Source organism: Brucella grignonensis, from assembly GCF_002252505.1.
Lineage (GTDB): Bacteria > Pseudomonadota > Alphaproteobacteria > Rhizobiales > Rhizobiaceae > Brucella > Brucella grignonensis.
The window spans coordinates 461,373-689,689 of the sequence record NZ_NNRL01000163.1 but is presented as its reverse complement, the minus strand read 5'-3'; the positions used below and the strand labels follow the sequence as shown (position 1 = coordinate 689,689).

Here is a 228,317-nt window from a genome sequence, read left to right as displayed (position 1 = left end):
TATGATCTGTTTCTCGATCCCGACAAACAATATTCCTGCGCTTATTTTGAAACGCCCAAAGCGACGCTTGCTGAAGCGCAGCTCGCCAAGAAACGTCATATTGCAGCGAAACTTCTCGTTAATGAAGACGACAAGATATTGGATATCGGCTGCGGATGGGGCGGCATGGGGCTCTATCTCGCCCGCTATCTCAAGGCCAATGTAACAGGCGTCACTTTGTCGGAAGAACAGCACGCCATCGCCAATAAACGCGCTGTCGAAGAAGGCCTTGCAGATCGCGCAAAGTTTCAGCTCACTGACTATCGCAATATCGATGATCAGTTCGACCGGCTCGTTTCAGTTGGCATGTTTGAGCATGTGGGTGTTGGGCACTTCGCCGAATATTTCCAGCACGCGGCACGTTTGCTGAAAAAAGACGGCGTTTTTCTGCTTCATGCAATCGGCCGCGCGGACGGCCCCGGCGCCACCAATCCGTTCATCCGCAAACATATTTTCCCCGGCGGCTATATTCCGGCGCTTTCCGAAGTACTGCCACATATCGAAAAAGCCGGACTTTATGTCACCGACATAGAAATCCTACGGCTTCATTATGCGGAAACGCTCAAAGAATGGCGGCTTGCCTTCATGGCCCGGCGCGAGGAAGCCAAGGCACTTTATGACGAGCGCTTCTGTCGCATGTGGGAGTTTTATCTGGCAGCATCGGAAAGTGCTTTCCGCTGGCAGAACATGATGGTCTTCCACATCCAGATTGCCCACAAGCAGGAAGCTGTGCCGCTAACACGCAATTACATCGAGGCGGAAGAAAAGCGATTAAAGCGGCTCGACAGTGCACCCAAAGGGGCCAACAGTGAAACGCAGGCACCGAGCCAGCGTGTAAAGGCGTGAGAAAAATCTGCGCAAAGAGAAAGGGCTGTCTGGATAATTCCGACAGCCCTTTTTCAGTTTAGTTACTGTGCCTTGGGTACGTCCGCTTCCCACTTGTCCCAATGGGTCGCGATTTCATCGACCACTGGAGACCCAACCAGATAGATGTTCCTGACCGTTTCAGCAAAACCGCCAGCAGTTTCGCCCGGCGCTGGATCAAGATGCTGCAACGTTGTTTCATTCGGGTTACCCTGATCGAAATTTACCGCACCGCGCAGACTGAGAATGCGGTCTGTGCCGAACTGACGCTTGATGACGAGCGTGATCGAAGCCGCTTCCATTTCCGTGATCAGATAGTCGTCAGCGCCATAGAGCTTTGCGATATACTGCGCTTCCTTCGACAGGCCGGGACCATGGAAGAAAGTGTCGCCCGTCATATGGGTGCCCTCTTTCAAGGACGGTGCGGCCTGTGCAGCCTTATCCGGGTAACGCATCCGGTAGGCTTGTGCTTCTTTCGAATCCTCAAGCTTCACGTCTTTGCCAAGGCGCATCGCGGCCGCAACCAGATCAGGATTAAGCTTGAAGACGCGATAATCCTCATAGCCTTTACGTGGCATAAATACCGGCTCACCGGCCTTGCCTTCCTCTGGCATCCAACGATGTCCGAGATCATAATCAACAAGCCAAGTCGCCCAGCTCACATCGCCGATGGTTCCACGCGAAGGCGGCGTACCTGCTACGCCCGACAGAACATAATAACTCTTCGAGAAGTCAAAAGCCGGGTCGAGCAGAATGGCCTGCATACTGGCCGATGAGTTGACTTTACCCATACCAAGAACCGAACCGCAAACGCCATCGTCATTGCAATAGACCGGCTTCAAAGCGCCCTTCACTTCAATAGGCTTGGCGTCTTTCCAATAGCGTTCATACCAGTTCTGAAACTCGCCAGCGCGATCTCCACTATTCTGGCCGATCTCGAACATTGCGGCGATGAAAACCTTGACCTTGATCGGCTCAGACGCCGCCGCGGGAAAAGACAGAAATGACAAAGAGGCGATGGCCGTCAGCCACGCCGATATGAAACGAGAACGCATGAACGAATTCCTCTGAAGCTTGTTTCGGGTTTCGTAGCAGCCGCCATTCTGCATCACAACGGTCGTCAAGTCCCGGTGCAAAAGTTTAAACCGCAAACTGTGGATGCCTGTGAATCATGGTATAGCTTATCACTCCCGGCAGGAATCACCTTGAGGCTGCGTTGCGTTTGGCTTCACTTCAGGTCTAGCTGGGAAGATCAGAGACAGGACCAGAGAATCATGGCGGAAGCGGCGGTACGCAAACTTGATGATGCGCGCGAGCAAAAAGATGCGCTTTATCGTGAAGCACCCCACAATATTGAAGCGGAACAGGCACTCCTCGGTGCTATTCTGATCAACAACGACGCTTTTTACCGGGTTTCGGACTTCCTGAAGCCAACCCATTTCTTCGAGCCTTTGCATCGTCGTATCTACGAAATTTCCACAGATCTTATCCGGGTCGGCAAGATGGCCAATCCGGTCACCATGAAGACCTTCCTGCCCAATGAAGGCAAGATCGGTGATCTGACTGTATTCCAGTATGTTGCGCGCCTTGCGACAGAAGCTGTCACCATCATCAATGCCGAAGATTATGGCCGCGCGATCTATGATCTTGCGACGCGACGCGCACTCATCGGCATTGGCGAAGACATGGTCAATGTCGCCTATGATGCGCCAGTCGACAACGCGCCGCAGGAACAGATCGAAGACGCCGAGCGTCGTCTGTTTGAGCTTGCTGAAACCGGGCGTTATGACGGTGGCTTTCAGGCATTCAAAGACGCGGTCACAACCGCCGTCGACATGGCAAACGCCGCTTTCATGCGCGATGGTCATCTGTCGGGTGTTTCCACCGGCATTCATACGCTCGATGGCAAGATGGGCGGCTTGCAGCCTTCCGACTTGATCATCCTCGCCGGTCGTCCGGGTATGGGTAAGACTTCGCTTGCCACCAACATCGCTTTCAACATCGCCAATGCTTATGAAGCCGAACAGCAGGCTGATGGCACGATGAAAGCCAAGAATGGTGGTGTTGTTGGCTTCTTCTCGCTCGAAATGTCGGCGGAGCAGCTCGCAACACGTATCATTTCCGAGCAGACGGAAGTCTCCTCCTCAAAAATCCGTCGTGGTGACATCACCGAGACCGACTTCGAAAAGCTCGTTGCTTGCTCGCAGGTGATGCAGAAAATCCCGCTCTATATCGACCAGACGGGTGGTATCTCGATTGCACAGCTTGCAGCGCGTGCGCGCCGCTTGAAGCGCCAGCGCGGTCTTGACGTACTCGTCATCGACTACGTTCAGCTGATGACCGGCTCGTCCAAGGCTTCGGCACAGAACCGTGTGCAGGAAATCACAGAAATCACCACTGGCTTGAAGGCGCTTGGCAAGGAACTCAATGTTCCGATCATTGCGCTATCACAGCTCTCCCGTCAGGTGGAAAGCCGTGAAGACAAACGCCCGCAGCTCTCCGATCTTCGTGAATCGGGTTCGATCGAGCAGGACGCCGACGTGGTGCTGTTCGTTTTCCGCGAAGAATATTACGTCAAGAACCTCGAACCGCGCGACGAATTCGATCCTAAATACGAAGAATGGAAACAGCACTTCGAAAAAGTGCGCGGCACTGCCGACGTGATCGTTGCCAAGCAGCGTCACGGACCAACCGGCACCGTCAAGCTTGCTTTCCAGGCCGAGTTTACGCGATTTGCAGATCTGGCCGAGGGGTCTTATATCCCGGAGCAGTATGAATAAAATCACGATCACGACGGAGCGTGCCTGATGGCCAAGGCACGCGTTCAGTTCATTTGCCAGAATTGCGGCGCGGTTCACACCCGCTGGGCGGGTAAGTGCGACTCCTGCGGCGAGTGGAACACGCTTGTCGAAGAAGGCACCAATAGCGGTATCGGCTCCGGTCCCGGCTCCATGCTTTCCAAACGCAAGGGTCGGGCTGTTACTTTGACTTCACTTTCAGGCGAAATCGAAGACGCACCACGCATCATCTCCGGTATCAGCGAACTCGACCGTGTTACAGGCGGCGGGTTCGTGCGTGGTTCCGCAGTCTTGATCGGTGGCGATCCGGGTATCGGCAAATCGACACTGTTGACGCAAGCAGCTGCAGCTCTTTCCAATCGCGGTCACCGCATCGTCTATGTATCGGGCGAAGAAGCAGTTGCACAGATACGTCTGCGCGCGCAAAGACTTGGCGTGGCATCCAGCGCAGTCGAGCTTGCCGCTGAAACCAATGTCGAAGATATTCTTGCCACCGTTTCCGACGGCAAGCGGCCCGATCTGGTCATTATCGATTCCATCCAGACGCTGTGGACCGACATGGCAGACTCTGCCCCCGGAACAGTTACACAGGTGCGATCCTCTGCGCAGGCGATGATCCGCTATGCCAAGCAGACGGGTGCGGCGGTCGTTCTCGTTGGTCACGTGACCAAGGAGGGCCAGATTGCCGGGCCACGCGTTGTCGAACACATGGTCGATGGCGTTCTCTATTTTGAGGGCGAAGGCGGGCATCAGTACCGAATCTTGCGCACCGTCAAAAACCGTTTCGGCCCAACCGATGAAATCGGTGTGTTTGAAATGTCAGATGGCGGCTTGCGGGAAGTTTCGAACCCTTCCGAACTTTTCCTCGGCGAGCGTAATGCAAAATCGCCGGGCGCAGCCGTTTTTGCCGGAATGGAGGGCACGCGCCCGGTTCTGGTTGAAATACAGGCACTTGTGTCCCCCTCCTCGCTCGGCACACCGCGCCGCGCCGTTGTGGGCTGGGACGGAAGCCGTCTTGCCATGATTTTGGCCGTGCTCGAATCACATTGCGGCGTGCGTTTTGGCCAACACGATGTCTATCTCAATGTCGCTGGCGGCTATCGTATCAGCGAGCCTGCTGCCGATATTGCAGTGGCTGCGGCGCTTGTTTCGTCCATTGCCGGTATTGCCCTCCCGCCAGATAGTGTTTATTTCGGCGAAATCAGCCTTTCTGGCGCTGTTCGTGCGGTATCACATGCAGTACAGAGGCTGAAGGAAGCAGAAAAACTCGGCTTCCGACAAGCAGTTGTGCCCGGCGGAAGTAGCGAGCTTTGGAAAGATCGCAACTTCGGGCTTATGGAAACGACCGCGTTACCTGATCTTGTTGTACGCATTGCGGCATCGGGTCCGGGCAAGAAATAACCCCCATCTGCAAACATCAGGTTGCAGATCATTGAATTTAATGGGATTTAACGGCGGAAGATTTCGTCAACTTTCCAATGTTATGCTCCCGCAAGTTTGACTGCCCCGCAGGTGCTCGAATGCAAAAAGCCACGCTGCGTATAAATTAAGGACAGGCCAGAATGCCGATTACGTTACTTGATGGAATTCTACTCGGAATAACGCTGGTTTCGGCCGTTCTTGCGATGGTCCGCGGTTTTTCTCGCGAAGTGCTCTCGCTGGTTTCCTGGGCAGCAGCGGCCGCAGCGGCATATTTGTTCTATATGCCAGTGCTGCCTTTCCTTCAGCCCTATATCAACAACGAAACTATCGCAAAGATAGCAGCCGCTGGCGCAGTTTTCCTTGTGGTTCTGATCGTTGTTTCGCTTATCACCATGAAGATTGCCGATTTCATCATCGACAGCCGCATCGGTGCCCTTGACCGCACGCTCGGCTTTTTGTTTGGTGCAGCACGTGGTGTTCTTCTTGTTGTTGTTGCTATGCTGTTCTTCAACTGGCTTGTTCCAACCAACCAGCCTGCATGGGTCAACAATGCGAAATCCAAGCCAATGCTTGATTCCTTCGGTCAGCAGTTGATCGATCTCCTGCCGGCTGATCCAGAATCGGCAATTAAAAAATTCAAGCCCGGACAGGAAACCCCGGCCCCGGCTAGCGGCCAGACAGGAGATCAAACCGAGCAGCCTGTACCGGACGATACACCGGCTGCAAACTGATCTCGAATACGCCTTTTTGAAACCGGCAGCATAAAGCTGTCGGTTTCATCTGTTTTTAGTCAAAGTCTTACACTAGAGCATTTCCTGTTTTTCTTGAATCATTGGAAATGCTCTATCTCTTTGTCTTTTCGCATTATCCGACGCAAAACCGCTTCGCACTTTTGCTGGAAATGCTCTATATCAGCGGCTGAAACGCACAGCATGCAAGGGATCGCTTTTAAAACGCGGCCTTTTCCTGTAAATGTTGCTTTTAGTAACCGCAATCGAAAGGCCTTGCGGACAATGTTCCAACAATCGCATGACGAAAGCTCCTTTATGCTGGACGATGATACGTTGCATGAAGAGTGCGGTGTATTTGGCATTCTTGGCCACGAGGACGCCGCAGCACTGACTGCTCTGGGCTTGCACGCTCTTCAGCATCGCGGACAGGAAGCCGCTGGTATTGTGTCTTACCACAACCGTCGCTTTCATTCTGAGCGGCACATGGGGCTGGTGGGTGACCACTTCACCGATGCCTCCACGCTGAACCGTTTGCCCGGCGATCGCGCCATTGGCCATGTACGTTATTCCACAACTGGTGAAACGATTCTGCGCAATGTGCAGCCATTGTTCGCGGAGCTGGAAGTTGGCGGCATCGCAATTGCGCATAACGGCAACTTCACCAACGGCATTACACTGCGCAAGCAGTTGATCGCCTCTGGTGCAATCTTTCAGGCGACATCCGACACCGAAGTCGTGCTGCACATGATTGCGCGCTCGCGTCAGGCTTCGTCAAGCGCACGCTTTGTCGATGCGATCCGTCAGGTCGAAGGCGGTTACGCCATGCTGGCGTTGACCCGCACCAAGCTGATTGCGGCTCGTGATGCAATCGGCATTCGTCCTCTCGTCATGGGCGAACTCGACGGCAAGCCAATCTTCTGCTCGGAAACCTGTGCTCTTGATATCATCGGCGCGAAGTATATTCGCGACGTCGAAAACGGCGAAGTCATCATCTGCGAAATCCAGAAAGATGGCTCAATCACCACCGAATGCATCAAGGCAGACAATCCACAGCCTGAACGCCTTTGCCTGTTCGAGTATGTCTATTTTGCACGCCCGGATTCGGTCGTTGGTGGACGCAGCGTCTATGTCGCGCGCAAGAACATGGGCATGAATCTCGCAGCCGAAGCCGGCGTCGAGGCCGATGTGGTTGTGCCCGTACCCGATGGCGGCACGCCTGCCGCACTGGGCTTTGCACAGGCCAGCGGTATTCCTTTCGAATACGGCATCATTCGTAACCACTATGTTGGCCGTACTTTTATTGAGCCGACACAGCAGATCCGCGCCCTTGGTGTGAAGCTCAAGCATTCCGCCAACCGTGCGATGATCGAAGGTAAGCGCGTCGTTCTGGTGGATGATTCCATTGTGCGCGGCACCACTTCGGTCAAGATCGTGCAGATGATCCGCGATGCCGGAGCAAAGGAAGTGCATATCCGCGTTGCAAGCCCGATGATCTTTCATCCGGACTTCTACGGTATCGATACGCCAGACCGTGAAAAACTGCTTGCAAACCAGCATGACAGCCTTGAATCCATGTGCCGTTATATCGGTGCGGATTCGCTGGCATTCCTTTCGATTGACGGTCTTTACAAGGCCGTCGGCGGACAGCCGCGTGATCCAAAGGCACCTGCCTTCACCGATCACTATTTCACGGGTGAATATCCAACCCGTCTTTTAGATCAGGAAGGCGAAAGCAACGTTCATACGTTGTCCCTGCTCGCCAGCAACGGCTGATCACGCATCTTTCACGCAGGCGGCCCCAAAGGCCGCCTCGCTTTTATTGCAAATCTCATGACTGAAATTGGGGACTGGAATGAGCATCGACCTTACAGGCCGTCTGGCTTTGGTAACGGGCGCATCGCGCGGCATTGGCTATTTTCTTTCACTTGAACTGGCAAAACGCGGCGCACATGTGATCGCTGTTGCGCGCACCGTTGGGGGACTGGAAGAACTCGACGACGATATTCGCAAGCTTGGCGGCAGCTCTACGCTCGTGCCGCTTGACATTACCGACATGGAAGCAATTGACCGTCTTGGCGGCTCTATTTATGAGCGCTGGGGCAAACTCGATATCATGGTTGCGAATGCCGGCGTTCTTGGTACGATTTCCCCCATCGGCCATGTTGAAGCCAAGACCTTCGAAAAAGTCATGAATGTCAATGTTACCAGCGTATGGCGCCTGATCCGCACAACTGACCCACTGCTGCGTGCGTCTGATGCAGGACGTGCAATCCTGCTCTCATCAGGTGTCGCCCATTCCTGCCGCGCTTTCTGGGGCCCATATGCCGCTTCCAAGGCTGCAGTCGAAGTGATGGCGCGGAGCTGGGCAGAAGAAACCAAGCAGATGAAACTCAACATCAACTCGGTCAATCCTGGCGCGACCCGCACTGCCATGCGTGCACAGGCAATGCCGGGCGAAGACCCCGAAACTCTGCCAACGCCGCAGTCGGTCGCTGAAAAAATCGTCAAACTAGCCGATCCGAACCTTGATGTTACCGGCAAGCTGTTTGACGTCCGTCAGGACCGCTTCCTCGATTATCACATGCCGTCCTGATTTTTTGCTTTTTTCCGGCCTTGTGCAACATCAAGGCCGGATTTATCCGTTCTAAATATTCCGCTCCTGCCGACCTTTCCGGCCCATTTTTAAAGCGGACCTTCCCCCCTCACCAGACAAGACTGCTCCTTCGCGCGCTTATGCACGCGCATACTCCCATTTTACTGGAGGACCAATGTCTCACGACTATCAGCGCTTTATCATTATCAGTGGCGGACCCGGATCAGGCAAAAGCACACTGATTGATGCACTCGAAAAGCAAGGCTTCTCCCGCACAGTGGAAGCTGGTCGCGCTATCATTCAGGATCAGGCCGCAATCGGCGGCACAAGGCTGCCATGGGCTGACCGCTCCCTCTTTGCCGAGCTTATGCTGTCGTGGGAAATGCGCTCGCACAAAGCTGCACAAGCACTTGACGATCCGGTGTTTTTTGACCGTGGCGTGCCGGATGTGATCGGTTATCTGAAGCTCTGCAAACTGCCTGTACCGCCACATATGTATGAGGCTGCTAAAGTGATTCAATATAACAGAACAGTGTTTCTGGCTCCGCCGTGGCCGGAAATTTTCGGACAGGATGCCGAACGCAAACAGGACTTCGATGAAGCCCTACGCACATTCGAGGCTATGGAGCAGATCTATAGAGAGCTCGGATATGAAATCACGCTCCTGCCGAAATTATCGGTTCAGGAGCGTGTGCATTTCATCAGCAGTAACTTGCGATCAGACTTCCTCTGACGGCTCACTTTCAAGAGCAGCCTTGCGATCCGCTGCCTCACGGCGGTTCCATGCGACCACACTAAGCGGTAGGAACGCGACATAGGCCAAAGCGGTCAGCGCCAGCGTGTGCCAGGTAAAGCTCATCAGGAAAGCCACGTAAATGACAACCATCAGAATGAGCGGCATGACGATATCACGGCGCACGAGGCTACCGGCAGACTTCCCATTATAAACCGGAAGACGGCTCACCAACAGGAAAGCAATTGCAACCGTGTAGATTGCAACGCCGAAAGCCAGCCCCTTGCCCGGGGTTAGCCCGAGAAAGCCCAGATAGACCGGCAATAGTACCAACATGGCTCCAGCGGGTGCCGGAACACCGATAAAATAATTGTTCTGCCAGGCAGGGCGGTTCGGGTCTTCAAGCATCACATTGAAGCGGGCCAGGCGCAGGCAGCAGGCAATCGCATAGAGAAGTGCCGCGATCCAACCGAAAGAACGTGCCTGATCAAGCACATAGACATAGAGTACCAATGCAGGGGCAACGCCAAAATTGACGATGTCGGCCAGTGAATCCATCTGCTCGCCAAACTTGGACGAGCCCTTCATCATGCGGGCGACGCGACCGTCGATACCATCGAGAAAGGCGGCAATCAGCACCATCGCCACGGCAAGTTCAAAGCGATGTTCAAAGGCCAGACGAATGCCCGTCAGGCCCGCGCAAATAGCAAGAACTGTGATGACATTCGGAACTACGATACGCAGAGGGATCTGCGAAAGTCTTGGGCCGCGGGATGAATCCACACGGCCATTAGGCTCAAAGGGTGGGAACGGTGTTTCCATCGGCTCAGGCGATCCGCACCACAGGTTCGGCGCGTTCACTACCGAATTCAGCAAGAACGGTCTCGCCAGCTATAGCCGTCTGCCCGACAGCGACACGAACCGATACACCAGCTGGCAGATAAACATCAACGCGTGAGCCAAAACGGATCAGGCCGAAGCGTTCACCGACGATAAGATTATCGCTTTCACGCGACCAGCAGACAATACGGCGTGCGACCAAACCTGCGATCTGCACAACACCGACCTTGCCATTCGCACTATCGATCAAAACGGAATTGCGCTCGTTTTCGGTGCTCGCTTTGTCGAGTTCCGCATTGAGGAACTTACCCGGACGATGAAAAATCTTCTCGATGCGGCCACGGACTGGTGCGCGATTGATGTGAACAGAAAACACATTCATGAAAACCGAAACGCGCATCAAAGGTTCGGCACCAAGATCCAGTTCCGCAGGCGGGATTGCCGGACCGACAAAAGAAACCTTGCCATCAGCCGGGCTGATGACGAGATCGTCAGCGATCGGCGTAACCCGCTCCGGGTCACGGTAGAAATAGATGCACCAGATGGTGAGAACGAGACCGATCCAGAACAGCGGGTTCCACAGCCAGCCCAGAATAAGCGAGACCACGAAAAAGCCCGCGATAAACGGATAACCTTCACGATGGATCGGCACGAAAGTGTTACGAATAGTATCAGACAGGCTCATCGCTTTTCCTTCTGGAGCGCAGCATGTCTAACGATGCGTCTTGCGCTCTAGTGATTTTATATGCGCATCGCCTTGCCGAAAATCTCCCCTGATTAACGGCACGATGCGACAGCTTGGCCCGGTTTTAACTCATCCTGCTTAAAATCGAAACGTATTTCGCAATTTATTCACGACTGTCAGGGTTCGTGAAGACACCCTGATAGTCATCTGGTTACTCAGCCGCAGGAGTACCGCGAATGACCACACCCATATCGTCACTTTCGCGGACCTGACGCAGGCGTTCTTCTGCCTCATCAGCTTCACGCTGACGGTTCCACATCGAAGCGTAGAGGCCATCTTGCTTGAGCAACGCCCGGTGGGTGCCACGCTCGGCAATCAGACCATCTTTGAGCACAATGATTTCATCTGCACCGATTACAGTCGAGAGGCGGTGAGCGATGACGAGCGTTGTGCGGCCACGGCTGACGATATCGAGCGCCGACTGGATTTCCTGTTCTGTCGCCGTATCAAGTGCCGATGTCGCCTCATCGAGAATGAGGATTGGCGGCGCCTTCAGGATCGTGCGAGCAATCGCCACGCGCTGCTTTTCACCACCTGAAAGCTTCAGACCGCGCTCGCCGACCATCGCCTGATAGCCATCCGGCAAATGCTTGATGAAGCCGGAAATCTGCGCCATTTCGGCAGCCTTTTCCACTTCCTCGTCTGTCGCATCGGTGCGTCCATAACGGATGTTATATGCAATGGTGTCGTTAAACAGCACTGTGTCCTGCGGCACCATGCCGATCACTTTGCGCAGGCTCTCCTGCGTCACATCACGCACATCCTGCCCGTCAATTGTAACGGAACCAGACTGCACATCATAAAAACGGAACAGAAGGCGAGAGATAGTCGACTTACCCGCACCCGACGGGCCGACAATCGCCACCGTCTTGCCCGCCGGCACTTCAAAGCTGATGCCTTTGAGAATTGGGCGGTTGGAGTCATAGGCAAAATGCACATCATCAAAACGGATCGCGGCCTTGTCGACCTTGAGCGATTTGGCGTCCGGTTTGTCCTGCACTTCCTGCTGCACATCGAGAAGGTCAAACATCTGTTCAATATCGGTCAGGCCCTGACGGATTTCGCGATAGATAAAGCCAATGAAATTGAGCGGAATGGAAAGCTGCATCAGCATGGCGTTGATGAAGACGAAGTCACCCAACGACTGTGTCCCAGCCTGCACTTCGCGCGCCGACATCACCATGACAATCGCCATACCGACACCAAAGATCACAGCCTGGCCAAAGTTCAACCAGCCAAGCGACGTCCAGGTTTGGGTTGCGGCCTTTTCATAGCGCGCCATGGACGCATCGAAGCGCTTGGCTTCCATGCTCTCGTTGCCGAAATATTTGACGGTTTCAAAATTGAGCAGCGAGTCGATGGCCTTGGTGTTGGCATCGGTATCAGAGTCATTCATCTCGCGACGAATGTTGATACGCCAGTCACTCGCCTTGATCGTGAACCACGTATAAGCCCAGACGGTTGCGGCAACGACCAGAAGATAGGAAAAGCCGTAAGCAAAGGCGAAAATCACCGCTGTCAGTGCAAATTCGAGAATGGTCGGCAGCGTGTTGAGGATCGTGAAACGGACAATCGTTTCAATGCCCTTGGTACCGCGCTCGATGACGCGCGAAAGTCCGCCGGTGCGCCGCTCCAGATGGAAACGCAGCGAAAGCTGATGCATGTGCACGAAGGTTTTATAGGCAAGCTGGCGCACAGCATATTGGCCGACGCTGGCAAACAGCGCATCACGAAGCTGGTTCAAACCTGCCTGAACAATCTTGGCGGCATTATAGGCCAGCACCAGCATGACCGCGCCGGTCAGAATAAGCGGAATGTAACCCGGCGCATCAAGCTGACCGTTCAGCGCATTCGTTACCCATTTGAAGAAATAGGGAACAAGAATCAGAACGATCTTCGAAATCACCAGATAGAACGTTGCCCATACCACACGCATTCGGAGATCAGGCCGTTCCGTTGGCCACATATAGGGCCAAAGATTTCGCAATGTTTTGAACGTCTCGCCGGAATCGGCAGAAACAGTTTTGGGGGAGCTCATGACGTTTCTTTCAAATCAGACAGTTGTTTCGCAGCAGCCACCACGAAAGGCTGCGAGATGCGAACGAATGATGGTCAATTGCTGCCAGTTGACGCTGTAGCGCGAGGTCTGGCGGTCGGGCTGATAGTCAATAAGGCCCGCCTGTACGAGAACTTTGAGATGCTGCGACACGGTGGACTGGGCAAGATCGAGACGCCCGACAATATCCTTGCAGCAGCAGGCATCTTCAAGAATCAGCTGCCGGAGAATGTGAATACGAACGGGGTGACCGAGCGCTGCATAAATGCGCGCCGCAAGATCATCATCCACGCCCGGAAGAACATCGGGCATCGTCTCAAGAGAAATCTTCATCGTAAATCGACGATATACGATTATGCTACAAAAAGCAATGTAACGCAGCGTCCTTTCTAAAGGACACTGCGTTCACAAAACAGATATTGCTGTTTTGCGTCAGTTCGAGGAATCTTGCAGGCGACGCTGCACTTCGTCATCACCCAGCGGTTGCTGTGGCATGACAAAGACCTGCCCAGGCAAAATCAAATCCGGATTACGGATCTGGTCGCGATTGGCAAGATAGATGGTCGTGTAGCGTGTACCCTTACCGTAAGTGCGCTTGGAAATGGTCCAGAGATTATCACCCTTGCGAATAATCACCGAGCCTTCCACCTTCTGTAAGGGCACACTCGTGGAAGCATCCTCTGCGCCACCATTCTGGCCGCTTGTTTCGGAAGCTATCGCCGAAACATTCTCACCGGCTTCGCGACGGAAAGGTACGCGCGCGGTTGCAATCACCCGTCCGGTACTATCCACCAGATCGGCGCGGATGATATAATCACCAACCGCAAGAGGCTTCTGGCTTTGCACCAGAAAACGACCTTCTGAAGAAATTGCGCTTGTGCCAAGCATAATATCATTGGCGTTCACAACAACGCTGCTGCCCGTTTTGGAACCCTTGGCGTTGCCAGCAACAAAAACCTTATCACCTTCGATTTCCACGGCCTCAATAGCAATCGGCGCATCCGGATCGGGTTTCACCTGAGGCGCTTGTTCCGTCGTCGTTGTGCCCGCTTCTGGTGAAGATATCACCTGCTGTGCAGGAGCTTCCGGTTTGGTGATCAGGCGGCTTGCCTGACCCGGCTCTTCAACAAGAGCCAGAACCTGACCAGTGCTGCTATCTGGCACGGACACAATGGCCGTTTGCGCCGATGTGGCAACATTGCCATCTGCCCCGCCTGCGCGTAGCACCAACTGGTGATCGCCCGGCTTAAGCGGCTCATCAAGAACAATAGCGAAATCACCATTCTCACCGGCCTTGGTCATTCCTAATACCTTTGAGCCAGAAATGACTTCGACAGCGGCATTGGCCGCAGCCTGACCTGCAATTACGACGGAGCCATCAGGTTCAACACGCAAAATGTCGAACGCCGGCACCTTAGCCTCTTTCGGAGCTTCTTTGGGCGTCTCTGGGGCGGCCTGCGCAGTGGCCGGTTCCGGCATTGCTTCGGCAGGCTTCTGCTGCCCCTGCACAGCCGCAGGAACCTGCGCGTCAACTGGTTTTTGCGTGCTGCCCGTTTCGGGAGCTGTCGTTGTCACACCTGAACCCGACGATGCGCCCTGCTCTTTTAGAGAATTCCAATAATAGGCGCCCCCGCCTAAAACGAGAACGAGAAGAACACCGATAACCCCATATCTGTAGTTTTGCATTTCGGCCCGGAACCCACATGAGATAAATTAATCAATGGGTTTACCGCCTTTTGCTTTGACCTACAAGAAATCAGAGCAGAATTACGCAAGTTATGGGGCCATTATTGCAGAAAAATTACTGTTCAACACAGCTGATTGGCTTTTCCTGCTCAGGATCGTCCATCAGATTATATAAATCTGCGGTTTCACCCTTGGTCCACCAGATGTAAATGCCACCTGCATATTTGGCGCCCGAGCCGGAAATTACGTTGGAAGCCACCACGGTCTGGTCTTCCATTTCCAGTTCAGCGAGAGAAATATCACCGGCATTATAGTAAGTGGCAGAGACATTGTTATCGCCACAAGTGTAGAGGACGGAGTTGGTCGTCACCTCGATATCGTCGGGCAACGTGATATTGATTTCACCTGCCGACGCGCTGGAAGCAGCCAGCGAAAGACCAAGCAATAAAATCCATTTGCCCATGAACAACTCAACTCCCTGTCAAAATTCCACCGCTCAAGAGATATAGCTATGCTCGAAAATGTCCAGCTAGAGCATTCCGGTTTAAATGGAATCATTCGAAATGCTCTATCTTTTTGTTTTTACGCATGTCTCCATCCCAAAACCGGTTTCCGCTTTTGGGAGACATGCTCTAAACCGACCAATTCATTCACGCCAAAGCTTGACGCTGAAACGGCAAAAGCGCACAAGAAAATCATGTCTGAGATTCGATCCATCTGTGTTTATTGCGGCTCGTCCACGGGCCTGAACCCCATCTATCGCGAAGCGGGCGTCACGCTCGGCCGGTCCATTGCTGAACACGGCCTGCGCCTTGTTTATGGCGGTGGCACGCGTGGCATCATGGGCGCGGTTGCGCAAGGCGTGATGGAAGCTGGCGGCGAAGTCACCGGCATCATTCCGACCTTCCTGCTCGACAAGGAAGCGAGCCTTGAAAAGGCCGAACAGCTCACCGAACTTATCGTCGTGGGTGACATGCATGAGCGCAAACACCTCATGTTCCAGAAGTCGGATGCGTTCGTCACCCTTCCCGGTGGCATCGGCACGGTTGAGGAAATCGTGGAAATGATGACCTGGGGGCAGCTCGGCAAGCATCGCAAGCCTATGGTGTTCGCTAACATTAACAACTTCTGGCAGCCTATGCTTTCGCTCCTTGAGCACATGACGACCGAAGGCTTCCTGCACACCGCACATCAGGTAAAGCCGCTGGTCATCGACAAGGCGGAAGACATCGTTCCCGCCATCATCGCTGCCAATGGCAAGGCACATGAAGGTGACCAGAAGATCATCGAAAAGATGTGATTGCGGCTTTCGCCCAAAACACAAAACCGAGTAACAAGGGCGGAGTGATCCGCCCTTAATTTTTATCCGGGAGAGCTTGATGAAGACGATCGGACTCATAGGCGGGATGAGCTGGGAAAGCTCGCAGGAATATTATCGCATTATCAATCAGGAAATCCGCGCACGTCTCGGCGGCACGCATTCGGCCAAGAGCCTGATGTGGTCGATGGATTTTGGCGAAATCGAGCAGCTTCAGCATGAAGGCAAATGGGACGAGCTGACCAGACTTATGATCGAAGCCGCGCAGAACCTTGAAAAAGGCGGCGCAGATTTCATCCTGATCTGCACCAACACCATGCATAAAATGGCCGCTGACGTCGAAAACGCCACATCGATCCCGCTTGTGCACATCGCCGACCCGACGGCGGAGAAGATCAAGGCCGCAGGCTTGTCCAAAGTCGGATTGCTTGGCACTGCCTTCACAATGGAGCAGGATTTCTACAAAGGTCGCCTCGCAGCCAAACACGGGCTTGACGTACTGACGCCCGATGATGCCGACCGCAAAATCGTGCATGACATCATCTATCACGAGCTGGTCGTCGGCGAAGTACGCGATGCTTCGCGCGAAAAATACCGCGCTGTCATCAATCGTCTGGTTGAGCGCGGGGCTAGAGCCATCATTCTCGGCTGCACCGAAATCATGCTACTCATCGGCCAGCAGGACAGCCCCGTGCCGGTGTTTGACACCACAAGGTTGCATGCAGAGGCGGCGGTGGATGCCGCTCTTTCCCCAAAATCCTGAGAAAGCCTCTCCTTTTCCTCTACAGAAATGGCTTATTTTCTTAAACTTCAACGCCATTCGCTTGCGTCGCACGGGTGGACATGCGTATATTCAACCACCTGGTTGACTATTTTTCACAATGCAGTATATTCAACCTCACGGGTGAATAATGAACGATGATGCTCTGTCACATATTCTCAAAGCTGTGGGGGATGTTACCCGACGGCATATCTTGACGCTTCTCATTCAGGAGGGTGCGTCAAGAGTGACTGCACTCGCCGCTCATTTCGACATGTCGCTCAACTCGGTCTCCAAACACATCAAGGTGCTGGAGGAGGCTGGGCTGGTCACCCGCAAGACTTTAGGACGCGAGCATTTCATTGCCGCTGAGCTTGAGCCCGTGCGGGAAGTGGAAGCATGGTTCGCGGAACTCAAGTCTGTCTGGGAACTGCGCCTAATGGCGCTGGAAGATGTACTCGTTTCGAAGGAACAGGAAAATGAGTGAGCTTGAACTGACAATCAATCGCAGGATCGCCGCTCCCCGGGAGAAAGTTTTCAACGCATGGCTCTCGCCCATGATGCTGGCGAAATTCATGCGTGCATCAAGCGACAGCACCGGACCGTCCGATGTCAGCACGGATGCGGTGAAAGGCGGACGCTTTTCCATCGTCATGCACATGGTCGACCGCGACGTACCGCATTCGGGCACTTATCTGGAAATTGATCCACATTCGCGCTTGGCATTTACATGGAATTCGCCCCATTCGCTAGACGACAGCGTGGTGACGATAGACCTCAAGGAGGTCGACCCGAATACCACCGACATTACGCTGAAACAGGTCAAATTCCGCAGCCCTGAAGCGCGAGACGGTCACATCAAGGGTTGGACTACCATTCTGACGAACTTCGACGGACTGGCCAACTGACACTGCCGATGGAAATAGAAAATGCCGGGCTTAATCGCCCGGCTTTTATCCAACTCTACTTCTTCACCAGCATCACAACCGCTTCGACGTGTGATGACCAGAGGAACTGGTCAATCGGCGTGACACGCGTGACGCGATAGCCACCCTTCACCAGAATGGCAAGGTCGCGGGCGAGCGTCACCGGATTGCACGAGATCGCGACAATCTTCTCCACCTTGGATTTTGCCAGTTCAAGCGCCTGTTCTTCGGCACCCGCACGTGGCGGATCAAAAACAACCGCATTGTAAGGCAGCAATTCCTTCGGCATCAGCGGACGGCGGAACAGATCGCGCCGTTCGACCGAAACAGGCTTTAAGCCCTGCACATGGCGCACCCCACGATCAAGAGCTGCAAGAGCCGGTGCATCGTTCTCAATCGCGTGGACTGCACTCTTTTCAGCAATACGCAGTGCAAATGTACCGACACCGCAGAAGAGGTCTGCAACGCGTTTTGATTTGCCAAGATGCGAAAGGACAAGCGACACCATTGCCTCTTCAGCTTCCACCGTTGCCTGCAGGAAGCAACCGGGAGGAACCGGAACTGGCACATTGCCGAAATGAATGATCGGCTTTTTCGGCTCGACGATGATCTCGCCTTCATGCGAAAGACGTGCAAAGCCCTTTGTCATCACAAGTGCTGTGAGTGCGCGGCGCTGCTCATCGCTCAGCTTCCCGCAGCCGCTTGCTGCGAGATCAAGTCCGGATGCCGTAACCGTCGCAGCCAATTTAAACGGCTTGGAACCGGGAGCAATCAGTGCCCCCACTTCGCGCAGATCATCAAGCCGCGCAATGATTTCCGGCACGGTGACAGCGCATTCAACGATATCGATAATCTCATGGCTCTGGTGGCGGTTGAAGCCTAATAGCACGCCTTTTTCCGTTTTGCGGGCAGCAAAGGTCGCACGGCGGCGCGAGCGTGGCTGACAGGCGACCAGCGGGTCCACTTCAACATCGAGCCCTTTGCTTTTAAGCGCTGAAACGACCAGCTCACGCTTCCACAATCGATAGGGCTCATCCTGCCAATGCTGCAACGCACAGCCGCCGCAATCTTCAAAATGCTGGCAAGCCGGATCCTGCCGCTCAGGTGACGTTTCGAGAAGCGCCATAACCGTCGCACGGTTCTTGTCGCGCGCAACATTGGCCACCTCACCCGGCAGTGTGAAAGGCACATAAATCTGGCCATCGGGAAGGTTGGCGACGCCATCGCCGCCCGCACCCATCGAGCGGATTGTCACTTGGGTCGTCATTGATCTTTCTTTCCTGCCAGGAGATATTCACGATTGCCATCGCTGCCTTCGATGGGCGACGGGCAGAGGCCGAGCGCGCGCCAGCCGGGCAGCGTCTCAAGCCATGATTTCAGTTCTTCTGCTATGCGCTCGCCATCTTTCGGATCGCGCAAAATGCCGCCCTTGCCAATGGCCTCGCGGCCCGCTTCAAATTGCGGCTTTACGAGAAGCGCGCAGATAGCACCTTTTTGCGCAAAGGCCAATGCCGGAGGCAATGCGAGTTTCAACGAAATGAAACTCACATCCGAAACCACGCAATCGATTTCGCGTCCATCCAGATGGATAAGTTCCAGCGCACGGGCGTTGAGCCCTTCCTTGTTGGTGACACGAGGATCGGTGCGCAAGCTTTCATGCAACTGGTCGTGGCCGACATCAATGGCAAGAACGTGGTTGGCACCGCGTTCCAGAAGCACCTGTGTAAAGCCGCCGGTCGATGCGCCGATATCAAGAGCCGTCAAACCCTTCACATCGAGGCCAAAGTGATCAAGTGCTGCAATGAGCTTCAATGCGCCGCGAGAAACATAGGCGCTTGCCGGATCATCCACGGCGATCTTTGCCGTACGCAGAACCGTTTGGCCCGCCTTGGTGACGGGCTTGCCATCCACCGTGACCGTGCCGCGTTGGATCGCATCGCGTGCACGTGAGCGCGTCGCAAACAAACCACACTCGACCAGAAACTGATCGAGCCGCAAGCTCTTATCGGACAAAATATCAGGCACGGAAGGACGCAGTTATTGCTTCGCGCCCCAAGGCGGCAAAGACGGTGTGCACGATGCCTGCACGGTCGAGACCAGCATTGGCATACATGACTTCCGGCTTGGCATGATCCTGATAGATATCAGGTAATGTCAGCACACGAACCTTGAGGCCACGATCCAGCAGACCATCGGTCGCAAGGAACTGCAGAACATGGGCGGCAAAGCCACCGACAGCGCCTTCTTCAACAGTCACCAGCACTTCATGTTCGCGTGCCAGACGGCGGATGAGGTCATGGTCCAGCGGCTTGGCAAAACGCGCATCAGCAACGGTTGTAGAAAGCCCTGCGGCACCCAGCTCATCAGCGGCGCTCAGGCATTCCTGCAGGCGCGTACCGAAGGAAAGGAGTGCAACCTTGGTGCCTTCACGAACGATACGGCCCTTGCCGATTTCAAGTGCCGTACCGCGCTCCGGCAATTCGACGCCGACGCCATCGCCACGCGGATAGCGGAAAGAGATCGGGCCTTCATCGTAGTCTGCAGCCGTGCGCACCATATGGCGCAGCTCGGCCTCATCCGATGCAGCCATCACCACGAAACCCGGCAACGCTGCGAGAAAGCCTGTGTCGAATGAACCTGCATGGGTTGGGCCATCGGCTCCAACCAGTCCGGCACGGTCGATGGGGAAACGCACGGGCAAATTCTGGATCGACACATCGTGCACGACCTGATCGTAGCCACGCTGCAGGAAGGTCGAGTAAATGGCGCAGAACGGCTTGAAGCCCTCGCTGGCAAGACCGGCGGCAAAAGTGACTGCGTGCTGCTCCGCAATGCCGACATCAAACGTGCGGTTGGGGAAGACTTCGCCAAATAGGTCAAGGCCCGTCCCTGTTGGCATCGCAGCCGTGATCGCCACGATCTTGTCGTCGTGACGCGCTTCCTCGATCAGACTTGTGCCGAAAATCTTGGTATAGCTTGGCGCATTTGCAGGCGGCTTCGACTGCTTGCCGGTAATCACGTCAAACTTGTTGACGCCATGATACTTGTCGGCGGCGGCTTCCGCGGGCGCATAGCCCTTGCCCTTTTGCGTGACCACATGGATCAGCACAGGACCTTCCTGTGCGTCGCGAACATTTTTCAGGATCGGTAACAGATGGTCGAGATTATGCCCATCGATAGGACCGACATAATAAAAACCCAACTCTTCAAACATCGTACCGCCGGTAAAGAAGGCACGTGTAAATTCTTCCGATTTGCGGGCTTTATCCTGCAGGAACTTCGGCAGTTTCCTGGCAACCTGCTTGGCAGCTTCGCGCACGCTGCGATAGGTCTTGCCGGAAACAAGGCGCGCCAGATAGGCGCTCATGGCGCCGGTCGGTGGCGCAATCGACATGTCGTTGTCGTTGAGAATGACGATGAGGCGCGCATCGAGCGCACCGGCATTGTTCATCGCCTCATAGGCCATACCAGCCGACATCGAGCCGTCGCCAATGACGGCGATCACATTGCGCTTTTCGCCTGAGAGATCAGAGGCGACCGCCATGCCAAGGCCAGCGGAAATCGATGTCGATGAATGCGCGGCACCAAATGGATCATATTCGCTTTCAGCGCGCTTGGTGAAGCCCGAAAGCCCGCCTTCCTGACGCAATGTGCGAATACGATCACGGCGACCAGTCAGAATCTTGTGCGGATATGTCTGATGTCCAACGTCCCAGATGATGCGGTCATGCGGTGTGTCGAAGACGTGATGCAACGCGACCGTCAGTTCAACCACACCCAAACCTGCACCCAGATGCCCACCTGTTGTGGAAACGGCATCGATCATCTCGGCGCGCAATTCCTGCGCAAGCTGCGGCAGATCGGCCTCCGGCAATGCACGCAAAGCGTCCGGCGTCGGCGCTTTATCGAGCAATGGGGTTATGGGTCGGGACATTAAAACAACCTGTTTCTGGTTCGATTTTGATTTGTCGGTATAGCAGCAGCCTGCTCAGATCAAGCGGGCCAAAGCTCACATTGCGCGCAGCGAGACATCGTGTCCTATACGATGCACATGCAAAATCATTCAGGCAAAGGTACGAATTCGTTTTCGTCACCAGGCACGATATCAAAGCGACCCGTGCGCCATTCTTCTTTTGCCTGCTCAATGCGTTCTTTGGAAGACGATACAAAATTCCACCAGATGTAACGCTTGGAGCCAAGCGCCGCACCACCAAAAAGCATGAAATGTGCACCTTCCGGCCCTGCTTGCACGACAATATCATCGCCCGGACGAAATGCCAGCAGACGGTCAGGCGGGAACACCTCGCCACCAATGCCAACATTGCCACGCAGCGTGTAAATTGCGCGTTCTTCCGTGGTCGGCGGAATATGGAAACGCCCACCCGGCAGCACTTCAATATCCGCATAGAGCGTTTCAGCGTGCTGAATGACTGGCGAGTTAACACCATGCATCGAACCGATGATAAGACGCCCCTTGAACTCACGATCCTCCATCAGCGGCAGATCTGGCGCATTGGTGTGGAAGAATTCCGGATTGATTTCTTCAAGCTGCTCTGGAAGAGCGAGCCATGTCTGCACGCCGGAAATTGATAGCGGGCCGCTACGCTCTTCTTCAGGCGAGCGTTCGGAATGGACAATTCCCTTCCCCGCCGTCATCAGGTTTACATCGCCGGGTTGGATCACCATTTCGGTGCCAAGGCTGTCGCGATGCCGGATGTGACCGTCGAAAAGATAGGTCACGGTCGAAAGTCCGATATGAGGATGCGGACGCACATCAAGCGCATCACCATCACGCAGAACCGCCGGCCCCATTCGATCAAAAAAGATGAACGGTCCGACAAGACGACGGCGAACCGTGGGAAGCGCACGCCGCACCTCCAGCCCACCAATATCGCTCGTCCGCGGGATCACCAGCGTTTCGATGGCATCCACAGTGGTCTTGTCGCCGAGAACCGGATCAGGACATGGAAAGAAACTCATCGGGCTACCACCAAATTAAAGCGCACCGGCAAGCTGTTTGCCGGTGCGTGATGCGCACAGCGGTCCGAACCAACTTCACATGTCAGAACCACTGTCGCCACTTGCTTTACGCATTATCCGACGCAAAACCGCTTCGCACTTTTGCTGAAAATGCTCTTAAAAAAGTAGAGCTGTATCAGCGATTGTGCAACAGCCGCGACAATTCGTTCGTGTCAGGCACCTGACCGTTGGCCGTCAGCTTATCGACCAGACCCGGAAGAACCTGCGAAAGCTGATTGAGCAATTCCTGCTGATCAATGCCGGCATGTGCCGCAATTTCGCTCAAGGTCTTCTGACCAAGTGCATCACCAAGCTGGCCCGGTTCGATCTGATGATTGGTGCCTTGCCCGACCCAGGAATCCACTTTATCACCAAGGCCAGCCTGCTTTAACTGGTCAAGAAGGCCGCCAAGACCACCGCCGAGCGAACCGGGAGCCGTTGGAGCTGAAGCCGCACCACCACTTGCAAGCGCTCCACCAAGCAAACCACCAAGACCACCCAGGATGCCGCCGAGCAGACCGCCACCGCTATCTGCCTGCTGAGACGCAGATTGATCCGGGATGGAGGCCGGTTGTTCAGGTTCCTCGCTATGCCCTTTCAGCATCTTGCCGACCAGAAGCGCACCGAGTGCAATCAGAACCGGCTTGGCAAGGCTGCCGCCGGGGATCGGCGAATTATTGGAATTGTCGTCATAGCTTCCCATCACGCGATACTCCCTGTTGGACGCTGTGATTTTCTCACACGCAATAAGTTAAGGTGAAATAAGTTTCCTCTTTTGACAAGCATTATACCTTGCCAAATCGAAACTATTGTGAAAATTTTCTAACTGCCTGATGCAAAACCTTATTTGCGTAATAGGAGATATTAGATGTCTGTTATAAGCTGGATTATTCTAGGTCTGATTGCCGGCTTCATCGGCAGCAAGATCGTCAATAAAAGCGGACAAGGACTGTTTTTCGACATTGCGCTGGGCATTGTCGGGGCAATCGTTGGCGGCGTTCTTTCTTCATCTCTTTTCGGTCGTGGCGTCACTGGCGCCTTCGATCCAATCAGTCTGATTATCGCCATTATCGGTTCAATTATAGTTTTGTGGGCTTACCACAAGATCACCGGCAAACGTTCCATCGGCTGAAAAAACCAATTATAACTGCTGGCTCCGGTTCGCGCCGGAGCCTTTTCATATCTTGTCTTCTGAAAGTGCCACTTTTTAATGATGAGCTTCATTGAGCCCTACATCACCGCCTACGGCGCGCTGGCACTTTTCATTATTGTCTATTTTGAATCTTTCGGCGCACCGCTTCCCGGTGAAAGTGCCCTCATTGCAAGTTCGCTTCTGGCATTGCATGGCACACTGAATATCGAAATGGTCATTCTGGCTGTATTTGTTGGCGCGGTCTTGGGTGACTGCACCGGCTATGCCATTGGGCGCTTTGGCGGAAGAGCGCTCATCCTTCGCTACGGAAATTATGTAAAACTCACGCCTGAACGGCTCGATAAATTCGAGAGGATGTTTGAAAGCAAAGGCATTTACGTGGTCGCAACTGCGCGCTTCGTAGTCCTGCTCAGACAATTGAACGGCATTGTCGCCGGGTCCATGAAAATGAACCCGCTGCATTTTTTATGCGCCAATGTGGTGGGTGCTGCCGGGTGGACGCTTGTGTGGGGACTTGGCCCCTATCTTCTGAGCGGCGTGCTTGCGCCCTACGCCGCCCAACTCAAGGCAATGTTTTAATTATTCAGCGTCGAGCGGCTCAGTGCCAGCAGGCTGACCATCGCGGCCAATGCGGATTTTCTCAACCTTGTCTTCAGCTGATTTCAGCAGCGTGTCGCAATGCTTCTTTAGCGCTTCGCCGCGCTCATAGATGCGAATGGATTCCTCCAGCGGCACGTCGCCCCGCTCCAGATCATCGACGATCTTCTCAAGCTGCTTCAAGGCATCCTCGAAGCTCATAACTGCAATGTCGGTGTTGGACGGTTCGGTTACCATGGTTTATCCTTTCAACAGCCGCGTAATATGAGAAGACGCGGACTGCGACAAGCCCTCAAGATCATATCCACCTTCAAGCACACTCACCAGTCGGTGATTGCAGAACCGTTCAGCACGTTCCATGAGCTTGCCCGTCGCCCAATCGAAATCTGCTGCATCGAGATTGATCTCGGCCAGCGGATCGCGGAAATGCGCGTCGAAGCCAGCTGAAATAAGGACCAAATCGGGCCGGAAGTTGTCCAAAGCGGGCAATACACGACTATTAAATGCCTCGCGAAATTCTCGGCTGCCGGTATTGGGTGAAAGCGGTGCATTGACGATGTTCCCCACACCCACCTCGTCTTTCCGGCCTGTGCCGGGAAAGAGCGGAAACTGATGCGTCGAGCAGTAGAGAACGCTCGGATCGTCTTTGAAAATATCCTGTGTACCATTGCCGTGATGCACGTCCCAATCGACGATTGCAACGCGCTCTGCACCGTGATTGCGCTGTGCATGACGGGCGGCGATGGCAACATTGTTGAAAAGGCAAAAGCCCATGGCTGTAGAAAGTTCGGCGTGATGGCCGGGAGGACGCGACGCGACAAACACGTTGTCCGCCTGCCCGGAAAAAACATCATCGACAGCAGCGTTGGCTGCACCAATCGCCAGAAGGGCAGCTTCCCAGCTTTTCGGGCTCACATAGGTATCGACACCAAGTTTATTGATCGGCTGCGGTGCCTCTTCGTTGTCGATAAGGTCCGGTATCTCATTACGGATCGTTTCGACATAGCTTTCAGGATGCGCGAGCAAAATGGCCTCTTGCGAAGCAGCCCGCGCTTCCACACGATCAAGACGGTAAAAATCCGGCCCTTCCAGCTCGCTCATCAATGCACGAATGCGGTCGGGCCGCTCGGGATGTCCGGGCGGCACGTGATGTTCAAGATAGGTCGGATGCCAGTAAAGCCGTGTGGTCATGGCGCTCCTGTAGCATCTTTAACAGACAGCACGGTGTCAGATGATTTCCGTGCGCGATATGTTGATGCCAAAACCCTCGAGCCCGACATAGTGACGTTCCCGCGATGCCAAAAGCACGATCGAAGTGATGCCAAGATCTTTCAAAATCTGTGCACCCAGACCGATCTGGCGCCATTCTTCCTCGCGGGCAACGGCTTCCGCATGGGCTTCATGTTCTGCCAGCAAAGCTTCACGCGCACGGGCATCGCGGTGATCAGCACGCACACCGACCGAGCCTTCACGCAGATAAACCAGAACGCCGCGGCCTTCCTTGCCCATACGCTTCATAATCTCGTCGAGATTGTTGCCACCTTTGCCGAAAACATCGCTCAGCACATCTTCGCGATGCAAACGGACAGGCACATTCTCACCATCACGAATATCACCAAAGACCACCGCCACATGCTGCATTGGCTCCCATGGGAGTTCGTAAGTATAGGCATGGGCCGCGCCAGCACAGGTGCCGATTGTAGCGTCACCGACCCGCTTGACCAGCGTTTCCTTACGCTGGCGATAAGCGATGAGGTCCGCGACCGTTACGCGATGCAGCTCGTGCTTTTCTGCAAATGCTGTCACGTCAGGACCACGCATAACGGTGCCGTCATCATTGATGAGTTCGCAGATGACACCGATGGGTGGCAGGTTTGCAAGCTTGCAGAGATCGACTGCCGCTTCGGTATGGCCGGAGCGCATCAGCACACCGCCTTCTCTCGCGATAAGCGGGAAAATATGGCCGGGGCGTACGAAATCGCCAGCGCCAGCATTGGGGTTCGCCAGATTGCGTACCGTGAGCGTGCGGTCGTCAGCTGAAATGCCGGTCGTCGTACCGTGACGGTAATCAACGGTAACGGTGAAAGCCGTCGTATGCGCGGATTCGTTTTCTGCAACCATTGGCGCAAGATTGAGTCGCTTGGCCTCTTCACGTGGCATCGGCGTGCACACGATGCCTGACGTATAGCGCACGATAAAGGCCATTTTTTCCGGCGTGCAGTGAACGGCGGCAACGATCAGATCGCCTTCGTTCTCGCGTCCGTCATCATCCATGACCACAACAATTTCGCCACGCTCGAAAGCGCGCAGCGCATCAACGACCTGTTTCTGATTATAGCTCATTTCAGCCTCAATGGTTGTACCACAGCTTCAGTCGAAAACCGGCCCTCAGTTCCTGAAACTGAACTCACTTACACGCATTATCCTACGCAAAACCGCTTCACACTTTTGCTGGAAATGCTCATGTCTCTACGCATTATCCTACACAAAACCGCTTCACACTTTTGCTGGAAATGCTTTACACGCGCCCCGTCTGACCGCGATGACGCAAATAATGATCAGCAATTGCGCAGGCGACCATCGCTTCGCCAATCGGCACTGCGCGAATACCCACGCAAGGATCATGACGCCCCTTGGTCATCACGTCCACTTCCTTGCCGTCCTTATCAATGGATTTGCGCGGCGTGAGGATCGACGAGGTTGGTTTCACCGCGAAGCGCGCCACAACTGGTGCGCCGGTTGCAATGCCACCCAGAATGCCGCCCGCATGATTGGACAGGAACATCGGCTGACCGTCATTGCCGATCCGCATTTCATCGGCGTTTTCTTCACCGGTCAGGCGCGCAGCTTCAAAACCATTGCCGATTTCAACGCCTTTGACAGCATTGATAGACATCAAAAGGCTTGCGATATCCTGATCGAGCTTACCATAAATCGGCGCTCCAATGCCCGCAGGCACACCTTCGGCCACAATCTCGATGACTGCTCCAACCGATGATCCGCTCTTGCGAATGCCATCGAGATAGTCCGCGAACAGCTCGACCGAACCGGCATCCGGCGAGAAGAAAGGATTGTTGTCCACTTCCGACCAGTTCCAGCGGCGACGGTCGATACCGTGCACGCCCATGGCCACCAGCGCACCCTTGACTTCAAGCCCGGGCACAATCTTGCGGGCGATGGCGCCGGCTGCAACACGCGCTGCCGTTTCGCGTGCGGACGAACGTCCGCCGCCGCGATAGTCGCGAATGCCATATTTGACGTCGTAGGTATAATCGGCATGGCCCGGACGATACTGGCGGGCAATCTCGCCATAATCCTTCGACCGCTGATCGGTGTTTTCGATCATCATCGAAATCGGCGTGCCGGTCGTAGTCATGGTCACGCCGTCATCGCCCAGAATTACACCGGACAACACGCGCACCTGGTCCGGCTCGCGGCGCTGCGTCGTGTATTTTGACTGACCGGGCTTGCGCTTGTCGAGATAGGCTTGGATTTCAGCTTCCGTGAACGTGATACCCGGAGGGCATCCATCCACCACACAACCAAGCGCCAGACCATGGCTTTCGCCCCAGGTTGTTACGCGGAAGAGATGACCAAAACTGTTATGAGACATTGCTAAGCCCGATTAAGGAATGCGCCTTTTCAGGCAGGATACGGGCTGGTTTTATTGGCCTTTTCAGCCATGGTCAAATTATAGCTCTGAATAGGCGCATTGAGATCGCAAAATTTCCTTCGGATCATCCACATGCCGCATTCTTTTTGACACATTCCACCGACTAAAATGGGGTCAATAATCACGTTGCGCCACCCATTTTCTACCCGTACAGTCAGACTATACAACCAGAGGAAAGTGATCGCGCAAAATGCAATTCGTGTCGAATCAGTCAGCTGACGGTCGGGCACTCAAAAAGAGGATGACACCCATGCAGTATATTGTGGGACTGATCTTCATCATTGCCTCGCTCTTCTCGACCGTCGCCATGGCGGACGATGTCGAGGGCAAGATCACTGGCATCAATAAAGACAAAGAAACGATTACGCTGGATGATGGCAAGACTTATAAACTGCCCGGCGAGTTTGATTATTCCGCCATCTCCAAAGGCATGAAAGTTATCATCCTCTATGATGAAGCTGATGATACCCGCTTCATTACCGACATTCAGGAAGCGCCTTAGATATCATTTCACTTCGAGCACCGTGCCCGTGTCGTACTGGCGAACAAAATCGACGCGGGCTCCGTTCCAATGATAGCTGTAATGTCGTCCCTGAACGGGAATCGTTATAACATTCGGCCAGAAAACCCCGATACAGAACCCGCCGCGCATCCGCACACTTGGCCATAGCAGCCCATGGCTCCCCTGAGCGCGCAGTTCTCGCCCCTCGACATGTGAAGCCGTATAATCAACCGGATCAAGCACGTCCGGGACCTTGCTCACATCATCGAGTTCGCGACCGACACTCCCAATCAGCACCCGAAAGTCTGAAGTCCAGCCAGGTTCTTCATTGGTCGCGCGCATGAATTTTTCATAATGGTGGATGGTTTCAGCAACTGCCACATTTTCCTGGTCCGCCGCGTAATAGATACCATAGCTTCCGTCGCTAAAGCGGCCGGGACGCTGCCTGGAGCAATGCACGAATGGTGCCATTACATAGGAAGCGCCCTGCCCCGCTACTCGCCGATCGGCAGGCACCTTGCCGAGATCACCTATCTCGAAACGAATACGCGGATTGGTTTTCTCTTCAACTGAAGCCAAGGCCTCCCAATCGCGGGGGTCGGCAATATCTTCAAACAGATCAATGGGGGGATAGATGGAGCGGATGATGCGATAGGTCTGCGGCCAGTGAACCGGGCGCTTTACGGCCAGCCCACTTACCATGCACCGCGCTCCGCATTCAGCCAGTCGCGGAGGGCAGCGAGATCAGAGATTTCACCACGCAGCATGAGATCAAGCGCCGAAAGCCCACCAAAGGCGGCATTGGGTTTCCTGATCCAGGCATAACCGCGCGCAGCATCTCGAAACAGATAACGCAGACCTTTATGAATGCCCATGAGATGCGCCATCCGCATCCGCAGATCGCGATCGATGCGGCCTATAGTGCCTTCTTTCCAACGCGCCCAGGTGCGCGGGGACATATCGCCCAAAAGCGTGCAGGCCTCAGCATCCGACAGCTTCCAAACCTTAAGCAAATTGACTGTGGTCCGTGCAAGTGCACCCGCTTCCTCGTCGGTGATCACGCTTGTCAGACCGCCTACAGGCGTTATGCTGATTGGCTGAAGTTCCATCGCTCATCATCCTTATGGCAGAAATATAGCATATTTTTGCCAAATGACAATAAAGGCGCTTTACGACCTACGACCCTATGCCTTCCGAAGCCATCCGCTGCGGATGACACGAGCCCATTCCGGCCTGCCCGCTTGTTCGGCCAGCGAAGCCATACGTGTCGTATCATAGGGAATACTGCGGAACGTGACCTGCCAGCCCAACGCACTGCTTTCGATTATGGCATAAGAGGCATTCGGCGTTCCGGTTTGGACAATATGCGGCACCGGCTGGTCATCATCATAGCCCGGGCAGCCCACACTTCCGGGATTGACGATCTGGCGACCGTCACTCAAACGCACCACGCGCGGCGTGTGCGTGTGACCACAGAGGATAAGCGAGGCAGCAATATCTTCTGCTTCCGCTTCAATTTCATCACGTCCGCGCAGAACAACATCGCCAGTGACGGTGACCGTTTCCAGCCAGTAAGTGATATCGCTCGTCGGTGTACCATGGCAGATGAAAATTCGCCCATCCGCCAGTGTCAGCGTCGCGGGCAAATTCCGCAGCCATGCAAGGTGCTGCTCTTCGATTTGCTCAAAAGCAACGCGATCCGAAGGCCCCATCTCGGCGACAGGCTTTTCCACCAACCAGCGGTCATGATTGCCACGAATGGAGATCATCTCGCGTGCCATCAGTATATCTGCGGTTTCGCGAGCCGCGAGCGGCCCGCTCAGATGGTCACCAAGATTAATGATAGTCTCAATGCGCAGGGCATCTATATCAGTGAGCACAGCCGCCAGCGCATCGCTGTTGCCGTGAATATCTGCAATAACCGCAAAGCGCTTGAAGGGCATGTTTTTCTCGCAAGATGAAGCTTTTCAGCGCGGTATAACGACACCGCCTCATAGACCTGAAAAGCTATCCGGCTTTTTAAACCCACTCAAGCTTGCCGTTTTCAAACTTCAGAATTTTATCCTGTGGAATGGAGAGGTTTGCGGCGGCGTGGCCGTCCATATCGCCGTAGAGATAGAACAGGGTGCGGATGCAGCCGCCATGCGTCACGCAAACGGTTGGCCATTCCACAGCTTCAACCCAGCGACCAATCCGCTGTGAAAGCCGCATATAGCTTTCTGCAGTTTCGCCCGGCGGGATGAAATTCCATTTGTCGCGGGCGCGGGCTTCGACGAGATCGATGCTCTCCTTGGCAATGTCTTCCATCATGAAGCCTTGCCAGTCGCCAAAATTCACTTCCATCAATTGCGGATCGGTGCGGAAGTCGTAAGGGTCGAGCCCCATGCGTAAACGAATACGTTCCATCGTCTCGCGCGTGCGGCGCAGCGGGCTTGCCACGAAATCGTAACCTGCCCCATTGCCGATCAGTGATTTCAGCATATCCCCGTTACGATCGGCCTGCGTGCGACCATGGGCATTGATATCAATATCGAGTTGCCCCTGAATGCGCTGCGAAACATTCCAGTCGGTCTCGCCGTGACGCGAAAAGTAGATGATCTCCCGAGCCAAAAGCCTACCTCTATCTGCCGCTTGATTTCATCGTATGACGCGCAGTTTTGCGCATGTGCTCTTTACTCGATAGCCTTCCTGCACCGGAAAGACATAAGAAAAATCCCGAAAAGTCGGTCAACTTTTCGGGATTTTGTATTATCCGTCTCAGTCCTTGACGACCGAAATATCCGGCGCATCGACCGCCTTCATGCCAATGACATGATAGCCGCTGTCGGCATGGTGCACTTCGCCGGTAACCGAGCGAGACAGGTCGGAGAGGAAGTAGAGGCCAACATCGCCCACTTCATCGATGGTCACGGTACGGCGCAGCGGCGCGTTATATTCGTTCCACTTGAGAATATAACGGAAGTCGCCAATGCCGGATGCGGCAAGCGTCTTGATCGGGCCAGCTGAAATCGCGTTGACGCGAATATTCTGTGGTCCAAGATCGACAGCGAGATATTTTACGCTTGCTTCAAGTGCTGCCTTTGCAACGCCCATGACGTTGTAGTTCGGCATAACTTTTTCAGCACCGTAATAGGTCAGCGTCAAAATAGAACCGCCATCAGCCATCAGCTTTTCTGCACGGCGCGAAATGGCCGTAAGCGAATAGACTGAAATCAGCATCGTGTTCTGGAAATTGGCTTCGCTTGTATCGACGTAACGGCCAGTCAGTTCGTCCTTGTCGGAGAAACCGATGGCGTGCACGACGAAGTCGAGCTTGCCCCACTTCTTCTCAAGCGCTTCAAAAACAGCATCAATGCTTGCGCCGTCAGCGACATCGCAATGTCCAGCAACGAAAGCGTCCAATTCTTCAGCCAGTGGCTCAACGCGTTTCTTCAACGCATCACCCTGATAGGTGAACGCGAGTTCCGCACCAGCTTCACGAGCGGCCTTGGCAATACCCCAGGCGATGGAACGGTTGTTGGCTACGCCCAGAATCAATCCGCGCTTGCCCTGCAACAAACCTGACTTTGCGGTCATTAAGGGTCCTCATTGAAATATAATCAACTAGATGCCCTATCGCACAGGCTTGCACAGGCTTCAAGCAATTGCGCGTAAAAAGCCGGGTATTGTGATTTTATCGCACAGCACAGTTGTGCGCGTGCATCGGCTACAGCGGGGGAAAGCGTCACCAAGCGACGTTCCCCGGGCTGAATGCAGCAACGGCTCTCAGCGCAGATTCGGTTGATTCCGGCATTTGTCCGGTGCTTGTAAGCAAGGGACGCAAATGTCGGAATCAAACCACTAATTGACCTGGAGCATTTCCAGCAAAGTGCGAAGCGGTTTTGCGTCGGACAATGCGAAAAAACAAAGAGATTGAGCATTTCCAATGATTCAAGAAAAACAGGAAATGCTCTAGTCAGCGTTAGTCAGCTTTGCGCTGGCGCAAAAACTCTTCCAGCTCTGCGTCGCCGCCTTCCGGCAGCATGATACGGACATGGACATAAAGATCGCCATGACCACCGGCCTTGAGCGGCAAACCTTTGCCTTTCAGGCGCAGTACCTTGTCGGAACTGGACCATGCCGGAACTTTGACGGCTATGCGGCCGTTGAGTGTATCAACTTCCGCTTTTCCTCCAAGAACCGCGTCGGCAAGCTCGACAGGAAGATCAACGTGAACATCGCGGCCTTCAAGCTTGAAGCGCGTGCTTGGCTTGAAGTGAATCGTCACCAGAGCATCGCCGGGCGTACCGCCGACAATGTGTTCGCCTTGCCCTTTAAGCCGGATGGTCTGACCGTCCTCAACAAACTGCGGAAGCTTGATCTTCAGATGCTTGCCGTTCGGAAACACGGCTTCGACCTTGTCGGCCCCCGCTGCCTGCTCAAGCGTAATGTTGATAGACGCGGCGAGATCACTGCCCTTCACAGGTCCACGCTGCTGACGTGCACCACCACGGGCACCGCCGCCAAAGGCACCACCGAACAGATCGTTCAATATGTCTTCCGCGCCACCGAAGCCGCCCTGTTGCCCACCACCGGCACCGCGAAAATCAAAATGGCTGTTGCCGCCACGCTGGCGGAAGCCACCGAATGGATCACCACCGGCACCACCAAAACCACCGCCCTGCCCGCCAAAGCCCTGAAAGGCTGGCTTGCCTTCGGCGTCGATTTCGCCGCGATCAAATTGGCCACGTTTGTCTTTGTCGCCAACGATCTCGTAGGCTTGATTTACTTCCGCAAAACGCTCTTGCGCCTTCGGGTCATCCTGGTTCTGATCCGGATGGTGCTTCTTGGCCAACTTGCGAAAAGCCGATTTTATTTCCTCGGGCTTCGCCGTTTTGGCGACGCCCAGCACGCTATAGGGATCGCGCATAAAGTCCTCATTCAGGAAAAATGACTGTAATCTCAGTCGTTAGACTCAGTTTGCCATAATATGCGCACTAAGCGCAGAAACTTCCAGAGTTATAGAGGATTGTTTCCCAGAAAGCTGAGAGCCCTTCCAGCTAAGATTGAGCCGTTGGAATCCTTTTATCTCTTTATTTTGCGCGTTTCGGAACGCAAAACCGGTTCCCGCTTTTGCTGAAAATGCTTTAAATTGGTGCGAATGATGTCAGGGTCCACTGGCCACCGCGCTGCATGCAGGTCTCACCGCGATAAATAGAAACACCATCAAAGGCTTCGCGCGAAGTTTCAAATTGGCGGCACAGACCATCGCCAGATTTTGTCTCTGCAACCGTCGTGATTGTACCCTGACTGCCGGTATCTGGATTAGCCCACGGAACAGGTTTCTTGCCCCATTGGGTGAAATCGAGCGCCGATACGATGCCCTTGATAGTCGACTGGTCGGAGAGCTTGCCTGTATCCGTCTCAGTTTTCTGCGCGGGTTTCACCGAGCCGGTAATCATTGAAGAATCAGGCACCGCTTTTTCAATACTCACTCCGCCCATGGCGCAGCCAGCCAACGACATAACAACCATAGCAAGAGCTACATGGCGCAGAAGTGCCATACCAGAAACTGTAGAGTCGTCATATTTTTCGCGGCGAGCGGATAGAGCAGCCAACGGTCTTCCCTTATAATACATCCTAAAGATGTAGGAATTATGGGGGATATGGAGTTAACAAGCGGTTCGCGGGCAAGGTAAACAAATCAATATCAAAGAACAACGGTATAAAATTGGTAGGCACAGCTTCTGTCGTTCAAAGTTTGTGAGCAGCCAAAGCGCGTTTTTGGATCGAATGCTCTAATCTGCCGCAACAACCAGGCATGGACAAAGCTTACGAATTGGACGAGGTTCCCAATCGCAAACAAGTGAACATGCTTTCCAATCGAACTGCGAAACAGAAAATATGACCAGCGCCACCGAAGATTTCACCCAGAGTTCAGAACCGTTCAATCTCTTCGCGGAGTGGCTCAACGATGCAACCAAAAGCGAATTGAACGATCCAAATGCATTGGCTCTGGCGACTGTCGATCCGGACGGCATGCCCAATGTGCGGATGGTATTGCTCAAGGATTTCGATGAGCACGGCTTCGTCTTCTACACCAATTATGAAAGCACGAAGGGACAGGAAATCCTGTCTGCCGAGAAGGCTGCAATGTGCTTTCATTGGAAATCACTACGCCGTCAGGTGCGTGTTCGCGGCCCTGTTGAAAAGGTCAGTGACGCCGAAGCCGACGCTTATTATGCCTCACGTCCGCGTGGTAGCCGCATCGGTGCCTGGGCATCCAAACAGTCGCGACCGCTTGAAAGCCGCTTTGCACTGGAAAAGGCTGTTGCCGAATATACGGCCCGATATGCCATTGGCGAAATTCCTCGCCCAGCTCACTGGTCCGGTTTCCGCATTCGTCCAACTTCCATCGAGTTCTGGCATGACCGTCCCTTCCGTCTGCATGACCGCGTGTTGTTTACGCGGCCCACGCCGGATGGTGACTGGAATAAGGACAGGCTCTATCCGTAGTTGAATGTAAATAAGGCCACCGTTTTGGTGGCCTTTTTATATCTTCTAGACCAGCGGTTTGACCGCCACCCAAAGACTTCCCAGCACAAGGCCCAGAAAGATAATCAGCCCGACAATGTTGTTCGACTTGAACAACCTCAGACACTGATCCGGATTATCAATATCGAGCACAATGATCTGGCGATAAAGATGTGCACCTGCTGCGAGCAGACCCGCCAGCGCAGGCATTGGCACCTGAGCCACTGCGAAAGCCGCCGCGAAAAACCCGATCGCCCCACCATAAAGCACCATGAGCGCTGTCTTGGTATGTTTTCCGAAGAGGCGTGCCGTCGAGCCAACGCCGACCAGCGCATCATCTTCCTTGTCCTGATGGGCATAAATCGTGTCATAGCCGATCACCCACAGGATCGAACCAATATAAAGCAGCACAGGCGGAAGCGCGAGCGAACCTTCTACCGCTGCCCAGCCCATCAGTGCACCCCAGGAGAAGGCAAGTCCAAGCACCACCTGCGGCAGGTTGGTAAAACGCTTCATGAAAGGATAGGCCGCGACGATCAGCAGTGAGCCGACCCCAAGCCCGATCGAGAACCAGTTGAACTGCAACACAACAGCCAGCCCGACCAGGGCCTGCAAGACCAGAAACAATTTGGCCTGTTTGCGCGTCACTTGCCCAGACGGCAGCGGTCGCGACCGGGTACGGTCAACTTTGTCGTCAATATCCTGATCGGCAAGGTCATTATAGGTGCAACCTGCACCGCGCATAGCGACGGATCCAATAAAGAATAACACAAGATGCCAGAGTGATGGCATGACCGCCCATGCACCGTCGCCCGGCTGTGCACCAGCGCCTGCGACAAGCGCCGCCGACCACCAGCATGGCCACAATAGAAGCTGCCAGCCGATAGGCCGATCCCAACGCGCAAGCTGTGCATAGGGCCAGAGCCATGGTGGCAGAATACGGTAGACCCAATGGCCAGATGGTGCGTCCTTTACCCGTCCGCGAGCTTCCCGCGACTGGACATCCGAATGTGCCTCTAAATGCTGCATAATTGCCTGCTTTCCTGAAACTGCGACGGCCTCTCCCGTTTTTTATCGAAAAATTGCGGCGCTGCCCTTGCTCGCACACGCGATGGGCAATAGAGACCCGAAGTAACTACAGCATCGGCTGAAAAATCGGAATCGATTTTTGGAAAACGCGATGCGTAGATTAAATAAGGTAGAGCGTCCGTATTTAGTGCCCAAGAGGGCGCACGGCGCTCTAAGTAATTATTTACGTATCTCACGCGCAGGGAGCAAGGCATGAAAGTTCTGTTGATCGGTTCAGGTGGCCGCGAACACGCACTGGCATGGAAACTTGCCGCATCTGCAAAGCTCGAAAAGCTCTATTGCGCTCCCGGCAACCCCGGCATTGCTGAATATGCAGAGCTCGTAGCACTTGATGTGACCGACCACGCAGCCGTCATCGCCTTTGCGAAGGAAAAAGCCATTGATCTTGTCGTCGTAGGTCCAGAAGCACCACTCGTTGCGGGCCTCGCCGACGATCTCACTGCAGCCGACATCCGCGTCTTCGGACCATCAAAGCTTGCAGCCCAGCTTGAAGGCTCCAAAGGCTTCACCAAAGACCTTTGTGCCCGCTTTGATATTCCGACTGGCGCTTATGGTCGCTTCAACAATGCGCCAAAAGCAAAAGCCTATGTTCGCGAAATGGGCGCCCCCATCGTTGTCAAAGCCGATGGCCTTGCTGCTGGCAAGGGCGTGGTGGTTGCCATGACACTTGATGAAGCACTCGACGCCGTCGATGCATGCTTTGAAGGTGCATTCGGCTCTGCCGGTGCCGAAGTAGTCGTAGAAGAGTTTCTTGATGGCGAGGAAGCCAGCTTTTTCTGCATTTGCGATGGCAAGACTGCGCTACCGCTCGGCTCAGCACAGGACCACAAGCGCGTCGGCGATGGCGATACGGGTGTAAACACTGGCGGCATGGGAGCCTATGCCCCTGCCCCTGTGATGACGCCCGAAATCGTTGAACGCACCATGCGCGAGCTGATCGAGCCGACCATGCGCGGCATGGCAGAAATCGGTGCATCTTTCTCGGGCGTGCTGTTCCTTGGCCTTATGATCGGCAAGGATGGACCCAAGCTTATTGAATACAACACCCGCTTCGGTGATCCCGAATGCCAGGTACTGATGATGCGCCTTGAAAGCGACCTGCTCGACCTCATCAACGCAGCGGTTGACGGCAAACTCGATCAAGTTTCGCTTGAATGGAAAGACCAGCCAGCACTTACGGTCGTCATGGCTGCAGAAGGTTATCCAACCAACGTGAAAAAAGGCAGCGTCATTCGCGGCCTCGATAAGCTTGAAGGCATAGAAGGCCTGAAAGTTTTCCACGCTGGTACGGCAGAGAAAGACGGCAAGCTCATTGCCAGCGGCGGACGCGTGCTTAACGTTACAGCTATTGCCGAAACGGTCGCTGAAGCACAGGCCAATGCCTATGGTGCGGTCAAAAAAATCGATTGGCCAGAAGGTTTTTATCGCTCGGATATCGGCTGGAGAGCTGTCGAACGGGAACAATCAGGCAAGTAATAACTCAGGCAATATGGACGCGGTTACGTCCTGCCTTCTTGGCCTGGTAGAGCGCTGCATCGGCACGACGCATCGTCTCATAGAACCCCTCGTCACCCACTTGTTCAGCTACACCAAAGCTTGCAGTGGGGCCCCAGTCCGGCGCCTTTCCCACGAAACGCATTTCAGACAATGCTTGGCGCAGACTTTGCGCCAGAGATTCAGCAGCCGCCATATCGCTATCCGGAATGAAGACAACAAATTCTTCTCCACCCATACGCGCAGCCACAGCTGATCGCGGCAGTCGTGTTTTGAGCAATTTGCCAAAGGCTGCAATCACGCGGTCGCCGCCATCATGCCCGTAGGTGTCATTGACGCGTTTAAAGAAATCCAAATCGCTCATAATCACCGAGTAATGAATGCGCGCGCCCTTACGCACCAGTACTCGGGAAACATGGCGATCAAAACCGCGACGATTATAAATCTGAGAAAGCTCATCGACTTCTGATTGCTCGCTGGCCTCCCCCACCATGTGTGAAACCGTGCTCAACAGCAGCAATAGCCCGCGCGCAACCTGCACGAAAACGCCAATAGAAAGCGAGACGAGCACGTGTAGCATGTTGGCTTCGATCTCGGGCCGCATATCTGATCCCGGCCAAGCGATGAGAAATGCTTTCGACAGATAATGGAGGCAACTGAAGATCGCGAGGGCCATCATCAGCTTGTCAACCAGCCGCGGCATTCCAGAGCGATAGATCACCCTGATCATGAGGAGCTGAACAAGGCAGAGTGGCAATTGATAAAGAAAACGATGCAGAAACGATGTGCGTGGCAGATCGTAAATCAGAACATTACAAACAATGGCAGCAAGAAAGAATCCGCCAATGAGCTTCCAATCAGTCTTTTGCCTGTAGATGCTTTGCAAGCCAATAATTATTGCGAGAAAGGTTGCTATCAGAAGTGCGAATGAAACAGGCACAAGCAGCTGTGGATTGGTTGCAAGCGGAATCCAGTATCCGAAGATTGCGACAAGCGCGGAGGATATAGACGCGAGCGTGAACCAGCGAGGGGCAGAGTAATTCCGTTCCTGAATAGAAACGAAAGCGAAAGTCAGGATAAAGACGCATGAAACCGTCAAATGAACAGTCAGAAAGTACGGTACGAGCGTCATACAATGGTCCCTATGAACATGCTGAAATTCTAATATAAGACCAAGAAAATTTCGTAAACGTCGAAATTCCTATATACCGTTATTCTCGTTGCGGTTTACAAATCGACATGGTTTGAGCTCGCAAAATTTTATAGTTGTAACGTTCCTTCATAATATTCAGGTTAAAATAATTTATATTCACAATAGTAATTTTATGGTTTTTGGAAAAGCGCCTTGTAAAATCCGAGAATGGCACATATATAATGACCATCGATTTTGTTTTCGAATGTTTCGGCGCGCTTTCGCCACCCGGTATTTCTTTCAAATTCGTGAAATTCGGCGATGGATTTTGATCCATTATATTTTAACCGTGCGATTTGAAAGGAATTCAACATGGCAAACGGAACAGTAAAATTCTTTAATACAACCAAGGGCTTCGGCTTCATTCAGCCTGATGACGGCGGCGTAGACGTGTTCGTACACATCTCGGCTGTAGAACGCTCGGGCATGAGCACTCTCAACGAAGGCCAGAAGGTCAGCTTTGAAGTTGTTGCTGACCGCCGTTCGGGCAAGAATGCAGCAGAAAACCTGCGCGCACTCTAATGCTTGTTCGAGCAGGGCTTTTAAAAGCTTTGCTCGAATGATTATTGTGCAAAGAAATTTGTCTCCAGTCTTTGACCACGGATGTACTGGCACTGATTGTTGAGACTTATGAAGGTCGGGTCCATGCCCGGCCTTTTTATTTTTACCGCTGTCTTTTGCTAAGTCTCCAAGATCTCCATTGAACACTTACAAGAGAGAGTGAAGGCTTTGCTTGGTTAGGGGCTGTGGGGGAGTTAGGTTTCATAACAAAATGAAAACCTGATCGAAGATATCCTCTTCAAATCCGCTTCTTTGAGAAGAGATGCGAAAAAGGCGACGACCGATAAAGTCGCCAAAGCCATTTTGCAGAACGAATGCGAGGCCGCGGATGAAAAGGCCGCTCGGCTGCGCGCTGCACGTCTCAACCACTACCAAGCTGAATAATGCCACAACCATTCCTCAAACTATCGATAACTTCCTCGTGTGAATATTGACGTTTACGTAATAAGCCGATAGCTCTTACTCATGACCAGCCATCAGGCTGAATGAATTGCTGCCAATCAACGGCAAGTCGGAGCCTTTTGAGGAAGAGGTTTTTAGGAGGAAAAATGTATCGCGCGCCGGTTTCTGAAATTTCACATACGCTGATGAAGGTCGCGGGCCTTGAAAAGGCGATTGAAGACAACCGTTTCCCCGAATTTTCCGCCGATCTGGCGGAAGCCATTCTGGAAGAAGCAGGCAAGTTTGCCGCCGAGCGCGTCGAGCCGCTTCGCATTACCGGCGACAAGCATGGTGCGACCGTCAAGGACGGCATCGTCACCACGGCACCCGGCTGGAAAGAGCTTTATCGCGACTGGATTGATGGTGGCTGGAACTCGCTAACCGGAACCCCCGAATATGGTGGACAAGGTCTCCCGACCATGATGTCGGTCGCCGTCAGCGAAATGTGGAACTCCGGGACACTTGCTTTTGCTATCGCTCCCACGCTCACAATGGGCGCGGTTGAAGCCTTGGAAAAGCACGCTTCGAAAGAGTTGAAAGACACTTATCTCGAAAAGCTCATTACCGGCGAGTGGATGGGCACTATGAACCTGACGGAGCCGCAAGCGGGCTCCGATCTGGGCGCTTTGCGAGCACGAGCGGAGCGCAGCGACGATGGCAGCTATCGCATCTTTGGCCAAAAGATTTTCATCACCTATGGCGAACACGACCTAACCGACAATATCGTGCATCTGGTTCTGGCCCGCCTGCCCGATGCGCCTGCGGGAACCAAGGGCATATCGCTGTTCCTCGTACCGAAATTCCTGGTCAATGCGGATGGTTCGCTCGGGCGGCGCAATGATCTGTTCTGCTCTGGCCTTGAGCACAAGATGGGCATCCACGCGTCGCCCACTTGCACCATGATCTATGGTGATGGATTTGTGAAAGGCGAGGAAACAGGCGCTGTTGGCTATCTGATCGGCGAAGAAAATCGTGGTCTCGCCTGCATGTTCACCATGATGAACAATGCCCGTCTGTTGGTGGGCATTCAGGGTGTCGGCGTTGCAGAAGCCGCGTATCAGCAGGCACTTCATTATGCCAAGGAACGTAAACAGGGCCGCGCCATCGGCGCTGATCCAAAAGCTGGCATGAGCCCGATCATCGAACATCCGGATGTGCAGCGCATGTTGCTCACCATGAAGGCACTGACACAAGTTGCCCGCTCCATTACCTATTCCTGTGCTCATGCTATCGATATGAGCCACGCGACGGCGGGTGCGGACGCGCAATTCTGGTCGGATCGTGCAGGTCTTCTCACGCCTTTGGCCAAAAGTTTTGCAACCGATGTCGGTGTGGATGTGGCATCGCTTGGCGTGCAGATCCATGGCGGCATGGGCTTTATTGAAGAAACCGGTGCCGCACAATTGCTGCGCGATGCACGTATTACCCCGATCTATGAAGGCACCAACGGCATTCAGGCCATTGACCTGGTGTTGCGCAAATTGCCGCTTGGTAATGGGGAGCATATCAAGGGTTTCTTCGCAGAATTGCAGGAAGAAGCGGACAAGGCCAAGGCCTCCAACCGTCGTGAGCTTGGTGAAACAGGATCGCGTCTGTCCACTGCCATCAGTGAGGCCCGTGAAGCCACTGAATGGTTGCAGAAAGCAGCAAGCGAAGGCCGGACAGAGGAAGCGTTGGCTGGTGCCACGCCTTACCAGCGTCTGCTGTCGCTGGCCGCTGGCGGTGCTTATCTGGCGCGTGCAGCCCTTAACAGTGACGATGCAGGCCGTGCTGCCCTTTGCCGCTTCTTTGCCGAAAACATGCTGGCCGAAGTCAGCTCGTTGAAGGATACGGTCATCACCGGCGCATCCAGCCTCGCTGCGGCCAAATCTGCATTGGAGGCCTGATCATGAGCGAGCATGTTCTGATCGAACGCAATGGCCCGGTGCAGATCATCCGGCTTAACCGCGCTGATAAGAAGAATGCCATTACGCGTGCCATGTATGCCACCATGGCCAAGGCGCTTATTGATGGCGATGCAGACGACGCCGTGCGCGTACATGTGTTTCTCGGTGTTCCGGGTGCTTTTTCGTCCGGCAACGATATGCAAGATTTCATGGCTGCGGCTTCTGGCGGCAGCATGGGTAATGATATTCTGGATTTTCTTGGCGCTCTTTCAGGCGCGAAAAAGCCAATTGTCTCGGGCGTCGATGGCTTGGCCATTGGGATCGGCACAACAATTCATCTTCATTGCGATCTGACATTTGCCACCAGCCACGCGCTGTTCCGCACGCCATTTGTTGATCTTGGACTTGTACCGGAAGCGGCATCCAGCCTGCTTGCCCCACCATTAATGGGCCATCAGAAGGCATTCGCCCTTCTGGCGCTGGGCCATGGCTTTGATGCGCAGGCAGCCCTTGAGGCAGGCATTGTCTATAAGGTCGTCGAAAGCAGCGAGCTTGAAGCAGAAGTACTGAAAGCTGCTGAGGAAATAGCGGCCAAGCCTCCGCAAGCCATGCAGATTGCACGCAGCCTGATGCGGATGCCTGCTGAACCCGTTGCTGACCGCATTGCACGGGAAGCAAAGCATTTTTCCGAACGGCTTACCTCGAACGAAGCGCGCGAAGCCGTGATGGCGTTTCTTAGTCGTAAAAAGTAATCTGAACAAAAAATTACCCGGATGGGGTTACCATCCGGGTGGCTTGCTGGAGGTCAGCCAAGTTGGTTGCTCCGGCATCGGGGACTTTGATATCTGGAAAGGTCCTTCATCTTTCCAGACGACCACCGAGTGGTGCGTTATCCTTTAGATAGTGTAGAAATCCGACGAGAACGTGTTCACACGTGAATGTGATGACTGCCTTAGAGCATTTCCTGTTTTTCTTGAATCATTGGAAATGCTCTATCTCTTTGTTTTTTTCGCATTATCCGACGCAAAACCGCTTCGCACTTTTGCTGCAAATGCTCTAGTTTCATTTCAATTTCTGGCGATAATTTCACGGCCTTCAATGACCATGCGAACCCCCAGCGAACCGGTCTTGCGACGAGCAAGGAAGCGTGGGCGACGGCGGCGCGGTTCCTGTCCCTGACGGCGCGCCTGTGGCTCTCCCGTGCGAACCGGACCAGTGCTTTCATAAAGCGGACGAGCAACACCATCTTCTTCCACCAGCATCATTGGCAGGCTGAAGGCTGCTGCCCATGCACGCCAGTCAGCAGCAACATCGGTCAGATCATGAGCAACCAGCAGTGGCACGGAAAGCTGCGGATCTTCGTGCATCAGCTCGAGCGTTACGGTGATTTCACCAAACTCATCTTCCACAGCACGGGCAGCTACGCCAACAAACGCATTAATCGGCAGTGCGATCGACATGGGCAGGCCGCTCGAAGGCAGGATCTGGCGGATGACTGCACCACGTTCACTGATAGTGAAGGTTACATCTGCGTCGCAATCCTCTGCCGCATAGGTCACGACCTGCGGAAGATGAAACGGATCGAGCCGAAGTTCCTGGCCTGCCCATTCTGGCTTCTTAAGTCCGCTGCTCATCATTTTGACGCCTCTGTCTATCTCTGCCTGTTTTTATTTTTTGAGAGCCAGTTATTCCGGCTTCTCTTTTTGAGCGATGGTTCGCTCTTGTTGATTTGGAGAATAGACCGCGATTATTACCGATGCGCTTAACGCGTTAGGTTAACTTTTCCCTGCTTTTTCATTTGGTTACCGCTTTACAACCAGGTGTAAGAAGTCAGTAATTCTTGCTAATTTGCGTTTACATAAATGAAAAGGCGGGCAGTTGCCTGCCCGCCTTAATTTCATCTTATTTGCTGCGATTACAGCACTTTACCCGGGTTCATGATGCCCAACGGGTCGAAGGATTTCTTAATACGGCGCATCAATTCAAGCGCGACATCCTGCTTGAAGAAGGCAAGTTCCTCACGCTTCAAGACGCCAATGCCATGCTCGGCGGAGATCGACCCTGTATAAGATGCGACAATTGTGTGGATGCGGTGATTAAGGTCGTGCCAGCGATCAAGGAAAGCCTGCTTGTCGGCACCGACTGGCTGCGACACATTATAGTGCAGATTGCCATCGCCAATATGGCCGAAGCAAACGATGCGCGAACCCGGAATCATCTCAAGCGTCGCTGCATTAGCTTCTGCAATGAATTCGGGGATTCTCGCGACAGGCACCGAAATATCGTGCTTGATCGAGCCGCCTTCCGGCTTCTGCGCCCAGGACATTTCCTCACGCATTTTCCAGAACATCTGCGCCTGCGCCACGCTTTCGGCAATCGCCGCATCCTGAATGATGTCGTTCTCGAAAGCTTCAGTCAGAATGGTTTCAAGCGTCGTACGGGCATCGTCTTCCGAACGGCTCGAGGAAATATCAACCAGCACATACCAGTCATGCGGGCTTTCCAGTGGATCACGAACGCCATCGACATGCGCAATCGTGAACTCGACGCCCACACGCGGCATCAGTTCAAATCCGGTCAGTGACGGACCTGCGTGTTCGGTCGCAAGCTGGAACAGGCGCAGCACGTCTTCCGGGCTACGAAGACCGGCATAGGCTACACCCTTACCCTTTGGCTGCGGGTAAATCTTCAGAACCGCTGCAGTGATGATCCCAAGCGTGCCTTCGGAACCGACGAACAGATCCTTCAGGTCATAGCCCGTATTGTCCTTCTTCACATAGCGCAGATCGTTGAGGATTTCGCCGCTTGGCAGAACCACTTCAAGACCGAGGCAAAGCTCGCGCATATTGCCATAGGCAAGAACGGCAGTGCCGCCTGCATTGGAACCGAGATTGCCGCCAACTTGACAGGAACCTTCGGCACCAAGCGACAGCGGAAACAGACGGCCCACTTTCTGTGCTTCATCCTGCAGATTTTTCAGGATCACACCGGCTTCCACTGTCACCAAATTGCCAACCGGGTCGACCGAGCGCACCTTGTTCATGCGGCCAAGCGACAACACAACAGTGGTGTTGCTTTCATCCGGCGTCTGACCACCGACAAGACCGGTATTGCCGCCCTGCGGAACGATCGGCGTTTTGGTTTCCGAAGCAAGCGTCATAATTGCGGAAACTTCTTCCACCGAAGCCGGGCGCAGAACCAGCGGCGAGCGGCCCTGATAGAGATCGCGCTGCTCGATCATAAACGGTGCGATGTCTTCCGGCGCGGTCAGCGCATTCTTTTCGCCAACGATGGCTGCGAAACGTTCGATCAGGGCGGTGTCGAGCATGTGCTTCTCTTAAGTCTCTGGGGAATTAGCGCGGCGCGGCCGCGCGTTTAAGACGATCATTGATGGCCTCACCGAGACCGTCAACAGGAATGGGTTCAACAGCGATGGTACGCGCACCGTGTGCATCGAGCTGACGCATGAAATCAAACAGATTGCTGGCCGCTTCGCGCAAATCACCCGATACGCTGAGGTTCAGCACTGCGACCGCCTTGTCGGCATCGGCTACGCGCAAAGGTCCAAAAGCCAGAAGCGCCTCGCCCTGCTCAACATTTTCAGCATTCAACCGCACGGCAGCATTGGGCGCATAATGCGATTCCATCATGCCGGGAGCCTGAATGGCTGCATTATGCTCGGCACGCTCGAGCTTCAAACCTAACAGCGCTTCAATCTCTTCTGCGGCCAGACCGCCGGGACGCAGCAAACGCACACGCTCACCTTCGACCTTGATGATGGTGGATTCAACACCCACGCCACAAGGACCGGCATCGAGGATCATATCGATCTTGCTGCCCAGATCATCGGCCACAGCCTTGGCCGAAGTCGGGCTGATGCGACCCGATGTATTAGCGCTTGGTGCGGCAACAGGACTGTCGAGCTGGTTGATGACATCGCGAACCCGCCCGGTGGGCATACGAATGGCGAGCGTATCAAGCCCCGCGGTCACCAGCGGATGAATTGGGCGCATCGTGTCTTGCTTCGCTTTAAGCGGTAGAACAAGTGTCAACGGCCCCGGCCAGAAAGCCTTCGCGAGCTTGCGTGAGATAGGGTCAAAAGTCACATAACGCTCGGCCATGGCAATACTATCGACATGCGCAATCAGCGGATTGAACTGCGGGCGACCTTTGGCGGCGAAAATACCAGCCACGCCTTCGCCATGCGCTGCGTCAGCCGCAAGACCATAGACCGTCTCTGTAGGAATCGCGACAAGGCCGCCACTGGTGAGCACAGCCACCGCGCGTAAAACAGCTTTATCGTCAAATTCCAGAATATCGGCCAAGGTCATTCTCCTGCCGCTGTAGCTACACAACACATGGGCTTAGAGCAAGGGACTCATATGCGCAGTTCATGCAAGATAGGAATGAGGTACAAAAAGAAAGGGCGCTAGAAAGCGCCCTTTTTGTCTTAACCGGCGATCTTCGAGAAATCGGCCACCTTGCTGGTGGCAGTGCGGATTTGTTCAAGCAGTGCAAGGCGATTGGCGCGGACATTTTCGTCCTCATCATTGACCAATACCTTCTCAAAGAAGGTATCGACCGGACCGCGCAGCTTGGCCAGTGCCAGCATTGCACCACCGAAATCTTCGCGGGCAATAGCTTCTTCGGCTTCCTGAGCTGCGAGGGTTACCGCCGCATAAAGCGCCTTTTCCTCATCAAGCTTCAAGAGAGCCGCATCGACGCTTTGGGCGACCTTGGTGCCCTTCTTTTCTTCCGCAGCCAGAATATTGGCCGCGCGCTTGGTGCCAGCCAGAAGGTTCTTGCCATCTTCTTCATTGATGAAGACGATCAAGGCTTCCAGACGACGGGCAACCAGCAGAAGATTGTCGGCATCCGAAGTCAAAACCGCATCAATTGCGTCGTGGCGTGCGCCGTCTTCTTTCAAGTGAACCTTGAAACGGTCATGCAGGAACGACAGCAGGTCAGCCAACAGCGGCTCAGCATTGGCTTCGATTTCAGCACGCGCTTGCGTTTCGAGATTGCGCAATGCGTTATCGACGTCCTGTTCGCCATCAACATCGCCAGATTTTTCATCTGCGAGCTTGGCTTCAAACTCACGCAGTTTGCGCTGAACCTGGCCCTCTTTCAGCGCGGCATAAGCCGAGCGCAGAAGCGGCAAGAGCGGGAACTTCCAATCTTGTGACAGAACCAGACGGATCACACCAAGAGCTGCACGGCGCAGAGCAAACGGGTCTTTCGATCCAGTCGGCTTTTCATCAATCGCCCAGAAGCCAACCAGCGTGTCGAGCTTGTCAGCCAAAGCGACAGCAACGGCAACCGGATTCTTCGGTACGAAATCAGACGGGCCTTGCGGCTTGTAATGTTCTTCGAGAGCCGTAGCAACGGATTCGTCCTCGCCCTGAAGAAGCGCATATTTGCGACCCATTGCGCCCTGAAGTTCAGGGAACTCGCCGACAACTTCCGTGGTCAGATCGGCTTTAGCCAGAACTGCCGCACGCGCTGCAAGCTTCGGATCGGCACCGACGAGCGGCGCAATCTGACTTGCCAGTTCGCGAATGCGTTCAACGCGAGCGCCTTGCGTGCCAAGCTTGGCATGGAAGGTCACATTGAGTGCATCCAAACGCGCCATGCGCTGATCAAGCGGCTTCTTCAAATCAAGGTCGAACTTTTCGCCAGATGCCAAAAGCTTGTCGAGGTCCGGCAGATCGTGCTGATCGGTGTGCCAGAAATAGAGCGCATCGGAGAGACGTGCGCGCACAACCTTGCCATTGCCGTAAGCGATTTCCGTTCCGCCATCGCGTGCTGCGATGTTGGATACCAGAATGAACTTGTTCGACAGCGCTTCCGTTTCACCCTGCTTGCGGGTGACAAAGCATTTCTGGTTCACGCGGATTGTCAGCTGAATGACTTCCGGCGGGATCGCCAGAAACTCTTCCTCAAACTCACCCATCAGCACCACAGGCCATTCGACCAGACCAGAAACCTCTTCGAGGAGACCCGCATCTTCGACCAGTTCCAGACCGGAGGCGAAAGCCAGGTTATTCGCGTCCTGCGAGATGATTTCCTTGCGGCGCTCGGCGTCGAGCACAACGAAAGCCTTTTCGAGCTTATCGACGTAATCCTCGAAACGGCGCACTTTGATCGCCTGACCATCGCTTAAGAAGCGATGACCATAGGTGACATTGCCCGACTTGATGCCGTCAACATCAAAGTCAACCACAACGGTTTCTTCGGTTTCAGGACCAAAGGTGCAGAGGATCGATTGCAGCGGACGTACCCAGCGCAACGCGCCCGGCTTGGATGACGCCGCACCCCAGCGCATGGACTTCGGCCATGGGAAATTGCGGATTGTCTGCGGTACGAGTTCCGCGATGACTTCTTCCGCAGCACGGCCCGGCTTGGTCAGGTGAGCGACGTAAAAATCGCCCTTCTTTGGATCGGAATGCACATGTGCCTGAGAAACATCGGTCAGGCCGACTTTCTTCAAAAAGCCAACAATCGCCTGTTCGGGTGCGGTGACGGATGGCCCCTTCACATCTTCATGCACGTCTTTTGAGCGCACAGTCAGGCCGCGAATATCGAGCGTCAGACGGCGCGGAGTCCAATAGGCCGTCGTAGCCTCATAGGTCAGACCGGCTTCCACCAGACCATCGGTGATCATCTTCTTGAAATCGCCCGCAGCCTTGCGCTGCATACGAGCCGGGATTTCCTCGGAGAAAAGTTCGAGCAATAAATCAGGCATTACACAGCCTCGTTCTTAAGGTTGAAGCCGCCGGCGTCGGTGAGCAAAAATGCTTCGCCGCACTGACGCGCGAGATTGCGCACGCGCAGAATATAGCTCTGGCGTTCAGTAACCGAGATCACGCCACGCGCATCCATCAGGTTGAAGACGTGAGATGCCTTGATGCACTGGTCATAGGCAGGAAATACGCATTTATGCAGCGAGCCTTCGCCCGCGCTGCCCGCCTTCAGGATGGCTTCGCATTCGCGCTCTGCATCGATGAAGTGCTGATGCAGAACGTCGGTATTCGCCATTTCGAAATTGTAGCGGGAATATTCCTGCTCGGCCTGCAGGAAAACATCACCATAGGTAAGTTTTTCTTCGCCTTCCAGACCATTGAAGTTGAGGTCATAAACATTGTCCACACCCTGCACATACATGGCGAGGCGCTCCAGACCATAGGTCAATTCACCCGCAACCGGCGAGCATTCAATGCCGCAGACCTGCTGGAAATAAGTGAACTGCGACACTTCCATGCCGTCACACCAGCATTCCCAGCCAAGACCCCATGCGCCGAGCGTTGGGCTTTCCCAGTCGTCTTCCACAAAGCGCACATCATGCAGGGTCGGATCAAGACCGATAGCGCGCAGCGAACCGAGATAAAGATCCTGAAGGTTCGGCGGCGATGGCTTGATGATCACCTGATACTGGTAATAGTGCTGCAAGCGGTTTGGATTTTCGCCATAGCGACCATCCTTTGGGCGGCGCGATGGCTGCACATAGGCAGCTTTCCAAGGCTTTGGCCCGAGCGAACGCAAAGTCGTCGCCGGATGGAATGTACCCGCCCCCACTTCCATGTCGTAAGGCTGCAAAATAGCGCAACCATGTTCCGCCCAATAGTTATGGAGCGTCAGGATCAGGCCCTGAAAGGAACGGGTGGGATGCATATGTGCTGGCAACGTACTGGACACGGGGTCAGGCCTTGTTATTGAAATGATGGCCCGGTCTAATTTGTCCGTCACGCAGGGTCAAGCATGCGAGCCATTGCGCGCGGTAAAATCAACGCGCAATGGATGGTTTGTGCCTGGTCTGCGTTAGTTTGCAGCAGGTTTTTCTGTTTCAGGCTTAGCGTCGCCCGGCTTGGCAGCATCAGCTTGCGCAGGATTGGCTGGATCAGCAAGGCCCGACTTCAGCTTTTCCTCGATCTTGGCGAGTTCTTCCGGCTCCGGCTTTCCGGCAATGGCATGGTTCCACTGGAACGTCGCCTCAAGCTGACGATCCGCACGCCAGTAAGCGTCACCAAGATGGTCATTGATCGTCGGATCTTCCGGACGCAGCTTAACGGCTTTTTCAAGCTCCACGACGGCTTCCGGATAACGACCAAGCTGATAATAAGCCCAGCCGAGTGAATCGACGATATAGCCATCCTGTGGGCGCAACTCGACAGCCTTCTTGATCATCAGCAGCGCCTCATCGAGGTTTTCACCGCGATCAACCCATGAATAGCCAAGATAATTCAGCACCTGTGGCTGGTCAGGATAAAGCTCCAATGCCTTCTTGAAATTCGGCTCGGCCTGATCCCATTCCTTCAGCCGTTCATGCGCGATGCCGCGCTGATAGAACACTGGCCAATCCTTGCGTTCCGGCGATTTGATCTGCTCGACCGCCGCATCGTAGATTTTTGCGGCATCGGCAAAATTCTTGTCCTGCGCATAGACACCACCAAGCGCCAGATAGGTGCGCAGATCGGTCTTGTCGCGGTCGAGCAAGGTTTTCAACTGCTCAATCGCTTCGCCTGTCTTCTCATTTTCAGCAAGATTAAGCGCCCGCTGCATTTCTGCATCGCGTCTGTAAGGCGATTTTTCAGGAACGCGGGCATAATATTCGACGGCCCTTTCAGGCTGACGCAGCTTCGCCGAAATATCGCCAAGTTGATAAAGCGTGGCGTCATTATCAGGGCGCAATGGCAGTGACATTTGCAGATAAAGCTTGGCAAAAGCTTCCGCACCACCACGGTTGATCGCAGTACCAAGCGTATAAAGCACCTCGCCCACGCCCTGCTGCGGCGTCTCGATCAGGCGAGGATATTTCTGTCCAGCCTCTATCTTTTCACGCATCTCGGTAATGGTCATGCGACCGTTCAGAAGCTCTTCGGCATCTTTCAGAATCTTGATCGCGCCATCCTTGTCACCCTGACGCAGCTTGAAGGAGGCATAGGCCATCACAATGCGTTCATAGGTATCAGGTGCAGCACTGCCGCCCGGACGGTCGTCAATCGCCTGCTGGTAATAGTTACGTGCATCCTGCTTGTCACCAGCGATGTCGGCAATCAGCGCCGCATTATAAATGCGGAACAGGCCATACCATTCAGGGCCGTTGATCTTCACGACGTCTGCAAGCGCACGCTTTGGATTACCCTGCCCGACCTTAACCCATGCGCCCATGAGGCTGGTCGCAAGCTGATCCATATCGGATTGGATCGACAGCATCAGGAGTGGGCCAGTCTTGCGATACTGCTTCCTGGAAATGGCGTCGATTGCCAGAGCAACACGCGAAAAGCGTTCAATCTCAGGCTGATTCTTCAGCTCTTCCGCAAGCGGTAAAGCATCCTTGAAACGGCCTTCCGTAAGCAGCGCCAACAGCAGGTTCTGCTTAATGATGTCATTTCCCGGATCAAACGCCATGGCCTGACGATAGAAGTCTACAGCCGCGCCAATATTGTTGTCGGCTTCTGCCGTACGGGCTGCAAGATAGGCACCTGCAAACGAACCGGCACGCACTTGCGACACAGGATCTGGATTGGTTTTAGCCGTTGCCGCATTTGCTGGCAGCGCTACTCCCGCTAGAGCCAAGAGAAGCAATCCGTAAAGCGGACGACGTTTCAATCCCTGCCGCATAAAGCCCAGTCCTCTTTCCAATTCCGCATAAGTTCCCCTATTCAGAGGCACCTCAAGCATGGCCTTTTTGGGGTACACGTGCAAGAAAAGCATCCGTGATAGATGCTTTGTTGTTGTTTAATCCTGATCTCAATTAACGCGGCTGATGCAGAAATCGATCACTTCGATCAACGCATCTTTCTCAGGTGTTGCCTTGAGCGGCGCTAAGGCATCACGGGCGATTTCGCCGAAATGCCGCGCGCGCTGTACCGTATCGGCAATCGCACCGTGCTTCATCATCAGACCAATAGCCTTTTCAAGTGAAGCGTCGTCGCTGGCACCCTCTTCAATCGCGTGCTTCCAGAATGCACGCTCTTCATCGCTACCCCGACGATAGCTTAGGATAACCGGCAAGGTGATCTTGCCTTCACGGAAGTCGTCGCCTGTGTTCTTACCAAGATCGGCAGCCGAGCCCCCATAATCCAGCGCATCGTCAACGAGCTGGAAGGCGAGGCCGAGATTGAGACCGTAGTCGCGCAGCGCTGCACGATCCGAGCGCTGTGCCTGAGCAATGATCGGACCGACTTCAGCAGCGGCTGAGAAAAGAGCGGCAGTCTTTGCCTTGATCACAGCGAGATATTCGTCTTCGGTGGTTTCCATGTTCTTGGCTGCAGCAAGCTGCATCACTTCGCCTTCGGCGATAACCGAAGCGGAGGTTGCAAGAACATCGAGTGCATCAAGCGAACCAACGTCCACCATCATCTTAAAGGCCTGACCGAGCAGGAAATCGCCAACCAGAACACTGGCCTGATTGCCCCAGATCATGCGCGCCGTGCTTTTGCCGCGGCGCAAATCGCTTTCGTCAACCACATCATCATGCAGAAGCGTTGCCGTATGCATGAATTCAACTGAGGTTGCGAGACGGACATGACCGTCGCCTTCATAGCCAAACATGCGGGCTGCCGCGAGCGTCATCATAGGACGCAGGCGCTTGCCACCAGATGAAATGAGATGGTTAGCCACTTCCGGGATCATTTCGACATCGGAACCTGCACGGGACAAGATCATTTCATTCACGCGGCCCATATCGGCCTTCGTGAGATCGACCAGAGGCTGAACCGATCCTTCCTGCTTCTTTTTCCCGTCGAGATTCAAAACCACACCCAATGTCGTTACTCCTAGCTGCTGACCACACTATGTGTGCGGATCAGAATGCTCAAGACGCTTAAAAGCCCCTGCACGCTCAAGCTTTTCATTCAGTGCCTGTTCACCATTGAAGGAAGCAGTTGTCAATGCGGTCTATTGATTACACATTGTCGAAATGATCGAACTTATGCGCACAAATGATTCCGTACTGCTGTCCGTCGCTGAAGCGCTGATGAAAGAAGCAGGCATCATCTATTTCATCGCCGACACGAATATGAGCATTCTCGAAGGTTCGCTTGGCGTTATACCGAGACGGTTTCTTGTCGAAGAAGACAGGCTGGATGAAGCCCGGCACTATCTCATCGACGCAGGCTTGGAACACGAATTAAAAGACCATGGCAAATAACATTTCCGAGCACCAGCCTGACACGGTCGATGAAACACTCGATGTGTTTCATCGTGGTGCATTTCATCTCGTACAGCCTGCCATAAAAGGGCATCGCTCCGGCGTGGACGCGATGATTCTCGCAAGCAGCGTCCCCCAACGTTTTTCAGGTCAGCTTGCTGATCTTGGTAGTGGTGCAGGTGCTGCCGGGCTGGCTGTGGCTGCCCGTTGCAAGCATGCGCACGTCACACTTATCGAACGTTCAGGCTTCATGCTGAACTTTGCGCATAAAAGCGTCAGCCATCCACTGAATGCAGCCTTGCTTGATCGCGTCGATATTCTCGAAGCCGATGTCTCGCTGACTGGAAAAACACGCGCTGCTGCAGGTCTCATCGACCATAGTTTCGACTTTGTCATCATGAACCCACCTTTCAACGAGGCCAGTGACCGTTCCACGCCTGACCCCGTAAAGGCCGAAGCGCATGTCATGCCTGAAGGCATGTTTGACCAGTGGTTGCGCACCGCATCGGCAATCCTTCGGCCGGGAGGTAGCGTTTCAATCATTGCACGCCCGGGTTCACTCGCCTCAATATTGGAAGCACTAAAGGGGCGATTTGGTGGGGTGAAAATCATCCCAGTACTGCCGCGTCCCGACGGTGCGGCCATCCGCATTGTAATTATGGGCATTCGCGGCAGCCGTGCAGGACTTTCGCTGATGCCGGCACTCATCCTTCATGGCGAAGCAGGCAATGATTTTACGGAGCGTGCAACTGCCATCAATAACGGGCAGACGTCGCTGCTTCATGAAAGCAAATAAATGTTGCTGATCGTTGGAACCATACGCCTGCCAGTCGAAAACATTGGTGATGCGCGGCCCGTAATGCAGCGCATGATCCAAGCAAGTCGTGCGGAAAGTGGTTGCATTGAGTATTCTTATGCTCAGGACATTCTTGATCCCAGCCTCGTCCATGTAAAAGAACTCTGGCAGGACCGGGTTTCACTGGACAAACATTTCACTTCTGGCCACATAGAAGACTGGCGTTCCGAGTGGCCACGACTGGGCATAACGGATCGTAATCTCATGCTCTACGAAGTAGAAGCTCCGGAAATAACCTGAAAAGAAATCAATGACGCCCAATCCGAAGCCCGTTCGTCCCGTTTCCATCATGCGCCGCTTTCTTGATAGTGAATCGGCCGGTGGCATCGTCCTTATGTTCGCAGCCGCCCTTGCGCTCATCGTTGCGAATTCGCCTTTCTCAAAGGCTTATTTCGACGCTTTGCATTTCTACATTGGACCGCTCAGTCTTGCGCATTGGATCAATGATGCGCTGATGGCCATTTTCTTTCTGCTGGTCGGGCTTGAGATCAAGCGTGAATTTCTCGATGGCCAGCTCGCCAGTTGGCCCAATCGCATGCTGCCGGGGATTGCCGCTGCGGGCGGCGTTATTCTGCCTGCCCTGATCTTTGTCGCATTCAACTATGGCGACCCTGAAAAAGTGCACGGCTGGGCCGTACCATCTGCCACCGACATCGCATTTGCACTCGGCGTTTTATCGCTGCTGGGTTCGCGTGTGCCGTCAAGCCTCAAGGTCTTTCTGGCAACGCTTGCAATCCTCGATGATCTGGCGGCTGTTGTCATCATCGCTATTTTCTATACTGCCGAAATTTCCATGCCTTATCTTGGTGCGGCATTTGCAACGGCTGCGGTGATGTTTGCAATGAACCGACTTGGTGTAGCCAAGTTGCTGCCTTACCTCATTGGTGCTGTCGTGCTGTGGTTTTTCGTGCTCAATTCCGGCGTCCATGCGACGGTTGCGGGGGTTGTGGCAGCACTGATGGTCCCACTTAAACCCGCCAAGGCCAAACCAGACGATATGAGTTCGCCACTCCATATCCTCGAACATGCGCTGGCAAAGCCGGTTGCCTTCATCATTGTGCCCATCTTTGGTTTCGCAAATGCCGGTATTTCCTTTGCGGGAATGAGTCCTTCCATCATCGTCGATACACTGCCGCTTGGCATCATGCTTGGTCTGTTTGTCGGCAAGCAGATCGGTGTATTTGGTGCGGCCTGGATTGCGATCAAATCCGGGCTGGCACAAAAGCCGATGGGCGCAAGCTGGGCTCAGCTCTATGGCGTCGCCATTTTGTGCGGCATCGGCTTCACGATGAGTATCTTCATCGGCCTTCTGTCATTCCCGTCGGAACTGTTACAAGCAGAAACGAAAATCGGTGTACTCACCGGCTCCGCCTTGTCAGCCATATGCGGCTATGTGCTGCTTGGAATGCTGGCAAAGCCCAAAAAATAATACGCAATGAATGCCCGGAACAATTTTCCGGGCATTTCTCTTTGTATTTCCGAGATTGATTTCTACATTTGGACTAAGAAAATTTTTCAACTGGAGTTTGATTTGTCCGGAATATTGACCCGTTTCATTCCGCGTCGTTTTCGCAAAAAAGAAATTGAGATCCCCGTTGTGCGTCTGCATGGAGCCATCATGACTGGCGGCTCGTCTTTCCGGCCAGCACTTTCGCTTGCCACTGCAGCAGGTGTTCTGGAAAAGGCATTTACCGACAAGGAAGCGCCAGCGGTTGCTATCTCGGTCAATTCGCCTGGCGGCTCGCCCGTGCAGTCGCGCCTGATTTATCGCCGTATCCGCGACCTGGCAGACGAACATCAAAAGCGCGTCTTCATTTTTGTCGAAGATGCTGCCGCATCGGGCGGTTATATGATTGCGCTTGCAGGTGACGAAATCATTGCAGACCCCTCTTCGATCGTCGGCTCCATCGGTGTTGTTTCCGCATCCTTCGGTTTCCCGGAACTGCTCAAAAAGATCGGCGTTGAACGTCGCGTTTATACTGCCGGGCAAAACAAGGTTTCGCTCGATCCGTTCCAGCCGGAGAAAAAGACTGATATTGATCGCCTGAAAAAACTGCAGCTTGAAATTCACGAGACCTTTATCGACATGGTGAAGGAGCGTCGCGGCAGTAAGCTTGTCGAGGATTCCGATCTTTTCACCGGACTTTTCTGGACCGGGATCAAGGCAAAAGAGCTGGGCCTCATTGATGGGCTTGGCGATATGCGCAGCTTTTTGCGCAAAACCTATGGGGACAAGGTGAAGCTCAAACTCATTGAGCCGAAGCGCGGATTGCTTGGACGCAAGGCACCGGGTGTCGAAATGAGCCTCGGTCTGGGGCTTGACCCAGCCAGCATTGCCGCCAATCTTGGTGAGGGTTTACTGTCGGTTGCCGAAGAAAAAGCACTCTGGGCGCGATATGGGCTTTGAATTCCATGGTTTCACCATGATATGATGCATAATTGGGTGGATCAGTGTTATGCTATTCGCCAAGACTTTTCCCTGCGTGATCCCGAAATAGCATTTTCGGGATCTTGTGCAAGCCTGAGGACTAGAGGCCATGCCCCAGCTTATCTTTCTGCTGTTGATCATCGCTGCCGCCTGGTACGGCTATCGTTCCTTCAAACGCGAAGCGGTACGCGTTACCCAGCGTGTACGCCGGGCAGAAAAAGAAGCGCAAAATCGCGCTCATGGCACGCTCGTTCAAGATCCGAAAACCGGCGAATATTACGTCAAAAAAGACTAGAGTACCGTGCGCTCTAATGAGCGCAAAAAGGCTGTGCTAACCATTTAGATTATTGCTTTTCCTGAATGTATCATTCTGCTGAGGCTGCCACTCTGGTTCGTCATCCTGTTCATCATGTGGCACCGGCCAAGATTAATCTCGCACTGCATGTGACAGGCCGCAGGGATGATGGTTATCATCTGCTCGACATGCTGGTGGTGTTCGCGGACTATGGTGATCGCGTCAGTGTGGAAGTCGCCGACCATGACAGTTTCACCATCGACGGACGTTTTGCTTACGGCATACCGCTTGATAGTGGCAATCTGGTCCTCAGGGCCCGTGATGCTTTAAAGCAATATACGGGTCGCAATCTCGCGCCCGTCACCATTCATCTTGAAAAGAATCTGCCTGTGGCTTCCGGCATCGGCGGTGGCTCAAGTGACGCCGCAGCCACACTGCTGGCTCTCAATGAGATCTGGCAGCTTGGCCTCGACTTAGACACACTGGCAGAACTCGGCCTCAAACTCGGCGCCGATATTCCCATGTGTTTGCATGGTGCAGCTATTGGCACGCCGCTTGTTGCGCGCGGTATTGGCGAGCAGCTAACCCATGTCAAGCAGATGCCAGCCCTTCCGCTGTTGCTTGTCAATGATGGCACAGCCGTTGCGACACCCGACGTCTTCCAGGCATTAACAAAGCGCGACAACCCTTCCCTCCCGTCGCCTTCAGAAAGCGACATAGAAACAATCTGCACCTATCTCGGCTCAACCCGCAATGACCTCCTGCCTGCAGCCCTGACACTTGCTCCACAAATCGACAATAAGCTCGATCTGTTGCGCATGCAGGGTGCGCTTTTTGCGCAGATGTCAGGCTCGGGTGCGACCTGCTTTGCCATCTTCAATGACCAGCAGGGTGCGGACGATGCGGCTTCTAAAATTCGGGCGCAACAGCCTGACTGGTTTGTGGTTTCCACCCAAACAACGGCATCTTCATTCTGACGTCAGATGGCCATTTTCGACCCCATACTGTTCACATATACTTGAATAAATATCGTGCCATTGACCTATTTAGCCATTTCTATGGCTTATTGTCTACTGATATGAATACAATGCGTGAACCATTTGCTGTCTAGGCGCCGCCGATGGAAAGGCCTATCTCTTGCTCATCGAAACGACGAACACACCGTCGCTTCCCAAAAAAAAACACGGAGATAGAAAATGAAAAAGTTTGCTCTTGCTGCCGTAGCCGTTGCCTTTAGCGCCGGTGCCGCTTTCGCTGAAAACCCACATGTTGGCGAACCTGCCGATCTTTATGCAAATGACCGCACACCTGTTGCTACCCAGCAGGTTGATAACACCGCAACCGCTTCCATTGGCCAGTCTTCTTTCCAGGATGGCTCCGCTCATCGCTTCGGTGATGCATCGCCATCGAGCTTCCAGAACTAAGCCCGGCGTAAGCGGGTAAAATACAAAAAGGCGAAGCCTCTTCAGGCTCCGCCTTTTGTTGTTTGTGGGGGCGTAATGATTGGAGACAACCGAATAGGCTTCAACTGGCGCGGCAAATCTTCCAGTTCAAACCCCGTTGTTGGGAAAGATTTGAATGCATTGAGCCTCACGAGCAAACCAGAACTCAAAGATGGCTGGCGTGCAAAGAGTTTGCCAAGCAATCCCAAACGCACCTCGTGCTGCAAAGTAAATCTGGCCGGAAGCCGACTTTCTCCAATGTGGCGACGCACAGCTTCTTCCCAGCCATCTGCCAATATCGCCCCGGGCTGCAAAATCAACAGCCACTCCGTTCGTAAGGCACCAAGTGCTTCGGTCAGCTCATCCCCATTATAAAGGGTGCAGCCTGCACCATCTGCAACCAGCCTTGTCTCATCCGTCGAGCCTTGATCGACGACAACAACGCGGCGCAAAAGCCCTTCGACCACTACTGGCACCAAAGCCGAGAACGTGTTCGCCAAAAGCTTTTCAGAATTTCGAGTGACAATCAGAACGGAAAGCATGATCCGTTCTATATCAAGACCCTGTGATCGAAAAGCTGCCTTCTTATATGTTCTTGATTTGTTCCTTTCTTTGCGATAGGAATAGATTCACCAACAAGAGAGTCGGTTATGGAAATCATCCAGCAGGCAGATAAAGCAGCATTCGGAACAGGGCGCGCAGAACACGCCAATGCGCTTGTGAGCGAAGCAGGCCTGCGCATTGACCATTCACGACGGCGCGGGCGCGGTGCAGGCATCAATTCCACCGGGCGATTTGAACCCACGACACGACATGAATTTGACGATGGCTGGGAGACGCTTGAAGACCTTCCACCCTTCAAGACAGATGTTCAGGTCGAAAAGCCGCGAACCATCATCACACGCAATGATTCGCCTGACATCAGTTTTGATCGATCCATCAATCCCTATCGCGGTTGCGAACATGGCTGCATCTATTGCTTTGCACGGCCAACACATAGCTATATGGGGCTCTCTGCGGGACTTGATTTCGAAGCCCGGCTTTTTGCCAAGCCAGATGCACCCCGCTTGCTTGAACGTGAGCTAGCGAAGCCCGGTTACCAGCCAAAGACTATCGCCATCGGTACCAATACCGATCCTTATCAGCCAATCGAGAAAAAATGGCGCATCATGCGCGAGATTCTCGAAGTGCTGGAAACTGCCAATCATCCGGTCGGCATTGTCACCAAATCGGCACTGGTTGTGCGCGACATTGATATTTTAAGCCGCATGGCAGAAAAAGGCCTAGCAAAGGTCGCGCTTTCAGTCACGACACTTGATGCCAATCTTGCCCGCACGATGGAGCCACGTGCCTCAACCCCGACAATGCGTTTGCAGGCTATTCGCAAGCTAACCGATGCTGGTATTCCGACCAATGTAATGATGGGCCCGATTATTCCCGGCATCAACGATCATGAAATTGAGCGCATTCTGGATGCAGCTTACGCACAAGGCGCACGTGAAGCAGGCTATGTCCTCTTGCGTCTGCCGTTGGAAGTAGCGCCTTTATTCAAAGACTGGCTCTTGCGCAACTACCCCGACCGTTATCGCCATGTGATGTCGCTTGTGCGCTCCATGCGTGATGGCAAGGATTATGATGCGGAATGGGGCAAGCGTATGCGTGGCACTGGGCCCTATGCCTGGCAGATCGGTCGCCGCTTTGAGATCGCTGCTCGCAAGCTCGGCTTCAATTCCAAACGACTTCATCTTCGGACAGATTTGTTTGAACCGGTCGAAAAGGGCGGCAAGCAGCTTTCGCTTTTCTAAGCTTACGTGCTCACCGTCTTGAACGTGAGCAATTTGCATGGGTTACGCGTTGCGTATTCAATCCCCGTCTGATGTCCATTTCAGACGGATGGTCCTTGCTTTTACGCCACCTTCCTCGGCAGGGACCTTGCGGAGAACCAGAAGCAATGCGAGCATTGCCGCCAAATGAAACGCTTGTCTTCTGATTCTCCGCTCCTTTTCGACATCCCGCTCGCACCAGACTTCTCAGAAGAGAAGAAATATCTGGCCCGCGGACTTTTTCATATTGCAGGCATCGACGAAGCAGGTCGTGGGCCGCTAGCCGGCCCTGTAGTGGCAGCAGCTGTGGTGCTGGATCCCCATGATTTACCTGAAGGACTGGATGACTCCAAGCGACTTAAGGCTGCCAAGCGCGACGCCCTATATGAGATCGTTCTTGCCAAGGCATTGACCGTCTCAGTCGCAAGCTTAAGTGCGCGCAGTATTGATGCCAGCGACATTCGAAAGGCCGCGCTTGAGGCCATGCGTCGCTCATTTATGGGGCTTACCCTCAAACCTTGCCATGCGTTGATTGATGGACGCGATGTACCGCCCGGCTTGACCTGCCCCGGCTCTGCTTTGGTGAAAGGCGATCAGCGCTCCATTTCCATCGCTGCCGCCTCCATCGTGGCTAAGGTCACGCGTGATCGCATGATGGTCCGGGCAGGCAATGCCCATCCTCCCTACGGACTGGAAGTTCATGCGGGTTACGGAACCGCCAGGCATCGGACGGCCATTGAGACAGACGGCCCTGTGCCCGGTATTCATCGCTACACATTCTCACCGATCAAAGGACGCTTTTCCTGCTGACACTTCGGTCTGAACCGAAGCATGTGCGAGCAACGGACTGCTAGAGAGCAGTACAACCGCTTAAACGTGCAGGAAAAGATGAGCCATAAAACCAATATCGTCGTCGAACTAGGATTGCTGTTGTTACTGGCCGCTCTTTGGGGTGCATCCTACAGCTTCATTAAAATCGGCGTGACTACGATCCCACCTATTACCCTCATCGCCGCCAGAACCTTGATCGCAGGATTGATATTAATTGTCATAATCAGGCTGCGCGGCTTGAAGCTGCCAACCGACGCGCTGACCTGGAAATACTTTCTGTTTCAGGCCTGCCTGAATAGCGTTGTACCATTCACGGCAATCGCATGGGCAGAACAGACGACGGAAGCAGGCCTTGCTGCGATCCTCAATTCAACAACGCCGATCTTTACATTCCTCATCACGCTTCTCATCACACGCCACGAAGCTTTAACCTGCCGCAGGCTATTGGGCGTTGCAGCAGGTCTTGCAGGCACCTGCCTCATTGTCGGTGTGCAGGCGCTTGCCGGATTGGGCAATGAACTATGGGCGCAGCTCGCAATCATCGCTGCCACCATCTGCTATGCAGGTGCAGCCATCTTTGGCCGAAATTTTAAGGGCCTTGATCCGATGCTTCCCGCAGCAGGGTCTCTCATCAGCGGTGCGATCATTCTGATCCCGTTGAGCCTCATCATCGACCGACCGTGGACCATGACACCCAGCGTTAACTCTTTATACTCATTGCTCGGCCTTGCTGTCTTTTCAACAGCGGCTGCTTTCACAATCTACTTCCGGCTTATCCAGACATTGGGTTCAGTCGGCACCACCGCGCAGGCCTATCTCCGCGTTCCCATTGGCGTCAGCATCGGTGTCATCTTCCTTGGAGAACGACTGACATCAACCGCATGGTTGGGATTGGCATTCGTTGTTGTAGGCGTATTCGCGATAACATTACCAACGAGGCAGATACCGTAGAGACTTGGCAGGCCTCCCAATCGGACAAACAAAAACGCCGCCCCTTTCGAGGCGGCGTTTCCAGAATTCGATAATAACTGAGCTTAGTTCAGATTGGTCTTAACCTGACCGAGCGCATCCTTGAACAGGCTGCCCGCAACCTTGGCATCAACCTTATCAGCAACGATCTTGCCAGCAGCGGCGACAGCCAGATCAACAGCCGAAGCACGGACTGCATTGATTGCATCGGTTTCAGCGGTTGCAATCTTCTGCTCAGCAAGTTTGTTGCGACGAACAACATATTCTTCTGTCGCACGCTTGGCATCTTCGAGAAGAGCTTTTGCTTCGCGCTCTGCAGCAGCGACGATATCGCCAGCTTCTTTTTCCGCTTCCTTACGCTTGCGATGATATTCAGCAAGAAGCTGCTGAGCTTCTTCGCGCAGGGTGCGGGCTTCTTCGAGTTCCTTCTTGATATTTTCGGCGCGCTCATCAAGCGAGCGACCGATCATGCCAGGAACCTTCAGGTAAACAATCAGTGCAATGAAGAGAAGAAGAGCAATAAATGCCCAAAATGTTGCGTCCATTTTCGTCTCCTCAGGCGTTTGCGGTTTTAACTGCTGCGGTCACGTCGGCCTTATCGGCCTTGGTTCCCAAAAGCTGTTCTACAATCGCAGACGTGGTTTCTTCGGCGATCGTACCGACATCGCTCATGGCCTTGGCCTTGATTGCGGCGATACGTTCTTCAGCTTCAGTCAGCTTGCTTTCCAGAGCAGCTTCCGCAGTCGCACGTTCCGCGTCTGCTTCGCCCTTGCCCTTTTCGCGAGCAGCTTCGGCAATCGAAGCAGCCTTGGTGCGCGCAGCGGCCAGCTCCTGCTCGTAAGCAGCAATGGCGTTGTCTGCATCCTGCTTGAGGCGGGCAGCCTGCTCGAGATCCTGTGCGATACGGTCACGACGGTTTTCGATCACACCGCCGATACGTGGCAGAACCACGCGGGACAGGAACAGATAGAAAAGACCGAAAGTGATCGCCAGCCACAGAAGCTGCGATGCGTAATGGGTGGAATCAAACGGCGGGAATACGCCGCTGCCGTGTCCGGCATCGTGCGCGACCCCGGTTTCGGTGTGCACAGCATCGGCTGCGCCGTGCTCACCAGCAGCTGGTGCCGGTTGCGATTCGGTGGCGGTTTGGGCAAACGCCGTGGACACGAACATCCAGATTTCCCCTTCAATCCAGCATGTTCTTCCCCGGAAAAAACTCCGGATTCATAGAAACATGCTCACTTAGACGTCATATGCAAAGGCCAGCCGCGCTGCATTTCAAGATACAGATCGCGGCAGGCCAGTTTCTTGCGACTGTTGATTAAACAGCGAAGAGGAGCAGAAGCGCGATGAGCAGCGAGAAGATGCCCAGAGCTTCCGTCACAGCGAAACCGAACACGAGACGGCCGAACTGGCTGTCAGCAGCGGATGGGTTACGCAGAGCGCCCGAGAGATAGCTACCGAAAATGTTGCCGAGGCCGAGAGCCGTACCGGCCATACCGAAACAGGCGAGACCGGCGCCGATGTACTTTGCTGCTTCCGCTTCCATGTTAAAGCTCCTTCTGGATTGCAAATTAGTGCGGATTTCTGTTCTGGCGGAAACCCGCCGGCTAGAACCTCAAAGCGCATCACTTTAATTGTATCGATGCGAAGCGCTTTAAATGTTTTCATAACGCATGTTGTTGTCGGAAAACCGGTAAACCACTTTTCCGCAACATGCTTTAGTGACCCGGATGTACTGCGTCGTTGATGTACATGCAGGTAAGGACTGTGAAGACGTAGGCCTGGAGGAATGCAACCAGGAACTCAAGCGCGGTGATCGCGACCGTCATGATGAGAGGCAGGATCGCGCCGCCAACACCAAGCGCACCAAGAGAGCTCAGCGAGACAACGAAGCCTGCGAAAACCTTGAGTGTGATGTGGCCTGCCAGCATGTTCGCGAAAAGACGAACAGAAAGGCTGATTGGGCGCGAAAGGAACGAGATGATTTCAATGGCTACAACCAGCGGCACAATAATGCCCGGGACGCCGCTTGGTACGAACAGCTTGAGGAAGCCGAGACCATGCTTATAGAAACCGTAAATAATGACCGTACCGATAACCAGCAAAGCAAGTGCAAAGGTTACGATGATCTGGCTGGTGACCGTGTAGAAATAAGGGAACAGGCCGATGAAGTTTGCGACCAGTACGAACATGAACAGCGAGAAAACAAAGGGGAAGAACTTCATACCCTTTGAACCAGCCGAATCCCTCAAGCTCGACGCCACAAATTCATAGGCCATTTCCGAAACCGACTGCAAACGACTTGGAATCAGTCCACGGCTCGATGACGTGAAGTAAAGGAAGCCTGATGCGAGTACGACGGTTGCGACCATGAAGGCCGAAACATTGGTAAACGAGAGGTCCACACCACCGACGTCGATCGGAATCAACCGGGATACCTGGAACTGATGGATCGGATCGTTGGCCAACTTAACCTCGTCTGTCGTTCCTGCCCTAAGGCGTTTCAGTCGCGAACCAGAGGTTCGCTTGAGCGTTTCAGTCTCGGGCGAAACGCCCGCTTATCTTAAAGTGTCTATACGCGAACATTTTCGTGATGTCCGCGAAGACTTATTCCTTATCGCTCTTTTCCACGCTAGACTTATTATTGCCTTGATGAGCAACATAACCTGCGGAACGGAGCACGTTGAGGGTGCCAGCACCGAAGCCCAGAAGGAGAAAAATTATCAACCCCCATGGCGACGTGCCTGCGTAGCGATCAAGAGCCCAACCAATTACCGCACCAACCACGATACCAGCAATAAACTCGCTGGAGAGTTTCATGGCCTGCGCGACGGAACTGGATGTTTCCGACCGCTCATCCTCGGAAGCTGGTGGTTTAAGCACACCCTTTTTGGCCAGTTCGACCTCAAGGCGGTTCAAACGCTGATCCAGCCCCCCGGAAACAGTTTTGCGGTCCACATCCCTGCCGACACCGGATGATTTTCCGGGCTCAGTGCCGCTCGTCATTGGCAGCTCCTTTTGCAAGAAATGCGGGCCTTAAAAGCCCATTTCCAAGTTGCGCGCAACATATTGACACACCGCGCGCTAGTCAAGGCGGTCAAGCAGTTGCTTCAAAAGGTTTTTTCTCTAGGAAATGCAATGATTTAGCCGATGGTGCGACTCATTTTCCGCCCAAAGTCGGAGTTCGTGCAGCAATTCGGCTTCAAAATTGGAATCGAAATGGGCGAAGCTCAGCACATAGATTCACCAATGTGCATCTGTTTCAAGCGGCGTTCGAGACAAATAAATGTGTCTGAAAGTGATTTCGTAGCCAGCCATCTGAACAGACGACAGCGATCAGCTCCAGCCGCCGCCATAGGTGCGATAAAACACATGAAGACCGATCTTGGTCATCTTTTTCATGGTCGGCGCCCAGAACGGACTGACATAGGTCGCGTGATAATGAGTGGAGGAACCAACCTCCGGTAGCCAGATCTGACCGGCAGTGACTGTTTTGGCGACCTGTTGCGCCATGCGCCATTGTGGCATCTCGGTTACACGATGCTTTTGACCGTCGCAGGCAAAAGAAAATTGGCACGCGTTGAGCCAGTTGCGATTCTGATAAACGACATCACAGATGGTTCCCGGATAAGACGGATTGCGAACGCGATTGAGCACGACCTGCGCTACAGCCACCTGCCCTTTGACGGTTTCGCCACGCGCTTCATAGTAGACTGCCTCTGCGAGACACTTCTGCTCCTTCGATCCAAACGATTCTGCAGGCAAAGGCGTCGCTGCCCACGCATGGTCCTGACCGCTAATTGGCGGCACAAAGCGACCGCTATCTGCTTCCGGCGTCAGGATGTTCTCGAAGGGTGAAGTTTTGCCGTAGTCGGGCTTAGAAGGCGCATAGCCCAACGCGAGAACGTCGGGCTCATTATTGTTGACTAGCTTTGCCAGCTGCACAGGCATATCCTGTCTGGGTTTGGGTGGTTTGACCGCGTGGAACGCCATCGCGATCTCAACCTCCTTTCCTTCAATGCTGGATTTTGAGAAGGCCATACGCGCATCGATCTTTTCGCGTGGCGCTGTGATCATGCTGATTTTCTCAAACATGCTACCCGCGTTGAAAGCCCGCGCCGGAGCCTTAGGCTTAACAGAAACGATACGGTCGGTCTTGTCCGTACGATTGATGCGGTTCTCATCGGGATTGGGATCATCGACACCAAGCTTGGCTCTCTTCTGGCCACCGGAAAGGGCCACACGGCCAATGCCCGGCACCTGAATGCCTGTTGCGGCAATACTGCCCGTTACAGTTGTTGCATCGACAAAAGGCATTTCCGCCTGATGGAGCGAACCCACCGGGGCCTTGGCGACAAAGGCTGTCCAGCGATGACCTGCCACGTCTGCGGTCGGCACAAGGCTTGCCATGTCCTGAAAGGCGATTGCATTGGAGTTGAACAAATAGGCGATCGCAGCCAGCATGAGCGGCACGAAGCGATGCGGCTTACGCACAACCTGACGCGGCTTTGCACGAACAGCGTAATAGCGACCATCCTCCGGGCAATAGCCCTTTACCGGATAATGCCATACCGGCTCGGCAGCGGCCTTTGACCGGCCAAACAGCGCTCGTATGGAACCAAAACGCACCGCAAACTCCACTCGCAACGATTACTTAACTATGGCGAATAATGGAGTATTAACCTTGATGGATGGTTAACGGTATTTTGTTTACCCTTTGAAAATATTGATTAATTTTGAATTAACACAATTCGCGGAGGTTTGTTTTCATTTGCTTTTTTAGCGCTCTCAATAGCAAATGCATTCAGGCAAGCGCGCGCCGGGTTTATCTGGAATGCAAAAGGAATTTAAGATGATCGGCAAAAAGATATTGAGTGCACTGGCGGCGGTACTGATCAGCCTCCCCTTTCTGATTTCAAATCTTAATGCAGAAACCTTTGATCGCGTGGTAATCATTGCCGATACGCCCAAAATCACTCGTTGGGCCGTCATTCATCAAGAGCCCGATCCCAAGTACAACGATCCCTATTATCATTTGGAGGCGTTCGAGCATAAGAATGGTGCGCAGCCTTGGGTGTTCAAGCGGCTTGCACATCAGATGGTGATCACCAGCGAAGCGCTCGAGAAGAGCCGCAACAAGAAACGCGCCGGCACATATGCCTACAAGGATGTCGAGTTCTGGATCACATATAAAATGTGGCGCGATAATCCGGAAATCCGTGCGCAAACGCCCATTTGTGAAACGAGCATCAAAGACTGCCTTGAACGCGCCACAGACCAAAAATAAGCGACCAATATGATCAGGAAAATTCTTTTCGCCGTCGTTCTCATCGCTGTCGGCTTGTTTGGCTACACCAAGGTCATGGCGCGCATCGGTTCAGGCGAGCCGCCACAATCTCTCCCTGCAGAACAACAAGCAGACGCCATAAAGGTCTATAAAGGTGAGCGTCGGATGACGCTGCTTCGTGACGGTGTCGTGATCGGCACGTATCGAATTGCACTCGGCAGCAATGGCGATGGGGGACATAAGAGCCGCGAGGGCGACCAGAAAACGCCTGAGGGCGCATATATCATAGACTGGCGCAATCCGCGTTCAATGGCCCATTTGAGCCTACATGTTTCCTACCCGAATGTGGACGACCAGAATGCCGCCGATGCGAAAGGTTATTCGCCCGGCGGCAACATCATGATCCACGGCCTGCCAAACGGCTGGGGTCTACTTGCGCCCGTGCATCATCTCTGGGACTGGACGGATGGCTGTATCGGTGTAACCAATGCTCAAATGCGTGAAATCTGGTCGAAGGTGCCGAACGGCACCCCTATCGTTATCGAACCCTAATTCAGCTTCACAGCCCAGCGCTCGATGTCGGCACTTTGACCGATCAGTGCCAGACCATTAGCAATCGAATCAAACTGGTTCGAGCTTGTAACCATTGCATCCGGGAAACGCTTCTCAAAAGCCTCGCGGATGGCAGGCACGAAGGATGTGCCGCCCGTCAGGAAGACACGATCGATACCCGCAAAAGTAAGCCCGGCATTCTCCACAGCCTGTTCTACCGATTGCTCGATATTCGCCACGTCATCGGCAATCCAGTTGTCAAAATCATTGCGAGTGATATCGGACCTGATCTCGAAATCATCCGCTTTGAAATGAAGCTCAGATATTCTTTCCGATGACAGACGCACTTTGAGATTTGAAACGGCACGATAAATTTCATAGCCGTAGTCGTTCTCGATCAGGTTGATGAAATGCTCGAGAGGTTCAGGATCGACAGCATTCTTCGCAAGATCGGTGAGTGCGCGAATGGTTGAAGGCGAGTTCATGAGGAACAGCGTGTTCCACCGTGCGAAGTTCGCATAATAATGACGCGGTATCGGCAGACGTTTGCCGAAAGATTTATATTCGCCATTTTTACCCAGAAGCGGGGAAACCGCATTGTCGATAATGCGATAATCGAATGTGTCGCCTGCAATGCCAAGACCAGTCTGGCTCAACGGTGTGAAGCTTAGCCCCTGCGCGCCCACTTCAAATCGTACAATCGAAAAATCGCTCGTACCGCCGCCAAAATCGGCCACAAGAACAGTCGATTCGGCCTTCAGCTCCTGTGCGTAGAAATATGCCGCCGCCACAGGCTCATAGACATAGTGGATGTCCGTAAAGCCAAAAGCGCGAAATGCCTTTTCATAACGCTGCATGGCCAGCTCCTCGTCCGGCGAAGCCCCGGCAAAAATAACCGGGCGACCGATAACAACACGATTGCCCTTCGGGGGCAAACGATCACCAAGGCGGGCTGCAACTGACTCCAGAAAAGTCTCGAGAATGTCCTCAAACTTGAAGCGCTTGCCGTAAACCGGCGTGTCGGTAAAGGATTTTTGGGCCGCAAACGTCTTGAAGGATTGCAACATACGGGTTGAGTGCGGCGCATTGACGAACGCGTCCATGGCCCATGGACCACTTTCCGACGTGCGTTCGCCGGTTTCGCGATCCTGCCAGAAGCAAAGGATCGAGCGATAGCCAGTAATGTCGACCCCATCTTTCGGCACGCTGAGCACTGCTGTCGTACCATCAGGTGACGCCAGAGACAGAACCGTATTGGTGGTGCCAAAGTCGATGCCCAAGGTCACACCATTAAATTGGCGCTTGCTCTGGCCTTGCTCAGCCTTCGTCATAATCTGCCTCTGAAGTTGCGGAAATTGCTGGGGGAATTTTGAGAGGCAGGCCATTTACCAGCCGAAATGGTTTAGCTCAACCCGCCAAAGGGAAAATAAGCAAGACATATTGCCCGATAATATATCAGAGGACGCTTATTCTCTAATTCCCGCAGAGCCCTAGTTTCTAGCTATCGACACCACAAGTCGACCAGCAACAGGGAACAATCTCATGAGCACAAAGCCAACTATCGTACTCGCGCATGGTTTTTGGGGAGGAGCGGCCCATTGGAGCAAAGTCATCCTCGCGCTTTCCAGAATGGGATACGACAAGGTCAGAGCTGTCGAAATGCCGCTAACCTCGCTCGCAGAAGATGCGGAACGTTTGCGCAAGATGACAGCGCAGCAGGAAGGTCCGGTGCTTCTGGTCGGCCATTCCTATGGCGGTGCGGTCATCACTCAGGCAGGTGATCTGCCGAATGTGGTGGGGTTGGTTTACATTGCTGCCTTTGCACCGGATGCAGGCGAAAGCCCCGGCGGTATCAGTCAGGAACATCCGCCTGCGGCATTCCCCAATCTGGCGCCTGACAGCGATGGATATCTCTGGATCAAATACGATAAATTTCACGAAAGCTTCTGCCAGGATCTGAGCGCCGACGAAGCTCTGGTCATGGCAATCACGCAGAAAGCGCCCATCGCCAATACATTTGGCGACACGATCACCGCACCCGCATGGAAGAAAAAACCGGTCTGGTATCAGATATCGAGCCAGGACCATATGATCGCGCCCGAAAACCAGAAGCGAATGGCCGAACGCATGAAGCCGCGCAAGACCATCACACTGGATGCAAGCCATGCCTCGCTTGCCTCAAGACCCGACGAGGTCGCCGGATTGATCGCCGAAGCTGCAAACAGCAGCTCGTAAAAATCGAAAAGCAAAAAGCCCGGATTGTTCCGGGCTTTTCTCTGTGTGGCGTTTATTTCTTTTTCTTCGCGCGTTTCTCAATCCGCGCTCAATGGTGCTTACCGCAACTCAACGCCTCTTTCGGTCCGGCGTTCTTTCAAAATTTCAATCCGCCGCTCAGCCAATTTGACTGCGAGCATGCCACACGATCCAGCGTAAAAGTGCTTAATCATAAAAATCAGATCATTTGACACCCAATTATACAACTGTGCATGGTCAGCATCGTATAGCGCTTTTATCGCAGGAGAAAAATATTTCGTAAATTTAGGATTCTCTAAATCCATGTTCCATTGATGTGCCGTTGCATTCCGAATTGACCTAATTCGGTCACAAATCATCAGCTCATCACGTGAGATGAGACCTAAGACAAAGCAGCATTTTGATCTTCCGGAAAAGGTCCCTAATGAACTGTGAGCATCCTCCCAAATTAAATTCCGAGAACTTGAATGATCCACCAAAAATGCTTCTAAAAGTCTTCCAAGTAATTCTTCAATCATAGAAGCCCAAACAAGAACGATTCCTCGGGGAGTTCCTTGAGCATTTTCAGTATTAGCCTGAAGTAAGAATTTCTCGATTTCAGGCCAACCATATATTAGAAAAGGAATCTCGCCTTCTGCGTCCACCGTTGTAGGTACAATTCGAGTTGGATCAGGCTGATAATTCTCAACTGTACCAAAGTCTCCTCTGATACATCGATCATAAATTTCCTGTCCATGTGCCTCAACGTCACGTGGACTCGCAGTAAAAGGCACTTCGACCTTCAAATGTTCAAATTTAACGATGCAATCGATGAGATTTTTATCATTGTTTGCCCAACGAGGCTCGCGAACGGACGTATACTTAAACACAATTCCTCACCGGTAATTCTTTACAATCATTTACCTCATATCAAAAAGCCCGGATTGCTCCGGGCTTTTCTCTATCTCTTTTTCTTCGCGCGGCCTGCGAACGGATTGTCCGAAGTACGCAATGAAAGCCTTATCGGCACGCCCGGCATATCGAAGGTTTCGCGCAGGCCGTTGATAAGATAGCGCACATAGGATTGCGGCATCGCATCAGGACGCGAGCAGGAAACCACAAAGCCCGGCGGCCGAGTTTTGATCTGCGTCATGTACTTGACCTTGAGACGACGTCCCGAAACTGCCGGTGGCGGCTGATGCGCAATAACGCCTTCAAGCCAGCGGTTCAGGCGACCTGTCGAGATACGACGGTTCCAGATTTCATGCGTCTTGACGACGTTTTCCATGAGCTTATCCAGCCCCTGGCCACGCTCGCCGGAAATCGGTACAGCGCGAAGGCCACGCACCTGTGGCAGAAGCCGTGCGGTCTTCTCGTAGAGATCTTCGAGAACCAACTGGCGATCTTCGATCAGATCCCATTTGTTGAACGCGATAACCGGTGCACGGCCTTCGCGAATGATCAGATCGGCAATCTGCAAATCCTGCTTTTCAAACGGGATCGTTGCATCAAGCACGATGATTACAACCTCAGCAAAGCGAATCGCACGCAGACCATCGGCAACAGAAAGCTTTTCGAGCTTTTCCTGCACGCGCGACTTGCGGCGCAGACCGGCCGTATCGAACAGCTTGATCTTGCGGCCACGCCACTCCCAGTCAACAGAAATCGAGTCGCGCGTGATACCGGCTTCAGGTCCCGTCAGGAGACGGTCCTCACCGAGCATCGTATTGATCATGGTGGACTTGCCTGCATTCGGGCGTCCAACAATGGCAATGCGCAACGGCTTGGTTGCATCGTATTCCGGTATGATTTCTTCATCCGGGTCTTCGATATCATCGCCGATCAGTTCACCGACTGCCTTTGGTGTGAAGACTTCATCGGCTGCTTCTTCTGCGCGCTCATCAGCAAAGACACGTTCTTCGCCTAAGAGTTCAACAATCGCATCGCGCAGGTCGGGCATACCCTGACCATGCTCAGCAGAGATCGGGCAAGGCTCACCCAAACCAAGCTGGAAAGCATCATAAAGACCCGACTGCGCACCGCGTGCTTCCGATTTGTTTGCCACCAGAACAACCGGACGGTTTGAACGGCGAACAAGTTCGGCAAAGGTTGCATCGGTCGGCGTGATGCCAGCCTTGGCATCGATCACGAACAGGATCGCATCCGCTTCCTGAATGGCAGCCTCAGTCTGCGCGCGCATACGCGCTTCCAGACTGTCATTGGCAGCTTCTTCAAGACCAGCCGTGTCGATAACCTGAAACTTCAGATCGTAGAGCTTTGCATCATGGATGCGCCGGTCGCGCGTAACGCCCGGCAAGTCATCGACCAGCGCCAGCTTGCGGCCGACGAGGCGATTAAACAGTGTGGACTTGCCGACATTGGGACGCCCGACGATGGCGAGAGTGAAACCCATAGGTTCGTATTACTCCGAAGATAGGCGCGGATTAGCCTTGGGCTTCTGGCACAGTGATGCCAGCGCCGCGCATGAGATCTAGCATTGTGTTGGCGCGCTGGCGGATATTCGCCGGCGCCAGATTGTCATTGGCAATCTGCTGATAGAGCTTGGCAGCATCGTCGAAACGCTCTGCCTTCCATGCAGCAAGACCCAGCGCTTCGCGAGCGCCGGAACGCATTGGATTGCCATCTGCCGAAAGCGTTTCAACGCGCTTTGCGACATCATCATAAGAACCAGAATCAACGAGCAGATAAGCCGCACGCAGACGAGCGACATCCCGCATTGGCGCAGGCACAGCATTATCGGCAGAAACAGCGTCAAAGGCTGCAACAGCTGCCGTCACATCACCCTTTTCTGCCTGAACGGAGGCTGCACGCAAACGCGCCAGAACCGGATAAGAGCCGTAACCGGTCTTTTCCAGATCATCGAGCGCAGCAATAGCTTCATCGTTCTTGCCCGACGAGGCCAGATCGAGTGCTGCCAGGAACTTGTCACCGGAAGCGGAGGCTTTGCTGTCAGTCCAATGCTGATAGCCAACCCAGGCGGCCGTACCGATAACAACTGCAACCGCACTGCCGATCAAGATGGGGCCGAAGTTTTTCCAAACCTGCTTTGCCCGTTCCGAACGGAGTTCCTCGTTTACCTCGCGAATGAAACTGTCGTCTGCCATGGACCTGCCATCTTTAGTGGAGTGCGACGCTTGTGGAGCCGCGCTCTAAAACTCGTTGATATTAATTTATCTATTCCGGCGCTTTTAGTCGGATTTCGCGCCATATGTAAGACCTGTCAGCGAAATAAGCTGCAAGTGGACTGAATTTGACGCTTGAGACCCGACTGACGCAAATGCCGCTTCAAATGTCAAACTCGAAAAATCCGCTTGTTTCATATAGTTGCTGGTGGTCTTTTTGATTCCGACATTTGCACTGTACCGGTTATCAAGGGATACAAATGTCGGAATCAGACCGCTAGAGCAAGAAACAATGTGCATTTGCGTCGGAGCTTTGCCATATTTTGTGACTAACAGGCAATTTTTCCAGCCAGATTGCGTTCATTCCCCCATGCGCCTCATCACTCCCGCCACCATCATTGCTGCAGCACTTGCTGCAAGTCCCGTCGTGGCTCAGACGACGAAGCCACAATATGTACTGATCTCGTTTGACGGTGCGCATGACAACAAACTTTGGACGCGTTCGCGGGAGCTGGCGAAAAATAACAATGCCCATTTCACCTATTTTCTGTCCTGCGTCTTTCTGATGGAAAAGAAAGACCGCCGTGATTATCAGCCCCCGCGCAAGCGTGCGGGTGCATCCAATGTCGGCTTTGCACTGAGTCATGATGAAGTCGCGGCACGTCTTGGCAATATCTGGCAGGCACATCTGGAAGGCAACGAGATCGCAAGCCACGGCTGCGGTCATTTTGATGGCACCAGCTGGTCAACCGCAGACTGGGACAAGGAAATCAAGGAATTCCGTCGTATCACGGCAGACGCCTACAAAAATAATGGCATCGAAGGCGAACCGGAAGGCTGGCAAGATCTGGCCCGCAAGGGCATCAACGGCTTCCGCGCGCCTTATCTCGCAGCATCCAAGCCCGTGCAGGATGCGTTGAAAGCCAACGGCTTCCGCTATCAGGCATCGTCCATCACACGTGGACCGGAACTGCCACAGATAAATGGCCAGTTCGCATCCTTTGGCCTGCCGCTTATTCCTGAAGGGCCATCCCAGCGCGCTATCGTCGGCATGGACTATAATCTCTATGTCCGCCACTCGAAGGGCAAGGAGCTACCGGCCCAATCAGCGGAGTTTGAGGAACGCACCTACAAGGCGTTTCGCGCTGCTTTCGACAAGCAATATGCCGGTGAGCGCATCCCGCTACAGCTCGGCTTTCATTTTGTACTGATGAATGACGGCGCCTATTGGCGCGCTATGGAACGCCTGGTATCGGAAATTTGCAACAAGCCGGACGTTAAGTGCACAACATATAATGATTATCTCAACGGCACCGGCGCACACTCCGATGGTCTGGGCGGCAGTGCCGCTCAGAGCAGAGCACAGGCTTTATGACATGAGGCCCAGATTTTCCTGATCCAGTACAGGCGCCGACGGTCCATCAATAGCTGCCTCAAAACCACGCAAGCGCTTGTAGATTGAAAGCAGCTCAATAATCGTCGTCCATGAGTTGACGAGATATTGGAACGAGGTCCGCACCTGCTCGAAAACATTGGAAATCTGGCTCATCAAACCAAGCGTCAGCTTACCCGCGACAATAGAGGGAATGAGGATCAGGAGCGGAAAGATATTATCCGCCTGCAGATAGAAAATACGTGCGACGTTGAAATAGACATAGTGGAAATAGAGCCGGAAATAATTGTGGCGAACATTGGTGAAAAGCTCGCGCATGGTGACAGGTTCTGCGCGATCGGCATGATCCTCGCCATAAACCAGCTCCTTACGATAGGCGGCTTCCACCCGCTGATTGTTGAATTCCAGACCCGGTAACTTTATACCAACAAGCGCCAGAAAACCTGTCCCGAATAGAGCCCAGACAATCGCGGCCCAGACCAGCGCGTGCGGAATCACACCAATTATTGGAAGTTCGCTGACTATTTCGGAGAAGGAGAATAATACCGGCAAAAAGGCAATCAATGTCATAACCGATTTTACAAGGCTGACACCCAGCTGCTCAAGCGTGGTGGAAAAGCGCATTGTGTCTTCCTGTACACGTTGCGCCGCACCTTCGATATGGCGCAATTTCTGCCAATGCAGCATGTAATAATCGTTCATGGCTGTACGCCAGCGAAAAATATAATGACTGACGAAGAACATGCTCAAGACGCCGATGGTAATGGCCAAAAAGGCAATCCCGGCAAAATCCAGTGCGCCCCAGTAAAAATCAGCAGCGGATACAGCACCCGGCGTACTCAACCCCTTCTGCACCATGTCGTAGAATGGGCCATACCAGGCATTGATCGCGACGCTGACCTGAACACTGAAATAGGTCGTAAACAGGATGAGAGCCGAACCAAGGATCGACCAGCGCTGCCATGGATGCGGGGAGAAGCAAGCCCAAAGAGCGTAAAACGCCAGCGCCACCACTGCGAAATAGATATAGAACCATAGGAACGGCGCAGACCAGAAGATGCTCGCGCCAATGATGGGGGCCGCATCGGGCGCAGCAGATGGGAAGCCGACCATACCACCCAGTTTCGCGCCGCCTTCATACCAGCCAAGAACAGCGAGAATGGTCCAGAGAAGTGCAGACGAAAAGAAGAGTTTGGGACGCGGGAAGAACGATACGAACATGGAAACAGATCCAACACAAGCAATGTTGACAGTATGAAATGCTTGTCCTGTATCCTTTACCAGTTAAATTTTTGTAAGGCTTCCCGTCACTTGGCGACCTTGCCAGCCGCAAGACCTATGGCAGCCGTGCCCAGCAATGCAAAAGCGGCAATCAGACTTGGCAGGGTAAACGAGCCGGAATATTGCGCCATAAAGCCGGCAACCAATGGCCCTGCAATCTGGCCAATGCTGAAGCAGACCGTCATGCGACCAAGTGCCCGCTTCGGCGAATGGGGTGCGAGAACACGCGCAGCCTGAAGGCCGAAGGCGGTTAGCGCCATGAAAGTCAAACCCAACAATGCACCGCCAATCAGAGGGCCAAAAGGTGCGGGCAGAACCACACTTGCGGCAACGCCAATCGCTTCCAATACGGCAGTCAGAGCAAAAGCAGAAAACAGTCCGAATTTTCTGATCGCAGGCGACCACAGCCAGATTGAAGGTGCAGCACACAATCCGGTTATGATCCAGACTGCCGCTTCCATCAGTGGCCCGCCCTCATTGGAGCGCACGATAGCAATGATGAATGTCGCCGTAATCACATAACCAAAGCCAAAAATGCCATAAGCCAGTGCAATTGCATTGAACGCGAAACTGTTTGGCAAAGCCGGTTCACGCTTGCCATTCGCGCCACCGACCGGGCCTTCCTTCACGAGATAGGCCACAAGAGCGGCCAAGACTACGCTCAGAACAGCCGCGCCCACCCAGTCTGCTTTCCAGCCAAGGCCGGAAAGCCGAATGGCAGCCACCATTACTGCGGAAATTGCAATACCCGCACCTACGCCACCGAAATGCAGTGCACCGAGCCCTGCCCGCTCCGCTGCCGTGATATGGCTCAACACGATTGCGGTTGCGAGAATCATGGTGACGGCACTGATGAAACCTGCTGCAAACCGGATGATTGAGAACAGCCACACGCCATCGACCAGTGCCATGAGCGCACAAAGCACCGCACTGATGATCAGCCCCGCAAGCACGCTCATGCGCTCAATACCGGCAGACCAGCCATAGCCACCAACAACAGCCCCGAGCAGATAACCGACATAATTGGCCGATGCGATGAAACCGGCATCCGCTGCATCGAAACCCACATCCGCCATCATGCCTGGCAGGATTGGCGTATAAATGAAGCGACCGATCCCCATTACCACGATCATGGCGAGGAAGCCGCCAAAGGCATAACGGAGTGCAATCTGGTGCGGGTATGTCTGGGAGAATATCTTGTTCATGGAGGGGAAAATACGCTTCACGCGAAGGCATACAATTGAATTTTTCTGATGGGATCAATCACTCGAATTCAGTTCAGCTCTTCAGCATCACCGGCATCAAATGCAGAAATCACACAGATGGGCTATCGGTATATGGCTTTGGCGGGCGCACCGGCACACTGTCAGGCTGGGCCGAATGCAGGAAATGCAGCAGTGTTTCATTCACCGATTGCAGACGGAAAGCCGTATCGCGCCAACTGAAATCGATATCCTGCGGCACAGCTGTCAAACGCTCCGGCACTTCCCCTTCATCCAGATTGCAATTGTAGATTACCGATTGCAACGACTGTGCAATCCATTCTGGCGGTGGGGCTTCCTTCTTGCGCAATGCATTGCCGAGCGCTTCGCCAAACAACAGTGCCGATGCATAAAGACGAATGCCACGACGATCATAGCGACCTGCCATTTCGCTGACCTCACGCGCGACAAGGCGCCCGCGGAGCGACCAGCGCGCATTGGATCGTGCCAAAGCAATCCCATCGCCCAGCGCATTGACTGCACGTTGTGCCTGCGTGAACTGATTTATGGCACTTTGTGCATGAACAACGTCTTGCTTTTCAAGCGCGACCGCTGACTGTTTCAGGCCTTTTAGAATATTATCGACCAGCCCCCGCACAGCTCTGTCGATAAGCCTCACCGGATCAGGTGTCACCAATATCTGGCTGAACAAAAGCCCGACGCCTGCGCCCACCAACACATCGATGAGGCGCGTCATACCAGCGACCTGTGGCCCCATAGCCAGAACCAGAATGGCGGAAACGCCGGATTGAATGGCGATTGCAGGTGCCAAGCCGAAAGTCGTTGCAAGCACCATGGCTATACAGGTGACAACACTCATATGCAGAACCGGAATTGTCTCCGGTAGAAGTAACGATAATTCCCCTATCACAACACCCGTTGTGACGCCGGTCATGACACCGACCGCCTGCTTGCCATGGTTGGGGAGATTGGGTGCCAAGCAGATAACTGCTGTCACCATTGCAAAGACAGGCCGTGGCTGGCCGAGCATCCACTGACAAACCAGCCACGCGACCGCACCGGCAACAGAGGCAATCAGCGCATCCCGCCAACTGACCGACCATTGCTGGAAAACCTTGTCTATCCGCTTATGCATGGTTTGGCCTGCCCGCTATCGTCATGTGAAGACATACTATCTAAGGCAAACCTAGAGATGCTCAAGCTTTGAAAAACGCCTCGTATTGATCTGGTTTGAAACCGACGGTTAGCTTTCCGTCCTTATCGAGTACTGGGCGTTTGACCATGGAAGGCTGCGCAAGCATCAGCGCGCGCGCCTTCGCAGCATCGATATTCTGACGTTCATCTTCAGGCAGCTTGCGAAAAGTTGTGCCCGCACGATTGAGCAGCTTTTCCCACTCAATGTCTTTCAGAAGCCGATCAAGTGTCGCGGCATCGAGGCCTTCCTTCTTGTAGTCGTGGAAGGCGTATTCGATGCCATGATCTTCAAGCCAGGTGCGTGCCTTCTTCATGGTGTCACAGTTTTTGATACCGTAGATGGTCACGCTCATTTCCGACTCCTTTGATCTCGTGTCGCGATCAAAATCTATCAACCGAAACGTTGCAACCCTTTATCGTGCATCGTGAAATATAATGCCCAGCGTATGACGCTTACCTGAGCGCAAGCGGCTGACTCCATGGCGCATCTTGACGCGATAATCGCCACGCGTGCCACGCATCGGTCGATCATTGACCGCAAAAACAACCGCATCTCCCTGTTGCAGGGACACGACCTCGGCCCTGCTCTGCATACGCGGACGCTGTTCCGTTAGTACAAACTCACCGCCGGTAAAATCCTCGCCCGGCTGAGACAGCAGGACTGCCACCTGAAGCGGGAAAGCGAGATCGCCGTAAAGATCCTGATGCAGGCAATTATAGTCACCTTCGACATATTGCAGGATCAGTGGTGTCGGACGTGTCTGCCCTACCGCATGGCAGATTGCGAGATATTCATCATGGCTTATCGGATATTCCACTCCACTTCCCAGACGTTCGCTCCAGCGAGTGGCGATGGGACTTAGCCGTGCATATAGCGCCTTGCGGGATGCGCTGATGATCTCAGGCAACGGATTGGCAAAATATTTGTACTCACCGCGCCCAAAACCATGCCTTGCCATCGTGATTGTCGAGCGAAACGCATCAGAAGCGTCATAAAGACCGACAATCTCGTTGCATTGCTCTTTAGAGAAGAGTTGCCCTAACGTTGCGGTGCCGAACTGGTCCAGTTCATCGGTGACTTTTTGCCAGTCGTAAGAGGCCAGCTTCTCCTTCATGACTGGCGCTCTCTTTCGAGCAAATCACGCTTGCGTTCAACACCCCAGCGATAACCGGACAGGCCGCCATCATTGCGCACCACGCGATGGCAGGGAACCGCAACTGCAATCTTGTTGGCGCCACAGGCTTGTGCCACCGCACGCGTTGATTTGGGCAGACCGATCGTTTGGGCAAGTTCGCTATAGCTTACTGTTTTGCCAAGCGGAATCTCGCGCAAGGCCTGCCACACGCGCTGCTGAAAAGCTGTGCCTCTCAAATCAAGCGGCAGATCGAACCCAATGCCGGGATTTTCGACAAAGCCGATGACCTGCGCGATGTGATCCTCGAAATCGCGGTCCGCTCCCACAAGCTGCGCTTTCGGAAAGCGCTTTTCCAGATCGGCAATCAGCTCCTGTGGATCGTCGCCCATCAGAATGGCACAGACCCCCTTCCCGCTTTCGGCTACCAAAACAGCACCGAGGGCGGATTGTCCGATGGCAAAGCGGATGGTTTCGTTTTCACCGCCGGACTTGTAGGCCTTCGGCTTCATGCCGAGGATTTTGTCCGAAGCCTCATAGAAACGGCTGGAGGAATTATAACCTGCCTCGTAGATCGCGTCCGTTACGCGACTGTCATTGGCTTTGAGGGCTGCGCGCATTCTTCCTGCACGATGTGCATCGGCATAGGCCTTCGGCGTCAGACCAGTAAAGCTTTTAAAGATGCGATGGAAATGTGCTGGGCTGGCTCCGGCAACGCGTGCCATCTCTTCGAGTGCCGGAACTTCATCGGCATTTTCGATGAAGCGGCAGGCGGCGGAAACCATATCCGCATAACGCGCAGTATTTTGTGTCTCCAGCGTTGCATCGACATGCGGCTTGCACCGCATGCAAGGGCGAAAGCCAGCGTGCTCCGCATCGTTGCAAGTGATAAAAAACTGAACATTTTCGCGTTTACCACGCCGCGATGGGCATGACGGGCGGCAATAAACGCCCGTTGTGCGTACAGCGTAAACGAATTCGCCATCTGATGCCTTGTCGCGCGCCAGCACTTGTCTCCAGCGGCCTTCATCAGTGTCATTGCTGCTTGTTGGCATGAGTGTCATCAGGTTCATGTCCGTTGTCCTTCTTACTATGAAGGAAATCTAACCTCAGACAAGACCGACAACACTCCGCTGCTTGCTTTCAAATTTTTGAAACGTTTTTTAGGCCTTGCGCGCTTCCTTGATAGCGTCGATCAGGCTCTGCTCATTCATCACGCCACCATAAAGTTTCGTGCCGATAACAAACGATGGCGTGCCGCCAAAATTGAAGGCTTCGCCCTGTTCCATGTTGCGTGCGAGTATACCGTTGATCCGAGCAGCATCGGCTTTGTAAGCAGCTTCAAGCTTTTTCGGATCAAGACCAGCTTTCTTAAGTGCTGCATCCGTCTGGTCCTTGGTCAGACGACCGGGCGTCAACATCATGGCTTCCATCGCCTTGACGTAATTTCCAGATTTCTCTGCTGCCAGCACCAGTCGCGCCGGATAGGCAGAATTGTCACCAAAGATAATCCAGTCTTTCAACACCAGCCGCACCTTGCCGTCATTTTCGACAACGCGCATCAGTTCAGCGTGGCCCTTTTTGCAATAAGGGCACTGATAGTCGAAATATTCAACGATAGTGACATCGCCATTGGGATTACCGAGAACCGGGATTTCCTTGTCATAAAGAACATCGGCAACGGTCGGCACACGCTGAGCGAAGCTCTCGCCGCCAGAAATGGCTATTGTTGCGGCACCGGCTGCAGTTGCTGCCAGCATCTGACGACGATTGATCATTAGCTTTCTCCTCCAGAAGATTGGGCCCTTGATTGGGATTTATCCAGAACGACGACACGGCTTCCACTGGAAACACGCTTGTGAAGGTCGAGAATGTCCTGGTTGAAAAGACGGATGCAGCCTGACGATGCGGCTTTGCCGACCGACCATGGCTCATTGGTGCCGTGGATGCGATAGAGCGTATCTTTGCCATCACGATAGAGATAGAGGGCCCGCGCGCCGAGCGGATTGCGGATGCCACCTTCCAGCCCCTTGGCATATTTCGCATAGTGATCAGGATTGCGCTTGATCATGTTCTGCGTCGGCGTCCAACGCGGCCACTGCGCTTTGTAGGCAACCTTTGCTTCACCACTAAAAGTCATACCTGCACGACCAACGCCCACGGAGTAGCGCATGGCCTTATCGCCGGGCTGCACAAGATAAAGGTAGCGTGCATAGGGATCGACAACGATGGTTCCGACCGGATGGCTGGTCTTGTAGCTGACCTGCTTACGCAGATTACGTTCGGCGATTTTGCTCAGATCAAGGGCTGCAATGTGATTACCGCCATCGGTAACCGCACCATACATCACTTCATATTCGCTCTTTGCCGTCTGAACTTCCGGTTCCGGCAATGACTGAGCGACCGGTGCAACAGCCACTGGCTGTGGTGCAACAACGGCCGATTCTGGCATGGTCACTGCAATCGGTTTGTCCGATGATGTGGTCGTGCAAGCTGCAATGGCCAGCGGCAGAAGGCTGACCAATATCAGTCGCGCCAAGGACACGCTTGCATTTCCTCTTTGATACTGTGTCGTCAATTTCCCCAACCCCAATGTCCCCATGCCATGTTCAATTTAGAGCGCATTTCGATCTGATAAAATCAGATCGGCGCTCTAACCTTTCGTTTTGACGCGCGTCTTGTTCCGAAAACCGGTTTCCACTTTTCGGGACGCGCTCTCATAAGCCTTGTTTCTGACCGGCCTTTAGAAGCCCGACAGAACGTTCAATAGTTGCCGACGATACATCGCCGACCAATCTTGTCCCTTCAGGCTCTTTGCTGGCATTGTTGAAGAAAATCATGGTTGGCGGACCTGCTACTTTAAGCTTTGCCATGAGATCGGCATTGCCCGCATTAAGGTCCGAGACATCCGCCTTGATAAGCTGATATCCGCCAAGCGCTTTCTTCACGCCTGCATCCGGCAGGACGCGCCGCTCCACAGTAGAGCAGCTGACGCACCAATCTGCCGTGAAATAGACCAGCGTCGGCTTGTCGCCGTGCGCCGCATCCAGCTTTTCCTGAAGGGCAGAAACCGTATCGACCGGCGCGAATCGCAGCTCGGCCAAATTATGGTTAACGTCACGATTAACCAATGCCGCCAGCGGTTGCAATGGATCACGGCCACCCGACGCCACGCCGAGCATCAAAATGACGCCATAGACAAAGGCCGTCGTGCCGATGGTGCGGGCGACAACACTGCTCCCCGGTATCTTGAGAAAGGCAAAGCTCGCAACGCCAAACAGCAGCAAGGCCCAAAGCACCATATCCACGCCCGAAGGCAACAAAGGTGCGGCCATAAAAATAGCGGTTGCCAGAAAGCCAAAGCCAAAGACCTGCTTGAACATTTCCATCCAGGCTCCGGCACGTGGGAGTGTGCCTGCACCGAGCGTTGCGAAAGCAATCAGCGGCAGACCCTTGCCAATACCAAGTGCGAACAAGGCGCTGGCTCCGAGAGTAACATTGGCGGTTTGTGCGATATAAAGCAGTGCGCCAGCCAGAGGTGCCGTAACACAAGGGCCGACGATCAGCACCGATGAAAAGCCGAGAACTGCGGCGGAGCGTTTTGAACCGGTACGCTGCCCGGTTCTCGCTGAAACTGCGCTCACCCAAGAGGATGGCAGCTGTATTTGGAAAAGGCCAAACATCGACAGGGCAAGCAACGTGAATATTCCGGCAAGCGCCAGCGCCATCCATTTGGATTGCAGCACCATTTGCAGGTTCTGGCCTGACCAGCCTGCAATAGCGCCGATGACTGCAAAGCCTAGCGCCAGGCTGACGACGTAAGTACTGGACAGAACGAAGCCGCGCTTTGCAGTGAGTTTTTCACCTTCTCGCGCCAGAGTTCCAGCGACAATCGGATAGATCGGAAACACACAAGGGGTGAAAGCCAGCAGTACGCCGAAAGCAAGAAATGCCGCAATCACCAGTGCTGCCCCCCCCTGATCAAGGAGGTTTTCAATCATGCCTTTTTCAGGAGCGAGTGCGAAAGCTTTGCCTTGGTCATTCGGAGTTGACGCGGCCGTAAATGGAGAGCCTTGCGAAAAAGCCTTACCCATCTGACTGCTGACTGCGAGCGTCACCGGATCAATGGTACGGGTTTCAGGGCGATAGCAGATTCCATCTTCCTGACACCCTTGATAGGTCAGCTGAATCGGCTCGCTACCCACCGGAACACTGGCGCTTGTGCGGGTATAATAGACTTCGAGGCGTCCGAAATTCGGGTCATCTTTTGCAATGCCAGGCTGCGTATCGACGACGAGTGCTTCGCCTTTTGCATCTTTTGCTTCGATATGATCGCGATAGAGATAGTAGCCGTCGGAAATCTGCCAGTTCAGCAGGAGCCGGTTGTCGCCATCCTTCGCTACACTTAAACCAAAAGCATCATCGACCGGCAGCGGGCTTGCAGCCAGCACAGGTGAAAGAGCAAACATGAGAAAAGCGGCGAGTATCGCGAAAAGGCGCATTCGGGTTATTCCGGGTAATTTGATTCGTGCAAAATAGTTTAGGTTGTAAAAAGCAAATGCTGTCGTCACCTTAAGACAGCCTTAAGCTGACAAAGCGAAAAGCTGCCTACAGACAAAACCGGGCGAAAACAGGAAGACACATGCGCATTCTGGTGGTTGAAGACGATGCAATCCTGCTCGACGGGCTTTCCGTGGGTCTGGGATTGGCCGGCTTTACCGTCGACGCTGTTGCAAGCTGTGGTGATGCAGAAGCAGCCCTTGCTGCCCAGAATTACAATGCGGTCGTGCTCGACCTGATGCTTCCAGACGGCTCAGGTCTGGACATATTGAAATCAATGCGGCAGGCACGGGATGAAACACCGGTCCTCTTGCTGACCGCACGCGATCAGGTGCCCGAACGCATTGCAGGTCTTGATGCGGGGGCTGACGACTATGTCGGCAAACCTTTCGATCTTCATGAACTTGCGGCGCGTGTTCGAGCCATCGCACGGCGCGGCTCAGGTCGCGCCAGTGCTACACTTGAATGGCAAGGCGTAGAACTTGATCCGGCTGAAATGTCGGTACAGTTCAAGGGCGAGCCGCTTCGCCTGACACGTCGTGAATTTTCGATATTGCGTACTTTGATGGAACGCCCGACAGCGACGGTTTCCAAGTCATCGCTCGAAGAAGCGCTTTATGGCTGGCAGGAAGAAGTCGAAAGCAACGCAGTCGAAGTGCATATCCATCACCTGCGCTCCAAGCTTGGTTCAGGCTTTATCGAGACTGTGCGCGGTGTCGGTTACAGGCTCGCGGGAGCCCAGGCATGAACTCCATTCGCAGTCGCCTGACCGGTATATTGATCGGCATCACCTGTCTTGTCTGGCTGTTCGCCGTTATCTGGATTCATGTGAGCACCCAATCGCGACTTGAAAAAGTGCTGGATGCGCGCCTCATGGAAGCCGCCCGCATGGTCAATTCGCTTTTGATTGAGCGGCGCGTTGAGGTTAATCCCGATGGCGACGGCGGACAGCTTTCACTCAAGCCGATGGATGATTTTCCCCACTATGACCGCCAGCTTTTCTGCCAGATCTGGGCAATCGACGGGAGGCTTGTTGGGCGGTCTGAAAGCGCTCCGGGCGAACGCCTGACCGATGTGGCCAATGGCTTTTCAGATACAGTTGTCGCTGGCGACCGCTGGCGGGTGTTTGCGGTTGAAAATACAAAGCTCGGACTGCGTGTCATGGTGGGCGATAGCCTTTCAGTGCGTGAGCGGCTTGTGCAAAACGTGGTGACAGGCGTCGTACTACCGGCACTGCTTCTGCTGCCGATCCTTGCTAGTATGATCTGGCTATGCGTGCGGCGTGGCCTCAACCCATTGAGCAATCTTGCTGCAATCTTATCCAAACGGGATGCAAGAGACTTACGACCGCTCCGAGAAGAGAAACTTCCATCCGAAATTGCCCCAGCGGTTTCGGCACTCAATGGGCTTTTCCATCGGGTGGAAGAAGCGCGGGAACGCGAACGTAATTTCGCAATCTTTGCCGCACATGAACTGAAAACCCCGCTTGCAGGTCTCAAGACGCAGGCACAGATTGCAGAGAGTGCAAAAGACGACACCATGCGCATCAATGCCGTTCGTCAGATTGCAGCTGGCGTGGATCGCACCAGCCGTCTGGTCAACCAGTTGCTTGATCTGGCAGCGCTTGAAACAGGCGACGAAATGGAGCCACCCGCGCCCGAACCCGCTTGCCAGCTGCTCGTCTCGATCTCGACAGATATGCGGATGCTTGCAGCGCATCGTGGCGTGAAGATCGAGCTACCTGAAAACCTGCCGCTCGTTACGATGCAATATCCGCATCTCTTTACGCTCGCCATGCGCAATCTGATCGAGAACGCCGTCAACCACTCGCCAGAAGGCGGTTCGGTACGGTGCAGCCTCCAACAGGATGGCGAGCATCTCATCTTTACTGTTGAGGACGACGGTCCCGGCATACCGGCAGAGGAAATGGTCCACGTGACCGAGCGCTTCTATCGCGGTGCAAACAGAAGCGAGAACGGCAGCGGTCTTGGCCTTCCGATCGTACAGATGGCAGCAACACGTATGGGCGGTGAAGTGCAATTGCATAACCGTGCAGAAGGTGGCTTGCGCGCCCTTCTCGTTATTCCAACACAAGCCGCGACATAGTGATCAGTATTCATGGTGAATGTACCCATTTCGATAAGGATAGGGATAACCATGCCCATTTCTACATTCCCGAACAGGAACGAATACTCGATATTGCACCCGATGATATCGGCGTTGGCGAACCGCCTGCCCCCCCCGTTGGCAACAAGATCAGCAAAGTGTATATTTTAATCCATCGGGTCAAGGTATCGGATAGGCTCTGACTTCCTCAAAACTCCCAATTCGTCGCATGTCCGATTAGCGCTCTTTGATTTAGATCAATGACACGGCATTCTAGGATGCCGATAGAGGGATATCGTTATAGTTGTCTTTTTGGACGGCTTCTGACTTGCGCTGCGAGGGGATTAGATGAACTACGCCGCTGGAACAGTCCTTTCTGGCCTGGGAGCACTTTTTGCCGTGCTTCTGGCCGGATTTTCTCATGATGAGTTGTTCAGAACCCATATGTGGATTCTGTTCGCTACACTCGCCATCTTCACCATTTTGCTGATGCGTAACGCCGATTATGGCCTGACGCCAAAGAAGGTTGACCAGTCCACTTATATGGACGGACCGATCCGCTATGGTGTCATCGCAACAGTATTCTGGGGCGTTGTCGGCTTTCTGGTCGGCGTTGTTATCGCAGCCCAGCTCGCCTTTCCGGATCTCAATCTGGAACCTTACCTGAACTTTGGCCGCCTGCGTCCGCTGCACACCTCAGCGGTTGTTTTTGCGTTTGGCGGAAATATCCTGATCGCGTCATCGTTCTATGTCGTGCAGCGCACCTGCCGCGCCCGCCTCATCGGCGGCGATCTCGCATGGTTCGTGTTCTGGGGCTATCAGCTCTTCATCGTGATGGCCGCGACCGGCTATCTGCTCGGCATCACGCAGAGCCGTGAATATGCAGAACCGGAATGGTATGTCGACATCTGGCTCACCATCGTCTGGGTCGCCTATCTGGTCGTCTTCCTCGGCACGATCCTGAAACGCAAGGAGCCGCATATCTATGTGGCAAACTGGTTCTACCTGTCCTTCATCATTACCATCGCCATGTTGCACATCATCAACAATCTGGCGATTCCGGTCTCCTTCCTCGGGGTGAAGAGCTATTCGGCCTTCGCAGGCGTACAGGATGCCGTAACGCAGTGGTGGTATGGCCATAACGCGGTCGCGTTCTTCCTGACCGTGCCATTCCTTGCGATGATGTATTACTTCGTGCCCAAGCAGGCAGAACGCCCGGTTTACTCCTACCGTCTGTCGATCGTGCACTTCTGGTCGATCATTTTCCTCTATATCTGGGCTGGTCCACACCATCTGCATTATACCGCTGTTCCCGATTGGGCGCAGACGCTTGGCATGGTGTTCTCGATCATGCTGTGGATGCCTTCATGGGGTGGCATGATCAACGGTCTGATGACGCTTTCGGGCGCATGGGACAAGGTTCGTACCGATCCGATCATCCGTCTGATGGTTGCAGCTATCGCCTTCTACGGCATGGCAACCTTCGAAGGTCCGATGCTATCGATCAAGGCAGTCAACTCGCTGTCCCACTACACAGACTGGACCATTGGTCACGTCCATGCTGGTGCACTGGGCTGGAACGGCATGATCACCTTTGCTGCGGTCTATTACCTCACACCAAAGCTGTGGAACCGCGAACGCCTCTATTCGATCCGCATGGTCAACTGGCATTTCTGGCTCGCAACACTCGGCATCGTGCTCTATGCCGCCGCCATGTGGGTTGCCGGCATTCAGCAGGGCCTGATGTGGCGCGAATACGACGATCAGGGCTTCCTCGTCTATTCTTTCGCGGAAACCGTGCTCGCAATGTTCCCTTACTACGTCATCCGTACAGCAGGCGGTGTGCTTTACCTCACAGGTGGACTGGTGATGGCATGGAACGTCTACCAGACCATTCGCGGCGACTTGCGCAAAGAAGCCCCAATGGGCGGTGCCCGGCCTGCTGCTGGCGTCACAATGCAGCCTGCCGAATAAGGAGTGTGATTTATGTCTATTCTGAAAAAACACTCCAAGCTGGAGAGAAACGCAACACTGCTGCTGATCGCCTCGCTCGCTGTGGTTACGGTCGGTGGTATCGTTGAAATCGCCCCGCTGTTCTATCTCGAAAACACCATCGAGAAGGTGGAAGGGATGCGTCCCTATTCACCGCTGGAACTGGCGGGCCGTGACATCTACGTGCGTGAAGGCTGCTATCTCTGCCACAGCCAGATGATCCGTCCGTTCCGTGACGAAGTGGAACGCTATGGACATTACAGTCTGGCGGCGGAATCCATGTACGATCATTCGTTCCAGTGGGGTTCCAAGCGTACAGGTCCAGACCTTGCGCGCGTCGGTGGACGTTACTCCAACGAATGGCATGTGCAGCACCTCATCCGTCCGCGTGACGTGGTGCCGGAATCGGTCATGCCGAGCTACGCCTTCCTGAAGGATCGCCCGCTCGATGCCAACAACATCGCAGCCAACCTGAAGGCCAATGTGGCCGTCGGCGTTCCTTACACGCAGGAAATGGTCGACAACGCGCTTGCTGATCTGAAGGCGCAGGCCGATCCAAACGCCGATGCATCCAGCGTCCAAGCCCGTTATCCGAAGGCACGGGTTGGCGATTTTGACGGTAACCCGCAGGTCGTTTCGGAGATGGACGCGCTGATCGCCTATCTTCAGATGCTCGGCACCCTCGTTGACTTCTCGACCTACGATCAGTCCCCCAAAGCGAGATAAAGCGGAGATTTAGCGATGGATTATAATACCCTACGCACTTTCGCCGATAGCTGGGGCCTGCTCGCCATGGCGCTCTTCTTTGTCTTTGTCATTCTCTTTGCCTTCCGCCCCGGAAGCAAAATGAAAGCCGATGAAGCGAAGGAAATTCCATTCAAGGACGACAAAAATGACTGACAAACAGATAGATGAAGTCAGTGGTGTAGAGACCACGGGCCACGAATGGGATGGCATTCGGGAACTCGACAATCCTATGCCACGCTGGTGGCTCTGGACTTTCTACGCGACCATCGTTTGGGCACTTGCTTATGTCATTGCCTATCCTGCATGGCCGCTGATCTCCAATTCAACGGCAGGCCTGATCGGTTGGTCGAGCCGCGGCGATTTCTGGAAAGAAAATGCCGAGATTACTGCCAGTCGTCAGGGCATTATCGACCAGATCAAAGCCAAGGATGTGCATGAGATTCTGGCCGACGAAAACTTGCGCCAATATGCGATTGCCGGTGGCGCCGCTGCCTTCCGTGTCAATTGCGTGCAGTGCCACGGCTCTGGCGCACAGGGCGCACTCGGCTATCCAAACCTTAATGATGATGACTGGCTGTGGGGTGGTTCGGTCGACGACATCCTGACGACCATTCGCCATGGGGTGCGTTCACCTGATGACAGTGAAACGCGCGTTTCGGAAATGCCCGGTTTTGCCGATGTTCTCGAACCCGCGCAGGTTCGCGATGTTGCCGCCTATGTGGTCAGCCTTTCCGGCACGCCACATGATCCGGCCATGGTTCCAGAAGGCCAGAAGGTTTTTGCTGAAAATTGTGCCGTTTGCCACGGCGCAGATGCAAAAGGCTTGCGTGAGTTTGGTGCGCCAAATCTCACCGATGCCATCTGGTTCTATGGCTCTGGTGAAGACGCCATTGCGCGTCAGGTCGCACGTCCAAAACACGGCGTAATGCCTGCTTGGGAAACTCGCCTCGGCGATGCGACCGTCAAGCAGCTTGCAATTTTCGTCCACTCGCTCGGCGGTGGTGAATAACGACTACTGGCCCCTTTCCGGGGCCAGTTAAAATAAAGGGCAGCTCCAGTTGAACGGCAAATCGGGGCTGCACTCATGTCACTGCATCGGAACGGACGGCGAATAACCACCCCGCTCTCAATTGTTGCAAGTGCGGTCTACCGGCAAGCCAGCTTCTGTCTGTCCGGCATCGTGCTTCAGGAGCAAGGCAAATGTCAGATGATGTCGAACGCATAGACGTTCAGGCAGTCAATTCCCCCAAGACCCGCCCCCCAATGAGTGGGAAGTCGCTTTATGCAGCGCGGGTGAAGATTTTTCCGAAGCGCGTGCAGGGCGAGTTCCGGCGCTTCAAATGGATTGTCATGCTCATTACGCTGGGCATCTACTATCTGACGCCCTGGCTGCGCTGGGATCGCGGTCCCTATGCACCCGATCAGGCGGTGCTTATCGATCTTGCCAATCGCCGCTTCTATTTCTTCTTCGTCGAAATCTGGCCACAGGAATTTTACTACGTCGCGGGCCTGCTCATCATGGCGGGCCTCGGCCTGTTTCTCGTGACCTCGGTCGCGGGCCGCGCCTGGTGCGGCTATACATGTCCGCAGACCGTCTGGGTCGATCTCTATCTGGTCGTTGAACGCGCCATTGAAGGCGATCGCAATGCGCGCATGAAGCTCGACAAGGGGCCATGGACTTTCGACAAGATCTGGAAGCGGGTGACAAAACATTCCATCTGGATCGTCATCGGTGTCCTGACCGGCGGCGCATGGATTTTCTATTTCGCCGACGCGCCGAAGCTGCTTATGGATTTCGTGACAGGTCAAGCCGCACCCGTCGCCTATTTCACCGTCGCCATCCTCACCGCTACCACCTATGTTTTCGGCGGGTTGATGCGCGAGCAGGTCTGCACCTATATGTGCCCGTGGCCACGCATTCAGGCTGCGATGCTGGACGAAAATTCGCTCACCGTCACCTATAATGACTGGCGCGGCGAGCCACGCTCACGCCATTCCAAGAAGGCGATTGCCGCAGGCGAAACCGTGGGCGATTGCGTCGATTGCAATGCCTGTGTCGCCGCCTGCCCGATGGGTATCGACATTCGCGACGGCCAGCAGCTGGAATGCATCACCTGTGCGCTTTGCATCGATGCCTGCAATTCTGTGATGGACAAGATCGACAAGCCGCGCGGTCTCATCTCCTATGCGACGCTTGCCGATTACGACTCCAACATGGCGCTCGCGACCAATAATGGCACCGCGCCCATTGATCCGGCACGCGTCTATAAAGCGCCGAACAGCTTCTCGGACAAGGTGCAGAACCTGTCGTGGAAGAAGGTGCTACGCCCGCGCAGCATGTTTTACTTCGCTATATGGGCTCTGATTGGTCTGACGCTCGTCATCTCGCTGTCAACACGTCAGCGCATCGGCATCAACGTGTTGCATGATCGCACGCCGCAATATGTGCTTCTGTCGGACGGATCGATCCGCAATGGCTACACGGTCAAGCTGCTCAACATGATCCCGACGCCGCGCACCTTCCGTCTTTCCATCGAAGGTCTGCCGGGGGCAGCACTGACGGTGCAAGACGAAACAGCGGATGCAGACGGCAATTATGATGTTCCGGTGGAGCCGGACCGTCTGAAGACATTGCGTGTCTTCGTCACCATGCCGCATGATGCGATTACCGATCATCGTAAGGACTATGAAATCGAAGTGCGCGACGCGAACGGCGCGGAACACGCACGCTACAAGGCAACGTTCATGGCACCGGAGGGCAGATAATGTCGATCAAGTCGAAACCCTCAGGCACGTTTACCGGCTGGCATATGCTGGGCATCATGCTCGCTTTCTTCGGTGTCATTATCGCCGTCAATCTGACCATGGCCTATAATGCCATCCATAGCTGGAGCGGGCTGGTGGTGAAGAACACCTATGTCGCCAGTCAGGAATTCAACGACAAGGCACAGACCGGCAAGGAGCAGGCCGCGCTGCAATGGCAATCAAAGCCGTTCTTTGCTGAGGGCGTATTTACGTGGCGTCTCACCGATCGAGATGGCAAGGCTGTTGGCCTGACCGGTGGCACGGTTGAGTTCAAGCGCCCGGTCGGCGATGTACACGACACCAAGGTCACGCTGACAGTCCGCGAGCCCGGCATGCTGACCGCTCCGCTGGAACTGGGCGAAGGCGCGTGGATCATGGAAGTGAATGCCGATGCCGGTCTTGAAGACCCTTATCGCCATATCGTCCGCGTTCTTGTGAAGGACGGGAGGATACTATGAGCTGCTGCGTCGAGAATGCACAGATAGCGACCGTCGTTCAGGCCGTCTCTGTAGATGAAATGCAGGTCGCAAGCCGTGCGCTTGGAGACGGCTTTCGCCAGCTCGACCTGTCGGTTCCCGGTGTTCATTGCGGCCTGTGCATCAAGAATATCGAGGAGACGCTCGGCAAGATCGCGGGCGTTGCCTATGTCCGCGTCAACCTGACGGCGCGCCGCGTGACCTTACGCTGGAAAGATGGCGAGACGCCGCCAGATGTGGTCGATCCGCTGCGCAGGCTTGGTTATGAAGCGCATATCTTCGATATGGCGCAGGACAAGGACCCCACCTTCACGCGGCTTTTGATTGCGCTTGGCGTCGCGGCCTTTGCTTCGAGCAATGTCATGCTTCTGTCTGTCGCGGTCTGGTCGGGTGCGGATGCCGCGACACGCGACATGTTTCACTGGATTTCCGGCCTCATCGCCCTGCCGACGCTGATTTATTCAGGTCGCATTTTCTATGTTTCCGCCTGGAATGCGTTGCGCACACGACGCGTGAACATGGATGTGCCGATTGCACTCGCAATCACGCTTGCCTTCGGCATGAGTGTTTATGAGACGATGAACCATGGCCAGCACGCTTATTTCGATGCATCGGTGACCTTGCTGTTCTTCCTGCTGATCGGCCGCACGCTCGACTACATGATGCGTGCCCGTGCACGCTCTGCCGTGCGCGGTCTGGCGCAGCTCGGCAGCCGCGGTGCTGTGGTGATCGGCGAGAATGACGAACGCAATTACCTGCCGGTCAACGAAATCCGCCCCGGAATGCGCATCATCCTTGCCGCTGGTGAGCGCGTACCTGTCGATGCCAAAGTGGAAGAAGGCCGCTCAGAACTCGATTGCGCCATTGCATCGGGTGAAAGCGATGCGGTCCCGGTCGGCCCCGGCTCGGATATCCGCGCAGGCACACTTAATCTTTCCACGCCGCTTATCATCCGCGCGACGGCGGAAGCCAAGGATTCCTTCCTCGCCGAAATGGTGCGGCTGATGGATATCGCCGAAGGCGGGCGTGCCTATTACCGTCGTCTTGCCGACCGCGCTTCCGAACTCTACGTGCCGATGGTCCATACCATTGCCTTTGCGGCATTTGTCGGCTGGATGATCTATACCGGCGGCGACTGGTATCGCTCGATCTATATCGCGATCTGTACCCTCATCATTACCTGCCCTTGCGCGCTCGCCCTTGCAGTGCCGATTGTGCAGGTGGTTGCAGCTCGTCGCCTGTTTGAAAACGGCATCATGATCAAGGACGGCTCCGCCATGGAACGGATGGCCGAGATCGACACTGCCATTTTCGACAAGACCGGCACATTGACCCTCGGTCAGCCGAGACTGATTAATGCCGATGCGATTGATCCCCACAATCTGGAGATCGCTGCGGAGCTGTCGCTTTATTCGCGCCATCCTTTGTCGCGCGCGCTTGCGTTGTTTTCGGGCGCAAAACCGATGACTGCCTTTACCCGTATCGAGGAAGTGCCGGGCGCAGGCATCGAAGCGGAACTGAATGGCTCCATCTATCGGCTTGGCAAGCGGGACTGGGCGGATGGTACCGCTGCCATGCCTCATGCAGATGGCCCCGAAACCTGTCTTTCCATTGATGGCAAGCTGGTTGAAACCTTCCGCTTTGAAGATCAGCCGCGCGAAGACGCTGCCGGAGCCATCGCCACACTGAAGCGCAACGGCCTGAAGCTTGGTATCATTTCGGGCGACAGGCTGCCCGCCGTGCAAAAGCTTGCGGGCTATCTCGGCGTCGATAATTTTAAAGCCGAAGTGCTGCCCGCCGATAAGTCGGAGCTGGTGCAGAAGCTGTCGAGCGAAGGCAGCAAGGTTTTAATGGTCGGCGACGGATTGAACGATGCTCCGGCCCTTGTCGCCGCCCATGTTTCCATGGCCCCGGCGACGGCAGCCGACATTGGCCGCAATGCAGCGGATTTCGTCTTCCTGCGTGAAAGCCTGTCGGCAGTACCGCTTGCCTTTGCCGTCTCGAAGGAAGCGGGCCGGTTGATCAGCCAGAATTTTGCGCTTTCCATCGGTTATAATATTATAGCCGTGCCGATTGCGATTTTCGGCTACGTCACCCCGCTGGTGGCTGCACTTTCGATGTCGCTGTCGTCCATCGTGGTCGTCAGCAACGCATTGCGGTTGCGGGCCGGAAAACAAAAGCAACAGACGCAGAAGACCATCGCGCCTGTTGCTATCATCAAGGAAGCGCACAAATGAGCGGACTTCTCTTTCTCATTCCCATCGCGCTGTTTCTGGGCCTGCTTGGCCTTGTCGCCTTTCTCTGGTCGTTGAAGAACGGCCAGTATGACGATCTGGATGGGGCGGCCAGTCGCATCCTGTTGGACGACGAGTCTAAGCCACTATCAAAATAGCTCTGAGATCATTGACATTCGTGCCGGTTGGCCCCGGTACGAACAGATCGCCGATGGCATCGAATGCTGTCCATGCATCATTGGCGTTGAGCCGCGCCGCGCCATCCTCGCCCGCTTTCTGCAGACGCAAAACAGTGGAGCCATCGGCAAAGGCTCCTGCATTGTCCTCCGATCCGTCAATGCCATCCGTGTCGGCGGCCAGCGCATGGATATTGTCATAACCATCAATATCGAGGGCAAAAGACAGCAGGAACTCGCTGTTGCGTCCACCCTTGCCGCCCTTGCCGCGAATGGTGACGGTCGTCTCACCGCCTGACAGAATGACCACTGGCTTCCTGAACGGGCGGTCACGGTCGGCCACCTCGCGGGCAATCGCCGCATGAACATGCGCCACTTCCCGCGCCTCGCCTTCCATCGCATCGGAGAGGATCACCGCTTCGACGCCATGACGCGCGGCTTCTTTCACTGCCGCTTCCAGCGAAACGGCAGCGGAAGCAATGACGCGTACTTCGTTCTTCGCAAAAACCTTGTCATCCGGCTTTGGCGCGTGAGCCTTCTCGCTCTTGATGTGCGCAAGCACAGCATCGGGCAGTTCCAGTCTATAGCGTTCGATGATCTTCAAAGCCTCATCGCGGTTTGTCTCGTCCGGCACAGTTGGGCCGGAAGCCACGAAGGCCGGATTATCGCCCGGAATATCCGAGACAACGAGCGAAAAGACCTTTGCCGGATGTGCCGCTGCGGCGAGCCTGCCACCCTTGATCGTCGACAGATGTTTGCGGACCGCATTCATCGCCGAAATCGGCGCACCGGACGCAAGCAGGATTTTGTTGACGGCGATTTCGTCCTCAAGCGTCAACCCGTCCGGCGGCGAGGGCAACAAGGCAGACCCACCACCGGAAACAAGCGCCACCACGAGGTCATCTTCGGTGAGGTTGGACACCGCATCGAACAGTCGCTTCGAGGCTTGAAGTCCCGCAGCATCGGGAACCGGATGCGCCGCTTCGATGATTTCGATACGCTCGCAGGGCACGCCATAACCATAGCGCGTGACCACAATACCCTCGATTGGCGCGTCCTCGCCCTCATGCCGCTCAGCCCAGGCACGCTCGAAAGCCGCCGCCATCTGCGCCGAGCCCTTACCCGCACCGATAACAATCGTGCGCCCCTTCGGCTTGGCCGGAAGATTGGCACGGATCACCAGTTCAGGATCGGCAGCCGCAACAGCGGCATCGAAAAGGTTGGTCAGAAATTTCTTCGGATCGGCAATCGTGGTCATGAGTTTCCCGGTCTTGATTATCGTTTGACGGCACTATTCCGCGCTACACGTATAAAATCAATGGAGCCGGCCACTTCCTCCAAGCAGCCAGCTCCACCCCTCTCCCTCCAGAGAAGTCAGGTCTGTTTTAGCACCACAGTTGCAAACTCGTCAGGCCGTGGCGAAAAGAGTGATTTTCGAGCAACGGAGCGCAAAAAATTGCTCTTTGCAGTCCGGCATCACGAGGAATGCAGCTGTAGTGTCAGGCGACGTCGTGGTTCGCCATCCGTTCCAGAGCACGCACCAGACCCGAATGGTCGAGACCATCATCGCCATGCGCCGCGCAGGAATTGAACAGTTCCTGTGCCGCGGCAGTGTTCGGCAGCGAAACACCGAGCGCCTTTGCGCCTTGCAGCGCAAGGTTCAAGTCCTTCTGGTGCAGCGAAATGCGGAAGCCCGGATCGAAAGTACGCTTGATCATGCGTTCGCCATGCACTTCGAGAATGCGGGACGATGCAAAGCCACCCATCAGGGCTTCGCGCACCTTTGCCGGGTCTGCGCCTGCCTTGGAAGCGAAAACCAGCGCTTCGGCAACAGCCTCGATGTTGAGTGCGACGATGATCTGGTTTGCAACCTTGGTTGTCTGGCCATCGCCGCAATCGCCGACGAGCGTGATGTTCTTGCCCATGAGTTTCAGGAGTGGCAGAGCGCGGTCGAACGATTCCTGCGAGCCGCCAGCCATGATGGAGAGGCTGGCATTCTTCGCGCCGACCTCACCGCCCGAAACCGGTGCATCGACATATTCGCCACCTGTCGCACGGACCTTCTTCGCAAACTCTTTCGTCTCGATGGGGGAAATCGAGCTCATGTCGATGAGCAACTTGCCTTTGCCAAGACCACCGATCGCGCCACCCTCGCCGAAGATAACTTCGGCCACCTGTGGCGTGTCCGGCAGCATGAGGATAATGGTGTCGCACTCTTCGGCAACAGCCTTCGGCGTTTCCAGAATTTGCAGACCGTTATCGATCAGCTCCTGGCGCGGTGGAGGATTGAACCGGGAGGTGAAGAGCTGATGTCCCGCATCCTGCAAATGACGCGCCATCGGCGTACCCATGATCCCCAGTCCGATGAAGCCTATCTTGGCCATGTCGCTTACTCCCTAATCAAATTTATGCGGTCAGCCGTTCTTTATGCGGTCAGCCGTTCGGCTTCATGGTTCTTGAACCAGCCGAGGCCTTCTTCAGTGGTGGTCTTCGGCTTGTATTCGCAGCCGATCCAGCCCTTATATCCGGCGTTTTTCAGTGCTTCGAACACGTTCGGATAGTTGATCTCACCGGTGCCCGGCTCATTGCGGCCCGGATTATCGGCAAGCTGAACATGGGCAATCAGCGGCTTGTAACGTTCATACGTTGCAACCAGCTCGCCGCGTGTCCGCTGCTGATGGTAGAGATCGTACTGGATGAACAGGTTGTTGCTGCCCACTTCGTCGATGATCGAAACCGCCTGCTCCACCGTGTTGAGATAGAAGCCCGGAATGTCATAGTGGTTGATCGGCTCGATCAGCAGGCGAATGCCATGCTTGCCCAGTTCCTTTGCCGCCAGACGCAGATTGCTGACAAAAGTGGCGCGCAAAACGTCCGGATCGACACCTTGCGGGGCAATGCCGGAAAGGCAGTTGACCTGCGAACAGTTGAGCGTCGTGGCATAATCGATGGCATCGGCCACACCGCGCCGGAAATCATCGACGCGATCCGGCAGAACCGCAATGCCACGCTCGCCGCCAGCCCAATTGCCCGCAGGCAGATTGTGCAGGACCTGCGCCAGATTATGCTTGGTCAACGCCGCCTTCAGCTCATGCCGGTTGAACTCGTAAGGGAAGAGATATTCCACCCCGGTAAAACCGGCCTTTGCGGCCAGTGCGAAGCGGTCCATGAAAGGCACTTCATTGAAGAGCATTGTGAGATTGGCTGCAAATCTCGGCATTTTCGCCTCCTTATAATTCTCTATTTGCGCAATTGCGGACAAAACCGGGAATTGCTCTTAATCCAAAAGCGCTGCGATAGCGGTCGGCGCATCTTCGCCACGTTCGGCCAGTTCCTCGAATTCGACAACCTGATCGATGTCGACACCCATGGAAATATTGGTAACGCGTTCCAGAATGAATTCCAGAACCACCGGCACCTGATGCTCCGCCATAAGCGCTTTTGCCTGTTCAAAACTTTCGGCAAACTGGTTGGGGCTGCGAACGCGGATCGCCTTGCAGCCGAGGCCTTCGGCGACAGCCACGTGATCGACGCCATAGCCCTTTTCCGCGTCGCCATTGGCATTGATGTTGTCGAAGGCGAGGCTCACCTCGAAATCCATGTTGAAGCCGCGCTGCGCCTGGCGGATGAGGCCGAGATAGGAATTGTTCACGACCACATGAATGTAGGGCAGCTTGTGCTGTGCGCCGACCGCCAGTTCCTCGATCATGAACTGGAAATCATAGTCGCCGGAAAGCGCAACAATCGGACGGTCAGGATCGGCAGCACGCACGCCGAGCGCTGCTGGCAGCGTCCAGCCGAGCGGACCGGCCTGACCGCAATTGATCCAGTTGCGTGGGCGATAGACATGCAGGAACTGCGCGCCCGCAATCTGGCTGAGGCCGATGGTCGTGACATAGCAGGTATCGCGACCGAATGCCTTGTTCATCTCTTCATAAACGCGCTGCGGCTTGAGCGGCGTCTGGTCGAAATGTGTCTTGCGCAGCATGGTGCGCTTGCGTTCGCCACATTCCTTGGCCCAGTCCGACCAGTCGCGCAGCTTGCCTGCAGACTTCCATTCGGTCGCAACGTCCAGCAGCAGCTTCAGCGCCTTGCCTGCGTCGGAGACGATACCGAAGTCCGGTGCAAAGACACGACCGATCTGCGTCGGTTCAATGTCGATATGGATGAACTTGCGATCTTTCTTGTAGGTGTCGACATTACCCGTATGACGGTTTGCCCACCGGTTGCCGATGCCGATGACGACATCGGAGGCCAGCAAATTGGCATTGCCATAGCGGTGCGAGGTCTGCAGACCGCACATGCCTGCCATCAGGCGATGGTCGTCGGGAATGACACCCCAGCCCATCAGGGTCGGGATGACCGGAATGCCAGTGATTTCGGCGAACTCAACCAAAAGATCGGACGCATCGGCATTGATGATGCCACCACCAGCGACGATCAGCGGACGTTCCGCCTCGTTCAGCATGGCGAGCGCCTTTTCGGCCTGTGCCCGCGTGGCAGCAGGCTTGTAGGCTTCCATCGGCTGGTAAGTGTCAATGTCGAATTCGATTTCGGCAAGCTGGACATCAATCGGCAGGTCGATCAGAACCGGGCCGGGACGACCCGACTTCATGATGTGAAACGCCTTCTGGAAAACAAAAGGCACCAATGCCGGCTCCATAACCGTGACCGCCCACTTGGTGACAGGGGCTGCGATCTTGGCGATATCGACCGCCTGAAAGTCTTCCTTGTCCAGACGCGCACGTGGCGCCTGACCCGTGATGCAGAGGATCGGGATCGAGTCAGCCGAAGCCGAATAGAGACCCGTGATCATATCCGTTCCGGCGGGCCCGGAGGTGCCGATGCAGACGCCAAGATTGCCATGCTTTGCGCGGGTATAGCCCTCGGCCATATGCGAAGCACCTTCGACATGACGCGCCAGTATGTGGCGGATCGAACCGCGCGCTTTCATCGCCGAATAAAATGGATTGATCGCTGCGCCCGGTACACCGAAAGCACAATTGATCCCTTCTCTTTCCAGCACAAGCACGGCTGCATCGACTGCACGCATTCTGGCCATGACGGCTCCCTCCTCAAGCGGCGTCCGTTCCTGTGGAACGGCTATTACCGCTTTGTTTCTTTTTCTCACGCATTTCCAGACGCAAACGACTTACGCACTTTTGCTGGAAATGCTCTGTGGAATTAATCTCCATTTACAAAAGCTAATATCAAAAAATGGAAATGCATACCATTATATGGAAATAAAGATTTTCAACGGAATGGAGATAATCCGCCGATGCCTTTCCGAGTAGCAATGGATGCGATAGTGGTAATTCGTGAGTTTAGAGCGTGGTTCGATCTGATTGAATCAGATCACGCTCTAACTGTTTGTTTTGACGCGCATCTTGTCCGAAAACCGTTTCACACTTTTCGGGATGCGCTCTAAGGCGGGATTCGGAGAACGATGATGGAACAGGCAAAGGTAAAGCGGGGCCGCAAGGCGGCAGAAAACGCCGTGCCCTCGTCTGTGCAGGTGCTGGACCGAAGCCTGAAGCTGCTGGCATTAATCGCCGAAAATGACGGTTCGACACTGACCGACCTTGCCGATGAAAGCGGTATGGCGCCTTCAACCGTGCACCGCCTTCTGTCGTCGCTGGCAAATCATGGTATGGTTTCCCACGATCTGGAAAGCGGAGACTGGACCATCGGCGTCAAGGCTTTCGAAATCGGTAATGCCTTTCGCCGGTTCCGCAAGCTCGGCATTCTGGCGCGGCCTTATCTCAAGACATTGATGGAAACGAGCGGCGAAACCGCCAATATCGGCGTCGAGGACAGCGGCGACGTCGTGTTCATCTCGCAGATCGAAAGCCATGCGCCGATGCGTGCCTTTTTCCGGCCCGGGCGGCGTGGGCCTATCCATGCATCCGGCATCGGCAAGGCCATATTGTCCACCTGGTCGGACAAGGAAATCGCGCACGCTCTTTCGGGGCGCACGCTTGAACATTTCACGCAGCGCACACTCGACAACCTGCCAGCGCTCTTGAAAGACATTCAGGCAACCCGCACCCGCGGCTGGTCGGTTGATGATGAAGAACATACGCTCGGCATGTGCTGCATCGCCGCTCCCATCTTCAATGAATATGGCGAGGCGATTGCTGGTATTTCCGTTTCCGGCCCTGCGGTGCGCCTGCCGAAAAAGAGGCTCGAGGAGTTCGGGCCGCTGATCCGCTCCACCGCCGACGAGCTTACCCGTGCCATGGGCGGCAAACGCCCGGAAGAGTTTTAACAAAAAGACCCGCAGCGGACCGCTCCGCCACGGGTCATCCTCCTCCAAGGATTGGAGTAATCAGGCCAGTTCGGCCTTGAGCGGCTTGCCAGCCACATAGGTTTCGACGATGGCGCGGTCATCGCCCAGCGTCTGCAACAGGAACAGTTCCTGCTCCAGCGTCGCGCCAGCCGCCATGCGAAGCCGCATCGGCGATGTGGCCGATGAATCCAGCACCACGATATCGGCTTCCGTGCCCTCGTCGAGCGTACCGATCTTGTCTTCCATCGACAGCGCGCGGGCATTGCCCAGCGTCATCATGTAGAATGACTGGAACGGGTTCAGACGCTGTTCGCGCAGCTGCAGGACTTTGTAACCCTCGTCCATAGTGCGCAGCATGGAGAAACTCGTGCCACCACCAACATCGGTCGCCACCGCCATGCGCACGCCCGATGCTTTCAAGCGGTCGCGATCGAAAAGACCCGAGCCGAGAAACATATTGGAAGTCGGGCAGAAGACGGCAATCGAGCCGGTTTCCGCCATGACGCGCACTTCGCGCGGCTCCAGATGGATCGAATGGCCAAGCAGGGTCTTGTCACCCAACAGGCCGTAATGCTCGTAAATGCCGAGATAGTCCGGTGCATCGGGATAAAGCGACTTGGTAAAAGAGATTTCGTCGTGATTTTCCGAAAGATGCGTCTGGATGTAGCTGCCGGGATGCTCGCGAACAAGCGCCTGGCTTGCTTCGAGCTGCTCCGGCGTGGACGTAATGGCAAAGCGCGGGGTGATCACATAATCGAGGCGCCCTTTGCCCTGCCAGCGTGCGATCAGCGCCTTCGTATCGTCATAGCCGGATTTCGCCGTGTCGCAGAGTGCTGGCGGCGCATTGCGATCCATCATGACCTTGCCGCCGAGCATGCGCATGTTGCGATGTTGTGAGGCGCGGAAATAGGCATCGACGCTCTGTGGATGTACCGAGCAGTAAGCAACCGCCGTGGTGGTGCCGTGGCGGATCAGCTCGTCAAGAAAGCGCTCCGCAATGAATTCGGCATGCTGCTCATCGGCAAATTTCTGTTCAGCGACGAACGTATAGGTGTTGAGCCACTCCAGCAGATTGGCTGCATAAGAAGCGACCACCTGCGTCTGCGGATAATGGATATGCGTATCGATGAAACCGGGCAGAATCAGGTGCGGGCGATGGTCGGCGACGTTGACGTCGTTGCCTGCCATGCTGCTTACTTCAGCATAGTCCCCGACGCGCTGAATGCGGCCATCTTCGACAAGAACAGCGCCGTCTTCGATATAGCGGTAAGCGGCATTGTCATCGAGGCTCTGCGGTTCGTCACGAAAGGTCAGCACGCGGCCGCGGATCAGAAGCTTGGTCATTTTAGTCGTGGTCCTTATTTCGTGCCTTGCGTGGCGGACTGGTACCAGGAGGCAAGAAGCTGGCGCTCTTCCTCGCTCACGCCGGTGACATTGGCGGGCGGCATGGCATGTGAGCGACCTGCCTGCAAATAGATTTCACGCGCATGCGCGGCAATATCCCGGTCGGTATCCAGCACGACGCCCTTCGGTGGCGCAATGATGCCTTCCCAGCCCGGCTCCTTGGCGTGGCACATGGCGCAGCGCCCCAGAACGGTATCCCGCACTTTTTCAAAGTGCGGGTCCGAGATGAAAGACTGCTGCAATGCCGAAACCTTCTGCTCTTCCGGCTCACCGGTCAGAACCTTCGGCACTGTCGAGAGCCAGATGATGATGATGAACAGGATCACCGTTACCAGCCAGGTCCAGGTCGGGCTGCCCTTGCGGGCATGCTGTGTGTTGAACCAGTGGCGGATCGTGACGCCCATCAGGAACACCAGCGAGGCGATGATCCAGTTGAATTGCGTCCCGAAAGCCAGCGGATAGTGGTTCGACAGCATCAGAAACAGAACAGGCAGCGTCAGATAGTTGTTATGCGTCGAACGCTGCTTGGCGATCTTGCCGTATTTCGGGTCCGGCTTGCGGCCTGCGATCAGATCCGCCACCACGATCTTCTGGTTCGGGATGATGATCATGAACACGTTGGCGGACATGATCGTTGCCGTGAAAGCACCGAGATGCAGGAAGGCCGCACGTCCTGTAAACAGGTGCGTATAACCCCAGGCCACCACCACCAGAATACAGTAGAGAATGACCATCAACAGCGTATCGCTCTTGCCGAGCATGAACTTGCAGATGGTGTTATAGGCGATCCAGCCGAAAGCCAGCGAACCGATCGAGATCGCAATGGCGACCGGTACGGAAACATCGAGCACATTCGGATCAATCAGGTAGAGATCGGCACCGGCATAGTAGACGATGCAGAGCAGCGTGAAACCCGACAGCCACGTGGCGTAGGATTCCCATTTGAACCAGGTCAGGTGTTCCGGCATTTCGGCGGGCGCAACCAGATATTTCTGGATGTGATAGAAGCCACCGCCATGGACCTGCCATTCCTCGCCATGCGCACCAACCGGCAAGCCGGGACGTTGGCGAAGACCGAGGTCGAGCGCAATGAAGTAAAAGGACGAGCCGATCCACGCAATCGCGGTAATCACATGCAGCCACCGCGCTGCGAAGCCCAGCCAGTCCCAGGCTACGGCGAAATCATACATCAGGCACTCCCATTCTCAGAGAGCCATGCGTCCAAAGGGAAGCATAAAGGCCGCTCTGTCTCGTTTTGTTGACGCATCGCGCTTTCCAAAAATCCATTTCGACTTTTGGGCCGATGCAGTGGCCCCATTGTTCGTTACTTTATTATGTGCCAAAGCTTGGCCCCTATGGGAACGTCACATCACGACCATCACTTTCAAAAAAATATATACAATGGTGGAACGGACGCATGTCATATCTTGATAATCTGCGCGTTTTTGTGCGCGTTGTCGAATTGGGAAATTTGTCGGCGGCGGGTCGCGACCAGCGCGCTTCGCCAGCTGTTGCAAGTAATCGAATCAAGGAGTTGGAGAAGCATCTTGGTGTGCGGCTCTTCAACAGAACGACACGCAAGCTGACGCCAACCGAGCATGGCCGCATATTTTATGATGGCGCTTTAAAAATTCTCGAAGCCGTGGATGAAGCCGAAGCAGCCGTTGCTGAACTGGCCAAAAATCCGAAGGGATCGATTCGCATTACGGCACCTTTGGGGCTTGGTCGAAGGCTCATTGCATCAGGGATTCCAGAGTTTCACGACAAATATCCGGACATAGAAGTGCGCCTGCGACTATCTGACCATGAGATCGATATCATGAGCGAAAGCGTTGATGTTGCTTTCAAATTGGGCGTTCTGGAAAATTCCAACCTGCGTATGCGCGGCATTTTGAACTGCGAACGCGTGATTTGCGCAGCACCCGAATATCTGGAAAAGCACGGCACTCCGCAGTCACCCGATGAGTTGTTGGGCGACAAATACGATTGCCTGCTCCTGCGCTTTCCCGGTTCGAAAGAATATTTCTGGTCGCTGCAAACACCGGAAGGTCTGCGCAAGTTTGAAGTCACCGGGCCATATGACTCCGACGATGGCGACGTATTGACGCAATGGGCACTAGGCGGGCGCGGCATCATCAACAAACCACTGTTTGAGGTGAAGGAATATATCCGCGATGGGCGGCTGGTTCCAATCCTCGAAAGCACACCACCGGCATCGATACAGCTCGCTGCGATCTATCCGCACAAGCGTTTTCAGGACCCGAAAGTCCGCTTGATCATCGATTTCATGACGGAACGCTGCCAGCGTTTGATCCGCGAGGCTTTAGTGTAGAGCGGCTCAAACCGCTCTACTCCTTTGTTTTTCAAGTATTATATCGCGCGATGCCTTCTCGCGCTTTACCGGAAATGCGCAAAGAAAAACCCGCCTGATCAGGCGGGTTGCGATACACGTACGGAAGTCAGAACCGCCGTCAGAACTTCGGCGGCGGCCAATGCCGCAATGACTTCCGGCCTCTTGTCTTTGACGACCGAACCGCCGACCGGGCAGATCAGATTATCAAATAAATCATCGCGACCGATTTCGCGTTTCAACCAATTTTTGAAAGTGGCTTTCTTGGTCTTCGAGCCAATCATCCCGACATAGACGGCATCGCCACGCTGCAAAGCTTCGGTCACGATCAGAAAATCAAGCGCATGATCGTGGGTCAGCACGATAAACGCGCTGCCCGGCGGGGCCGAACGCACCACCTGTTCGGGCATAGCCGCAAGACACGTCTCGACACCCGGCGCATCCACGGCCATCAGTTCCGCTTCGCGTGTATCAACCAGGATAACCCGCACGGGCGTCAGCGAGAGCGCATAAGCCAAAGCGTCACCGACATGGCCTGCACCAAAAACATAGACATGCGGACGGGTGGCGATTTCGGCATCAACTTTGGCAACAAGCTCTTCTGCAAGTCCACGGTTCACACGCTTGAAACCTAGAGCGACACGACCGCCACAGCATTGGCCTATTTCAGGACCGAGAGGCACATCCATAGGGGAATCTTTGCCGCCGACCAGAATCTTGCGGGCGTGGTCAATCGCCATATATTCGAGCTGACCGCCACCAATGGTGCGGAAGATCATATCGCGGGCGACAAGCATCCACGCTCCTGCATCGCGCGGCGCGGACCCTCTGACATCGGTGACTTCGATCAGAACACTATCGGGCCGCTTATTCAGAAACGCCCTTATGTCGTCCCGCCTGCCCAGCATCGCATCAGCCTTTCTGACTTCGCAGCCGCTCGATAGCCATCAGCACGCGCTCCGGCGTAGCAGGCGCATCAAGGCGCGGGCTAATCTTGTGATCGGCAACGCTGGCAACCGCATCCGACAGCGCATAAAGCACGGACATGCCATGCGGCAACGGCGGCTCACCCACCGCCTTCGAGCGGTGGATCGTCGGCTCGTAAGCTTCCGACCAGTCTGTCAGCGCCACGTTGAAGATTTTCGGACGATCGGACGCCAGTGGGATCTTGTAAGTGGAGGGTGCATGGGTGCGCAACCGACCTTTGTCGTCCCAGACAAGCTCTTCCGTGGTCAGCCAGCCCATGCCCTGCACGAAGCCACCTTCCACCTGACCAATATCAATGGCGCGGTTCAGAGAACGCCCGGTATCATGCAGAATATCGGTGCGTTCCACCACATATTCCCCGGTCAGCGTATCGACAGAGACTTCCGAGCAGGCGGCACCATAGGCGTAATAATAAAAGGCATGGCCTTTGCCCTTGGCGCGATCCCAATGGATTTTTGGCGTCTTGTAATGGCCCGATGCAGAAAGCTGCACACGGCCAATATAGGCCTGCTTCACCAGATCATTGAAGCTGATTTCCTGATTGCCCACGCGGATACGGTTGGGAAGGAAAACGACCTGATCTTCCGGCACCTGATATTGCTGGGCTGCAAAATGAAGAAGGCGCTTCTTGATCTGACGCGCTGCATCCTGCGCGGCCATACCGTTCAAATCGGCACCGGACGACGCTGCCGTTGGTGCGGTGTTCGGCACTTTCGCGGTGGTTGTTGCGGTGATCTTCACCCGATCAAGATCGATCTGGAATTCTTCAGCCACCACCTGCGCCACTTTGAGATGCAGTCCCTGCCCCATCTCCGTGCCGCCATGATTCATATGCACCGAGCCATCATTATAGACATGCACCAGCGCTCCAGCCTGATTGGATTCCGTCTTGGTGAAGGAAATCCCGAATTTCACTGGCGTCAGTGACATGCCGCGTTTCACAGTGCGGCTCTTGGCGTTGAATTCGCGGATTGCCTCGCGACGCGCGGCGTAATCGGCGCTCTCCTCCAGTTCGGCGACAATGCGCTGAATGATGCAATCTTCCACCTTCTGGTGATAGGGCGTCACATTGCGCGTGCCACCTTCGGTGCCCATGGCATCATAGAAATTGAGCTTGCGAATTTCGAGCGGGTCTTTGCCGACAGCAAAGGCCACTTCCTCGATCACGCGCTCGGCACCGACCATGCCTTGCGGGCCGCCAAAACCACGAAAGGCGGTGTTGGAAACGGTGTTTGTGTAAAGCGGTGCGGACTGCGCATGAACCGCCGGGAAGAAATAGGCATTGTCGCAGTGAAACAATGCGCGGTCGCCGACCGGACCGGACAGATCAGCGGAGAAACCGGCATTCAATGCAAACAGATAATCGACGCCGAGGATATTGCCTTCATCGTCGAAGCCGACTTCGTAATCGACCACGAAATCATGCCGCTTGCCGGTTGAGGTCATATCCTCATCACGGTCGAGCCGGACTTTCACGGCGCGCTTGTGCTTCTTGGCGGCGATTGCGGCCATAGCCGCCCATTGATTGGCCTGCGTTTCTTTGCCGCCAAAACCGCCACCCATACGCCGCACTTCAACCGTCACCGAATGGCTCGGCACACCAAGCGCATGGGCCACCAGATGCTGGGTTTCGCTTGGGCCTTGTGTGGAGCAATAGATGGTCACATCGTCATCTTCGCCGGGGATGGCAAGGGAAGCCTGACCTTCAAGATAGAAGTGATCCTGCCCGCCGATTGTCATACGGGCTTTGACCTTGCGTGGGGCTTCGTCAATGGCCTTGCGCGCATCACCACGATTGAGCGTCAGCGGCGTGAAAACCAATCTGTCCTTATAGCCATCAAGACCAGAAATGGAGAACAGGCCCGGCATTTCTTCATAGTTGATCTTGGCAAGGCGGGCCGCACGGCGGGCCTGATCGCGCGTGCGGGCAACGACCGCAAAGATCGGCTGACCGTGGAACTGCACAGTATCGACCGCAAAAATCGGATCATCATGCATGCCCGATGGCGACACATCGTTTTCGCCCGGCACATCCTTATAGGTCAGCACATCGATCACGCCGGGAGCAGCTACCACGGCGGACAAATCAACATCGGTGATTTTGGCGTGCGCCACGGTCGAGAAGCCAACACCGATATGCAGCGTGCCTTCGGGTTCTGGAATATCATCGATATAGACCGCTTCGCCGGTCACATGCTTGTGGGCTGAATCATGACGCTGATCGGTCGCGACACCACCCTTAATGCGGGCTGCTTTGATTTCGTTTGCAGGATGCTTGTTCATATCATCCTCCCTATGCCGCGACAGTGTTTGACTTACGCAAAGCATCGTTCTCGCCTTGCGTTTCAGCATAGAAGCGGCGGAGCAAATTCTTCGCAACGAGCAATCGATAATCGGCTGTCGCGCGCATATCGCTCAAAGGCTGATAGTCGAGGTCATAGGCTTGCACAGCCGCCTCAACTGTTGCCTCATTCCATGGCTTGCCGATAAGTGCGGCTTCAACATTGAGCGCCCGTTTCGGCGTTGCCGCCATGCCGCCATAGGCGATACGGATGGATGCGACATTGCTCTCAGCATCAAGCGTCAGATGGAAAGCGCCAAGCGTTGCGGTGATGTCTTCTTCAAACCGCTTGGAGATTTTGTGAATGGCATACTGGCTGCGCTCATCAGGCACTGGCACATGGACCGCTTCCACAAATTCGCCCGGCTGACGATCCTGCTTGCCATAGGCGATGAAAAACTCTTCCAGAGGAATAGTCCGTTGTTCCGCACCTTTGCGCAGCGTCAGCTTTGCATCAAGCGCGATCAGTGGCGGTGGCGTGTCGCCAATCGGCGAACCATTGGCGATGTTGCCGCCGATGGTGCCCATATTGCGCACCTGTTCGCCACCGATGCGATTAATGAGGCTTCCCAGTGCGGGGATGCGCTTTGCCAGAAACGCAAAAGCTTCCGTATAGGTGACGCCCGCGCCGATGCTGATCAGACCATCTTTTTCGCTGATTGTACGCAGTTCATTGAGATGCCCAATGAAGACCACCGGCGAAATATCGCGCATCATCTTGGTAACCCAAAGGCCCACATCGGTTGAACCGGCAACGATTGTTGCTTTGGGTTCGGCTGCATAAACAGTGGCAAAATCATCGAGGTTGGCAGGCACGACCAGACGATCCTTGCCACTACCCACTTCAACCCGCGCGCCATCACGCAATTCCGTCAACTGGCTGATGACATGCGCACGCTCAACAGCAAGCGGGTCATCCATCAAAGTGCCATAGTCAGAAATCGCACGCGCTGCACGCATGATGGCTTCATAGCCAGTGCAACGGCAGAGATTGCCTTGCAACGCCTTTTCGATCTCAACGTCTGCAGGCTTTGGATTGCGCATCCAGAGACCATAAAGCGACATGACGAAGCCTGGCGTGCAGAAGCCGCATTGCGAGCCGTGAAAATCGATCATCGCCTTTTGCACCGGATGCAGGCCACCGTCGGAGCCGCGCAGATGCTCAATGGTCACGACATGCGTGGCATCCAGCGAGCCGACAAAACGGATGCAGGCATTCACGCTTTCATAGACGAGTTCGTCATCGACAATCTTGCCGACAAGCACGGTGCAGGCACCACAATCACCCTCGCCGCAGCCTTCCTTGCTGCCGCGCAGTTTGCACGAGAGGCGCAGATAATCGAGCAGGGTTTCTGTAGGCGAAACGCGGTCGAGCTCAACTGTCTCGCCGTTCAGCAGAAAGCGGATTGTATGTCTGACGGCCTGACCCATATCGCTCAACTCCCGCGATAGGTTGAATAGGAAAATGGCGAAACCAGAAGTGGCACATGATAATGCGCCTTTTCATCCGAAATGCCAAAGCGGAGTGGCACCACATCCAGAAACGGAACGGCGTCGTCGCTTTTGCCGAAATATTCGCCGACATGGAAAAGCAGCTCGTATGAACCAGTATGCAGCGCATCGCCTGCAAGCAGTGGCTCGTTGCAGCGACCATCCGCATTGGTGCGGATTTCAAGTAAAGTTTCAGCCTGTTGATTCCCGACCCGACGCAATTCGATGCGCAAGTTTGCTGCCGGCTTGCCGCTCACCGTATCGAGGACATGCGTCGTCAATCGGCCATGACCGCTCATTCCCTGACCCATTTATGCTCCTGCCGCCCGCACGATTCTATCTGCTTACCGTCAGAATCATTGCAAGCAATTGTTTTTGTGTGATTTATTTCACGCAAAACCTAACGGTTTGCGAACCACACTTGTTCCCGATTTTGAGTATTTACCGAAGTCCTGTCCTGGGAAAGATGATAATCGTTGGATGTCTTTCAAAATTTTGAGGGGGAATGGTCCGCGTAATTCTTTATTATCATAAGAAAAAGCCATGAATAATCGAGGGAAGACCATATGAGTTATCCGCGCAATCTGGTTGGCTATGGCCGCAACACACCAGACCCACGCTGGCCGGGCGGGGCCAATATCGCCGTGCAGTTCGTCGTCAATTACGAAGAAGGCGGCGAAAGCTGTATTCTCGATGGTGACCCGGCATCCGAAAACCTGCTTTCCGAGATCGTGGGCGCACAAGCGTGGAATGGCCAGCGCAACCTCAATATGGAATCCATTTACGAATATGGCGCCCGCTCCGGCTTCTGGCGTTTGTGGCGCGCTTTCACGCGACGCAACATGCCGGTGACCGTCTATGGCGTGACCCTTGCCATGGAACGCAATCCAGAAGCTATTGCGGCCATGAAGGAAGCCGACTGGGAAATCGCCAGTCACGGCCTGCGCTGGTGGGAATATAAGGATGTACCCGAAGACGTGGAACGCGAGCACATTCGCGAAGCTGTTCGCCTGCATACGGAGATCACAGGCTCGCGCCCCTTGGGCATCTATCAGGGCAAGCCGTCAGACAACACATTGAAGCTGGTGATGGAGGAAGGCGGCTTCCTCTACTCCGCCGACTCCTATGCAGATGAGTTGCCTTATTGGGTGAAGGGGCCGAACGGCCCGCATCTGATCGTGCCTTATACGCTCGATACCAATGACATGCGCTTTGCCACGCCACAGGGCTTTAACTCCGGCGATCAGTTCTACACCTATCTCAAAGACACGTTCGACGTGCTTTACCGCGAAGGTGCGGAAGGTGCGCCGAAGATGATGTCGATTGGCCTGCATTGCCGCCTCGTTGGTCGTCCGGGTCGTGTGGCAGCACTTGAACGCTTCCTTGATTACGTGCAAAGCCATGACAAGGTGTGGGTTGCCAAGCGTGTTGATATTGCCCGTCACTGGCATGAGCATCACAAGCCGAAGCGGGCCGATATTGAGCCGTCCAAAGCGAGCAAAGCGGATTTTGTTGCACGATATGGCGGCATCTTCGAGCACTCGCCGTGGATTGCCGAACGCGCCTACGACGCGGGCCTGACGGAATTGGCGGATTCTGCCTCGGGTCTTCACAAGGCTCTGGTTCATGCTTTCCGTGCAGCATCAGAGGATGAAAAGCTCGGCGTGCTGCGCGCGCATCCTGATCTTGCGGGAAAACTGGCAGCCGCCAAGCGTCTGACACCTGAATCCACCGCGGAGCAGGCTTCTGCCGGCCTGGATGCGCTGACGGATGAGGAGCGTAAGACATTTACCGAGCTCAACGACGCTTACACGCAGAAATTCGGCTTTCCGTTCATCATTGCGGTCAAGGGTCGCAACAAAAGAGAAATTCTCGACGCTTTCAAGCGACGCGTCGAGAATACGAAAGCTGCAGAACTGGAAACCGCGTCCGAACAGGTCGAGCGCATCGCGCTGTTGCGGCTCAAAGACATTCTTCCAGAGACACTTTACTGATTAGGAATAGACCGATGAGCCGCAATTATTACGCACCAACCGGTGGCTTGCCGCCACAAACGCAACTCCTGACCGATCGCGCCATGTTCACCGAAGCCTATGCGGTTATTCCGAAAGGCACATTCAGCGATATTGTCACGAGCTTCCTGCCCTTCTGGGATAAGACGCGCCTGTGGATCATTGCCCGCCCGCTTTCGGGTTTTGCCGAGACTTTCTCGCAATATATCATGGAAGTGCAGCCCGGTGGCGGCAGCGCCCGCACAGAACTTGATGACGGCGCGCAAGGCGTGCTGTTTGTGGTCGAAGGTGAAATCACCGTCACACTTGCAGGACAGAACCATCTGCTGACCGAAGGCGGCTATGCCTATCTGCCGCCCAAAAGCGGTTGGACGCTTCGCAACAATTCAGGCGCAGTTGCGCGCTTTCACTGGGTGCGCAAGGCTTATGAATATGTCGACGGGCTTGACGTACCCGAGCCGCTTTTCCTCAACGAGAAGAACATTGCTCCAACACCGATGCCCGACACCAATGGCGCTTGGGCCACGACACGCTTTGTCGATCCAAACGATCTGCGCCACGACATGCATGTGACCGTGGTGACGTTTGAGCCGGGCGGTGTCATTCCTTTTGCCGAAACCCATGTCATGGAACACGGGCTTTATGTGCTCGAAGGTAAGGCCGTCTACCGGCTCAATCAGGATTGGGTGGAAGTGGAAGCCGGTGATTTCATGTGGCTACGCGCTTTCTGCCCGCAGGCTTGCTATGCAGGTGGTCCGGGCAAGTTCCGCTATCTGCTTTACAAGGACGTAAACCGTCACATGAAGCTGGCACGGTAGAAACAAAATAAAGAGCGGTGAATTATAGCCCATCGCTCTTTAGTCATATTTTATATCCGATGATATTAAATATACCATTGAAGCATTACTGTTTTATAGAAAATAACTTAAATAGGCTCTCACTAAAAATTTTAATCATATATTGCACTGTTGATTTATTTATGATTACCTTCAACTCTGAAGGCTATTCTATTAGCAACAATAAATCTATGAAAGAAATTTTCACATGAAGAAATATGGCCTGACTGGCCCTGCAATTGGCGTATTCGCGATTCTCAGCCTGCCTGCTTTTGCCGCCTCCCTACCGGGCGGCGCGAGTACCCTGCAAGAAACATATCAGGACTGGACTGTTTCCTGTCAGTCTCAAAACGAAGCGACTGTCTGCGTTATGCGGCAGGATCAAAGCAGCACGCAGACAGGTCAGCGCGTTCTGACTGCCGAGTTGCGCAATACGGCTGGTGGTAAGGTTGAAGGCGTCATTCTGATGCCGTTTGGCCTTGATCTTGTTAAAGGTGTCGCGCTCAAACTCGATGAAGCTGACGGGCCACAGCTGACCTTTTCAACCTGTCTGCCGCAAGGTTGCTTGGCACCAGTGAGTTTTGATGCCAAGCAAGTGGCCGCTCTAAAGGCCGGTACTAATTTGAATGTTAATGCGACTGCGCTTAGCCCAAGTCAACCTGTGGCTTTCAAAATTTCATTGAAAGGCTACGCCGCAGCACTCGACCGTATTATTGCACTCACGAAATAATTTGGGGCATTTGAATTTAGCGGATACATAACGATACCCGCAGCATTGCAGATCATGCCGTACAGTTTTCACTGTACGGCATTTTTTACTGATCCAGGCTGATTGAAAGGTTCAATACTTTCAAGTGCAATTTCGGTTAAGCTTGATAAGCGTCCACCCAAAGCTGATTAGAGCATTTCCTGTTTTGATTAAATCATTGGAAATGCTCTATCTGTTTGTTTTCAAGCATCTCTCAGACAAGACTGATGCGCATGAGAGAGCGCCGCCAACGCATGGTCATGAGTACCGAGACGATCGCAAGCCCTGCCGCCAGCCCTAGCCAGACACCTGCACCACCAAAGCCAAAATGGAATGCAAGCAAAGCGCCAAACGGTAGCCCTACGCCCCAGTAGCCAACCAGTGCCAAATACATGGGCACGCGTGTGTCTCTAAGGCCACGCAGCATACCTGCGGCAACGGCCTGCGCCCCATCGACAATCTGGAAAAGTGCCGCGAGCGCAAGAAATGTCACGGCCAGTTCGATAACGGCAAAGTTTTCTGGATCCTTGAGATTAAGAAACACACCAATAAACAGGCGCGGGATCAGAATCATCAGCAACCCCATAATGGCCATGAAGCCCACGCCAAGCGCATAGGCGCTCCAGCCTGCATAAGCCACGGCCTGAGGGTCGCCGCGACCGTAAGCCCGCCCCACGCGCACCGTAGCGACCTGCCCGAAACCGAGTGGGACCATGAAGCTGAGCGATGCGACCTGTATCGCAACGGCGTGAGCTGCCATTGCGGTCGGACCGATGTACCCCATCATAACAACGGCTGCATAAAAGATCGATGTTTCAAATACAAAGGTCAGCGCCATCGGAAAACCAATGCGCCAGAGCTCAATGAAACGCGGCCAGTCAGGACGCCAAAAGCGTCCGAACAAACGATAACGACGAAAGCGGCGGTGACGCATGGTAATGAAAGCCATGCCGAGAAACATCATGATGCTCGACAGCGTGGTAGCGATACCGGCACCATGCAGTTCCATACGCGGGAAGCCGAAATGGCCGAAAATCAGCGTCCAGCCAGCAAGCGCGTTAAAACCAATGGCGGCAGCAGCGATCAGCAGCGTCCACATCGGCTTTTCCATCGCCGCAAAAAATGAACGCAACACGATGTAAAACAGATACGGCAACAGCGCCCATTGCAGGGTGTGCATAAAATCGGTCGAGCGTGCTGCAATATCCGGTTGCTGGCCAAGGAAGAGGAATATTTCCTCGCAATGCCAGAGCACAATCCAGATTGGAATCGAGATGATAATGGCCGACCACATGCCCTGACGGACGGTACGGCGCACATCGCGTACTGAATGGCGGTTCCTGCCGAGTGCAATAGCGATCATCGGCATCACAGCCGAAACCAGCCCCATCGAAAAGATCATCAGGGTGTGATAGAAACTCGTGGTCAAAAGCGCCGAAGCCAGTGTGTCCTTGCCGAGACGGCCAATGAAGATCACATCGGTCGCAGTCAATGCTGCCTGTGAAAGATTGGTCAGAATCAGCGGCCAGCCCAATTTGAGAGCCATCGCCATTTCCCGGGTCCAGCGCCGAACGCTGCTCACGTGAGGCTCATGAAAGCCCGTATCAAATGTGTTGGTCACAAACTTACTCCCCGGGGGCACTCCCCCGAACTATCCGAAGCCGTCAGACCACCGGATAATCCATAACTAAAACACGCGCCGAGACATCAAAGGCTCAGAGACCATGTCGATCTGAGGAGATTGGCGGGTGATACGAATATCGATCGCCCCATGCCGGCTAAGAGCGCTCATCACCTTAAAAGCGACTTCGCCCCAACTTTTCGGGTTGCTCAATTTCTATCGGGAACGTTGTGTATGTTCCAGAAACTGATCCGGAGCCAGGCGGGCTGCGCATCGATTTGCACAAAATTGGAGCACAATGGATATCAGACTTGCATAAAGAAGCAACACACCTTGGGCAGTAAATTCCGATCTCCTGACATGCGTGGAAATCAATTTCCAGACATGTCGCAAAAATGCATTTTCTGGTCTGCAGAACAGTTGACCCTAACATCTGATTATCTAGGAATGTCGTGGATGCAATTTTGCGAGGGAAATCATGCGCAGCACTAAAGTCATCCATATTGTCGGCTGTCACGCAGAAGGCGAAGTCGGTGATGTCATTGTCGGTGGCGTGGCCCCTCCTCCCGGCGATACTGTGTGGGAACAATCGCGCTTCATCGCCAGCGACGAGACCTTGCGCAATTTCGTGCTGAACGAGCCGCGCGGTGGTGTGTTCCGCCATGTCAATCTGCTGGTGCCACCGAAAGACCCGCGCGCGCAGATGGGTTTCATCATCATGGAACCCGCTGACACCCCGCCCATGTCCGGCTCCAATTCGATCTGTGTCTCCACGGTTCTGCTGGATAGCGGCATCATCCCCATGCAGGAACCAGTCACGCGCATGGTGCTGGAGGCGCCGGGCGGGCTCATCGAGGTGGAGGCCGAATGCCGCAACGGCAAGGCTGAGCGCATCAGCGTGCGCAACGTACCGTCTTTCGCGGACCGTCTGGATGCATCGCTGGAAGTTGAAGGCCTCGGCACGATCACCGTTGACACAGCCTATGGCGGTGACAGCTTCGTTATTGTTGATGCAGCTTCTATTGGAATGAAAATCGAGCCGGGTCAGGCACGGGAACTGGCTGAGATTGGCGTGAAAATCACCAAAGCGGCCAATGAACAGCTTGGTTTCCGTCATCCTGAGAAAGACTGGAACCACATTTCATTCTGCCAGATCACTGAGCCGGTGACGCGCGACGGCGATGTGCTGACTGGCGTGAACACCGTTGCCATTCGCCCGGCCAAACTCGACCGTTCCCCGACCGGCACTGGCTGCTCGGCGCGCATGGCCGTGCTTCACGCAAAAGGCCAGATGAAAGTCGGCGAGAAATTTATCGGAAAGTCCGTGCTGGGCACAGAGTTTCACTGTCGGTTGGACAAGGCTCTGGAGCTTGGTGGCAAACCGGCCATCAGCCCCATCATTTCCGGTCGCGCTTGGGTGACGGGAACTTCGCAGCTCATGCTCGATCCGAGCGATCCGTTTCCGAGTGGGTATCGTCTCTCGGATACTTGGCCAAATATGCCAGAGTAAGCCAGAGCAAAGCGCCAATAAAAAACCCCGCACAAAGCATAGCATTGGGCGGGGCTTTCTTTATTCATCCAGATCGCGCTTATGCGAAGTCGAGAGCACGGTCGCCGTCTTCATCCTTGATGCGCGATGGCAAGCCGATCTGGTTCAGGATGTGGAGGAAAGGCTTTGGGTTCAGCTCTTCCACATTGACCATCTTCTTCACATCCCATTCGCCCGAGGCAATCAGGATTGCGGCTGCAACCGGCGGAACGCCTGCGGTGTAGGAAATGCCCTGCGAACCCACTTCGTTATAAGCGTCCTTGTGGTCGGCAACGTTGTAGATGAAGACTTCCTTCTCTTTGCCGTCCTTGGTGCCCTTGACGAAATCGCCGATGCAGGTCTTGCCGGTGTAATCCGGTGCCAGCGACGACGGATCAGGCAGAACGGCCTTGACCACCTTGAGCGGCACGACTTCCAGACCTTCGGCAGTCTTGACCGGCTGTTCGGACAGGAGGCCCAGATTGTTCAGCACCGTAAAGACGTTGATATAGTGATCGCCAAAGCCCATCCAGAAACGCACATCTGCGTTCGGGTAGTTCTTAGACAGCGAATGCACTTCATCATGACCAGTCATATAAGCCTTGCTCGGGCCGACGACAGGCAGGTCAAAGGTGTGGCCGACTTCGAACATCTTGTTCGACTGCCACTGACCGCCCTGCCATGAATAGACCGTGCCGGTGAATTCGCGGAAGTTGATTTCCGGGTCGAAGTTGGTCGAGAACCAGCGGCCATGCGAACCGGCATTGATGTCAACGATGTCGATGGATTTGACTTCATCGAGATAGTCGTCAGCAGCCAGACGTGCATAGGCATTAACCACGCCCGGATCAAAGCCAATGCCGAGAATGGCGGTGATACCCTTCTCTTCGCATTCCTTGAGATGCTTCCATTCGTAGTTGCCATACCATGGCGGGGTTTCGCAGATCTTCTTCGGATCTTCATGGATCGCGGTGTCCATGTAAGCCACGCCCGTATCGATACAGGCACGAAGGACCGACATATTGAGGAAGGCCGAGCCGACATTGATGACGATCTGAACGCCCGTCTTCTGGATCAGAGCCTTGGTGGCTTCAGTATCCAGCGCGTCCAAAGCATGCGCTTCCAGCTTCACCTCGGTCTTGAGGCTCTTCTTTTCATGCACGCTATCGATAATCTTGCGGCATTTCTCAACCGTGCGGGACGCAATATGGATATCGCCCAATATGTCAGAGTTTTGTGCACATTTATGTGCAACAACCTGTGCCACGCCCCCGGCGCCGATAATGAGAACGTTCTTCTTCATTTTCTGTCGATGCTTCCTCTTCCAGCGGTTACCCGCCATCTGTTAACCGTCCCGATTGCCTTCTCACCCGGAACACATGAATTCATTGCAGTTTGAGGGCTGCAAAAGGATCTTTAAGAAAGCGACCCTTCAAAATCCGCATAATCAAATTCGCGGACTAATTTGACCGTGCCATCGAGTTCACGCACGGCAATGGCTGGCATCTTCACGCCATTAAACCAGTTCTTCTTGACCATGGTATAACCGGCTGCATCTTCAAATGAGAGGCGGTCGCCGATGGAGAGTTCCTTGTCGAAAGTGAACTCTCCGAAAATATCGCCAGCAAGGCAGGATTTGCCGCAAACCATATAGCTGTGCTCGCCATTGTTGGGCGCCATCTTCGCCTTTTCGCGATAGATCAGCAGATCGAGCATATGCGCTTCAATCGAGCTATCAACGATGGCGAGGTTCTTGCCGTTATAAAGCGTGTCAAGAACCGTCACTTCCAGCGTCGTGGTTTTGGTGATCGAAGCCTCACCCGGCTCCAGATAAACCTGCACACCAAACTTTTCCGAAAACGCCTTCAGGCGTGCGCAGAACGCATCGACCGGATAATCGTCGCCGGTGAAGTGGATACCGCCGCCAAGGCTGACCCATTCAACGCGGTGCAGAAGTGAGCCAAACTTTTCTTCAATATCGGTCAGCATCTTGTCGAAAAGACCGAAATCGGAATTTTCGCAATTGTTATGGATCATAAAGCCGGTCACGCGGTCCATGACCTTCTCGACCTTTGCCACATCCCATTCGCCAAGACGGCTGAACGGACGCGCCGGGTCAGCCAGATCAAAGGTCGAAGACGAAACACCCGGGTTCAGACGCAGGCCACGCTTGATATGTGCTGCCTTGTTGGCAAAGCGCTCCAGCTGACCGATCGAATTGAAGATGATCTTGTCGGCGTGGCTGATAACTTCGTCGATCTCGTTATCAGCATAGGCCACGCTATAGGCATGGGTTTCACCGCCAAATCTTTCATGGCCAAGACGCACTTCATTGAGCGAAGACGACGTCGTGCCGTCCATATATTCGCTCATCAGATCAAACACCGACCATGTGGCAAAACATTTCAGCGCCAGCAGAGCTTTTGCGCCGGATTTCTCGCGCACATAGGCAACCTTTTCCATGTTGCGCTTCAGCTTGGTCTTGTCGATCAGATAGTAGGGCGTCTGGATCATGAGCGTTCCGGGTCGTCAATTGGGGAAATATGGCCTGTCCAGCTAGGCTGGCGAGCACGTTGTTTGGATCTGGCGCGCATCTTATCCGAAAACCGCTTTGCACTTTTCGGGACACGCTTTAAAGCCGTTATTGGTACAGGCTTATAGGAAGCTTGTGACAGAAACACAAATCCGCCACAGACGTTTAGAGAAAAAATTCTCCGACGCGGCAGCGGATTCTGTAATTCTTGGCTTCATATAGAGTTTTTCCGCCAAATTTGAACCCCTTTGAATTTTTATTGAAGCCGTTTTACTTCATTCCCCATTCCGAAGATCGGAAAAGCATTTTATAAGGCCAGCCAACGCGTGCGGACAGCGGGCATCAACCCGCCTCTGAAATGCGGGATAGGACCAGGGAAAGAAATGCAGACCGATAATCCAGCCGCCACTGCCACAGCAGGGGCTACTGCAGGCTGGGGAGAATTGTTCGCGGGCAGGAATGCGATCCGTTCGCTAACACTTGTGGGCGGCGTTGCGCTCCACGCCATCAATGTTTTCATCGCCACAACCATATTACCAACCGTTGTCGCCGATATTGGCGGCATGGACTATTACGCCTGGAACACGGCGCTGTTTGTCACAGCCTCCATTCTTGGTTCGGCCCTTGTGCCAAAACTTCTTTCGCAAGTCGGGCCGCGTAACGCCTATCTTGTGGCCGCCATCATCTTTGCAGCCGGAACACTGGCCTGTGGCTTGGCACCTTCCATGCCAGCCATGCTTGCAGGCCGTGTCGTGCAGGGACTTGGTGGCGGCATGATGCTGGCGCTGTCCTATGCCATGATCCGTATCGTCTTTGATGAATCGCTCTGGCCTCGCGCCATTGCACTCGTTTCCGGCATGTGGGGCGTGGCAACGCTTGTTGGCCCGGCTATTGGCGGCATTTTTGCTGAACTTGGCGTGTGGCGTGCGGCCTTCTGGTCGCTTGTGCCGGTGATCGGAATTTTTGCCATCATGGCGACACTTATTCTGCCAAAACGCGCGGGCGATGATGAAGCCAAAGACAAGCTTGCCTGGCCACAGCTTATTCTGCTGACGGCAGCCGTGCTGATCGTCTCGGCTGCGAGCATTTCGGCAAGCACGTTCTGGAATGTCACTGGCGTTGCAATTGCTTTTGCTGTGCTGCTGTTGCTTGTCATTGTGGAACGGAAGGCCACGAAACGTATTCTGCCCAAAGGCACTTTCAGCATCAAACGACTTGGTGCTCTCTATATGACGATGGGCTTTCTCGGTGCATCAGTCACAAGTTCGGAAGTCTTTGTGCCACTGTTTTTCCAGGTATTGCATAACCAGTCGCCATTGGTGGCAGGCTATCTTGCAGCACTCATGGGCGGCAGCTGGACGCTTGGTTCCATCGGCTCATCGGGCGTGTCCGGTGCCCGCGTGAACCGTGTCATCCTTGCAGCCCCTGTTATGGGAATAGCCGGCATGGTGACACTTGCGATTCTCGTCCCTCCGGGCAGCGAAGGACATTGGTATGATCTTCTACCGATCTGTCTTGCCATGGCAATTATAGGCTTTGGCGTCGGCATGACATGGCCGCATCTGCTCACCCGCGTTTTCAAACGTGCTGAAGCTGCGGACCAGAATCTGGCTTCCGCGTCACTAACCACGGTTCAGCTTTTCACCACAGCAATGGGTGCAGCACTCGCGGGTATGGTTGCCAATCTGGCAGGGTTAAGCAATCCCGGCGGCGTAGCAGGCACTGCCAATGCCGCGCTCTGGTTGTTCATCGGATTTACCGCCCTTTCAGGCATCGCCCTGCTTTCAGCCATCGCGCTTGTTCGCAGCTCGCGCTGACACACAAAAAGCGGCTTCCGTAGGTACAACATACTCCGGAAGCCGCAGTGATTAGAAAGCAATTCCTTGAGGCTGCGTTTGAATTCGATTTAATTGCGCGGAGAATACAAACCGATGACTCTTGATGTCGGAGCGCAGAAGCATTATTCCAACTTCCGTAATCTTCGTCCGGCTATGGTGCAGCATACCGGCAAATCACGACCTCGCGGAAGTCACCCTGAAGGCAGCCAGACGCGATCCCCCTATGATTGCGATAAGAACGCTCGCTTCTTGAGAAGCGAGCACCGTGAAAAGCGAAATAGAGACAGTTCCGACAATGAGCAGCAATTTTAATCAGGAAACCGTTCTTGACGTTCACCACTGGACCGACAGGCTGTTTTCCTTCCGCACCACGCGCGACCAAGGCTTTCGTTTCCAGAGCGGCCAGTTCATCATGATCGGCCTTGAAGTGAACGGCAAACCACTGTTGCGCGCTTATTCAATTGCTTCCAGCGTCTACGACGAACAACTCGAATTTTTCTCGATCAAGGTGCAGGACGGCCCACTGACGTCGCGCTTGCAGCATCTGAAAGAGGGCGACAAGATTCTCGTCGGTAAGAAGCCGGTCGGCACGTTGCTTTATGACAATCTCATTCCGGGTGACAATCTGTGGCTGCTTTCGACAGGCACCGGCCTTGCACCGTTCCTCTCGATCATCCGCGATCTTGAAGCCTATGAGCGCTACAAGAAAATCATTCTGGTCCATGGCGTGCGCGAAGTGAACGAACTCGCCTATGCCGACCTCATCACCAAGCAACTGCCGGAAGACGAATTCCTCGGCGAGATGGTGCGCGAGAAGCTCATCTATTACCCGACCGTAACCCGCGAAGAGTTCCGCAACCAGGGTCGTCTTACCGATCTGATCAGCTCGGGCAAAATCTTCGAGGATTTGGGCCTGCCAAAGTTCTCCGAACAGGACGACCGCATGATGCTTTGTGGTAGTCCAGAAATGCTTGCCGACATGCGCCAGATTCTCGAAGGCCTTGGCCTCGAAGAAGGCAGCCAGAGCGAAGCCGGTCACTTCGTGATCGAAAAGGCTTTCGTTGAGAAATAAGCACTTTTCGCTCTTGCGATGTTTAAAAGGGCGGCCAAAGTGCCGCCCTTATTTTTCGTATCTTGCTTTATCCGGCACCAGCACTATGCTCACAGCCATGATAAAGTGTTCGAGTACCCCCTGCATCGCGCTCCTGTGATTTCATCACAAGTTTCATCACCGGGAGCATGAACGTAAGCAACCACACGGTTTCTTACGGGGTTTTCGTTTGCATATATGCAAGCGGACAAATGCCGATCTGATCGGCGATTACGCATTATCCCAAACAAAGCTGCTTCGTCACTTTTACCGGATATGCCTGATGCAGTGAGCACTCTCATGAAAAATTACTTTGAAAGCCCGTTTAAGGGAATCACCCTCGATAAGCAGGTCACACATCCAAACATCATCGTAGGGCGTTACAGCTATTATTCCGGCTATTATCATGGCCATAGTTTCGACGATTGCGCCCGTTTTCTCCTGCCCAATGAAGGTGCCGACAAGCTTATCGTCGGCAGCTTTTGTTCAATCGGATCGGGTGTCGCCTTTATCATGGCAGGCAACCAGGGCCATCGAAACGACTGGATCAGCACCTTCCCGTTCTTCTTCATGCCCGAAGTGGACATGTTTGCGGGTGCTGAGAATGGCTACGCTCCCTCTGGCGATACAGTTATCGGCAATGATGTGTGGATTGGTTCGGAAGCCATCATCATGCCGGGTGTAAAGATCGGTCATGGCGCGGTTATCGGCACGCGAGCATTGGTTACACGTGATGTCGACCCCTATGCGATTGTCGGCGGCAACCCTGCCAGAACCATCCGCTCACGTTTCGATCAGGACAGCGTCAGGATGCTTCGGGAAATACAGTGGTGGGACTGGTCGGACGATCAGTTGAAGGGCGCTATGCCTATTTTGACCAGCGGTAATATTGCAGCGCTTTATCACTATTGGCAGCGTAACGTTTTGCGACAAATGATCTAACACACAACCAACTTGAGAAACGAAGGGCCTGCCAGCAATCTGCTGGCAGGCCTTTGATTTTGGTCGCATCGCGCCTCACTTGCTGCGGCGGCTGCCGAAACGATCTTTTTGGAAAAAAGGCTTTGCAGCCACAAGCGTCGATGAAATCGTGCGCAAAGCCGATGTTGCCAAGGGCACACTCTATCTGCATTTTCGCAGCAAAGACGAAGTGCCTTGGCATTACGCAAGCGTTTCATTACCTTTTATTGTGAGCAGCTCGACAGCGAACTCAACACCATTCCTGTCAACGACGGGAATGGTCAGGCCGCGGGAGCGTGGAAGATCGACAACATGCGCCTGTTGGCAACGCTTCTATTCCATGCCTTGCATGATGCAGTTGACGACTTCATCATCCGGTCAGGCACAATCGAGCGCACCAACATGGTCCGCGGCGTGCAGGATCTATTTTTGAAAGCAGACAGATCTTAGGCTCAGCTATTTCTTAACGCCAAACACATGTTCCGGCCCCGGAAAAGACCGCTCGCGAACTTCTTCCGCATAGGCTTTTGCGGCATCCGAGACCTGCGGAGCAAGCTCGGCAAAGCGTTTGACGAAACGCGGCGTGAAATCCTGAAACAGCCCAAACATATCGTCGGAAACGAGAATCTGGCCATCACAGGCAGGCGACGCACCAATCCCAATTGTTGGAATTGTCAGTGTTTCGGTGATCTCGCGTGCCAGCGGTTCGACCGTGCCTTCAATGACCAGCGCAAAAACACCCGCATCTGCAATTGCCTGTGCATCGCGGCGGATGCGATTGGCTTCTTCATCGTCGCGGCCCATCGAGCGAAAGCCGCCGACCGTATTGACCTGTTGCGGCATAAGCCCGACATGGCCGAAGACCGGAATGCCGCGTTTGACTAGGAATTCAACCGTCTCAGCCATTTCCTCGCCACCCTCAAGCTTCACGCCGTCGCAGCCTGTCTCCTGCATGATGCGGGCTGCGTTGCGGAAAGCCTGTTCTTTCGATTCCTGATAAGAACCAAATGGCATATCGACAATTACACAAGCATGCTCGACGCCACGCATAACTGCCTGCCCATGCGCAATCATCATGTCGAGCGTGACACCAAGGGTCGAATCCATGCCGTAAAGCACCATGCCAACGGAATCGCCCACCAGAAGCAGATCGCAATGTGGATCGAGCAGGCGCGCAATCGGCGTCGTGTAAGCCGTGAGGCTGACAATCGGGCGTTCGCCCTTCATCGCTTCAATCGTCTTTGGCGAAAGGCGCTTCTTTTTAACGGTCGCGCTCATTTCAGGCTGCCTTCTCTTGCGCTATGAGTGCTATAACCCGATTATCAAGAAGGCGCGTTGAACCCAGCCGCACAAAAAGCGCCACCAAGACCGGTCTGCCCTGCACCGAGGTCAGACGCTCCAGCGTTTCAGGATCCCGCAATGCCACGACTTCCGGTATTGCCAGCGTTTCCATTTCAATGAATGCGCGGATTGCAGCTTCAAGTGCTTCCGGATCGTCGATGCCAGAGCGATAAAGTCGCTCAGCTTCATCAAGTGCCTTTGGCACGATGATCGCAGCGTCACGCTGCTCGGATGTCAGATAGACATTGCGTGACGAACAGGCGAGCCCATCATCTTCCCGCACGGTTTCAACACCAACCACACGCACAGGAATCGCCATATCCTCGACCATGCGGCGAATGATGACGAGTTGCTGAAAATCCTTCTCGCCAAAATAAGCAGCGTCAGAACCCACGATATTGAAAAGCTTGCTCACAACGGTTGCGACGCCTGCAAAATGGCCTGGACGCGCCTCACCTTCCATCTGGTTGCCAAGCGTTGGTACATCAACCACGGTCTGCATCGGGCGCGGATACATATCCGACACGGCAGGTGCAAAAAGGAAATCCACATTTGCATGGCGCAGCAGGCCCGCATCGCGTTCGAGATCGCGCGGATATTTATCGAGATCTTCATTAGCGCCAAATTGCAGCGGATTGACGAAGATTGACACGACAGTGACATCGTTTTCCGCGCGTGAGCGACGAACAAGTTCGAGATGCCCTTTGTGAAGATAACCCATCGTCGGTACGAGGCCGATGGTTCTACCGCTCTTGCGTGCCACGCCAAGCGCCTGCCGCAAATCTTCAATCGTATGGATGATCTGCATGAGAGTCTTTCCCGACAACAACCAGATTTGGCCGTTTGGGCGCCATGCACCGACAAGATTCATGACGCTCTAACAAAATAAACGAACAGCAGTCCTATAGCGCTCCCTCAGATATAACAACAGCACTTTTGCTAATGAATATCGGGAAGGCAGTACGCACCTCAGTTCCCGACTGTGCCGCTCACCGTATTGCCAACCGTTCTACCGAACCGATCAATCTGCTCATTATAGGTTCTACGGGTGTTCGGATCGAAGACTGCAATCGGCGCGCTGACGACGAGCGAGGCGGCACTGCCCACGCCTTGCGCAGTACCAAGTGCAACAGCACCCAGCCGCTCGCCCAACCCGATATCAGAATCGGTGATGGTCTGACCCGTTACGAGACGTTTACCGATCAGCTGAACAACCTCAGGACTTGACGCAAACTTGCCGTGGTTGAGCCTATCGCCAGCTTTAAGCTGCGTAAGATCAATGACCGTGATCCCCGCCTTTTCAAGCTGCGAACGGTAGGGTTCAACCGAAGGATCGATCTGGCCCAGTCGATCAACATTACCCGAGATGAAGCGGGAGGCTCGGAGAGCGCGATCATCGCGTGAAGTAAACAATGTAAAACGCGGGTGATCCTTGCCCATGGCGCGGAACTGCTGACTGAAAACATCCACATCAAGATCAGGCGACGCAAGAATGACGTCGGAAATCTTTGGATTAACCCGTTTATCGCGGATCGCCATCTGACGCAGCGCCTCAACCGTCAGCCAGCTGCCCATGGAGTGGGCCATGACGGTGATGTCTTTCACACGCGGATCTTCGGCGAGTTTGCGCAAGGTCGTTTCCAGCGCATCGCGCGAATAATTCGTGCTTTCCTTATCGTAATTGTAATCGAACACGCTACCGCGCGACGGCCACGTGAAGATGACGGGCGCTACTTCAGCGCCAGAATCGTGCACGATCTGCGCAAAACGATAGACCGAGTCCTCGTAAGTATTATTGAAGCCATGAACGAAAACCATGACCCGACGGGATTTCGGCAGGCTATGATTAAGCCATTGGCGCGCGCCGGTTTCCGTGTTGATCGCTTTTACTTCAACGGTCGTGAAATCCTTCAACGGATTGGCTGGCAGCTTTTTAGGCCACTGAACTTCACCGACCTTGCGGTTCTTTTCAGGCGGGATGGAGACCATAATCTCCGTCAGGCTAACTTGTTGATCACGTTCACCGGAAAACAAGGTTCCGGGATTGCCGGATGGTGCGCGGGTCGTCGCCACCATAAGATCAACCTTGGATGCGCCTGGCGCACTTTCCGCAATAGGAATGAGCACACCGTCCGGACGGCTGGCGCAGCCAGCAATCAAGGTCAGGCAGATAAGCAATGCCGGGGCAGTACGACGAATGATGCTCCGCAAAAGCCAACTCTCCTGACAAAACCCAAACCCGAAAAACGCCGATCCAAGGCGAGGCGCGCGGTTAATATATTCTTTACCTGAGAGGATATGCCAAGCCCTAATTGTCGAGACCTGTGGAAAGATGCTGGCGCTGCGGCTTCTCGGTTACACACTGTTTTCGGAACCGAGACTTTCCGAAACGCCTCTTGCGCCCAATATTGAAGCCAACAGCGCAAACAATTCCACTTATGCGCAGGAGGACACAAAATGACTTCAGACCTTACCCCACAACTCACAGGGCTGCATCATTTGACAGCCATCACCGCAGATGCACCTGGCAACAGACGCTTCTACACCGACACGCTCGGTCTTCGCCTCGTCAAGAAGACGGTCAATCAGGACGACACCAGCGCCTACCATCTGTTTTATGCCGATGGGCTGGCATCTCCAGGAACCGACATCACCTTCTTTGACTGGCCCGTGCAGCGTGAACGGCGTGGAACGCATAGCGTTTCCCGTACCGGATTGCGCGTAAACGGCGTTGAGAGCCTCGACTGGTGGCGTAACCACCTCAAGGAAAAGGGCATCGAAACCGGCGATATATTCGAAGTTGCAGGTCGTGCAGTGCTCGATTTTGAGGATCCGGAAGGCCAGCGCCTGCGTTTGACCGATGATGGAGGTGCTGGTGCAGCACATAGCTGGGAGAAAAGTCCGGTTCCTGCTGAGCGGCAGATACGTGGCCTTGGTCCTATCACGCTGAGCGTTCCTGATTTGGCACCGACAAAAATCGTGCTGGAAAAGGTAATGAACATGCGTGAAGCTGGTGACTATGCTTCGCCCGATGGCGAAGGCCATGTCCACGTGTTTGAAATGGGCTCAGGTGGTGCCGGCGCAGAACTGCATATCGCCGTGCAGCCCAATCTATCACCAGCCGGTCAGGGCGCAGGTGCCGTGCATCACGTTGCATTCCGCACACCGGATCAGGAAACCATGCAGGAATGGGTGGATCGCCTCCGGGCTTTTCGCATTCCGTCCAGCGGCGAGGTCGAACGCTATTACTTCCGCTCGCTCTACTTCCGTGAGCCCAATGGTGTGCTGTTTGAAATTGCAACCGATGGTCCCGGCTTTGCGGTTGATGAACCACTTGAAAGTCTCGGAGAGAACCTGTCGCTACCACCCTTCCTTGAAGGAAAGCGTCAGGCGATTGAAAAGAGCTTGAAGCCGCTTGATTAATGCAAAAGGCCGCCGGATTTCTCCGGCGGCCCTTTTTAGGTTTAGCGTGCAGAGGTCAGAGCTTTTGCTGTAACCATTCGCCAGCCAAACGGACATCTTCGTCCGTCAGTCCATGACCACCTTCGGCGGAGCGGACATCAAGTTCTGCACCATCCGCCCGCAAGACTTGTTCCAGTTTGCCGGATGCATCGCCAAACGGATCGCCAATCCCGTTGAGCAACAGGATGGCAGCATCAGAAAGGTCAGCAACCGGCTGCTCTTCCAAAACGTCCGTCGCACGCAACAACACGGCTTTGCTCACGACATGTGGATGAAGCCGCATAAAGGCCGCAAGCAGATTGGCGCCATTGGAGTTTCCAATGAACGCAGTCCGTTCTGGATCAATAGCGTAGGCAGCAATTGCACCTTCGACAAAAGCCTCGAAAGCCTCTGCCTCAGACCGAATGTCCTCCTGGTCGAACCGTTTCAGATCGAAACGGCGAAACCAGCGCTGAATGCCCTCTTCCGTGCTGCGCCCCCGAACACCCAGAAGCGTTGCACGCGGTGCAGCCAGACGAGCAAGCGGCATGAGGTCGTTTTCATTGCCGCCGGTGCCATGCAGCAGAACAAGCGTACTGCCATCCGGATTTTCCGGCTGATGGATACGATGCACAAAAGGCAAATCGCGATAGATCACCCTTTCCTCACCCGGCAAGCCAAATTGCGGCATACGGGATCGGATCGCATCCGCCTGCTGCCCGTTGCCCGGTGGCACGAACAGAACTCGACCCAGCGATTCCACTGGTTCATCCAGGGTAAAGCCGGGAGCATCGGTGGCAAATTCAAACAGGGTTCCACCCGGCTCACGGACATAGAGCGACGTGAAGTATTTACGGTCATGTACGTTGACTTCACTGGAGTTAAGCTTTGAAAGCTCCTTCTCAAGCTTTGTCACATCATCCGTTACAGCCGCACGAAATGCCACGTGGTCAGCAATGCCTGTTCCGGGAATACCCGGCCAGAAGCCGCTTGCATCGCGAACGTCAATCACATCGCCTGAATCAGAGACCAGACGATCTATTGTGCCTTCCTTGGCCTGAGCGCGGAAACCGAAATAACGTTCGATGAAGCCCACAGTCTGCTCTGGTGCCTCAGACAAAATGGTCGCCGAGCGTATCCGACGCACAGTATGTTCCGCAGGAATATCGTCTGAAACCCATGCATCATTGGCAGTAAGATCGCAGCCGACCAGCTTGACGATAACGCCATCTGGATCACGCAAGCGAAGCACCGGCTCACCAAACTCCTGCACCGGACCTTCAGACTGCACGTGATAGCGCAATGCCCGCTCCAGCCAAAAGCCGACCGAGGTGCGGTCGATCGCAAGAGCGATTTCGCTAACCTGACCATGACCGACACGGCCCCTTGCACCATCTTCCCAAACGAGGAAAGTGATCAGAGATCCCGGCGTTCCAGAACGGTCGCCATAGAACAGGTGCAGTTGCTCCGCATCTTCAAAACCACCTGTCCGCTTGACAATACGCAAGCCAAGAAAGCCAGCATAGAAATCGACATTGGCCTGAACCTTGCGCGTAATCAGCGTGAGGTGATGGATGCCACTGGTCATGATTGCAATCTCCCGCGTTTCGTAACGGCAAGTCTCTCAGACAGAGACAATCACCGCAAATGTGAAGTTACCCGAGAGATAGTTCACATTGGCTCGAATGCCCATGGGGGCTATGCGGCGACGCACTGTTAACAGATCAGCATGTGTTTTCGGGAAGAGTAGAAAAAGAAAAAGGCCGCGCGGGAGGAGGATGCGCGGCCTGATCTTGAATACGGCTGGGAGGAGGAGTGCCGTATCCCGCATCGGGTTCTGGGAGGAGGAGTGAACCCGATGACCAATAATTACCTGCAGCCTCATTATTCAACAACGGTCAATAACGCATATCAGTTATGCAAATACGCCGATGCTTAAGATTGTTGCAGAAACACAGACGTGCATAATATGCTTATATTATAAGCACGTTGAACAAAATATGCTGAAAAATCAGCGCATCAGAGAAGCTGGGCAATGAACGGTGCGGCCAAAACATTGACCAAACCAACCAGAACCATGACGAGACCGGCAATCGATCCTTCCTCGCTGCCGATCTGATGAGCCTTGGCAACACCGGCTCCATGCGCACCCATACCGAACAGCGCGCCGCGTGCGAGAGCCGAGCGAAGCGGCAACCAGTTGAGCATTACCTCACCAAGTGCTGCACCGAATACACCGGTCAGCACGACGAAGATGGCTGTCAAATCGGGCGTGCCACCAATATCGCCGGAAACCGTCATGGCGAAAGGCGTACTCATGGAGCGCGGCATCAGGCTGAGGCTTATAGCGTCATTCAATCCAAGAAGATGCGCAAGCCCCCAGGCCGAAAGCATCGCAGAAGAACTGCCAACCACAACACCAACCAGCAGAACCGGCCAGTAACGACGAATAGTTGCGCGCTGCTGATAGATGGGGATGGCAAAGGCTACCGTCGCGGGGCCAAGCAGTGCGACCAGCCAATGCGTTGCACTGAAATAGCCACGGTAGTTTTCATTAAGGCCAATAAGCAAGGCCATCAGCAGCAGTGGTGTGATCGCAAGCGGCGTCAGCCACCACATGGGAAAGCGGCGATAAACGCGCTTTGCAGCAAGATAGAGAAGGATCGTGGCAGCCGACCAGAACAGTGTCGCCACATAGGGGTTACTTAGTGGCATAGCGAGCGCTCAGGCGATAGCAGAAGTCTACAGTCAGTGCTGTCACAGTCATAACGGTCAGAGTACCAACCAGAATGACCGCCATAATCTTCACACCCAGCATACCGAGCAATTCCTGATGTTCCAGAACTGCCAGAACTGCAGGCACAAAGAACAGCAGCATTTCAGCAAGAAACCATTCAGCACCGCGCTTCATGCTGAACAGGCTTACACGGCCACTCAGAAGCAACGCCAGAACCAGCGCCATACCAACAATGCCACCCGGCAGCGGCAGACCGCTCAAGCGAACAAAAGCTTCTCCGGCCAACCAGAAGCCGACCAGCGTCGCAATCTGCATCAAGCGGCTGTGGTGCAGCGCATAGCGAAAGCGGATCATCAGGTTATGGGCATTCATGATTGTGTTCCAATGCTGGTATTTGTGAAAACACTATAGGCGCGGAATCGATATTCCAGAAATGAATTGATTTCATTGCAGCTATTCCATTATAGAATAGCTTATGAACTTACGCGGCTTTCAGGCATTCGTGGAAGTGGTACGGCAAGGCGGCTTTTCCGCCGCAGCCCGTACCATCAATGCCACACAATCCACCGTCAGCAAGACGGTGCGGCAGCTCGAAGACGAACTCGAAATCATTCTGCTGGACCGCGAAGCCACCCCTCCCCGTCTGACAAGCGCTGGCGAAATCGTCTATCGGCGTGCACTGGCCATGCTGACGGAAAAGGACGACATGCTGACTGAGCTTGGCGAGTTGCGCGGGCTGAAGCGCGGTCTTTTGCGCCTCGGATTGCCACCCATCGGTTCGAGTGTATTGTTCGCCCCGGTCTTTGCGACCTTTACCAAACTTTACCCGGATATCGACATTCAGCTCGTCGAGCATGGTAGCAGGCGGCTGGAGGAATTGCTTCTTGCAGGCGATATCGAACTTGCCGCTTCGCTTCTGTCGCTCGAAAGCAATTTTGAATGGCAGGCGGTGCGTCGGGAGCCGGTGGTGGCACTGCTTCCTGCCAGCCACACCTTCGCCGACAATGGCGGCATCCCTTTGCAAGACATTGCCAGTCTACCCTTCATTCTGTTTGAAAGCGGTTTCGCCCTTAATCATATTATTCTCGATGCATGCCATCAGCACGGATTGTCCCCGAACATTGCCATGCGTTCCAGCCAGATCGATTTTATCGTGGAACTGGTAGCCGCCGGTATGGGTATTGGCTTTCTGCCACAAATGATTGTTGAACAGCGCAAGCACCCCGATGTCCGCATCCATAAGATCAAAGGCGCGGAACTGAACTGGGACATGGCCCTGATATGGCGAAAGGGTGCGTTTTTATCCCATGCCGCACGAGCCTGGCTCACGCTATGCAAGCACGAAAACACCCATCACAAGGCTTGAAACCCACTCCCGCGCGCCTATCTCAATTGAATACACCGACGCTAAAGGGAGCTCTATAAAGCACCCATCACCCATAGGGCTTTAAGAGGAGGCCATCATGGAAGGTCAGGTTATATTCTATAAGGGCGACAGGATCATTTACCGGCACCACGTTGAGGTGCAGGAAGACGATTATTCAAAAGGCGTCAACGACGCACTCATCGCCTTCCAGCGAAACTATGCTGGCTTTGATCTTGCCGACGACAACATCCACATTCGCTTTAAGCGACCAGGTGACGTTTGAATCCTGAAGACGCGGAGAAGGTCTCGCCTGAGAGATCAGGCGAAGGCTGCCTCACGTGCGACACGGCGTATATCCGTGCGTGACAGGCCGAGATCATAAAGCTCGCGGTCGCTGCAACCGTTGAGTTCGCGCAGGTTTTCGCGATACTGCATCCAACGGGAAAACTGGGTACGAAGGTTGCTCATGGTGGTATCCCCTTATGTGCCGCACACCTCTTTTCGGGATGCGCTGTGCTTTTTACCTTCCTCCCGATACGAAGCTTCGGCCTTTTTAATCGTTTTGAGAAGTGCATAAACTGCATGGCTGCAATGCCAAACCCGCCACCTTAAAAGAGTACATAGGTAACGCAGTTCGTTGTCTTGCGCGAAAAAGTGATCGTTAAAACAGATTTCATATCGGCTAGAAAACGCTTCAAAACTTGTAATCTTTCAGTTTAAATTAAATCTACTCGTCTGGTTTAACAGGATAAGATTCCCTAACGTATGAACAAAACGATATTTATTGTCGGCAATGGCCCTCTCGACCGTGATTTATCCGCTGAAATTGATGCTGCCGATCTCGTCCTTCGTTTCAATGAACCTCGCGTCTCTCTTGGAATGAGTGGTACAAAAACCGACATGCTCATGCTCGCCACCTCGAGCAAGCAGATGGAACAGTGGATCAAAGATCCAGCCTTCATCAATTCGGAAATTGTTCGCAATACCCCGGAAATGTTGTTTGCCTTCCACCCGAGCATCATCAAACGGTTTCATCACCAGCCAAACATTCTGTCACGGCTCAAGGGGCGCCGCGCCGACTGGACCAGTGAGGCGATTGACTATTTCGGCCGGGCCGGCAAGAAAATCCGCATCATGCCATCGCAGGACTATTTTGCTGTTTGCGACGAGCTAGGTATCAGCGCCGATCAGATGAAAAAGGTTTTCCCTAGCACTGGATTTTTCGGCATCTGGCTGGCTTTACGCAAATACTCGCAGCCTGAGTGGGATATCAAGATTTGCGGTTTCAGCTGGGAAGGCTGGAAGCGCCATGACTGGAATGCCGAACGAAAATGGATTGCAGAAAAGATCGCCGCAGGGCGTCTCCATAAAGTAAGCTAGAGCGCGTTTCGATCTGATTGGATCAGATCGGCGCTCTAATCATTTGTTTTTACGCACATCTTTTCCGAAAGCCGTTTCACACTTTTCGGGATGCGCTCTAATAAGTGCGACTTGCGAAAATCATGCGCATGACAGATATAGAATGTCGCTTCGGCTGAAATTACTTTTTGCGCGCTCGGGTTATACATGAACATCAAGGCTTTCATCATTCATTTGGCGCGCTCGACTGACCGCAAGCCGCAAGTGGAAAAACTCATTCACGAACTGCCGGTAAAAACGGAAGTAATCGATGCTGTTGATAGCCGCGCTCTCACAGACGCTGAGATAGGCCGCGTCTACAAACCGAAACTTCATGCGCCGCGCTATCCGTTTGAGCTTAGCAAGAACGAAATTGCCTGCTTCTTGTCCCATCGCAAAGCATGGCAGGCCATCGTCGACCAACAGTTGGACGCAGGCTTCGTCATTGAAGACGATATTGAACTCACTGATGTTTTCAATGCTGCCTTCCATGCGGTCAGCAATCATTTTGAGCCCGGCAGTTTCGTACGCTTTACATTCCGCGATGACCGCGAGGATGGACGCGAAGTTTTCCGTAACAATCAGGTGCGTATCATCATTCCAAACCCGATTGGGCTTGGCATGGTCGCACAGCTTGTAAGTTTCGATGCTGCTAAAAAGCTGCTTGCAATCACAGAACAATTTGATCGTCCTGTCGACACGACAATCCAGATGCGTTGGGTTACTGATTTACAGCCACTCGCAGTCATTCCTGGTGGCGTGAAAGAAATTTCTGCGCAGCTTGGCGGCACGACCATTCAGCACAAGAAATCCCTTTCCGATAAGCTAAAAAGGGAAATCTTGCGCCCTATCTACCGGATGCGTGTGCGCGGCTTCTCCTCAAGATCGAAGTGAGACATATGGCGGTCCCTGTTCTTCTTTATCACCAGATTGCACCTCTGCCGCACAAGAAGATCCCGTTTCGCGGACTTTGGGTTCATCCGGACAAGTTTCGGAGCCAGATGGCATGGCTGAAGCGGCTCGGTTATCAGGGCCTCTCGCTGCAAAACGCCATGCCCTATATCAAGGGCGAGAAGACCGGGAAGGTTGCAGTCATCACCTTCGATGACGGGTTTCTCAATAATTATGAGAATGCCCTGCCGGTTCTTGCGGAGTTCAACTTTACCGCAACCAATTACTTCGTCGCAAATCAGGTTGGCGGCAGCAATATTTGGGATCAAGCCATGGGTGTTCCCTCGACACCCTGCATGTCGGTGACACAGATGCGCGAATGGGCGGCCTTGGGTCATGAAGTCGGCGCGCATACGGTCGACCATGTTAATCTGGAAAAAACGCCAGAAGAAGAAGCTCGCCGACAGATCGTACAATCCAAGGCCATGCTTGAAGACATGCTTGGATCGGAAGTGACAAATTTCGCTTATCCCTATGGTGGGAATCACCAGATCCATCGCGACATGTGCCGCGAAGCCGGCTTTAAAACTGCAACAACAACCGTGCATGCACGAGCGCGGGCGGGCGACGATCCTTTCGGTATGCCGCGCGTCTATGTCCGCCGCAGAGATATGGCACCCAAATTCATTTTCCGTCTCATGACGCGATAGCTTTTTTCTATTCAAGCGCTGAAAACCGGTTATTTATTTGATTTTGATCAATGCAGCTTCACGAAAGCGTGGCAAATTGCCCGCCATTGCGCCATGGACGCAATCACGCAAAAGCGGTACTAGAGCATTAACAAGGAGCGTATAATGGACTATCGCCGGTTTTTTGAAGAAGCGATCGACCAGCTGCACGCCGAGAAGCGTTACCGCGTTTTTGCCGATCTTGAACGCATTGTTGGACGTTTCCCCCGAGCTACCTGGCGCAACAATGGCATTGCACGTGAGATCACCGTCTGGTGCTCGAACGACTATCTGGGTATGGGGCACCATCCTGATGTTATTCAGGCGATGTGCGATACCGCCAACTCCACCGGTTCCGGCGCAGGCGGCACCCGCAATATTTCGGGCAACAATCACCCACTTGTAGAACTTGAAACCGAACTTGCTGACCTGCATGGTAAGGAAGCTGGCCTCGTCTTCACGTCCGGTTTTGTGTCCAACGAAGCCTCGATTTCGACCATTGCACGTTTGCTTCCAAACTGCCTGATCCTTTCTGACGAACTGAACCACGCTTCGATGATCGAAGGTGTGCGTCGTTCGGGTGCAGAAAAGAAGATTTTCCGTCACAATGACGTCGAGCATCTGGAACAGCTTCTGAAAGCTGCGGACCATTCCCGCGCCAAGCTGATCGTGTTTGAATCCGTCTATTCGATGGATGGCGACATTGCGCCGATCGAGAAGATTGCCGATCTGGCCGACAAGTATAACGCCATGACCTATATCGATGAAGTTCATGCAGTTGGCATGTATGGCGTGCGCGGCGGTGGCATCACCGAACGCGATAGCCTTGCACATCGCATGGATATTATCGAAGGCACGCTTGCCAAGGCATTTGGGGCACTGGGCGGTTATATTACCGGTTCACGCGCCATCATTGATGCCGTTCGCTCCTATGCGCCGGGCTTCATCTTCACGACGTCGCTGCCGCCAGCAGTTGCCGCTTCCGCTACCGCTGCGATCCGTCACCTGAAGGTTTCGCAGGTCGAGCGCGATGGCCAGCAGCGTCAGGCGCAGCGCGCCAAGGATGTTTTGTCCGCAGCCGGTTTCCCGGTCATGCCGTCGGAAACGCATATTGTGCCAATTCTGGTCGGTGATCCTGAGCTTTGCAAAAAAGCCAGCGACCGTCTGCTCGATGTGCATGGCATCTATATTCAGCCGATCAACTATCCGACTGTGCCACGCGGCACGGAGCGTCTGCGCATCACGCCATCGCCATTGCATGACGATGTGCTGATCGACGGCCTGAAAGATGCGCTGCTGGAAGTATGGAACACGCTGGGGATTCGGTTCTCTGAACCAGATGCACCAAAGGCTGCAAATTCTGACCGCATCATTCCGCTAATGGTTTCCAAAGCAGGCGGCTGATCAGTTCAGCTTATAACCTATTGAAAAGGCCGGTTTAAACCGGCCTTTTTGTTTGTTAATTATCAACCGTATAGACCCGAAGGCGATGCCCATCAGGATCGACGGCAACAAAACTGCGTCCAAAATCAAGATCAGTCGGCGGCATGAGTATGTCAGCCCCTTTAGCTTTCCAGTCATCATAAATTGTATCGACCATTGCGTGTTCCGGCACATGGAAACCCACATCGCAACCACCGCCCGCAGCAGTTGATGCGGGTTCAACGCCTGTCTTTTTCCAAAGGCCAAGGCCAAGACCAGACGGCAGAATGAACATGCCAAATGTTGGGCTGGCTTCCACCGGCTCTTGTCCGAGCAGCTTCGTGTAAAAGCCAATGCTTTCTTCGGTATCGGTGATGAAAAGCAAAATGCTGTTCTTGTCTATCATGAAGATAACCTCCGTCAAAATGTGAACATCGGCAATCTACAACGACACACTGCCAGTTTATGGCAGCATCATAATTCGCGTGGGCGAATTCCCTCTGCCTCACGCCATTCACGCAGCAAAGTCTGGCGGCGTCTTGGATAGCGCGAGTCTTGCATTTCAACTGCCGCAATGCGGTCGGTGCGGAAATGCCGAAAGCTCTCGCGCAACTCGCACCAGCTAACAAGAACCCGTGCATCATCAAAAAATGAAAGCGCGAAAGGCCAGATGACGCGCTTTGTCATTTCGCCACTGCCATCGCGGTAGTCGATCAAAAGCTTGCGTTCATGTCTGATCGCTTCGCGAAGAATTGCTGTATCAATACCATCCGTTGGCAGCTTTGCGCTCGGGCCAACCAAAAGGGTAGATGTATCAAGTGTTGCGCGTAGTTCATCGGGTAAAACCGCGCTGATGCGCGCAAGCGCCGTTTTAGCGGCATCACGCAGCCTGTGGTCGGTTCGATCTGCCACCCAGCGCGCACCTAAGACCAGCGCATCAATCTCATCAGGCCGAAACATCAGCGGCGGCAACAAAAAGCCGGGTTTGAGAACATAGCCAACGCCCGGTTCGCCTTCAATCTCCGCACCCTGCGCCTGAAGGCTCGCAATATCCCGATAAAGGGTGCGGATGCTAACGCCGGTTTCCGAGGCAAGCGTTTTGCCACTCACCGGCCGGCGGTGGCGGCGCAATGCCTGTAACAGTTCAAAAAGGCGCTCTGAGCGGGACATGGTCCGAAATCTATCGCATAACGCTGCTGTCAAAAAGTGGCAGCAGCGTTGATTTGTCCGATCATGACCTGTCGTGCGCTACTTATTCATATCTTATCGATCCATTGAACCAGTCTTGATGCGGCTTCATCGATCTGCTTTGGATCGCGGCAGAAACAAAGACGGAAATAGCCCTCGCCGCCAACACCAAAAGCACTGCCCGGAGCAAGCCCGACATTGGCGTGATCGACCATATCAATGGCCGCTTTGACCGAATCCGTGATGCCGTCAACACCGAAGAAAAGATAGAATGCGCCCTGCGGCGGCGTCAGGCGTACCTTGCCTGTTTCCTGCAAGGTTGCGCAAAGACGATCCCGCGTTGAACGTGCGCGTTCGACCTGCATTGCGATAAAATCATCGCCATGATCAAGGGCCGCCACCGCGCCGCGCTGCATAAACTGCGCCACGCCGGAATTGGAATACTGGATCATGTTTTCTATAACGGGACCAAGCGACGGATGCACCGTCATCCAGCCCACGCGCCAGCCGGTCATCGCCCAGTTCTTGGAAAATGAATTGACGAAAATAATGCGATCATCTGGCTCCATGATGTCCATGAAAGATGGTGCGCGCCCACCGCCATAGTAGAAATGGGCATAAATCTCGTCGGCGATAATCCAGATGCCCTTTGTGCGCGCTAGATTAAGAATGTACCGCAGCGTTTCAATATCGGCGGTCCAGCCGGTCGGGTTGGATGGCGTGTTGATGAACATCGCACGGGTGCGTGGGGTGATGGCGGCGGCGATCTTCTCAGGATCGAGCACCCAGCCATTGGCTCCAAACTCAAGCTCGACCGGCACCGGTAGCGCACCCGCAAGGCCAGCTGCACCAACAAAATTGGGCCAGGCCGGTGAAAGATAAATCGCTTCTTCACCTGCACCCGTTGTTGCCTTCAGCGCCATCTCAATGGCGTGCATGCCCGAGCCTGTGACATAGAAATTATCTGGCTTGAAGGGTTGCGGAAAATGGCGCGCATGGTAGCGAGCAAGCGCCTCGCGCAGATCCGGAATACCAGCCTGCCATGTATAGAAGGTTTCGCCATCGGCAATTCCCTTCTGGGCTGCATCGCGGATAAAATCCGGCGTAGAAAGATCACCCTCACCAACCCACAACGGAATCAGACCTTCTTTGCCTCGACCGTGATTGGCAACGGCAACGATACCGCTTTCAGGTGACTGGGCTGCTTCACGGCGAAGATTGGCGATAAGCGTCATTTGTTCCCACATAAAATTCGATTTTGTTCGCACTTGCTTAGCAAGGAGCAATCATGAAATCACGTGGCATTTTGTGATAATCCGATCAACCGCATTGATGGATTAAACCGGTTCTCAACTTGGGAAGGCGCGCACAAAAAAACGGAGCCATGAAGGCTCCGTTCTTTGTTGATTATTCTGCGAAATATCAGGCTTTGCTCTGCTTGGCGAGAAGATCGCGGATCTCACCCAGCAATACTTCTTCGCGTGGAGGCTCCGCAGGAGCTTCTGGCTTGGCTTCTTCCTTCTTCTTGAGCCTGTTCATGCCCTTGACGACGAGGAACAGAACCCATGCAATGATCAGGAAATTGATGAGCAGTGTGACGAAGTTGCCGTAAGCAATGGTCGCACCAGCTTCACGGGCGGCAGCCAGCGTGGTTTTCGGATCGCCAGCAAGCTGAATAAACATGTTGGAGAAATCGATACCACCCGTCAACAAACCGATGATCGGCATGATAATGTCATTGACAATGGAATTAACGAGGCCACCGAAAGCCCCGCCAATGATAACACCGATGGCCAGATCGACCATATTGCCCTTGAGAGCAAATTCTCTGAATTCTTTCAACATTAGCCTGTATCCCTCTCGAACACGAACTTAAACCGGGCCGTCTTTGCTGCGGATAAGGTTCGCCAGATAAATTTCTCGTTGTGAACCGATGCGATCAGGGATGATCACAAATGTTCACTCGCTAGTTTGTAGGCTAAAACAATCGAAGAAAAGGTGAACTATGCAAAATGCACTGTTTAGAAGTGTCTTTTTTTGAGTTTGCTAATGTTTTGGAGCCGGAGGCGCAAAAGATGCGCCTCCTAAAACAAACTTAAGCAGCAAACCGCTTGGTTGCTTCTATCAACTCATGCGTAATTCCGGGCTCGGTCACCGCGTGACCGCTGTCTTCAACGATTTTAAGGTCGGCTTCCGGCCACATCTTCTTGAGCTGCCATGCATTGATGAATGGCGTGCAGATATCATAGCGGCCATGAACGATCACGCCCGGAATCTGCCGGATACGTTCAACATTCCGCAGAAGCTGGTCGTCACTTTCCAGGAAGCCACCGTTTTGGAAGTAGTGGCATTCGATACGCGCAAAGGCGATGGCGTGATGATCTTCTCCAAAAGCTTCAACGCGAGCGGGATCGGGCTGTACCGAGAGAACGGAACCTTCCCATCGCGCCCACAGACGAGCGGCTGCAAGCTGCACCTGCGGATCGCGGTCAGTCAGACGCTTGTAATAAGCCGCGATCATATCGCCGCGTTCGTCTTCAGGGATATGCTCCTGATAAGCCTCGAAGTGATCGGGGAAAATGATGCTCGCACCGTTGGAATACATCCAGTCCACTTCAAACCGGCGCACCATGAAAATGCCACGCAAGACGATTTCCGACACGCGTTCTGGATGAGTTTCCGCATAAGCAAGCCCCAGCGTCGAGCCCCATGAGCCACCGAAAACCTGCCACTTCTCAATACCCAGATGCGCGCGAATATGTTCCATATCGGCTACGAGATCCCAGGTGGTGTTCTCGCGTAACTCCGCATGTGGTGTCGAGCGACCGCAGCCGCGCTGGTCAAAAAGGATGATGCGGTATTTCTCGGGATCATGCAGGCGACGCATGGCGGGCGTGATGCCGCCGCCCGGCCCGCCGTGGATCATGATAACAGGCTTGCCATCAGGATTGCCGCATTGCTCGACATGGATGCGGTGCAATGACGAAACCTGCAGCATCTCTTCCTTGAAGGGCTGGATTTCCGGATAAAGCGTATTGCGCGTCATATAATGCCTTTTCATTCCCGCTAGAACATTCCCCGCTTTGCTGGGAAGGCTCTCGTTCATCACTGAAATTAGCACATAATGCGGCCAGAAGGCGGCAATGCGACATATGAATCCAACTAAGCAACGCTATTTTTGGTTGCCCGGAACGAAAATCAGCATAAAACGGAAGAGCTGCATATAAAGTACAGCGCATGGGGAGGACTTTCAGAATGGCGTGCAAGATTTATGCAATTCATTATCGCTGACGACCACCCGCTATTCAGAGGTGCGCTGCGGCAGGTTCTGTCGAGCCTTCCTGATGAAGCCAAAATCCTTGAAGTCGGCGATTTCGACGCAGCGAAAAAGCTCGTTGTAGAACGCGACGATATCGATTTGCTTTTGCTTGATCTGACCATGCCTGGCGGGACTGGTCTTTCTGGCTTGGTCACGTTGAAAGCACTTCAACCTGCATTGCCGATCATTATTGTATCAGGCACCGATGACGCAGCAACAATCAAGCACGCGGTCGAACTTGGTGCATCAGGCTTCATCTCGAAATCCGCGAGCATGGAAACCATTGGTGAGGCCGTGCACGCGGTGATCGCAGGCGATATCTGGACACCATCCGATATCGATCTTGATCAAGCACATGACCCCGAAATCGAAGCGCTCATCAACAAGATAAGAACACTCACACCTCAGCAGACGCGCGTGTTGACCATGCTTGCCGAAGGTCTGCTCAACAAGCAGATCGCCTATGAACTGAATGTATCAGAGGCAACGGTCAAGGCCCATGTTTCTGCCGTCCTGCAAAAGCTCGGCGTTGATAGTCGTACACAGGCCGTCATTCTTTTATCACGGATCGGCAACGAGGCCTTTACCTCAGAAGCCAGCTGAAATTGTAAAGTCACTCTGCGGCTGTTGAGCGGCTGGAAGCGACTTCACGCTGATGCAGAGCGCTCGATAGAAGCGAGCGCAACGCTGCAGGGCGCAATGGCTTGTGCAGGACGATGACATTTTCATCGTCAGCCCGCTTGCGAACTTCCTTGGAGCGGTCGGCTGTCAGCAGAATAGCCGAAATTTCTTGTTTGAAACTTTCCCGCGCAAAACCAATCATATCCAGCCCGTTTTCATTATCGAGATGATAGTCGGCGACAATAATGTCAGGCGGAACTTCCCGCTCCACGCAATAAACCTTCAAACCGGAACCACCGCGTAACATGGTTACATTGCACCCCCAACCAATCAGAAGGGTTTCCATCCCGGCCAGAATATTGGCGTCGTTGTCGATACAAAGCACATCAAGGCCGGTGAGGCTGGATGCGCGCTTCATGCCCTTGCGGCTTGCAACCTCTTCCACAGGAGCAGGTGCTGCGCTGATTGGAATGTGCAGTGTGAAAACGCTGCCTTTCCCCGGCGTTGAGGATAGTGTCAGGGGTAACGACAATACACGTGCAATACGATCAACGATGGAAAGGCCTAAGCCAAGGCCTTCCGCCTCACGCATGCCTTCATCAAGACGGGTGAACTCGCGGAAAACCAGTTTCAGTTTCTGTTGCGGGATACCAATACCGGTATCAAGCACTTGCAATTCAATAAAATCGCCACGTCGGCGAACACCGAACAGAATGCCACCCTTGCGGCTATATTTGATTGCATTTGAAACCAGATTCTGGATGAGACGTCGCAACATGTTGCGATCTGTCTTCACCACGATACTCGATGGCACCACGCGGAGTTTAAGCCCTTTTTTGCGCGCCATCGGCGTAAAATCCGTTGCAATCTGACTTAGAAGCTTATCAAGACGGAAAACCGAAACTTCCGGCTTGAGTGCGCCCGTATCGAGCCGCGATATATCGAGCACCATGCCCAGGATCGCCTCGACCGATTCAAGTGAAGAATCGATGTTACGCGCGAGCTGGCTCGTTTCTGCACGGCCCAGCTTTTCTGTCAGCGCCGTGCTGTAAAGCCTTGCAGCATTGAGCGGCTGCAAAATGTCATGGCCAGCTGCGGCCAGAAACCGTGTCTTGCCAAGGTTGGCTTCCTCAGCAGCGGATTGCGCCTTCGCGAGCTTCTGGTTCACATGCGTCAGCTCGGCAGTACGGTCCGCGACGCGCTGTTCAAGAACTTCGGCCGCCTTCTGGCGCATCAGATCGGCCTCAACTTCGGCAGTAATATCTGTATAAGTTGCGACAAGCCCCCCATCCGGCATGGGATTGGAATTGATCTCCAAGACCTTCCCGGTCGATTTCAGCGTCATGCGCCATGGCTGTCTGAGCGTTGCAAGAGATCGTATGACTGAATTCTGTGCGTTGACGGCAAGATCGCCGCTGCTGGCCAGATGTTCCACGATTTCGGACACCGGAATACTGACCTGCATCACTTCATCAGGTAGATCAAAGAGAGTGCGGAACTGACGGTTCCAGCATGTCAGCCGCAGATCCTTATCGAGCACCGTTATGCCCTGATCCATCTGATCGAGCGCGATTTGCAAAAGATCGCGGTTTTGTTGCAGGGCGACGGACGCATCATCAAGCAATTGCCGTGCGTCGCGCGCAGAGGCGTCGTTGCGTTGGAGAAGCAACGACAGGACAAGCCGCGCCGACGAGGAACCGACTGCAGTGCCCAGCAATTGCTCCGCATAGCGGATCAATGGTGTGTCCACCGTCATGCCGGGATCAAGCCTACGCTGCTCACGCCCTTCAAAACGCAGGAAAGCCCGCTCAACACGTTCGGCTCCGAGATAGCGGGCCATGGTTGCTTTGAGCTCTGCGACCGTAACCGTTGTCCGAAAGCGCTTGAGAGTCGGTGTGCCAATGAAATAGCGCGGTAGGAAAATGCTCGCCTGAATACGTTCAAGCGGTGTGGAAGCACGCGAAAGTGAGCCAAGAACGTAAAACAAGGTGTTAGCCGCAAGGCTCCACATGACGCCATTGGTCAAAGGCAAAGCATCAGTGCCGAACAAGGCCTCAGGTCTTAATGCAGTAAAACCAAGAAAGCCTTCGCGCAGGATCTCAGCGTCTTCCGGAGCCATGGTCGGCAGAAGCAACGTATAGGCCCAGATCAGAAAGCCAGCAGACAGGCCGAGCATTGCGCCACGTCCATTGGCATTGCGCCAGAACAACCCACCGATGAACGAGGGCATGAACTGTGCAATGGCTGCAAAAGATATAAGACCGATGGATGCGAGATGAATATTATTCGAAGCCATACGGTAGTAGACGAATGCCAGCGCCAGAATGCCGATGATCGTCAATCGTCGCGTATTGAGAATGATCATCGTCAGGTCGCGTTGTTCAGTCGGATGGCGAACAGCAAGCCTGCGGATGATAAGCGGCAGCACAAGGTGATTGGAGATCATGACCGCCAACGCCACGCAAGCCACGATGACCATCGCCGTCGCCGCAGAAAGCCCGCCGAGAAAGGCTATCAACGCCAGTCCGTGAGCGCCGGCAGATAGTGGTAGCGCCAGCACGTAAAGATCACCACTGACTGTATTGCCAAGCGTCATGACGCCGATGAGTGCAATCGGGAAAACGAAAATATTGATCAGGATCAGATAAAGCGGAAACAGCCATGAGGCGGTACGCAGTTCTTTCTCGCTGCGGCTTTCAACAACCGTCACATGAAACTGGCGCGGCAGCATGATGATGGCGGCGGCACTTAACGTCGTATGCACGATCCACGTACCGATTGAGGTTTCATAGTGAAAGGCATCAAGGGCTGCTGGCGATTGCGAAATCTTCTCGATCAATTCTCCCGGCGAGCCAAAAACAAAGAAGGTGCAGGCAAAACCAACTGCAAGAAATGCGGAAAGTTTGATGACTGATTCAAGTGCAACCGCCAGTATAAGGCCGTTCTGATGTTCGGTCGCATCCGTGTGACGCGTGCCGAACAGAATGGCGAAGACTGCCAGAACGGCAGCCACCGGCAGGGAAATATCGCCAAAGACAAACGAGGACGGATCAAAGGCCGAGCCATAATGCTCCATCACCAGCCCGACGCTGCCGGAAACGGCTTTAAGTTGCAGCGCGATATAGGGAATGGAGCCGACAGCTGCGATACAGGTAGCAAGCGAGGCCACACCAAAGCTCTTGCCATAACGGGCAGCCAGAAAGTCAGCGATGGAGGTAATGTGTTCTGACTTCGCCAATCGCACGATGTGGCGCAACAGGCGATTGCCGAGCGTGAAGACCAGAATTGGACCGATATAGATGCCCAGAAACTCGAGCCCACGCTGCGCCGAGAGGCCAACCGAACCGAAGAATGTCCATGACGTGCAGTAAACCGCGAGGCTGAGTGCGTAAATGTAGGGGCGTGGAGCGCTACTCCAGCGCGCGGTGCGCCTGTCGCCGATGCTTGCAACAGCAAACAGCATCAACAGATATAAAAAGGCCGCGCCTATAATTCCCCAGCCCTGCATTGCCGGACCATCCTCCCCTGTTATTTCCCACTAATTGGAGGAAGCAAACATGGGAAGGCAAGCATTTTCATAGGCAGCGCGCAAGGGCTACTAAAATATCAAATGATCACTGTTGAGCGCCACCCGTTGACTTCTCCGATTCACTGTCGAAACTCTTCGCAACGTCCATGAAACGGCGCATGAAACGTTCCATATAGCCAAGAGACTGCTCAAACTCCGCATCTGTTGGCAGCTTGGACGCTGTCGCGGACGCGCCGCCTGCTTCAAGGGCTGTAACCTTGTCCTCGAGTTTCTTCACCCGATCCTGCAAATCAGCAATATCATTTTCGTAAGCTTCCCGATCCTCGGTCGCCATCTTGCAGATAAGCTGTCCCTGTTGCTCGTTACAAACCGACAGCGCACCGGTGCGCGTATCGAGCCGAACATAGCCTGTTTCGGTGCCTTCAAGGCGATAACGCCCATTATCCTCAGCATAAGCACTGCTTGCAACAAAGCTTGTACCAAGCAATGAAACGGCTGCTAATGTGCGAAATAGAGGCATGGTTTTGCCAGACATGGTTCGATCTCCTTCAGAGCACGTTTAAAGCGTCCACCCAACATATGGGAACTATGAAAGAAAAACGAACATGTCATGCTTTGATTTTCTAGTTAATTCGGTCTAGAGAGCAGCCATGACCAAAACGACCATCTACAAGATCGCCCCGCGCGATCTCTGGGCGCAGGCAGAAGAGGCTGGCATTTTTACCGGGGCACCGGTTGATATTGCCGATGGCTATATCCATTTCTCCACCTATGAACAGGTGCGCGAAACAGCCGCCAAACATTTTGCCGGGCAAACGGATCTGCTGCTGGTAAGCGTGGATGTGGCCGCCTTAGGCGATGCGCTGAAATATGAAACCTCGCGCGGCGGGGCGCTGTTTCCGCATCTTTATGCGGTGCTGCCAATGTCGGCAGTCACGAAAGTTGAGCCATTGCCACTCGACAAAGATGGTCTCCATATCTTTCCGGAGCTTGAGGATAAATGAGCGGGCTTTTTGAACTTATCGGACGGCGTGCATTGTTCTCGCTCGATGCCGAACAGGCGCATGGTTTGTCCATTGCTGGCCTAAAGACAGGTATCGTCACATGCAGCTGCTCCAATGACCCTGCGCTTTCGGTCAAGATAGCAGGACTGCAATTCCCGAATCCACTGGGAATGGCCGCAGGCTATGACAAGAATGCTGAAGTACCGGATGCGCTTCTGAAAATTGGTTTCGGCTTCACAGAAGTCGGAACAATCACCCCGCGTCCACAGAGCGGCAATCCGCGTCCACGTATTTTCCGCCTGGTAGACGATCACGGCGTCATCAACCGCCTTGGCTTCAACAATGAAGGCCATGATGCAGCTTTCAAGCGACTGTCACAGCGTGCAGGCAAAAGTGGCATTGTCGGCGTGAACATCGGTGCCAACAAGGATGCCGAAGATCGTATCGGCGATTATGTGGCCGGTATCCGCAAGTTCTATCAGCTTGCGCGTTATTTTACCGTCAATATTTCGTCGCCCAACACGCCGGGCTTGCGCAACCTTCAGTCGCGTGAGGCGCTGCGCGAATTGCTTTCGCGCGTCCTTGAAGCACGGGACGAAGAAGGCGAGATGTGCACGCTGAAACGACCCGTCTTCCTCAAGATCGCACCCGATCTCAGTGATGAAGAGTTGGACGATATTGCAGCCGAAGCCACGGAGCAGAAGCTCGACGGCATCATCGTTTCCAACACCACGCTTTCACGCGCAGGCTTGAAAAGCACAGAGAACCGCGAAGAAACCGGCGGCCTTTCCGGCGCACCGCTTTTTGAGCGTTCGACCATTATTCTGGCCCGTATGCGCGAACGCATCGGCCCTGACATGCCTCTGATCGGCGTGGGTGGCATCGACAGCGCCGAAACCGCACTCACCAAGATCAAGGCTGGTGCCGATCTGGTGCAGCTTTACACCGGCATGATCTATCGCGGTCCGGGTCTCGCATCAGAAATCCTGCGCGGGCTTTCCAAAGCCGTAAAAGCCGAAGGTGTCACCAACATTGCCGCGTTGCGTGACCGCGACACCAAAGAGTGGGCCGAACGCCGCCTTCCTGATTAAACTTTGCTTGAGCAAGCTCCAAAAAATTCAGACCTGTATCTGCGCGGCAGCAGCGTCAGAAGTGTTATACCGCGGATCGACAGAAACAGATTGATTGCCAGCCAAAGCCCGTGATTACCCATCACGGGCTTTGCTGCATAAAGCACTGCCAGAAAAAATATGAGCGAGAAGAACATCATGTTGCGCATGTCGCGCGACCATGTTGCACCGATATAGACGCCGTCCATATGAAAGGCGAGCAGGCCCGTGAGGCCCGTCAATGCCGCCCACGGCAGATATTTGATTGCCTCATCGCGCACGTCCGCAGCCTTTGACAGCAGACCGATAATGGCATCACCGAACACCATCAGGATTAGTGCAATCACGCTGGCCATGACCAGCCCCCAGACAAAGGTCAGCTTGGCGCCGCGCACGAAAGCGGGGCTGTGACGCGCACCGACCGAACGCCCAACAATCTGCTCGACAGCTGCGGCCATTCCATCGAGGAAGAAACCGCAGATGAGGAAAAAATTCATCAGCACCGCATTTGCTGCAAGCGTCACAGGTCCAAGCTCCGAGCCCGCGCGCGTGAAGAAAGCAAAAGCCGTCAAAAGCAGGATCGAACGGATCATGATGTCGCGATTGAGCGCGATCATCCGCACAATGCCAGCCTTGTGCAGAATGTTCCGGATATCCGGGTGGCGTCCCGTTTGCCTGTGGAAATGCCGCATGACAAGAAACAGCCCGACAATAGCGGCCACCGTTTCGCCGGTCACTGTCGCCCAGGCAACGCCTTCGACACCCCAACCCAGTTCCAGACCGAGCACGATGCAGAGCACAATGTTGATGCCATTGATAAGCACCTGAAGGCTCAATCCGAGCACGCCCTGCCCCCGACCGAGCAGCAGACCAAGCACGGAATAATTGATCAGCGCGACGGGTGCCGACAACATGCGGATGGAAACATAGCTCACCATCGCTGCCTGTGTTGCAGGCGTTGGATGAATAAAATCAGAAGCGACAGTGAGAACAAGCGGCAGGCTCAGGATCATCAGCCCACCAGCGACGATTGCAATGATGATTGCGCGCCAGAAAATCGCCTGTTCTTCCGCCTTATCCTCTGCACCCATTGCTTGTGCCACAAGGCCGGTCGTGCCGGAACGCAGGAAGCTGAACATCGTCAGCAGAAAATCGAAAACCAGCGCGCCAATTGCAAGTCCGCCAATCAGTTCGGCCTGTCCCATCTGCCCGACCACGCCCATATCGACAAGGCCCAGCAAAGGCGTAGTAACGGCAGCAAGTGTCATCGGCACGGCGATCATCATCACCATGCGATTGGTCACTTCAAATGGTCTGGAAACGATGCTCTTTTCGTGCGGCATCTGATCCATGGCTTTCCCCGAATATTGGTCATTATTCTAACGCGCATCTTGTCCGAAAACCGGTCCTCACTTTTCGGGATGCGCTAATTGGAAAAGCTCTATTCTGGAATCATTCAAAACGACAGCGAAATCGGCCACCGCATTGTCGCAGGCCTGACAGCATTATGTCAGTAGGGTTAAAGCCCCAACATCATCGCCCAGTAAATGCGACGCGGATTATTTTCAGGTGTTGCCCAGGCGAGACCGTAATGCTGAAAAGTCGGATCAAGCATGTTTTTACGATGACCGGGCGATTTCATCCAGGCATCGAAGACGGTTTGTGTATTGGGCTGACCAGCGGCGACATTTTCCGCAGCGGGACCGCGAATGCCTGCCTGTTTCAGCCGTGACACGAAGCCATTGCCCCAGCCAACCGAGTGGCCGATCTTGCCGTAGCTCGCCATGCGCCGTGCCTGATAAAGCGCTGCCTGTTCGAGCTTGCTATCGGTTGCCATCGACGACAGGCCGTTGGCTTTGCGGATTTGATTGAACAGGTCTGTCGGGTCGACGTCTGCTGCGGCACCTGCAAGGCCTGCAGGTAAGGCGGCAAAAGCCAGCGCACCACCGGCGAGGGTCAAAAAACCACGCCGGGAAAGAATAAACGTCTCGTTCTGCTGCATTTTTCCGGTTTCTGAGCGATTCAAATTGAAGCATTGGTCGACACAAAAATGCATCGCAGTTTTGGCTCAAATGCTCTGATTATTTCCGGTAACTCAGGATACGGAGCAAAATAAAGGCAGGAATGACGACTGCCGCACCAAGAATGAGATAATCAGCAAAACCGGCAATTGCTGAGAAGCCCATATTCCACAGACGCAGCACGAAATCGCGGATGCCGTAAAGAATATCATACGGTGTCCAATGGAATGCGCTCATTACCACGCCAACCACAAGCGAGATCAGCACAAGCTTGATCAGTACACGCGCTGGCGTATCGCCAAGAAAACGGTTCACACCATCAGACATGCAAATCTCCTGCGTCAAAGCATATCTCGGAAAAGTGGGAACGGTTTTCCGTTAAGACATGCGTAAAAAACGAAAGCTTCATCTTCTGCCAGAGCGGCAGTTTCGTCGCGGAAAATAGGAGGTCAGTGTGGGATTCGCAAGTTATCTCGGGAATTCAGTGCTGTTTACGATATTCGCGCGGAGCTTTCTGCTTCTGCCTGATAAACGAACGGTTCATGCTGCGTGTATCGGTAAAGCCGCTGGCAACGGCCACTTCCAGAAGCGACAGCCCGGTTTCCGATAACAATTCCCGCGCCTTCTTAACCCGCAATTCCTCCCGCACCTCGAAAGCAGTACGCCCCACTGCCATGCGGAAGCCACGCTCCATCTGGCGTACAGAAATGCCAAGCTTGCGTGCCACATCGATCATCGGCACAGGCTCTTCCAGGGTTTCCTCGAAAATGCGGATCGCCTTGCGGATCATCGGCGAGCGGACGCCGTTGAAGCTGAGTGCTGGCTGCTCCGATCGCACCAGCTCGTAAGGGATCATCAGGATGGACGCACTTTTGCGCGCCAGTTCCTCCGAGATTTCATTCTGAATGATCGAAAGTGAAAGTGACGCTGCGCCCAGTCCGCCTGCGCAGGTATAGTGTCGACCGCTACGATGAAAAAGGCTGGTCGTATCAGCCGTGTGGCCGTCGAAAAGATCAAGAAAATCGTCGCGGTGAAACCAGCTTACGCAGCAATTGCGATCATCAAGTATCCCGCCTTCGGCAAGCAGGAAAGCTGCCGTGCAAAGGCCGACCACCGTCTTTCCACGTTTGTCAGCCCGCTTGATAAGATCAATCAGCGCCTGCTGACGTGGTCGATATTGCGCGAGCAAACCGCCGACCACCGCCACATAGTCACATTCATCAAGTTCACCGATGGGAGCGGTCGGCTCAATGACCATGCCGGAACTGGACGTGACCGGATCGCCCGACAATGTGCAGATTTTCCACCCACATCGGATCTGACGGCTTTTATCACGGTCATCGGCTGCCAGCCGAAACGGATCAAGAAACAGACTGAGTGCTGTCAGTGTAAAGCCCGGCAGCGCAACAATACCCACCAATAGACGCTGCTTTGACACGTCTATCGTGTTTTCCCGCACCTGATCCTTCCCATGCTTCACTCTTCCGGTCTCCTCCACTCATCCCTAATTTATAAAGGCGGGATCAGGAAGAGTGCAATCACCGGAAATGCTTGGAGAGCTTGAGTTGCTGCGCCTGATAGTTCGATCCAAGATCGATACCGTAAAGCGCCTTCGGGCGATTCAACATATGCTCATAAACAAGACGGCCGACAATCTGGCCATGTTCGAGAATGAACGGGACTTCATGACTGCGCACTTCCAGAACCGCACGGCTTCCGGTGCCACCAGCGGAGCTGTGACCGAAACCTGGATCAAAGAAGCCCGCATAATGCACACGGAATTCACCGACCAGCGGGTCGAAAGGCGTCATTTCAGCTGCGAAAAGCGGCGGCACATGCACGGCTTCACGCGAAACGAGGATGTAGAATTCGTCCGGGTCGAGCACGAGCTCTCGTGACCCGCGATCATAGATAGGCTCCCAGAAATCCAGCACGTCATGCGCGGCGCGCTTATCGACATCCACAACAGCCGTATGGTGCTTACCGCGATAGCCGATAAGCTTGTCTTCACCACCTGATAGATCCACCGAAAGTGCGATACCACCACCTGAAATATTCGGCATTTCAGAAGCAACCAGCGTTTCATTCTGATGAAGGGTCGCGAGTTCTGCTTCGCTCAGTTGCGCACGACCCTTGCGGAAACGGATTTGCGACAGGCGTGACCCGGTGCGGGCCACAATCGGGAAAGTCCGCGGGCTGACTTCGAGATAAAGCGGGCCTTTATAACCAGCCGGGACCTTGTCGAACTCCTGCGCACCATCGGCAATGACGCGGGTGAAGATATCAAGGCGTCCGGTCGAGCTTTTCGGATTGGCGGAAGCCGATAATTCCGGCGAAAGCGACAGGCTTTCGAGCAATGGCACAATGTAGACACAGCCCGTTTCAAGAACGGCACCAGCGGTCAGATCAATCTCGTGCAGCTTGAGGCGTTCGAGCTTGTCGATAACTGGTGTACCAGGGCCGGGCATGAAGGATGCACGCACACGATAGGCTTTCGCACCCAACCGCAGATCAAGGCTGGCAGGCTGAATCTGATCCACATCTAATGGACGCGCAGATTTGAGCAAATCGCTTTCAAACAGCGCGGCAATATCCGCATCTGCCAGAATTCCTGCATCCCTCTGCGTCATAACACTGAACTCCGTGACTTACTTAAATTTTGGTCTATGACCATTGACCGCTCCCGACACCAATGCCAACCCTGAAACCCCGCAGTTTGTGGGTTTTCCGCAGGAATCACAGCTATCAGAGCTTTGGCAGGCAGGCGTTTTCCTGAAAACTGATGTTCCAAGCATTGACGACCCCGCTCAAGAGGCATAAGGAAAAAGTGTTCCGTGGTGATTTGGCCGGCCGGCTTGCAGCCACGTTAAAGAATTCGCTAAATGAGGCCGCGGTTCGTTACCGGCCTTTTGCGTTTTCGCAAGGCCGGTTTTTTATTGGCCGCCGAGGCGCTTCCGTGCCCCGGCCGACCAGCTTTCGACAGGTTGGAAAAAATGACGAATAAGACTACCCGCAAGTTTCGCCCGGCAACTCAACTCGTTCATGCAGGGTCACTGCGTTCGGGTTTCGCGGAGTTGTCCGAAGCCCTTTATCTGACGCAAGGCTTCCTCTACCCGACGGCAGAAGCCGCCGAAGCCCGCTTCACAGGCGAAGACCCGGGGTTCATCTATTCGCGTTATGCCAACCCAACGACCGATATGTTTGAAAAGCGCATGTGCGCACTGGAAGGTGCGGAAGATGCACGCGCCTTCACTTCCGGCATGGCAGCGGTTGCTGCCTCCATTCTTTGTCAGGTAAAGGCAGGCGAGCACGTCATCTGTGCACGCGCCGTCTTCGGATCGTCGCGCTATATTATAGAAACCTTGCTGCCACGCTATGGCGTCGAATTCTCTATCATTGATGGCGCGAAGATCGAAAACTGGAAAGCTGCCGTCCGTCCGAACACCAAGGTCATGCTACTCGAAAGCCCGTCGAACCCGACGCTTGAAGTTATCGATATTGCAGCTGTGGCAGAGATTGCCAACGAGATCGGTGCGAAACTGATCGTAGACAACGTATTTGCGACACCGCTTTACCAGAAGCCGCTGGAACTCGGCGCTCACATCGTCGTCTATTCCACAACCAAGCACATCGACGGTCAGGGGCGCTGTCTTGGCGGTATCATCCTTTCCGATCAGGAATGGACCGAAGAAGTTCTCCAGCCTTATTTCCGTCATACCGGTCCGGGCATGAGCCCGTTCAACGCTTGGATCATGCTGAAGGGTCTTGAAACGCTCGGCGTGCGCGTTCGCCAGCAGACACAATCGGCTGCAGCCGTTGCTGATGCGCTTTCTGGTCAGGCAGGAATCAAGCAGATTATTTATCCGGGCCGCGCTGACCATCCACAGGCCGACATTATCGCCAAGCAGATGACCGGTGGCTCGACGCTGATTGCACTGGAACTGGAAGGCGGCAAGGAAGCAGCCTTCAAGTTCGAAAATGCGCTGCAAGTCTTCAGCATTTCCAACAATCTGGGCGATGCAAAGAGCATCATCACCCATCCGGCCACGACCACGCATCAGAGCCTCACCGATGAAGCCCGTGCAGAACTCGGTATTTCTGACGGTATGTTGCGCATTTCCGTCGGGCTTGAGGATACGGACGATCTGGTTGAGGATGTCCTGGAAGCGCTAAAGGCTGTTCGCTAGCACCTTTTTCTGATCCAGCGTCTTTTGATCGCAAAATGATGCATAAACAACGCAATTGCCGGAACATTTCGGCAATTGCGGCGCAATTGTCCGCTTCAAATCGTTGACCTCCGGCGCAACTTTGGCGATAGCTTTGTGAAGTGGATTTGATGCGATTCAAAGGCGGGTGCGTATGTACAGAGCGGTAACGCGGGGCATTGAAGTAACAGCTGAACCCTTTTATCTAGAAGATCAGTCTGAGCCTGAAGAAAACCGCTATGTCTGGGGTTACCGGATCACGATCGCCAATAATTCTTCGGATACCGTGCAGTTGCGTTCGCGTTACTGGCAGATCACCGATGGGAATGGCTATATAGAAGAAGTGCAAGGAGATGGCGTTATTGGTGATCAGCCAACGCTGAACCCAGGCGACTCCTATCAGTATTCCTCAGGCTGCCCACTCACCACCACATCCGGTGTGATGGTCGGGCGCTATCAGATGCAGGCTTCCGATGGAAACGCTTTTGAAGTCGATATTCCGGCCTTCTCGCTCGATATTCCCGAAACACGCCGCACACTGAACTGAAAAAAAGGCGCTTCAAAAGAAGCGCCTTTTTTTCATCACTTCGCAAACTGCTCGGGATCGAACTCATAGGTCGTGGAGCAGAATTCGCATGTCACCGAAATCTTGCCGTCCTTAACGCTATCCTGAATTTCTTCAGCCGAGAAATTATTGAACACGCCTTCGATCTTATCTCGCGAGCATGAGCAATCATCCTCAACGCGGATCGCTTCATAGATGCGCACGCCACGTTCGTGGAACAGACGATAGAGCAAGCGTTCCGAGCCGACCTGTGGATCGGTCAGTTCCGAGCTTTCGATCGTTCCGACCAGCGAACGCGCTTCATCCCAGCCGTCGTCTTCAGGGCCAAGAATAGCAGTGTTCTCGTCACCATCACCGCCCGGAAGGTCCGGCATGCGCGAGCGTATTTCAGATTCTGGCAAAAACTGAATCATCAGACCACCAGCGCGCCAACGCTCGACCAGTTTGCCATCGCTACCCCGTTCGACAAGCTTCGCAACGCTCAGCTTCATGTCGGTTGCGATCTGCTCCGACTGGCGGAAATAGGTGCGTGCGATCTCTTCCAGCGTCGATCCATCAAGCGCAACGATGCCCTGATAGCGTTGTGTATGCGCGCCCTGATCGACCGTAAAGGCAAGCGTGCCACGACCGAGCAGTTCTTCAGGACGAGTTTCGCCCGCCGCGACCGCTTCCTTGACGCGTTCAGCATCAAAACGCGCATAGGCACGTATGGACCGTGGCGTGCGGAAATCCACGACCAGCATATCGACAGGACCATCGGACTGGGTCTGGAAGATAAACTTGCCCTCGAATTTCAAAGACGTGCCAAGAAGAACAGTCAGAACCGTTGCTTCCGCCAGAAGGCGCGCGACATGTTCCGGATAGTCGTGGCGCTTCAGAATAGCGTCAATGCTGTCGCCCAATTGTACGGCGCGACCACGCACGTCGAGCCCCTCCACCTGGAAGGGCACAACGGCATCGTCGCCGGCGAAGTCGAGGTCTTCCAGAGCGATCTGGATGTCTTCGACTTCGATTTGCTCATTGCTGATCTTGTCAGACAAATTATGCTCCCAATTCGCCGCCTTGCAGACACCATGCCAGAATGGCCTTCTGGGCATGGAGCCTGTTTTCAGCTTCATCGAATACGACCGATTGTGGGCCGTCGATCACTTCGTCGGTCACTTCCTCACCGCGATGCGCGGGCAGGCAGTGCATGAAAAGTGCCTTAGGGTCAGCATTGGCCATCAGACGAGCATTAACCTGATAGGGCATGAAAACATTATGGCCACGAGCATGATCTTCCTGCCCCATCGAAACCCAAGTATCGGTGACGATGCAATCTGCACCGCGCACCGCCTTATCCGGGTCCACTGTGGACATGATGTTCGCGCCGTTTGCCTTTGCCCAATCGATATATTGCTGCTTCGGCTCGCTGCCTTCCGGCGTTGCGATATTGACGTTGAAATCAAAACGCGCCGCAGCTTCCACAAGCGAATGAAGAACGTTGTTACCGTCCCCCATCCAGGCAAAGGTCTTGCCTTTGATCGAGCCGCGATGTTCCTCATATGTAAGAACGTCGGCCATGATCTGACAAGGGTGCGTATCGTCGGTCAGTGCATTAATTACAGGAACGGTCGCATATTCGGCCAATTCCAGCATACGATCATGCGAAGTTGTGCGGATCATAATCGCATCGACATAGCGCGAAAGCACCTTTGCGGTGTCCGCGATGGTTTCGCTGCGACCGAGCTGCATTTCTGAACCCGTGAGCATGATCGTCTCACCACCAAGCTGGCGCATACCAACATCAAATGAAACGCGGGTACGTGTGGACGGCTTCTCGAAAATCATCGCCAGCACCTTACCGGCAAAAGGCTTTTCGATTTCTCCAGCCTTCAGGCGCGCCTTGCGCGCCTTGGCATCTTCCATAATGGCGCGGAGTTCGCCGGCTGGCACAGTCGAAAGGTCGATGAAATGCTTGATACCGTTACTGTTCGCCATAATCTCACGCCGTCTTGCTGGTCGGATTTGCGATTGCAAGCCGCTCTACGGCCATCTCAATACGCTTCAATGCTTCACGAGCCTCTTCAGGCGTCGTGACCAATGGCGGAAGAAGTCGGATGACGTTGTCACCAGCGCCAACGCTCAGGAAATGCTCGTCGCGCAGAGCCTGAATAAGTGTCACGTTTGGCACAACGCACTTGATGCCCATCAGAAGGCCGCGGCCACGAACTTCGGACACGACACCTGGGTAGCGATCAATGATCGACGCAAGACCCTGCTTCATGGTCAATGCAGTTTCCTGCACGTTTTCGAGAAAGCCATCAGCCAGCACGACATCAAGCACGGCATTGCCCACAGCCATGGCCAGCGGATTGCCACCATAGGTCGTGCCGTGAACGCCAGCAGTCATTCCTTTGGCAGCTTCAGCCGTTGCAAGACAGGCGCCCATCGGGAAGCCACCGCCAATGCCCTTCGCGACGGCCATAATGTCTGGCGTAATACCCGACCATTCATGGGCGAAAAGCTTGCCGGTACGGCCAACACCTGTCTGCACTTCATCGAGGATCAGAAGAAGACCATTGTCATCGCAGATCTTGCGCAGAAGACGCATGAACTCTTCCGGGAAGCCGCGCAGACCACCCTCGCCCTGAACAGGCTCGAGCAGGATTGCTGCGGTCTCACCGGTGATCGCGGCACGCAGTGCTGCTTCATCGCCAAATGGCACCTGATCGAAGCCGTCAACCTTAGGGCCGAAACCTTCGAGATACTTGGCCTGACCGCCAGCAGCGATCGTAGCCAAGGTGCGGCCGTGGAATGCTCCCTCAAAAGTGATGACGCGGAAGCGCTCAGGATTGCCGTTGACATAATGATAACGGCGCGCGGTCTTGATCGCGCATTCCAGAGCTTCGGCACCAGAATTGGTAAAGAACACTTTATCCGCAAAGGTCGCCTCAACCAGACGGCGACCGAGCTTCTCCTGTCCCGGAACCTCATAGAGATTGGACAGATGCCACAACTTGTCGGCCTGATCTTTGAGTGTATTGACCAGATGCGGATGGGAATGGCCCAGCGAATTGACTGCAATACCTGCAGCAAAATCAAGATAACGGTCGCCGCCTTCGGTAATCAGCCAGATGCCCTCACCTCGCTCGAAGCGCAGAGCCGCACGATTATAGGTGTCGTAGAGCGGTTGCACAGTCGTAACGTCGGTCATTGCAGTCAGGCCTCCATAAGCCTTGTAAATGCAGCACCCCCGGCCAAGCCGGTCAGGCAGCGTTTCCCATTGTGTTGATGTCCCGCACATGAACGCAATCGTTGCAGGCGGGGCGGGGATCACATGTCTTTGCACGATCCTCCCGGCGGAAATAAAAAACCGCCCTCAGGGCGGCAATATTTAATCCCGCGCGTATATTGGCGTTCACAAAAAAAATGTCAATCAAAGCGCGCTCGGATAATCATGCATCTTTATGCATGAGTTCATGCGGGAAGCTCACATTATAAAGAGCTGGATTAAGATGGCACCTATGCAGTTGCAGGGGTGGCATTTTGCAGATCGGGTCGATATATAGACGCCAGATGTTCTCCCTGACGGGATGTCACCCTGAAAAGCTACCGCGAAATACCCGAAGCTGACTCAGAAAAACCGTCTTTAGCACCCAAGTTGGGGAAAACCATAAAAATGGAATCCGCCTGACAGGGCTATCCCTTGTCATGGAGTCGTTCATTAATGTAGTTTCTATTTAAAGCAAAAAACTACATTTCGTGCGACGGACCTAGTCACCCGGATAGATATGGTGTTTGTGCCTGGAGTAATCCGGGAGCACTGGTGGATTCCGGATAACGAAAATTGATTGGAGCCCAGGGCGATGAACTGGACAGATGAGCGCGTCGAACTGCTGAAGAAATTATGGAACGAGGGCTTGAGCGCAAGCCAGATCGCAGCACAGCTTGGTGGCGTGAGCCGCAATGCAGTGATCGGCAAAGTGCATCGTTTGAAGCTTTCGGGCCGTGGCAAGACCACCACGGCTGCTCCACGCAGCAAAAAAGTTAATACTGTTGCAGCTACTCCACGTCCTGCTGCAGCCCAGACGAATGCCGGTGTCAGCCGCCCTCAGGCGACAACGACCATCCGCACTGCAACCGTTACCCAAACCGTTGGCGCAACTGCGCTTCAGATGGAATATGTGGCTGATGCGGTGACTGAACGGGTCGTAAGGCCAGCTTCGGACGTTGTTGTACCTATTTCCCGCAAGCTGACCTTGCTGCAGCTTAGCGAACGCACCTGCAAGTGGCCAATCGGCGACCCTCTCAATGAAGATTTCCACTTCTGCGGCAGTGAATCCGGTGAATCCAGCCCCTATTGCGGATATCATTCGAAAATGGCTTTCCAGCCAACGGCAGAACGTCGCCGGGCACGCTGAACGATCAGCCAAATTGGAAGAAGCTAAAGCCCCGGAGCGGAAACGCTGCCGGGGCTTTCGTTTGCAGCGGCTATTGGGCCTTGGAGTGTATTTCGATCCAGAGATCATCCCGAAAACCGTGTCACATTTTTCGGGATGCGCTCTAAGCATTTGCTTCGTCGCATTATCCTGCGCAAAACCGCTTCGCAGTTTTGCTGGAAATGCTCTAATTCAAGCTCGCTTAGGCAGGCGCACCAAAAAGGTTGAGCCTTCGCCCAACTGCGAGCGCACAACCAGTCGGCCGCGATGGCGCGCGAGAATGTGCTTTACGATCGCAAGCCCCAAACCTGTTCCCTTTTGCGCTCGACTGGTTTCGACATCGATACGATAGAAGCGCTCTGTGAGACGCGGCAGATGCTCAGCGGCAATGCCCGGGCCAAAATCCTGTATCGAAGCCACAGCCTCGGATGCGCCGTCATTATTCTCTTCATCCAGCCTCAGAATGACGCGCTTCCCGCCCTGCCCATATTTGCAGGCATTCTCAACCAAATTCTGGAACACCTGGATCAGTTCATCACGCGTCCCCGTCACATTGACTGGATGATCCGGCAAATGGCGTTCAATCGCGACATCCAACCCAGCAGCCAGCGGGCTTAGCGTATCCGCCACATGGTTGAGCACGGCTGTCATATCCACACATTCATTCACAGCCAGGTGGGCACGCATCTCAAGGCGCGACAATGACAGGAGGTCATCTATCAGGCGCGACATGCGCTCAGCCTGTTTCTGCATGATCACGAGAAACCTGTCACGTGCTGCTGCATCGTTGCGCGCAGGCCCCTGCAGAGTTTCGATGAAGCCCAGCAGTGAGGCAAGCGGGGTGCGCAGTTCGTGGCTGGCATTGGCAATGAAGTCCGAACGCATACGGTCAATACGCCGTGTTTCGCTCTGATCGCGGAAAAGAAGAACGAACAGCTCTGGCTTGCCATCGGCATCCCGCAACGCCTTGACCATAGCCTTATACCAGCGATCAATCGGCACACGCTCAAAATAGTCAATGCTGCGCGGTTCACCGTCTGCAATCACACCCTGGATGAGCGCGTGCATTTCCGGGGCACGAAAACGCAGATAAAGACCTGTGTCCTTTTCAAGAGACTGGAATGCATCGAGAGCGGCAGCATTGGCAAAAAGCACGGTTCCGCGCTGATCGAAAACGATCATCGGATCGGTCAGCAGTTCGGCCAGCCGCTCACCCGAAACATCAGCCATTTCATTGATGGCATGCACGCCTTGCGGCTTATCCTCAACGGCATCTTCTCGCGTCGCACTGGCAACCCAGATGGCACCTATGATGATCAGAACCATCAAAGCGATACGGAACCATAACGGCAATTCCAGCACCATGATACACACCACCAGCACCATGCTGGCAATGAGCACGCCTTTGACCCTGAGAAGCGGAGCGAAGAGGGTTTCCTCTGGCTCGGAACCGGGCGAAGGCTGGTTGCTGTTTTCACTCATTCTGGCATCTCTCACTTACTGCAACGCACAAGCAATGTAACTGACGCAGGCGATTGTTCCCGTAGGAACAAACCATCCTTTACGCGGCTTACTAACAGCCCATATCATGCATAATGCGATATGGGCACTTTTCGAAGCGTGCTTTTCTATAAACCAAAGGAGCCTGCCGTGGGTGACAGTTCAAAGACAGCTAACAAAAAGAAAGCAGAAAAGGACAATTCGAAATCCGCTGATAAGCCCTTGAAGATCAAAATCGATGGTGAGACGCACAAGTTCGATATCAATGACCCGAAGCTTCCGGATTGGATAGATGATCGGGCGCTGCAGTCCGGTGGCTATCCCTATGCAGAAAAGATGAAAACGAAGGAATATGAGGAAACGCTGGAGCGTCTTCAGATCGAACTCGTCAAGATGCAGTACTGGTTGCAAAGCACGGGTGGGCGCGTAATTTCAGTCTTTGAAGGACGTGATGCTGCCGGCAAAGGTGGTACGATCTTCACAATCCGTCAGTTCATGAACCCACGTACTGCACGCAACGTCGCATTGCCCAAGCCAACTGAAACCGAGCGCGGTCAGTGGTATTTCCAGCGTTACGTACAGCTTTTCCCAACGACCGGCGAGTTCGTCACCTTCGACCGCTCCTGGTATAACCGCGCCGGTGTTGAACGCGTCATGCAATTCTGCACACCAGAACAGCTTGAAACTTTCCTGACTGAAGCACCGGATTTCGAGCGCATGGTTGTTACTGAAGGCATTCACCTGTTCAAGTTCTGGCTTGATATTGGTCAGGAAATGCAGCTCAAGCGCTTCCACGAACGCCGCCACAGCCCACTCAAGAGCTGGAAGTTCTCGCCCATGGATGTGGCAGGCATTTCACGCTGGGATGATTATTCCGCAGCTTTGCATACGATGCTGGAACGCACCGATACAGGCTATGCGCCATGGACAATCATCCGTTCCAATGACAAGCGACGCGCCAGACTGGCTGCAATCCGGCGCGTTTTGTTGACATTGCCCTATGATGGACGTGATCTGGAGGCCATTGGCCCCGAAGATCAATCCATTATCGGGCGTGGGGCCGAGTTCCTCGCATCCAAAACACCACAGCCCTCATCCTCCAATAAATAGAACACACTTGGCTGGTGCGGAGTTTTCTCCCAGTGATGCGGCTTTCGCACCAGCTGCCACAGCGCGCGCCAGGCTGAAATAGAAATCAAAACCCAATAGGCAGGTATGGCCAGAATATAGGCATAGCCCCCCAATTCCGTCGGCTCCATCGTTCTGGAACCAAGCACATAAAAGCTCAGATAGGCCAACATGATATTGACGAGATCAATACGCAACAGCCACAGATTTTCTGAACCGAGCGGTCCGACGAGCATCATGGCTACGAGTACGGTCACCGTCATAAGCATGAATGGATGCAGAAGCGCCGAACCGATAATGCCAAGCGTATAAATCTGGTTGACCACAAAGCGCCACCAGCCGAGCTCACGCCAGGTTGCATAAGGATTTCGGCCATGCACAAGCCACGTCTGCATCCATCCCTTGATCCACCGCGTCCGCTGTTTGTGCCAGACGGAATAATCCACCGGCGCATCCTCAACAGTGCCCCGGGTGATGACATCGATACGATAACCAAAGCGGGCGAGCCGCATGCCAAGATCGGCATCCTCCGTCACATTATACGCGTCCCATCCACCAACCTGATCGAGACAGGAGCGGCGAAAATGATTGGAGGTGCCGCCTAATGGAATGACAAGCCCCTGCGAGGCGAGCCATGGCAGCAAGCCCCGGAACAACGTTGCATATTCAAACGCAAACATACGCGTGAGCAAATTCTGTCGAAAATTTCCAATAATGAGCGGTGCTTGAACGCAAGCAAGTTGCTTGCCGCCGCGCTGAAATGCCTGCCATGCCTCAAGCAACTGGTCCGGATGCGGGCGATCTTCCGCGTCAAAAACGGCAATGATTTCTCCACGCGCAAATTGAAGGGCGTAGTTCAACGCCTTAGGCTTGGTACGCGGCCCGCCTGAGGGCACGAGAACCAGTTCATAATTGGAAGGCAGCGTCCTTCCTCTGATCTCAGCAATCGTATCAAAATCATCCTTCTCGCATACGAGCTTGATATCGAGCTTGCTGCGTGGCCAATTGAGCCGCTCAAGCGAGGTAAGCAACTGCCCAACCACGGCCTGTTCGCGATAGAGAGGCACCAGAACGGAGTAAACCGGCAAGTCGCTTCGTTTGAAAGGCATAATTTCGGGAAAGCGCAAACGTCGGCTGCCCACGGCTGCAAAAAGGCGAATAAGCACACAGCCGAAAAAGAACAGTGTCAAACACACATGCAATACCAGAATGGTCATTGTCGGCCAGTTCACGATACTGGCGATAAATGCATAAAGCCCCATCGCTATGATGAATGCCTGAGGTGTCTCAAGAACACGGGAAGCAGAAAAAAGCTGCGGCGTCATCGCATGTGCTCGTGCAATGAGATCTTTCTGATGGCGCTGCCGCAGAATTCTTTTGATGAATGAGGGCGTGCAAATCCTGATACGATCCCGCAGGTCCGGCGATTGACGAATATGATCCCGCAATTTCGCGATACGGTTTTCAGTTGGCGCAAGATAAAGATAGGAAGTGCCATCTCGACCGAGCACCATAAGCTGGCCGGGCTCAGTAAAAATAGCCGATGTCTCTTCGCCCGTAACGAAGATCCGGGACGATAGAACCTCTTCTGTGAATGTCAGTTCAAGATAATCGGCGATCGCTTCAAAGAGCATTTCTTCTGAAACACCCTGCTGGTGTGCGACTTCATCGCAGAAACTTGTCCCGTTTATGATAGCTGCTTCATATGCCTGCTTCAGGCAATCACGCGGCACACCGCGACGTTCCAACCTGGCGGATATGGCAGAGCATATCCCCAGATCGAACGCAATCGATCCGTTACTCATAGTACCCCCGCACTACTACTGGATTATTTTCAATTATTACTAATATTTAATTCAATTCACGATGTGGTTTATTTATTATGCTAATTTATGTATTTATTAAATAATCCCACATATAGATATTTATTTCATTCTATTTAAAATAGAAACAGAATTATTCGCCACAAATAGAAGTTATTTTATTTTTGTGGTCATTTTCACTAACCCATTCAAAATAATTGCTTAATTTTCCACACGGGCTCTATTAACGCGAAATTATAAGATATCGCTTATACAAAATATCGATGAAACGGCATCTTTTGAGCATAGCGGTTGCAGCTTCTTGGCTTTTGAACAGCCTTCCCGCTGGCGCACAATCCGCACCCAAGGCACCTGACTTCTTCAATCAGAAGGAAAGGCTGGCATTGCCGTCTCTACAGGGTCTCAGCAGGCTTCGTTTTGTAACGACACTCGACTTTCCGCCCTTTAATGCACTGAACGAGGCCGGTCAGCTTTCTGGTTATAATATTGATCTCGCCAAAGCGCTTTGCGACCAGATGGAATTGAGTGACATCTGCCAGATTGAAGCTGTGCCGTGGAACGAGCTTGAAGCCAAGCTTGAAAGCGGAGATGCAGAGGCAATCATTGCAGGTTTAAGTGCCAATCCAGAAAACCGGGAGAAGTTTACCTTCACCCGCGCTTATATGCGACTCCCTGCTCGCTTCGCTACAATCAAAGCAAACCGTTTCTCTGAGCCCGCTTCCATCGCTGTGAGCGGCAAAAATGTCGGCGTCATTGCAGGAACGGCACACGAGCAGCTTCTCAAAGCTTATTTTCCGCAAGCCCTCGCCAAACCTTATCCCGATCGCGCAGCACTACTGACCGCATTGCAAAAAAGCGAAGTGGATGCAGCATTCGATGACGGAATGGCTCTATCGTTCTGGCTGGAGAGTGATCAGGCCAATGATTGCTGCAGCTTTGTCGATGGGCCTTATCTTGCGCCGCAATACCTTGGACCCGGCTTGAGTATAGCTGTGACACCTAAGAACGCTTCTCTGGCAAGCGCTTTCAACAGTGCGCTTCAGTCACTGCAACAGCAGGGCAAACTCACAGAGCTTTATCTGCGCTATTTTCCAAATAGCTTTTATTAGAGCATTCCTGACAGCTCGGCCTTAATTGGAATCATTCTCCCCGACTCGCGCTGAATGCGCCGTTCAGCAGCTAACTTAAATTAAGCTGGTTGATCCGGAAATGCGCCATTGCCAAAGCCAAGCCTGTCCGAACACGAGCCGATCTCGTGCCATTTTGTCGCACCAAAGTGTGCACCACAAACTGAATTTTCAGTGATTTTTGAAATTTCCGATTATTCGATACTTACAGTATACAAGTAAAATTATTTGAAATCAAAATATTGGATGGATTTTATTGAGAATTTTGGTTCGATTTCGCTCGAATCCTCTTAATTTTCGTGTCGCTTTTATCATATTCTCTCAATAAATCCAGATATTTATTTAAGCTTGAAGATTTCTTCTTTTAATCGATAATCAAAATCGAGGAGAAGGAGGAATTATACATGTACCAAGGCATCAGCACTCATTGGCACAAGACTCCTGCACAGACCCAACGGTCACCGAATGAAGCAACCTATGTGTTCTTCGGTATCTTTTTGGCGTGCCTGACAGTTCCCGCAGCAATCATTCTTTGGGCAATCGCTCAAAGTGTAATGACGCATTTCTAGAAAGGCCGGGCAATCTCACTGTATGGTGCCGAGGCGTCAAGCAACGGTCTTTGGATTGTGTTGAGCCCTAATGGGAAGGCGCGGGCGGCGTCTGGAGAAGCTTGCTCGCAATACTAATCCAAATATGTGTTGATGCCACTGGAAGTAAAGCATGTCGTCTGTAGTTCAACAAAAAGCCCCGCCTGAGAGCGGGGCTTTTCTTTTTCGGTCTTGGCCGTCTAATGTATCTTACTGCTTAACTCCTTAAACCCGAACCAGTTTAAGGAGAAACTATTCAGCAAATTCAGCTCTTGGAGCAACCTTTGTGCGCCCCACGGGGCGCACGGCACGATCTAAGGTCTGTGGGGCCCGGATCAGTGAACCGGGCCATTTTCCTCACCCGGAGCAGTCTGCACCGGAGCTGGAGTGGCGGCCACATCGTCAGGACGCTTCTTAGGCGGCTTGCGAGCGATCAGGCTGTAGAACATCGGGATGAAGAAGGTTGCGATAAAGGTCGCAGCCAACATACCACCGATAACGCCTGTACCGATCGAGTGACGACTTGCAGAACCTGCACCGGCACTAATTGCCAGCGGAACCACACCAAGGATGAACGCCAGCGACGTCATCACAATCGGGCGGAAACGCAGACGCGCAGCTTCAGCAGCCGCCTCAATGGCCGACTTGCCCTCTTCACGTTGCAACACCGCAAACTCCACGATCAGGATCGCATTCTTTGCCGCAAGGCCTATGAGCGTCACCAGACCAATCTGGAAGTAAACGTCGTTGGTCAAGCCGCGCAGATCGGTCGCAAGGAGCGCACCGAAGATAGCGAATGGCACAGCCGTGATAACAGCCAGCGGCAAGCTCCAGCGTTCATACTGGGCAGCCAGGATCAGGAACACCATGATCAAACCGAAGATCATCGCCTGACTGCCGCTACCGCTCGTCGTGACTTCCTGATAGGCCGAGCCCGTCCAGGCAATCTGGTAGCCCTGCGGAAGCACTTCAGCAGCCACTTCCTGCATGGCCTTGATAGAGTCACCCGACGTGTAACCCGGTGCCGGATTGCCAGTGACCTTTGCAGCATTGAACGCATTGAATCGTTCGAGCTGATCAGGGCCGACAACACGCTTTACCGTCACCAATGCGCTGAGCGGGATCATGCTGCCAGAGTCGGCACGCACAAATACATGCTTCAAATCGCTCGGGTCGCGGCGGAACTCAGCTTCCGACTGCAAGTTGACCTGATAGTTGCGGCCGTAGAGCGTAAAGTCATTGACATAAACACTACCGAAGGTCGCCTGCATCGCGGTGAATACCGAGTTGATCGGCACACCCATCGCCTTGGCTTTTTCGCGGTCAAGCTGAATGTCATATTGCGGCACATTCGGATCGAATGTTGTACGCACGCCTGTCAGTTCCGGGCGCTTGGCCGCAGCATCCGTCAGGAGCTTGGTCGCATTGGTCAGCGATTCAACACCACCGCCCGTACGATCCTGTACATAGAGTTCGAAACCGCCGGTCGTGCTCAGTCCCATGATCGGAGGCGGATTGAATGCCAGAACCAGACCGTCCTGAATGCCCGCATTCATACCCATGATGGCACCGGGCAGATTACGCGCGTCGACATCAGGCGTCGTGCGTTCTTTCCAGTCCTTGAGCATGATGAACATTGTACCGGCACTGGTCTTCAGACCACCCGAGAGCAGATCGAAGCCGGAGACTTCAAACACGCTTTCGACGGCAGGATGCTTGCGAATATTGCCGCTGGCCTCATGAAGCACTGCCGTCGTGCGTTCCAGCGATGCCGCTGGCGGCAGGATGGCCACACTGAACAGGAAGCCCTGATCTTCATCCGGCAGAAGCGAACCCGGCACTTTGTTGAAGAGATAATATGTACCGCCCAACAGACCTGCGAAAATAAGCAAACCGATGGAAGCCCGTTTCAGGAAGAAGCGCACACCACTGGTGTAACCGTGCGTCAACCGATCAAAGAAACGATTGAAGATGCGAAACGGCAGTATTGGCTCATGATGGCCTGGCTTGAGGATCAGCGCGCACAATGCAGGCGTGAGCGTCAAAGCCACAATACCGGAGATCGTCACCGAAATCGCGATCGTAACAGCAAACTGCTTATACATTTCGCCGACCAGACCGCCCATGAAGGCGACCGGAATAAACACCGCACAAAGCACGAGAACAATCGCGACAACCGGGCCGGTTACTTCGCTCATTGCCTTGATGGCAGCTTCGCGCGGCGGCAGCTTTTCGGTCGTCATGATACGTTCGACGTTTTCCAACACAACGATAGCGTCGTCCACGACGATACCGATGGCGAGAACCAGACCGAACAATGTCAGCAGGTTGATGGAGAAGCCAAGCACATACATGCCCGCAAATGTACCGATGATCGAGATCGGAACGGCGATAACCGGAATAAGCGTTGCACGCCAGTTCTGAAGGAAGATAAAGACCACCAGAACCACGAGGATAATCGCTTCGATGAAGGTATGGACCACTTCCTCGACGGAGACCTTAATGAACTTGGTCGTATCGAATGGAACCGAATAGTCGATACCTTCGGGAAAGCTCGTCTTCAGCTCCGCCATGCGGTTCTGAATGAGTTCCATCGTATTCAGCGCGTTGGCGCCGGGCTGCAGATAGATTGCAATCGGAACTGCCGGTGTGCCATTGAGAGCGCTGTCGACGAGATAGCTTTCCGTCCCCAGTTCTACACGTGCAACATCCTTGAGCCGAAGCGTTGCAGCATTCTTGTCGGAACGAAGAATGATATTCTCGAATGCTGATGCGTCAGGCAAACGACCTTGCGTTGTCGCAGTATAGGTGAATGGCCCCGCCTGTGGGTCAGGCTGATCACCAAAACGGCCCGCTGCGAACTGCGCGTTCTGTTCCTGAATAGCTGTCTGAACATCTGAAGGCGTCAGATTATATTGTGCAAGCTTATCAGGGCGCAGCCAGACACGCATCGAATAATCTATGTTGCCGAGAAGCTGAACGTCACCCACACCCGTCAGACGCTTGAGATCGTCAATGACGTTCAGAAGTGCATAGTTACCGACATAAGTACGGTCATAACGGTCGGAGGTGGCGAACATCGCCACCATGCCGAGAATAGTGCTGGAACGCTTATCGACGGTCACGCCGAGACGCTGCACTTCCTGAGGCAGGGACGACGTTGCACGCTGCACACGGTTGTTGACATTGATGGTCGCCTGATCCGGATCGGTACCCAGAGCAAAAGTCACGGTCAGCTGCATAGTGCCGCTGCCAAGGCTCGAGGACTGCATATAGAGCATGTTCTCGACGCCGTTGATCTGCTGCTCAAGCGGCGCAGCAACGGTCTGCGTCACCGTTTCCGCGCTTGCGCCCGGATAGGTTGCACTGACGACCACCTGTGGCGGCGTCAGCTCAGGATATTGTGCGATAGGCAGGATCCGCATCGAGATGAGGCCCGCCAGCACAATGATGATGGAGATAACCGCCGCGAAAACCGGACGGTCGACAAAGAATCTATTCATTTCTTGTCTGCCGCCTGTTCTTTACCAGCCTCTGCTCCAGCAGCGCCTGCAGCCTTTTCAGCCGAAGCGTCAACCGGCTTAACCGTCTTGCCTGGAGCAGCTTTAATCACGCCTTCGGTGATGATGCGGTCACCTGCCTGCAAACCGTCGCTTACAATCCAGGTGTCTTTCAATTCGCGTGATACAGTGATCGGACGAACTTCCGCAACGTTGTCCTTGTTCACAACATAGACGAACTGTCCCTGTGCGCTCTGCATCAATGCTGCTTTTGGAGCCAGAATTGCATTGTCGATGGTAACGCCAAGAATGGCAGCGCGCACAAACTGACCGGGGATCAAACGCTGATCGGGGTTTTCCACGACAGCGCGAGCACCCAGCGTGCCCGTTTCCGTATCGAGCGATGAAGACGTGAAGTCAATTGTGCCTTCATGATCATAAGCCTGTCCGTCACCAAACAGAATCCTGATGCGCAGACGATCGGCATCCTGGCCCGTTGCCCCCCTCGCCTCGCGCAGCTTGCGGATTTCCGCAGCTTCCGTGTCGGTGAAGGAGAAATTGATATAGACCGGATTGATCTGGGTAATCGAGGTCAACAGGCTTGATGTTGAATCTGTGCCGATAAGGCTGCCTTCAGAAACCTGTTCAAGGCTGGTGATGCCGCTGATCGGCGCAGTGACTTTGGTATAGCTCAGATTGAGTTCTGCTGTCCGCAACTGTGCTTTGGTGGCTGCGACAGCGGCCTTGTTGAGATCACGGGTTGCAAAAGCCGTATCGCGGGCAGCCGTACTTTGCACCTTCTGCTGAACGAGCTGTTCGGCACGTTCTGCATCGCGGATCGACTGCTGATACTGTGCTTCAGCCTGAGCGACCTGTGCCTGCGCACGAGCCAGCTCGGCCTCATACGGTGCCGGATCAATCTCGAAAAGCACGTCACCCGCTTTGACTTTAGTGCCCTCTATGAAATTGCGGTGCAGGAGAATACCACCGACACGAGCGCGAACCTGAACATCACGATATGCACTCACACGAGCAGCATATTCATAAGGAACGGAAACGTTCTGTGCCTTGATTTCTGTGACAGTGACTGGAGGGGGAGGTGGCGTAGCGCCTCCCGGGGCCTGCGCGAGCGCAGACTGTCCTGCAATGATGAAAAATGCGGCTCCCGCCGCAAAAAGCCGAATAGAACGGTTCATGGTCATAATGGGAATTGCCCTTGATGTCGCACGGTGCGGCCGAATAAACATACACGAATGTTTGTAAATACGAACTACCGTGTTATAGTCAATCACCTAATGTTACATATCACGAATGAGTTATCCCAATTTCAAAGTAAAAACCCGAAGAGGTTTTGGATACTTTTCACCTTAGGATATCGAAAGAACCCGTATGCGCAGGACCAAAGCCGAGGCCGCGGAAACACGTGAAGCCATTCTCACAGCCGCCGAGCATGTTTTTCTGGAACGCGGCGTAACTCAGTCCACATTAATGGAAATCGCAAGTCATGCCTGTGTGACACGGGGTGCGATCTATTTTCATTTTCACGACAAACTCGACATTTTTCAAGCGCTTATCAGTCGTACTCGTTTTCCACACGAGGAGATTATGCTACAAGCGGCGGCCTGTGACCACCCTAATCCTCTTTATGTCCTTGAACAATCAATCCTAACAGCGATAGAACTCTTCATTACCAATGAACGGCAGCAGAATGTTTTCACCATCATTCACCAGCGCTGCGAATATGTTGGCGAGAATGCCCCGGTCATTGAGCATCTGAACGAAGCGCGTACCAATGTACTGTCTCTTTTCATAGGATTGCTTGAAGTCGCAGAACGTCGTGGAGAACTTTCCAGGGAATGGACATCTTTCACGGCAGCGCAAATTCTGCTTGCTATCCTGGGTGGGCTGCTCAATGAGTGGCTCAAAAGCGAGCGCAGTTTCGATCTTGTCGGTTCAGGCAGCAAAGCTATCAAAACAATGATACAGTCTATGCGCAGCGCACAATTTGCTGTTAGCTGATAGCCACCTGATATTGGGATGGGACAGCCCTACCAATGAAGAGTGAGGACAAGTTCACCGAAACAGAGCGTTCGTTGTGCGCACCGACACCCTGACCCAACAAGTTGGGAAAGACGGCCAACAGCATTTTAATTTACGCTTACGTCAATGTAACTCTTGCGATTACGACGAAAGTCGCCCACATTAATTTCTGAGGAGCGCGCCTAACGGTCTTTCTGGACCAGGCAGCATTGGGAGAAGGGTGGCGGGCTTGCTACTCAAACAAAGGACGGAGCAATCCGGGGAGAAGGCATGGCGAAAAAAGCAACCGAAACTAAAAACACGTCGAGTGAGGCAACAGCCACTGTGCCTGCACCAAATAAGATTTGGCTGAAATCTTATCCGAAAGCCGTGCCGCATGAGATTGATCTGAGCAAAGCCACATCGATTGGTGACATGATCTCCGCCGCGTGCCGCCAGTTCGCTGACAGACCAGCCTTTACCTGTATGGGCAAGGATCTGTCCTATAAGGATCTGGACGAAAACTCCCGCGCGCTCGCCGCATGGCTTCAATCACGGGGACTGGTCAAGGGCGATCGCGTTGCAGTGATGATGCCCAATATCCTGCAGTATCCGATTGCGATTACAGCAATCCTGCGGGCGGGCCTCGTCGTCGTGAACGTCAATCCGCTTTACACGCCACGCGAACTTCAGCATCAGCTAAATGACTCAGGCGCTAAAGCGCTGATCGTGCTCGAAAATTTTGCCGCGACCGTCCAGAAGTCACTCGCTTCAATTCATGTGCCGAACATTATCGTTGCCTCCATGGGTGATATGCATGGATTGAAAGGCCACATCATCAATTTTGTGGTACGCAAAGTGAAAAAGCTGGTGCCGGCCTGGAATATTCCAAACCATGTCCGCTTCAAGGATGCACTGGCTCAGGGGCGCGGCAAGTCTTTTAATCCGGTTCCAGTCAATAATTCCGATCTCGCCTTCCTGCAATATACCGGTGGTACAACTGGTGTGTCCAAGGGCGCGATGCTGAGCCACAACAATATTCTCGCCAATGTCGAACAGATGCATATCTGGATGGATGTCGCATTCCAGAATAAAGGTAAGCCGAAGGAACTCAACTTCGTCTGCGCCCTGCCGCTCTATCACATCTTTGCTCTCACCGTGAACGCGATGATCGGCATCAAACTTGGTGCGCGTAATATTCTCATTCCGAACCCGCGCGATATTCCGGCCTTCGTAAAAGAATTGCAAAAATATCCGTTCCATATCTTTCCAGGCCTCAATACCCTGTTCAACGGTTTGATGAACAACGACGATTTCAAGGCGCTCAACTTCAAACCGCTTATTCTCACGCTCGGCGGCGGCATGGCTGTGCAACGTCCCGTTGCTGAACGCTGGCAGGAAATGACCGGCTGTCACATCACGGAAGGTTATGGGCTTTCCGAAACATCGCCCGTTGCCTCCGCCAATGCGCTCGATGCGACAGAATTCAGCGGCACGATTGGCTTGCCAATGCCATCAACGGATATCGTCATTCGCGATGATGACGGCAAGGATCTGCCGCTCGGCGAGGTCGGCGAAATCTGTGTGCGTGGTCCGCAGGTTATGCTCGGCTACTGGAACCGGCCTGATGAAACCGAACGTGCCATCATGGCCGACGGCTTCTTCCGCACCGGCGATATGGGCTTCATGGATGAAAACGGTTTTACCAAAATTGTGGACCGCAAGAAGGACATGATCCTTGTTTCCGGCTTCAACGTCTATCCAAATGAGATCGAAGAAGTGGCTGCGGAGCATCCCGGCATTGTGGAATCGGCTGCCGTTGGCATCCCAAATGAGCATTCAGGCGAAGTGGTGAAGCTATACGTTGTGCGTCGCGATCCGAACCTCACAGAAGAAGATGTGAAATCTTTCTGCGCCCAGCGTCTCACCAATTACAAGCGTCCACGCGAAGTGGAATTCCGCGATGCATTGCCGAAAACCAATGTCGGAAAGATTCTGCGTCGTGAACTGAGAGATTAAACAGTCTCAAGACTTTAGATGATCGCAAGCTGCGGCTCTGCCGAGCCGCAGCTGGTGGAGCATTGTGTCGAAGGAAATGGACCGATGATCGAAGAAATCACCTTCGAGGCCAGTGATGGCTTTCCGCTTTCCGGACAGCTTTTTCATGGCGCTGGCACGAAGCCATTGGTGCTGATTTCATCGGCAACAGCCGTGCCGCAAGGTTTTTATGCAGCCTTCGCCAAGCACCTGATTGCCAAAGGTGCACGCGCGGTTCTCACCTATGATTATCGTGGTGTCGCAGCTTCGCGGCGTGCCCGCAAGGCAGTGCCCGAGATCCGTTTCAGGGATTGGGCCATACAGGATTTCCCCGCAGCACTCCATCGTTTGCAAGCTGTTGCGCCGAGACATGAAATGGTCGGCATAGGCCAATCCTTCGGCGGACAGGCACTCGGCGTGTCTGGAAGCTCCGACGCCTTTTCGCGCTATGGCATGGTGGCTACCATGTCGGGTGCAATGCATCTTCTGGATGATAGGTGGGCCTGGCCGCGCATGAACATTGTCGGCGTGCCGGTCTCCTATCTCACACCTAGTATGCCGCGCTGGATGAATGGCGAGCCAATTCCAGGCTCGGTATTCCGGGATTGGGCGCGGTGGTGCCGCATGAAAAACTATTTTTTTGATGATCCGCAACTTGGTGCTGCCGATCTTGTTGCTCAGGTCAAAATACCCATTCTGTCCATAGGGCTGGAAGACGATCCGTGGGGAACGCGGCGTGCGGTCAGCCACTTTCTCAACTATCACACCAGCGCGCCGATTGAGCAGCGCTGGTATTCACCAGCAGATACCGGCGGCCAGCCGATCGGTCATCTTGGCTTTTTCCGTTCACGATTTACACAAAGTCTGTGGCCGGAAATGACAGAATGGCTGCTGGATGGCATTTCACCATCCAGTAAGGATCATTTGAGCAAGTCGGGCAAGCCTGCGATGGAGTCAAGCACCACATCGGCGTGAGGCTCCAGTGCTTCGCGCGGGCTGTTGCCGGAAAGAACACCGACAGCAAGACCGGCCTTCGCAGCCTGTGCCGTTTCAAGATCGTGCAGATTGTCGCCGACCATCGCGATGGCGCTTGGTTCAAGGCCGACTTTTTCTGCAAAATAGAGCAGCGGATCTGGATAAGGCTTGGGACGTGCAGCTGTATCATAACCAATCACCACATCGAAGAAGTGATCAATGCCTAAGGCCTTTGCGGTTGCATGAGCACCCGCTTCAGAATCATTGGTAGCGATGCCAAGGATGAACCCCATTTCGCGCAGGGTTTCCAATGTTTCCCGCAAGCCTTCAATCGCCACAGCAGAACGGGCACCTTCGGCAACTGTATAAGCGTCGAATTCGCTAATCTTGGCCCTGAAACCGGCCTCATCAAGATCTGGATGCCAGAGCTGCACGATGTCTTCGATCGTTCCGGCTGCAATCACCGAATTGGCGCGAAAACGCGAAGCTTTCCAGTCATAACCACCAGCATCAAGTAACGAGCGCGCGCGATGCTCATCGCCATTGGCGGTGCGCTGTGCGAGGTTCCACGATATGGCAAACCATGTGCGGTCGAAATCGATCAGAGTGCCATCCTTGTCGAACAGGATGGCACGGATCGCTTTCAGCTTTTCTGAGCCAAACGCAGCACTCATGCTTCGAGCGCGCCGGCGCGCTTTTTGACTGCCGACGGCTTGGCCGCAAGCAGTTTCAGAAGATCGTCGCCACGGCGAACATAGCGCAGCGAACGGCGGGTGAGAATGCGACCTGCCTGCGGTGCGGTCAATGTGATGTCGCCTTCCGGCTCGCCCGGCTTCGTGACGACAGTGACGAGCTTTGCACCTGCTTCAATCACATCACCCGGAACGACGTGATAAAGCACCATGCCGCCTTCCGGCGCACGCAGCATTTCCACGTTTTCCAGCGGCGTAATCAACCCCTTATAATCGAGATCGAGTTTCACGCTTTCATCGACAATCACGCCACGATAAACGAGGAACTTGTAAAGACCTTCCGCGTCACCTTTGCCCATATCAGCATAGACATCGCTCAAGCCACGGAATTCAACTGTGGTTACAGCGCGGCGCTTCATATTGCGCTTGTCAGCAGGCATTTGCAGAACCGGATGCGCACAGGCTTCCTCGAACGCAGCGTCTGCTGTCGTGTCCCATGCAAGGATCGCGGTCGAACCGAGCGCCACGGCCAGATCCTTCATGTCTTCCACGAATTCCTTTGCGATATAGACGTAGTTTTCGCTTTCATCATCGCAATGGAGATCAAGCACGATATCGTTTTCAAGGGCAAGCTTGAGAAGTGTACCCTTGAGGCGCTGTGCAAGAGAAACAGGGGCATCCGGGCCCGGCAACTCACTTGTGTTGAAATCCGGCAGAAGCGGGAAAGCGCGGTTGAAATTGACCGCCGAGAAAAACTCGAAGCGACCAAGATGCTGATGTGCCTGCCACTGGTTCGAGCCAATCGGATTCGCCTGTGGGACAACCGTGACATTGCCGAGAATGCGACCTTCGTCAGATGCTTTTTTCAACATCGGCACGAGAAAATGCAAAGCGGCCTGTCCCGGCAATTCACCGCCATGCAGCGAGGATTGCAGATAGGCGGTCGGCGCATCACTGTCTTTGCCTGCAAAACGCAGCACACGCAGTTCAATGGCGTTACCCGGTACGTCGCCGGCAAATTTGATAATCTCGGTCTTCATTTCAGTTCCCATTTTCATTCAGTACATTAGGCAGCACATCAGGCCAGAATGTTATTCCTAGCCGAAAAAAAAGCCGGGTGTGAAACCCGGCTTTATCCTTATCCACCTGTTTGTAGTATCAGGCTTTGCGGCGTGCATGCAAATGGGCAACGAGACCTATTGTCGAAGCATCTTTGCCTTCAGCAGATTCAGCGCCGGAAACCACCGGCAGAAGCTCGGTTGCCAGTTCTTTGCCAAGCTCCACGCCCCACTGATCAAATGCATTGATGCCGAAAATCTGCGCTTCCACGAACACGCGATGTTCGTAGAGGGCGATCAGGCGACCAAATGCAAACGGGTCCAGCTTGTCATGAACAAGTGTCAGCGATGGGCGATTGCCCGAGAACACGCGGTGCGGTGCAATGCGCTCGACTTCCGCATCGGGCAGGTTCTTGGCCTTGAGCTGCGCACGCGCTTCATCCAGTGTGCGGCCCTTCATCAGCGCTTCCGACTGCGCAAGGCAGTTGGCGAGCAGCATTTCGTGCTGATGGTCGAGGTGCTTTTCATGGCCCTTTGCCGCAACGATGAATTCGAGCGGAATAGTGTCTGTGCCCTGATGCAGAAGCTGGAAGAAAGCGTGCTGGCCGTTGGTACCAGGCTCACCCCAGACAACCGGACCCGTTGGGCCGGAAACAGGCTTGCCATCAACCGTCACGCTCTTGCCGTTGGATTCCATATCGAGCTGCTGGAGATAGGCTGGAACACGCGCCAGACGCTGATCATAAGGGATGACTGCGCGGCTACCATAGCCACAAATTGCGCGGTGCCAGTAGCCGATAAGACCGAGCCAGATTGGCAGGTTCTTTTCCAGCGGTGCGTCTCGGAAATGCACGTCCATCGAATGCGCGCCCGCAAGGAATTTGCGGAAATTGTCTGCACCAATCGCGATCATCACCGGCAGGCCAATGGCCGACCACACCGAATAGCGACCGCCAACCCAGTCCCAGAAGCCAAAGACGCGTTCTTCGCCGATACCGAATGCTGCAACCTTATCAAGAGCGGTCGAGACGGCAGCAAAATGCGCGCCAACTGCGTCTTCACCCAGTGCATCGGCAATCCATTTGCGCGCGGTCTGCGCATTGGTCATGGTTTCGATGGTGGTGAAGGTTTTGGAGGCGACGATGATGAGCGTCGTTGCCGGATCAAGCGCATTCAGCGTGTCGGCAATGTGTGCGCCGTCGATGTTCGAGACATAATGGGCGCGTGGGCCATCATGGTAAGGCGAAAGCGCGATCGTTGCCATGACCGGGCCAAGATCTGAACCGCCGATACCGATATTGACGATATCCGTGATCTTCTTGCCGGTCGCACCCTTGATCGAGCCTGAACGGATGCCATCGGAGAAGGCGGCCATACGGTCGAGCACTTCCTTCACATCCGGCAGGACATTATGGCCATCGACCAGCACTTCCTTGGACGTGGTGTCGCGAAGGGCAACATGCAACACAGCGCGATCTTCGGTGTTGTTGATGTGCTCGCCTGCAAACATTGCAGCGCGACGACCTTCCACATCAGCGGCCTTGGCCACTTCAGTCAGAAGCGCAACCGTCTCGTCATTGACACGAGCTTTCGACCAGTCAAACAAAAGATCATCGAGGACAAGCGAATAACGCTCAAAACGGCCAGGATCGGCTTTGAATGCAGCACGCATGTCCTTTGGTGCAGTGTCCGTCCAGTGCTTTTTCAGCTTTGCGACCGTTGCTTCAAGCTTCGCCGCGTCTCTTGCCATGATGGTACTCCCGGTCAATCAAATCGATTTAATTGTCTTAATAGAGCATTTTAGTGGAGAAGTGCACCAATTAAATTACAGAAATTTTTCATTTGGATGCAGCTCCATATACGCATATTGATCAATTTAGATTGATAGGAGCGAGATTAAAACATGGACCTCGTCGGAGAAGAGAGAATTGCAGCCCCCCGGCAGGCCGTTTGGGACGCGCTCAACGACATTGAGACGCTGAAAAACTGCATTCCAGGCTGCGAAGATCTCGAACGTCTGTCGGACACGGAAATACGGGCAGCGCTGAAAGTCAGTCTCGGCGTGCTTAAAGTTCGCTTTCACGGCATGCTCGAACTTTCCAACATGAACCCGCCCGCCTCCTATACGATCTCTGGACGCGGTGAAGGTTCCATTGCGGGCTTCGCCCATGGTGATACGGACGTGACGCTGACCACAGACGGCGACGGCACGATCCTCACTTACTCAATCAGGGGTGATGCGAGTGGCAAGATCGCCCAGCTCGGCTCGAAACTGCTCGGCTCGGTTGCCCGCAAGGTCGCGGATCGTTTCTTTGCCAATATCGGTGCTGCGGCCGCCCAAAAAGCGGCAGAAAATGCCGCTGCAAAAACGGCATAATTTCAATATAGTTAATATTGGCCAAAATGGCATCGGAAGCAGTGTGAAAAGGTTTTTGCTTTTCGCCCTTATGAGATAGTCGATAATCCAACAGCATTATTAAGGCCTATCGGCATGAAACCCAGAGACGTCGCGACTTATATTTTTCTTGCCGTAGCATGGGGGCTTTCGTTCCTCGTGGTACTGCGCGTGGTCGAAGCCTTTGGCTGGGCTGGTGCGGTTGCATTCCGCTCCTTCATTGCCGCCGGAACGCTTTTTGCAATCGCGAAACTCTCCGGACGCAGGCTCAATTTTCATGCCGGCTGGAAACCCTTCGCCGTCGTCGGTGCAACCACGGTTGCGGGCCAGCTGATCGGCCTTTCCTACGGCACGCCGCTGATCGGCACCGCAATGGCCGCGATCTGCGTCGCATCCATTCCGCTTTTCTCGATGGTCATCAGCCAGCTTTGGGGTCTTGAACGCATCACCTCGCGTGGCCTGATCGGTCTGCTCCTCGGCGTGACCGGCATTGTGCTTCTGGTCGGCTTCCCGGCTGTTGCGGTTACGCCTGCATTCGTGATGGGCTGTGTTGCGGTGCTTTTCTCGTGTTTCTCGGCAGCTTTCGGCAGCAATTATGCCAGCCGTCGTCTTTCCGGCACCGGCTCATGGGAAACCACCATCGGCGCTTTCGTGTTTGGCGGCGTATTGAGTCTGCCACTGATCTTCGCCGTTCCCGTGCCAGCCATGCCGGGGATGATTGATTTTGTATATCTGCTGATCTCTGCCTGCGTCATGAGCGCCCTCACCTATGTGCTTTATTTCAAACTGGTTGGAAATGTCGGGCCGACAAAAGCCATCAGCGTTGAATTCGTGGTAACAGTCATCGCGGTTCTGGTCGGTGCCGTGTTCCTCAAAGAACAGCTTTCCCTAATCCAGTTTGTCGGTGCTGCTGTCATCATTACGGGCTGCGCTCTGGTGCTGAGTTCACGCCCCGCACTGCCTAAAGAAGTCCAAACGTTCCCCGCTTCGGAAGCAACACCGGGCGGTCTCAAGTCCGATCCTCTTTGATTTCGCGTTTTAGCTGAATGTTAAAGGCCCGTGCTTTAACAGCCGGGCCTTTTCTGCATTTGTAGTGTGGAATCCTCATAAATTGACCAGATGATAAAAAATTTGACCTTCCGTAAAAATCTGTCATCCTGTCATTAACGGGCACCACGCGACGGCAAAGATCGCAGCCCGGAACAGAGTTCAAGGTGCGCAAAGGGAACCCGCGCCTTAACAAGCAAAAATGGGAGATGCGATCGATGAGATCAGCAGAGAATTTGCCTATTGATGCAGTCGATAATCCGGGACATGCGAACGGGCCTGATATTCACGGCTCGCGGCTTGAGAAGGCCGACTATGCGCATGTTTTCGATGATCTGCATCCGCCGCTGAACAAGCATGAAGCCCTCGTTGAATCCGACCGCTGCTATTATTGCTATGATGCGCCCTGCATGAATGCATGCCCGACCAGCATCGATATTCCGCGTTTCATTCGCCAAATTAACACGGGCAATGCAATCGGTGCCGCAAAGACCATTCTTTCAGAAAACATTCTGGGTGGCATGTGCGCCCGCGTCTGCCCGACCGAAACGCTCTGCGAAGAAGTGTGTGTTCGCGAAACTTCGGAAGGCAAGCCGGTCAAGATTGGCGAATTGCAGCGCTATGCCACCGATGTTCTGATGGAAACCGGCAATCATCCATTCAAGCGCGCACCCGAAACCGGCAAGTACATCGCAATCGTTGGCGCGGGCCCGGCAGGTATCTCCGCTGCACATCGCCTTGCGATGTATGGGCACCAGGTGACGATTTTTGAGGCGCGGCCCAAGGGCGGCGGTCTCAATGAATATGGTATTGCCGCCTATAAGACAGTCAATAATTTCGCCCAGCGCGAACTTGAATTCGTGCTGAAAATCGGCGCGATCAATATCGAATATAACCAGACGCTCGGTCAGGACATCACCATTGAAGCGCTGAAGGCTGGCTATGATGCAGTTTTCCTCGGCATGGGCATGCCAGGCGTCAACGATCTGGCGCTTGCGGGCGAAGATGCGCCCAACGTGATCGATGCGGTCGATTACATCGCCAATCTGCGTCAGGCAAAAGACCTCTCGTCCCTCCCCGTTGGCCGCAATGTGGTAGTGATCGGCGGCGGCATGACGGCGGTAGACGTTGCCATTCAGACCAAGAAGCTTGGCGCTGAAAACGTCACCATCGTCTATCGTCGCGGTCAGGAAAACATGAATGCCAGCGCCTATGAGCAGGAACTGGCGCAGATTCATGGCGTGGTGATCCGTCATTGGTTGCAGCCGCATGCCCTTGAGCGGAACGAAGACGGCACGGTCAATGCCGTGGTCTTTGAATATACCGCTGCTGAGCACGGCAAGCTTTCCGGCACCGGCGAATATCTCCTTCTTGAAGCCGATCAGGTCTTCAAGGCTATCGGCCAGAAGTTTGAACCCGAACCAATTGCCGGGTCTGGCATCGGGCTTTCCAAAGGACGCATCAGCGTCGATGAAGATCGTCGCACATCCGTTGAGGGCATATGGGCGGGGGGCGACTGCGTTGCGGGCGGTCAGGATCTGACCGTTGCATCGGTGGAAGACGGCAAGGTTGCCGCTGAATCCATCCATGCGACGCTGACAAAACGTCCCGAAGCGATTGAAGGCTTTGCCGATGCAGTGTTGTCGGGCGGCGCACTTCATGCGCCCTCCCCGTCTGCTTCGCGAGACCGCAGTGTGCCATTGGGCCAGGAACAGGGCTGAGGAGAGTAAACATGGCTGATCTTTCAACGAACTTCCTCGGCATCAAGTCTCCAAACCCGTTCTGGCTGGCTTCGGCTCCGCCGACTGACAAAGCTTATAATGTCGAGCGGGCTTTCAAGGCTGGCTGGGGTGGCGTGGTCTGGAAAACGCTGGGTTCCGAAGGCCCGCCGGTGGTCAATGTTAATGGTCCACGCTATGGCGCGATCCATGGTGCTGACCGGCGCTTGCTGGGTCTTAACAATATCGAGCTGATCACCGACCGGCCGCTCGAAGTGAACCTGCGTGAAATGAAAGAAGTGAAAATGCGCTGGCCCGACCGCGCATTGATCGCTTCGATCATGGTGCCATGCGAAGAAGAAGCGTGGAAAGCCATCCTGCCTCTGGTGGAAGAAACCGGAGCTGACGGCATTGAGCTGAACTTCGGTTGTCCGCACGGCATGAGCGAGCGCGGCATGGGTGCGGCTGTTGGCCAGGTGCCGGAATATGTCGGCATGGTTGTGAAATGGTGCAAGCAATATAGCCGCATGCCGGTGATTACCAAGCTGACGCCAAACATCACCGATATTCGCAAGCCAGCGCGTGGCGCGAAAGAAAACGGCACCGATGCGGTATCGCTGATTAACACGATCAATTCGATTGTGTCAGTCGATCTCGACAGCATGTCGCCGGTTCCGTCCATTGACGGTCGCGGCAGCCATGGCGGCTATTGCGGACCAGCGGTCAAGCCAATAGCGCTTAACATGGTGGCGGAAATTGCACGCGATCCTGAGACCTATGGCCTACCGATTTCAGGCATTGGCGGCATCACCACTTGGCGCGATGCAGCTGAGTTCATTGCACTTGGCTGTGGCACGGTTCAGGTCTGCACGGCTGCAATGACCTATGGCTTCAAGGTCGTTGAGGAAATGATCGACGGTCTTTCCGACTGGATGGACTCCAAGGGCTATCAGACGCTGGATGATTTCCGTGGCATGGCTGTGGGACATGTCAGCGACTGGCAATATCTCAACCTCAATTATGTTACCAAGGCACGGATCGATCAGGATTCCTGCATCAAATGCGGTCGTTGCCATATTGCGTGTGAAGATACTTCGCATCAGGCCATCACCAGTCTCGTGAACGGTGCGCGCCACTTTGAGGTGATCGATGAGGAATGCGTTGGCTGCAATCTCTGCGTCAATGTCTGCCCGGTCGAGGATTGCATCACCATGGAGCAGATCGGCGATTTCGATCCGCGCACCAAGGCACCGATCCCGGCACAATATGCCAACTGGACCACACATCCGAACAATCCGATGGCCGTGAAAGAGGCCGCGGAATAAAACAAAGACGCCGGGCAAAAGCCTGGCGTTTTCTTTTTAATATTGAGTTTTTAGCGGCTGACGCGTTTGCCTTTTTCCGGCTCGAACACATGGCTTGTTGCTGGATCAATCGCAATGGTCAGCACATCGCCCGGACGCACGGTCAGGCGCTCGCGGAACAGGCAGGTAATCGGCTGATCGCCGAGCTTGCCCATAACCATGATTTCCGAGCCGGTTGGCTCAACGATTTCGACCGTGACCGGAACGCCCTGCTCTGCGATCTTCATATGCTCAGGGCGCATGCCGTAAACCGCTTTGCCCGAAAGACTTGCATAATCGCCTTCCGGCAGGGCCATGCGGAAGCCACCATCAGCCACGAACGAGCCTTCCTCGATCTTGCCGTTGACGAAGTTCATCGATGGCGAACCGATAAAGCCAGCCACAAACATATTGGCCGGACGGTCATAAAGATCGAGCGGCGCACCGATCTGCTCCACCAGACCATCGCGCATGACGACGATCTTATCAGCCATGGTCATGGCTTCGATCTGATCGTGGGTCACGTAAATCGTGGTGGTCTTCAGACGCTGATGCAGGCCCTTGATCTCGCCGCGCATCTGCACGCGCAATTTAGCGTCGAGATTGGAGAGCGGTTCGTCAAACAGAAACACCTGCGGATCGCGAACAATCGCACGGCCCATGGCCACACGCTGGCGCTGACCACCCGAAAGCTGGCGCGGGAAGCGGTCGAGCAGCTTGTTGAGGCCGAGAATTTCCGCCGCACGATTGACACGGCTGTCGCGTTCTTCCTTCGGTGCATTTTTCAGCATGAGCGCAAAGCCCATATTGTCGGCCACCGTCATATGCGGATAGAGCGCATAATTCTGGAACACCATAGCAATATCGCGCTCTTTAGCGCGCAGGTCATTGACCACGCGGGGGCCGATGGCGATTTCGCCGTCGCTGATTTCCTCAAGCCCTGCGATCATGCGCAGAAGCGTTGACTTGCCGCAGCCTGACGGGCCGACCAGCACGACAAATTCGCCGTCCTGAATATCCACGGACACGCCGTGCAATACGCCGACATTGCCATATTTCTTGATTGCATTTCGGATGGATACAGATGCCATCTTGAACCTCAACTCTTATTTGACGGCGCCTGCTGTCAGACCTGCAACGATCTGGCGCTGTGCGAATACGGTTAGCAACAGGACCGGCAATGTGACCACGAGTGCTGCGGCAGCAAGTGGACCCCAGCTGACCTGTTCAAAGGACAGCATGTTGTAAACTGCGACCGGCAGAGTGCGTGTCTCGCGGCTTGCAAGCACGATGCCGAAAACGAAATTGTTCCATGAGAAGATCACCGCAAGGATGAGCGACACCACAACGCCGGGCTTGGCGATTGGAAGTGCCACCTTCATGAACACCTGCCACGAGGATGCGCCATCGATAATGGCGGCTTCTTCAAGCTCCAACGGTGTTGTCTCAAAATAGCCGATCATGATCCAGATCACGATGGGAACCGTCACAACCAGATGGATGATGATCTGCGGCCAGAGCGTACCGAGCAGTCCCAGCGTCTGAAACAGCAGGAACAGCGGGATCAGATAGGACAGGCCCGGCGTCATACGCGCAATCATGATGACGATTGCCGATTTGTTGGCGCGCAGACGTGCGATGCCGTAACCTGCCGGAACACCGACCAGCAATGCCAGCAAAGTGGCGGTTCCGGTCACGAGAATACTGTTCCAGAAATAGAGCAGGAAATCGTTGGTCTCGAAAATTCCGCTATAGTTCGACCACGCTATGCGGTCAGGAATCAGGATAGGCGGATAGGCGCCGTTGTCGATTTCATATTTCAACGAAAGCGACAGCATCCAGACGAAGAAGAAGATTGCGGGCGACACGATCACGAAAACCATGAGTGCCGTGCCAAGCTTGGATAGAATTGACTTGCGTGCCATGGTCGGTCCTCACGAGTTCCACTTGGTCCGCTGGCGCAGAGCCAGAAGGATCATCGACATGGCGATAATGACAATGAAGAACACCACGGCAATCGCCGATCCATAGCCAATGTCGTAATAGGAAAACGCCACGTTATAGAGATAGATATTGATGGTTTCCGATGCCGTTCCGGGACCGCCCTGCGTCATCGCATAGATGATGTCGAAGCTTTTCAGCGCATCAATCGAGCGGATGATAACAGCCACCATGATAAACGGCAGGATCATCGGAAGCGTGATATAGCGGAATTTCTGCCAGCCATTGGCGCCATCGATTTCCGCACTTTCAAACGGATCGCGCGGCATGGAGGCAAGGCCACCCAGCACAATCAACATAACCAGCGGCGTCCATTGCCAGGTTTCAACAGCCACCAGCGACGGGATAACCGTGCTCTGGTTGAAGATCCATTCCTGTGGGCCAATGCCGATCAGCGAGAGAAGATAGTTCAACACGCCCAGCTGCGGATGATACATCATGGTCCAGACAAGGGCGACCGCCACCGGCGTTGCCATCATCGGCATGACGAAAATACCGCGCAACAGTCCGCGCATTGGCAGCTTGCTGTCGAAGACCAGCGCTGCAATCGTGCCCAATATCATCGGCGCCACGACCGAGAGAACCGTATAAACAAGCGTATGCCACATGGATTCCCAGAAGCGCATGTCGGCGGCAAGACGCAGATAGTTGTCGAAGCCGACAAAGCTCTGCTCACCGCCGAGCTGCCACTGGTTTGCACTCATCCAGAGTGTAAACACCCATGGGAAGACAATCACCGCCCCGACGGTGATCAAGGCTGGAAGAACAAATGGCCAGTAACTTGGCCGCAAGCGGCTCTTGCCTGTCTTGGTGGAGGAAGCTGCATTGGCAGCAGCTTCCGTTTTTGCACCTATCGGGGCGGCAGATGTCATTTTCCTTCGCTCCGTGCGAGGACCGGACGGAATTCTTCCGTCGCGCGTTTCATTTCAGTTTCTGCGTCAGCACCATTCAACAGATTGGTGAGGCCGACACCGATGATGTCGCGGAACTCCGTGACAGGTACGATGACCGGCAGGCAGAGCTGGCTGATTGGTGCGGATTTTGACAGAGCTTCCACCCAGCCCGCTGGCATGGTGACGCCCTTGCGCACGGCTTCATCATCGATGACCGACTTGCGGAACGGAACACCCGATCCCGACTGCAACAGGCGAGCGCCCATTTCCTTGGAAATGGCCCACTGGCAATAGAGATATGCAGCCTCCTTGTTCTTGGAAGCTTCGGTCACGCCGATACCGTCGCCGGTGGTTGGTGCTGCCTGTGCATTCGGGCCAGCTGGCATGACGCCATAGCCAACCTTACCGACAACGCGCGACTTGTTCGGGTCTTCGAGCGGTGGCGCAAAGCCGATACCGTCGAGCCACATGCCGACACGGCCCTGCAGGAAGTTCGACTGGCATTCAGCCCAGTTAAAGCCCGCAACGCCGGGAGGTGCCGATTTGGTCATCAGGCGCTGATAGAGCTTGGCGGCTTCAATGCCTTCAGCCGAATCCGTCTGCAGATTACCGTCTGCGTCAACCGACTGCTTGCCATAGCCGAGCAGAAGGCTGGTATAGACCGGCGCATTGGCATTCTTCATGCCGCGTGCGACAAAACCATAGGTTCTGGTTGATGGGTCGGTCAGCGCTTCTGCAGCGGCAACCAATTCTTCAAAAGTCTTCGGGAATTCGATGCCCTTGGCGGCAAAGAGTTCCTTGTTCCAGTAGATGATCCAGTAATCAACCGAGAAAGGCAGCGCGCCAAAGCGGCCATTGGCATCCTTCGCGAAGGTCAGACCGGCGCTTGCAAAATCATCTTCTGTGAGTGATGCATCGGTCAGCGTCGGGTCTTTCAGAAACGGGTTGAGGTCGGCAAGCCAGCCACCCTTTTCAAACTGACGCTTCTGAACGTGATAGCTGATGTGAATGACATCGAAGCTCGGACGGCCAGACGTCAGCTCGATCACCGCCTTTTGGCGCTGCTGCTGTTCCGGCATCTGTTCGGAATTGACCTTGATGCCGGTGAGCTCTTCGAATTCCTTCTGATATTTCTGAAGGATTTCGCCGCGCGGGCTCTTGATGAGGTTTACTTCAAGCGTGGTGCCAGCATACTTCTTCCAGTCGACACTCGACTGCGCGAAAGATGGGCTGATGCCCGTGACACCCGAGGCGGCGATGGCCGCTGTTCCCGCCAGAAACTGACGACGTGTTGGACGTAATAGATTCATTACATACTCCTCCCCTATGGCTTCTTGGCCCTATCATTCTTCCGGCCCGGCAACTCCTCTTGCCCGACCCTGGTTGTTAAATCTGCAAAGCCAGCTTCCGTGCATTGTTGATGTGAACGGCGATGGCATCCATGGCTGTCTGCTGATCGCGTGTTTCGATTGCAGCAAGGACAGCGAGATGCTCCTGCATGACCGGGATAACGCGCCCGGTGATGCGGAAGCGTTCCTGATTGATCAGGCGCATCTTGATCGTATTGGTCTGATAGGCGCGCCAGATAATTTCATTGTCGAGCGAGCCGACAATCGTATCGTGCAAGCTCCAGTCGATATTCTGCGCCTGCTGTTCCAACTCCGGCGTTTCACCTTCGCTCATTGCGCGATTGAGCGTCTCTTCATGCTCGGCACGCAGCGAACGCAACAGCTCGTCGGAAGCCGACTGGCAGAAAATCGCAATCGACTCCTTTTCGATGAAAAGGCGGAACTGAAACGCTTCGCGGATCAGATTGAGGTCGATATGAGCGATCTGAAGCCCGCGCTGCGGTACGGTCTTGATAAGACCTTCCGCTTCAAGGCGCGGGATCAATTCGCGGATCGCCCCCAGTGGCAAGCCCGTCATGGTGACGAGCTGGCGCTGCGAGACGAACTGGCCCGGATGAAAATCACGCGCCAGCAAATGCTGGGTGAAGCTCTGATAAGCCTTATCCCGCAATTTTACCGGTTCATTATGATCGTCCGCCAAAGCCATTCCCTTTTTTGCTATCAAAGCTTATGAAGTCATCAGGCCGCTTTTGCCATATGCAAACGGTCAAATACACTGCCGATTGCATCGAAATCCGCATCATTCAGTGAAATCAGCGGTGCGCGTACGCGACGCCACTCCTTGTCACCCGTATGACGCGCCACCATGGCCTTGACCGCAGGCGTTACCGGATAGTTCAGCAATTGCTGTACTGCGCCGACCAGTTCGGCATCGTCCTGACCATCATTGATCATGCGCAGAAGGCGATCCGGGAACAGATTGGCCATGCCGGAAATTGCACCCTGCCCACCGAGGCGTACGCCGGCTGCAAGATCGCGCTCATCGCCGATCAGGATCGCAATGTCCTTGTGGGCTGTAAGCAGCTTTTCCGTATAGGCCCAGTTGCCGGACGAATCCTTCACGCCAATGATGATGTCACCGAAAGTTGCGCGCAGACGACCAATGAGATCGACCGAAAGCTCAACTGCAGTCACAGATGGAATATTGTAGAGAATGACGCTGCGGGCATTGCTGCCCAGACCTTTGAAGACTGCCGAGAACCAGTTGAACAGACCTTCGTCGGAGAGATTCTTGAAATAGGAAGGCGGTGCCAGAAGAATAGCCTTGCAGCCGCGACGCAGCGCATCGGCCGACTGCAGGACCGCATCGGCAATCGAATTTTCCATGACGCCGACAACGATGTTCGCAGCCGGGAAACCCTGCGCGATGAAGGCATCGAGAAGCGCTACGCGCTCAGCATCGGCAATCGATGACCCTTCGCCAGTGGTGCCAAACAAGGTTACGCTTGAACAGCCGCTGTCGAGGCGTGCGCGTGCGTGCTTCAGCGCACGGCTGACATCGATTTTGCCATCTGCATCGAATGGCGTCGTAAGCGCTGCAGAGAGCCCAAAGCGCTCCTGACCAGAATTATTGTGTGCCAAAACTGGCTCCTCCCAAATTTGAACTTTAAGTTTGCACATACTAACATGTTAGTAAAGAGTCAATTCGAGTTCAGTGCGCAATTGCACTTTTTGGAAGAGCGTTTCGATGTTTATTGAGCGGGAACGATACCGCTTTCGATAAAGCTGATAACTTCGCTATGGCTTGGCGAACCGGCACGTCCGCCGAAGCGTGCGCATTTGATTGCAGCGGCTGCATTGGCAAAGCGGATGATGTCGGTCATCGGCTTTCCTTCCACCAGACCATGCGCGAAAGCGCCATGGAACACATCGCCCGCAGCCAGCGTATCCACAGCATCGACGGTGAAACCAGCGACATGGGAAACAGGCTGATTAGCGCCTTCCGTCCAATAGCAGCCATCTGCGCCAGCCGTGACAGATGTGAAAACATCATAGCGGTTGCTGAGAATGCGGACACATTCACGCAAATCAGGCGTGCCCGCGACGCTGATTGCAGCAGGTTCTGACGCAACAATATGGGTTGCAAGCGGCAGCAGCGTTTCAAGCAATTCAACAGGTGCCGTATCGGCATCAAGTATCGCCGGAATGCCTGCATCGCGAGCCGCGCGCAGCGCCGTTTCCGCAGCCCACGGCCAGCGCACATCGGTCATCACGGCAGCATAGGTTCCGGCCGCGATTGGCGGCACCAATTGAGCCGGGCTTGCAAGCCTGCGATCATAAAAAGGCACGATGATGCGTTCGCCATTCGCATCGACGAGGATCGAAGAAAATGCCGTGCGCGCACCTTCCAGCCGTCGGATATAGGAACAATCAATGTCTTCGGCTTCCAGTTCTGCGACGGCACGATCACCCACCGGATCAGTCCCCGCAGAAGCCCAGAGCGCCACATCGCCGCCAAGCCGGGCAATCGCGGCAGCAGCACTTGAAGCCATGCCAGCTGCAATCTCGACCGCCTCGCGCGGCAGATATTTGCCCGCCTGTTCGGGAAGCGTGTCGAGGCGGAAAATGGTGTCCATCGTGAGGGCACCGACGCAGAGAATCTTGGACGTCATGATTACGAAATAAGACCTTCAGAGTGCAAGGTCTGCCAGAATTCATCCGGGATAGACTGCTCGAACCAGACCACATTTTGCCTGATCTGTTCCGGCGAACGGACACCAATCAGAATGGAGCTGACGGCCTCATGCCTTAACGGAAACTGCATGGCGGCAGCGGCGAGCGGCACATGATACTCATCGCAAATATCATGCAGGCGATTGGTGCGTGCAATGATTTCAGCAGGTGCATCGGCATAGTCGAACTTCTGTTCGCCGCCGCGCGGTGCGGCCAGAATGCCGGAGTTGAACACGCCGGCAATCACCAGCGCCATGCCACGCTTTTGCGCCAGCGGCAGGAACTCTTTTTCAGAAACCTGATCGAGCAGCGAATAGCGCCCAGCCAGAAGCGAGCAATCAAGATCAGCCTCTTCCAGCGCATCGCGAATGATCTGCCATTCGTTCACACCAAGACCAAAGCCCTTGATATTACCTGCCGCGCGCAACTCGGTCAGCGCACGGAAGCCACCCCCCTTGGTCAGCGCGTTCCAGTGAAGCTCGTGTCTGTCGCCATGGGTCACACGGCCAATGTCATGGACATAAAGCAGATCGATTTCAGGAAAGCCGAGACGCTGCTGGCTATCATCGAAGCTCCGCATGACGCCGTCATAGCTGTAATCGAAAACCTCACGGAAGTTGAGGCCATTGTGCCAGCCCGAATCGAGCGGATTCTTTGGCGGTGATGGTGGCAGCGTGCGACCAGCACGCTCATTGGTCATCAGACGCCCGACCTTGGTGGAAATGACGGCGCGCTCGGGTTTTTCACGCAGCATATCGCCAAGAAGGTGCTCGCATCGGCCATAGCCATACATTGGTGCGCTGTCGAAATAACGGATACCGCTGTCCCAACCAGCTTCCAGCAAAGCGTCCGCATCAGCACGCGAAACCGGCGCATACAGTCCGCCCAAAGGCGCGGTTCCCAGACCAAGCGCGGTTACAGTCAGACCGGTACGGCCAAGCGTCCGCTTTTCGGATGCCTTCAATTGCATGGATATCTCCTTAACAACGGCGCTCGACGCACCGCACTCCTCTTCCAGCGATTGATAGGAGCAAGCTTGCCGAAGCGCAATCGGAAAAGCATGCGCATGCAAACAGTCTATTCACGTGCAAATAAACCGCGCTTGACAGTCTCGAATTCCTGTCGATATTACTATGATGTCAGACCAATTTAAGAACCAATAAGGGAACCGGCTCTGACCTGATTGTGCGTTGAGACTCCGGGCTGATCTCTGGGCCAATCTGTGAAATGGAGGCAGAATGAAAGATCGCAGGCTGCTGCAGATAGCGCCATTACCGCCGATGGATCGCGCCCGGCAGGTAACGGATGCGCTCGCCAACTACATCGCGACAGCGCAGCTTCAGGCCGGAGATCGCCTTCCCGCCGAACGTGAATTGATGACCGCGCTGGCCGTGGGGCGCTCCACCATTCGCGAAGCAATCCGGCACTTTCAGGCGCTGGGTGTGATCGAAGCCCGCAAAGGCAGCGGCACCTATCTGCTCAAGCCGATTTCGGCGGCAACCATTCATATGCCGCTTTCATTCGACCCCGCGCAATTGCGCGATGCATTGCTGCAATCGCTTGAAGTACGCCGTGGCATCGAAGCCGAGGCCAGCATGGTCGCCGCCCGCAAACGCACGGCAGAAGACCTCGTTATCATCGAACGCAATCTCAATGAGATGGAGCGCGTTCATATCGCGGAAGGCACGTCAGGCCCGGAAGATCTGGCCTTTCACCTCGCCATTTATGACGCGACTCACAATCCGCTTTTCAGACAATTGCTCGAACAGATGCGGGAAGCCTTTTTGCGCTTCTGGGATCATCCGTTCGAGCGGATCGACTTCGCGCGGCGGACCTTTCCGTTCCACCGCACGCTCTTCAACGCCATCGTGGCTCAGGACCCTGAAGCCGCACGGCAGGAAACACTCAAGATCCTCGACATTGTCGAGGAAGACATCAAGGAAATGTCCAAATGACCGACGGGATGGATCCGCTGGATTTCGCAGCGCTTACGGTTGCCCATGATGAAGGCAATGCCTACGACGCCGTGGTTCCGCCCATCGTGCAGACTTCGCTTTTCACCTTCCCAAGCTATGACGACATGGTCGCCTCCTATCGCGGCGAAAAGGTTCGCCCGATCTACACGCGCGGCCTCAACCCGACCGTGCGGGCATTTGAAGAAATGCTGGCCAAACTTGAAGGCGGCGAAGATGCGCTGGGCTTTGCCAGCGGCATGGCTGCGATCTCTTCAAGTGTGCTGGCCTTCGTCAATCCCGGTGATCGCATTGTTGCCGTGCGCCATGTCTATCCTGATGCATTCCGCCTGTTTGGCACCATTTTGAAGCGCATGCAGGTGCAGGTCGATTATGTCGACGGACGTGACGAGGAAGCGGTTGCAAAAGCCCTGCCCGGTGCAAAACTCTTCTATATGGAAAGCCCGACGAGCTGGGTCATGGAAGCCCATGATGTCGGCGCCCTGGCAACGATTGCCAGGCAGCATGGCGTGTTGAGCATCATCGACAACAGCTGGGCCAGCCCGATCTTCCAGCGCCCGCTGTCGCTTGGCGTTGATCTCGTCGTGCATTCGGCATCGAAATATCTCGGCGGCCATAGCGATGTCGTGGCCGGTGTCGTGACCGGGTCGAAAGCCCTGATCAATACAATCCGGGCGGAAACCTATCCATATCTCGGCGGCAAGCTTTCACCGTTTGATGCGTGGCTTCTGGTGCGCGGTATGCGCACCTTGCCGACGCGCATGAAGGCGCATGAGGCTTCGGCACTGGAAATTGCAAAGCGTCTTCAGGCGCTAGATCTGGTTGAGACCGTCTGCCACCCGGCACTCGCCAATCGCCTGCCTGCGGGTCTCAAGGGCACGTCCGGCCTGTTCTCGGTCATCTTCCGGGAAGGCGTGAACATTCGCGAATTCTGCAATCATCTCGATCTGTTCAAGCTCGGCGTGAGCTGGGGTGGACATGAAAGCCTGATCGTGCCGGGCGAAGTCGTGCTGCAGCAGAAAGCACAGCCAAATTCGGCACATACGTTCGGCATCGACCCGCGCTCCGTGCGCCTGCATGTCGGACTGGAAGGAACGGAAGCGCTGTGGCGAGATATCGAAGGAGCGCTCGCAGCATCGACCGAATAGCGAAAATCTAGTGAGGAGCAATAAGGGGAACTGCAATGAAAAAACTAATAGCAGCCGCATTCGCAACCATGCTTTTGAGCGGCACGGCACTCGCCGATACCACTCTAAAGCTTGTTGAAGTCATCACCAGCCCGGAGCGCACCAAGACGCTTGAATCCATCGTTGCCAAGTTTGAGGCAGCCAATCCGGGCACCAAGGTCGAAATCATTTCGTTGCCATGGGGCGAGTCCTTCCAGAAATTTGCAACCATGGTTTCGGCCGGTGAAATTCCCGACGTCATGGAAATGCCGGACACCTGGGTGTCGCTCTATGCCAACAATGGCATGCTGGAAAACCTCGAACCATATCTTGAAAAGTGGGAAACCACGCCAGACCTGACCGAGCGCGCACTTGAGCTTGGCCGCAGTGTCAACAACACGGCCTATACGCTGCCTTACGGCTTCTATCTGAACGCCATGTTCTACAACAAGAAGCTGCTGTCTGAGGCTGGTGTGTCCGAGCCGCCAAAGACGATGGACGAATTTGTCGAAGCCTCCAAAAAGATCGCAGCCCTTCCCGGCAAGTCCGGCTTCTGTATGCGTGGTGGCCCCGGCGGCCTCAATGGCTGGGTGATTTTTGCTGCATCCATGGCCGGTGACAATAAGTTCTTCAACGAAGACGGCACCTCGACCATGAACAGCGAAGGCTGGAAAAAGGGCATCACCTGGATGGTCGATCTCTACAAGAACGGCCTTGCACCGAAGGACAGCGTTAACTGGGGCTTCAACGAAACCGTCGCCGGTTTCTATAGCGGCACCTGCGCCTTCCTCAACCAAGATCCAGATGCGCTGATCGCCATTGCCGAACGCATGAAGCCGGAAGATTTCGGCGTCACCATCATGCCAAAGGGCCCGGCTGGCAAAACCTTCCCGACCATCGGTTTTGCCGGCTGGTCGATGATGAGCGGTAGCCAGTACAAGGACCTCTCCTGGAAGCTGATCTCGATGCTTGAAGGTCCGGAAGGCAATATCGAATGGAACAAGCGCACCGGTGCATTGCCGGTTCTCAAATCTGCTCAGAACGATCCGTTCTATAGCGGCGAGCAGTTCAAGGGCTGGTTCGATGAACTGGCTGACAAGAACGTCGTTCCAACCGTCATGCCGACCTATCTGGAAGAATTTGCCTTCTTCAAGGATTCGCTCGTCATCAAGACCTCGCAGGAAGCGCTTCTCGGTGACATCACGCCGGATCAGCTGGCCGATCAGTGGGCAGAATATCTGACCAAGGCACAGCAGAAGCACCTTTCAAAGCAATAGCACCATGAACAGCTTGCAGGCGTGGAAGACCGCGCCTGCAAAGCGAATGATGCAGCCCCGCGAAGGGAAAAACGATGAACGACACCGCTTCCATAAAGGCCCCGGTGCGCAACGACGTGCCAAGGCAGGACCGCCGCAGCTTTCTGCAGCGACTTGCGCACGCCTCCGAGCCTTATCTTTACAGCGCGCCCGCACTGATCCTCATCGGCGCCATCATGCTGGTTCCACTGGTCCTCGGCGTCTCCTATGCCTTTCGCGACATTCAGTTGCTTAACCCGTTTTCGGGTGGCTATGTAGGGCTTGATCATTTCCGCGAACTTGCAACGGATCAGGCTTTCTATCGTTCTTTGAAAAACACACTCTGGTGGACCGGCTGTTCGGTGCTGCTGCAATTCGTGTTCGGGCTTATTCTTGCCCTGCTGCTCGACAAACCATTCGCCGGACGTGGGCTGGCGCAGGCATTGATCTTCCTGCCATGGGCTGTGCCGACTTTCCTCACCGGCCTTAACTGGGCGTGGCTGTTCAATCCGGTGATCGGTCCGCTGCCGCACTGGCTACATGCAATCGGCATTCTGAGCGCACCAGACAACATCCTGTCCGACCCCAATCTGGCCATGTGGGGCATCATTACCGCCGGTGTATGGTGGGGTATTCCGTTCTTTGCCATCACCATGCTGGCCGCTTTGCAGGCCATCCCCCGCGATCTTTATGAAGCAGCAGCGATTGATGGCGCTGGCCCCGTGCAGCGTTTTCTCTCGATCACGCTTCCTTACCTTGCGCCAACCATGGCTATCACCATTTTGCTGCGCACCGTCTGGATTGCCAACAGTGCCGATCTGATCGTCGTGATGACCGGCGGCGGGCCTGCCGACCGGACCCAGATCGTCGCCAGCTACATCTTCACGCAGGCCTTCAAACGGCTCGATTTCGGCTATGCCTCGGCGATTGCGATGGTCCTGCTTGTCCTGCTGATGGTCTATTCAATGCTCATCGTGCTGTTGCGCCAGACGCTGCTGAACAAGGACTGAGGCCATGACCAACCGTAAACTCCTCCTTGTTGGCGCGCATCGCATTGCCATTCTGCTGTTTGTTCTGTTCGCGCTGTTTCCGATCTTCTGGCTGGTGAAGGTTTCCGTCACACCCAATGATTTGCTTTACAGCGAAGGCGTGCGGCTATGGCCATCGCGCATGACGTTCGATCACTTCAGCCATGTGTTGAATAACAGCTCATTTCCGCTGTTCTTCCGCAACAGCCTGATCGTGTCCGGCTCAACCGCTATTATTGTTACGCTGCTGGCATCGCTCTCCGGCTATGCGCTGTCACGTTTCAACTTCCGCGCCAAATACTGGATTGTGGCGCTGATGCTGCTGACACAGATGTTTCCGCTCGTGATGCTGATCGCGCCGATTTACAAAATCATGGCACCGCTCGGTCTCACCAACAGCCTGATCGGCCTCATCATCGTCTATTCGGCATTCAATGTGCCTTTTGCAACCTTCCTGATGCAATCGTTCTTCGACGGCATTCCGAAGGATCTCGAAGAAGCCGCCAAGATCGACGGCGCAACGCAGTTCATGGCTTTCCGCCAGATTATTCTGCCGCTGACCCTGCCTGGCATTGCAGCAACGCTTGGCTTTGTTTTCACCGCAGCGTGGAGCGAGCTTCTGTTCGCGCTGATGCTGATTTCCGGTAATGATTCAGCCACGTTCCCGGTCGGGCTTTTGAGCTTCGTCTCAAAATTCTCGGTCGATTTCGGACAGATGATGGCAGCGGGCGTGCTCGCGCTGATCCCGGCCTGTCTCTTCTTCTTCCTCATTCAACGATATCTCGTGCAGGGCCTCACGGCTGGCGCGGTCAAAGGCTAGAGCATGTCTCCCAAAAGTGGGAACCGGTTTTGGGATAAAGACATGCGTTAAAACAGATAGATAGAGCATTTCTAACGGTTGATCTTAGACAAGAAATGCTCTGAAAGGATCTTCCCTATGGCTTCCATCGATATTCAGTCAGTCCGCAAAAGCTATGGCGAACATGCTGTTCTGCACGGCGTTGACCTTGAGATCAAAGATGGCGAATTCATCGTGCTGGTCGGCCCGTCGGGCTGTGGTAAATCCACATTGTTGCGCATGATTGCAGGCCTTGAAGACATCACTGCCGGTCAGGTGCAGATCAGTGGCAAGCGCGTCAATGAACTGGCGCCCAAAGACCGCGATATTGCGATGGTGTTTCAGTCCTATGCGCTCTACCCGCATATGAGTGTCGCCGACAATATGAGCTACAGTATGCGGCTGCGTAAAACGCCGAAAGAAAAGATCGCAAGCGCCATCAAATCGACCGCCGCCAAACTTGGCCTTGAGCCTTTGCTGGAACGTCGACCGAAGGCGCTTTCCGGTGGCCAACGCCAGCGCGTTGCAATGGGTCGCGCCATTGTGCGTCAGCCCAAGGCCTTCCTCTTTGACGAGCCGCTTTCCAACCTCGATGCGCGCCTGCGCGAGCAGATGCGTGCCGAAATCAAGAAACTGCATGGTGAGCTGAAAGCCACGTCGATCTATGTCACACATGACCAGATCGAAGCCATGACTTTGGCCGATCGTATCGTCGCCATGCATGGCGGTGTGGTGCAGCAGGTTGGCTCTCCACTGGAGCTTTATGACCGTCCGGCCAATCTCTTCGTGGCAGGTTTCATCGGCTCACCCGCCATGAATTTTCTCGATGTGACCTATCTTGAACAGGATGGTGGTCCGCGTCTGAAGCTCAAGGACGGCACGCTCATCGCATTGCCACAGCCTTTAAAGCTCAAGGATGGCGCGAACGCCTCGCTCGGCGTTCGTCCCGAGCACGTGCATATCGAGAATTCAGCAAGCCTGACGGCTGATGTCGATCTGGTCGAGCCGACCGGCTTCGGCATTATCCTGCATCTCAGCCTGCACGGGTTGCCGTTCAAGATTTTCACGCTGGATCGCGATGCGCTTCATGCGCAGGGTTCTATTCAGGTGAGCTTCCCGGCACAGCATCTCCATCTGTTCGATGGCGAAGGAAATCGCGTCGAGAGCGCTTAATCAGCATCCGAAAACCGCGCCTGGATGCTCTGCGAAAGCAGGGCAACAGGCCGGGTTTGATCGCCAGCCTTGAGCCAGATCAGCTCTTCAATTTCACTGGAAGCGGCAGGAACCTGCCCTTCTTTCAGCGAGAGGTGAAACAGCTCTGCTTCAACCGTTGCATCAAGCTCGTTAGCTGCAGGCGCTGACATTTTCGCAGCATAGCTTAACTGGCTCTCGTCAATCAGAATACCAAGCTCTTCCTCTATCTCGCGGATAAGGGCTGTTTCAGGCTGCTCGCCTGCATCGATCTTGCCACCGGGCTGGAAAAAAATCTCGCTGCCGCGCTTGCGCACGAGGAGGAAACGGCCCGCTTCATCACGGACAATGGCTGCTGCAATAAGAATCGTTTTCATGATGACGAAACATCGTCGCGAACACGCACACCGTCAAGAATGATTGCCGCAATGGAGCGCGCCGTCTGCTCATAAAAATCAGGTTCTTCCGTACGCTTGCCAAGTATGGCTGCGACCTGAACCGAGAAGTCGGAATAATGCTGTGTCACCGCCCAGATCGTGAAAATCAGGTGATAGGGATCGATCGGCGCAATACGCTTTTCCTCGATCCATTGATGAATGACCCGCGCCTTGTCATCGACCAGATCTTTCAGATGGCCTTTCAGAAATTCGGTAATTGCCGGTGCGCCATGTAGAATTTCATTGGCAAACAGCCGCGATGCTTCCGGCCGTTTGGCCGAAAGCTCAAGCTTCTGCGTGATATAGTTCCGAAGCTCCTCAAGCGGATCGCCTTGCGGGTCGATGCTTTCAAATGGACCAAGCCACTCGGTGAGCGTTTCTTCAAGAACCGTTACATAGATATTCTGCTTGCGCGGAAAATAATAAAGCAGGTTTGGCTTCGACATGCCTGCCTTCTCGGCGATCTGATCGACCGTCGAACCACGAAAGCCATAGGCGGAAAAAACATCCAATGCGGCGTCCAGAATGAGCCTGCGGTTGATCGCCTGAATGCGCGTCGCACCTTCCGCCTTTTCGTTCGCAACTGCTTCAACGGGGGCATCGGCGGGAGCTGTCGCATCTGTGACCATTTAGCACCTTTTCGTGAGGCAAAATTTCTTAAAACCGCTTGACCAGTGTCGAACGCTCTTCTAGCCTGCATTTTGACCAACTAGTCAAGTTTTTGCAATTGCTGCAAGAAGATTGAGGCCAAAGAGCCAGGTCGTGGGAACAACATAACATGCGAAACGCTGGCAGCAATGCCACCGTTGGTGCATGCTTGAAATGTGGAGGCAGAGCAATATGGCGCTCTCCAGTAATCTCAAGGTCAATGGCGACAGGCTGTGGGACAGCCTGATGGATATGGCCAAAATTGGCCCTGGTATTCGTGGTGGCAATAACCGCCAGACGCTGACCGATGAAGACAGTGAAGGCCGTCAGCTTTTCCAATCATGGTGTGAAAAAGCCGGATTGTCGATGATCGTCGACACGATGGGCAATATGTTCTTCCTCCGTCCCGGCGAAGATGCGGATGCTGATCCGGTCTATATGGGCAGCCATCTCGACACGCAGCCGACAGGCGGCAAATATGACGGTGTGCTCGGAGTGCTGGGCGGGCTTGAAGTCATGCGCACATTGAATGACACCAATATCAAGACAAAGCGCCCTATCGTCGTGGTCAACTGGACCAATGAAGAAGGCACGCGTTTTGCGCCAGCAATGCTCGCTTCCGGCGTTTTCGCCGGTGTGCATGAGCAGGATTGGGCCTATGAACGCACGGACGCCAAAGGCAAGAAATTTATCGATGAGCTGGAGCGTATTGGCTGGAAGGGCGATGAGCCGGTAGGAACGCGCAAAATCCACTCCATGTTCGAGCTCCATATCGAACAAGGCCCGATCCTTGAGATCGAGCACAAGGACATTGGCGTTGTCACCCACGGTCAGGGCCTATGGTGGCTTCAGGTGACCTTGACCGGCAAGGAAGCGCATACCGGCTCGACACCGATGAAAATGCGCAAGAATGCAAGCCTGGGCTTGGGCAAGATGCTGCAGCTCGTCAACGAAATCGCCATGTCGCATCAGCCGGATGCTGTTGGTGGTGTTGGCCATATCGAAGTCTCGCCAAATTCACGCAATGTCCTGCCGGGTCAGATCGTTTTCACCGTCGATTTCCGCTCACCGGATCAGAAAACACTCGATGCCATGAAAGCGCGTTTCGAGGCCGAAGCACCGAAGATCGCTGAGGAAATTGGCATCGGCATCGAGATTGAAGTGGCAGGCCACTTCGATCCCGTCACCTTTGATGAGGGCTGTGTCACTGCAATCCGCAATGCAGCTGAACGGCTTGGTTACAGCCATCGCAACATCGTTTCAGGTGCCGGTCACGACGCCTGCTGGATCAATCGTGTGGCACCGACTGCCATGGTCATGTGTCCATGCGTGGATGGTCTCAGCCACAACGAAGACGAAGATATTTCTAAAGAATGGGCATCGGCTGGCGCTGATGTGCTGCTTCATGCCGTATTGGAGACCGCTGAAATTGTGAGATAACATTCCCACCATCCAATACTGCTGAATGTTCGCAACAAAACCAAAAAGGGGAACGACGAACATGGTTAGTTCTGGGGCAAGTAAGGTCATCAAAGGCGGCACCGTGATTACGGCAGACCGCACCTTTAAAGCCGACGTTCTCATCGAAGGCGAGAAGATTGTAGCCGTGGGCGATAATCTGACCGGCGATGAAACCATTGATGCATCGGGCTGTTACATCATGCCCGGCGGCATCGACCCGCATACGCATTTGCAGATGCCCTTCATGGGCACCTATTCATCCGACGACTTCGATACCGGCACCGCTGCAGCCCTTGCTGGCGGCACGACGATGGTCGTGGATTTCGTTCTGCCCGGACCGGAAGGCAACCTGCTCGATGCGCTGCAGGAATGGTTCCAGAAGGCAGGCAAGGCCCGCACCGACTATTCCTTCCACATGGCAATCACCGGCTGGAGTGAACGCGCCTTCAATGAAATGCCGGAAGTGGTGAAGCGTGGCATAAACACCTTCAAGCACTTCATGGCCTATAAGGGCGCCTTGATGGTCAATGATGACGAGATGTTCGCATCGTTCCAGCGCTGTGCCGAGCTTGGCGCCATGCCACTCGTTCACGCGGAAAATGGCGATATCGTTGCGCAATTGCAGGCCAAGCTTTTGGCTGCTGGCAATGACGGACCAGAGGCGCACGCCTATTCGCGTCCACCGGAGGTGGAAGGTGAAGCCACAAACCGCGCCATCATGATTGCCGATCAGGCCGGTGTTCCGCTCTATGTGGTGCACACATCCTGCGAACAAGCGCATGAAGCAATCCGCCGCGCCCGCCAGAAAGGCATGCGGGTTTATGGCGAGCCGCTGATCCAGCATCTGACGTTGGATGAAAGCGAATATCACAACCGCGACTGGGACTATGCCGCGCGCCGCGTGATGTCGCCGCCATTCCGCGATAAGGTCAATCAGGATAGTCTCTGGGCGGGTCTGGCATCCGGTAGTCTGCAAGTTGTGGCGACTGATCACTGCGCCTTTACCACCGAGCAGAAGCGCAATGGCATCGGTAATTTCACCAAAATTCCGAACGGCACAGGTGGGCTTGAAGAACGGTTGCCCGTGCTCTGGACGCGCGGCGTTCGCACCGGACGTCTGACGCCAAACGAGTTTGTGGCTGTGACCTCGACCAATATTGCGAAAATCCTCAATATCTACCCGCAGAAGGGTGCAGTCCTGCCGGGGGCCGATGCTGATCTGATCATCTGGGATCCCGAGGCCACCAAGAAAATATCGGCCAAAACGCAGCATTCTTCCATTGATTACAATGTGTTTGAAGGTTTTGAGCTGAAAGGCTTGCCGGTCAAGACATTCTCGCGCGGACGTCTCGCCTATGACAATGGCCATGTGACTGCGCAGCCGGGCGACGGACGCTTTGTCGAGCGTGAACCCAATGGGGCCGCCAACAAAGCACTGTCGCAGTGGAAAGAAATCGTTGCTCCACGCAAGGTGGAACGCAGCGCCGAACATATGCCGATAGGGGTCTGATACATGGCTCTAGCTCAGCTTCGGGAACCGCGCATGAATTTGGAAAACAGCATGGCCCCGGAAATGGGCCTGGAAAATGCGCAGACCGTGATCAACATCAAGGACCTTTCATTGGTGTTTGAAACCAATGACGGTCCGGTTCACGCGCTGTCCGACATCAATCTCGCTATCAAGCGTGGCGAATTTGTTTCCTTCATTGGTCCGTCGGGTTGTGGGAAAACCACCTTGATGCGTGTGGTGGCCGACCTTGAACAGCCAACCTCAGGTTCTGTCACGGTCAACGGCAAAACGCCGGAACAGGCGCGTCTTGATCGCTCCTACGGCTATGTTTTTCAGGCAGCAGCGCTCTTTCCATGGCGCACCATCGAAGACAATATCAGCCTGCCGCTTGAGGTGATGGGCTATGCTGCTGCCGAACGCAAAGCACGGATTGAAAAGAACCTCGCACTGGTGAACCTTGCCGGCTTCGGCAAGAAATTTCCATGGCAGCTTTCCGGCGGGATGCAGCAGCGGGCATCAATTGCCCGTGCGCTGTCGTTCGACCCGGACATGCTGCTGATGGACGAGCCTTTTGGCGCGCTGGATGAGATCGTTCGCGATCACCTCAACGAACAGCTTCTCAAACTCTGGGCCGCAACGCAGAAGACTGTAATCTTTGTGACGCATTCCATTCCCGAAGCGGTCTTTCTGTCGACCAAGATAGTCGTGATGAGCCCGCGTCCAGGCCGCATTCATGAAATCATCGACTGCGATCTGGGACCGGATCGGACGCTTGATATTCGTGAATCGGAAGCGTTTCTCAAAATCGCCCATCGTGTGCGCGAAGGCCTGCGGCTGGGGCACATCCATGATTAAATCAGGGGGCATGATTAAACAGCGGGGGCAACAATCGGGTGAAGGGGGGCGGCAATGACAGCCTTTTTTCGCGACAAATTCATTCCGGTGACGACGGTTCTGCTGGCTATCATCGGGCTTTGGTATCTGCTTGCGGTCTTTCTCAACGCGCCGTTTGAGCGCGATCAGGCAGAGCGCGCCGGAACCGAGATTTCATTCTCGACAATCGTTGCCAATACGATGCATCAGGATCGCCCGGTCCTGCCTGCTCCGCATCAAGTGGCGGAAGAAATCTGGAAAACCGTCTTTGATGTGAAGCCTAGCTCCAAGCGCAGCCTTGTCTATCATGGCTGGGTAACGCTCTCATCGACCTTGCTCGGTTTCGTGCTCGGATCGGCGCTTGGCGTGTTGCTGGCGGTCGGCATTGTGCATTCGCGCACGCTCGACAAAAGCCTGATGCCGTGGATCATCACCTCGCAGACAATCCCCATCCTCGCCATCGCACCGATGATTATCGTGGTGCTGAATGCGATTGGGATATCGGGCTTGCTGCCAAAGGCCATCATATCGACCTATCTGTCTTTCTTCCCCGTCGCCGTGGGCATGGTGAAAGGCTTGCGCTCGCCCGATGTGATGCATCTCGATCTGATGCGGACTTACAATGCATCGCGCAATCAGGTGTTCTGGAAACTACGCTGGCCCGCTGCAATGCCCTTCCTGTTCACATCGATGCAGATTGCAGTTGCTATCAGCCTGGTGGGGGCTATCGTCGGCGAGCTGCCGACAGGTGCCGTCGCTGGTCTCGGCGCACGTTTGCTGGCTGGTTCCTATTACGGCCAGACGGTTCAGATATGGGCCGCACTCATCGCAGCAGCCATCATGGCGGGTGTGTTGGTGGCGCTTGTCGGACTGATCGCACGCCTCGTCAATCGGCGCATGGGCGCAAGACCGGAAAGGGCAACGGCATGATGATGAATGTCATAATCATTATCGCGCTGATTGCCGTCTCCTGGGCAATTGTGGGTTGGGTGGCAAGCCTCAAGGCGCGCAACCCACACGCCCAAAAGCTGCTGGACATTGCCGTCCCTGCCCTTTTCGGCATCGCGATGCTCGTTCTGTGGGAAGTCACCGTTCGATTGTTTGCCGTACCGCAAGTGCTGTTGCCTGCTCCGTCAGTCATATGGGCGCGGATTACGAGTTCGGTTCCGATCCTGTGGGCTGACTTCCAGCAGACCTTCATGAAGGCCGTCATTATCGGCTATATTGCGGGCTGCGGTTTAGGCTTTATCACCGCCATCATCGCTGATCGCGTACCCTTTTTGCGAAAAGGCCTGCTGCCGCTTGGCAATCTCGCTGCCGCCCTTCCCATTGTCGGCGTCGCACCTATTATGGTGATGTGGTTCGGCTTCGACTGGCAATCGAAGGCAGCAGTCGTCATCATCATGACCTTCTTCCCAATGCTCGTGAACACAGTTGCGGGACTAGCGGCTAGTGGTTCGATGGAGCGCGATCTGATGCAGACCTATGGCTCGAACTATTGGCAGACACTTATCAAACTGCGCCTGCCAGCGGCCATGCCTTTCATCTTCAATGCGCTCAAGATCAACTCCACGCTGGCGCTAATTGGCGCGATTGTCGCCGAGTTTTTCGGCACACCAATTGTTGGGATGGGCTTCCGCATATCGGCTGAAATCGGACGCATGAATGTCGACATGGTCTGGGCCGAAATCTTTGTAGCCGCTCTTGCGGGATCGCTCTCTTATGGGCTGATCGCACTGATCGAGCGCAGAATGACATTCTGGCACCCTTCTTACAGGAGGGGGTAAGCCTGAATATTTGGCATCTGCAAGAATAATGCAGAGCCTTAACCAGAGGAGAACTGAAATGAAAAAGGCAATTTCTCTATGCCTTGGAACAGCCGGACTGGCGCTCGCACTCATGAGCAGCTCGGCAATGGCAGCTGACAAGCTGACCTTGCAGCTCAAATGGGTGACGCAGGGACAGTTTGCAGGCTATTACGTTGCCAAGGACAAAGGCTTTTACGAAGCCGAAAATCTCGACGTGGAAATCAAGCCGGGCGGCCCCGACGTGGCTCCTCCGCAAGTGATCGCCGGTGGTGGTGCGGATGTGGTGGTCGACTGGATGCCGTCTGCGCTCGCCACCCGCGAAAAGGGTGTTCCGCTCGTCAATATCGCACAGCCATTCAAGAAGTCCGGTATGATGCTGACCTGTCGCAAGGACACCAACATCACCAAGCCGGAAGATTTTAAGGGCCGCACGCTTGGCGTCTGGTTCGGTGGCAATGAATATCCATTCTTGTCGTGGATGAGCCACCTGAAAATTCCGACCGAAGGCGGCAAGGATGGCGTGACCGTGCTCAAGCAGGGCTTTAACGTCGATCCGCTGATCCAGAAGCAGGCCGACTGCATTTCCACCATGACCTATAATGAATATTGGCAGGTGATTGATGCCGGTATCCCAGCCGATCAGCTCGTCGTGTTCCCATATGAAGAACAGGGCGTCGCCACGCTGGAGGATGGACTTTACGTTCTTGATAAGAGCCTCGACGATCCTGCAATGGTCGACAAGCTCGCCCGTTTTGTCCGCGCTTCGATGAAGGGCTGGCAATATGCGTCCGAGAACCCGGCTGAAGCTGCTGAAATCATTCTCGAGAATGATGCTTCCGGTGCGCAGACACAGAAAGTTCAGGAACGCATGGTCAAGGAAATTGCCAAGCTGATTGATGGCTCTGACGGCACGCTCGATGTGGCGGCAGCGGACCGCACGGTCAACACATTGCTTGGCGGCGGCTCCGATCCGGTTATTACCAAGAAGCCGGAAGGCGCATGGACGTCCAAGATCACGGATGCGATGAAGAAGTAACAAAGCACATAACAAAAGAACCCCGGAAGATTGCTCTTCCGGGGTTTAATTTTATTTGAGCTTTTCTTCCAGTGCGACGGCCCTGACCAGCTCGCGCTCAAGCCGCGCTTCTTCTTCAATTCTTGGCTTGGTGAAGCGGCCAAGAAGAAGATAGGCAACCGGCGTCACAAACAGTGTTGCGATCGTGGCCAGACCCAAGCCACCAACGATCACCCAGCCAAGCGCCACACGGGCTTCAGCCCCCGCGCCACTTGCCAGAATCAACGGCACGCCACCGAGGACCGAACAAATCATGGTCATACAGACCGGGCGCAGGCGGATATTGGCCGCCTCTTCAATGGCCTCACGAACATTCATACCCTTGTCACGCAACTGATCGGCAAACTCGACAATCAGAATGCCGTTCTTGGCCATGATACCGACAAGCAGCACAAGTCCGATCTGACTGTAAACATTAAGACTGGTGCCGGTTAGGATCATCGCGAAAACCGCGCAGCCAAGTCCCAGCGGCACGGTTGCCATAACGATGAGCGCACTCACAAAGCTTTCGAACTGTGCAGCCAGCACCAGCAGGATAATGATGATGGCAAAGCCAAACACCAGCGCAATACCGGTCGATGTTTCGCTCAGTGTCGAGGCCTCAGCCAGCGGAATAATATGCGCGCCGGGTGGCAACAGCGGTGCGGCTATTTGCAATGCGGCGGCATAGGCATCGCCCAAAGCGAAATCGCTGCGCAGGTCAGTCGTGATTGCAATAGAACGCTGTCGTTCTTCGCGGTTGAGCTGTGGCGGAACTGCTTTTTCGACCACTGACGCGATAGAAGACATCGGCACATAACGACCATCCGTTGTCTTCAGGAAAACATTTTCCAGATCCGTCGGGTCGTTGATCGGATTGGTGGTCGCTACAAGTTTCACATCGAAACTTCTGTCACCGACATAGACCGATCCGATTTTGCGACCATCAAGTACCGCCTGAACCGCATTGGCAAGACCTGTGATATCAATGCCAAGATCGGATGCGCGCTCACGATTGATCTCGACCGAGAGCTGGGGTTGCGTTGCTTCAACCGACAGACGTGGCTGCACAAAACGCGGGTCTTTTTCAAGCGCCGCAACGATAGCGTCAGTCGCAGGACGCAGTTTCGCATAATCCGTACCGAGTACCGCAAACTGCAAGCCATTGCCTGCACCGCGGATGCCCAGGCTGTTAGGCTGTGCCGTGAAGATGCGCACCGCCGTAATCCCGCGTACACGCGCAGTGATATCGGCCATGATTTCCTGCTGCGAGCGGCTACGCTCTTTCCACGGCGCCAGTGTCAGGACCATAAAGCCGTTATTCGACGACCCGCCCGACCCAGCAATGCCATAGGTGGTCAGAATTTCACCACTATCGCGCAAAGGCTGGATCGCTGTTTCGATCTTTTCGAGCTGCGATTGAAGAAATTCAACGCTGATACCCTGCGGACCATTGATACGCAGAATGGCGACTGCGCGATCTTCCGTCGGTGTCAGCTCCTGTCTCAGCATACCGAAACCGACATAGGACGCACCGGCAAAAAGTATTGCGACCAGAACGACAATGAACGGGGCAGAAAGACAGGCATGGAGGCTCTTACGATAGAAGCTTGCCAAACCACTGCCGATCCGACGCAGAAATTTTGGACCATGGCCGCCGCCTTCAGAGGTTTCAACACCCTCTTTAAGGAACCGCGATGCCAGCATCGGACACAATGTCAGCGCAACAATGGATGACAGTAAGATAGCGATTGCCAGCACAAAACCAAACTCGCGGAAAAGACCGCCAGCTTGTCCCGGCAGGAAGGAAATCGGCACAAACACAGCCACAAGTGTAAGTGTCGTTGCGATGACAGCGAAGAACACTTCCTGTGTGCCCAGAACCGCAGCCGCGCGTGGTCCCATGCCCTGATTGCGTCGCCGCACGATATTTTCGAGCACCACAATCGCGTCATCCACCACAAGGCCGGTCGCAAGCACGAGCGCCAGCAATGTGAGAATATTGACCGAGAACCCGCTGAGATAGATTGCCGCAATCGTGCCGATCAATGCCACAGGCATGGCCAGAGCCGGGATAAGTGTCGCGCGGATATCCCAGAGAAACATGAAGATGATCACGACAACGATGATGACGGAGGCGATGAGCGCAATCTCAACTTCGTGGATAGCGCCGTTAATGAAGCTGGCATCGTCACTGGTAACCGTCACATTGACGCCGGGCGGCAACGTATTTTTCAGATTGGCGACGGCTGCCCGGATACCTTCCGAGATATCGAGCGTATTCGACTGCGCCTGACGCACGATGCCAAGGCCAATAGCCGTTATACCATTTGAACGCACTGCCGAACTTTCAATGTCCGGACCAAGCGTGACTGTTGCCACATCGCGAATTTGCGTGCGCCCTTTAATATAGACGTTCTCGAAATCTTCTGGTCGCTCGAGATTGGCCGTGGCGCGAACCACAATCGACTGATCTGAACTGCGCAACGACCCCGCAGGCGCATCAAGACCCATGGATGAAAGCGCGCTCGAAATATCCGCAATGGTTAATCCGTAACTCGCCAGGCGCGCCTGAATGATATCGATGCGGAAAATCTTGTCGCGATTACCATAGATCTGCACATCGGCAACGCCTGGAACAGCCGAAAGAACATCCTGAATCTGATCTTCCACCAGCACAGTCATATCGTCGACCGCCATCGTGTCGGACGTAACTGCAAGGCGCATGACCGGATCGGCGTTGGAGTCTGCCTTGATGATGCGCGAAGGATCGGCTTCCTCCGGCACATTGTTTGCCACGCGTGAAATGGCGTCACGCATATCGGCCGCAGCGACATTGAGATCAACGCCGTCGTTGAACTCAACCGTGACGCGGCTGCGTTCAAACGACGATGTTGAAGAAATAGATTTCACGCCCGATACGCGGGCAACTGCATTTTCCAAAACCTGTGTCAGCTGCCGATCGATGGTTTCGGCCGAAGCGCCACTGAAATCCGTGCTGATTGTCACGACAGGACGGTCCACATCGGGCAATTCACGAATATCGACGCCGGTAAAGGCCGCAAGGCCAGCAACGATAATCAGAACATTGATGACGAAGGCAAAGACCGGACGTCGAATAAACAGCGCTGTCGACCCACCGGTATTGCCAGAATGCGAATTAGGATTGCTCACGCTTTATCCTCACCCTGCAGCACGGCTTTTGGCGGACGGATCAATGCGGGCTGTCCCTTGCTCATCCAGTACGCGCACCGGCGCGTCGTCGCGCACGGTCTGCACGCCTTGTGTAACGATCATGTCACCTTGCTTAACTGCACCATCGATCAATATGTTGGTTGAATTACGCTGCACAATGCGCGCGGCCACCTTCTTTGCGACACCCTCTTCAACGCGCCAGACGTAAGAGCCATCGGCACCCCACTGGATAGCCAGCGGGTCAACGGAAGGATAGTTATCTCCAGGGAACAAAACAGTCACCGAAAACGACATGCCGGCACGCAAACGGTCCTGATCGTTGTTGATCTCCGCGCGAACATGCAATGTGCGGCTCGCCTCATCGAGCATATTATCAACGGCGTTGATTTCGCCCTTATGCGTCACACCGGGAAATGCGGTGGATTCGGCTGTAAGCGGCTGGCCAACCTTGATCTGCGGTGCAAAGCGTTCGGGCACCCAGATATCGATCAACACCTTGGAGCGATCATCAATGCGGGCAATTGAAGTTTGTGCGGTGACATAGTTTCCCGCATTAACCGGCAGAATACCAACAACACCGGAAATCGGCGCGCGCACCGTGCGGCGGCTTAATGCAAGCTGCGCATCGTCCAGCACAAGCTTGGCGTTAGACAAAGCCAGATCAGCTTCAACTTCCTGTACCACCGTTGCCGTATTCGTGGCGCGCAAACGCGCGATGCGCTGGCGTGTGGTTTCAGCATCTTTCAGCGCGATCTGTGCTTTACTGACCGCAATGGTCTCGGTCTCGTTATCAAGTACAGCAATCGGATCACCCGCCTTAATGAAATCACCCGCTTTCACAAGCAGCTCATTCATATAACCGCTCGAATAAGGCGTGACTGAAACTGTGCTGAGTGCTCGCGCCGAGCCAATGGCTGTCAGGCGATTGTTGATCGTCTCTTCACCTGCCGGTTCAACAACAACGAGCGGAGCGCCTCGTCCCGAAGATGATCCATGCGTCTGTTTTCCGGGAGCTGCGCCTGATGCCGTTTGCGCCGAGGAGTCTTTATTTTTATAGATGTACCAACCGCCTCCAGCGGCACTAACAATAAGCAGGCACAGAACAATCTGCTTCCAAGACTTCATTCAACTCTCCGGCAGGGCCTCGTCTAAGTCATCGACGGGCCTCTGATCAAACCATCCATATTCGCTTTAGAGCACTCGGCACCCTCTTAGGTGGCACAAAGCACGACGCTCTAGACACAGGATATGCAGCAAACAGTATCAAAATAATGATCGCCCAATAAGTTGCGTCGAAAGCGCGGAATTGGGGCATCACGGACTTCTCTTTTTGCGAGTTTGCACGTCGCGATTCCACACGTCGAGTTAAATTTCGGTAATGCTGACAAAGGAATGCAATGGACCTGTTTCAATCAAAAGAGACAAAGCCGGTTGGAATTATCTCACGCCACCATATATAGAAGGCGGTATTTGTATGTTCGCATTGTGATGAGCTTTCTGAATAAGGCACGGCCGCATTGCAGCCACACAGCCTGTCGATTTGGATTTAACGTATGGCGGCTGTTGAAAAAACAATGGATACGGGTGGGGTCGTTGCCGATGCAGCCCCGCAGTCTCCCGCTGTGGCATCTCCAAAGGATGATAAGACTTCGCCCATCCATTTCACGCGCCTTCGCTGGCGCAACCGGCTTTCAAGCAAGCTTCTTATTCTAACCGCTCTCGCTGTTCTTATCGCTGAAGTTCTGATCTTCGTTCCATCCATCGCCAATATGCGGGTGCGCTGGATGAGTTCGCGCCTCGACACCGTGGATGCAGTGAGCGAAGTGCTTATCGCAAGTGGCAATATCAATATTCCACGCGAAGTGCAGGACAAGGTGCTGCTCGCAACCGGGACCAAGGCGATTGCTTTGCGCGAGGCGGATGCGTCTCATCTTCTGGCGATGAGCGAAATGCCGGGTACTATCGATCAGGTTGTCGATCTCAATAATATCAGTGAAGCCGCTGCCATCTGGGATGCGTTTGGAACGCTCTTTAACGGTGGCAATCGCACATTGCGTATTTATGGATCGAATCCGCCTTCTGCCAATCCGGGACGTATTATCGAAATCGTCACTTCGGATGCGCCGCTGCGCCATGCCATGCTGAGTTATGCGACCAACGTTGCAATCATCTCTCTGCTTATCTCAGTCATAGCCGCAAGCCTCATTTATCTCATCATTCACGAAATGCTTCTGCGCCCCGTACGCCTTATGCATCGCAATATGATTGATTTTGCCTCGGCACCCGACAATCCCACCCGGATTCTGATACCCGAAAACCGCAAGGATGAGTTCGGCATCGCACAACGGCAGATCGCGCATATCCAAAGCGATTTGCAGCGCACACTGAAAGAACAGAAACATCTGGCCGATCTCGGCCTCGCGGTCTCCAAGATCAATCATGATATGCGCAACATTTTGGCATCGGCACAGCTCATGTCGGACCGACTGGCCTATACCGAGGATCCGATGGTGCAACGTTTTGCGCCAAAGCTTATTCACACGCTGAGCCGCGCCATCAATTACTCCGAAAGCGTGATGGCCTATGGTCGCTCTCAAGAGGCCCCACCTACCCCGCGCCGCGTACAATTGAGCACCGTCGTTCTTGACGTGCAGGAAACACTCAATCTGAAAACGGAAAGCGGGATTGAGTTCGAAAATCTCATCCCCGTTAATTTCGAGTTGAATGTCGATTCCGAGCAGCTGTTTCGTGTGCTGCATAATCTGTGCCGCAACTCCGTGCAGGCGATGGAGCGTGACCGGCGCAGCGATGTGTCTACCATCAAGCGCTTAACACTTTCTGCAGGTAGAATAGGCACGATGACGATTATCGGCGTAGAAGACACTGGTCCTGGCCTACCGCAGAAAGCGCGTGATAATCTCTTTACAGCGTTTAAAGGCTCTACACGCAGCGACGGCACAGGGCTTGGGCTTGCAATCGCGCAGGAATTGGTGCGCGCACATGGCGGCACGATCGAACTGCGTGAAGATCGGCCTATAGGCGCGCATTTCGAGATTCGCCTTCCTGACTTGCCTAATTGGGGCGAAAGACGCAGCAATCAGCACGGAAGCAATGCTGCTTAAAGCGTTTCGTATGAATACGATGAAACGTGACACGTATTAGCGGATTGAATCTCGCCCGACATAAGTGCCATTTCAAACGTCAAATTCAAAAAATCCACTCGATTCATCAAGTTGCTAGTGAGCTGATTCACTGCATGATTCCCGCTGTGCGATTGCTGTCTCGTCCTGAATTCATGCCATTGCCTGGCTTTCGCGCGTTTTCCCCAATCCGAAACAGGCTCAAAAAGCCCGCAAAGCCGGGCATTGATAAGAAAACTTCACATAAGCGCATTTTTTTCCAAGAAGGTGCTTGCTTTTAGTAATCCGTCCGATTATCAACCGCCCATCGCCGCAGCAATCGCGGCACACAGGCAAGCACCCGTAGCTCAGCTGGATAGAGCACCAGACTACGAATCTGGGGGTCAGAGGTTCGAATCCTTTCGGGTGCGCCATTCTTTCTCTACAAAAATTGATGCTTTCAGGATTAGTGAAACCGCTGATTTATGAAAACTATTCAGCCACTTAGTTAAGAAACTCCTGCAGGATTTCCGCCTGTGAGGAAGCTACGCCAAGTGAGATGAATTTGCTTTTTCATTCGCAAAATCAAATCGCAGATCATGGCGAACAGTAATGATATCTATCATTGTGAAGTTCGATCTTTTATCTCAGGGGATACGGTCTTGGTTTCCAACTTGCAGGAAACTGGTGCTGCGAGAGAGGATTGAATTGTCGATACTCTCTCGCAATGGCGTTTCAAACCGTTGTTTTTATTATCTTATTAGGGCTAACTAATTTATAACTTTGTGACATTGTGACGGGGTATAAAATGGGACATTTGAGCCTGTGGATAATAAATGCGCAATCCCAAATTGAGAAGCTTGACCAAACACTAGAGGGTAGTGCCATTAGAGATGGGGAATTAATCGCGATTCGAGATTATTTGTGGCGGACATTTATAAAATTAAGTCTACAGTTTTAGCGCACATTAAAGTGTTGGGTGGTATTTTTGCAGTAATCGCTGGCTTCGCTGGAATCTATGCCCTATTTGGCAATCTCGAATGGGCGTTAAATAATAAGTACCAACTGCTTTTTATCGCCTTTCAACTGGAAATAATTCTGTATATGGGCTGGTATATTCTAGAAAGAAAACCTCCTGAATATATGAAAAATCCAGCAGTAAAAAAGGTGATGGATCAAAAAAATGGGAATGTAATACTTCTTGTTGAAAATGCACCTTGGCTTAGTATGGGCGTAATGACTTCAATACACGTATTAAAAGATGATTTTGAAGTACTTTTATGCGTTGGTGAAGTTATAAACGTACAGAATAACAAGAACGTACAAATACAAGTCGTGAAAAGTGATTATACAAATGATTCATCGAAAGCGGAAAGCGATAATATATTAAAAAATCACCGTAATGATCTTTTAATACGCCCCGGACTGTATCGGAGAAAGCCAGAATGAGTGATGAATACGGAAAGACACCAAAGGTAGTAACCGTTCTTGATGAATATAAAATAGTAATTAATCGCGGACTAGATCACGGAATTAAACCTGGTGACTTGTTTCTAGTATTCTCATTAGGTGAAAAAATATCTGATCCAGATACAGGTGAAGATTTAGGAGTTCTAGAAATAGTTCGTGGCCGAGCAAAAGCCGACCATGTTCAGGAAAAATTCAGCACTCTAATTAGCAACGAATTTGAAGTAACAACCGGCCCTAAAAGAACAATACGCCGTAAGGAGTTCGGGTATATGCTTTTAGGTAATGGGGATACCGTAGAGGAAGTTGAAGAGGTCCGTGACTCAACCAGACTTACTATTGAGGCTGTAGTTGGCGACTATGCGCGCCCGATTTGAAGATATAGCCCCCACGCATTATGGTGGGGGCATTTGTAAGGCTTCTCCTAAAACAATCGATCAGACTCCTGCGCTAAATAACTTCATATCGCAGCCTGATTTGCGGTTGTTCTATCAAATGGAAACCAGCTTTCACCAACGTCCGAATCTGTAGCAGGCGAATGTAAGCTGTAAATTGCAAACGCCATTGCAATCATATCGCGAAAAAAATGCGCTGCTGTGTGCGGAACGAACAATGTTGCAAGCCGATCCTGATAACCGATCTTTGCCCAATAAAAGGCTTTTATTTGTTCATCAGTGAAGCCAGACACCATATTAGAATATTGCATAAACAATAAATCATCATTCGAAGTGTTTATCACCTCTTCCGCGACCACATCGCAAAGATTTTTGGCAACGCTAAGGATTGATAGATCGTTGTCTAAGCCGTGCTTTTCGATCTCTTTTTTAAAATAATCAGCGCTAACCATGAGACCAGCCGCAAGTCCATTGACCGTGATCAACTGTAAGCGAAAGTCTTCAATCATTGCAGTTTCAGTTGCCGGGGTGTTAATGTCGTTCATCGCTGATACTCCTGTGTTTGCGATGTTTAAGAATGAGGGGCGGCAAAGCGAAGTTTGGACGCCGAACTTTGCCGTTCCCGTTCAAAGGGCAAATTTAGCCCTATGCTATTCCGCGATCTGGCGGACGTGCATTTTGTGTGGCTTGCAAATTATAAAGCTACAAAGCCGGGTTCTGTTGATTGTGATTGAATGTTTGAGCGATCTTGTCCGCTCATGGCAGCTAGTGCCGGATATGACGATAAGCGCATTTGATTTTAGTCCTTCTGATTTTGAAAGGACCTCCCATTGATACTAAATTCTTATGGAGAACAATTGGCGAATTTGGGTGCGACAATCTGACATAGCTTTCAAGCTGCACTCTGGCACTCTGCCCCACTACCGGGAACAACATTCAAGTGTTTCGTCAGCGCCAAGCTGATCTCACCTAACGGATCATAGCCAATTCCTGCGCCACCATTGTAAGGCGCGGTGATAATCGCCTTAATTTCCGCCATACAAGCCCGCCAAGCCCTCTCATCAACTTCAATAGCGGAATGCGCCATATCTGAATCAAGCGATTCAGTGACTCGCTGTGTGGATTCTAGCTGCTGGTCACTAGCCACTTCTAACAAAGCATTTGCTAGGGTCTGATCGTGCGCGGTGAGGTGCCGGAATGCTACGTCGAGCAACTCTGTGCGCTCTGCGTTTCCGAGAATGTCTTTGAATGTGTCTGCATGTGTGTTGGCTGGCAGATAGGCGGCGGCTTTTGTAAGCGCTGCGATTGCTGCCAGTGTGAGGCCAGCAACTTCGTTTCTGTGTTCCTGCGAGAGAAAAGCTGTAACTGTCATAAGTTCTACTCCTGTTAAAAGCGGTGCGCTTCGGCGCTGCCGTCCAGTAATAGGAATAGTTTTATTCGCTTTGCAATAGCATCTATAAATAATAATATATTATTATTTTTTCTCTAACTAACAAGTTAGTTATTTTTACTTCAATTAATAATCGACCTGATAGTATCATGGTAATTTTTATTCATATTCTTCATTTCAGTGCTTATGTAAGTAGCCCCTTTGTCGTCTGTGTTTAGTTTCTTCGTTGTCCGGGATACGTCCTTGAGGATATATTCGGCCAAGCCAAGCGGCTCTGCGATAGGCTTCACGTTTGCAAGGGTTGGATAGAGTGCCTTGCGTCTGTAAATACGTGACGCAGATAAGCGCAAAGCCTCTGCCAGCTTATCTTTAAAATCAGGGTCTGGTTTCTCCATATCCGGGATGCATAGACCATGCGTGTGAAGCTTGCCTTTGCTGTCAAACTCAAGCGCTAGTGCGATTGCCGGAACGTAGCCAAAACACTCAAGTAAGCGTTTCTTGAGGTGCCTATCTGCAAAGAGCATTGCCGGGGATGATGATTTCAAAAGCTCTGCAACGCGGTCCTCATGAAAGTCTAAGCTGAAAAACCAACCGTTCTGTTCATGCGCCTGCATTGAGGCAAGAACGAATTTGCGTTTCCTGTCGGTGAGGCTTTTCCATCTGTGTTGAAATGGGTCTGTTAGGTTTTCAGGTGCAAGGAAGTGTTTAAGCCCCTTCCTGTCCGGGTAGGTGGCTAGAGAATGGTCGCGGGCAACGGTGTATGGTGTTGGCTTGGCGCTGCCAGCAATTGCCCTGCTTTGTTGCGGTGCATCTTCATAATCACCAAAAGCGCCATAGAGGGTGCTGGTTGAAGTGGCGGGCAATTGCGGGCGCTGTTCGCCGTGTGGTTTTGAATTGAAGGAATTTTGACGGGTGGTTAGATTTGCCGCGCCGCTGGCGATTTCTAATAGTGCTAATTTCTCTATTTCTTCTACTTCGTTATAGGGAGTAAAAGAGGTGTTATTTTCTGATACTGGTTGAAATGCATCGGTGCCGGTATCTTCGCATTGATTTTGTTGAATAATTTCTGATTTTTCAGCTTCGCGGTTCAGGAATTTTGACGGGTCAATTTCAGGCGTCATTTTTCCTTCAATTGTAGTGTCGAAAAGTTGCTCAATCTCATCATCCGTAAGCGTCAAATTTCCTTCAAACTTATCATTTGAAAGGGGAAAAAGGCTTTCGATTGAAGGCGTCAAAATTCCTTCAATTGGCTTTTGATCTAACTCCGACTCTGGATCATCTAAAAGATCGTCAAGTGATGCTAAAAGCAACGCTGTTCGATTATCTATAGTTTCCACTCTTTGAACAGAATTAAGTTGATCCCAAACTAATTCTATCGTATTATCTTCATTAAGAGCACAAGGCACTTTGCTCTTCTCCTAGTTTACTATTGAAACCACCGTTATTTCCTCTGGCGGTGGTTTCTTTATTAAAGATATTAAAACGTGCTGCTTCCGGTTTTATTCTTGTTGATCTTCAATCGCATCGATAGCGCGGTCTATTTGCTTTGCTATATCGATTGCTAAGTCGCGGTTATAAGATCGTGTCATTCCATTAGCCGGGATCGTCACACGAACGCCGCTCGTTTTACGCGACACAACGAAGTGCCTATCGATTTGCATGTCTTGGAATTTGTCCTGCGAGGTCGCGGCGCTAAAAATAGCATCGCTTAATTGCTCTGCGATCTCGCGGCTCATTTTTTCTTTTGGATCATCACCGAAGCCAATCAGGAACGCATCGTCGCTTTTAACGTGCGCTATATGAAACTCTGGAATGTCTGGCGATATGATGCCGTCAGCTATAGCTTGCTTGATCAATCCTAAAAGCAAAACGGAAGGCGTGGTTTGTTTAGTTTCTGCAATCTGACGAAGCTGCAAACCACGCTCATAAGGAAGTGGGAATAATTGTTGAGGTTGCACTTATAATCTCACTATTAATAGTTAATTCAATATTAATAGTGAGATTGATTGCTATTGTCAATTCCGTCCACGATTATTGAGCATGTTACCGGGGCGGCGCTGCCTTGCAATTTCATCAGCAACCACGCTTCTCATTGTCGCTTCCATCGCCTTTGAGGTCTGCTTTGCAAGATCGGCGTTCTGTTCAGGTGTGCCGCCTGATGCATTCACGGTGACAGGTGCGGAAATATTGAAGGCTGGCGCGTTGTTCGTCATATTTGTTGTGTTCATGCCAGCCGGACGCGCAAAGGCCGTGCGGTCTACATAACCGCCTTCCGCATAGCCACGCTTGGCGTTGACGTGAAGGGCTTCGAGGTTTTTCACGCCAAGCCGCTTAACGGCTGCTGCGCTCATGACATATTCGCCCTTATGCACCACGCCTGCCGGTTCATGCTTGCCGCCGCGCCCGGTATAACCGCCGTCTGCGAAGCCTAATATGCTGCCGAGGATGCCGGAACCGCCGCCAAACAATGAAGCAAGCGGGCCTTGTCCAAGCAATGCAGCTTGCAAAACAGCATCCATGAGACTGTTCGCTAAGTTTTTAACCGCATCTGATAGGCTGGTTGTTCCCGTGATTAGGCCGCTTAATGACTGCGTGAAGCTCTGCGCAAAGAACATTTTGGCTTGATCGGCGTTCTGCATGTCAGTCTGCAAGCGTTCGGTTTCCGCTCGTAGTCCGGCTGTAGCTGCCACCTGTTCGCGGATTTTCTGGATTTCCTGATCTGACAAATTCACGCCGGAACGCTTTGCGGCCTGAATACGCTGGAACACCTCTAATTCGATTTGCCTTTGCTGCGCAGATAATCCCACTGTGCGGCGTTCTACTTCCGCAAGGCTCTGACTTTCGCGCAAACTATCGTTTAGCTGCTGGCGGGCTTCTGTGGCGCGTTTCGCATCGTCTGCGGCTTTCTGCTGGCTTTCGGACGGTGCAATCTTGTCAGGAACCGTTTGTGTGCCGCCATAGGCAGCGCTGATCGTGCCAGCATCAACATTGCGCAATCCCTCCCAACGTCCGCGAAGCTTTTCAACGCTGCCACCCGTCGAGGCTAGAATTGCCTGAGCAATCGCATCCTGCGTGTTCTGGTCGAATAGGTGATCCCCTGCCAAACCAAGGCGAGGCATGAAGTCCTGCAAGGTCTGGCGCGTGATCTGGTAGCGTCCAAGTGCCGACGAATTGAAAGTGTTATCCGGGTGCGCCAGCATCTGCTTTTGCAGCGCCATGACTTCATTAAGTGTCATTGCAGTAAGGTTGCGATTGCCGCCGGTGAATTTTCCATATCCAAGCGTCTCGTTATAGCCACGGCCTTTGTCGGTGCCTTCGGCTGCGCCGATCAGTCCGAGCATATCTTTCTGAACGCCATACTGCGCAACCGTACGGGCGCGGTCCCTGATACGGTTCGCAGTCTCAATATCGGCTGGCGTTTTGGCATTCTTCACGGCTTTTTCAAAAGCCGCGTCAATAGCGTCCAGCTTCGCCAGTTCATCCAATTCAGCTTTAAGCTCTGGCACCATTGATTTCAAATCGGTGAGCGCTGATTTGAAATTGGCTGCTGCGCTGGCGCTGCTGTTGAATGAATTTCCTGCATCCTGAATAGCCGTGGTGAGCGTATTTGTGCTTGGCGATAGTTCGGTGATCTTGCTGTTTAAAGCTGCAAGATCATCTTTCAACCGTTGAACCGCAAGGCCGTCGATCGCATCATCAAAATCAGATTTTGATTCAAGCTCTGCGATCTTATCAAGAATAATCTGGCGCTCTTTATATAGCTTGTTTAGCTGCTGCGCCTTGTATTCCGGTGAGTTCTGGCGATTGTTGTAATCCTGAATTGCCTTATCGCGAACATTGGAAATGTAGCTATCGCCCTTAATCCATGAGATAGCGTTTATAAGCTTGTCCATATATGACAGGCTCTCAAGGGCAGCTTGCTTTGCGTAAACTTGCACGTTGCGCCATAGCGTTTCAAATTCAGCATCAACTTTTTTGGCAGATTCAATCTGTTCGTCAGTGAATAGAGCGGCTTCACTCCGAAGTTTTTTTATCTGATCTACGGACAAACCAAGCATCTTGGAAAGCTCTTCCGCGCCAGTGCCGCCGAATAGCTCATCAAGGTTTCGCGCCTGTGCCGCCTTGTCCATCTTTTGCAGCTTGCCGATAATTTCATCAAGGAATGCGGAAGGGTCTTTCAGGCGTTCCGCCACGTCCGAGGCAGTATAACCGAGCCTTTCAAATGCTTCGGCTGCGCCACCTTTGCCAGTTTGAACAAACTCATCACCGCGAATGTTCAGTTCCTTGAGTGCATCGGTCACGCCGTCGATTGACGCGCCTGTAGCTTTTGCAACATAGGTCCACTGTTGCCAGATTTTAGTTGAAACACGCGCCTTATCAGCTTCACGGCCCACTTCTGCGATTGTTCCCGCGATCTGCTTAAAGGCCGTTGCAGCGGCTGCAATTGCACCACCTGCAAGAATTGGCTTGAACGCAAGCTGTAGTTTCTCTGCGATCTTGCTGCCTGAATTGGCGAAAGACTTCTCCATGTTATCCGCTGATCGTTTTGCAGCGGTTTCCATGTCTTTCGTGTTCCTGCGAACCGCATTTTTACCGCGCTGCATATCGCGCTCAAGCTTATCAACTTTCGCCTGCAATACGATTGAAAGGCGTTCTTCATCTGTAATAGCCATTTTTAAAATTCCATAGTTTCATAAATTGAAGCGGGTGCATCTAATTCGAGTGCGCGGCCCACTGCCATTGCTGCGGCAACTGCCCCGTCAATGCGGGTGCTGCGGCTGCTTTTGTGCATCCTGATTATGCCGGTATCGGATCGGCTCACCGCCACGCTGTCGAAATGCTGGCGCAATACGGGGTGGCCGCTGTGTCTAATCTTGCGCCCGTTCACGGTGCGCTCAAGTGCGCCAATAGCCGGGGTCATGGTGAGCGGGCCTTGCCGCATTTCCACAACTGGCAAGCCCTCATCATGCAGACGTTGCATGGTGACACGCGCTAAGTGCGGATCAAACGCGATCTCTTGCACGTCATACGTCTGGCAAAGTTCGCGGATTTTATCTGCAATAACTTCCGGCTCAATAATGGGGCCGTCGATGACGTGAATTAAGCCCTCATCCTGCCAATAGGTATAGGGCAATCCTTCGACTTGCTGCCGTTCAATCAGGGTTTCGCCCGGTGCAAATATCCAAGGGTGAATAGTGACTGTGTCGTTATCATCATCGCGCCAAGCGGCGACAATGCCCGTCAGGTCGCCCGATACGGATAGATCAACGCCAAGATAACAAGGCAGCTTTTTAAGGCGCTCAAAATCAAGTTCCTGCTTTCCTGCGTCATATGTTGTCATATCGAATAGCGGGTCACGGCTGTTGCCGTGCCATTTATTCAAATGGAATTGTTGAAATTCAAATGCTTTACGCGGATTTGAAAGCCCTTCGCGCACTTCAGTGCGTAGCTTTTTAATATCCTGAAAATCATCTTTTAACCCCGGATTGACGCGGTGCCAAACATCTTCATTCGTCCAATCTTCTTCAGGTTCCATCTCAAAAAGAATAGGTAAAAATGAGGGGTCTATAACTTCGCCGGTTGCTACCTTCCGCGCATAATCATAGCGCTCTGCTGCCAGTGTATCGCGTCCACGGCCTGCGGTAGTGGCTGTGATCGTCAGGCCGCCTTTGCGCTTAGACATGCCAGATTGAAGCGCTTCCCAAAGATCACGATTGCCCCATAAATGAATCTCATCGGCTAGAACGAAACTTGGCGTGGTGCCGTGTTGTGCCTTGCCGTCACTCGACACGGCTTTAAGGGTTGATCGATCGATCTTGTTAATGACCGTCTTTAAACTGGTAGTGCTGTCGTAAATGCGGCTGACATTCTCAATGCGCTTATCAGAACGCACCATACCAACAGCTTCATTAAAACCAATACCGGCTTGCTGGCGATCTGAAGCGGCGAATAGGATTTCACCGGCTGGCACTGCTTCAGGTCCAAAGAGGTGCAACATTGCAAGGGCGGCGGCAAGCGAGGTCTTGCGATTGCCGCGGGGAATAAATAGGAAAACTTCGCGAATTAGCCGTTCACCGTCTTCATCAACGGGGCTGTAAATGGCGCGAACAATTCGCTCTTGCCAGTCATACAACTGGAAGCGCTTTTTCGGTGCTGTGCTTTTCGGGTGCTTCAACGCATTGATAAAATCAACAGCAAGTTGACCGCGGCCGGTCGGGTCAGGGATTGGCGAACCGTCATAAATCCAGTGCGGGAATGCGCTCTTAATCATGTTTATGGTTCCTGCCGATTAAAAGCGGGTTGTCATCGTCGTCGTCTTCCGTTGGTGAATTGCCAATCCGGGTTCGGCTGGTCGGTGTCAGGCCGTATTCAGCGGCCAACTGTCGGGCCGTCTGCATGTAGCGGATTTGCAAGCCGCCTAGTTTAAGATCGGGCAGCGCAAGGGTGCGCATATGGTCTGTGATCTGGCGGGCTGCGCCAACTGCATTGCAATAAGCTTCGATGCCGGAAAGGTCGCCGCGTGTCAGGATACGCCGCTCAATAAGCTGCGGCATGACACGCTTCCATTCGGCTTTTGCTTCAGGCGATAGGTGCGCTGGCGCGGCTGGTGCTTTGGTGAGTGCGTCAGCGTCAGATTTCAAAGGTGGTTTCACACCACGGCTATGCACTCTCATCGGGTCGCAACTCCCCTTAGCTCAAGCCCGCGCCGCCTGCCTATCTCTTTAATCTCCTTGAGATTGTAATTGCCGCCTTCATAGATAATGCGGTCTGCGGTTGTGATCCCTGCAAGGTATCGGGTGCGGAAAATAATTGTGCCACTCTCCGCCTCTCCGAAGCCGGTTAGAAACTCGGTTGCGGATTGCTGCACGATCTCAGTGCGCAACGTTGCAATGATTTGCCACGTTTTGCGAACCGATCCAGACGGTGAGACGGTTTCAGTCTGGCGCTCAATTGTGATCTGTCGATCTAGTTTACCGGACTGCATCACACGAACCACCTAACAAGGGCTTCAACGGATAGAACAGCGTGGCCGTAAGCTGGATCGGGGTCACGCATAAAGCGGGTGCTAGTGGGCCTGAAATGGTCGCAATAGCCGCCTTCAATGTTCAAACTTTGCTTGTCTAGCGCGGCCATAACTTCGCCGGTGATCTGCTTTACCAAGTCTTGTTCGCTATCGAGCGTCCAGATATGCAGGTCAAGATTTACCCACGCGCAACGCTGTGCGGTATAGTCATAACCATGCAATGACGTGGTGCCGTCTGCGATGATAATGCTTGGCGTGGTGTCTGGTCTGGTTGCGCCGCTGCGGATATTGTTTGCAGGCACAAGCGCCGTCAGTTCCGGCTTCATGATTAGGCGGGCGCGAATAGCGGTCTGTAGTGCCAGTGTAGGTTCAAACATCACTGTCACCTCCGGGCTTGTTGTTGTTCCAAGTTTCGCGAATAGCCTTTCGTGCTGCTGCTTTTATGCGGCGCTTGGCTTTGTCGCGTCCGAGGTAGTAACCGGGCCAAAAGAACGGCTGCGCATCGGCTTCCGAGGTGCCGTATTCGACAAGGTGCGGATAACGAACGTCTGAATTGCCCGCCGTGATAATCGTCTCATCTGGTCCAGCCATGCGTGAGCCGCCCGGTTGTGAATATGCGGGTGTCGGTTCGTTGGGGCCGGTGATAGAGATAGAGTTCTTGAGGTCGCCTGTTTCAACTGGCGCAAGGGCGCGTTGCAAGCTGGCAATCTCATTCGCTGATTTGATAAGGGCGGGCTTAACGGCCTCTTTTGTGGCGCTTGTTATGCGGTCCATCTTCCCCAAAATCCGGTCAAGATCACTCACCATGATCTTCTCCAAACCATTCGAGACGATAATGGCGGATCATTTCACCTACGCCATATGGCAGTTCGTTCGCATTAACGCCGATTAGAACAGCTTCGCGATGCTCATAAAGGTGCGCTGCAAGCTGCAACACCGCTTCTTTGAGGTCTGCGCCGACTTCTGGAATGTCCGAGAATTTGCGGCCAATGTAGGCTTGGATAAAGCTCTCTGCCGCATCGATCTTATGTTGAAGAAATTCGGCGTCGATTTCAGCGCCTAAAAGGTTCAACTGTGACACAAGTAAATTAACAGATACGATACTCATAAAATGAAACTCTGTTGAAAATATTATTTAAGTGAATCTCTAGCGCGTTCCTCCCCCCGCCGGTGTCCACGTCACTTTCTAAAGTTCTTTGCCACCCCCGGCCTCACTAGATACATTGACCTTTACTTTCTTTCTTCCCTTTGGCTTCAAAGGCATTGTCAAAGCATCTTCGATTTCAATCCCTTCACACAATCTAAGCATTATTATCTTATAACTTATGCCTACTAACTTAGACCATTGCTCAATTGATCTACTTTCACCGAATGCATCGATCGTTTTTATTTTACGTTTCTTGACCGGATTATCTTTGTTTGCTGATCTTTTTAGGCGAGGTCTGCGGTGGATATATTTCTTCAGTTCCGGCGATATAAGCCTTTGTTTAGGTGCTACATGCATCGGGATTGTTATTGCTTGCTCTGCTGTCCAGCCACGATTGAGGCGGTCAATGATGATCTTGGCTGTGATCCCGTAATCGAGCGCCCATTCGGTGATAGGCTGTGTAGTGTTGTCAAAGGTGAGCGTGTCGGCTGGTGTCATTGCTGGCGCTCCTGCTTTTGCTTCCATGAGTTATGGCAATGCTCACAAAGGGGTTGCCAGTTGGCACGGTTCCAAAAGAGTTTCATGTTGCCTTTGTGTGGAATGATATGATCAACAACGGTTGCAGGCTCACCACAACGGCACTTCGGGAATGCTTGCAGGAATAAGGCTCTTGCTTCACGCCACTCGCGATTATATCCGCGCTGTGAGGCGTTCGGGCGTTTGCGGTCGTGGCGATCCCTGCGCCTGCGATCATTGATAATCTGGCACTCGCAACGGGTGTTGCCCGGCACTACCTTGCCACATACGCATAGATAAGCGGGCTTGCTCATAGCGCTTCCCTTAGTGCTTGCAGTCCTGCGCGATCAAAGGTCGGGTCTTGCCTGCCGCTGGCGATAAGGGTTTCGAGACTTTCTTTGTCGATCTTGTCGATCTGCGGGCCGGTATCTTCTGAGGTGCCGAATACGGATTTCAGAATGTCCGCGATAAATTCGGTGCGACCTTGATAAGCCAGGACGATTTCTGTCGGTGTGGCGTTCCATGTGTCTAAAGGTGTCCATCCGAGAACGCCGGTGCCGATCTGGAATAAACGCTGATAATATTCGGCTGGCGTTTGGGGTGTTTTGTTTGAGGCTTTGTGTTGCGGCGCATCTGCTGTTGCGGGTGATACGTCACGCATCGCCGGAATGTCCGCAATCAGGCCATGAATGAATGTAACGAAATAAGGCTGCAAAGCTGGAATTTGCTTTGCGCCATGTGTTGCAATCTCATGCAGGAATTTAGCGTGGTTTTCGCTGCCACTGGCGATTAGGATAATTTTCGCCAGTGTTTCAAGCTTGCCTTCGAGAATATCAGCTAAGACTTTCTCAAGGTCGCCAAATTCCTGCGTGAGACGCAATGCAGCCCGCAATGAGGGTTTTAAAGCCGTCACTATGTTCAAAGCATTTGCGGGCTGCGTTCTCATGTTTAGGCTGCGATCTTGAGTTTTGTCAGCGCTTCACCAATCGTCACTCGACCACCTACGCGGCGGCGGGCGTGAAGCTTGATAATGCCATTGGCTGCGCCGGTGAGTTCGTCACGCAAGGTTGTGAAGCCAACGCGATCTGCAATCGTGTAGCCGCTCTGGAAGTCACCAAAGACGATAGGCGTTGCTTCCTTGTCAGCGTTTGGCATGTCCACGGCTTCATATACCGGACGGCCAAGCAATGTTGGTGGAACGTCCGCTGCAATGGAAGGCTGCCACAAATAAGAGCCGTCTGTGTCTTTAAGCTTGCGAACGGTCGCCATTGTCGAGCGGTTCATAAGCCATGCACCGCGCTGCGAATAGCCGGTCTTGATATTATAAAAGAGGTCAATCAGCGCGTCAGCGTCGATTGCTTCAACTTCCTTCGCAACAATGTCAGTGGACTTGAGAACGCCTTCTGCCTGCGTGGTGCCATTGCCGTTCACAAACCAAGATGCTTCTTTCTGTCCGAATTTGCGGGCAATGTGGCCTGAAAGATAGCTCTCAAGATCGATCTGCGCGTCTTCAAGCAAAATGCGGGTCACTGGAACGATAACAGCCATTTCAAACGGCTTTAGGTCGATCTGGTCAAAGCTTGGTTCGTCTTCCGGGCGATCTTCCATTTCGCCAACTTCTTCCGGGTCAATTTCATTGACGAGGCGCGGAAGCTGCAAAAGCGGGCCGCTCATGCTGATAGATGATGCAAGCTGGCGCATTGGCGAAAATTCAGCCAGCTTTTCGATGATCGAAGTCGAGACGCTATCAGGCGCGACAATGCCGCCCGTTGAAGGGGTGCCGAATGCCAGCGCCTTTTCTTCAATGCGTCCGCTGCGCACGTAATCGGCAAAAGCTTTGCGCTCATCACCATTGTCATTAACAGCGCGTGGCTGGTTGTTATTGGAAGGCTGCGGGCGGTTCGCCTTTGCCTCCAGATTGTCGAGGCGGGCTTTCATTGCGTCGAAAGCCTTCTGATCAATAACCGGGTCTGCCTTGGCTTCCGGTGCGGTTTCGGTATTCAGGTTTTCCATTTTTTGTTCCTTGGAAATATCTAATGCCGCATCACCAACGGCCTTCAATGAAGTGATTTTCGCGCCGGGGTGACAAGGAACCGGAACGATAGAGATTTCATGCAACTCAAGGGCTGTGATGCTGCGCCCGTTGCGCAACGGTGCGGCTTTCTTAGTCTGGAAGCCGATAGAAAGGCCGGTGACTGCTTTGGCGCGGATCATGGCGCGAACTTCACGCGCACGTTCAACGTCATCAATCAGCAAGCGGCCTTTAACTGATAGGCCGTCCGAGGTTTCCGCGATCTGATCCCATACCCCGACAACTTGCGTCTGATCGTGCGCAAACAGCATTGGCAGGGTTGTAGGCATTGCTTTGAATGCGCCTTGTTCGATCTGGTCGCCTACGCGATCAGCGGAACCGAAAGGCCATGCAAGGCCGCTAATTTCGCCCGTATCGGTGACAGAAAAGGCCGCTTTGATTTCGAGGCGTTCGTTCATGGTGCTACCTGTTCAAGCGCATCATTTATAGCGGCCCGCAAGCTTTCCTCATCGTCTGCCGCGTTGTCGGGCGCATCTGATAGGACTTCACCGCTCCAAACCAATTCCATGAGGTCTAGCGCAATTGGCAGGGTCTGCATGATTGGGCGTGGCTTGATATATGTTTCGGTGAGGTGAAGTGCTTCTTGTTCGCTCGTGCCGCCGCCGATCAGTCCGAGCCGGATAATCGTGATCAAGTCGCCATAGCTAAAAGCTGCATTAAGAACGCGGGTATATAAAACGCCGATAGCCGAGGTTGTCAGCTTTTCGAGTTCTGCAATATGCTCTGGTATGATTTTAAGCTGGCGCTCTTTGTCGCCAATGAACGCGGTGATCATTATCGGTTCACCAAGCGTTGCATGTTCGCTTGCGCATCATCAAAAAGCTTCTGTTTCGCTTCCTGATACGCCTTCGCATCATGAGCATTCTTGCCGCGCATCATATCGCGTTCAAGCTTCGCTGTTCGTGCCTGTAAGACATCTGCGAGGCGCTCTTCATCCGTTCTCATTAGGTTTCATCCTTTGCGGAATCTGCCTTCGGGCTGGTTGTGGTGTAGGGGTTCGCCAACTCATCGCCGCCGGGTAGTGGCTGCATGTTCATGGTGGCGCGGACCTCATTAGGGGTCATGACGCGGGCAGCGATCAGCTTGTTGAAGATTTCGGCGCGGGCGGATGCATCGGCGCGTTGTAGGTCATCAATGACAAATTCAAAGCTGTGCGCGTCTTGCTCATCTTCTGTGAGCAACACTGTCGAATAAGCGTCCTGCCAGCGGTCGAGCCAAGGGCGCAAGCAAAGCTGCATGAACGAACGGGCCATTTCTTCCGTGTTCGCCCATGTGCCGCGTGTAAGCTCAAACAACATGGTAGACGGAACGCCAAAAATGCGGGCAATGTCATCAATCTGGAAAACGCGATTTTCGAGATACTGCGCATCGGTCGAGGTCATAGCCGGATATTCGGCCTTAAATCCAGCGTCCAGAATTAGCGGTTCATTCGTTTGACCAGACTGCCAAGCGAGATAGGATTTCTTGACGTTGGCAATTGCGGTTGCGCCGAGTGTGGTTGCCTGCGGTTTATCATTCGAGATAATGCAGCTTGCCCGCGTACCTGATCCAAAAAACTTAGAGCCGTGGCGCTCCAGCGTAGCAGATAGGCCAATCGCTTCGCGGCCATATGATACGGGTGATCTGTCACCAAAAGGCTTGATATGCAGAATTTCGGTGTGCGGATAATCAACGGTGCCGCTTGCTTCAGTGATACGATACACTGGCGGCAAATCTGCAAGGCTATCTTCAAGAACGGAAACGGTGCCGGGCTTTAGGCGTACCAACTCATATGGTCTGCCGTCTGGATAGCGAATAACCTTTGCAAAGCCGCCGCCATGAATAAGCGCGTCTTTCGTTAGATCGGTGCGTAGCTGCCCTGCGCTTGTCCAGCCGTTAGCCCGGTTGTGAACGATCTTGAATACCGGGTGATCTTTAGTGGCTGTTTTGCCTAGTTCATCATCGTGATAAAACTTGCATGGCAGTGAGCCGATATTTTCAGAGATAAGGCGAACAGCCTGTAAGACGGCTGGAACATTAATGGCATTGTTGCCACTAACATTAGAGCCTGAGACGGTAGGCGTTAATCCGAACAGTGAATAAGCATCGGGATCGGAAAGCTTATATGCCTTCCGATCCATTGAAAAACCTATTGCCTTAAATACGCGGCCAAAACTTTTACTCAACACAACTTCAAACCATGCTTTTGAACATGGCTTATTCTCTCACAAACGAGAATCGTTGTGAATCCTAAATATCAATATTTTTGATTATTATTGCTTAATAAATCAATTTTACTGATCTAATTCGTAACTTGGAAACTGCGTCATAACTCTAGTTTTTGCCAGTATGGTCACATCGCCATAGTTCTCGCCTGCCGTTCGGCTTGCGTGACCTTGGATAGCATCAATGACACGTTGAGAAACGCCAAGTTCTGTTCCAATGGTTTTGAAACGATGCCGCCATGCGTGGTTAGGCTGTAACCCTTCCGGTATCACTTTAATCTCATGCAGCCACTGACTGACACGTCCAGCAACGGTTCTCGCACCTGAGAGAGCTTTATCTGGGGTATTGGAATGGAATAGCGGCCCAGACTTTGAGCGATCCACAAATTCTAAAAAGCCCTCTGCGATGATCTGCGGGTGCAAAGGAACATCGCGATAGGTGAAAGATTTAACCGATCCCGCATCAGGCGCTATTCTAATCACCGATATATCTCCTTCCTTGCGCACGTCCTCTTTTCGCAACTGCATAATTTCGGTGATACGAGCGCCAGTGAACGCGCACAAAATTGAAGCAAACTTCTTTGCAGCGGTCATCTTTTCAGATTCCCGATTGCTTGGATTATCTCGATGAATAGGCGTGTAAGCTCTGCAAGCTTTGAGGATTGCTAAAGCTTCATCATCGCGAAAGCCCTTTTCACGAGACTGCGCTTGTTTCGGCTTTTTGACTTTCACGCCTTTAGTTGGGTTCTCCGGTATTTTCTTTTCTTCAACTGCCCAATTCAGAACGGCGCGAACGCTTGCCATGTAAACGTCCGAGACGGTTTTAGCTGCAAGCGTTTCCAACTTCTTGTTTCGCCAATTCCTGATATTATCATCAGTAATGCGCAAAGCATCGTTATGCCCGACGAACTTCATCAAATCAGTGAAAACAGGGGTCCAGCGCTTCCGGGCTTCTTTGCCCTTCCCTTGGCGCTCTAGCTGATTCACATAGCCGTCTAGCAAATCCATCAAGTCAACAGGCTGTTGCGGCTCTGGCGCGTCGATAGCCTTCACAAGCATAGGATGCTCTGGCGTTCCGTTGAAAATTCCTTCGTCGCGTTCGGCTGATCGTGAAAGGGCTTCATACTCCGAAACGCATAGAGCTATCGCCAGCTTGCGCCAGTCCAGTGAGCCTTTTTGAACGTCCGTATTGCCGAGCAATTGAAACCGATTAATTCGATCACCTACCAGATTTTCTAGCTGGTCATCGTTTAAGCGGCCCGCGATCCCGGCACGTAAGTTTTCAACGAATACGTCATCAAAACCAATGTTTGAGAAACGCGGGTCGCTTTGGCGTATCTGTTCATCAAAGATAATTAGCGATTGATAATGCCGGTTCGCAATCTGCTCAATCGATAACGGAAAGCGCAAAGAAACAGGGCCGGATTTTGGCATTGCCTGTTGCTCTGCGATTGCAATTTGACCTTGTAACGCCGCAACAGCACTTGGCAGTTTAATTAGCGCCTGCCGTCGATCCGCACCTAATTGCGTTTCGAGTTCTGCCTTGCCGACAATTGATCTGAGATTCTTCGGAACGACGAGCCGGGCTGAATAACGCCCATTGCGCTCTTTAAGATGCCTAACTTTGCCCGCCATACCCACACCCATTTTGTGACACGATTTGTGACATGAATATGGGTAAAACGCCTTATGGCGCAAGGGGTTCTAACGATTTCAGGGGGTTGCGCTGGTGCTGCGAGAGAGGATTGAACTCTCGACCTCTCCATTACCAATGGAGTGCTCTACCACTGAGCTACCGCAGCATTCTCTTGAACGCGGCGGACTTCTGACACATCATTACGCAAATCGCAAGCAACCAATCACAATTATTTTCACATAATGTGGAAATCCCCCGCCCACCTCCACAGAAGGTGCTTTTCGTGCGCATTCTGCCGTAGTAAACAGCCCTCATGAACGAAGATGACACCCACGACGAAAAACAAAATCAGGCGGACAGGCGCAAAAAGCGGCTTGCAGAGCAGCTTCGGGCGAATCTGGCACGTCGTAAAGCACAAACCCGTTCGCGCCGCGCCGGCGATGCCGACGAACGTAATACTGGCATCACTGCAGGAAAAGACGACACCGATTAACATACGGTTCAATTTTCAAGGTTAGTATATCAGGCGGAACAAAACCGCAGCCGGCAAAGCCTTTCTTGAAGATAGCGAGTGGCTGCGATAAAAGCACAATTCAATTCTTGATGGCGTTGCGGTTCGGCTATGATTCGTGATCGACGTAATTCCGCCGCAAGAACAGTCATTTCATAATGCAACACCGCAGGCCTGAACGCTGCGGAACTTGCAAAAATCAATTACCGGGCAAATGGCTTCGGCCCAGAAGGTGAAACAGCATGGATCGCATCAAAATCGTCGGCGGCAACAAGCTCAACGGCGTCATTCCCATCTCCGGCGCGAAAAATGCTGCGCTTCCTTTGATGATCGCCTCTCTTCTCACCGACGATACGCTGACGCTCGAAAACGTGCCGCATCTCGCCGATGTCGAACAGCTGATCCGCATTCTTTCCAATCATGGCGTTGATTATTCGGTCAACGGCCGCCGCGAACACCAGAATGGTGCTTACTCGCGCACCATCCATTTCACAGCCCGTAATATCGTCGACACCGTTGCTCCTTATGAGCTGGTTTCCAAGATGCGTGCGAGCTTCTGGGTTATCGGACCGCTCCTTGCTCGTATGGGAGAAGCCACAGTATCGCTGCCTGGCGGTTGTGCCATCGGTACGCGCCCGGTTGACCTGCTGCTCGAATGCCTTCAGGCTCTCGGTGCACAAATCGACATTGAAAACGGTTATGCCAAGGCGCGCGCGCCAAAGGGCGGTCTCGTCGGCGCACGCTATCGCTTCCCGAAGGTTTCGGTCGGCGCAACCCATGTGATGCTGATGGCAGCCGTGCTTGCCAAGGGCGAAACAATCATTGAAAATCCTGCGCGCGAGCCAGAAGTGGTCAATCTGGCCGACTGCCTCAACGCAATGGGTGCAAAAATCACCGGTGCTGGCACCGAAGCGATCCATGTTCAGGGCGTGACAAGCCTGTCTGGTGCACGCGTTCGCGTCATTCCTGATCGCATTGAAACCGGCACGTATGCCATGGTTGTGGCCATGACCGGTGGCGACGTTCTGCTCGAAGGTGCTGAGGCAAGTCAGCTGACCGCAGCACTCGATACGCTGCGCAAAGCCGGTGCTGAAATCACCGAAACCAACAGCGGCC

At 53.8% G+C, this 228,317-nt stretch carries 218 protein-coding genes, 2 tRNA genes and 1 riboswitch (2 of these 221 cut by a window edge); of the genes, 94 read left to right on the top strand and 126 right to left on the bottom strand.

All coding sequences use genetic code 11. The features are described 5' to 3' along the window. Window positions 1-885: the 3' portion of an SAM-dependent methyltransferase gene (locus CEV33_RS17105; protein ID WP_094541592.1), read on the top strand. The gene continues 396 nt to the left of window position 1, outside the view; 885 of the gene's 1,281 nt are visible here — the last part of the coding sequence; its start codon lies beyond the left edge, outside the window; it ends in the stop codon at window positions 883-885. A gap of 62 nt (window positions 886-947) precedes the next feature. On the opposite strand, the gene CEV33_RS17100 is transcribed toward CEV33_RS17105, so the two are convergent. Beyond that, window positions 948-1,958, bottom strand: a complete 1,011-nt coding sequence (locus tag CEV33_RS17100) for a purine-nucleoside phosphorylase (protein WP_094541763.1) — start codon at window positions 1,956-1,958, stop codon at window positions 948-950. A gap of 219 nt (window positions 1,959-2,177) precedes the next feature. Here CEV33_RS17100 and CEV33_RS17095 point away from each other — a divergent pair, with 219 nt between their 5' ends. The 6 genes from CEV33_RS17095 (at window position 2,178) to CEV33_RS17070 (ending at window position 9,180) form a co-directional block, all read left to right on the top strand. Beyond that, entirely contained in the window at window positions 2,178-3,683 is a 1,506-nt protein-coding gene (locus CEV33_RS17095; RefSeq protein ID WP_024896175.1) for a replicative DNA helicase, read from the top strand. Between the two features lie 27 nt (window positions 3,684-3,710). Next, complete coding sequence (radA, locus tag CEV33_RS17090; protein ID WP_094541591.1) at window positions 3,711-5,102, top strand: DNA repair protein RadA; 1,392 nt, start codon at window positions 3,711-3,713, stop codon at window positions 5,100-5,102. Window positions 5,103-5,263: 161 nt separating this feature from the next. Beyond that, on the top strand, window positions 5,264-5,854 hold the full coding sequence (locus CEV33_RS17085) for a CvpA family protein (RefSeq protein ID WP_094541590.1): 591 nt from the start codon (window positions 5,264-5,266) through the stop codon (window positions 5,852-5,854). A 282-nt stretch (window positions 5,855-6,136) separates the two neighbouring features. After that, a complete protein-coding gene (gene purF / locus CEV33_RS17080; RefSeq protein ID WP_094541589.1) occupies window positions 6,137-7,627 on the top strand; it encodes an amidophosphoribosyltransferase in 1,491 nt (496 codons plus the stop codon). Window positions 7,628-7,706: 79 nt separating this feature from the next. Continuing rightward, window positions 7,707-8,447, top strand: coding sequence for an SDR family NAD(P)-dependent oxidoreductase (locus tag CEV33_RS17075; protein WP_094541588.1), 741 nt, complete (start codon window positions 7,707-7,709; stop codon window positions 8,445-8,447). 175 nt (window positions 8,448-8,622) lie between these two features. Next, window positions 8,623-9,180: an AAA family ATPase gene (locus tag CEV33_RS17070; protein ID WP_094541587.1), complete on the top strand. Its 558-nt coding sequence runs from the start codon at window positions 8,623-8,625 to the stop codon at window positions 9,178-9,180. Here CEV33_RS17070 and pssA read toward each other — a convergent pair. The 6 genes from pssA to CEV33_RS17040 form a co-directional block, all read right to left on the bottom strand. Continuing rightward, on the bottom strand, window positions 9,166-10,002 hold the full coding sequence (pssA, locus tag CEV33_RS17065) for a CDP-diacylglycerol--serine O-phosphatidyltransferase (RefSeq protein ID WP_094541586.1): 837 nt from the start codon (window positions 10,000-10,002) through the stop codon (window positions 9,166-9,168). The two genes, CEV33_RS17070 and pssA, sit on opposite strands and share 15 nt — an antisense overlap. 4 nt (window positions 10,003-10,006) lie before the next feature. Next, window positions 10,007-10,705 (bottom strand): phosphatidylserine decarboxylase, encoded by a 699-nt coding sequence (locus CEV33_RS17060; protein ID WP_094541585.1) that lies wholly within the window; start codon window positions 10,703-10,705, stop codon window positions 10,007-10,009. 211 nt (window positions 10,706-10,916) lie between these two features. Continuing rightward, the gene (locus CEV33_RS17055; RefSeq protein ID WP_094541584.1) at window positions 10,917-12,803 is read right to left on the bottom strand and encodes an ABCB family ABC transporter ATP-binding protein/permease; all 1,887 of its coding nucleotides are present in this window, start codon (window positions 12,801-12,803) and stop codon (window positions 10,917-10,919) included. Between the two features lie 15 nt (window positions 12,804-12,818). Beyond that, window positions 12,819-13,154 (bottom strand): ArsR/SmtB family transcription factor, encoded by a 336-nt coding sequence (locus CEV33_RS17050; protein WP_094541583.1) that lies wholly within the window; start codon window positions 13,152-13,154, stop codon window positions 12,819-12,821. Window positions 13,155-13,253: 99 nt separating this feature from the next. Continuing rightward, entirely contained in the window at window positions 13,254-14,507 is a 1,254-nt protein-coding gene (locus tag CEV33_RS17045; protein WP_094541582.1) for a LysM peptidoglycan-binding domain-containing protein, read from the bottom strand. A gap of 115 nt (window positions 14,508-14,622) precedes the next feature. Beyond that, the gene (locus tag CEV33_RS17040) at window positions 14,623-14,970 is read right to left on the bottom strand and encodes an MliC family protein (RefSeq protein ID WP_094541581.1); all 348 of its coding nucleotides are present in this window, start codon (window positions 14,968-14,970) and stop codon (window positions 14,623-14,625) included. 234 nt (window positions 14,971-15,204) lie between these two features. On the opposite strand from CEV33_RS17040, the gene CEV33_RS17035 reads away from it, so the two are divergent. The 4 genes from CEV33_RS17035 to CEV33_RS17020 all read left to right on the top strand — a co-directional run bounded on the left by CEV33_RS17035 (window position 15,205) and on the right by CEV33_RS17020 (window position 17,493). Beyond that, entirely contained in the window at window positions 15,205-15,807 is a 603-nt protein-coding gene (locus tag CEV33_RS17035) for an LOG family protein (protein ID WP_094541762.1), read from the top strand. Between the two features lie 79 nt (window positions 15,808-15,886). Then, window positions 15,887-16,588, top strand: coding sequence for an aspartate/glutamate racemase family protein (locus CEV33_RS17030; protein ID WP_094541580.1), 702 nt, complete (start codon window positions 15,887-15,889; stop codon window positions 16,586-16,588). A gap of 148 nt (window positions 16,589-16,736) precedes the next feature. Next, window positions 16,737-17,072, top strand: coding sequence for an ArsR/SmtB family transcription factor (locus CEV33_RS17025; protein WP_094541579.1), 336 nt, complete (start codon window positions 16,737-16,739; stop codon window positions 17,070-17,072). Further along, on the top strand, window positions 17,065-17,493 hold the full coding sequence (locus CEV33_RS17020; RefSeq protein WP_094541578.1) for an SRPBCC family protein: 429 nt from the start codon (window positions 17,065-17,067) through the stop codon (window positions 17,491-17,493). The genes CEV33_RS17025 and CEV33_RS17020 overlap by 8 nt, the downstream gene beginning before the upstream one ends. A gap of 55 nt (window positions 17,494-17,548) precedes the next feature. Here the strand turns inward: CEV33_RS17020 and CEV33_RS17015 are convergent, their stop codons facing one another. The 5 genes from CEV33_RS17015 to CEV33_RS16995 form a co-directional block, all read right to left on the bottom strand. Next, window positions 17,549-18,778: a class I SAM-dependent RNA methyltransferase gene (locus tag CEV33_RS17015; protein WP_094541577.1), complete on the bottom strand. Its 1,230-nt coding sequence runs from the start codon at window positions 18,776-18,778 to the stop codon at window positions 17,549-17,551. Continuing rightward, window positions 18,775-19,536, bottom strand: a complete 762-nt coding sequence (locus tag CEV33_RS17010; protein ID WP_094541576.1) for a TlyA family RNA methyltransferase — start codon at window positions 19,534-19,536, stop codon at window positions 18,775-18,777. The genes CEV33_RS17015 and CEV33_RS17010 overlap by 4 nt, the downstream gene beginning before the upstream one ends. Then, window positions 19,529-21,445: a 1-deoxy-D-xylulose-5-phosphate synthase gene (gene dxs, locus CEV33_RS17005; protein WP_094541575.1), complete on the bottom strand. Its 1,917-nt coding sequence runs from the start codon at window positions 21,443-21,445 to the stop codon at window positions 19,529-19,531. The genes CEV33_RS17010 and dxs overlap by 8 nt, the downstream gene beginning before the upstream one ends. A 125-nt stretch (window positions 21,446-21,570) precedes the next feature. Further along, window positions 21,571-22,491 carry a pirin family protein gene (locus CEV33_RS17000; RefSeq protein WP_094541574.1) on the bottom strand — a complete coding sequence of 307 codons (921 nt, stop codon included), beginning with the start codon at window positions 22,489-22,491 and terminating at the stop codon, window positions 21,571-21,573. 175 nt (window positions 22,492-22,666) lie between these two features. Continuing rightward, window positions 22,667-23,233, bottom strand: a complete 567-nt coding sequence (locus CEV33_RS16995; RefSeq protein ID WP_094541573.1) for a YidB family protein — start codon at window positions 23,231-23,233, stop codon at window positions 22,667-22,669. A 165-nt stretch (window positions 23,234-23,398) separates the two neighbouring features. Here CEV33_RS16995 and CEV33_RS16990 point away from each other — a divergent pair, with 165 nt between their 5' ends. Together CEV33_RS16990 and CEV33_RS16985 are read left to right on the top strand one after the other, a co-directional pair. Continuing rightward, window positions 23,399-23,662 (top strand): GlsB/YeaQ/YmgE family stress response membrane protein, encoded by a 264-nt coding sequence (locus CEV33_RS16990; protein WP_024896155.1) that lies wholly within the window; start codon window positions 23,399-23,401, stop codon window positions 23,660-23,662. 81 nt (window positions 23,663-23,743) lie between these two features. Then, window positions 23,744-24,262 (top strand): DedA family protein, encoded by a 519-nt coding sequence (locus CEV33_RS16985; RefSeq protein ID WP_094541761.1) that lies wholly within the window; start codon window positions 23,744-23,746, stop codon window positions 24,260-24,262. On the opposite strand, the gene CEV33_RS16980 is transcribed toward CEV33_RS16985, so the two are convergent. The 4 genes from CEV33_RS16980 to aroC form a co-directional block, all read right to left on the bottom strand. Further along, window positions 24,263-24,517 carry an exodeoxyribonuclease VII small subunit gene (locus tag CEV33_RS16980; protein ID WP_007873761.1) on the bottom strand — a complete coding sequence of 85 codons (255 nt, stop codon included), beginning with the start codon at window positions 24,515-24,517 and terminating at the stop codon, window positions 24,263-24,265. Between the two features lie 3 nt (window positions 24,518-24,520). Continuing rightward, a complete protein-coding gene (locus CEV33_RS16975) occupies window positions 24,521-25,471 on the bottom strand; it encodes a histone deacetylase family protein (protein WP_094541572.1) in 951 nt (316 codons plus the stop codon). A gap of 36 nt (window positions 25,472-25,507) precedes the next feature. Continuing rightward, window positions 25,508-26,623 (bottom strand): 3,4-dihydroxy-2-butanone-4-phosphate synthase, encoded by a 1,116-nt coding sequence (ribB, locus tag CEV33_RS16970; RefSeq protein ID WP_094541571.1) that lies wholly within the window; start codon window positions 26,621-26,623, stop codon window positions 25,508-25,510. A 175-nt stretch (window positions 26,624-26,798) separates the two neighbouring features. Next, window positions 26,799-27,893, bottom strand: coding sequence for a chorismate synthase (aroC, locus tag CEV33_RS16965; RefSeq protein WP_094541570.1), 1,095 nt, complete (start codon window positions 27,891-27,893; stop codon window positions 26,799-26,801). Between the two features lie 310 nt (window positions 27,894-28,203). Between aroC and CEV33_RS16960 the strand changes: the two genes are divergently transcribed. Then, a complete protein-coding gene (locus tag CEV33_RS16960; protein ID WP_094541760.1) occupies window positions 28,204-28,455 on the top strand; it encodes a DUF1344 domain-containing protein in 252 nt (83 codons plus the stop codon). A gap of 3 nt (window positions 28,456-28,458) precedes the next feature. Here CEV33_RS16960 and CEV33_RS16955 read toward each other — a convergent pair whose 3' ends face one another. From CEV33_RS16955 to CEV33_RS16925, 7 genes are all read right to left on the bottom strand, one after another. Beyond that, the gene (locus CEV33_RS16955) at window positions 28,459-29,157 is read right to left on the bottom strand and encodes an RES family NAD+ phosphorylase (RefSeq protein ID WP_094541569.1); all 699 of its coding nucleotides are present in this window, start codon (window positions 29,155-29,157) and stop codon (window positions 28,459-28,461) included. Beyond that, a complete protein-coding gene (locus CEV33_RS16950; RefSeq protein WP_094541568.1) occupies window positions 29,151-29,564 on the bottom strand; it encodes an MbcA/ParS/Xre antitoxin family protein in 414 nt (137 codons plus the stop codon). The genes CEV33_RS16955 and CEV33_RS16950 overlap by 7 nt, the downstream gene beginning before the upstream one ends. A 75-nt stretch (window positions 29,565-29,639) precedes the next feature. Next, window positions 29,640-30,398 carry a metallophosphoesterase family protein gene (locus CEV33_RS16945; protein ID WP_094541567.1) on the bottom strand — a complete coding sequence of 253 codons (759 nt, stop codon included), beginning with the start codon at window positions 30,396-30,398 and terminating at the stop codon, window positions 29,640-29,642. A 76-nt stretch (window positions 30,399-30,474) separates the two neighbouring features. Beyond that, window positions 30,475-31,065, bottom strand: a complete 591-nt coding sequence (locus CEV33_RS16940; protein WP_094541566.1) for a histidine phosphatase family protein — start codon at window positions 31,063-31,065, stop codon at window positions 30,475-30,477. Window positions 31,066-31,212: 147 nt separating this feature from the next. Beyond that, a complete protein-coding gene (gene fabI, locus CEV33_RS16935; protein ID WP_007873744.1) occupies window positions 31,213-32,031 on the bottom strand; it encodes an enoyl-ACP reductase FabI in 819 nt (272 codons plus the stop codon). A 385-nt stretch (window positions 32,032-32,416) separates the two neighbouring features. Continuing rightward, window positions 32,417-33,364, bottom strand: coding sequence for a DnaJ C-terminal domain-containing protein (locus tag CEV33_RS16930; RefSeq protein WP_094541565.1), 948 nt, complete (start codon window positions 33,362-33,364; stop codon window positions 32,417-32,419). Window positions 33,365-33,581: 217 nt separating this feature from the next. Further along, the gene (locus CEV33_RS16925) at window positions 33,582-34,052 is read right to left on the bottom strand and encodes an RT0821/Lpp0805 family surface protein (protein ID WP_235818437.1); all 471 of its coding nucleotides are present in this window, start codon (window positions 34,050-34,052) and stop codon (window positions 33,582-33,584) included. 220 nt (window positions 34,053-34,272) lie between these two features. On the opposite strand from CEV33_RS16925, the gene pdxH reads away from it, so the two are divergent. Continuing rightward, window positions 34,273-34,950 carry a pyridoxamine 5'-phosphate oxidase gene (gene pdxH / locus CEV33_RS16920; protein ID WP_268875814.1) on the top strand — a complete coding sequence of 226 codons (678 nt, stop codon included), beginning with the start codon at window positions 34,273-34,275 and terminating at the stop codon, window positions 34,948-34,950. A gap of 45 nt (window positions 34,951-34,995) precedes the next feature. Here pdxH and ubiA read toward each other — a convergent pair whose 3' ends face one another. Then, window positions 34,996-35,997 (bottom strand): 4-hydroxybenzoate octaprenyltransferase, encoded by a 1,002-nt coding sequence (gene ubiA, locus CEV33_RS16915; protein ID WP_094541563.1) that lies wholly within the window; start codon window positions 35,995-35,997, stop codon window positions 34,996-34,998. A gap of 252 nt (window positions 35,998-36,249) precedes the next feature. On the opposite strand from ubiA, the gene purD reads away from it, so the two are divergent. Continuing rightward, on the top strand, window positions 36,250-37,533 hold the full coding sequence (purD, locus tag CEV33_RS16910; RefSeq protein WP_094541562.1) for a phosphoribosylamine--glycine ligase: 1,284 nt from the start codon (window positions 36,250-36,252) through the stop codon (window positions 37,531-37,533). A 4-nt stretch (window positions 37,534-37,537) separates the two neighbouring features. Here purD and CEV33_RS16905 read toward each other — a convergent pair whose 3' ends face one another. Then, window positions 37,538-38,683: a GGDEF domain-containing protein gene (locus CEV33_RS16905; RefSeq protein WP_094541561.1), complete on the bottom strand. Its 1,146-nt coding sequence runs from the start codon at window positions 38,681-38,683 to the stop codon at window positions 37,538-37,540. Between the two features lie 372 nt (window positions 38,684-39,055). Between CEV33_RS16905 and CEV33_RS16900 the strand changes: the two genes are divergently transcribed. The 3 genes from CEV33_RS16900 to CEV33_RS16890 all read left to right on the top strand — a co-directional run bounded on the left by CEV33_RS16900 (window position 39,056) and on the right by CEV33_RS16890 (window position 42,383). Then, on the top strand, window positions 39,056-39,265 hold the full coding sequence (locus tag CEV33_RS16900; protein ID WP_094541560.1) for a cold-shock protein: 210 nt from the start codon (window positions 39,056-39,058) through the stop codon (window positions 39,263-39,265). Window positions 39,266-39,852: 587 nt separating this feature from the next. Next, the gene (locus tag CEV33_RS16895; protein WP_094541559.1) at window positions 39,853-41,631 is read left to right on the top strand and encodes an acyl-CoA dehydrogenase; all 1,779 of its coding nucleotides are present in this window, start codon (window positions 39,853-39,855) and stop codon (window positions 41,629-41,631) included. A gap of 2 nt (window positions 41,632-41,633) precedes the next feature. Continuing rightward, on the top strand, window positions 41,634-42,383 hold the full coding sequence (locus CEV33_RS16890; RefSeq protein ID WP_094541558.1) for a crotonase/enoyl-CoA hydratase family protein: 750 nt from the start codon (window positions 41,634-41,636) through the stop codon (window positions 42,381-42,383). Between the two features lie 315 nt (window positions 42,384-42,698). Here the strand turns inward: CEV33_RS16890 and CEV33_RS16885 are convergent, their stop codons facing one another. The 7 genes from CEV33_RS16885 to CEV33_RS16855 form a co-directional block, all read right to left on the bottom strand. Further along, complete coding sequence (locus CEV33_RS16885; protein ID WP_024896133.1) at window positions 42,699-43,268, bottom strand: DUF6101 family protein; 570 nt, start codon at window positions 43,266-43,268, stop codon at window positions 42,699-42,701. A 278-nt stretch (window positions 43,269-43,546) separates the two neighbouring features. Beyond that, window positions 43,547-44,959, bottom strand: a complete 1,413-nt coding sequence (locus tag CEV33_RS16880; RefSeq protein ID WP_094541557.1) for an FAD-binding oxidoreductase — start codon at window positions 44,957-44,959, stop codon at window positions 43,547-43,549. A gap of 25 nt (window positions 44,960-44,984) precedes the next feature. Beyond that, entirely contained in the window at window positions 44,985-45,962 is a 978-nt protein-coding gene (locus tag CEV33_RS16875; protein ID WP_374816427.1) for an L-threonylcarbamoyladenylate synthase, read from the bottom strand. 119 nt (window positions 45,963-46,081) lie between these two features. Further along, a complete protein-coding gene (gene glyS, locus CEV33_RS16870; RefSeq protein WP_094541555.1) occupies window positions 46,082-48,376 on the bottom strand; it encodes a glycine--tRNA ligase subunit beta in 2,295 nt (764 codons plus the stop codon). Continuing rightward, window positions 48,376-49,302 (bottom strand): glycine--tRNA ligase subunit alpha, encoded by a 927-nt coding sequence (locus CEV33_RS16865; protein ID WP_094541554.1) that lies wholly within the window; start codon window positions 49,300-49,302, stop codon window positions 48,376-48,378. Before CEV33_RS16865 ends, glyS begins: the two co-directional genes overlap by 1 nt. 147 nt (window positions 49,303-49,449) lie before the next feature. Continuing rightward, window positions 49,450-51,252: a tetratricopeptide repeat protein gene (locus CEV33_RS16860; RefSeq protein ID WP_094541553.1), complete on the bottom strand. Its 1,803-nt coding sequence runs from the start codon at window positions 51,250-51,252 to the stop codon at window positions 49,450-49,452. A 129-nt stretch (window positions 51,253-51,381) separates the two neighbouring features. Next, window positions 51,382-52,398: a polyprenyl synthetase family protein gene (locus tag CEV33_RS16855; protein WP_094541552.1), complete on the bottom strand. Its 1,017-nt coding sequence runs from the start codon at window positions 52,396-52,398 to the stop codon at window positions 51,382-51,384. Between the two features lie 154 nt (window positions 52,399-52,552). Between CEV33_RS16855 and CEV33_RS16850 the strand changes: the two genes are divergently transcribed. The 8 genes from CEV33_RS16850 (at window position 52,553) to CEV33_RS16820 (ending at window position 57,786) form a co-directional block, all read left to right on the top strand. Continuing rightward, window positions 52,553-52,783, top strand: coding sequence for a putative signal transducing protein (locus CEV33_RS16850; RefSeq protein WP_094541551.1), 231 nt, complete (start codon window positions 52,553-52,555; stop codon window positions 52,781-52,783). Then, complete coding sequence (locus CEV33_RS16845) at window positions 52,773-53,579, top strand: tRNA1(Val) (adenine(37)-N6)-methyltransferase (protein ID WP_094541550.1); 807 nt, start codon at window positions 52,773-52,775, stop codon at window positions 53,577-53,579. Before CEV33_RS16850 ends, CEV33_RS16845 begins: the two co-directional genes overlap by 11 nt. Further along, entirely contained in the window at window positions 53,580-53,879 is a 300-nt protein-coding gene (locus tag CEV33_RS16840) for a putative quinol monooxygenase (protein WP_094541549.1), read from the top strand. It abuts the gene before it with no gap. A 10-nt stretch (window positions 53,880-53,889) separates the two neighbouring features. Continuing rightward, window positions 53,890-55,068, top strand: a complete 1,179-nt coding sequence (gene nhaA, locus CEV33_RS24490) for a Na+/H+ antiporter NhaA (protein ID WP_235818436.1) — start codon at window positions 53,890-53,892, stop codon at window positions 55,066-55,068. Window positions 55,069-55,170: 102 nt separating this feature from the next. Beyond that, on the top strand, window positions 55,171-56,046 hold the full coding sequence (locus CEV33_RS24485; protein WP_235818435.1) for a S49 family peptidase: 876 nt from the start codon (window positions 55,171-55,173) through the stop codon (window positions 56,044-56,046). 130 nt (window positions 56,047-56,176) lie between these two features. After that, window positions 56,177-56,362 (top strand): membrane protein, encoded by a 186-nt coding sequence (locus CEV33_RS16830; protein ID WP_024896122.1) that lies wholly within the window; start codon window positions 56,177-56,179, stop codon window positions 56,360-56,362. 65 nt (window positions 56,363-56,427) lie between these two features. Further along, the gene (locus CEV33_RS16825) at window positions 56,428-57,339 is read left to right on the top strand and encodes a 4-(cytidine 5'-diphospho)-2-C-methyl-D-erythritol kinase (RefSeq protein ID WP_094541547.1); all 912 of its coding nucleotides are present in this window, start codon (window positions 56,428-56,430) and stop codon (window positions 57,337-57,339) included. Between the two features lie 219 nt (window positions 57,340-57,558). Beyond that, entirely contained in the window at window positions 57,559-57,786 is a 228-nt protein-coding gene (locus CEV33_RS16820; protein WP_094541544.1) for a hypothetical protein, read from the top strand. 41 nt (window positions 57,787-57,827) lie between these two features. Here CEV33_RS16820 and CEV33_RS16815 read toward each other — a convergent pair whose 3' ends face one another. Next, window positions 57,828-58,346: a glycosyltransferase gene (locus tag CEV33_RS16815; RefSeq protein WP_094541542.1), complete on the bottom strand. Its 519-nt coding sequence runs from the start codon at window positions 58,344-58,346 to the stop codon at window positions 57,828-57,830. A 108-nt stretch (window positions 58,347-58,454) separates the two neighbouring features. Here CEV33_RS16815 and CEV33_RS16810 point away from each other — a divergent pair, with 108 nt between their 5' ends. From CEV33_RS16810 to CEV33_RS16800, 3 genes are all read left to right on the top strand, one after another. After that, complete coding sequence (locus CEV33_RS16810; RefSeq protein ID WP_094541540.1) at window positions 58,455-59,609, top strand: PA0069 family radical SAM protein; 1,155 nt, start codon at window positions 58,455-58,457, stop codon at window positions 59,607-59,609. A gap of 165 nt (window positions 59,610-59,774) precedes the next feature. Continuing rightward, window positions 59,775-60,437 carry a ribonuclease HII gene (locus tag CEV33_RS16805; protein WP_094541537.1) on the top strand — a complete coding sequence of 221 codons (663 nt, stop codon included), beginning with the start codon at window positions 59,775-59,777 and terminating at the stop codon, window positions 60,435-60,437. A 78-nt stretch (window positions 60,438-60,515) separates the two neighbouring features. After that, on the top strand, window positions 60,516-61,409 hold the full coding sequence (locus CEV33_RS16800; protein WP_094541535.1) for a DMT family transporter: 894 nt from the start codon (window positions 60,516-60,518) through the stop codon (window positions 61,407-61,409). Between the two features lie 83 nt (window positions 61,410-61,492). On the opposite strand, the gene CEV33_RS16795 is transcribed toward CEV33_RS16800, so the two are convergent. From CEV33_RS16795 to CEV33_RS16770, 6 genes are all read right to left on the bottom strand, one after another. Next, a complete protein-coding gene (locus tag CEV33_RS16795; RefSeq protein WP_094541532.1) occupies window positions 61,493-61,972 on the bottom strand; it encodes a F0F1 ATP synthase subunit B in 480 nt (159 codons plus the stop codon). 10 nt (window positions 61,973-61,982) lie between these two features. Then, complete coding sequence (locus CEV33_RS16790) at window positions 61,983-62,600, bottom strand: F0F1 ATP synthase subunit B (RefSeq protein WP_094541530.1); 618 nt, start codon at window positions 62,598-62,600, stop codon at window positions 61,983-61,985. A 148-nt stretch (window positions 62,601-62,748) separates the two neighbouring features. Then, window positions 62,749-62,976 carry a F0F1 ATP synthase subunit C gene (locus CEV33_RS16785; RefSeq protein WP_007632966.1) on the bottom strand — a complete coding sequence of 76 codons (228 nt, stop codon included), beginning with the start codon at window positions 62,974-62,976 and terminating at the stop codon, window positions 62,749-62,751. A gap of 172 nt (window positions 62,977-63,148) precedes the next feature. After that, window positions 63,149-63,898, bottom strand: a complete 750-nt coding sequence (locus tag CEV33_RS16780; RefSeq protein WP_094541529.1) for a F0F1 ATP synthase subunit A — start codon at window positions 63,896-63,898, stop codon at window positions 63,149-63,151. Window positions 63,899-64,037: 139 nt separating this feature from the next. Next, window positions 64,038-64,436, bottom strand: coding sequence for an AtpZ/AtpI family protein (locus CEV33_RS16775; protein WP_094541527.1), 399 nt, complete (start codon window positions 64,434-64,436; stop codon window positions 64,038-64,040). A gap of 330 nt (window positions 64,437-64,766) precedes the next feature. Continuing rightward, complete coding sequence (locus tag CEV33_RS16770; protein ID WP_094541526.1) at window positions 64,767-66,059, bottom strand: cell wall hydrolase; 1,293 nt, start codon at window positions 66,057-66,059, stop codon at window positions 64,767-64,769. 223 nt (window positions 66,060-66,282) lie between these two features. On the opposite strand from CEV33_RS16770, the gene CEV33_RS16765 reads away from it, so the two are divergent. Together CEV33_RS16765 and CEV33_RS16760 are read left to right on the top strand one after the other, a co-directional pair. After that, the gene (locus CEV33_RS16765; RefSeq protein WP_094541758.1) at window positions 66,283-66,717 is read left to right on the top strand and encodes a DUF5086 family protein; all 435 of its coding nucleotides are present in this window, start codon (window positions 66,283-66,285) and stop codon (window positions 66,715-66,717) included. A gap of 9 nt (window positions 66,718-66,726) precedes the next feature. Continuing rightward, a complete protein-coding gene (locus tag CEV33_RS16760; RefSeq protein WP_094541524.1) occupies window positions 66,727-67,269 on the top strand; it encodes a L,D-transpeptidase family protein in 543 nt (180 codons plus the stop codon). Here CEV33_RS16760 and CEV33_RS16755 read toward each other — a convergent pair. Continuing rightward, window positions 67,266-68,600, bottom strand: coding sequence for an Hsp70 family protein (locus CEV33_RS16755; protein ID WP_094541522.1), 1,335 nt, complete (start codon window positions 68,598-68,600; stop codon window positions 67,266-67,268). The two genes, CEV33_RS16760 and CEV33_RS16755, sit on opposite strands and share 4 nt — an antisense overlap. Before the next feature lie 211 nt (window positions 68,601-68,811). Between CEV33_RS16755 and CEV33_RS16750 the strand changes: the two genes are divergently transcribed. Further along, window positions 68,812-69,504 (top strand): alpha/beta hydrolase, encoded by a 693-nt coding sequence (locus CEV33_RS16750; protein WP_094541521.1) that lies wholly within the window; start codon window positions 68,812-68,814, stop codon window positions 69,502-69,504. Between the two features lie 98 nt (window positions 69,505-69,602). Here CEV33_RS16750 and CEV33_RS16745 read toward each other — a convergent pair whose 3' ends face one another. The 3 genes from CEV33_RS16745 to CEV33_RS16735 all read right to left on the bottom strand — a co-directional run bounded on the left by CEV33_RS16745 (window position 69,603) and on the right by CEV33_RS16735 (window position 72,626). After that, window positions 69,603-70,391 carry a hypothetical protein gene (locus CEV33_RS16745; protein ID WP_094541520.1) on the bottom strand — a complete coding sequence of 263 codons (789 nt, stop codon included), beginning with the start codon at window positions 70,389-70,391 and terminating at the stop codon, window positions 69,603-69,605. A gap of 71 nt (window positions 70,392-70,462) precedes the next feature. After that, window positions 70,463-71,914 carry a ribosome biogenesis GTPase Der gene (der, locus tag CEV33_RS16740; RefSeq protein WP_094541519.1) on the bottom strand — a complete coding sequence of 484 codons (1,452 nt, stop codon included), beginning with the start codon at window positions 71,912-71,914 and terminating at the stop codon, window positions 70,463-70,465. A 31-nt stretch (window positions 71,915-71,945) separates the two neighbouring features. Further along, the gene (locus tag CEV33_RS16735) at window positions 71,946-72,626 is read right to left on the bottom strand and encodes a tetratricopeptide repeat protein (protein ID WP_094541518.1); all 681 of its coding nucleotides are present in this window, start codon (window positions 72,624-72,626) and stop codon (window positions 71,946-71,948) included. Between the two features lie 388 nt (window positions 72,627-73,014). On the opposite strand from CEV33_RS16735, the gene CEV33_RS16730 reads away from it, so the two are divergent. Continuing rightward, window positions 73,015-74,019, top strand: a complete 1,005-nt coding sequence (locus CEV33_RS16730) for a polysaccharide deacetylase family protein (protein ID WP_094541517.1) — start codon at window positions 73,015-73,017, stop codon at window positions 74,017-74,019. Here the strand turns inward: CEV33_RS16730 and sbmA are convergent. The 9 genes from sbmA to dsbD form a co-directional block, all read right to left on the bottom strand. Then, window positions 74,014-75,258 carry a peptide antibiotic transporter SbmA gene (gene sbmA / locus CEV33_RS16725; RefSeq protein WP_094541516.1) on the bottom strand — a complete coding sequence of 415 codons (1,245 nt, stop codon included), beginning with the start codon at window positions 75,256-75,258 and terminating at the stop codon, window positions 74,014-74,016. The genes CEV33_RS16730 and sbmA overlap by 6 nt on opposite strands. An 86-nt stretch (window positions 75,259-75,344) precedes the next feature. Then, window positions 75,345-76,523, bottom strand: coding sequence for a YbfB/YjiJ family MFS transporter (locus CEV33_RS16720; RefSeq protein ID WP_094541515.1), 1,179 nt, complete (start codon window positions 76,521-76,523; stop codon window positions 75,345-75,347). 109 nt (window positions 76,524-76,632) lie between these two features. After that, window positions 76,633-77,676, bottom strand: coding sequence for an FUSC family protein (locus CEV33_RS16715; protein WP_094541514.1), 1,044 nt, complete (start codon window positions 77,674-77,676; stop codon window positions 76,633-76,635). A 61-nt stretch (window positions 77,677-77,737) separates the two neighbouring features. Continuing rightward, complete coding sequence (locus CEV33_RS16710) at window positions 77,738-78,088, bottom strand: ArsC family reductase (protein WP_094541513.1); 351 nt, start codon at window positions 78,086-78,088, stop codon at window positions 77,738-77,740. A 60-nt stretch (window positions 78,089-78,148) separates the two neighbouring features. Continuing rightward, on the bottom strand, window positions 78,149-78,850 hold the full coding sequence (locus CEV33_RS16705; protein ID WP_094541512.1) for a 2OG-Fe(II) oxygenase: 702 nt from the start codon (window positions 78,848-78,850) through the stop codon (window positions 78,149-78,151). Continuing rightward, a complete protein-coding gene (gene ada, locus CEV33_RS16700) occupies window positions 78,847-79,932 on the bottom strand; it encodes a bifunctional DNA-binding transcriptional regulator/O6-methylguanine-DNA methyltransferase Ada (protein WP_374816604.1) in 1,086 nt (361 codons plus the stop codon). Before ada ends, CEV33_RS16705 begins: the two co-directional genes overlap by 4 nt. Window positions 79,933-80,031: 99 nt before the next feature. Beyond that, entirely contained in the window at window positions 80,032-80,646 is a 615-nt protein-coding gene (locus tag CEV33_RS16695) for a DsbA family protein (RefSeq protein WP_094541510.1), read from the bottom strand. Beyond that, complete coding sequence (locus CEV33_RS16690; protein WP_094541509.1) at window positions 80,646-81,470, bottom strand: L,D-transpeptidase; 825 nt, start codon at window positions 81,468-81,470, stop codon at window positions 80,646-80,648. The genes CEV33_RS16695 and CEV33_RS16690 overlap by 1 nt, the downstream gene beginning before the upstream one ends. Window positions 81,471-81,585: 115 nt before the next feature. Continuing rightward, window positions 81,586-83,370 (bottom strand): protein-disulfide reductase DsbD, encoded by a 1,785-nt coding sequence (gene dsbD / locus CEV33_RS16685; RefSeq protein ID WP_094541508.1) that lies wholly within the window; start codon window positions 83,368-83,370, stop codon window positions 81,586-81,588. A 140-nt stretch (window positions 83,371-83,510) separates the two neighbouring features. Between dsbD and CEV33_RS16680 the strand changes: the two genes are divergently transcribed. The 10 genes from CEV33_RS16680 to ccoS all read left to right on the top strand — a co-directional run bounded on the left by CEV33_RS16680 (window position 83,511) and on the right by ccoS (window position 93,946). Further along, window positions 83,511-84,176, top strand: a complete 666-nt coding sequence (locus CEV33_RS16680; RefSeq protein ID WP_094541507.1) for a response regulator — start codon at window positions 83,511-83,513, stop codon at window positions 84,174-84,176. Beyond that, complete coding sequence (locus CEV33_RS16675; protein ID WP_094541506.1) at window positions 84,173-85,534, top strand: ATP-binding protein; 1,362 nt, start codon at window positions 84,173-84,175, stop codon at window positions 85,532-85,534. The genes CEV33_RS16680 and CEV33_RS16675 overlap by 4 nt, the downstream gene beginning before the upstream one ends. A 348-nt stretch (window positions 85,535-85,882) precedes the next feature. Next, the gene (gene ccoN, locus CEV33_RS16670) at window positions 85,883-87,508 is read left to right on the top strand and encodes a cytochrome-c oxidase, cbb3-type subunit I (protein WP_094541505.1); all 1,626 of its coding nucleotides are present in this window, start codon (window positions 85,883-85,885) and stop codon (window positions 87,506-87,508) included. Window positions 87,509-87,520: 12 nt separating this feature from the next. Beyond that, window positions 87,521-88,252, top strand: a complete 732-nt coding sequence (gene ccoO / locus CEV33_RS16665; RefSeq protein ID WP_094541504.1) for a cytochrome-c oxidase, cbb3-type subunit II — start codon at window positions 87,521-87,523, stop codon at window positions 88,250-88,252. Window positions 88,253-88,267: 15 nt separating this feature from the next. After that, window positions 88,268-88,426, top strand: a complete 159-nt coding sequence (locus CEV33_RS16660) for a cbb3-type cytochrome c oxidase subunit 3 (protein ID WP_094541503.1) — start codon at window positions 88,268-88,270, stop codon at window positions 88,424-88,426. Further along, on the top strand, window positions 88,419-89,282 hold the full coding sequence (gene ccoP / locus CEV33_RS16655) for a cytochrome-c oxidase, cbb3-type subunit III (RefSeq protein WP_094541502.1): 864 nt from the start codon (window positions 88,419-88,421) through the stop codon (window positions 89,280-89,282). The genes CEV33_RS16660 and ccoP overlap by 8 nt, the downstream gene beginning before the upstream one ends. A 191-nt stretch (window positions 89,283-89,473) precedes the next feature. Continuing rightward, window positions 89,474-91,039: a cytochrome c oxidase accessory protein CcoG gene (gene ccoG, locus CEV33_RS16650; protein ID WP_094541501.1), complete on the top strand. Its 1,566-nt coding sequence runs from the start codon at window positions 89,474-89,476 to the stop codon at window positions 91,037-91,039. Then, on the top strand, window positions 91,039-91,536 hold the full coding sequence (locus CEV33_RS16645) for a FixH family protein (protein ID WP_094541500.1): 498 nt from the start codon (window positions 91,039-91,041) through the stop codon (window positions 91,534-91,536). The genes ccoG and CEV33_RS16645 overlap by 1 nt, the downstream gene beginning before the upstream one ends. Continuing rightward, entirely contained in the window at window positions 91,533-93,791 is a 2,259-nt protein-coding gene (locus CEV33_RS16640; RefSeq protein ID WP_094541499.1) for a cation-translocating P-type ATPase, read from the top strand. Before CEV33_RS16645 ends, CEV33_RS16640 begins: the two co-directional genes overlap by 4 nt. Further along, complete coding sequence (gene ccoS, locus CEV33_RS16635) at window positions 93,788-93,946, top strand: cbb3-type cytochrome oxidase assembly protein CcoS (RefSeq protein ID WP_010658285.1); 159 nt, start codon at window positions 93,788-93,790, stop codon at window positions 93,944-93,946. Before CEV33_RS16640 ends, ccoS begins: the two co-directional genes overlap by 4 nt. Here the strand turns inward: ccoS and CEV33_RS16630 are convergent. From CEV33_RS16630 to gcl, 4 genes are all read right to left on the bottom strand, one after another. Beyond that, window positions 93,927-95,222 carry a glycerate kinase type-2 family protein gene (locus CEV33_RS16630; RefSeq protein ID WP_094541498.1) on the bottom strand — a complete coding sequence of 432 codons (1,296 nt, stop codon included), beginning with the start codon at window positions 95,220-95,222 and terminating at the stop codon, window positions 93,927-93,929. The two genes, ccoS and CEV33_RS16630, sit on opposite strands and share 20 nt — an antisense overlap. Before the next feature lie 241 nt (window positions 95,223-95,463). Next, window positions 95,464-96,348, bottom strand: coding sequence for a 2-hydroxy-3-oxopropionate reductase (locus CEV33_RS16625; protein ID WP_094541497.1), 885 nt, complete (start codon window positions 96,346-96,348; stop codon window positions 95,464-95,466). A gap of 41 nt (window positions 96,349-96,389) precedes the next feature. Further along, window positions 96,390-97,184 carry a hydroxypyruvate isomerase gene (hyi, locus tag CEV33_RS16620; protein ID WP_010658282.1) on the bottom strand — a complete coding sequence of 265 codons (795 nt, stop codon included), beginning with the start codon at window positions 97,182-97,184 and terminating at the stop codon, window positions 96,390-96,392. A gap of 57 nt (window positions 97,185-97,241) precedes the next feature. Then, a complete protein-coding gene (gene gcl / locus CEV33_RS16615; protein WP_029925678.1) occupies window positions 97,242-99,026 on the bottom strand; it encodes a glyoxylate carboligase in 1,785 nt (594 codons plus the stop codon). 387 nt (window positions 99,027-99,413) lie between these two features. Here gcl and CEV33_RS16610 point away from each other — a divergent pair, with 387 nt between their 5' ends. Further along, a complete protein-coding gene (locus CEV33_RS16610; protein ID WP_094541496.1) occupies window positions 99,414-100,232 on the top strand; it encodes an IclR family transcriptional regulator in 819 nt (272 codons plus the stop codon). A 60-nt stretch (window positions 100,233-100,292) separates the two neighbouring features. On the opposite strand, the gene guaD is transcribed toward CEV33_RS16610, so the two are convergent. Together guaD and CEV33_RS16600 are read right to left on the bottom strand one after the other, a co-directional pair. Further along, window positions 100,293-101,597 carry a guanine deaminase gene (guaD, locus tag CEV33_RS16605; protein ID WP_094541495.1) on the bottom strand — a complete coding sequence of 435 codons (1,305 nt, stop codon included), beginning with the start codon at window positions 101,595-101,597 and terminating at the stop codon, window positions 100,293-100,295. Window positions 101,598-101,611: 14 nt separating this feature from the next. Next, window positions 101,612-102,847 carry a urate hydroxylase PuuD gene (locus tag CEV33_RS16600; RefSeq protein WP_010658278.1) on the bottom strand — a complete coding sequence of 412 codons (1,236 nt, stop codon included), beginning with the start codon at window positions 102,845-102,847 and terminating at the stop codon, window positions 101,612-101,614. Window positions 102,848-103,074: 227 nt separating this feature from the next. Here CEV33_RS16600 and CEV33_RS16595 point away from each other — a divergent pair, with 227 nt between their 5' ends. Beyond that, complete coding sequence (locus CEV33_RS16595) at window positions 103,075-103,989, top strand: LysR family transcriptional regulator (RefSeq protein WP_094541494.1); 915 nt, start codon at window positions 103,075-103,077, stop codon at window positions 103,987-103,989. A gap of 98 nt (window positions 103,990-104,087) precedes the next feature. On the opposite strand, the gene xdhC is transcribed toward CEV33_RS16595, so the two are convergent. The 4 genes from xdhC to uraH are packed head-to-tail and all read right to left on the bottom strand — an operon-like array spanning window position 104,088 to window position 109,137. After that, window positions 104,088-104,915, bottom strand: a complete 828-nt coding sequence (gene xdhC, locus CEV33_RS16590; protein ID WP_094541493.1) for a xanthine dehydrogenase accessory protein XdhC — start codon at window positions 104,913-104,915, stop codon at window positions 104,088-104,090. Window positions 104,916-104,919: 4 nt separating this feature from the next. Then, the gene (xdhB, locus tag CEV33_RS16585) at window positions 104,920-107,277 is read right to left on the bottom strand and encodes a xanthine dehydrogenase molybdopterin binding subunit (protein WP_094541492.1); all 2,358 of its coding nucleotides are present in this window, start codon (window positions 107,275-107,277) and stop codon (window positions 104,920-104,922) included. Window positions 107,278-107,287: 10 nt separating this feature from the next. Continuing rightward, window positions 107,288-108,766, bottom strand: a complete 1,479-nt coding sequence (gene xdhA / locus CEV33_RS16580; protein WP_094541491.1) for a xanthine dehydrogenase small subunit — start codon at window positions 108,764-108,766, stop codon at window positions 107,288-107,290. A 5-nt stretch (window positions 108,767-108,771) separates the two neighbouring features. Next, on the bottom strand, window positions 108,772-109,137 hold the full coding sequence (gene uraH / locus CEV33_RS16575) for a hydroxyisourate hydrolase (RefSeq protein WP_094541490.1): 366 nt from the start codon (window positions 109,135-109,137) through the stop codon (window positions 108,772-108,774). Window positions 109,138-109,392: 255 nt separating this feature from the next. Here uraH and puuE point away from each other — a divergent pair, with 255 nt between their 5' ends. From puuE to CEV33_RS16560, 3 genes are all read left to right on the top strand, one after another. Beyond that, a complete protein-coding gene (gene puuE, locus CEV33_RS16570; protein ID WP_094541489.1) occupies window positions 109,393-110,820 on the top strand; it encodes an allantoinase PuuE in 1,428 nt (475 codons plus the stop codon). Between the two features lie 14 nt (window positions 110,821-110,834). Then, a complete protein-coding gene (locus CEV33_RS16565; protein WP_094541488.1) occupies window positions 110,835-111,656 on the top strand; it encodes a bifunctional allantoicase/(S)-ureidoglycine aminohydrolase in 822 nt (273 codons plus the stop codon). A gap of 226 nt (window positions 111,657-111,882) precedes the next feature. After that, window positions 111,883-112,404, top strand: coding sequence for an invasion associated locus B family protein (locus CEV33_RS16560; protein ID WP_094541487.1), 522 nt, complete (start codon window positions 111,883-111,885; stop codon window positions 112,402-112,404). Window positions 112,405-112,636: 232 nt separating this feature from the next. On the opposite strand, the gene CEV33_RS16555 is transcribed toward CEV33_RS16560, so the two are convergent. After that, a complete protein-coding gene (locus tag CEV33_RS16555) occupies window positions 112,637-114,043 on the bottom strand; it encodes an MATE family efflux transporter (protein WP_094541486.1) in 1,407 nt (468 codons plus the stop codon). 478 nt (window positions 114,044-114,521) lie between these two features. Between CEV33_RS16555 and CEV33_RS16550 the strand changes: the two genes are divergently transcribed. Continuing rightward, window positions 114,522-115,553, top strand: coding sequence for a trans-3-hydroxy-L-proline dehydratase (locus CEV33_RS16550; protein ID WP_094541485.1), 1,032 nt, complete (start codon window positions 114,522-114,524; stop codon window positions 115,551-115,553). Between the two features lie 79 nt (window positions 115,554-115,632). Here CEV33_RS16550 and CEV33_RS16545 read toward each other — a convergent pair whose 3' ends face one another. Continuing rightward, window positions 115,633-116,874, bottom strand: a complete 1,242-nt coding sequence (locus CEV33_RS16545; protein WP_094541484.1) for a saccharopine dehydrogenase family protein — start codon at window positions 116,872-116,874, stop codon at window positions 115,633-115,635. A 113-nt stretch (window positions 116,875-116,987) separates the two neighbouring features. Continuing rightward, window positions 116,988-118,085, bottom strand: coding sequence for a carboxynorspermidine decarboxylase (gene nspC, locus CEV33_RS16540; RefSeq protein WP_094541483.1), 1,098 nt, complete (start codon window positions 118,083-118,085; stop codon window positions 116,988-116,990). Between the two features lie 402 nt (window positions 118,086-118,487). Between nspC and CEV33_RS16535 the strand changes: the two genes are divergently transcribed. The 4 genes from CEV33_RS16535 to CEV33_RS24480 all read left to right on the top strand — a co-directional run bounded on the left by CEV33_RS16535 (window position 118,488) and on the right by CEV33_RS24480 (window position 122,442). Further along, window positions 118,488-119,921, top strand: a complete 1,434-nt coding sequence (locus tag CEV33_RS16535; protein WP_094541482.1) for an MFS transporter — start codon at window positions 118,488-118,490, stop codon at window positions 119,919-119,921. A gap of 316 nt (window positions 119,922-120,237) precedes the next feature. Further along, window positions 120,238-121,014: a ferredoxin--NADP reductase gene (locus CEV33_RS16530; RefSeq protein WP_094541481.1), complete on the top strand. Its 777-nt coding sequence runs from the start codon at window positions 120,238-120,240 to the stop codon at window positions 121,012-121,014. 318 nt (window positions 121,015-121,332) lie between these two features. Beyond that, window positions 121,333-121,974, top strand: coding sequence for a type B chloramphenicol O-acetyltransferase (gene catB, locus CEV33_RS16525; protein WP_094541480.1), 642 nt, complete (start codon window positions 121,333-121,335; stop codon window positions 121,972-121,974). A gap of 213 nt (window positions 121,975-122,187) precedes the next feature. Next, window positions 122,188-122,442 (top strand): hypothetical protein, encoded by a 255-nt coding sequence (locus CEV33_RS24480; RefSeq protein WP_235818434.1) that lies wholly within the window; start codon window positions 122,188-122,190, stop codon window positions 122,440-122,442. A gap of 6 nt (window positions 122,443-122,448) precedes the next feature. Here the strand turns inward: CEV33_RS24480 and panB are convergent, their stop codons facing one another. From panB to CEV33_RS16505, 3 genes are all read right to left on the bottom strand, one after another. Further along, window positions 122,449-123,270, bottom strand: a complete 822-nt coding sequence (panB, locus tag CEV33_RS16515; RefSeq protein ID WP_094541478.1) for a 3-methyl-2-oxobutanoate hydroxymethyltransferase — start codon at window positions 123,268-123,270, stop codon at window positions 122,449-122,451. A gap of 1 nt (window position 123,271) precedes the next feature. After that, window positions 123,272-124,141: a pantoate--beta-alanine ligase gene (gene panC, locus CEV33_RS16510; RefSeq protein WP_094541477.1), complete on the bottom strand. Its 870-nt coding sequence runs from the start codon at window positions 124,139-124,141 to the stop codon at window positions 123,272-123,274. A gap of 161 nt (window positions 124,142-124,302) precedes the next feature. Continuing rightward, a complete protein-coding gene (locus tag CEV33_RS16505) occupies window positions 124,303-125,544 on the bottom strand; it encodes an alpha/beta hydrolase (protein WP_094541476.1) in 1,242 nt (413 codons plus the stop codon). A 246-nt stretch (window positions 125,545-125,790) separates the two neighbouring features. Here CEV33_RS16505 and CEV33_RS16500 point away from each other — a divergent pair, with 246 nt between their 5' ends. Continuing rightward, window positions 125,791-126,756: a ring-cleaving dioxygenase gene (locus CEV33_RS16500; RefSeq protein ID WP_094541475.1), complete on the top strand. Its 966-nt coding sequence runs from the start codon at window positions 125,791-125,793 to the stop codon at window positions 126,754-126,756. Between the two features lie 55 nt (window positions 126,757-126,811). Here CEV33_RS16500 and CEV33_RS16495 read toward each other — a convergent pair whose 3' ends face one another. The 3 genes from CEV33_RS16495 to CEV33_RS16480 all read right to left on the bottom strand — a co-directional run bounded on the left by CEV33_RS16495 (window position 126,812) and on the right by CEV33_RS16480 (window position 129,883). Further along, entirely contained in the window at window positions 126,812-128,362 is a 1,551-nt protein-coding gene (locus CEV33_RS16495) for a VOC family protein (protein WP_094541474.1), read from the bottom strand. A gap of 431 nt (window positions 128,363-128,793) precedes the next feature. Beyond that, window positions 128,794-129,489 (bottom strand): LrgB family protein, encoded by a 696-nt coding sequence (locus CEV33_RS16485; RefSeq protein WP_024897790.1) that lies wholly within the window; start codon window positions 129,487-129,489, stop codon window positions 128,794-128,796. After that, window positions 129,476-129,883: a CidA/LrgA family protein gene (locus tag CEV33_RS16480; protein ID WP_094541472.1), complete on the bottom strand. Its 408-nt coding sequence runs from the start codon at window positions 129,881-129,883 to the stop codon at window positions 129,476-129,478. Before CEV33_RS16480 ends, CEV33_RS16485 begins: the two co-directional genes overlap by 14 nt. Before the next feature lie 103 nt (window positions 129,884-129,986). Between CEV33_RS16480 and CEV33_RS16475 the strand changes: the two genes are divergently transcribed. Together CEV33_RS16475 and CEV33_RS16470 are read left to right on the top strand one after the other, a co-directional pair. Continuing rightward, on the top strand, window positions 129,987-130,877 hold the full coding sequence (locus tag CEV33_RS16475; protein WP_094541471.1) for a LysR family transcriptional regulator: 891 nt from the start codon (window positions 129,987-129,989) through the stop codon (window positions 130,875-130,877). Window positions 130,878-130,974: 97 nt separating this feature from the next. Further along, window positions 130,975-131,160, top strand: coding sequence for a hypothetical protein (locus CEV33_RS16470; protein WP_094541470.1), 186 nt, complete (start codon window positions 130,975-130,977; stop codon window positions 131,158-131,160). Window positions 131,161-131,195: 35 nt separating this feature from the next. On the opposite strand, the gene CEV33_RS24015 is transcribed toward CEV33_RS16470, so the two are convergent. Beyond that, window positions 131,196-131,345 (bottom strand): DUF1127 domain-containing protein, encoded by a 150-nt coding sequence (locus tag CEV33_RS24015; protein WP_167388173.1) that lies wholly within the window; start codon window positions 131,343-131,345, stop codon window positions 131,196-131,198. Window positions 131,346-131,642: 297 nt separating this feature from the next. Between CEV33_RS24015 and CEV33_RS16460 the strand changes: the two genes are divergently transcribed. From CEV33_RS16460 to hemA, 4 genes are all read left to right on the top strand, one after another. After that, window positions 131,643-132,257 (top strand): glycosyltransferase family 29 protein, encoded by a 615-nt coding sequence (locus CEV33_RS16460; protein WP_094541469.1) that lies wholly within the window; start codon window positions 131,643-131,645, stop codon window positions 132,255-132,257. 186 nt (window positions 132,258-132,443) lie between these two features. Beyond that, on the top strand, window positions 132,444-133,169 hold the full coding sequence (locus CEV33_RS16455) for a glycosyltransferase family 25 protein (RefSeq protein ID WP_094541468.1): 726 nt from the start codon (window positions 132,444-132,446) through the stop codon (window positions 133,167-133,169). Between the two features lie 5 nt (window positions 133,170-133,174). Further along, entirely contained in the window at window positions 133,175-133,876 is a 702-nt protein-coding gene (locus CEV33_RS16450; protein WP_094541467.1) for a polysaccharide deacetylase family protein, read from the top strand. Window positions 133,877-134,020: 144 nt separating this feature from the next. Then, window positions 134,021-135,298 (top strand): 5-aminolevulinate synthase, encoded by a 1,278-nt coding sequence (gene hemA / locus CEV33_RS16445; protein ID WP_094541466.1) that lies wholly within the window; start codon window positions 134,021-134,023, stop codon window positions 135,296-135,298. Between the two features lie 55 nt (window positions 135,299-135,353). Here hemA and CEV33_RS16440 read toward each other — a convergent pair whose 3' ends face one another. The 5 genes from CEV33_RS16440 to pip form a co-directional block, all read right to left on the bottom strand. Beyond that, entirely contained in the window at window positions 135,354-135,722 is a 369-nt protein-coding gene (locus CEV33_RS16440) for a VOC family protein (RefSeq protein ID WP_094541465.1), read from the bottom strand. A gap of 68 nt (window positions 135,723-135,790) precedes the next feature. Then, a complete protein-coding gene (locus CEV33_RS16435; protein ID WP_094541464.1) occupies window positions 135,791-136,486 on the bottom strand; it encodes a helix-turn-helix transcriptional regulator in 696 nt (231 codons plus the stop codon). 86 nt (window positions 136,487-136,572) lie between these two features. Then, window positions 136,573-137,739: a pyridoxal phosphate-dependent aminotransferase gene (locus CEV33_RS16430; protein ID WP_094541463.1), complete on the bottom strand. Its 1,167-nt coding sequence runs from the start codon at window positions 137,737-137,739 to the stop codon at window positions 136,573-136,575. 187 nt (window positions 137,740-137,926) lie between these two features. Next, window positions 137,927-138,349 carry a large conductance mechanosensitive channel protein MscL gene (gene mscL, locus CEV33_RS16425; RefSeq protein WP_094541462.1) on the bottom strand — a complete coding sequence of 141 codons (423 nt, stop codon included), beginning with the start codon at window positions 138,347-138,349 and terminating at the stop codon, window positions 137,927-137,929. A gap of 250 nt (window positions 138,350-138,599) precedes the next feature. Beyond that, window positions 138,600-139,550 (bottom strand): prolyl aminopeptidase, encoded by a 951-nt coding sequence (gene pip / locus CEV33_RS16420; RefSeq protein ID WP_094541461.1) that lies wholly within the window; start codon window positions 139,548-139,550, stop codon window positions 138,600-138,602. A gap of 225 nt (window positions 139,551-139,775) precedes the next feature. Between pip and CEV33_RS16415 the strand changes: the two genes are divergently transcribed. Then, window positions 139,776-140,426: a response regulator transcription factor gene (locus CEV33_RS16415; protein ID WP_094541460.1), complete on the top strand. Its 651-nt coding sequence runs from the start codon at window positions 139,776-139,778 to the stop codon at window positions 140,424-140,426. A gap of 10 nt (window positions 140,427-140,436) precedes the next feature. Here CEV33_RS16415 and CEV33_RS16410 read toward each other — a convergent pair whose 3' ends face one another. Together CEV33_RS16410 and CEV33_RS16405 are read right to left on the bottom strand one after the other, a co-directional pair. Next, window positions 140,437-143,952 (bottom strand): PAS domain-containing hybrid sensor histidine kinase/response regulator, encoded by a 3,516-nt coding sequence (locus CEV33_RS16410; protein WP_094541459.1) that lies wholly within the window; start codon window positions 143,950-143,952, stop codon window positions 140,437-140,439. Window positions 143,953-144,058: 106 nt separating this feature from the next. Further along, window positions 144,059-144,508 (bottom strand): hypothetical protein, encoded by a 450-nt coding sequence (locus CEV33_RS16405; protein ID WP_094541458.1) that lies wholly within the window; start codon window positions 144,506-144,508, stop codon window positions 144,059-144,061. A 115-nt stretch (window positions 144,509-144,623) separates the two neighbouring features. On the opposite strand from CEV33_RS16405, the gene CEV33_RS16400 reads away from it, so the two are divergent. Continuing rightward, window positions 144,624-144,977, top strand: a complete 354-nt coding sequence (locus CEV33_RS16400; protein WP_094541457.1) for a DUF952 domain-containing protein — start codon at window positions 144,624-144,626, stop codon at window positions 144,975-144,977. Continuing rightward, window positions 144,974-146,068: a quinone-dependent dihydroorotate dehydrogenase gene (locus CEV33_RS16395; RefSeq protein ID WP_094541456.1), complete on the top strand. Its 1,095-nt coding sequence runs from the start codon at window positions 144,974-144,976 to the stop codon at window positions 146,066-146,068. Before CEV33_RS16400 ends, CEV33_RS16395 begins: the two co-directional genes overlap by 4 nt. On the opposite strand, the gene CEV33_RS16390 is transcribed toward CEV33_RS16395, so the two are convergent. The 5 genes from CEV33_RS16390 to CEV33_RS16370 all read right to left on the bottom strand — a co-directional run bounded on the left by CEV33_RS16390 (window position 146,065) and on the right by CEV33_RS16370 (window position 150,737). Continuing rightward, window positions 146,065-147,429 carry an MATE family efflux transporter gene (locus tag CEV33_RS16390; RefSeq protein WP_235818446.1) on the bottom strand — a complete coding sequence of 455 codons (1,365 nt, stop codon included), beginning with the start codon at window positions 147,427-147,429 and terminating at the stop codon, window positions 146,065-146,067. The two genes, CEV33_RS16395 and CEV33_RS16390, sit on opposite strands and share 4 nt — an antisense overlap. Window positions 147,430-147,605: 176 nt before the next feature. After that, entirely contained in the window at window positions 147,606-148,088 is a 483-nt protein-coding gene (locus tag CEV33_RS16385) for a CAP domain-containing protein (protein WP_094541454.1), read from the bottom strand. Between the two features lie 79 nt (window positions 148,089-148,167). Next, complete coding sequence (locus CEV33_RS16380; RefSeq protein WP_007873508.1) at window positions 148,168-148,434, bottom strand: DUF6460 domain-containing protein; 267 nt, start codon at window positions 148,432-148,434, stop codon at window positions 148,168-148,170. A gap of 154 nt (window positions 148,435-148,588) precedes the next feature. Then, entirely contained in the window at window positions 148,589-149,605 is a 1,017-nt protein-coding gene (locus CEV33_RS16375) for a GlxA family transcriptional regulator (RefSeq protein ID WP_374816394.1), read from the bottom strand. A 40-nt stretch (window positions 149,606-149,645) separates the two neighbouring features. Then, the gene (locus CEV33_RS16370) at window positions 149,646-150,737 is read right to left on the bottom strand and encodes a 2'-deoxycytidine 5'-triphosphate deaminase (protein WP_094541452.1); all 1,092 of its coding nucleotides are present in this window, start codon (window positions 150,735-150,737) and stop codon (window positions 149,646-149,648) included. A gap of 194 nt (window positions 150,738-150,931) precedes the next feature. After that, window positions 150,932-151,011, top strand: a riboswitch (SAM riboswitch). An 89-nt stretch (window positions 151,012-151,100) separates the two neighbouring features. On the opposite strand from CEV33_RS16370, the gene CEV33_RS16365 reads away from it, so the two are divergent. After that, complete coding sequence (locus CEV33_RS16365) at window positions 151,101-152,294, top strand: O-succinylhomoserine sulfhydrylase (protein WP_094541757.1); 1,194 nt, start codon at window positions 151,101-151,103, stop codon at window positions 152,292-152,294. A gap of 172 nt (window positions 152,295-152,466) precedes the next feature. After that, window positions 152,467-152,859, top strand: coding sequence for a Co2+/Mg2+ efflux protein ApaG (gene apaG, locus CEV33_RS16360; protein WP_094541451.1), 393 nt, complete (start codon window positions 152,467-152,469; stop codon window positions 152,857-152,859). 35 nt (window positions 152,860-152,894) lie between these two features. Here the strand turns inward: apaG and CEV33_RS16355 are convergent, their stop codons facing one another. Genes CEV33_RS16355 through CEV33_RS16345 form a run of 3 tightly spaced genes read right to left on the bottom strand, consistent with a single transcriptional unit; the run spans window position 152,895 to window position 156,073 of the window. Continuing rightward, the gene (locus CEV33_RS16355; RefSeq protein WP_094541450.1) at window positions 152,895-153,917 is read right to left on the bottom strand and encodes an Hsp33 family molecular chaperone; all 1,023 of its coding nucleotides are present in this window, start codon (window positions 153,915-153,917) and stop codon (window positions 152,895-152,897) included. Between the two features lies 1 nt (window position 153,918). Then, entirely contained in the window at window positions 153,919-154,857 is a 939-nt protein-coding gene (argF, locus tag CEV33_RS16350; RefSeq protein WP_094541449.1) for an ornithine carbamoyltransferase, read from the bottom strand. Window positions 154,858-154,861: 4 nt separating this feature from the next. Further along, on the bottom strand, window positions 154,862-156,073 hold the full coding sequence (locus tag CEV33_RS16345; RefSeq protein WP_094541448.1) for an aspartate aminotransferase family protein: 1,212 nt from the start codon (window positions 156,071-156,073) through the stop codon (window positions 154,862-154,864). Between the two features lie 652 nt (window positions 156,074-156,725). On the opposite strand from CEV33_RS16345, the gene CEV33_RS16340 reads away from it, so the two are divergent. Continuing rightward, window positions 156,726-157,280 carry a GcrA family cell cycle regulator gene (locus CEV33_RS16340; protein ID WP_094541447.1) on the top strand — a complete coding sequence of 185 codons (555 nt, stop codon included), beginning with the start codon at window positions 156,726-156,728 and terminating at the stop codon, window positions 157,278-157,280. Between the two features lie 210 nt (window positions 157,281-157,490). Here the strand turns inward: CEV33_RS16340 and CEV33_RS16335 are convergent, their stop codons facing one another. Beyond that, window positions 157,491-158,780, bottom strand: coding sequence for an ATP-binding protein (locus CEV33_RS16335; protein ID WP_094541446.1), 1,290 nt, complete (start codon window positions 158,778-158,780; stop codon window positions 157,491-157,493). 168 nt (window positions 158,781-158,948) lie between these two features. Between CEV33_RS16335 and ppk2 the strand changes: the two genes are divergently transcribed. After that, on the top strand, window positions 158,949-159,908 hold the full coding sequence (gene ppk2 / locus CEV33_RS16330) for a polyphosphate kinase 2 (RefSeq protein ID WP_094541756.1): 960 nt from the start codon (window positions 158,949-158,951) through the stop codon (window positions 159,906-159,908). Here the strand turns inward: ppk2 and CEV33_RS16325 are convergent. Beyond that, window positions 159,836-161,731, bottom strand: a complete 1,896-nt coding sequence (locus CEV33_RS16325; protein ID WP_094541445.1) for a glycosyltransferase family 2 protein — start codon at window positions 161,729-161,731, stop codon at window positions 159,836-159,838. The genes ppk2 and CEV33_RS16325 overlap by 73 nt on opposite strands. A gap of 281 nt (window positions 161,732-162,012) precedes the next feature. On the opposite strand from CEV33_RS16325, the gene CEV33_RS16320 reads away from it, so the two are divergent. Next, window positions 162,013-162,858 carry a transporter substrate-binding domain-containing protein gene (locus tag CEV33_RS16320; RefSeq protein ID WP_094541444.1) on the top strand — a complete coding sequence of 282 codons (846 nt, stop codon included), beginning with the start codon at window positions 162,013-162,015 and terminating at the stop codon, window positions 162,856-162,858. Window positions 162,859-163,798: 940 nt separating this feature from the next. On the opposite strand, the gene CEV33_RS16315 is transcribed toward CEV33_RS16320, so the two are convergent. Both CEV33_RS16315 and CEV33_RS16310 read right to left on the bottom strand, forming a co-directional pair. Next, on the bottom strand, window positions 163,799-166,966 hold the full coding sequence (locus CEV33_RS16315; RefSeq protein ID WP_094541443.1) for an efflux RND transporter permease subunit: 3,168 nt from the start codon (window positions 166,964-166,966) through the stop codon (window positions 163,799-163,801). Continuing rightward, window positions 166,963-168,165 (bottom strand): efflux RND transporter periplasmic adaptor subunit, encoded by a 1,203-nt coding sequence (locus tag CEV33_RS16310; RefSeq protein WP_094541442.1) that lies wholly within the window; start codon window positions 168,163-168,165, stop codon window positions 166,963-166,965. The genes CEV33_RS16315 and CEV33_RS16310 overlap by 4 nt, the downstream gene beginning before the upstream one ends. Window positions 168,166-168,352: 187 nt before the next feature. Here CEV33_RS16310 and CEV33_RS16305 point away from each other — a divergent pair, with 187 nt between their 5' ends. The 3 genes from CEV33_RS16305 to CEV33_RS16295 all read left to right on the top strand — a co-directional run bounded on the left by CEV33_RS16305 (window position 168,353) and on the right by CEV33_RS16295 (window position 171,994). Further along, window positions 168,353-168,982, top strand: a complete 630-nt coding sequence (locus CEV33_RS16305; protein ID WP_094541441.1) for a TetR family transcriptional regulator — start codon at window positions 168,353-168,355, stop codon at window positions 168,980-168,982. A 291-nt stretch (window positions 168,983-169,273) separates the two neighbouring features. Further along, on the top strand, window positions 169,274-171,001 hold the full coding sequence (locus CEV33_RS16300; protein ID WP_235818433.1) for a long-chain fatty acid--CoA ligase: 1,728 nt from the start codon (window positions 169,274-169,276) through the stop codon (window positions 170,999-171,001). An 84-nt stretch (window positions 171,002-171,085) separates the two neighbouring features. Then, on the top strand, window positions 171,086-171,994 hold the full coding sequence (locus CEV33_RS16295; protein WP_235818445.1) for an alpha/beta hydrolase family protein: 909 nt from the start codon (window positions 171,086-171,088) through the stop codon (window positions 171,992-171,994). On the opposite strand, the gene CEV33_RS16290 is transcribed toward CEV33_RS16295, so the two are convergent. From CEV33_RS16290 to pgi, 3 genes are all read right to left on the bottom strand, one after another. Beyond that, the gene (locus tag CEV33_RS16290) at window positions 171,940-172,668 is read right to left on the bottom strand and encodes an HAD family hydrolase (RefSeq protein ID WP_094541440.1); all 729 of its coding nucleotides are present in this window, start codon (window positions 172,666-172,668) and stop codon (window positions 171,940-171,942) included. The genes CEV33_RS16295 and CEV33_RS16290 overlap by 55 nt on opposite strands. Then, window positions 172,665-173,726, bottom strand: a complete 1,062-nt coding sequence (locus tag CEV33_RS16285; RefSeq protein ID WP_094541439.1) for a M14 family metallopeptidase — start codon at window positions 173,724-173,726, stop codon at window positions 172,665-172,667. The genes CEV33_RS16290 and CEV33_RS16285 overlap by 4 nt, the downstream gene beginning before the upstream one ends. 118 nt (window positions 173,727-173,844) lie before the next feature. Further along, on the bottom strand, window positions 173,845-175,494 hold the full coding sequence (pgi, locus tag CEV33_RS16280) for a glucose-6-phosphate isomerase (RefSeq protein WP_094541438.1): 1,650 nt from the start codon (window positions 175,492-175,494) through the stop codon (window positions 173,845-173,847). Window positions 175,495-175,647: 153 nt separating this feature from the next. On the opposite strand from pgi, the gene CEV33_RS16275 reads away from it, so the two are divergent. From CEV33_RS16275 to preA, 4 genes are all read left to right on the top strand, one after another. Further along, on the top strand, window positions 175,648-176,121 hold the full coding sequence (locus CEV33_RS16275) for a CoxG family protein (RefSeq protein WP_094541437.1): 474 nt from the start codon (window positions 175,648-175,650) through the stop codon (window positions 176,119-176,121). A 114-nt stretch (window positions 176,122-176,235) separates the two neighbouring features. After that, entirely contained in the window at window positions 176,236-177,168 is a 933-nt protein-coding gene (locus CEV33_RS16270) for a DMT family transporter (RefSeq protein ID WP_094541436.1), read from the top strand. 236 nt (window positions 177,169-177,404) lie between these two features. Continuing rightward, complete coding sequence (locus CEV33_RS16265; protein WP_094541435.1) at window positions 177,405-178,907, top strand: NAD(P)-dependent oxidoreductase; 1,503 nt, start codon at window positions 177,405-177,407, stop codon at window positions 178,905-178,907. Between the two features lie 11 nt (window positions 178,908-178,918). Further along, the gene (gene preA / locus CEV33_RS16260; RefSeq protein WP_094541434.1) at window positions 178,919-180,229 is read left to right on the top strand and encodes an NAD-dependent dihydropyrimidine dehydrogenase subunit PreA; all 1,311 of its coding nucleotides are present in this window, start codon (window positions 178,919-178,921) and stop codon (window positions 180,227-180,229) included. 50 nt (window positions 180,230-180,279) lie between these two features. Here preA and CEV33_RS16255 read toward each other — a convergent pair whose 3' ends face one another. From CEV33_RS16255 to CEV33_RS16220, 8 genes are all read right to left on the bottom strand, one after another. Further along, window positions 180,280-181,338, bottom strand: coding sequence for an ABC transporter ATP-binding protein (locus tag CEV33_RS16255; protein ID WP_094541433.1), 1,059 nt, complete (start codon window positions 181,336-181,338; stop codon window positions 180,280-180,282). A 15-nt stretch (window positions 181,339-181,353) separates the two neighbouring features. After that, complete coding sequence (locus tag CEV33_RS16250; protein WP_094541432.1) at window positions 181,354-182,172, bottom strand: carbohydrate ABC transporter permease; 819 nt, start codon at window positions 182,170-182,172, stop codon at window positions 181,354-181,356. Window positions 182,173-182,181: 9 nt separating this feature from the next. Further along, window positions 182,182-183,120 (bottom strand): carbohydrate ABC transporter permease, encoded by a 939-nt coding sequence (locus tag CEV33_RS16245; protein WP_094541431.1) that lies wholly within the window; start codon window positions 183,118-183,120, stop codon window positions 182,182-182,184. Then, on the bottom strand, window positions 183,117-184,451 hold the full coding sequence (locus CEV33_RS16240; RefSeq protein WP_094541430.1) for an ABC transporter substrate-binding protein: 1,335 nt from the start codon (window positions 184,449-184,451) through the stop codon (window positions 183,117-183,119). The genes CEV33_RS16245 and CEV33_RS16240 overlap by 4 nt, the downstream gene beginning before the upstream one ends. A gap of 76 nt (window positions 184,452-184,527) precedes the next feature. Then, window positions 184,528-185,196 (bottom strand): GntR family transcriptional regulator, encoded by a 669-nt coding sequence (locus tag CEV33_RS16235; protein WP_208620209.1) that lies wholly within the window; start codon window positions 185,194-185,196, stop codon window positions 184,528-184,530. 32 nt (window positions 185,197-185,228) lie between these two features. Further along, complete coding sequence (locus CEV33_RS16230; protein WP_094541429.1) at window positions 185,229-186,131, bottom strand: dihydrodipicolinate synthase family protein; 903 nt, start codon at window positions 186,129-186,131, stop codon at window positions 185,229-185,231. Between the two features lie 110 nt (window positions 186,132-186,241). Beyond that, complete coding sequence (locus CEV33_RS16225; protein WP_094541428.1) at window positions 186,242-187,162, bottom strand: PfkB family carbohydrate kinase; 921 nt, start codon at window positions 187,160-187,162, stop codon at window positions 186,242-186,244. Window positions 187,163-187,164: 2 nt separating this feature from the next. Then, window positions 187,165-188,193 carry an aldo/keto reductase gene (locus tag CEV33_RS16220; RefSeq protein WP_094541427.1) on the bottom strand — a complete coding sequence of 343 codons (1,029 nt, stop codon included), beginning with the start codon at window positions 188,191-188,193 and terminating at the stop codon, window positions 187,165-187,167. Between the two features lie 268 nt (window positions 188,194-188,461). On the opposite strand from CEV33_RS16220, the gene CEV33_RS16210 reads away from it, so the two are divergent. The 6 genes from CEV33_RS16210 (at window position 188,462) to CEV33_RS16185 (ending at window position 194,696) form a co-directional block, all read left to right on the top strand. Next, window positions 188,462-189,178, top strand: a complete 717-nt coding sequence (locus tag CEV33_RS16210; RefSeq protein WP_094541425.1) for a FadR/GntR family transcriptional regulator — start codon at window positions 188,462-188,464, stop codon at window positions 189,176-189,178. Then, complete coding sequence (locus CEV33_RS16205; protein WP_094541424.1) at window positions 189,175-190,344, top strand: PLP-dependent transferase; 1,170 nt, start codon at window positions 189,175-189,177, stop codon at window positions 190,342-190,344. Before CEV33_RS16210 ends, CEV33_RS16205 begins: the two co-directional genes overlap by 4 nt. A gap of 35 nt (window positions 190,345-190,379) precedes the next feature. Continuing rightward, a complete protein-coding gene (locus CEV33_RS16200) occupies window positions 190,380-191,639 on the top strand; it encodes an ABC transporter substrate-binding protein (protein ID WP_094541423.1) in 1,260 nt (419 codons plus the stop codon). Window positions 191,640-191,713: 74 nt separating this feature from the next. Continuing rightward, entirely contained in the window at window positions 191,714-192,667 is a 954-nt protein-coding gene (locus CEV33_RS16195; protein ID WP_094541422.1) for a carbohydrate ABC transporter permease, read from the top strand. Window positions 192,668-192,671: 4 nt separating this feature from the next. Further along, window positions 192,672-193,505, top strand: a complete 834-nt coding sequence (locus CEV33_RS16190; protein ID WP_010658175.1) for a carbohydrate ABC transporter permease — start codon at window positions 192,672-192,674, stop codon at window positions 193,503-193,505. Between the two features lie 117 nt (window positions 193,506-193,622). Further along, the gene (locus CEV33_RS16185; RefSeq protein WP_094541421.1) at window positions 193,623-194,696 is read left to right on the top strand and encodes an ABC transporter ATP-binding protein; all 1,074 of its coding nucleotides are present in this window, start codon (window positions 193,623-193,625) and stop codon (window positions 194,694-194,696) included. Here the strand turns inward: CEV33_RS16185 and CEV33_RS16180 are convergent. Then, entirely contained in the window at window positions 194,693-195,091 is a 399-nt protein-coding gene (locus tag CEV33_RS16180; RefSeq protein WP_094541420.1) for an NUDIX hydrolase, read from the bottom strand. The two genes, CEV33_RS16185 and CEV33_RS16180, sit on opposite strands and share 4 nt — an antisense overlap. Continuing rightward, entirely contained in the window at window positions 195,088-195,780 is a 693-nt protein-coding gene (locus tag CEV33_RS16175) for a TetR family transcriptional regulator C-terminal domain-containing protein (protein WP_094541419.1), read from the bottom strand. Before CEV33_RS16175 ends, CEV33_RS16180 begins: the two co-directional genes overlap by 4 nt. Window positions 195,781-195,991: 211 nt before the next feature. On the opposite strand from CEV33_RS16175, the gene CEV33_RS16170 reads away from it, so the two are divergent. The 6 genes from CEV33_RS16170 to CEV33_RS16145 all read left to right on the top strand — a co-directional run bounded on the left by CEV33_RS16170 (window position 195,992) and on the right by CEV33_RS16145 (window position 202,487). Continuing rightward, window positions 195,992-197,239, top strand: a complete 1,248-nt coding sequence (locus tag CEV33_RS16170) for a Zn-dependent hydrolase (protein WP_094541418.1) — start codon at window positions 195,992-195,994, stop codon at window positions 197,237-197,239. Between the two features lie 61 nt (window positions 197,240-197,300). Continuing rightward, window positions 197,301-198,770, top strand: coding sequence for a dihydropyrimidinase (hydA, locus tag CEV33_RS16165; protein WP_094541417.1), 1,470 nt, complete (start codon window positions 197,301-197,303; stop codon window positions 198,768-198,770). Window positions 198,771-198,803: 33 nt separating this feature from the next. After that, window positions 198,804-199,625, top strand: a complete 822-nt coding sequence (locus tag CEV33_RS16160) for an ABC transporter ATP-binding protein (RefSeq protein ID WP_094541416.1) — start codon at window positions 198,804-198,806, stop codon at window positions 199,623-199,625. A 54-nt stretch (window positions 199,626-199,679) separates the two neighbouring features. Continuing rightward, a complete protein-coding gene (locus CEV33_RS16155) occupies window positions 199,680-200,573 on the top strand; it encodes an ABC transporter permease (RefSeq protein WP_094541415.1) in 894 nt (297 codons plus the stop codon). Further along, on the top strand, window positions 200,570-201,430 hold the full coding sequence (locus CEV33_RS16150; protein ID WP_094541414.1) for an ABC transporter permease: 861 nt from the start codon (window positions 200,570-200,572) through the stop codon (window positions 201,428-201,430). The genes CEV33_RS16155 and CEV33_RS16150 overlap by 4 nt, the downstream gene beginning before the upstream one ends. 58 nt (window positions 201,431-201,488) lie before the next feature. Next, window positions 201,489-202,487 (top strand): ABC transporter substrate-binding protein, encoded by a 999-nt coding sequence (locus CEV33_RS16145; protein WP_094541413.1) that lies wholly within the window; start codon window positions 201,489-201,491, stop codon window positions 202,485-202,487. 51 nt (window positions 202,488-202,538) lie between these two features. Here the strand turns inward: CEV33_RS16145 and CEV33_RS16140 are convergent, their stop codons facing one another. Continuing rightward, complete coding sequence (locus CEV33_RS16140) at window positions 202,539-205,679, bottom strand: efflux RND transporter permease subunit (RefSeq protein ID WP_094541412.1); 3,141 nt, start codon at window positions 205,677-205,679, stop codon at window positions 202,539-202,541. A 9-nt stretch (window positions 205,680-205,688) separates the two neighbouring features. Next, window positions 205,689-206,825 carry an efflux RND transporter periplasmic adaptor subunit gene (locus CEV33_RS16135; RefSeq protein WP_094541411.1) on the bottom strand — a complete coding sequence of 379 codons (1,137 nt, stop codon included), beginning with the start codon at window positions 206,823-206,825 and terminating at the stop codon, window positions 205,689-205,691. A gap of 428 nt (window positions 206,826-207,253) precedes the next feature. On the opposite strand from CEV33_RS16135, the gene CEV33_RS16130 reads away from it, so the two are divergent. The 4 genes from CEV33_RS16130 (at window position 207,254) to CEV33_RS16115 (ending at window position 210,663) form a co-directional block, all read left to right on the top strand. Continuing rightward, the gene (locus CEV33_RS16130; RefSeq protein WP_094541410.1) at window positions 207,254-208,822 is read left to right on the top strand and encodes a sensor histidine kinase; all 1,569 of its coding nucleotides are present in this window, start codon (window positions 207,254-207,256) and stop codon (window positions 208,820-208,822) included. A 354-nt stretch (window positions 208,823-209,176) separates the two neighbouring features. Continuing rightward, window positions 209,177-209,253 (top strand) — tRNA-Arg (locus CEV33_RS16125). A 490-nt stretch (window positions 209,254-209,743) separates the two neighbouring features. Continuing rightward, window positions 209,744-210,268 carry a hypothetical protein gene (locus tag CEV33_RS16120; protein ID WP_094541409.1) on the top strand — a complete coding sequence of 175 codons (525 nt, stop codon included), beginning with the start codon at window positions 209,744-209,746 and terminating at the stop codon, window positions 210,266-210,268. Continuing rightward, complete coding sequence (locus CEV33_RS16115) at window positions 210,265-210,663, top strand: hypothetical protein (RefSeq protein ID WP_094541408.1); 399 nt, start codon at window positions 210,265-210,267, stop codon at window positions 210,661-210,663. Before CEV33_RS16120 ends, CEV33_RS16115 begins: the two co-directional genes overlap by 4 nt. 83 nt (window positions 210,664-210,746) lie before the next feature. Here CEV33_RS16115 and CEV33_RS16110 read toward each other — a convergent pair whose 3' ends face one another. The 20 genes from CEV33_RS16110 to CEV33_RS16020 form a co-directional block, all read right to left on the bottom strand. Continuing rightward, entirely contained in the window at window positions 210,747-211,226 is a 480-nt protein-coding gene (locus CEV33_RS16110; RefSeq protein ID WP_094541407.1) for a hypothetical protein, read from the bottom strand. 347 nt (window positions 211,227-211,573) lie between these two features. Further along, entirely contained in the window at window positions 211,574-212,053 is a 480-nt protein-coding gene (locus CEV33_RS16105; RefSeq protein WP_094541406.1) for a hypothetical protein, read from the bottom strand. 140 nt (window positions 212,054-212,193) lie between these two features. Continuing rightward, a complete protein-coding gene (locus CEV33_RS16100; protein ID WP_094541405.1) occupies window positions 212,194-213,477 on the bottom strand; it encodes a hypothetical protein in 1,284 nt (427 codons plus the stop codon). A 93-nt stretch (window positions 213,478-213,570) separates the two neighbouring features. Continuing rightward, a complete protein-coding gene (locus tag CEV33_RS16095; RefSeq protein ID WP_094541404.1) occupies window positions 213,571-214,029 on the bottom strand; it encodes a hypothetical protein in 459 nt (152 codons plus the stop codon). Between the two features lie 57 nt (window positions 214,030-214,086). Further along, the gene (locus CEV33_RS16090; RefSeq protein ID WP_094541403.1) at window positions 214,087-216,744 is read right to left on the bottom strand and encodes a hypothetical protein; all 2,658 of its coding nucleotides are present in this window, start codon (window positions 216,742-216,744) and stop codon (window positions 214,087-214,089) included. 2 nt (window positions 216,745-216,746) lie between these two features. Beyond that, a complete protein-coding gene (locus tag CEV33_RS16085; RefSeq protein WP_094541402.1) occupies window positions 216,747-218,342 on the bottom strand; it encodes a terminase large subunit in 1,596 nt (531 codons plus the stop codon). After that, a complete protein-coding gene (locus CEV33_RS16080) occupies window positions 218,335-218,745 on the bottom strand; it encodes a P27 family phage terminase small subunit (RefSeq protein ID WP_094541401.1) in 411 nt (136 codons plus the stop codon). Before CEV33_RS16080 ends, CEV33_RS16085 begins: the two co-directional genes overlap by 8 nt. Continuing rightward, window positions 218,742-219,059, bottom strand: coding sequence for a phage head closure protein (locus CEV33_RS16075; protein WP_094541400.1), 318 nt, complete (start codon window positions 219,057-219,059; stop codon window positions 218,742-218,744). The genes CEV33_RS16080 and CEV33_RS16075 overlap by 4 nt, the downstream gene beginning before the upstream one ends. After that, window positions 219,056-219,472 (bottom strand): DUF3168 domain-containing protein, encoded by a 417-nt coding sequence (locus tag CEV33_RS16070; protein WP_094541399.1) that lies wholly within the window; start codon window positions 219,470-219,472, stop codon window positions 219,056-219,058. Before CEV33_RS16070 ends, CEV33_RS16075 begins: the two co-directional genes overlap by 4 nt. After that, window positions 219,465-219,902, bottom strand: a complete 438-nt coding sequence (locus CEV33_RS16065; RefSeq protein ID WP_094541398.1) for an HK97-gp10 family putative phage morphogenesis protein — start codon at window positions 219,900-219,902, stop codon at window positions 219,465-219,467. The genes CEV33_RS16070 and CEV33_RS16065 overlap by 8 nt, the downstream gene beginning before the upstream one ends. Further along, window positions 219,892-220,203, bottom strand: coding sequence for a head-tail connector protein (locus CEV33_RS16060; RefSeq protein WP_094541397.1), 312 nt, complete (start codon window positions 220,201-220,203; stop codon window positions 219,892-219,894). Before CEV33_RS16060 ends, CEV33_RS16065 begins: the two co-directional genes overlap by 11 nt. Before the next feature lie 78 nt (window positions 220,204-220,281). Beyond that, window positions 220,282-220,740, bottom strand: a complete 459-nt coding sequence (locus CEV33_RS16055; protein ID WP_094541396.1) for a hypothetical protein — start codon at window positions 220,738-220,740, stop codon at window positions 220,282-220,284. Further along, on the bottom strand, window positions 220,737-221,072 hold the full coding sequence (locus CEV33_RS16050) for an HNH endonuclease (protein WP_094541395.1): 336 nt from the start codon (window positions 221,070-221,072) through the stop codon (window positions 220,737-220,739). Before CEV33_RS16050 ends, CEV33_RS16055 begins: the two co-directional genes overlap by 4 nt. Continuing rightward, window positions 221,069-221,704: a hypothetical protein gene (locus tag CEV33_RS16045; RefSeq protein ID WP_094541394.1), complete on the bottom strand. Its 636-nt coding sequence runs from the start codon at window positions 221,702-221,704 to the stop codon at window positions 221,069-221,071. The genes CEV33_RS16050 and CEV33_RS16045 overlap by 4 nt, the downstream gene beginning before the upstream one ends. 2 nt (window positions 221,705-221,706) lie before the next feature. Then, complete coding sequence (locus CEV33_RS16040) at window positions 221,707-223,248, bottom strand: phage major capsid protein (RefSeq protein ID WP_094541393.1); 1,542 nt, start codon at window positions 223,246-223,248, stop codon at window positions 221,707-221,709. Then, on the bottom strand, window positions 223,245-223,625 hold the full coding sequence (locus CEV33_RS16035) for a gene transfer agent family protein (RefSeq protein ID WP_094541392.1): 381 nt from the start codon (window positions 223,623-223,625) through the stop codon (window positions 223,245-223,247). Before CEV33_RS16035 ends, CEV33_RS16040 begins: the two co-directional genes overlap by 4 nt. After that, complete coding sequence (locus CEV33_RS24010) at window positions 223,625-223,795, bottom strand: hypothetical protein (protein ID WP_167388172.1); 171 nt, start codon at window positions 223,793-223,795, stop codon at window positions 223,625-223,627. The genes CEV33_RS16035 and CEV33_RS24010 overlap by 1 nt, the downstream gene beginning before the upstream one ends. Beyond that, window positions 223,795-224,970 (bottom strand): phage portal protein, encoded by a 1,176-nt coding sequence (locus tag CEV33_RS16030; RefSeq protein ID WP_094541391.1) that lies wholly within the window; start codon window positions 224,968-224,970, stop codon window positions 223,795-223,797. The genes CEV33_RS24010 and CEV33_RS16030 overlap by 1 nt, the downstream gene beginning before the upstream one ends. 153 nt (window positions 224,971-225,123) lie before the next feature. Further along, a complete protein-coding gene (locus CEV33_RS16025; protein ID WP_094541753.1) occupies window positions 225,124-226,689 on the bottom strand; it encodes a tyrosine-type recombinase/integrase in 1,566 nt (521 codons plus the stop codon). A 92-nt stretch (window positions 226,690-226,781) separates the two neighbouring features. Then, window positions 226,782-226,856: transfer RNA gene (locus CEV33_RS16020), tRNA-Thr, on the bottom strand. Window positions 226,857-227,003: 147 nt separating this feature from the next. Here CEV33_RS16020 and CEV33_RS16015 point away from each other — a divergent pair. Beyond that, a complete protein-coding gene (locus tag CEV33_RS16015; RefSeq protein WP_024898065.1) occupies window positions 227,004-227,183 on the top strand; it encodes a hypothetical protein in 180 nt (59 codons plus the stop codon). Window positions 227,184-227,443: 260 nt separating this feature from the next. Further along, window positions 227,444-228,317: the 5' portion of a UDP-N-acetylglucosamine 1-carboxyvinyltransferase gene (gene murA, locus CEV33_RS16010; RefSeq protein WP_094541390.1), read on the top strand. The gene runs 419 nt beyond the window's last position; only the first 874 of its 1,293 coding nucleotides appear in the window; the start codon lies at window positions 227,444-227,446; the stop codon falls past the right edge of the window.

What these genes read in the sequence shown, in the direction of transcription:
- CEV33_RS17100 (WP_094541763.1), bottom strand. Translation starts at nt 1,958, where the DNA reads ATGCGTTCTCGTTTCATATCGGCGTGGCTGACGGCCATCGCCTCTTTG.
- CEV33_RS17095 (WP_024896175.1), top strand. Translation starts at nt 2,178, where the DNA reads ATGGCGGAAGCGGCGGTACGCAAACTTGATGATGCGCGCGAGCAAAAA.
- radA (WP_094541591.1), top strand. Translation starts at nt 3,711, where the DNA reads ATGGCCAAGGCACGCGTTCAGTTCATTTGCCAGAATTGCGGCGCGGTT.
- CEV33_RS17085 (WP_094541590.1), top strand. Translation starts at nt 5,264, where the DNA reads ATGCCGATTACGTTACTTGATGGAATTCTACTCGGAATAACGCTGGTT.
- purF (WP_094541589.1), top strand. Translation starts at nt 6,137, where the DNA reads ATGTTCCAACAATCGCATGACGAAAGCTCCTTTATGCTGGACGATGAT.
- CEV33_RS17075 (WP_094541588.1), top strand. Translation starts at nt 7,707, where the DNA reads ATGAGCATCGACCTTACAGGCCGTCTGGCTTTGGTAACGGGCGCATCG.
- CEV33_RS17070 (WP_094541587.1), top strand. Translation starts at nt 8,623, where the DNA reads ATGTCTCACGACTATCAGCGCTTTATCATTATCAGTGGCGGACCCGGA.
- pssA (WP_094541586.1), bottom strand. Translation starts at nt 10,002, where the DNA reads ATGGAAACACCGTTCCCACCCTTTGAGCCTAATGGCCGTGTGGATTCA.
- CEV33_RS17060 (WP_094541585.1), bottom strand. Translation starts at nt 10,705, where the DNA reads ATGAGCCTGTCTGATACTATTCGTAACACTTTCGTGCCGATCCATCGT.
- CEV33_RS17055 (WP_094541584.1), bottom strand. Translation starts at nt 12,803, where the DNA reads ATGAGCTCCCCCAAAACTGTTTCTGCCGATTCCGGCGAGACGTTCAAA.
- CEV33_RS17050 (WP_094541583.1), bottom strand. Translation starts at nt 13,154, where the DNA reads ATGAAGATTTCTCTTGAGACGATGCCCGATGTTCTTCCGGGCGTGGAT.
- CEV33_RS17045 (WP_094541582.1), bottom strand. Translation starts at nt 14,507, where the DNA reads ATGCAAAACTACAGATATGGGGTTATCGGTGTTCTTCTCGTTCTCGTT.
- CEV33_RS17040 (WP_094541581.1), bottom strand. Translation starts at nt 14,970, where the DNA reads ATGGGCAAATGGATTTTATTGCTTGGTCTTTCGCTGGCTGCTTCCAGC.
- CEV33_RS17035 (WP_094541762.1), top strand. Translation starts at nt 15,205, where the DNA reads ATGTCTGAGATTCGATCCATCTGTGTTTATTGCGGCTCGTCCACGGGC.
- CEV33_RS17030 (WP_094541580.1), top strand. Translation starts at nt 15,887, where the DNA reads ATGAAGACGATCGGACTCATAGGCGGGATGAGCTGGGAAAGCTCGCAG.
- CEV33_RS17025 (WP_094541579.1), top strand. Translation starts at nt 16,737, where the DNA reads ATGAACGATGATGCTCTGTCACATATTCTCAAAGCTGTGGGGGATGTT.
- CEV33_RS17020 (WP_094541578.1), top strand. Translation starts at nt 17,065, where the DNA reads ATGAGTGAGCTTGAACTGACAATCAATCGCAGGATCGCCGCTCCCCGG.
- CEV33_RS17015 (WP_094541577.1), bottom strand. Translation starts at nt 18,778, where the DNA reads ATGACGACCCAAGTGACAATCCGCTCGATGGGTGCGGGCGGCGATGGC.
- dxs (WP_094541575.1), bottom strand. Translation starts at nt 21,445, where the DNA reads ATGTCCCGACCCATAACCCCATTGCTCGATAAAGCGCCGACGCCGGAC.
- CEV33_RS17000 (WP_094541574.1), bottom strand. Translation starts at nt 22,491, where the DNA reads ATGAGTTTCTTTCCATGTCCTGATCCGGTTCTCGGCGACAAGACCACT.
- CEV33_RS16995 (WP_094541573.1), bottom strand. Translation starts at nt 23,233, where the DNA reads ATGGGAAGCTATGACGACAATTCCAATAATTCGCCGATCCCCGGCGGC.
- CEV33_RS16990 (WP_024896155.1), top strand. Translation starts at nt 23,399, where the DNA reads ATGTCTGTTATAAGCTGGATTATTCTAGGTCTGATTGCCGGCTTCATC.
- CEV33_RS16985 (WP_094541761.1), top strand. Translation starts at nt 23,744, where the DNA reads ATGAGCTTCATTGAGCCCTACATCACCGCCTACGGCGCGCTGGCACTT.
- CEV33_RS16980 (WP_007873761.1), bottom strand. Translation starts at nt 24,517, where the DNA reads ATGGTAACCGAACCGTCCAACACCGACATTGCAGTTATGAGCTTCGAG.
- CEV33_RS16975 (WP_094541572.1), bottom strand. Translation starts at nt 25,471, where the DNA reads ATGACCACACGGCTTTACTGGCATCCGACCTATCTTGAACATCACGTG.
- ribB (WP_094541571.1), bottom strand. Translation starts at nt 26,623, where the DNA reads ATGAGCTATAATCAGAAACAGGTCGTTGATGCGCTGCGCGCTTTCGAG.
- aroC (WP_094541570.1), bottom strand. Translation starts at nt 27,893, where the DNA reads ATGTCTCATAACAGTTTTGGTCATCTCTTCCGCGTAACAACCTGGGGC.
- CEV33_RS16960 (WP_094541760.1), top strand. Translation starts at nt 28,204, where the DNA reads ATGCAGTATATTGTGGGACTGATCTTCATCATTGCCTCGCTCTTCTCG.
- CEV33_RS16955 (WP_094541569.1), bottom strand. Translation starts at nt 29,157, where the DNA reads ATGGTAAGTGGGCTGGCCGTAAAGCGCCCGGTTCACTGGCCGCAGACC.
- CEV33_RS16950 (WP_094541568.1), bottom strand. Translation starts at nt 29,564, where the DNA reads ATGGAACTTCAGCCAATCAGCATAACGCCTGTAGGCGGTCTGACAAGC.
- CEV33_RS16945 (WP_094541567.1), bottom strand. Translation starts at nt 30,398, where the DNA reads ATGCCCTTCAAGCGCTTTGCGGTTATTGCAGATATTCACGGCAACAGC.
- fabI (WP_007873744.1), bottom strand. Translation starts at nt 32,031, where the DNA reads ATGACCGCAAAGTCAGGTTTGTTGCAGGGCAAGCGCGGATTGATTCTG.
- CEV33_RS16930 (WP_094541565.1), bottom strand. Translation starts at nt 33,364, where the DNA reads ATGCGCGATCCCTATAGCGTGCTGGGCGTCGCCAAAACGGCGAAGCCC.
- ubiA (WP_094541563.1), bottom strand. Translation starts at nt 35,997, where the DNA reads ATGCAGCATTTAGAGGCACATTCGGATGTCCAGTCGCGGGAAGCTCGC.
- purD (WP_094541562.1), top strand. Translation starts at nt 36,250, where the DNA reads ATGAAAGTTCTGTTGATCGGTTCAGGTGGCCGCGAACACGCACTGGCA.
- CEV33_RS16905 (WP_094541561.1), bottom strand. Translation starts at nt 38,683, where the DNA reads ATGACGCTCGTACCGTACTTTCTGACTGTTCATTTGACGGTTTCATGC.
- CEV33_RS16900 (WP_094541560.1), top strand. Translation starts at nt 39,056, where the DNA reads ATGGCAAACGGAACAGTAAAATTCTTTAATACAACCAAGGGCTTCGGC.
- CEV33_RS16895 (WP_094541559.1), top strand. Translation starts at nt 39,853, where the DNA reads ATGTATCGCGCGCCGGTTTCTGAAATTTCACATACGCTGATGAAGGTC.
- CEV33_RS16890 (WP_094541558.1), top strand. Translation starts at nt 41,634, where the DNA reads ATGAGCGAGCATGTTCTGATCGAACGCAATGGCCCGGTGCAGATCATC.
- CEV33_RS16885 (WP_024896133.1), bottom strand. Translation starts at nt 43,268, where the DNA reads ATGATGAGCAGCGGACTTAAGAAGCCAGAATGGGCAGGCCAGGAACTT.
- CEV33_RS16880 (WP_094541557.1), bottom strand. Translation starts at nt 44,959, where the DNA reads ATGCTCGACACCGCCCTGATCGAACGTTTCGCAGCCATCGTTGGCGAA.
- CEV33_RS16875 (WP_374816427.1), bottom strand. Translation starts at nt 45,962, where the DNA reads ATGACCTTGGCCGATATTCTGGAATTTGACGATAAAGCTGTTTTACGC.
- glyS (WP_094541555.1), bottom strand. Translation starts at nt 48,376, where the DNA reads ATGCCTGATTTATTGCTCGAACTTTTCTCCGAGGAAATCCCGGCTCGT.
- CEV33_RS16865 (WP_094541554.1), bottom strand. Translation starts at nt 49,302, where the DNA reads ATGCATCCCACCCGTTCCTTTCAGGGCCTGATCCTGACGCTCCATAAC.
- CEV33_RS16860 (WP_094541553.1), bottom strand. Translation starts at nt 51,252, where the DNA reads ATGCGGCAGGGATTGAAACGTCGTCCGCTTTACGGATTGCTTCTCTTG.
- CEV33_RS16850 (WP_094541551.1), top strand. Translation starts at nt 52,553, where the DNA reads ATGATCGAACTTATGCGCACAAATGATTCCGTACTGCTGTCCGTCGCT.
- CEV33_RS16845 (WP_094541550.1), top strand. Translation starts at nt 52,773, where the DNA reads ATGGCAAATAACATTTCCGAGCACCAGCCTGACACGGTCGATGAAACA.
- CEV33_RS16840 (WP_094541549.1), top strand. Translation starts at nt 53,580, where the DNA reads ATGTTGCTGATCGTTGGAACCATACGCCTGCCAGTCGAAAACATTGGT.
- nhaA (WP_235818436.1), top strand. Translation starts at nt 53,890, where the DNA reads ATGACGCCCAATCCGAAGCCCGTTCGTCCCGTTTCCATCATGCGCCGC.
- CEV33_RS16830 (WP_024896122.1), top strand. Translation starts at nt 56,177, where the DNA reads ATGCCCCAGCTTATCTTTCTGCTGTTGATCATCGCTGCCGCCTGGTAC.
- CEV33_RS16825 (WP_094541547.1), top strand. Translation starts at nt 56,428, where the DNA reads ATGTATCATTCTGCTGAGGCTGCCACTCTGGTTCGTCATCCTGTTCAT.
- CEV33_RS16820 (WP_094541544.1), top strand. Translation starts at nt 57,559, where the DNA reads ATGAAAAAGTTTGCTCTTGCTGCCGTAGCCGTTGCCTTTAGCGCCGGT.
- CEV33_RS16815 (WP_094541542.1), bottom strand. Translation starts at nt 58,346, where the DNA reads ATGCTTTCCGTTCTGATTGTCACTCGAAATTCTGAAAAGCTTTTGGCG.
- CEV33_RS16810 (WP_094541540.1), top strand. Translation starts at nt 58,455, where the DNA reads ATGGAAATCATCCAGCAGGCAGATAAAGCAGCATTCGGAACAGGGCGC.
- CEV33_RS16805 (WP_094541537.1), top strand. Translation starts at nt 59,775, where the DNA reads ATGAAACGCTTGTCTTCTGATTCTCCGCTCCTTTTCGACATCCCGCTC.
- CEV33_RS16800 (WP_094541535.1), top strand. Translation starts at nt 60,516, where the DNA reads ATGAGCCATAAAACCAATATCGTCGTCGAACTAGGATTGCTGTTGTTA.
- CEV33_RS16795 (WP_094541532.1), bottom strand. Translation starts at nt 61,972, where the DNA reads ATGGACGCAACATTTTGGGCATTTATTGCTCTTCTTCTCTTCATTGCA.
- CEV33_RS16790 (WP_094541530.1), bottom strand. Translation starts at nt 62,600, where the DNA reads ATGTTCGTGTCCACGGCGTTTGCCCAAACCGCCACCGAATCGCAACCG.
- CEV33_RS16785 (WP_007632966.1), bottom strand. Translation starts at nt 62,976, where the DNA reads ATGGAAGCGGAAGCAGCAAAGTACATCGGCGCCGGTCTCGCCTGTTTC.
- CEV33_RS16775 (WP_094541527.1), bottom strand. Translation starts at nt 64,436, where the DNA reads ATGACGAGCGGCACTGAGCCCGGAAAATCATCCGGTGTCGGCAGGGAT.
- CEV33_RS16765 (WP_094541758.1), top strand. Translation starts at nt 66,283, where the DNA reads ATGATCGGCAAAAAGATATTGAGTGCACTGGCGGCGGTACTGATCAGC.
- CEV33_RS16760 (WP_094541524.1), top strand. Translation starts at nt 66,727, where the DNA reads ATGATCAGGAAAATTCTTTTCGCCGTCGTTCTCATCGCTGTCGGCTTG.
- CEV33_RS16755 (WP_094541522.1), bottom strand. Translation starts at nt 68,600, where the DNA reads ATGACGAAGGCTGAGCAAGGCCAGAGCAAGCGCCAATTTAATGGTGTG.
- CEV33_RS16750 (WP_094541521.1), top strand. Translation starts at nt 68,812, where the DNA reads ATGAGCACAAAGCCAACTATCGTACTCGCGCATGGTTTTTGGGGAGGA.
- der (WP_094541519.1), bottom strand. Translation starts at nt 71,914, where the DNA reads ATGGGTTTCACTCTCGCCATCGTCGGGCGTCCCAATGTCGGCAAGTCC.
- CEV33_RS16735 (WP_094541518.1), bottom strand. Translation starts at nt 72,626, where the DNA reads ATGGCAGACGACAGTTTCATTCGCGAGGTAAACGAGGAACTCCGTTCG.
- CEV33_RS16730 (WP_094541517.1), top strand. Translation starts at nt 73,015, where the DNA reads ATGCGCCTCATCACTCCCGCCACCATCATTGCTGCAGCACTTGCTGCA.
- sbmA (WP_094541516.1), bottom strand. Translation starts at nt 75,258, where the DNA reads ATGTTCGTATCGTTCTTCCCGCGTCCCAAACTCTTCTTTTCGTCTGCA.
- CEV33_RS16720 (WP_094541515.1), bottom strand. Translation starts at nt 76,523, where the DNA reads ATGAACAAGATATTCTCCCAGACATACCCGCACCAGATTGCACTCCGT.
- CEV33_RS16715 (WP_094541514.1), bottom strand. Translation starts at nt 77,676, where the DNA reads ATGCATAAGCGGATAGACAAGGTTTTCCAGCAATGGTCGGTCAGTTGG.
- CEV33_RS16710 (WP_094541513.1), bottom strand. Translation starts at nt 78,088, where the DNA reads ATGAGCGTGACCATCTACGGTATCAAAAACTGTGACACCATGAAGAAG.
- CEV33_RS16705 (WP_094541512.1), bottom strand. Translation starts at nt 78,850, where the DNA reads ATGAAGGAGAAGCTGGCCTCTTACGACTGGCAAAAAGTCACCGATGAA.
- ada (WP_374816604.1), bottom strand. Translation starts at nt 79,932, where the DNA reads ATGACACTCATGCCAACAAGCAGCAATGACACTGATGAAGGCCGCTGG.
- CEV33_RS16695 (WP_094541510.1), bottom strand. Translation starts at nt 80,646, where the DNA reads ATGATCAATCGTCGTCAGATGCTGGCAGCAACTGCAGCCGGTGCCGCA.
- CEV33_RS16690 (WP_094541509.1), bottom strand. Translation starts at nt 81,470, where the DNA reads ATGGGGACATTGGGGTTGGGGAAATTGACGACACAGTATCAAAGAGGA.
- dsbD (WP_094541508.1), bottom strand. Translation starts at nt 83,370, where the DNA reads ATGCGCCTTTTCGCGATACTCGCCGCTTTTCTCATGTTTGCTCTTTCA.
- CEV33_RS16680 (WP_094541507.1), top strand. Translation starts at nt 83,511, where the DNA reads ATGCGCATTCTGGTGGTTGAAGACGATGCAATCCTGCTCGACGGGCTT.
- CEV33_RS16675 (WP_094541506.1), top strand. Translation starts at nt 84,173, where the DNA reads ATGAACTCCATTCGCAGTCGCCTGACCGGTATATTGATCGGCATCACC.
- ccoN (WP_094541505.1), top strand. Translation starts at nt 85,883, where the DNA reads ATGAACTACGCCGCTGGAACAGTCCTTTCTGGCCTGGGAGCACTTTTT.
- ccoO (WP_094541504.1), top strand. Translation starts at nt 87,521, where the DNA reads ATGTCTATTCTGAAAAAACACTCCAAGCTGGAGAGAAACGCAACACTG.
- CEV33_RS16660 (WP_094541503.1), top strand. Translation starts at nt 88,268, where the DNA reads ATGGATTATAATACCCTACGCACTTTCGCCGATAGCTGGGGCCTGCTC.
- ccoP (WP_094541502.1), top strand. Translation starts at nt 88,419, where the DNA reads ATGACTGACAAACAGATAGATGAAGTCAGTGGTGTAGAGACCACGGGC.
- ccoG (WP_094541501.1), top strand. Translation starts at nt 89,474, where the DNA reads ATGTCAGATGATGTCGAACGCATAGACGTTCAGGCAGTCAATTCCCCC.
- CEV33_RS16645 (WP_094541500.1), top strand. Translation starts at nt 91,039, where the DNA reads ATGTCGATCAAGTCGAAACCCTCAGGCACGTTTACCGGCTGGCATATG.
- CEV33_RS16640 (WP_094541499.1), top strand. Translation starts at nt 91,533, where the DNA reads ATGAGCTGCTGCGTCGAGAATGCACAGATAGCGACCGTCGTTCAGGCC.
- ccoS (WP_010658285.1), top strand. Translation starts at nt 93,788, where the DNA reads ATGAGCGGACTTCTCTTTCTCATTCCCATCGCGCTGTTTCTGGGCCTG.
- CEV33_RS16630 (WP_094541498.1), bottom strand. Translation starts at nt 95,222, where the DNA reads ATGACCACGATTGCCGATCCGAAGAAATTTCTGACCAACCTTTTCGAT.
- CEV33_RS16625 (WP_094541497.1), bottom strand. Translation starts at nt 96,348, where the DNA reads ATGGCCAAGATAGGCTTCATCGGACTGGGGATCATGGGTACGCCGATG.
- hyi (WP_010658282.1), bottom strand. Translation starts at nt 97,184, where the DNA reads ATGCCGAGATTTGCAGCCAATCTCACAATGCTCTTCAATGAAGTGCCT.
- gcl (WP_029925678.1), bottom strand. Translation starts at nt 99,026, where the DNA reads ATGGCCAGAATGCGTGCAGTCGATGCAGCCGTGCTTGTGCTGGAAAGA.
- CEV33_RS16610 (WP_094541496.1), top strand. Translation starts at nt 99,414, where the DNA reads ATGGAACAGGCAAAGGTAAAGCGGGGCCGCAAGGCGGCAGAAAACGCC.
- guaD (WP_094541495.1), bottom strand. Translation starts at nt 101,597, where the DNA reads ATGACCAAGCTTCTGATCCGCGGCCGCGTGCTGACCTTTCGTGACGAA.
- CEV33_RS16600 (WP_010658278.1), bottom strand. Translation starts at nt 102,847, where the DNA reads ATGTATGATTTCGCCGTAGCCTGGGACTGGCTGGGCTTCGCAGCGCGG.
- CEV33_RS16595 (WP_094541494.1), top strand. Translation starts at nt 103,075, where the DNA reads ATGTCATATCTTGATAATCTGCGCGTTTTTGTGCGCGTTGTCGAATTG.
- xdhC (WP_094541493.1), bottom strand. Translation starts at nt 104,915, where the DNA reads ATGCTGGGCAGGCGGGACGACATAAGGGCGTTTCTGAATAAGCGGCCC.
- xdhB (WP_094541492.1), bottom strand. Translation starts at nt 107,277, where the DNA reads ATGAACAAGCATCCTGCAAACGAAATCAAAGCAGCCCGCATTAAGGGT.
- xdhA (WP_094541491.1), bottom strand. Translation starts at nt 108,766, where the DNA reads ATGGGTCAGGCCGTCAGACATACAATCCGCTTTCTGCTGAACGGCGAG.
- uraH (WP_094541490.1), bottom strand. Translation starts at nt 109,137, where the DNA reads ATGGGTCAGGGAATGAGCGGTCATGGCCGATTGACGACGCATGTCCTC.
- puuE (WP_094541489.1), top strand. Translation starts at nt 109,393, where the DNA reads ATGAGTTATCCGCGCAATCTGGTTGGCTATGGCCGCAACACACCAGAC.
- CEV33_RS16565 (WP_094541488.1), top strand. Translation starts at nt 110,835, where the DNA reads ATGAGCCGCAATTATTACGCACCAACCGGTGGCTTGCCGCCACAAACG.
- CEV33_RS16560 (WP_094541487.1), top strand. Translation starts at nt 111,883, where the DNA reads ATGAAGAAATATGGCCTGACTGGCCCTGCAATTGGCGTATTCGCGATT.
- CEV33_RS16550 (WP_094541485.1), top strand. Translation starts at nt 114,522, where the DNA reads ATGCGCAGCACTAAAGTCATCCATATTGTCGGCTGTCACGCAGAAGGC.
- CEV33_RS16545 (WP_094541484.1), bottom strand. Translation starts at nt 116,874, where the DNA reads ATGAAGAAGAACGTTCTCATTATCGGCGCCGGGGGCGTGGCACAGGTT.
- nspC (WP_094541483.1), bottom strand. Translation starts at nt 118,085, where the DNA reads ATGATCCAGACGCCCTACTATCTGATCGACAAGACCAAGCTGAAGCGC.
- CEV33_RS16535 (WP_094541482.1), top strand. Translation starts at nt 118,488, where the DNA reads ATGCAGACCGATAATCCAGCCGCCACTGCCACAGCAGGGGCTACTGCA.
- CEV33_RS16530 (WP_094541481.1), top strand. Translation starts at nt 120,238, where the DNA reads ATGAGCAGCAATTTTAATCAGGAAACCGTTCTTGACGTTCACCACTGG.
- catB (WP_094541480.1), top strand. Translation starts at nt 121,333, where the DNA reads ATGAAAAATTACTTTGAAAGCCCGTTTAAGGGAATCACCCTCGATAAG.
- panB (WP_094541478.1), bottom strand. Translation starts at nt 123,270, where the DNA reads ATGAGCGCGACCGTTAAAAAGAAGCGCCTTTCGCCAAAGACGATTGAA.
- panC (WP_094541477.1), bottom strand. Translation starts at nt 124,141, where the DNA reads ATGCAGATCATCCATACGATTGAAGATTTGCGGCAGGCGCTTGGCGTG.
- CEV33_RS16500 (WP_094541475.1), top strand. Translation starts at nt 125,791, where the DNA reads ATGACTTCAGACCTTACCCCACAACTCACAGGGCTGCATCATTTGACA.
- CEV33_RS16495 (WP_094541474.1), bottom strand. Translation starts at nt 128,362, where the DNA reads ATGACCAGTGGCATCCATCACCTCACGCTGATTACGCGCAAGGTTCAG.
- CEV33_RS16485 (WP_024897790.1), bottom strand. Translation starts at nt 129,489, where the DNA reads ATGCCACTAAGTAACCCCTATGTGGCGACACTGTTCTGGTCGGCTGCC.
- CEV33_RS16480 (WP_094541472.1), bottom strand. Translation starts at nt 129,883, where the DNA reads ATGAATGCCCATAACCTGATGATCCGCTTTCGCTATGCGCTGCACCAC.
- CEV33_RS16475 (WP_094541471.1), top strand. Translation starts at nt 129,987, where the DNA reads ATGAACTTACGCGGCTTTCAGGCATTCGTGGAAGTGGTACGGCAAGGC.
- CEV33_RS16470 (WP_094541470.1), top strand. Translation starts at nt 130,975, where the DNA reads ATGGAAGGTCAGGTTATATTCTATAAGGGCGACAGGATCATTTACCGG.
- CEV33_RS24015 (WP_167388173.1), bottom strand. Translation starts at nt 131,345, where the DNA reads ATGAGCAACCTTCGTACCCAGTTTTCCCGTTGGATGCAGTATCGCGAA.
- CEV33_RS16460 (WP_094541469.1), top strand. Translation starts at nt 131,643, where the DNA reads ATGAACAAAACGATATTTATTGTCGGCAATGGCCCTCTCGACCGTGAT.
- CEV33_RS16455 (WP_094541468.1), top strand. Translation starts at nt 132,444, where the DNA reads ATGAACATCAAGGCTTTCATCATTCATTTGGCGCGCTCGACTGACCGC.
- CEV33_RS16450 (WP_094541467.1), top strand. Translation starts at nt 133,175, where the DNA reads ATGGCGGTCCCTGTTCTTCTTTATCACCAGATTGCACCTCTGCCGCAC.
- hemA (WP_094541466.1), top strand. Translation starts at nt 134,021, where the DNA reads ATGGACTATCGCCGGTTTTTTGAAGAAGCGATCGACCAGCTGCACGCC.
- CEV33_RS16440 (WP_094541465.1), bottom strand. Translation starts at nt 135,722, where the DNA reads ATGATAGACAAGAACAGCATTTTGCTTTTCATCACCGATACCGAAGAA.
- CEV33_RS16435 (WP_094541464.1), bottom strand. Translation starts at nt 136,486, where the DNA reads ATGTCCCGCTCAGAGCGCCTTTTTGAACTGTTACAGGCATTGCGCCGC.
- CEV33_RS16430 (WP_094541463.1), bottom strand. Translation starts at nt 137,739, where the DNA reads ATGACGCTTATCGCCAATCTTCGCCGTGAAGCAGCCCAGTCACCTGAA.
- mscL (WP_094541462.1), bottom strand. Translation starts at nt 138,349, where the DNA reads ATGTTGAAAGAATTCAGAGAATTTGCTCTCAAGGGCAATATGGTCGAT.
- pip (WP_094541461.1), bottom strand. Translation starts at nt 139,550, where the DNA reads ATGACGCGCAATACGCTTTATCCGGAAATCCAGCCCTTCAAGGAAGAG.
- CEV33_RS16415 (WP_094541460.1), top strand. Translation starts at nt 139,776, where the DNA reads ATGCAATTCATTATCGCTGACGACCACCCGCTATTCAGAGGTGCGCTG.
- CEV33_RS16410 (WP_094541459.1), bottom strand. Translation starts at nt 143,952, where the DNA reads ATGCAGGGCTGGGGAATTATAGGCGCGGCCTTTTTATATCTGTTGATG.
- CEV33_RS16405 (WP_094541458.1), bottom strand. Translation starts at nt 144,508, where the DNA reads ATGTCTGGCAAAACCATGCCTCTATTTCGCACATTAGCAGCCGTTTCA.
- CEV33_RS16400 (WP_094541457.1), top strand. Translation starts at nt 144,624, where the DNA reads ATGACCAAAACGACCATCTACAAGATCGCCCCGCGCGATCTCTGGGCG.
- CEV33_RS16395 (WP_094541456.1), top strand. Translation starts at nt 144,974, where the DNA reads ATGAGCGGGCTTTTTGAACTTATCGGACGGCGTGCATTGTTCTCGCTC.
- CEV33_RS16390 (WP_235818446.1), bottom strand. Translation starts at nt 147,429, where the DNA reads ATGCCGCACGAAAAGAGCATCGTTTCCAGACCATTTGAAGTGACCAAT.
- CEV33_RS16385 (WP_094541454.1), bottom strand. Translation starts at nt 148,088, where the DNA reads ATGCAGCAGAACGAGACGTTTATTCTTTCCCGGCGTGGTTTTTTGACC.
- CEV33_RS16380 (WP_007873508.1), bottom strand. Translation starts at nt 148,434, where the DNA reads ATGTCTGATGGTGTGAACCGTTTTCTTGGCGATACGCCAGCGCGTGTA.
- CEV33_RS16370 (WP_094541452.1), bottom strand. Translation starts at nt 150,737, where the DNA reads ATGACGCAGAGGGATGCAGGAATTCTGGCAGATGCGGATATTGCCGCG.
- CEV33_RS16365 (WP_094541757.1), top strand. Translation starts at nt 151,101, where the DNA reads ATGACGAATAAGACTACCCGCAAGTTTCGCCCGGCAACTCAACTCGTT.
- apaG (WP_094541451.1), top strand. Translation starts at nt 152,467, where the DNA reads ATGTACAGAGCGGTAACGCGGGGCATTGAAGTAACAGCTGAACCCTTT.
- argF (WP_094541449.1), bottom strand. Translation starts at nt 154,857, where the DNA reads ATGGCGAACAGTAACGGTATCAAGCATTTCATCGACCTTTCGACTGTG.
- CEV33_RS16345 (WP_094541448.1), bottom strand. Translation starts at nt 156,073, where the DNA reads ATGACCGACGTTACGACTGTGCAACCGCTCTACGACACCTATAATCGT.
- CEV33_RS16340 (WP_094541447.1), top strand. Translation starts at nt 156,726, where the DNA reads ATGAACTGGACAGATGAGCGCGTCGAACTGCTGAAGAAATTATGGAAC.
- CEV33_RS16335 (WP_094541446.1), bottom strand. Translation starts at nt 158,780, where the DNA reads ATGAGTGAAAACAGCAACCAGCCTTCGCCCGGTTCCGAGCCAGAGGAA.
- CEV33_RS16325 (WP_094541445.1), bottom strand. Translation starts at nt 161,731, where the DNA reads ATGAGTAACGGATCGATTGCGTTCGATCTGGGGATATGCTCTGCCATA.
- CEV33_RS16320 (WP_094541444.1), top strand. Translation starts at nt 162,013, where the DNA reads ATGAAACGGCATCTTTTGAGCATAGCGGTTGCAGCTTCTTGGCTTTTG.
- CEV33_RS16315 (WP_094541443.1), bottom strand. Translation starts at nt 166,966, where the DNA reads ATGAATAGATTCTTTGTCGACCGTCCGGTTTTCGCGGCGGTTATCTCC.
- CEV33_RS16310 (WP_094541442.1), bottom strand. Translation starts at nt 168,165, where the DNA reads ATGACCATGAACCGTTCTATTCGGCTTTTTGCGGCGGGAGCCGCATTT.
- CEV33_RS16305 (WP_094541441.1), top strand. Translation starts at nt 168,353, where the DNA reads ATGCGCAGGACCAAAGCCGAGGCCGCGGAAACACGTGAAGCCATTCTC.
- CEV33_RS16300 (WP_235818433.1), top strand. Translation starts at nt 169,274, where the DNA reads ATGGCGAAAAAAGCAACCGAAACTAAAAACACGTCGAGTGAGGCAACA.
- CEV33_RS16295 (WP_235818445.1), top strand. Translation starts at nt 171,086, where the DNA reads ATGATCGAAGAAATCACCTTCGAGGCCAGTGATGGCTTTCCGCTTTCC.
- CEV33_RS16290 (WP_094541440.1), bottom strand. Translation starts at nt 172,668, where the DNA reads ATGAGTGCTGCGTTTGGCTCAGAAAAGCTGAAAGCGATCCGTGCCATC.
- CEV33_RS16285 (WP_094541439.1), bottom strand. Translation starts at nt 173,726, where the DNA reads ATGAAGACCGAGATTATCAAATTTGCCGGCGACGTACCGGGTAACGCC.
- pgi (WP_094541438.1), bottom strand. Translation starts at nt 175,494, where the DNA reads ATGGCAAGAGACGCGGCGAAGCTTGAAGCAACGGTCGCAAAGCTGAAA.
- CEV33_RS16275 (WP_094541437.1), top strand. Translation starts at nt 175,648, where the DNA reads ATGGACCTCGTCGGAGAAGAGAGAATTGCAGCCCCCCGGCAGGCCGTT.
- CEV33_RS16270 (WP_094541436.1), top strand. Translation starts at nt 176,236, where the DNA reads ATGAAACCCAGAGACGTCGCGACTTATATTTTTCTTGCCGTAGCATGG.
- CEV33_RS16265 (WP_094541435.1), top strand. Translation starts at nt 177,405, where the DNA reads ATGAGATCAGCAGAGAATTTGCCTATTGATGCAGTCGATAATCCGGGA.
- preA (WP_094541434.1), top strand. Translation starts at nt 178,919, where the DNA reads ATGGCTGATCTTTCAACGAACTTCCTCGGCATCAAGTCTCCAAACCCG.
- CEV33_RS16255 (WP_094541433.1), bottom strand. Translation starts at nt 181,338, where the DNA reads ATGGCATCTGTATCCATCCGAAATGCAATCAAGAAATATGGCAATGTC.
- CEV33_RS16250 (WP_094541432.1), bottom strand. Translation starts at nt 182,172, where the DNA reads ATGGCACGCAAGTCAATTCTATCCAAGCTTGGCACGGCACTCATGGTT.
- CEV33_RS16245 (WP_094541431.1), bottom strand. Translation starts at nt 183,120, where the DNA reads ATGACATCTGCCGCCCCGATAGGTGCAAAAACGGAAGCTGCTGCCAAT.
- CEV33_RS16240 (WP_094541430.1), bottom strand. Translation starts at nt 184,451, where the DNA reads ATGAATCTATTACGTCCAACACGTCGTCAGTTTCTGGCGGGAACAGCG.
- CEV33_RS16235 (WP_208620209.1), bottom strand. Translation starts at nt 185,196, where the DNA reads ATGGCTTTGGCGGACGATCATAATGAACCGGTAAAATTGCGGGATAAG.
- CEV33_RS16225 (WP_094541428.1), bottom strand. Translation starts at nt 187,162, where the DNA reads ATGACGTCCAAGATTCTCTGCGTCGGTGCCCTCACGATGGACACCATT.
- CEV33_RS16220 (WP_094541427.1), bottom strand. Translation starts at nt 188,193, where the DNA reads ATGCAATTGAAGGCATCCGAAAAGCGGACGCTTGGCCGTACCGGTCTG.
- CEV33_RS16210 (WP_094541425.1), top strand. Translation starts at nt 188,462, where the DNA reads ATGAAAGATCGCAGGCTGCTGCAGATAGCGCCATTACCGCCGATGGAT.
- CEV33_RS16205 (WP_094541424.1), top strand. Translation starts at nt 189,175, where the DNA reads ATGACCGACGGGATGGATCCGCTGGATTTCGCAGCGCTTACGGTTGCC.
- CEV33_RS16200 (WP_094541423.1), top strand. Translation starts at nt 190,380, where the DNA reads ATGAAAAAACTAATAGCAGCCGCATTCGCAACCATGCTTTTGAGCGGC.
- CEV33_RS16195 (WP_094541422.1), top strand. Translation starts at nt 191,714, where the DNA reads ATGAACGACACCGCTTCCATAAAGGCCCCGGTGCGCAACGACGTGCCA.
- CEV33_RS16190 (WP_010658175.1), top strand. Translation starts at nt 192,672, where the DNA reads ATGACCAACCGTAAACTCCTCCTTGTTGGCGCGCATCGCATTGCCATT.
- CEV33_RS16185 (WP_094541421.1), top strand. Translation starts at nt 193,623, where the DNA reads ATGGCTTCCATCGATATTCAGTCAGTCCGCAAAAGCTATGGCGAACAT.
- CEV33_RS16180 (WP_094541420.1), bottom strand. Translation starts at nt 195,091, where the DNA reads ATGAAAACGATTCTTATTGCAGCAGCCATTGTCCGTGATGAAGCGGGC.
- CEV33_RS16175 (WP_094541419.1), bottom strand. Translation starts at nt 195,780, where the DNA reads ATGGTCACAGATGCGACAGCTCCCGCCGATGCCCCCGTTGAAGCAGTT.
- CEV33_RS16170 (WP_094541418.1), top strand. Translation starts at nt 195,992, where the DNA reads ATGGCGCTCTCCAGTAATCTCAAGGTCAATGGCGACAGGCTGTGGGAC.
- hydA (WP_094541417.1), top strand. Translation starts at nt 197,301, where the DNA reads ATGGTTAGTTCTGGGGCAAGTAAGGTCATCAAAGGCGGCACCGTGATT.
- CEV33_RS16160 (WP_094541416.1), top strand. Translation starts at nt 198,804, where the DNA reads ATGAATTTGGAAAACAGCATGGCCCCGGAAATGGGCCTGGAAAATGCG.
- CEV33_RS16155 (WP_094541415.1), top strand. Translation starts at nt 199,680, where the DNA reads ATGACAGCCTTTTTTCGCGACAAATTCATTCCGGTGACGACGGTTCTG.
- CEV33_RS16150 (WP_094541414.1), top strand. Translation starts at nt 200,570, where the DNA reads ATGATGATGAATGTCATAATCATTATCGCGCTGATTGCCGTCTCCTGG.
- CEV33_RS16145 (WP_094541413.1), top strand. Translation starts at nt 201,489, where the DNA reads ATGAAAAAGGCAATTTCTCTATGCCTTGGAACAGCCGGACTGGCGCTC.
- CEV33_RS16135 (WP_094541411.1), bottom strand. Translation starts at nt 206,825, where the DNA reads ATGAAGTCTTGGAAGCAGATTGTTCTGTGCCTGCTTATTGTTAGTGCC.
- CEV33_RS16130 (WP_094541410.1), top strand. Translation starts at nt 207,254, where the DNA reads ATGGCGGCTGTTGAAAAAACAATGGATACGGGTGGGGTCGTTGCCGAT.
- CEV33_RS16115 (WP_094541408.1), top strand. Translation starts at nt 210,265, where the DNA reads ATGAGTGATGAATACGGAAAGACACCAAAGGTAGTAACCGTTCTTGAT.
- CEV33_RS16110 (WP_094541407.1), bottom strand. Translation starts at nt 211,226, where the DNA reads ATGAACGACATTAACACCCCGGCAACTGAAACTGCAATGATTGAAGAC.
- CEV33_RS16105 (WP_094541406.1), bottom strand. Translation starts at nt 212,053, where the DNA reads ATGACAGTTACAGCTTTTCTCTCGCAGGAACACAGAAACGAAGTTGCT.
- CEV33_RS16090 (WP_094541403.1), bottom strand. Translation starts at nt 216,744, where the DNA reads ATGGCTATTACAGATGAAGAACGCCTTTCAATCGTATTGCAGGCGAAA.
- CEV33_RS16085 (WP_094541402.1), bottom strand. Translation starts at nt 218,342, where the DNA reads ATGATTAAGAGCGCATTCCCGCACTGGATTTATGACGGTTCGCCAATC.
- CEV33_RS16080 (WP_094541401.1), bottom strand. Translation starts at nt 218,745, where the DNA reads ATGAGAGTGCATAGCCGTGGTGTGAAACCACCTTTGAAATCTGACGCT.
- CEV33_RS16070 (WP_094541399.1), bottom strand. Translation starts at nt 219,472, where the DNA reads ATGTTTGAACCTACACTGGCACTACAGACCGCTATTCGCGCCCGCCTA.
- CEV33_RS16065 (WP_094541398.1), bottom strand. Translation starts at nt 219,902, where the DNA reads ATGGTGAGTGATCTTGACCGGATTTTGGGGAAGATGGACCGCATAACA.
- CEV33_RS16060 (WP_094541397.1), bottom strand. Translation starts at nt 220,203, where the DNA reads ATGAGTATCGTATCTGTTAATTTACTTGTGTCACAGTTGAACCTTTTA.
- CEV33_RS16055 (WP_094541396.1), bottom strand. Translation starts at nt 220,740, where the DNA reads ATGACACCAGCCGACACGCTCACCTTTGACAACACTACACAGCCTATC.
- CEV33_RS16050 (WP_094541395.1), bottom strand. Translation starts at nt 221,072, where the DNA reads ATGAGCAAGCCCGCTTATCTATGCGTATGTGGCAAGGTAGTGCCGGGC.
- CEV33_RS16045 (WP_094541394.1), bottom strand. Translation starts at nt 221,704, where the DNA reads ATGAGAACGCAGCCCGCAAATGCTTTGAACATAGTGACGGCTTTAAAA.
- CEV33_RS16040 (WP_094541393.1), bottom strand. Translation starts at nt 223,248, where the DNA reads ATGAACGAACGCCTCGAAATCAAAGCGGCCTTTTCTGTCACCGATACG.
- CEV33_RS16035 (WP_094541392.1), bottom strand. Translation starts at nt 223,625, where the DNA reads ATGATCACCGCGTTCATTGGCGACAAAGAGCGCCAGCTTAAAATCATA.
- CEV33_RS24010 (WP_167388172.1), bottom strand. Translation starts at nt 223,795, where the DNA reads ATGAGAACGGATGAAGAGCGCCTCGCAGATGTCTTACAGGCACGAACA.
- CEV33_RS16030 (WP_094541391.1), bottom strand. Translation starts at nt 224,970, where the DNA reads ATGGATCGGAAGGCATATAAGCTTTCCGATCCCGATGCTTATTCACTG.
- CEV33_RS16025 (WP_094541753.1), bottom strand. Translation starts at nt 226,689, where the DNA reads ATGGCGGGCAAAGTTAGGCATCTTAAAGAGCGCAATGGGCGTTATTCA.
- CEV33_RS16015 (WP_024898065.1), top strand. Translation starts at nt 227,004, where the DNA reads ATGAACGAAGATGACACCCACGACGAAAAACAAAATCAGGCGGACAGG.